Annotated in this window: 206 protein-coding genes, 2 pseudogenes and 1 riboswitch (1 of these 209 cut by a window edge); of the genes and pseudogenes, 70 read left to right on the top strand and 138 right to left on the bottom strand. The window is 68.4% G+C overall.

Going from position 1 to position 214,856, the window contains the following annotated elements:
- On the bottom strand, window positions 1-183 hold the 5' end (the start) of the coding sequence (gene hutU, locus C8D93_RS07735) for a urocanate hydratase (protein ID WP_110264588.1). It extends 1,539 nt beyond the left edge of the window; the window shows 183 of its 1,722 coding nt (coding positions 1-183); its start codon is at window positions 181-183; its stop codon lies off the left edge, out of view.
- Between the two features lie 59 nt (window positions 184-242).
- Here hutU and C8D93_RS07740 point away from each other — a divergent pair, with 59 nt between their 5' ends.
- On the top strand, window positions 243-1,277 hold the full coding sequence (locus tag C8D93_RS07740) for a 1-aminocyclopropane-1-carboxylate deaminase/D-cysteine desulfhydrase (protein ID WP_110264589.1): 1,035 nt from the start codon (window positions 243-245) through the stop codon (window positions 1,275-1,277).
- Here C8D93_RS07740 and C8D93_RS07745 read toward each other — a convergent pair.
- Genes C8D93_RS07745 through C8D93_RS07755 form a run of 3 tightly spaced genes read right to left on the bottom strand, consistent with a single transcriptional unit; the run spans window position 1,265 to window position 2,716 of the window.
- Window positions 1,265-1,570, bottom strand: a complete 306-nt coding sequence (locus C8D93_RS07745; RefSeq protein WP_110264590.1) for a type II toxin-antitoxin system RelE/ParE family toxin — start codon at window positions 1,568-1,570, stop codon at window positions 1,265-1,267. The genes C8D93_RS07740 and C8D93_RS07745 overlap by 13 nt on opposite strands.
- Entirely contained in the window at window positions 1,567-1,812 is a 246-nt protein-coding gene (locus C8D93_RS07750; RefSeq protein ID WP_211307255.1) for an addiction module protein, read from the bottom strand. The genes C8D93_RS07745 and C8D93_RS07750 overlap by 4 nt, the downstream gene beginning before the upstream one ends.
- 1 nt (window position 1,813) lies before the next feature.
- Window positions 1,814-2,716 carry a LysR family transcriptional regulator gene (locus C8D93_RS07755; protein WP_110264591.1) on the bottom strand — a complete coding sequence of 301 codons (903 nt, stop codon included), beginning with the start codon at window positions 2,714-2,716 and terminating at the stop codon, window positions 1,814-1,816.
- A gap of 100 nt (window positions 2,717-2,816) precedes the next feature.
- On the opposite strand from C8D93_RS07755, the gene C8D93_RS07760 reads away from it, so the two are divergent.
- The 5 genes from C8D93_RS07760 (at window position 2,817) to C8D93_RS07780 (ending at window position 6,212) form a co-directional block, all read left to right on the top strand.
- Entirely contained in the window at window positions 2,817-3,422 is a 606-nt protein-coding gene (locus tag C8D93_RS07760) for an FMN-dependent NADH-azoreductase (RefSeq protein WP_110264592.1), read from the top strand.
- Window positions 3,423-3,460: 38 nt separating this feature from the next.
- Entirely contained in the window at window positions 3,461-3,862 is a 402-nt protein-coding gene (locus C8D93_RS07765; RefSeq protein ID WP_110264593.1) for a DoxX family protein, read from the top strand.
- A gap of 28 nt (window positions 3,863-3,890) precedes the next feature.
- A complete protein-coding gene (locus tag C8D93_RS07770; RefSeq protein WP_110264594.1) occupies window positions 3,891-4,751 on the top strand; it encodes a pirin family protein in 861 nt (286 codons plus the stop codon).
- Window positions 4,752-4,864: 113 nt separating this feature from the next.
- Window positions 4,865-5,803 carry a pirin family protein gene (locus C8D93_RS07775; protein WP_110264595.1) on the top strand — a complete coding sequence of 313 codons (939 nt, stop codon included), beginning with the start codon at window positions 4,865-4,867 and terminating at the stop codon, window positions 5,801-5,803.
- A 10-nt stretch (window positions 5,804-5,813) separates the two neighbouring features.
- A complete protein-coding gene (locus C8D93_RS07780) occupies window positions 5,814-6,212 on the top strand; it encodes an OsmC family protein (RefSeq protein ID WP_110264596.1) in 399 nt (132 codons plus the stop codon).
- Window positions 6,213-6,219: 7 nt separating this feature from the next.
- On the opposite strand, the gene C8D93_RS07785 is transcribed toward C8D93_RS07780, so the two are convergent.
- Window positions 6,220-6,648 carry a DUF3429 domain-containing protein gene (locus C8D93_RS07785; protein ID WP_110264597.1) on the bottom strand — a complete coding sequence of 143 codons (429 nt, stop codon included), beginning with the start codon at window positions 6,646-6,648 and terminating at the stop codon, window positions 6,220-6,222.
- Between the two features lie 66 nt (window positions 6,649-6,714).
- On the opposite strand from C8D93_RS07785, the gene C8D93_RS07790 reads away from it, so the two are divergent.
- Window positions 6,715-8,589, top strand: a complete 1,875-nt coding sequence (locus tag C8D93_RS07790; protein ID WP_110264598.1) for an ATP-binding cassette domain-containing protein — start codon at window positions 6,715-6,717, stop codon at window positions 8,587-8,589.
- 66 nt (window positions 8,590-8,655) lie between these two features.
- On the opposite strand, the gene C8D93_RS07795 is transcribed toward C8D93_RS07790, so the two are convergent.
- The 6 genes from C8D93_RS07795 to C8D93_RS07815 form a co-directional block, all read right to left on the bottom strand.
- The gene (locus tag C8D93_RS07795; protein ID WP_170123949.1) at window positions 8,656-9,525 is read right to left on the bottom strand and encodes a glutathione S-transferase family protein; all 870 of its coding nucleotides are present in this window, start codon (window positions 9,523-9,525) and stop codon (window positions 8,656-8,658) included.
- Between the two features lie 204 nt (window positions 9,526-9,729).
- Window positions 9,730-10,617, bottom strand: a complete 888-nt coding sequence (locus C8D93_RS07800; RefSeq protein WP_245903851.1) for a sigma-70 family RNA polymerase sigma factor — start codon at window positions 10,615-10,617, stop codon at window positions 9,730-9,732.
- Window positions 10,614-11,168, bottom strand: coding sequence for a hypothetical protein (locus C8D93_RS21115; RefSeq protein ID WP_245903852.1), 555 nt, complete (start codon window positions 11,166-11,168; stop codon window positions 10,614-10,616). The genes C8D93_RS07800 and C8D93_RS21115 overlap by 4 nt, the downstream gene beginning before the upstream one ends.
- A gap of 90 nt (window positions 11,169-11,258) precedes the next feature.
- Window positions 11,259-11,669, bottom strand: a complete 411-nt coding sequence (locus C8D93_RS07805; RefSeq protein ID WP_110264601.1) for a YchJ family protein — start codon at window positions 11,667-11,669, stop codon at window positions 11,259-11,261.
- A complete protein-coding gene (locus tag C8D93_RS07810; protein WP_110264602.1) occupies window positions 11,666-12,262 on the bottom strand; it encodes a DUF938 domain-containing protein in 597 nt (198 codons plus the stop codon). The genes C8D93_RS07805 and C8D93_RS07810 overlap by 4 nt, the downstream gene beginning before the upstream one ends.
- 2 nt (window positions 12,263-12,264) lie before the next feature.
- The gene (locus C8D93_RS07815) at window positions 12,265-12,657 is read right to left on the bottom strand and encodes an MAPEG family protein (protein ID WP_110264603.1); all 393 of its coding nucleotides are present in this window, start codon (window positions 12,655-12,657) and stop codon (window positions 12,265-12,267) included.
- A 111-nt stretch (window positions 12,658-12,768) separates the two neighbouring features.
- Here C8D93_RS07815 and C8D93_RS07820 point away from each other — a divergent pair, with 111 nt between their 5' ends.
- Complete coding sequence (locus C8D93_RS07820; RefSeq protein WP_110264604.1) at window positions 12,769-13,941, top strand: PQQ-dependent sugar dehydrogenase; 1,173 nt, start codon at window positions 12,769-12,771, stop codon at window positions 13,939-13,941.
- 45 nt (window positions 13,942-13,986) lie between these two features.
- Here C8D93_RS07820 and C8D93_RS07825 read toward each other — a convergent pair whose 3' ends face one another.
- The gene (locus C8D93_RS07825) at window positions 13,987-14,892 is read right to left on the bottom strand and encodes an alpha/beta fold hydrolase (RefSeq protein WP_110264605.1); all 906 of its coding nucleotides are present in this window, start codon (window positions 14,890-14,892) and stop codon (window positions 13,987-13,989) included.
- 1,093 nt (window positions 14,893-15,985) lie between these two features.
- Here C8D93_RS07825 and C8D93_RS21435 point away from each other — a divergent pair.
- Together C8D93_RS21435 and C8D93_RS07835 are read left to right on the top strand one after the other, a co-directional pair.
- Window positions 15,986-17,416, top strand: a pseudogene (locus tag C8D93_RS21435) (DEAD/DEAH box helicase); the annotation flags it as partial.
- Window positions 17,417-17,442: 26 nt separating this feature from the next.
- Window positions 17,443-17,925 carry a YajQ family cyclic di-GMP-binding protein gene (locus C8D93_RS07835; RefSeq protein WP_110264607.1) on the top strand — a complete coding sequence of 161 codons (483 nt, stop codon included), beginning with the start codon at window positions 17,443-17,445 and terminating at the stop codon, window positions 17,923-17,925.
- On the opposite strand, the gene C8D93_RS07840 is transcribed toward C8D93_RS07835, so the two are convergent.
- The 6 genes from C8D93_RS07840 to C8D93_RS07865 form a co-directional block, all read right to left on the bottom strand.
- The gene (locus tag C8D93_RS07840; RefSeq protein WP_146216541.1) at window positions 17,922-19,181 is read right to left on the bottom strand and encodes a hypothetical protein; all 1,260 of its coding nucleotides are present in this window, start codon (window positions 19,179-19,181) and stop codon (window positions 17,922-17,924) included. The two genes, C8D93_RS07835 and C8D93_RS07840, sit on opposite strands and share 4 nt — an antisense overlap.
- 6 nt (window positions 19,182-19,187) lie before the next feature.
- A complete protein-coding gene (locus C8D93_RS07845) occupies window positions 19,188-19,469 on the bottom strand; it encodes a type II toxin-antitoxin system RelE/ParE family toxin (protein WP_110264609.1) in 282 nt (93 codons plus the stop codon).
- Entirely contained in the window at window positions 19,466-19,702 is a 237-nt protein-coding gene (locus tag C8D93_RS07850; protein WP_110264610.1) for a hypothetical protein, read from the bottom strand. Before C8D93_RS07850 ends, C8D93_RS07845 begins: the two co-directional genes overlap by 4 nt.
- Before the next feature lie 56 nt (window positions 19,703-19,758).
- Complete coding sequence (locus C8D93_RS07855) at window positions 19,759-20,472, bottom strand: pseudouridine synthase (RefSeq protein ID WP_110264611.1); 714 nt, start codon at window positions 20,470-20,472, stop codon at window positions 19,759-19,761.
- Between the two features lie 10 nt (window positions 20,473-20,482).
- Entirely contained in the window at window positions 20,483-21,337 is an 855-nt protein-coding gene (locus C8D93_RS07860) for an SDR family NAD(P)-dependent oxidoreductase (RefSeq protein ID WP_110264612.1), read from the bottom strand.
- 98 nt (window positions 21,338-21,435) lie between these two features.
- Window positions 21,436-22,383: an NAD(P)/FAD-dependent oxidoreductase gene (locus C8D93_RS07865; RefSeq protein ID WP_170123950.1), complete on the bottom strand. Its 948-nt coding sequence runs from the start codon at window positions 22,381-22,383 to the stop codon at window positions 21,436-21,438.
- A gap of 102 nt (window positions 22,384-22,485) precedes the next feature.
- On the opposite strand from C8D93_RS07865, the gene C8D93_RS07870 reads away from it, so the two are divergent.
- On the top strand, window positions 22,486-26,838 hold the full coding sequence (locus tag C8D93_RS07870) for a DEAD/DEAH box helicase (protein ID WP_110264614.1): 4,353 nt from the start codon (window positions 22,486-22,488) through the stop codon (window positions 26,836-26,838).
- Here the strand turns inward: C8D93_RS07870 and C8D93_RS07875 are convergent.
- The 3 genes from C8D93_RS07875 to thiC all read right to left on the bottom strand — a co-directional run bounded on the left by C8D93_RS07875 (window position 26,801) and on the right by thiC (window position 32,507).
- Window positions 26,801-27,883 (bottom strand): mechanosensitive ion channel family protein, encoded by a 1,083-nt coding sequence (locus C8D93_RS07875; protein WP_110264615.1) that lies wholly within the window; start codon window positions 27,881-27,883, stop codon window positions 26,801-26,803. The two genes, C8D93_RS07870 and C8D93_RS07875, sit on opposite strands and share 38 nt — an antisense overlap.
- Before the next feature lie 231 nt (window positions 27,884-28,114).
- On the bottom strand, window positions 28,115-30,349 hold the full coding sequence (locus tag C8D93_RS21345; RefSeq protein WP_211307256.1) for a hypothetical protein: 2,235 nt from the start codon (window positions 30,347-30,349) through the stop codon (window positions 28,115-28,117).
- Window positions 30,350-30,617: 268 nt separating this feature from the next.
- Window positions 30,618-32,507 carry a phosphomethylpyrimidine synthase ThiC gene (gene thiC, locus C8D93_RS07885; RefSeq protein ID WP_110264616.1) on the bottom strand — a complete coding sequence of 630 codons (1,890 nt, stop codon included), beginning with the start codon at window positions 32,505-32,507 and terminating at the stop codon, window positions 30,618-30,620.
- A gap of 217 nt (window positions 32,508-32,724) precedes the next feature.
- Between thiC and C8D93_RS07890 the strand changes: the two genes are divergently transcribed.
- Window positions 32,725-33,375: a DUF2799 domain-containing protein gene (locus C8D93_RS07890; protein WP_170123951.1), complete on the top strand. Its 651-nt coding sequence runs from the start codon at window positions 32,725-32,727 to the stop codon at window positions 33,373-33,375.
- Between the two features lie 84 nt (window positions 33,376-33,459).
- Window positions 33,460-34,353, top strand: coding sequence for a bile acid:sodium symporter family protein (locus tag C8D93_RS07895; RefSeq protein ID WP_110264618.1), 894 nt, complete (start codon window positions 33,460-33,462; stop codon window positions 34,351-34,353).
- Here C8D93_RS07895 and C8D93_RS07900 read toward each other — a convergent pair.
- The 3 genes from C8D93_RS07900 to C8D93_RS07910 all read right to left on the bottom strand — a co-directional run bounded on the left by C8D93_RS07900 (window position 34,342) and on the right by C8D93_RS07910 (window position 37,794).
- A complete protein-coding gene (locus tag C8D93_RS07900; RefSeq protein ID WP_211307257.1) occupies window positions 34,342-35,565 on the bottom strand; it encodes a ferritin-like domain-containing protein in 1,224 nt (407 codons plus the stop codon). The two genes, C8D93_RS07895 and C8D93_RS07900, sit on opposite strands and share 12 nt — an antisense overlap.
- Window positions 35,566-35,576: 11 nt before the next feature.
- Window positions 35,577-36,641 (bottom strand): iron-sulfur cluster-binding domain-containing protein, encoded by a 1,065-nt coding sequence (locus C8D93_RS07905; RefSeq protein ID WP_110264619.1) that lies wholly within the window; start codon window positions 36,639-36,641, stop codon window positions 35,577-35,579.
- A gap of 70 nt (window positions 36,642-36,711) precedes the next feature.
- On the bottom strand, window positions 36,712-37,794 hold the full coding sequence (locus tag C8D93_RS07910) for an RDD family protein (protein ID WP_110264620.1): 1,083 nt from the start codon (window positions 37,792-37,794) through the stop codon (window positions 36,712-36,714).
- Window positions 37,795-37,922: 128 nt separating this feature from the next.
- Between C8D93_RS07910 and C8D93_RS07915 the strand changes: the two genes are divergently transcribed.
- Complete coding sequence (locus tag C8D93_RS07915; RefSeq protein WP_211307258.1) at window positions 37,923-39,209, top strand: ammonium transporter; 1,287 nt, start codon at window positions 37,923-37,925, stop codon at window positions 39,207-39,209.
- A gap of 7 nt (window positions 39,210-39,216) precedes the next feature.
- The gene (locus C8D93_RS07920) at window positions 39,217-39,903 is read left to right on the top strand and encodes a hypothetical protein (protein ID WP_110264622.1); all 687 of its coding nucleotides are present in this window, start codon (window positions 39,217-39,219) and stop codon (window positions 39,901-39,903) included.
- Between the two features lie 3 nt (window positions 39,904-39,906).
- On the opposite strand, the gene C8D93_RS07925 is transcribed toward C8D93_RS07920, so the two are convergent.
- On the bottom strand, window positions 39,907-40,449 hold the full coding sequence (locus tag C8D93_RS07925; protein WP_110264623.1) for an NUDIX hydrolase: 543 nt from the start codon (window positions 40,447-40,449) through the stop codon (window positions 39,907-39,909).
- Window positions 40,450-40,588: 139 nt separating this feature from the next.
- Between C8D93_RS07925 and C8D93_RS07930 the strand changes: the two genes are divergently transcribed.
- Window positions 40,589-41,887, top strand: coding sequence for a hypothetical protein (locus C8D93_RS07930; RefSeq protein WP_110264624.1), 1,299 nt, complete (start codon window positions 40,589-40,591; stop codon window positions 41,885-41,887).
- Window positions 41,888-42,055: 168 nt separating this feature from the next.
- Here C8D93_RS07930 and C8D93_RS07935 read toward each other — a convergent pair whose 3' ends face one another.
- From C8D93_RS07935 to C8D93_RS07945, 3 genes are all read right to left on the bottom strand, one after another.
- Window positions 42,056-42,895: a 23S rRNA (adenine(2030)-N(6))-methyltransferase RlmJ gene (locus C8D93_RS07935; protein WP_170123952.1), complete on the bottom strand. Its 840-nt coding sequence runs from the start codon at window positions 42,893-42,895 to the stop codon at window positions 42,056-42,058.
- A gap of 274 nt (window positions 42,896-43,169) precedes the next feature.
- Complete coding sequence (locus tag C8D93_RS07940; protein ID WP_110264626.1) at window positions 43,170-44,858, bottom strand: sodium:solute symporter family protein; 1,689 nt, start codon at window positions 44,856-44,858, stop codon at window positions 43,170-43,172.
- Window positions 44,859-44,868: 10 nt separating this feature from the next.
- Window positions 44,869-45,135, bottom strand: coding sequence for a DUF4212 domain-containing protein (locus C8D93_RS07945; RefSeq protein WP_110264627.1), 267 nt, complete (start codon window positions 45,133-45,135; stop codon window positions 44,869-44,871).
- Between the two features lie 198 nt (window positions 45,136-45,333).
- On the opposite strand from C8D93_RS07945, the gene C8D93_RS07950 reads away from it, so the two are divergent.
- Window positions 45,334-48,825, top strand: a complete 3,492-nt coding sequence (locus C8D93_RS07950) for a hybrid sensor histidine kinase/response regulator (protein ID WP_211307259.1) — start codon at window positions 45,334-45,336, stop codon at window positions 48,823-48,825.
- A 16-nt stretch (window positions 48,826-48,841) separates the two neighbouring features.
- Here C8D93_RS07950 and C8D93_RS07955 read toward each other — a convergent pair whose 3' ends face one another.
- On the bottom strand, window positions 48,842-49,519 hold the full coding sequence (locus tag C8D93_RS07955; protein ID WP_110264628.1) for a response regulator: 678 nt from the start codon (window positions 49,517-49,519) through the stop codon (window positions 48,842-48,844).
- A gap of 184 nt (window positions 49,520-49,703) precedes the next feature.
- Here C8D93_RS07955 and C8D93_RS07960 point away from each other — a divergent pair, with 184 nt between their 5' ends.
- The 3 genes from C8D93_RS07960 (at window position 49,704) to C8D93_RS07970 (ending at window position 53,888) form a co-directional block, all read left to right on the top strand.
- Window positions 49,704-50,906 carry a DcaP family trimeric outer membrane transporter gene (locus tag C8D93_RS07960; protein WP_110264629.1) on the top strand — a complete coding sequence of 401 codons (1,203 nt, stop codon included), beginning with the start codon at window positions 49,704-49,706 and terminating at the stop codon, window positions 50,904-50,906.
- Window positions 50,907-51,055: 149 nt separating this feature from the next.
- A complete protein-coding gene (gene acs, locus C8D93_RS07965; protein ID WP_110264630.1) occupies window positions 51,056-53,032 on the top strand; it encodes an acetate--CoA ligase in 1,977 nt (658 codons plus the stop codon).
- A gap of 118 nt (window positions 53,033-53,150) precedes the next feature.
- A complete protein-coding gene (locus C8D93_RS07970) occupies window positions 53,151-53,888 on the top strand; it encodes an FHA domain-containing protein (protein ID WP_110264631.1) in 738 nt (245 codons plus the stop codon).
- A 36-nt stretch (window positions 53,889-53,924) separates the two neighbouring features.
- Here the strand turns inward: C8D93_RS07970 and C8D93_RS07975 are convergent, their stop codons facing one another.
- A complete protein-coding gene (locus C8D93_RS07975; protein ID WP_110264632.1) occupies window positions 53,925-56,057 on the bottom strand; it encodes a PQQ-dependent dehydrogenase, methanol/ethanol family in 2,133 nt (710 codons plus the stop codon).
- A gap of 139 nt (window positions 56,058-56,196) precedes the next feature.
- On the opposite strand from C8D93_RS07975, the gene C8D93_RS07980 reads away from it, so the two are divergent.
- The 5 genes from C8D93_RS07980 to C8D93_RS08000 are packed head-to-tail and all read left to right on the top strand — an operon-like array spanning window position 56,197 to window position 59,759.
- A complete protein-coding gene (locus C8D93_RS07980; RefSeq protein WP_110264633.1) occupies window positions 56,197-56,526 on the top strand; it encodes an ArsR/SmtB family transcription factor in 330 nt (109 codons plus the stop codon).
- Window positions 56,523-57,554, top strand: coding sequence for an ACR3 family arsenite efflux transporter (gene arsB, locus C8D93_RS07985; protein WP_110264634.1), 1,032 nt, complete (start codon window positions 56,523-56,525; stop codon window positions 57,552-57,554). Before C8D93_RS07980 ends, arsB begins: the two co-directional genes overlap by 4 nt.
- A complete protein-coding gene (arsH, locus tag C8D93_RS07990) occupies window positions 57,551-58,288 on the top strand; it encodes an arsenical resistance protein ArsH (RefSeq protein WP_110264635.1) in 738 nt (245 codons plus the stop codon). The genes arsB and arsH overlap by 4 nt, the downstream gene beginning before the upstream one ends.
- On the top strand, window positions 58,285-58,701 hold the full coding sequence (locus tag C8D93_RS07995; protein ID WP_110264636.1) for an arsenate reductase ArsC: 417 nt from the start codon (window positions 58,285-58,287) through the stop codon (window positions 58,699-58,701). Before arsH ends, C8D93_RS07995 begins: the two co-directional genes overlap by 4 nt.
- 41 nt (window positions 58,702-58,742) lie before the next feature.
- A complete protein-coding gene (locus tag C8D93_RS08000; RefSeq protein ID WP_110264637.1) occupies window positions 58,743-59,759 on the top strand; it encodes a metal-dependent hydrolase in 1,017 nt (338 codons plus the stop codon).
- Between the two features lie 7 nt (window positions 59,760-59,766).
- Here the strand turns inward: C8D93_RS08000 and C8D93_RS08005 are convergent, their stop codons facing one another.
- Together C8D93_RS08005 and C8D93_RS08010 are read right to left on the bottom strand one after the other, a co-directional pair.
- Window positions 59,767-60,186 carry an MAPEG family protein gene (locus tag C8D93_RS08005; protein WP_110264638.1) on the bottom strand — a complete coding sequence of 140 codons (420 nt, stop codon included), beginning with the start codon at window positions 60,184-60,186 and terminating at the stop codon, window positions 59,767-59,769.
- A gap of 79 nt (window positions 60,187-60,265) precedes the next feature.
- Entirely contained in the window at window positions 60,266-61,729 is a 1,464-nt protein-coding gene (locus C8D93_RS08010; RefSeq protein WP_110264639.1) for an amidohydrolase family protein, read from the bottom strand.
- Between C8D93_RS08010 and C8D93_RS08015 the strand changes: the two genes are divergently transcribed.
- Window positions 61,686-62,504 carry a class I SAM-dependent methyltransferase gene (locus C8D93_RS08015; protein WP_211307260.1) on the top strand — a complete coding sequence of 273 codons (819 nt, stop codon included), beginning with the start codon at window positions 61,686-61,688 and terminating at the stop codon, window positions 62,502-62,504. The two genes, C8D93_RS08010 and C8D93_RS08015, sit on opposite strands and share 44 nt — an antisense overlap.
- Window positions 62,505-62,512: 8 nt before the next feature.
- Here C8D93_RS08015 and C8D93_RS08020 read toward each other — a convergent pair whose 3' ends face one another.
- Window positions 62,513-63,394 carry a crotonase/enoyl-CoA hydratase family protein gene (locus tag C8D93_RS08020; protein WP_110264641.1) on the bottom strand — a complete coding sequence of 294 codons (882 nt, stop codon included), beginning with the start codon at window positions 63,392-63,394 and terminating at the stop codon, window positions 62,513-62,515.
- Between the two features lie 106 nt (window positions 63,395-63,500).
- On the opposite strand from C8D93_RS08020, the gene C8D93_RS08025 reads away from it, so the two are divergent.
- On the top strand, window positions 63,501-64,097 hold the full coding sequence (locus C8D93_RS08025; RefSeq protein WP_110264642.1) for a uracil-DNA glycosylase family protein: 597 nt from the start codon (window positions 63,501-63,503) through the stop codon (window positions 64,095-64,097).
- Window positions 64,098-64,103: 6 nt separating this feature from the next.
- Here the strand turns inward: C8D93_RS08025 and C8D93_RS08030 are convergent, their stop codons facing one another.
- Window positions 64,104-65,681 (bottom strand): inorganic phosphate transporter, encoded by a 1,578-nt coding sequence (locus tag C8D93_RS08030; RefSeq protein WP_110264643.1) that lies wholly within the window; start codon window positions 65,679-65,681, stop codon window positions 64,104-64,106.
- 164 nt (window positions 65,682-65,845) lie between these two features.
- Between C8D93_RS08030 and C8D93_RS08035 the strand changes: the two genes are divergently transcribed.
- The 6 genes from C8D93_RS08035 to C8D93_RS08060 all read left to right on the top strand — a co-directional run bounded on the left by C8D93_RS08035 (window position 65,846) and on the right by C8D93_RS08060 (window position 71,329).
- Window positions 65,846-66,769 (top strand): MBL fold metallo-hydrolase, encoded by a 924-nt coding sequence (locus C8D93_RS08035; RefSeq protein ID WP_110264644.1) that lies wholly within the window; start codon window positions 65,846-65,848, stop codon window positions 66,767-66,769.
- A gap of 56 nt (window positions 66,770-66,825) precedes the next feature.
- Window positions 66,826-68,055 carry an aminotransferase class V-fold PLP-dependent enzyme gene (locus C8D93_RS08040; RefSeq protein WP_110264645.1) on the top strand — a complete coding sequence of 410 codons (1,230 nt, stop codon included), beginning with the start codon at window positions 66,826-66,828 and terminating at the stop codon, window positions 68,053-68,055.
- The gene (locus C8D93_RS08045; protein ID WP_110264646.1) at window positions 68,052-69,152 is read left to right on the top strand and encodes an MBL fold metallo-hydrolase; all 1,101 of its coding nucleotides are present in this window, start codon (window positions 68,052-68,054) and stop codon (window positions 69,150-69,152) included. Before C8D93_RS08040 ends, C8D93_RS08045 begins: the two co-directional genes overlap by 4 nt.
- Window positions 69,152-69,418, top strand: a complete 267-nt coding sequence (locus C8D93_RS08050; RefSeq protein WP_110264647.1) for a YcgL domain-containing protein — start codon at window positions 69,152-69,154, stop codon at window positions 69,416-69,418. Before C8D93_RS08045 ends, C8D93_RS08050 begins: the two co-directional genes overlap by 1 nt.
- The gene (locus C8D93_RS08055; protein WP_110264648.1) at window positions 69,408-70,262 is read left to right on the top strand and encodes a sulfurtransferase; all 855 of its coding nucleotides are present in this window, start codon (window positions 69,408-69,410) and stop codon (window positions 70,260-70,262) included. The genes C8D93_RS08050 and C8D93_RS08055 overlap by 11 nt, the downstream gene beginning before the upstream one ends.
- A 77-nt stretch (window positions 70,263-70,339) precedes the next feature.
- Window positions 70,340-71,329 (top strand): sensor domain-containing diguanylate cyclase, encoded by a 990-nt coding sequence (locus tag C8D93_RS08060; RefSeq protein ID WP_110264649.1) that lies wholly within the window; start codon window positions 70,340-70,342, stop codon window positions 71,327-71,329.
- A gap of 6 nt (window positions 71,330-71,335) precedes the next feature.
- Here C8D93_RS08060 and C8D93_RS08065 read toward each other — a convergent pair whose 3' ends face one another.
- From C8D93_RS08065 to C8D93_RS20630, 14 genes are all read right to left on the bottom strand, one after another.
- Entirely contained in the window at window positions 71,336-71,896 is a 561-nt protein-coding gene (locus C8D93_RS08065; protein ID WP_110264650.1) for a DUF3228 family protein, read from the bottom strand.
- The gene (locus C8D93_RS08070) at window positions 71,896-73,173 is read right to left on the bottom strand and encodes a mechanosensitive ion channel family protein (RefSeq protein WP_110264651.1); all 1,278 of its coding nucleotides are present in this window, start codon (window positions 73,171-73,173) and stop codon (window positions 71,896-71,898) included. Before C8D93_RS08070 ends, C8D93_RS08065 begins: the two co-directional genes overlap by 1 nt.
- Window positions 73,174-73,198: 25 nt before the next feature.
- Window positions 73,199-73,996 carry an AAA family ATPase gene (locus C8D93_RS08075; RefSeq protein WP_110264800.1) on the bottom strand — a complete coding sequence of 266 codons (798 nt, stop codon included), beginning with the start codon at window positions 73,994-73,996 and terminating at the stop codon, window positions 73,199-73,201.
- 83 nt (window positions 73,997-74,079) lie between these two features.
- Window positions 74,080-74,577, bottom strand: a complete 498-nt coding sequence (locus tag C8D93_RS08080) for a TPM domain-containing protein (RefSeq protein ID WP_110264652.1) — start codon at window positions 74,575-74,577, stop codon at window positions 74,080-74,082.
- A 1-nt stretch (window position 74,578) separates the two neighbouring features.
- Window positions 74,579-75,412, bottom strand: coding sequence for a TPM domain-containing protein (locus C8D93_RS08085; protein ID WP_110264653.1), 834 nt, complete (start codon window positions 75,410-75,412; stop codon window positions 74,579-74,581).
- 4 nt (window positions 75,413-75,416) lie between these two features.
- The gene (locus C8D93_RS08090) at window positions 75,417-76,016 is read right to left on the bottom strand and encodes a LemA family protein (protein WP_110264654.1); all 600 of its coding nucleotides are present in this window, start codon (window positions 76,014-76,016) and stop codon (window positions 75,417-75,419) included.
- A 53-nt stretch (window positions 76,017-76,069) separates the two neighbouring features.
- Entirely contained in the window at window positions 76,070-77,503 is a 1,434-nt protein-coding gene (locus tag C8D93_RS08095) for a TPM domain-containing protein (protein ID WP_170123953.1), read from the bottom strand.
- A 63-nt stretch (window positions 77,504-77,566) separates the two neighbouring features.
- Entirely contained in the window at window positions 77,567-78,742 is a 1,176-nt protein-coding gene (locus C8D93_RS08100; RefSeq protein ID WP_110264656.1) for a phosphoglycerate kinase, read from the bottom strand.
- Window positions 78,743-78,827: 85 nt separating this feature from the next.
- Window positions 78,828-79,832, bottom strand: a complete 1,005-nt coding sequence (gene gap, locus C8D93_RS08105) for a type I glyceraldehyde-3-phosphate dehydrogenase (RefSeq protein ID WP_110264657.1) — start codon at window positions 79,830-79,832, stop codon at window positions 78,828-78,830.
- A 102-nt stretch (window positions 79,833-79,934) separates the two neighbouring features.
- The gene (gene tkt, locus C8D93_RS08110) at window positions 79,935-81,944 is read right to left on the bottom strand and encodes a transketolase (protein WP_110264658.1); all 2,010 of its coding nucleotides are present in this window, start codon (window positions 81,942-81,944) and stop codon (window positions 79,935-79,937) included.
- Between the two features lie 88 nt (window positions 81,945-82,032).
- On the bottom strand, window positions 82,033-82,710 hold the full coding sequence (locus C8D93_RS08115; RefSeq protein WP_170123954.1) for a YjbF family lipoprotein: 678 nt from the start codon (window positions 82,708-82,710) through the stop codon (window positions 82,033-82,035).
- Complete coding sequence (locus C8D93_RS08120; protein ID WP_170123955.1) at window positions 82,700-84,832, bottom strand: YjbH domain-containing protein; 2,133 nt, start codon at window positions 84,830-84,832, stop codon at window positions 82,700-82,702. Before C8D93_RS08120 ends, C8D93_RS08115 begins: the two co-directional genes overlap by 11 nt.
- Window positions 84,833-84,873: 41 nt before the next feature.
- On the bottom strand, window positions 84,874-85,665 hold the full coding sequence (locus C8D93_RS08125) for a capsule biosynthesis GfcC family protein (protein WP_110264661.1): 792 nt from the start codon (window positions 85,663-85,665) through the stop codon (window positions 84,874-84,876).
- A gap of 189 nt (window positions 85,666-85,854) precedes the next feature.
- Entirely contained in the window at window positions 85,855-86,511 is a 657-nt protein-coding gene (locus C8D93_RS20630) for a hypothetical protein (RefSeq protein WP_170123956.1), read from the bottom strand.
- A 588-nt stretch (window positions 86,512-87,099) separates the two neighbouring features.
- On the opposite strand from C8D93_RS20630, the gene C8D93_RS08140 reads away from it, so the two are divergent.
- From C8D93_RS08140 to C8D93_RS08155, 4 genes are read left to right on the top strand one after another with little or no spacing between them, the layout of a single operon-like run.
- Entirely contained in the window at window positions 87,100-88,152 is a 1,053-nt protein-coding gene (locus C8D93_RS08140) for an MraY family glycosyltransferase (protein ID WP_170123957.1), read from the top strand.
- A gap of 55 nt (window positions 88,153-88,207) precedes the next feature.
- Entirely contained in the window at window positions 88,208-89,113 is a 906-nt protein-coding gene (locus C8D93_RS08145) for a glycosyltransferase family 2 protein (protein ID WP_170123958.1), read from the top strand.
- Between the two features lie 3 nt (window positions 89,114-89,116).
- Window positions 89,117-89,893 carry a glycosyltransferase family protein gene (locus C8D93_RS08150; protein WP_110264666.1) on the top strand — a complete coding sequence of 259 codons (777 nt, stop codon included), beginning with the start codon at window positions 89,117-89,119 and terminating at the stop codon, window positions 89,891-89,893.
- Between the two features lie 44 nt (window positions 89,894-89,937).
- Complete coding sequence (locus C8D93_RS08155; RefSeq protein WP_110264667.1) at window positions 89,938-91,068, top strand: polysaccharide pyruvyl transferase family protein; 1,131 nt, start codon at window positions 89,938-89,940, stop codon at window positions 91,066-91,068.
- Between the two features lie 32 nt (window positions 91,069-91,100).
- On the opposite strand, the gene C8D93_RS08160 is transcribed toward C8D93_RS08155, so the two are convergent.
- The 19 genes from C8D93_RS08160 to C8D93_RS08250 form a co-directional block, all read right to left on the bottom strand.
- On the bottom strand, window positions 91,101-92,963 hold the full coding sequence (locus C8D93_RS08160) for a GSCFA domain-containing protein (protein WP_211307262.1): 1,863 nt from the start codon (window positions 92,961-92,963) through the stop codon (window positions 91,101-91,103).
- An 87-nt stretch (window positions 92,964-93,050) separates the two neighbouring features.
- Window positions 93,051-93,839 (bottom strand): class I SAM-dependent methyltransferase, encoded by a 789-nt coding sequence (locus C8D93_RS08165; protein ID WP_110264668.1) that lies wholly within the window; start codon window positions 93,837-93,839, stop codon window positions 93,051-93,053.
- A 15-nt stretch (window positions 93,840-93,854) separates the two neighbouring features.
- The gene (locus C8D93_RS08170) at window positions 93,855-94,676 is read right to left on the bottom strand and encodes a sulfotransferase family protein (RefSeq protein ID WP_110264669.1); all 822 of its coding nucleotides are present in this window, start codon (window positions 94,674-94,676) and stop codon (window positions 93,855-93,857) included.
- Window positions 94,676-100,465 carry a glycosyltransferase gene (locus C8D93_RS08175; RefSeq protein WP_146216545.1) on the bottom strand — a complete coding sequence of 1,930 codons (5,790 nt, stop codon included), beginning with the start codon at window positions 100,463-100,465 and terminating at the stop codon, window positions 94,676-94,678. The genes C8D93_RS08170 and C8D93_RS08175 overlap by 1 nt, the downstream gene beginning before the upstream one ends.
- 70 nt (window positions 100,466-100,535) lie before the next feature.
- Window positions 100,536-101,513, bottom strand: a complete 978-nt coding sequence (locus C8D93_RS08180) for a sulfotransferase family protein (protein ID WP_146216546.1) — start codon at window positions 101,511-101,513, stop codon at window positions 100,536-100,538.
- Window positions 101,510-103,360 carry a glycosyltransferase family 2 protein gene (locus C8D93_RS08185; protein ID WP_110264672.1) on the bottom strand — a complete coding sequence of 617 codons (1,851 nt, stop codon included), beginning with the start codon at window positions 103,358-103,360 and terminating at the stop codon, window positions 101,510-101,512. The genes C8D93_RS08180 and C8D93_RS08185 overlap by 4 nt, the downstream gene beginning before the upstream one ends.
- A gap of 37 nt (window positions 103,361-103,397) precedes the next feature.
- Window positions 103,398-105,074, bottom strand: a complete 1,677-nt coding sequence (locus C8D93_RS08190) for a polysaccharide biosynthesis/export family protein (protein ID WP_110264673.1) — start codon at window positions 105,072-105,074, stop codon at window positions 103,398-103,400.
- On the bottom strand, window positions 105,071-106,201 hold the full coding sequence (locus C8D93_RS08195) for a KpsE/RkpR family capsule polysaccharide export protein (RefSeq protein WP_110264674.1): 1,131 nt from the start codon (window positions 106,199-106,201) through the stop codon (window positions 105,071-105,073). Before C8D93_RS08195 ends, C8D93_RS08190 begins: the two co-directional genes overlap by 4 nt.
- The gene (locus tag C8D93_RS08200; RefSeq protein WP_110264675.1) at window positions 106,198-106,869 is read right to left on the bottom strand and encodes an ABC transporter ATP-binding protein; all 672 of its coding nucleotides are present in this window, start codon (window positions 106,867-106,869) and stop codon (window positions 106,198-106,200) included. Before C8D93_RS08200 ends, C8D93_RS08195 begins: the two co-directional genes overlap by 4 nt.
- A 6-nt stretch (window positions 106,870-106,875) precedes the next feature.
- Window positions 106,876-107,601: an ABC transporter permease gene (locus C8D93_RS08205; protein WP_146216547.1), complete on the bottom strand. Its 726-nt coding sequence runs from the start codon at window positions 107,599-107,601 to the stop codon at window positions 106,876-106,878.
- Window positions 107,602-107,697: 96 nt separating this feature from the next.
- Window positions 107,698-108,378, bottom strand: a complete 681-nt coding sequence (locus C8D93_RS08210) for a sulfotransferase family 2 domain-containing protein (protein WP_110264677.1) — start codon at window positions 108,376-108,378, stop codon at window positions 107,698-107,700.
- Entirely contained in the window at window positions 108,375-109,109 is a 735-nt protein-coding gene (locus C8D93_RS08215) for a sulfotransferase family protein (protein ID WP_110264678.1), read from the bottom strand. Before C8D93_RS08215 ends, C8D93_RS08210 begins: the two co-directional genes overlap by 4 nt.
- Window positions 109,110-109,115: 6 nt before the next feature.
- Complete coding sequence (locus C8D93_RS08220; protein ID WP_146216548.1) at window positions 109,116-109,736, bottom strand: nuclear transport factor 2 family protein; 621 nt, start codon at window positions 109,734-109,736, stop codon at window positions 109,116-109,118.
- Window positions 109,737-109,845: 109 nt separating this feature from the next.
- Window positions 109,846-110,730: a peptidylprolyl isomerase gene (locus C8D93_RS08225; RefSeq protein WP_170123959.1), complete on the bottom strand. Its 885-nt coding sequence runs from the start codon at window positions 110,728-110,730 to the stop codon at window positions 109,846-109,848.
- Between the two features lie 231 nt (window positions 110,731-110,961).
- Window positions 110,962-112,998 carry a hypothetical protein gene (locus tag C8D93_RS08230; RefSeq protein ID WP_110264681.1) on the bottom strand — a complete coding sequence of 679 codons (2,037 nt, stop codon included), beginning with the start codon at window positions 112,996-112,998 and terminating at the stop codon, window positions 110,962-110,964.
- A 420-nt stretch (window positions 112,999-113,418) separates the two neighbouring features.
- Window positions 113,419-114,114, bottom strand: a complete 696-nt coding sequence (locus C8D93_RS21230) for a DUF6351 family protein (protein ID WP_110264682.1) — start codon at window positions 114,112-114,114, stop codon at window positions 113,419-113,421.
- A 4-nt stretch (window positions 114,115-114,118) separates the two neighbouring features.
- A complete protein-coding gene (locus tag C8D93_RS08240) occupies window positions 114,119-115,867 on the bottom strand; it encodes a DUF6351 family protein (RefSeq protein WP_110264683.1) in 1,749 nt (582 codons plus the stop codon).
- A gap of 93 nt (window positions 115,868-115,960) precedes the next feature.
- Window positions 115,961-116,284: a hypothetical protein gene (locus tag C8D93_RS08245; RefSeq protein ID WP_110264684.1), complete on the bottom strand. Its 324-nt coding sequence runs from the start codon at window positions 116,282-116,284 to the stop codon at window positions 115,961-115,963.
- A 42-nt stretch (window positions 116,285-116,326) separates the two neighbouring features.
- Window positions 116,327-116,905, bottom strand: coding sequence for a thioredoxin family protein (locus C8D93_RS08250; protein ID WP_110264685.1), 579 nt, complete (start codon window positions 116,903-116,905; stop codon window positions 116,327-116,329).
- Between the two features lie 166 nt (window positions 116,906-117,071).
- On the opposite strand from C8D93_RS08250, the gene metK reads away from it, so the two are divergent.
- The 5 genes from metK (at window position 117,072) to mtgA (ending at window position 122,491) form a co-directional block, all read left to right on the top strand.
- Window positions 117,072-118,274, top strand: coding sequence for a methionine adenosyltransferase (metK, locus tag C8D93_RS08255; RefSeq protein ID WP_110264686.1), 1,203 nt, complete (start codon window positions 117,072-117,074; stop codon window positions 118,272-118,274).
- 108 nt (window positions 118,275-118,382) lie between these two features.
- A riboswitch (S-adenosyl-L-homocysteine riboswitch) is annotated at window positions 118,383-118,459 on the top strand.
- 23 nt (window positions 118,460-118,482) lie between these two features.
- A complete protein-coding gene (ahcY, locus tag C8D93_RS08260) occupies window positions 118,483-119,913 on the top strand; it encodes an adenosylhomocysteinase (protein WP_110264687.1) in 1,431 nt (476 codons plus the stop codon).
- 46 nt (window positions 119,914-119,959) lie between these two features.
- Entirely contained in the window at window positions 119,960-120,826 is an 867-nt protein-coding gene (gene metF / locus C8D93_RS08265; protein WP_211307263.1) for a methylenetetrahydrofolate reductase [NAD(P)H], read from the top strand.
- Window positions 120,827-120,869: 43 nt separating this feature from the next.
- The gene (locus C8D93_RS08270) at window positions 120,870-121,496 is read left to right on the top strand and encodes a trimeric intracellular cation channel family protein (protein WP_110264688.1); all 627 of its coding nucleotides are present in this window, start codon (window positions 120,870-120,872) and stop codon (window positions 121,494-121,496) included.
- A 65-nt stretch (window positions 121,497-121,561) separates the two neighbouring features.
- The gene (gene mtgA / locus C8D93_RS08275; protein WP_245903854.1) at window positions 121,562-122,491 is read left to right on the top strand and encodes a monofunctional biosynthetic peptidoglycan transglycosylase; all 930 of its coding nucleotides are present in this window, start codon (window positions 121,562-121,564) and stop codon (window positions 122,489-122,491) included.
- A gap of 13 nt (window positions 122,492-122,504) precedes the next feature.
- Here mtgA and C8D93_RS08280 read toward each other — a convergent pair whose 3' ends face one another.
- The gene (locus tag C8D93_RS08280; protein WP_110264690.1) at window positions 122,505-123,365 is read right to left on the bottom strand and encodes an SdiA-regulated/phytase-like domain-containing protein; all 861 of its coding nucleotides are present in this window, start codon (window positions 123,363-123,365) and stop codon (window positions 122,505-122,507) included.
- A 361-nt stretch (window positions 123,366-123,726) separates the two neighbouring features.
- On the opposite strand from C8D93_RS08280, the gene thiD reads away from it, so the two are divergent.
- The 8 genes from thiD (at window position 123,727) to rpoH (ending at window position 132,074) form a co-directional block, all read left to right on the top strand.
- Window positions 123,727-124,506, top strand: a complete 780-nt coding sequence (gene thiD, locus C8D93_RS08285; protein ID WP_110264691.1) for a bifunctional hydroxymethylpyrimidine kinase/phosphomethylpyrimidine kinase — start codon at window positions 123,727-123,729, stop codon at window positions 124,504-124,506.
- Window positions 124,503-125,162: a thiamine phosphate synthase gene (thiE, locus tag C8D93_RS08290; protein WP_110264803.1), complete on the top strand. Its 660-nt coding sequence runs from the start codon at window positions 124,503-124,505 to the stop codon at window positions 125,160-125,162. The genes thiD and thiE overlap by 4 nt, the downstream gene beginning before the upstream one ends.
- Before the next feature lie 26 nt (window positions 125,163-125,188).
- Entirely contained in the window at window positions 125,189-126,475 is a 1,287-nt protein-coding gene (hemL, locus tag C8D93_RS08295) for a glutamate-1-semialdehyde 2,1-aminomutase (RefSeq protein WP_110264692.1), read from the top strand.
- Window positions 126,476-126,484: 9 nt separating this feature from the next.
- A complete protein-coding gene (locus C8D93_RS08300; protein WP_110264693.1) occupies window positions 126,485-128,488 on the top strand; it encodes a VTT domain-containing protein in 2,004 nt (667 codons plus the stop codon).
- Entirely contained in the window at window positions 128,485-129,414 is a 930-nt protein-coding gene (gene ftsY / locus C8D93_RS08305; RefSeq protein ID WP_110264694.1) for a signal recognition particle-docking protein FtsY, read from the top strand. Before C8D93_RS08300 ends, ftsY begins: the two co-directional genes overlap by 4 nt.
- 32 nt (window positions 129,415-129,446) lie before the next feature.
- Window positions 129,447-130,154 carry a cell division ATP-binding protein FtsE gene (gene ftsE, locus C8D93_RS08310; protein WP_110264804.1) on the top strand — a complete coding sequence of 236 codons (708 nt, stop codon included), beginning with the start codon at window positions 129,447-129,449 and terminating at the stop codon, window positions 130,152-130,154.
- Window positions 130,141-131,091: a permease-like cell division protein FtsX gene (gene ftsX / locus C8D93_RS08315; RefSeq protein ID WP_110264695.1), complete on the top strand. Its 951-nt coding sequence runs from the start codon at window positions 130,141-130,143 to the stop codon at window positions 131,089-131,091. The genes ftsE and ftsX overlap by 14 nt, the downstream gene beginning before the upstream one ends.
- Before the next feature lie 104 nt (window positions 131,092-131,195).
- Window positions 131,196-132,074 (top strand): RNA polymerase sigma factor RpoH, encoded by an 879-nt coding sequence (gene rpoH / locus C8D93_RS08320; RefSeq protein WP_380732772.1) that lies wholly within the window; start codon window positions 131,196-131,198, stop codon window positions 132,072-132,074.
- A 76-nt stretch (window positions 132,075-132,150) separates the two neighbouring features.
- On the opposite strand, the gene cyoE is transcribed toward rpoH, so the two are convergent.
- The 4 genes from cyoE to C8D93_RS08340 form a co-directional block, all read right to left on the bottom strand.
- The gene (cyoE, locus tag C8D93_RS08325; protein WP_245903856.1) at window positions 132,151-133,059 is read right to left on the bottom strand and encodes a heme o synthase; all 909 of its coding nucleotides are present in this window, start codon (window positions 133,057-133,059) and stop codon (window positions 132,151-132,153) included.
- A 2-nt stretch (window positions 133,060-133,061) separates the two neighbouring features.
- Window positions 133,062-134,138, bottom strand: a complete 1,077-nt coding sequence (locus C8D93_RS08330) for a COX15/CtaA family protein (protein ID WP_110264696.1) — start codon at window positions 134,136-134,138, stop codon at window positions 133,062-133,064.
- A 208-nt stretch (window positions 134,139-134,346) separates the two neighbouring features.
- Window positions 134,347-134,937 carry an SCO family protein gene (locus C8D93_RS08335; protein WP_110264697.1) on the bottom strand — a complete coding sequence of 197 codons (591 nt, stop codon included), beginning with the start codon at window positions 134,935-134,937 and terminating at the stop codon, window positions 134,347-134,349.
- On the bottom strand, window positions 134,934-135,647 hold the full coding sequence (locus C8D93_RS08340) for an SURF1 family protein (protein WP_110264698.1): 714 nt from the start codon (window positions 135,645-135,647) through the stop codon (window positions 134,934-134,936). Before C8D93_RS08340 ends, C8D93_RS08335 begins: the two co-directional genes overlap by 4 nt.
- 95 nt (window positions 135,648-135,742) lie before the next feature.
- Here C8D93_RS08340 and C8D93_RS08345 point away from each other — a divergent pair, with 95 nt between their 5' ends.
- Window positions 135,743-135,970: a twin transmembrane helix small protein gene (locus C8D93_RS08345; RefSeq protein ID WP_110264699.1), complete on the top strand. Its 228-nt coding sequence runs from the start codon at window positions 135,743-135,745 to the stop codon at window positions 135,968-135,970.
- 90 nt (window positions 135,971-136,060) lie between these two features.
- On the opposite strand, the gene C8D93_RS08350 is transcribed toward C8D93_RS08345, so the two are convergent.
- From C8D93_RS08350 to C8D93_RS08370, 5 genes are all read right to left on the bottom strand, one after another.
- Window positions 136,061-136,939 carry a cytochrome c oxidase subunit 3 gene (locus tag C8D93_RS08350; protein ID WP_110264700.1) on the bottom strand — a complete coding sequence of 293 codons (879 nt, stop codon included), beginning with the start codon at window positions 136,937-136,939 and terminating at the stop codon, window positions 136,061-136,063.
- 16 nt (window positions 136,940-136,955) lie between these two features.
- On the bottom strand, window positions 136,956-137,525 hold the full coding sequence (locus tag C8D93_RS08355; RefSeq protein ID WP_245903857.1) for a cytochrome c oxidase assembly protein: 570 nt from the start codon (window positions 137,523-137,525) through the stop codon (window positions 136,956-136,958).
- Window positions 137,526-137,654: 129 nt separating this feature from the next.
- Window positions 137,655-139,289 (bottom strand): cytochrome c oxidase subunit I, encoded by a 1,635-nt coding sequence (ctaD, locus tag C8D93_RS08360; protein ID WP_110264701.1) that lies wholly within the window; start codon window positions 139,287-139,289, stop codon window positions 137,655-137,657.
- A 41-nt stretch (window positions 139,290-139,330) separates the two neighbouring features.
- Window positions 139,331-140,563 (bottom strand): cytochrome c oxidase subunit II, encoded by a 1,233-nt coding sequence (gene coxB / locus C8D93_RS08365; RefSeq protein ID WP_110264808.1) that lies wholly within the window; start codon window positions 140,561-140,563, stop codon window positions 139,331-139,333.
- 44 nt (window positions 140,564-140,607) lie between these two features.
- Entirely contained in the window at window positions 140,608-141,132 is a 525-nt protein-coding gene (locus C8D93_RS08370; RefSeq protein WP_146216549.1) for a DUF2244 domain-containing protein, read from the bottom strand.
- Between the two features lie 109 nt (window positions 141,133-141,241).
- Between C8D93_RS08370 and msrB the strand changes: the two genes are divergently transcribed.
- Window positions 141,242-141,748, top strand: coding sequence for a peptide-methionine (R)-S-oxide reductase MsrB (gene msrB, locus C8D93_RS08375; protein ID WP_110264702.1), 507 nt, complete (start codon window positions 141,242-141,244; stop codon window positions 141,746-141,748).
- A gap of 26 nt (window positions 141,749-141,774) precedes the next feature.
- Window positions 141,775-142,341, top strand: a complete 567-nt coding sequence (gene msrA, locus C8D93_RS21120) for a peptide-methionine (S)-S-oxide reductase MsrA (protein ID WP_110264810.1) — start codon at window positions 141,775-141,777, stop codon at window positions 142,339-142,341.
- A 1,648-nt stretch (window positions 142,342-143,989) separates the two neighbouring features.
- Here msrA and C8D93_RS20935 read toward each other — a convergent pair.
- Together C8D93_RS20935 and C8D93_RS08390 are read right to left on the bottom strand one after the other, a co-directional pair.
- Window positions 143,990-150,709 (bottom strand): annotated as a pseudogene (locus C8D93_RS20935) (Ig-like domain-containing protein); the annotation flags it as partial.
- Window positions 150,710-150,740: 31 nt separating this feature from the next.
- Window positions 150,741-151,586, bottom strand: a complete 846-nt coding sequence (locus tag C8D93_RS08390; protein WP_146216550.1) for a hypothetical protein — start codon at window positions 151,584-151,586, stop codon at window positions 150,741-150,743.
- 264 nt (window positions 151,587-151,850) lie between these two features.
- Here C8D93_RS08390 and C8D93_RS08395 point away from each other — a divergent pair, with 264 nt between their 5' ends.
- Both C8D93_RS08395 and C8D93_RS08400 read left to right on the top strand, forming a co-directional pair.
- Window positions 151,851-154,616, top strand: coding sequence for a protein kinase domain-containing protein (locus C8D93_RS08395; protein WP_170123961.1), 2,766 nt, complete (start codon window positions 151,851-151,853; stop codon window positions 154,614-154,616).
- A 58-nt stretch (window positions 154,617-154,674) separates the two neighbouring features.
- Window positions 154,675-155,214 carry a lipocalin family protein gene (locus C8D93_RS08400; RefSeq protein ID WP_170123962.1) on the top strand — a complete coding sequence of 180 codons (540 nt, stop codon included), beginning with the start codon at window positions 154,675-154,677 and terminating at the stop codon, window positions 155,212-155,214.
- 3 nt (window positions 155,215-155,217) lie between these two features.
- Here C8D93_RS08400 and bioD read toward each other — a convergent pair whose 3' ends face one another.
- From bioD to bioB, 6 genes are read right to left on the bottom strand one after another with little or no spacing between them, the layout of a single operon-like run.
- Window positions 155,218-155,877, bottom strand: coding sequence for a dethiobiotin synthase (bioD, locus tag C8D93_RS08405; RefSeq protein ID WP_110264811.1), 660 nt, complete (start codon window positions 155,875-155,877; stop codon window positions 155,218-155,220).
- The gene (bioF, locus tag C8D93_RS08410; RefSeq protein ID WP_110264812.1) at window positions 155,874-157,094 is read right to left on the bottom strand and encodes an 8-amino-7-oxononanoate synthase; all 1,221 of its coding nucleotides are present in this window, start codon (window positions 157,092-157,094) and stop codon (window positions 155,874-155,876) included. The genes bioD and bioF overlap by 4 nt, the downstream gene beginning before the upstream one ends.
- A 22-nt stretch (window positions 157,095-157,116) precedes the next feature.
- Window positions 157,117-157,953 (bottom strand): M48 family metallopeptidase, encoded by an 837-nt coding sequence (locus tag C8D93_RS08415; RefSeq protein ID WP_110264707.1) that lies wholly within the window; start codon window positions 157,951-157,953, stop codon window positions 157,117-157,119.
- Window positions 157,950-158,447, bottom strand: coding sequence for a hypothetical protein (locus C8D93_RS08420; protein ID WP_146216551.1), 498 nt, complete (start codon window positions 158,445-158,447; stop codon window positions 157,950-157,952). The genes C8D93_RS08415 and C8D93_RS08420 overlap by 4 nt, the downstream gene beginning before the upstream one ends.
- Window positions 158,444-160,288 carry a CHASE2 domain-containing protein gene (locus C8D93_RS08425; protein ID WP_211307264.1) on the bottom strand — a complete coding sequence of 615 codons (1,845 nt, stop codon included), beginning with the start codon at window positions 160,286-160,288 and terminating at the stop codon, window positions 158,444-158,446. Before C8D93_RS08425 ends, C8D93_RS08420 begins: the two co-directional genes overlap by 4 nt.
- A 12-nt stretch (window positions 160,289-160,300) precedes the next feature.
- Window positions 160,301-161,365 carry a biotin synthase BioB gene (gene bioB / locus C8D93_RS08430; RefSeq protein ID WP_110264709.1) on the bottom strand — a complete coding sequence of 355 codons (1,065 nt, stop codon included), beginning with the start codon at window positions 161,363-161,365 and terminating at the stop codon, window positions 160,301-160,303.
- Window positions 161,366-161,528: 163 nt separating this feature from the next.
- Here bioB and C8D93_RS08435 point away from each other — a divergent pair, with 163 nt between their 5' ends.
- Entirely contained in the window at window positions 161,529-162,209 is a 681-nt protein-coding gene (locus C8D93_RS08435) for a ComF family protein (RefSeq protein ID WP_110264710.1), read from the top strand.
- A gap of 14 nt (window positions 162,210-162,223) precedes the next feature.
- On the opposite strand, the gene C8D93_RS08440 is transcribed toward C8D93_RS08435, so the two are convergent.
- From C8D93_RS08440 to C8D93_RS08450, 3 genes are read right to left on the bottom strand one after another with little or no spacing between them, the layout of a single operon-like run.
- The gene (locus C8D93_RS08440; protein ID WP_110264711.1) at window positions 162,224-162,907 is read right to left on the bottom strand and encodes a helix-turn-helix transcriptional regulator; all 684 of its coding nucleotides are present in this window, start codon (window positions 162,905-162,907) and stop codon (window positions 162,224-162,226) included.
- A gap of 43 nt (window positions 162,908-162,950) precedes the next feature.
- Window positions 162,951-163,268 carry an ABM domain-containing protein gene (locus tag C8D93_RS08445; protein ID WP_110264712.1) on the bottom strand — a complete coding sequence of 106 codons (318 nt, stop codon included), beginning with the start codon at window positions 163,266-163,268 and terminating at the stop codon, window positions 162,951-162,953.
- 7 nt (window positions 163,269-163,275) lie between these two features.
- A complete protein-coding gene (locus tag C8D93_RS08450; RefSeq protein WP_110264713.1) occupies window positions 163,276-163,650 on the bottom strand; it encodes a VOC family protein in 375 nt (124 codons plus the stop codon).
- Between the two features lie 155 nt (window positions 163,651-163,805).
- On the opposite strand from C8D93_RS08450, the gene C8D93_RS08455 reads away from it, so the two are divergent.
- A complete protein-coding gene (locus tag C8D93_RS08455) occupies window positions 163,806-165,041 on the top strand; it encodes a DUF819 family protein (RefSeq protein WP_110264714.1) in 1,236 nt (411 codons plus the stop codon).
- A 3-nt stretch (window positions 165,042-165,044) separates the two neighbouring features.
- On the opposite strand, the gene C8D93_RS08460 is transcribed toward C8D93_RS08455, so the two are convergent.
- From C8D93_RS08460 to C8D93_RS08515, 13 genes are all read right to left on the bottom strand, one after another.
- Window positions 165,045-165,878: an alpha/beta hydrolase gene (locus tag C8D93_RS08460; RefSeq protein WP_146216552.1), complete on the bottom strand. Its 834-nt coding sequence runs from the start codon at window positions 165,876-165,878 to the stop codon at window positions 165,045-165,047.
- Between the two features lie 29 nt (window positions 165,879-165,907).
- Window positions 165,908-166,813, bottom strand: coding sequence for a 4-hydroxybenzoate octaprenyltransferase (ubiA, locus tag C8D93_RS08465; protein WP_110264716.1), 906 nt, complete (start codon window positions 166,811-166,813; stop codon window positions 165,908-165,910).
- 50 nt (window positions 166,814-166,863) lie between these two features.
- Window positions 166,864-168,879 (bottom strand): Calx-beta domain-containing protein, encoded by a 2,016-nt coding sequence (locus C8D93_RS08470; protein WP_146216553.1) that lies wholly within the window; start codon window positions 168,877-168,879, stop codon window positions 166,864-166,866.
- A gap of 99 nt (window positions 168,880-168,978) precedes the next feature.
- The gene (locus tag C8D93_RS08475) at window positions 168,979-169,509 is read right to left on the bottom strand and encodes a hypothetical protein (protein WP_110264718.1); all 531 of its coding nucleotides are present in this window, start codon (window positions 169,507-169,509) and stop codon (window positions 168,979-168,981) included.
- Window positions 169,510-169,695: 186 nt separating this feature from the next.
- Window positions 169,696-170,058 (bottom strand): hypothetical protein, encoded by a 363-nt coding sequence (locus C8D93_RS08480; protein WP_110264719.1) that lies wholly within the window; start codon window positions 170,056-170,058, stop codon window positions 169,696-169,698.
- Window positions 170,055-171,065: an amidohydrolase family protein gene (locus C8D93_RS08485; RefSeq protein WP_170123963.1), complete on the bottom strand. Its 1,011-nt coding sequence runs from the start codon at window positions 171,063-171,065 to the stop codon at window positions 170,055-170,057. The genes C8D93_RS08480 and C8D93_RS08485 overlap by 4 nt, the downstream gene beginning before the upstream one ends.
- Before the next feature lie 81 nt (window positions 171,066-171,146).
- Window positions 171,147-171,866: a ZIP family metal transporter gene (locus tag C8D93_RS08490; RefSeq protein ID WP_110264721.1), complete on the bottom strand. Its 720-nt coding sequence runs from the start codon at window positions 171,864-171,866 to the stop codon at window positions 171,147-171,149.
- Between the two features lie 362 nt (window positions 171,867-172,228).
- Window positions 172,229-172,993 (bottom strand): hypothetical protein, encoded by a 765-nt coding sequence (locus C8D93_RS20375; RefSeq protein ID WP_146216554.1) that lies wholly within the window; start codon window positions 172,991-172,993, stop codon window positions 172,229-172,231.
- 198 nt (window positions 172,994-173,191) lie between these two features.
- Complete coding sequence (locus tag C8D93_RS08495) at window positions 173,192-173,500, bottom strand: DUF2442 domain-containing protein (RefSeq protein ID WP_110264722.1); 309 nt, start codon at window positions 173,498-173,500, stop codon at window positions 173,192-173,194.
- On the bottom strand, window positions 173,475-173,717 hold the full coding sequence (locus tag C8D93_RS08500; RefSeq protein ID WP_110264814.1) for a DUF4160 domain-containing protein: 243 nt from the start codon (window positions 173,715-173,717) through the stop codon (window positions 173,475-173,477). The genes C8D93_RS08495 and C8D93_RS08500 overlap by 26 nt, the downstream gene beginning before the upstream one ends.
- 130 nt (window positions 173,718-173,847) lie before the next feature.
- Window positions 173,848-175,956 (bottom strand): ATP-dependent DNA helicase RecG, encoded by a 2,109-nt coding sequence (gene recG / locus C8D93_RS08505; RefSeq protein WP_110264723.1) that lies wholly within the window; start codon window positions 175,954-175,956, stop codon window positions 173,848-173,850.
- 76 nt (window positions 175,957-176,032) lie between these two features.
- Complete coding sequence (locus C8D93_RS08510) at window positions 176,033-176,425, bottom strand: deaminase RidA (protein ID WP_110264724.1); 393 nt, start codon at window positions 176,423-176,425, stop codon at window positions 176,033-176,035.
- Window positions 176,426-176,561: 136 nt separating this feature from the next.
- A complete protein-coding gene (locus tag C8D93_RS08515) occupies window positions 176,562-178,724 on the bottom strand; it encodes a RelA/SpoT family protein (RefSeq protein WP_110264725.1) in 2,163 nt (720 codons plus the stop codon).
- A gap of 72 nt (window positions 178,725-178,796) precedes the next feature.
- Between C8D93_RS08515 and C8D93_RS08520 the strand changes: the two genes are divergently transcribed.
- From C8D93_RS08520 to C8D93_RS08540, 5 genes are all read left to right on the top strand, one after another.
- A complete protein-coding gene (locus tag C8D93_RS08520; RefSeq protein ID WP_110264726.1) occupies window positions 178,797-179,198 on the top strand; it encodes a hypothetical protein in 402 nt (133 codons plus the stop codon).
- A gap of 76 nt (window positions 179,199-179,274) precedes the next feature.
- Entirely contained in the window at window positions 179,275-180,174 is a 900-nt protein-coding gene (locus tag C8D93_RS08525; protein ID WP_110264727.1) for a hypothetical protein, read from the top strand.
- Window positions 180,175-180,196: 22 nt separating this feature from the next.
- Window positions 180,197-181,903 (top strand): MbnP family copper-binding protein, encoded by a 1,707-nt coding sequence (locus C8D93_RS08530; RefSeq protein WP_110264728.1) that lies wholly within the window; start codon window positions 180,197-180,199, stop codon window positions 181,901-181,903.
- An 8-nt stretch (window positions 181,904-181,911) separates the two neighbouring features.
- Window positions 181,912-183,105, top strand: coding sequence for a methanobactin export MATE transporter MbnM (locus tag C8D93_RS08535; RefSeq protein WP_110264729.1), 1,194 nt, complete (start codon window positions 181,912-181,914; stop codon window positions 183,103-183,105).
- 23 nt (window positions 183,106-183,128) lie between these two features.
- Entirely contained in the window at window positions 183,129-183,803 is a 675-nt protein-coding gene (locus C8D93_RS08540) for a YceI family protein (RefSeq protein ID WP_211307265.1), read from the top strand.
- Window positions 183,804-183,810: 7 nt separating this feature from the next.
- Here the strand turns inward: C8D93_RS08540 and C8D93_RS08545 are convergent, their stop codons facing one another.
- On the bottom strand, window positions 183,811-185,049 hold the full coding sequence (locus tag C8D93_RS08545; RefSeq protein ID WP_110264731.1) for an RsmB/NOP family class I SAM-dependent RNA methyltransferase: 1,239 nt from the start codon (window positions 185,047-185,049) through the stop codon (window positions 183,811-183,813).
- A 330-nt stretch (window positions 185,050-185,379) separates the two neighbouring features.
- On the opposite strand from C8D93_RS08545, the gene C8D93_RS08550 reads away from it, so the two are divergent.
- On the top strand, window positions 185,380-186,354 hold the full coding sequence (locus C8D93_RS08550; RefSeq protein ID WP_110264732.1) for a response regulator: 975 nt from the start codon (window positions 185,380-185,382) through the stop codon (window positions 186,352-186,354).
- Window positions 186,355-186,374: 20 nt separating this feature from the next.
- Here the strand turns inward: C8D93_RS08550 and C8D93_RS08555 are convergent, their stop codons facing one another.
- Genes C8D93_RS08555 through C8D93_RS08565 form a run of 3 tightly spaced genes read right to left on the bottom strand, consistent with a single transcriptional unit; the run spans window position 186,375 to window position 188,587 of the window.
- Window positions 186,375-186,752, bottom strand: coding sequence for a DUF423 domain-containing protein (locus tag C8D93_RS08555; RefSeq protein ID WP_110264733.1), 378 nt, complete (start codon window positions 186,750-186,752; stop codon window positions 186,375-186,377).
- Window positions 186,749-187,930, bottom strand: a complete 1,182-nt coding sequence (locus C8D93_RS08560; protein ID WP_110264734.1) for a saccharopine dehydrogenase family protein — start codon at window positions 187,928-187,930, stop codon at window positions 186,749-186,751. Before C8D93_RS08560 ends, C8D93_RS08555 begins: the two co-directional genes overlap by 4 nt.
- 57 nt (window positions 187,931-187,987) lie before the next feature.
- Complete coding sequence (locus C8D93_RS08565) at window positions 187,988-188,587, bottom strand: DUF2845 domain-containing protein (RefSeq protein WP_170123965.1); 600 nt, start codon at window positions 188,585-188,587, stop codon at window positions 187,988-187,990.
- 163 nt (window positions 188,588-188,750) lie between these two features.
- On the opposite strand from C8D93_RS08565, the gene C8D93_RS08570 reads away from it, so the two are divergent.
- The 4 genes from C8D93_RS08570 to C8D93_RS08585 all read left to right on the top strand — a co-directional run bounded on the left by C8D93_RS08570 (window position 188,751) and on the right by C8D93_RS08585 (window position 193,752).
- Window positions 188,751-190,844, top strand: a complete 2,094-nt coding sequence (locus tag C8D93_RS08570) for a protein-disulfide reductase DsbD family protein (protein WP_110264736.1) — start codon at window positions 188,751-188,753, stop codon at window positions 190,842-190,844.
- 70 nt (window positions 190,845-190,914) lie between these two features.
- Window positions 190,915-191,511: a redoxin domain-containing protein gene (locus C8D93_RS08575; protein ID WP_110264815.1), complete on the top strand. Its 597-nt coding sequence runs from the start codon at window positions 190,915-190,917 to the stop codon at window positions 191,509-191,511.
- 58 nt (window positions 191,512-191,569) lie between these two features.
- Window positions 191,570-192,511, top strand: a complete 942-nt coding sequence (locus C8D93_RS08580; RefSeq protein WP_110264737.1) for a CE1 family esterase — start codon at window positions 191,570-191,572, stop codon at window positions 192,509-192,511.
- The gene (locus tag C8D93_RS08585) at window positions 192,508-193,752 is read left to right on the top strand and encodes a hypothetical protein (RefSeq protein ID WP_110264738.1); all 1,245 of its coding nucleotides are present in this window, start codon (window positions 192,508-192,510) and stop codon (window positions 193,750-193,752) included. Before C8D93_RS08580 ends, C8D93_RS08585 begins: the two co-directional genes overlap by 4 nt.
- 22 nt (window positions 193,753-193,774) lie before the next feature.
- Here C8D93_RS08585 and C8D93_RS08590 read toward each other — a convergent pair whose 3' ends face one another.
- Genes C8D93_RS08590 through C8D93_RS08600 form a run of 3 tightly spaced genes read right to left on the bottom strand, consistent with a single transcriptional unit; the run spans window position 193,775 to window position 196,614 of the window.
- A complete protein-coding gene (locus C8D93_RS08590; RefSeq protein ID WP_245903860.1) occupies window positions 193,775-195,157 on the bottom strand; it encodes a high affinity choline transporter 1 in 1,383 nt (460 codons plus the stop codon).
- Window positions 195,158-195,202: 45 nt separating this feature from the next.
- Window positions 195,203-195,961, bottom strand: coding sequence for a CsgG/HfaB family protein (locus C8D93_RS08595; RefSeq protein ID WP_170123966.1), 759 nt, complete (start codon window positions 195,959-195,961; stop codon window positions 195,203-195,205).
- Window positions 195,962-195,966: 5 nt separating this feature from the next.
- Window positions 195,967-196,614, bottom strand: coding sequence for a CsgG/HfaB family protein (locus tag C8D93_RS08600; protein WP_110264740.1), 648 nt, complete (start codon window positions 196,612-196,614; stop codon window positions 195,967-195,969).
- A gap of 87 nt (window positions 196,615-196,701) precedes the next feature.
- On the opposite strand from C8D93_RS08600, the gene C8D93_RS08605 reads away from it, so the two are divergent.
- Window positions 196,702-197,637, top strand: a complete 936-nt coding sequence (locus C8D93_RS08605; RefSeq protein ID WP_110264741.1) for an isoaspartyl peptidase/L-asparaginase family protein — start codon at window positions 196,702-196,704, stop codon at window positions 197,635-197,637.
- A 14-nt stretch (window positions 197,638-197,651) separates the two neighbouring features.
- On the opposite strand, the gene C8D93_RS08610 is transcribed toward C8D93_RS08605, so the two are convergent.
- Window positions 197,652-198,947 carry an adenylate/guanylate cyclase domain-containing protein gene (locus C8D93_RS08610; RefSeq protein WP_110264742.1) on the bottom strand — a complete coding sequence of 432 codons (1,296 nt, stop codon included), beginning with the start codon at window positions 198,945-198,947 and terminating at the stop codon, window positions 197,652-197,654.
- Between the two features lie 195 nt (window positions 198,948-199,142).
- Between C8D93_RS08610 and C8D93_RS08615 the strand changes: the two genes are divergently transcribed.
- Together C8D93_RS08615 and C8D93_RS08620 are read left to right on the top strand one after the other, a co-directional pair.
- Entirely contained in the window at window positions 199,143-199,754 is a 612-nt protein-coding gene (locus tag C8D93_RS08615) for a type IV toxin-antitoxin system AbiEi family antitoxin domain-containing protein (protein ID WP_170123967.1), read from the top strand.
- A gap of 53 nt (window positions 199,755-199,807) precedes the next feature.
- Window positions 199,808-200,719 carry a phospholipase A gene (locus C8D93_RS08620; RefSeq protein WP_110264743.1) on the top strand — a complete coding sequence of 304 codons (912 nt, stop codon included), beginning with the start codon at window positions 199,808-199,810 and terminating at the stop codon, window positions 200,717-200,719.
- 66 nt (window positions 200,720-200,785) lie between these two features.
- Here C8D93_RS08620 and rplQ read toward each other — a convergent pair whose 3' ends face one another.
- The 29 genes from rplQ to C8D93_RS08765 all read right to left on the bottom strand — a co-directional run.
- On the bottom strand, window positions 200,786-201,184 hold the full coding sequence (gene rplQ / locus C8D93_RS08625; protein WP_110264744.1) for a 50S ribosomal protein L17: 399 nt from the start codon (window positions 201,182-201,184) through the stop codon (window positions 200,786-200,788).
- Between the two features lie 23 nt (window positions 201,185-201,207).
- Complete coding sequence (locus C8D93_RS08630; protein ID WP_110264745.1) at window positions 201,208-202,188, bottom strand: DNA-directed RNA polymerase subunit alpha; 981 nt, start codon at window positions 202,186-202,188, stop codon at window positions 201,208-201,210.
- A 106-nt stretch (window positions 202,189-202,294) separates the two neighbouring features.
- On the bottom strand, window positions 202,295-202,915 hold the full coding sequence (rpsD, locus tag C8D93_RS08635) for a 30S ribosomal protein S4 (RefSeq protein ID WP_110264746.1): 621 nt from the start codon (window positions 202,913-202,915) through the stop codon (window positions 202,295-202,297).
- A gap of 15 nt (window positions 202,916-202,930) precedes the next feature.
- The gene (gene rpsK / locus C8D93_RS08640; protein WP_110264747.1) at window positions 202,931-203,329 is read right to left on the bottom strand and encodes a 30S ribosomal protein S11; all 399 of its coding nucleotides are present in this window, start codon (window positions 203,327-203,329) and stop codon (window positions 202,931-202,933) included.
- 24 nt (window positions 203,330-203,353) lie between these two features.
- Entirely contained in the window at window positions 203,354-203,725 is a 372-nt protein-coding gene (gene rpsM, locus C8D93_RS08645; RefSeq protein ID WP_110264748.1) for a 30S ribosomal protein S13, read from the bottom strand.
- 208 nt (window positions 203,726-203,933) lie between these two features.
- Window positions 203,934-204,047: a 50S ribosomal protein L36 gene (rpmJ, locus tag C8D93_RS08650; RefSeq protein WP_110264749.1), complete on the bottom strand. Its 114-nt coding sequence runs from the start codon at window positions 204,045-204,047 to the stop codon at window positions 203,934-203,936.
- 40 nt (window positions 204,048-204,087) lie between these two features.
- Window positions 204,088-205,431, bottom strand: a complete 1,344-nt coding sequence (gene secY / locus C8D93_RS08655) for a preprotein translocase subunit SecY (protein WP_366515924.1) — start codon at window positions 205,429-205,431, stop codon at window positions 204,088-204,090.
- A gap of 62 nt (window positions 205,432-205,493) precedes the next feature.
- Window positions 205,494-205,928 carry a 50S ribosomal protein L15 gene (gene rplO, locus C8D93_RS08660; protein WP_110264750.1) on the bottom strand — a complete coding sequence of 145 codons (435 nt, stop codon included), beginning with the start codon at window positions 205,926-205,928 and terminating at the stop codon, window positions 205,494-205,496.
- Window positions 205,929-205,948: 20 nt separating this feature from the next.
- Complete coding sequence (rpmD, locus tag C8D93_RS08665; protein WP_110264751.1) at window positions 205,949-206,137, bottom strand: 50S ribosomal protein L30; 189 nt, start codon at window positions 206,135-206,137, stop codon at window positions 205,949-205,951.
- Window positions 206,138-206,155: 18 nt separating this feature from the next.
- On the bottom strand, window positions 206,156-206,659 hold the full coding sequence (gene rpsE, locus C8D93_RS08670; protein WP_110264819.1) for a 30S ribosomal protein S5: 504 nt from the start codon (window positions 206,657-206,659) through the stop codon (window positions 206,156-206,158).
- A 15-nt stretch (window positions 206,660-206,674) separates the two neighbouring features.
- Complete coding sequence (gene rplR / locus C8D93_RS08675) at window positions 206,675-207,031, bottom strand: 50S ribosomal protein L18 (protein WP_110264752.1); 357 nt, start codon at window positions 207,029-207,031, stop codon at window positions 206,675-206,677.
- A 3-nt stretch (window positions 207,032-207,034) separates the two neighbouring features.
- Window positions 207,035-207,565: a 50S ribosomal protein L6 gene (rplF, locus tag C8D93_RS08680; RefSeq protein WP_110264753.1), complete on the bottom strand. Its 531-nt coding sequence runs from the start codon at window positions 207,563-207,565 to the stop codon at window positions 207,035-207,037.
- Between the two features lie 13 nt (window positions 207,566-207,578).
- Window positions 207,579-207,974 carry a 30S ribosomal protein S8 gene (rpsH, locus tag C8D93_RS08685; protein ID WP_110264754.1) on the bottom strand — a complete coding sequence of 132 codons (396 nt, stop codon included), beginning with the start codon at window positions 207,972-207,974 and terminating at the stop codon, window positions 207,579-207,581.
- 24 nt (window positions 207,975-207,998) lie between these two features.
- Window positions 207,999-208,304: a 30S ribosomal protein S14 gene (rpsN, locus tag C8D93_RS08690; RefSeq protein WP_110264755.1), complete on the bottom strand. Its 306-nt coding sequence runs from the start codon at window positions 208,302-208,304 to the stop codon at window positions 207,999-208,001.
- 12 nt (window positions 208,305-208,316) lie between these two features.
- Window positions 208,317-208,856 (bottom strand): 50S ribosomal protein L5, encoded by a 540-nt coding sequence (rplE, locus tag C8D93_RS08695; protein ID WP_110264756.1) that lies wholly within the window; start codon window positions 208,854-208,856, stop codon window positions 208,317-208,319.
- A gap of 11 nt (window positions 208,857-208,867) precedes the next feature.
- Window positions 208,868-209,194: a 50S ribosomal protein L24 gene (rplX, locus tag C8D93_RS08700; RefSeq protein ID WP_110264757.1), complete on the bottom strand. Its 327-nt coding sequence runs from the start codon at window positions 209,192-209,194 to the stop codon at window positions 208,868-208,870.
- Window positions 209,195-209,206: 12 nt separating this feature from the next.
- Window positions 209,207-209,572 carry a 50S ribosomal protein L14 gene (gene rplN, locus C8D93_RS08705; RefSeq protein WP_110264758.1) on the bottom strand — a complete coding sequence of 122 codons (366 nt, stop codon included), beginning with the start codon at window positions 209,570-209,572 and terminating at the stop codon, window positions 209,207-209,209.
- A gap of 3 nt (window positions 209,573-209,575) precedes the next feature.
- Entirely contained in the window at window positions 209,576-209,881 is a 306-nt protein-coding gene (rpsQ, locus tag C8D93_RS08710) for a 30S ribosomal protein S17 (RefSeq protein WP_110264759.1), read from the bottom strand.
- Entirely contained in the window at window positions 209,878-210,096 is a 219-nt protein-coding gene (gene rpmC, locus C8D93_RS08715) for a 50S ribosomal protein L29 (RefSeq protein ID WP_110264760.1), read from the bottom strand. Before rpmC ends, rpsQ begins: the two co-directional genes overlap by 4 nt.
- Complete coding sequence (gene rplP, locus C8D93_RS08720; RefSeq protein ID WP_110264761.1) at window positions 210,096-210,509, bottom strand: 50S ribosomal protein L16; 414 nt, start codon at window positions 210,507-210,509, stop codon at window positions 210,096-210,098. The genes rpmC and rplP overlap by 1 nt, the downstream gene beginning before the upstream one ends.
- A gap of 18 nt (window positions 210,510-210,527) precedes the next feature.
- Window positions 210,528-211,214, bottom strand: a complete 687-nt coding sequence (rpsC, locus tag C8D93_RS08725) for a 30S ribosomal protein S3 (RefSeq protein WP_110264762.1) — start codon at window positions 211,212-211,214, stop codon at window positions 210,528-210,530.
- 32 nt (window positions 211,215-211,246) lie between these two features.
- Window positions 211,247-211,582, bottom strand: a complete 336-nt coding sequence (gene rplV / locus C8D93_RS08730) for a 50S ribosomal protein L22 (RefSeq protein ID WP_110264820.1) — start codon at window positions 211,580-211,582, stop codon at window positions 211,247-211,249.
- An 8-nt stretch (window positions 211,583-211,590) separates the two neighbouring features.
- Window positions 211,591-211,866 (bottom strand): 30S ribosomal protein S19, encoded by a 276-nt coding sequence (gene rpsS, locus C8D93_RS08735; RefSeq protein ID WP_110264763.1) that lies wholly within the window; start codon window positions 211,864-211,866, stop codon window positions 211,591-211,593.
- Window positions 211,867-211,876: 10 nt separating this feature from the next.
- On the bottom strand, window positions 211,877-212,710 hold the full coding sequence (rplB, locus tag C8D93_RS08740) for a 50S ribosomal protein L2 (protein ID WP_110264764.1): 834 nt from the start codon (window positions 212,708-212,710) through the stop codon (window positions 211,877-211,879).
- Between the two features lie 12 nt (window positions 212,711-212,722).
- Entirely contained in the window at window positions 212,723-213,040 is a 318-nt protein-coding gene (gene rplW / locus C8D93_RS08745) for a 50S ribosomal protein L23 (RefSeq protein ID WP_110264765.1), read from the bottom strand.
- Complete coding sequence (rplD, locus tag C8D93_RS08750; RefSeq protein WP_110264766.1) at window positions 213,037-213,642, bottom strand: 50S ribosomal protein L4; 606 nt, start codon at window positions 213,640-213,642, stop codon at window positions 213,037-213,039. The genes rplW and rplD overlap by 4 nt, the downstream gene beginning before the upstream one ends.
- Before the next feature lie 21 nt (window positions 213,643-213,663).
- The gene (gene rplC / locus C8D93_RS08755; RefSeq protein WP_110264767.1) at window positions 213,664-214,302 is read right to left on the bottom strand and encodes a 50S ribosomal protein L3; all 639 of its coding nucleotides are present in this window, start codon (window positions 214,300-214,302) and stop codon (window positions 213,664-213,666) included.
- 13 nt (window positions 214,303-214,315) lie between these two features.
- Window positions 214,316-214,633 (bottom strand): 30S ribosomal protein S10, encoded by a 318-nt coding sequence (gene rpsJ, locus C8D93_RS08760; RefSeq protein WP_110264768.1) that lies wholly within the window; start codon window positions 214,631-214,633, stop codon window positions 214,316-214,318.
- A gap of 82 nt (window positions 214,634-214,715) precedes the next feature.
- On the bottom strand, window positions 214,716-214,856 hold a 141-nt coding region (locus C8D93_RS08765; protein ID WP_479687875.1), incomplete at its 5' end, for an EF-Tu C-terminal domain-related protein.

Raw genomic sequence — 214,856 nt, forward strand, 5'->3', positions numbered from 1 at the left:
CGCGCGGCCGATGCCGCCGTAGACGATCAGCGCCTCGGGATTCTCGGCGACCTCCGGATCGAGGTTGTTCATCAGCATGCGCAGCGGCGCCTCGGTGAGCCACGAGCGCGCACTGCGCCGCGCGCCGCGCGGCGCGCGGATGATGCCGGCGCGTCTCCTCCGGTCCGCCTGCAGATCGTGCATCGCGATCTCCGTTGTTCTCTTTGTCCGCCGCCATTCAATCCGCGCGACAATGCGCTGTCATGAGGAGCTACCCCCTGTTCGATGTTTTCCCGCGCCTGGGGGTTTTCCCTCGTGCGGGCCTGCTGGACGGCATCACGGCGGTGCAGCCGATGCCCGGAGCAGACGACATCTGGATCAAGCGCGACGACCTGTCTGCGAGCGATTTCGGCGGTAACAAGGTCCGCAAGCTCGACCTGTTGCTCGCGCAGGCGCGGGCGCGCGGCCGCAAAGATGTGCTGACCTTCGGCTACAGCGGTTCGAACTTCGTCGCCGCCACCGCCTGGCATGGCCGCAAGCTCGGCCTGGCGACGCAGGCCGTTCTGTTGCCGCAGGCCGATGCCCCCTACGTGGCCGACAATCTCGCCACCGGCCTGCACGCCGGCGCGCAACTGCATCTGGCGCGCGGCAACGCAGCTGCCGTGGCGCGCGCCATCGCGCTCAGCACGGCGAAGCTGCTGCGTCACGGTCGCGTGCCGCTCTGGATTCCGCCCGGCGGCTCGTCGCCACTCGGCGCGCTCGGCTTCGTCAACGCCGCGTTCGAACTCAGGGCGCAGGTCGAGTCCGGTGCGATGCCGGCGCCGGCGCGGCTCTACGTCGCCTTCAGCAGCATGGGCACGGTTGCCGGCCTCGCGATCGGCCTCGCACTCGCCGGCCTGAATACGCGCATCGAAGCCGTGCAGGTCGTCGGCGACGACTTCGCCTCAGCCGCCAAGCTCGATCGACTGATCCGGCGCACGCGGCAACTGCTGCGCCGCGCCGATCCCGCCGCCTGCCCCGGTCGCGTCGCCGAGGTGCGCATCCGCACAGAGTTCTTCGGCCGCGGATACGCGCTGGCTTCGCCGGCGGTCAAGGCCGCGATGAGCCGCTTCGGGAGCGCCACCGGCGCGCGCAGCGACAGCGCCTATTCCGGCAAGGCGATCGCCGCCCTCTACGCCGATCACGATGCCGGCGCGCTGCGCGGACCGACGCTGTACTGGCACACCTTCAATGCGCATGGCCGGCCCGCAGGCGTGGGACCGTTACCGGCGCAGGTACTTGCGTCTTATGTGCTTTGATCCGGGTCCAGCGCCCGACCAAGCGATTGCGGCGCCTGCCGGCAACCCAGAACGCGCCAAACCGTGCGAATCTCGTCTTCAAGACGGTAATACACGGCAAACGGAAACCTTCGAGAGAGAAGCCGGTGAAAGCCGAACACTCGAAGGTGCATACCGGCGTAAAGGGCCAGCGAGTCGATGTCGGAGAAGAGTGAATCCAGAAAGTATTCGCCGAGTCCTGCCTGTTGCCGCGCATAGAAACGGCGCCCGCGATCCAGATCGTCGAGCGCCGCGGGCAGAATCCTGATCTTCACTCGGCGCGTTTGCGCAGCTGTCGCTTCGCGTCTGCCCAGTCGACGGGTTGCTCATGCCCGGCTGCGTGACGCGCAGCAGTGAGGGCAAGTGCTTCGGCATGCCATGCCGGGGACTGCAAACGGTCTTCTTCACGGCTAAGGGACGCCCAGAGCGCTTCCATCGTGCGGAGCTTCTCATCCCAGGACATGCGCTCGATCGTTTGCGTCATCATGGCTGCAGAATAGCGCTCGATGACACTCATGTCATGGCGGCGGACACAGTTCGGCAACCCCGTCGCGGATGAGCTGCGCCAGCCGCTGTGCGCCCGGCCCGGCGGCATCGCCGTGGGTGACGATCAGGTACAGCTCGACCTGGCGTTCGGCACCCTCGATCAGCGGCAGCGGCTTGAGCGCACCGCTGTCGAGTTCCTCGCGGATGATGTTCTCGGCGTACCAGGCGAAGCCCAGACCCAGCGTCGCCGCGCGGATCGACGTGGCCTTGGCCGACACGGTCCAGCGCTGCTCGGCCCCGAGCCAGGCGCCGTCGCGCTTGCGCTGGCTGCCGGAGTCGCGGATCACGAGCTGACGATGCTGGCGCAGATCGTCGAAGCTCAGTGGCCGCCCGAGCCGGTGCAGCGGGTGATGCGGCGCCGCGGCGCAGACGAAGCGGATGGTGACCAGCGGATCGAGCAGGAAGCCCGGCGGCATGCGCGAGGCGATCGCCAGATCGACGCGCCCGTCGAGCACGGCCTCGTCGGTGCCGCCGAGCACCGTCTCGTACAGCTCGATGCGCGTTTCGGGGCGCTCTTGCGCGAAGCGGTCGAAGCACTGCAGCAGCAGCCAGGTCGGGAACACCACCTCGACCGCGAGCCGCAGCTCCGGCTCCCAGCCCTGGGCGAGACTGGCGGCGGCGCGCTCGACGCGCGCGGCCTCGTCGAGCAGGGCGCGGCCCCGGCGGTACAGCACCTGACCCGTCGGCGTCAGCTGCGCCTTGCGCCCCTGCAGCTGGAACACCTCGACGCCGAGCAGCGATTCGAGCTTCTGCACCGCGTAGGTGACGGTGGACTGGGTCTTGTGCAGGGTCTCGGCGGCCTGCGCGTAGCCGCCGGCCTCGACCACGGCAACCAGTGCGCGCCACTGTTCGAGGCTGATCTTCGGCCCGGACATAGGTCGATCCATTCGATGTATTCAGCCGAAATATTCCGCTTTTTTATCGACTGAAGCAATCGTTTAATGGCGACACTCTCACCACGTACCGGAGACCGCCATGACCACCACCCTGCTGCAGATCAACACCAGCCTGTTCTCGGAGAACGGCCAGTCCTCGAAGCTGGCCCAGGACTACGTCGAGGCCTGGCGCAGCCGCCACCCGCAGGGCCGCGTCATCGTCCGCGACCTCGCCACGAACCCGCTGCCGCACTTGACCGCCGAGCGCTTCCAGGCGTTCCTCGCCAAGCCCGAGGCGCGCACGCCGGAACAGCGGGCGATCGTCGCCGAGAGCGACGCGCTGATCGACGAGCTCAAGGCTGCCGACCAGATCGTCCTCGGCCTGCCGATGTACAACTTCGGCATTCCGTCGACGCTCAAGGCATGGATCGATCACGTCGCGCGCGCCGGCGTCACCTTCCGCTACACCGCAAACGGCCCGGAAGGCCTGGTCGCCGACCGCAAGCTGACGGTGCTCGCCGCCCGCGGCGGCCGTTATGCCGGCACGCCCAAGGACACGCAGAGCGGCTATGTCCGCGACTTCTTCAACTTCATCGGCATCCGCGACATCGACTTCGTCTACGCCGAAGGCATGGCCCTGGACGAATCGACGCGACGCGAGGCGCTGGACGCCGCGCACTCGCGCATCGACAAGCTGGCCGCCTGAACCGCAGCATCCCTCACATCACACCAAGGAGTCCCGTCATGAACCCGAAACTCGAAGCCGCCCAGCCCTGGGTCGAACTCGCCGGCCGCCTGCTGATCGCGCTGATCTTCGTCGGCGCCGGCTGGAGCAAGATCGGCGGCTACGCCGGCACCCAGGCCTACATGGAATCGGTCGGCGTGCCCGGCGCGCTACTGCCGCTGGTGATCTTCGTCGAACTCGGCGGCGGGCTCGCCATCGTCTTCGGCCTGCTGACGCGCATCGCCGCCGGCGGCCTAGCCGTGTTCAGCATCGCATCGGCCGTGCTGTTCCACGGCGGCGCGGACCCGATGCAGCAGATCATGTTCATGAAGAACCTGGCGATCGCCGGCGGTCTGCTGTTCCTGGTGGCGCGTGGCGCCGGCCGCATCAGTCTCGACCACAAGTTCTTCTCCCGCGCCTGACCCGCGCGCGTTTCACCGGAGTACTGCCATGACCATCCGTGAACTGCAGCAGGTGATTCCCAGTGTCGCGACCTCGGACGGCGCCGGCGTGAAGCTGCGCCGCAGCATCGGCGCAACGCCGGGGCTGCGCCTCGATCCGTTCCTGATGCTCGACGAGTTCGGCACCGAGAACCCGGACGACTACATCGCCGGCTTTCCGCCGCATCCGCACCGCGGCTTCGAGACCGTCACCTACATGCTCGACGGCCACATGCGCCACGAGGATCACCTCGGCAATGTCGGCGAGCTCAGGAGCGGTGGCGTGCAGTGGATGACCGCCGGCCGCGGCGTGATCCACTCGGAGATGCCGCAGCAGGAGTCGGGCCGCATGCGCGGCTTCCAGCTGTGGATCAACCTGCCGGCGCGCGAAAAGATGAAGCCGGCCGGTTATCGCGACATCCCGGCGCAGGACATTCCGTCGGTCGCGCTGGTCGGCGGCGGCTACCTGAAGGTGATCGCCGGCCGGGCACAGCACGACGGCCGCGTGATTGCCGGCCCGATCAACGGCACGCCGGAGGCAATGGCGACCGATCCGCTGTACCTGGACATCGGTCTTGCTGCCGGCGCGACGATCACGCAGCCGGTGCCTGCCGGTCACAACGCGCTGATCTATGTCTACGAAGGCCAGGCGCAGATCGGCGACCGCGCGCTGCCGCGCTACGCCGCCGGCGTCCTCGCGGACGGCGACGCCGTGACCGTCGGTGCGGGCGACGAGGGCGCGCGCTTCGTGCTGATCGCCGGCAGGCCGCTGCGCGAACCGGTGGTGCAGTACGGTCCCTTCGTGATGAACACGCGCGACGAGATCGAGCAGGCCATCGACGACTATCGCAACGGTCGGCTGGCGGCCTGAGCGGAGCGTCTTTCTTGCAGGAGCGTCTGCGGGCGCAACTGGCGACGCGGGTCCAAGACCTCGCACCTGAGGGCGCTCCTACAATGACCACCGCAGACCGAGAAGTTCACGACATGAGTACGACCGACCCCGACGCCAACCCGAATGCGGTGAAGCCCTGCGCGACCGACGGCCTGCAGCGCATCGCCGCGCGCGAGAGCATCCTCGGCGAGGACATGAAGATCCGCCGCGCGCTGCCGTCACGCGAACGGCGCACCATCGGTGCGTGGTGCTTTCTCGATCACTTCGGCCCGGTCGACGTGCGCAACGGCGACGGCATGCGTGTCGGCCCGCACCCGCACACCGGGCTGCAGACCTTCACCTGGCCGATCTCGGGCGAGATCCTGCATCGCGACAGCCTCGGCTACGAGCAGTTGATCCGCCCCGGACAGGTCAACCTGATGACCGCCGGACGCGGCATCTCGCATTCCGAGGAATCGCCGCGCGAGCGCTCGCCGGTCATGCAGGGCGCGCAGTTGTGGATCGCCCTGCCCGACAGCCATCGCCACATCGCGCCGGCTTTCGAGCACTACCCGCAGATTCCTTCGGACACGCGCAGCGGCTTCACGCTGACGGTCATGGCCGGCGACTTCGACGGCCTGTCGTCGCCGGTGAAGCTGCATTCGCCGCTGGTCGGCGCGGAGCTGCTGAGCGCCGGCAAGGCCGCGATCGAACTGCCGCTGCGCCGCGATTTCGAGTACGGCGTGCTCGTGCTCGAAGGGGCGGTCACGTTCTGCGGCGAGCGCGCGACGCCCGGCGAGCTGCTGTACCTGCCACCGGGCCACGACGCCGCGCGCCTGAGCACCGACGCCGCGTCGCGCACGCTGCTGATCGGCGGCACGCCGTTCACCGACGGCCTGCTGATGTGGTGGAACTTCATCGGCCGCAGCAAGACCGAGATCGAGCAGTTCACCCGAGACTGGAACGCTGGCGCCGAGGTGTTCGGCGAAGTACGCGGCTATCCGGGCAGCCGTCTCACGGCCCCGCCGCCGCCGTGGTCGCACCACGAGTAGGAGAAGGCCCATGAAAGAGATCGCCCGCGCCAGCGTCACCTCGGCCGAGACCGCCTACCGGCAGGACATCCGCAGCGGCCACCACACGCTGGTGGCCGACGAGCCGGCACATGCCGGCGGTGCGGACGCCGGCCCCGCCCCGTACGAGTTGCTGCTTGCGAGCCTCGGCGCCTGCACGGCGATCACGCTGCGCATGTACGCCGAACGCAAGCAGTGGCCCCTCGGCCGGCTGACGGTCGAGCTGCAGCTGCTGAAGAACAAGGAAGGCGAGACGCGCATCGACCGTCAGCTCGCCAGCGACGCTGCGCTCGACGACGCGCAGTGGCAACGCCTGCTGGAGATCGCCGAGAAGACGCCGGTGACGCTGACGCTGAAGGCCGGCGCAACGATCCAGACGCGCCGCGCCTGAGCCTTGCTCAGATCGCCAGCCGCCAGCCGATGGCCAAGCAGGCACCGACGGTGAGCGCGATGCGCAGCGCAAAGTAGCCGTCGACCGCGCCCAGCGTGCGCTCGCGCCAGAAATCGGCGACCAGCAACAGCAGGAAGACGACGATCAATCCGACCAGTGCCGGCACCAGCGGCAGGCTCATGGCAGTCCAGGCCGCAAGCATCAGCGCCATCGAGACCAGCAGGCCGAGGATGCCGGCCGGCCCTTCGGACGCCGGCAGCGCGAAGCCCCAGAAGGTACCGGCCATGAAGCTCGCGATCATGCCCACCCAGACGAACCAGGCGTGGTCGAGCCAGTGCGGTGCGGTGGCCGGCGACAGCGACAGCCAGGCCGGACCGACGAGGAAGGGGATCAGGCCGGCATAACCGAGCAGCGAGACCAGGCGCGGCAGCTTCATGCAGCACTCCGGGGCTTAGCAAAGATCGAAGCCAGTATAGAAGGCGCCCGCTAAACTGCGCGCGCCATGATCCAACTCACCCGCGCGACCCTGCGCCGCGGCGCCCGCACGCTGCTCGAAGACACCAGCTTCACCCTCTATGCCGGCTGGCACGTCGGCGTCGTCGGCCGCAACGGCACCGGCAAGTCGACGCTGTTCTCGGCACTGCTCGGCGAGCTTGCGCCGGATCGGGGCGACATCAGCGTGCCCCGGCAGATCGTCATTGCCTCCGTCGCCCAGGAGACGCCGGCGCTGCCGCAGCCGGCGCTCGAGTACGTGCTCGACGGCGACGACGAATTGCGTAAGATCGAGCGCCGGCTCGAAGCGGCTGAGGCGGCGCAGGACGCACTGAAGATCGGCGCGCTGCACGAGCGGCTGAACGCGATCGGCGGCTACGCGGCGCGCGCGCGCGCCGGCAAGCTGCTGCACGGCCTGGGCTTTTCCGCCGACGAGCAGGATCGCCCGGTGGCCAGCTTCTCGGGCGGCTGGCGCATGCGCCTGAACCTCGCCCGCGCGCTGATGTGCCGCTCCGACCTGCTGCTGCTCGACGAGCCGACCAATCACCTCGATCTCGATACGGTGATCTGGCTGCAGACCTGGCTGACCGGCTACGCCGGCACCCTGCTGCTGATCTCGCACGACCGCGAGTTCCTCGATGCGGTGACCGGCCACACGCTGCACCTCGAAGGGACGACGGCGACGCTGTATACCGGCAACTACTCGCAGTTCGAGCGCCAGCGCGCCGAGCGCCTGCGCCTGCAGGCGGCGCAGTACGCGCAGCAGCAGGCCCGCATCGCGCATCTCGAAAGCTTCATCCGCCGCTTCAAGGCCAAGGCGAGCAAGGCGCGCCAGGCGCAAAGCCGGGTCAAGGCGCTGGAGCGCATGGAACTGGTGGCACCCGCGCACTGGGATTCGGCGTTCTCGTTCGAGTTTCCGGTGCCCGAGAAACTGCCCTCCCCGCTGATCCGCATGGACAAGGCCGCCGCCGGTTACCCGGACAAGACCGTCCTGACGAACCTGCGCCTGCTGCTGGCACCCGGCGAGCGCATCGGCCTGCTCGGCGCCAACGGCGCCGGCAAGTCGACGCTGATCCGCACCCTGGCCGGCGAACTCGCACCGCTGGGCGGCGACGTCATGCGGTCGCCGGACCTGCGCGTCGGTTACTTCGCCCAGCATCAGGTCGAGCACCTGGATCTCAAAGCCTCCCCGGTCGTGCACCTGCGCCGCATCCATCCGCAGGGCACCGAGCAGCAGTTCCGCGACTTTCTCGGTGGCTTCAACTTCCGCGGCGACCGCGCCTTCGAGCCGGTCGGTCCGTTCTCCGGCGGCGAGAAGGCGCGGCTCGCGCTGGCGCTGGTGGTCTACCAGCGCCCCAACCTGCTGCTGCTCGACGAGCCGACCAATCATCTCGACCTGGACATGCGCCATGCGCTGGAGACGGCGCTGGCGGACTATGCCGGCGCGATGATCCTGGTCTCGCACGACCGCCACCTGCTGAACGCGACCTGCGACGATTTCTGGCTCGTCGCCGGCGGCGCCTGCGAAGCCTACGACGGCGATCTGGACGACTACGCGCGCCTGCTGTCGAGCCGCGATGCCAGCGCACCGTCGCGCTCGCGGGCGGCGGAGACGGCCAGGGATCAGCGCCGCGACGGCGCCGGACAGCGCGAACGCCTCAAGCCGCTGCGCGACACTGTGAAGAAACTCGACGCGCAGATCGCCAAGCTGCAGAAGCGGCTGACGGAACTCGATGTCCGGCTCGCCGATCCGGCACTGTACGCGAGCACGCAGGCTGCCGAGATCGCGCAGCTCGGGCGCGAACAGAACGAACTCAAGACCGACCTCGCCACGCTGGAAGAACAGTGGCTTGCGGCCGCCGAAGAGATCGAGCAACTGACGTAGGCGCGCCTCTCAGGCACGGCCGGCGCGGACGCGCCGGGTGCGCGTCCACGAGAGCGAGCGGAGCGCTCAGCCCTTGTCCACGACCTTGCGTTGCGCGCCCTGCAGGCGCCGACGGCGACGATAGGCCGCAGCCGCCTGCGGCGGTGCGCCCGCCGGCCTGGCCGGCTGTACATGCCGGTGCAGGCGGTACATCTCGCGCACCCAGCCGGCGCCCGGATGGTCGTGCCAGCGTTCCATCAGCGGCATCATCGCGTCACGGTACTCCGGGTCCGAGAACACGAGATGCTCGTTCGGGCAGATCAGCGGCGCCAGTCGCGACGCCGCGGTGATGTCGGCCACGGTGAAGCGGTCGGCGGCGAGGTAGACCCGGCCGCCATCAACGACCCGGCCGAGTTCGTTGAGCGCCCGCTCGACCACCTTGCGCGAGTGCTCGATCAGCACCGGCTCCATGCCCAGGCCGCGCTGGAACAGGCCGCGGATCACCGGGAACGCAGCGCGCAGCAGCCGCGCCTGCACGAAGCCGGCATCGAGCGACCACAGCCGGCGCACCAGGTCCGCGTCCGCGAGCAGGGTGGCGTACATCAGGCGCACCACGTGCATGCCGATGTGATCGAAGCGCGCCTCGTAGCGCATGACCTCGGCGCGGGCCTCCACGTCCGCCGGGATCAGCGTGAACGGTGCGCGGTGGCGCTCCAGCCATTCGAGGATCTGCGTGCTGTCCTGCACCAGTTCGCCGTCGGCCTGCAGTGTCGGCAGCGACACGCCGAGGCTGCCGCCGATGCGCAGGTTGCTGGCGTGGTGCAGGAACGGCGTGAGCCGATGCTCGCGGTAGCGCAGATGGGCGGCATCCAGCGCCCAGCGCACCTTCTCGCTCGATTGCGATGCGGCAAAGCTGTACAGCGTCATCCCCGGAGGTGTCGTCCTCGGGGGCGTCATGCCTGGGTCGGTCATCCTTGTCCTCCCGTCGAGTCCGCAGACTCTACTGAATCGAGGTGACAAGCATGCGGCGAAGGCCCGCTGCCGGCATGCTCGGCCGGCGTGTCCGGATCGATCCGGCTCAGCGCTGAATCGGTAGTTGCACGAAGCGTGCCGGTTCCGGGGGCGACGCGTCCGGCGGCGACCGGCGCACTGTGGAGCGCTTCACAGGCCGCGCAGCTTTTCCGGATTGCGCACGACGTAGAAGGCGGTGATGTGCTGGCGCGCGTCGGTCTCGATCGCCACGGTCTGGATCACGACCCCGTCGGGGCCGCGGACGACGAGGCCCGGCAGGCCGTTGATGCGCATGCGCTCGAAACCGGTACCCGGCGGCGGCGGGTGCTTGCCGGCGAAGCCGAGCCAGGTCTTGGTCACGCGCTCCAGCCCCTCGACGACGATGCGCGCGGCGGCAATGCGTCCGCCGCCGTCGGAGACGAAGCGCACGTCGTCGGCCAGCAGGGCCTTGAAGCGCGTCGCATCGCCGGAGGCGATCGCCTGCTCGAAGGCATCGAGCAGGCGGCGCGCCTCGTCGGCACGCGGGCGGAAGCGCGGGCGCTCGCTGCGCAGTTGCTCGCGGGCCCGCGTCGCCAGCTGCCGGCAGGCCGCGGGGCTGCGCCCCAGCGCCTCGGCGATCTCGGCGAAGTCGCAGTCGAAGACGTCGTGCAGCAGGAAAGCGGCGCGCTCCAGCGGCGACAGGCGTTCCAGCGCGAGCATGAAGGCGACGCTGACGTCGGCGGCACGCTCGGCCGCGAGCGCCGGGTCGTCCCCGGCAGCGAGGGTCTCGACCATCGGCTCGGGCAGCCACGGGCCGACGTAGTGCTCACGTTGCGCCTGCGCCGACTTGAGACGGTCCAGGCACAGGCGCGTGACCGTCTGCGCCAGGAAGGCGCGCGGATTCTGCACGGCGGCGACGTCCGCACCGTTCCAGCGCAGCCAGGCGTCCTGCACGGCGTCCTCGGCCTCGGCCTGGGAGCCGAGCATGCGGTAGGCCAGGCCACGCAGCCAGGCCCGATGCGGCTCGAACCCCAGCGCGGTATCCACGGCAGTGCTCACGCCACCGAGCCTGCCGCCAACCGCGGCACGATGTCCTCTTCGCCGACGCGGATACGGCTGCAGGCCTTGCCGTGGCCGAAGGCGACCTTGAGCGTCGGATAGAGGCCGGCGACCGCGATCTGCAGCGCCACCGAAGCCAGTGCGCGCCGCCCCCAGCGGCCGACGATCTGCTCGCGCAGCAGGTCGGCCTCGAAGTCCCGCACGCATACCGCGCGCGCATAGCGCCAGACCAGGGCCGCATCGTCGCCCATCGCCGCGAGATCGCCCGTCAGCATCGCGCGCAGCTGGGCGGCCGGCAGACCGTCGCGGGCGCCGAGCGTGACGTTGAGCTGCAGGCAGGGGCCACAGTCCTGCGCCAGCGTCGCGGCGATCTTCGCCGCGTACCAGGCGTCCAGCGGCACGTCCTCGCGGAAGGACGACAGCGCCCGCACGCCGGCAAAGCGCCGGAACGCACCGAGACTGGCGTCGGCCAGCTCGTGCAGGTAGCTCGCGTCGTAGCCGGCGGCGCGTTCGAAGCGGCGGATCTGGTGGTGGACGAGTGTCGTGATCATCGTGGGTCTCCGGCAGGCGGGTATTGCCGATGAGACGACGCAGCGAGCCCGGTTGTGACATCGGCGCGCGGCATCGGCGCCAGCCATCCGTCAACCGGACTTGACCACACCATCGACGTAGAACCAGACACCGTGCTCGCGCACGAAGCGGCTGGTCTCGTGCAGTCGCACCGCACTGGCACCGCCGACCCGGTACCGCGCCACGAACTCGACGACGCCCTCGTCCTCGCCGCTCTGCCCGCTGCGGACGATCCTGAGCCCGAGCCATGCCGTGCGCGTCTCGCCCAGGTCCACTTCGTCCGGCGGCGGACGGGTGCTCGGATGCCAGGTCGCGAGCAGGTACAGCGACAGGCGCAGGGCGTAGGCGCTGTAGCGCGAGCGCATCAGCGCCTCCGGCGTCGGCGCCGCCGCGCCCTGGTGATAGGGCTCGCAGCAATCGCGGTACGGCCGGCCCGACTCGCAGGGGCAGACCGTACCCTGAGCCTGTTTCCTCCGGCTCATCGTCGCCAGACCAGACAGCGGTTGTTGGCCGGCATCGCGACATCCTCCACCAGCCTGAACCCGATGCCACGTGCCAGCGCGTCCACCGCCTCGAAATCGCGGATGCCCATGTGCGCGGCATCGCCGCGCAGCCGCGCATCGAAGGCGGCGTTGCTGTCGCTGGTGAAGCGCCCGCCGTAGTTGAACGGCCCGTAGATCGCGAGTTTCGCGTCCTCGCCGACGACCTGCGGCAGCCGCGTGAACAGGCGCTCGACCTCCGGCCAGCCCATGATGTGCAGCGTGTTGGCGCTGTAGACGGCGTCGAACGGACCTTCTGGCCAGTCCGCGTCGTTGACGTCGAGCACCCGCGGCTCGGGCGTATTCGGCAGACCCGCTTCGGCGAGCCAGGCGCGGATGCCCGGCAGGTACGACGGACGGTCCGCGGACTGCCAGACCAGGTGCGGCAGCGCCGCGGCGAAGTGCACGGCGTGTTGCCCGGTACCGCTGCCGATCTCCAGCACACAGCGGCGATCGGCGAAGTGGCGCCGCAGCACCGCGAGGATCGGCTCGCGGTTGCGTTCGCTGGACGGCGAGTGGGGCTTGGAGCCCAGCATGCTCAAACCAGCAGCGCGGCGATGCCGCGCCAGACACACAGCAGGGCCAGCACCAGCAGCAGGATGAAGGTGACCAAGGTGCCGTAGAAGCGGCCGAACTTCCATTTGGCGGTGTACGACAGCGCAATGCCGTGCAGCACGCGCGCGACCACCAGCGTCGCCCCGAGCAGGTGCAGCAGCCACGCCGGCGTCGCACCGCCGACCTCCAGCATCGCCATCATCAGCAGGATCAGCGGCACGTACTCGGCGAAGTTGCCGTGACCGCGGATGCGCCGCAGCAGCTCCGGGTCGCCGCCGTCGCCGAGACTCACGTTCGAGCGCTTCTGCACGACGCGCAGGCTCAGCGCGAGAAACAGGATTGCCAGCAGGCCGGCGTAAAGCGGTGTGATCGTCATCGTCAGCTCCCCCCATGGATTGGCGGCGCCAGCGTATGCGTGTCGAACCCGGCTGACAACGGCGGCGAACCCGCGTAGAACGGATCACCGGACCCTCCCAGGAGCGTCGTCATGGATGACTGCCGACATCGTTCCGTTACCGTCACGGCGCTCGCGTCCGTCGTGAACCTGCTCACCGCTTGCGGGGGCGGCGGCGGCTTCGATGACGCGAGCCCACCGCCGGTGCTGGCCGTCGACATCGTCGAGGCGTTTCCGGCGCTGAGCTTCGATCAGCCGCTGGCCTTCGCGACGGTGCCGGGCGACGATGGCCGGGCGGTCGTCGCCATGCGCAACGGCCTGATCCAGATCTTCGACAACGACGCCGGTGCAGACACGCGCGACGTGTTTCTCGACCTGCGCGAAAGGGTCGACGACTCCGGCGGCGAGATGGGGCTGCTCGGCTTCGCCTTCGATCCAGCCTACGCCGACAACGGCATCGTCTACGTCAACTACACACCGGAGCCGACGCCGCTTCAGCCGCAACGCCGCACGGTGATCTCGCGCTTCTCGCCGCTCGACGGCGAACTCCCGGGGATCGAGTCGGAACTGCTGAGCTACGACCAGCCGTTCGAGAACCACAACGGCGGCTGGCTCGGCTTCGGATCCGACGGCAGGCTCTATATCGCCTCCGGCGACGGCGGCGGCGCCGGCGATCCGCAGAACAACGCGCAGAACCTCGGCACGCTGCTCGGCAAGATCCTGCGCATCGACACCGACGACGGCGCTCCGGACGACAATCCCTTCGTCGACGCGCCCGGCGCCCGCAGCGAAATCTGGGCGTATGGGCTGCGCAACCCGTTCCGCGCGAGCTTCGACCGCGACACCGGCGAACTCTGGGTGGCCGATGTCGGCCAGGGCGCGCTCGAGGAGATCAACATCGTCGAGCGTGGCGGCAACTACGGCTGGCGCAAGTTCGAAGGCACGCAGGTCTACAACGAAGGTGATCCCGATCCAGGCAACGCGACGCCGCCGATCTACGAGTACGACCATGGCAACGGCCGCTGCAGTGTCACCGGCGGCCATGTCTACCGCGGCGAGGCGATTCCGGCCCTGACCGGCCGCTATGTCTTCGCCGATTTCTGCTCGCGCGAAGTCTGGGCGCTGCGCCGCGATGGCGCAGGCGTCCGCATCGACCTGCTCGGCACGCTTCCCGGCAATCCGAGTTCCTTCGGCGAGGATGGCGCCGGCGAGCTGTACATCACCGCTTTCGACGGCAAGGTGTACAGGCTGGCGCCGGGAAACTGAGCGCACTTCTGTAGGAGCGCACCCGGGTGCGCTCCTACAAAGCGTTCAGGCGCGCGCGGCGTTCGCGGCGATCAGTTCGGCCCAGCGCGGCATCAGGCTCGGCGGCATGTCGTGGCCCATGCCGGGAATCAGCTCCAGCCGGGCGCCGCGGATCAGGCTCGCGCTGCGCTGGCCGCAGGCCGGGCGCAGCAACGGATCGTTGAGCCCGTGAATCACCTGGGTCGGTGCGCCGATCTGCGGCAGCAGCGCCTCGAAGCTACCGGTGGCGAGAATCGCGTGCGTCTGGCGGATGACGCCGCGCGGGCGGAAAGCCCGGTCGTAGGCGCGACCGACGAGCTGGCGGCGATACTCGATGGGCGTGGGGAAGCCCGGGCTGCCGACACGGCGCAGCATGGCCGTCGATCGCCGGATCACCTGTTCGCGCGTCTTCGGGCGCGGCCCGATACCGGCCATGCGCCACAGCACGTCGAAGCGCGCCGGCGGAAGTTTCGGATGATTGGTGCTCGACATGATCGAGGTCAGGCTTTTCACACGACGCGGCTGCCGTGCCGCGGCGATCTGCGCGACCATCCCGCCCATCGACACGCCGACCAGGTGGGCCCGCGAAATGCCGAGCTCGTCGAGCAGACCCACGGCATCGTCGGCGAGATCGTGCAGGCTGTAGTTCGAAGCGGTCGGCAGACCCAGACGCGAGCGCAGCCAGTCGCGCGGCAGGTTGATCGCCCGCCCGCGGTCGGCCTCCGCCGACAGGCCGGCATCACGGTTGTCGAAGCGGATCACGCGAAACCCCTGCGCGACCAGGCGCTCGCACAGCGCGTCCGGCCAGTGGATGAGCTGTCCGCCCAGACCCATCGCCAGCAGCAGCGGCTCGCCTTGCGGCGGTCCGGCCTGTTCGAAGCTCAGTTGCAGCCCATTGACGCAGGCGCTGCCGGCGGACCAGCACAGTTTCATTTCAGTTTCGCGTCTTTTCGGTGAATTTTGAGTGACGCGCCGAAACTAGCAGGAAGCGGGCCTGTCATGTCACCTCGCAGAAGGCCGGAAGCGACGAAAGCCGCCGCCGGCGGGTTCAGCGGCGCCACAGCCGGTTTTGCTAGCCTGTACGGCTGTCCTGTCCGATCCGCTCCGCGAGATGCCCCACTCGTCCCCGCCCACGCTGCCGGCCGCCGCCACGCCCAAGGGCGAACCGGCGCAGCTGAGCCTGGATCTGGATGCCCGCCGGGCATCGCTACGGGCGATCCTCGAGCTGCGGACGGAGCGCTTCGCCGTGCGCTCGCGCCGGCTGCCGGTCTCCCGCGTCGGCGTCGCCCGGCTTTGCTTCGACTATGGCGGCCGGCGTTTCGCTGCCGACGGCCACGGCGCCGGCATCGACGATGACGCCGCGCCGGTCGAGCGGCAGCACGCCTTCGAGGGCGAGGTCCTCGACCAGCTGCGTGGCTTCAACCTGATGCCGGCCGACGCCGTCGTCGGCCTGTTCCTCGACGACGACGAGCTCGCCCGCTTCGGCACCGGCGACCACATCCTCGAACGCGGCGAGGGCCGTCCCGCATCGCCCGATCACCTTGCCAAGGTCCTGCCGCGGCTCGCCGCCGCGGGCTTCACGCTGGAGTTCGGCGAGGACTTTCCGGTCGAGCTGCTGCCGGCCCCCAGCGACTGGCGGATCGACGTCGTCGACCGTGGCGGCGCCTGGTTCGATCTGCACCTGGGCATCGAGGTCGGCGACGAACGCATCGACCTGGTGCCGGTGCTGCGCGCGGCGCTGGCCGACCCGGGGTTTCCTGCGGAGCCGGCGCCGAACGAGGCACCGGACGCGGTGTGGCTGGCCGCCGTCGACGAACGCCGGCGCGTGCCGCTGCCGCTGGCGCGCCTGCGCGCGCTGATCGAACCGCTCACCGAATGGTTGTCGCAGCAGACCGATACGCGGAATGCGGACGACGGCGCGCTGCGCATGCGCCTGCCGCAGGCGGCGATCCTCGACGAGCTGCCGCTGCGCCTGGCCGGCAGCAACCCGCTGCGCGAGCGCCTGGCCGGACTGAACGCGGCGCGCGAGCCGGCGGCCGTCGCCGAAGGCTTCCGCGCCACGCTGCGCCCGTATCAGCAACAGGGCCTGGCGTGGCTGGATTTCCTGGCGTCCGCCGGACTCGGCGGCATCCTCGCCGACGACATGGGCCTGGGCAAGACCGTGCAGGTGCTGGCCCACATCTGGACCGAGCGCGCACGCGGCCGTCTGAAGAAGCCGGTGCTGATCGTCGTGCCGACCAGCCTCGTCGCCAACTGGCGCGCCGAGGCGCGCCGCTTCGCGCCGGAGCTGCAGCTGCTGGTGCTGCACGGCCCGGATCGCCGCGAGCTGTACGCGCAGATCGCGCACGCGCACCTCGTCATCACCACCTACCCGCTGCTGGCACGCGACCATGCCCTGCTCAAGCGCCGCGAGTTCGGGCTGCTGGTCCTCGACGAGGCACAGACGATCAAGAACGCGCGCACGCAGGCCGCACGCGTCGTCCGAGAGATCCGCGCCCAGCGCCGGCTCGCCGTCACCGGCACGCCGCTGGAGAATCATCTCGGCGAACTGTGGGCGCAGATGGACGCCGTCGAGCCCGGCCTGCTCGGCAGCGAGCGCACGTTCGCGACGCTGTACCGCACCCCGATCGAGAAGCACGGCAACGCGCACCGCCAGGAACGGCTCAACCGCCGCGTCGCGCCGCTGATCCTGCGCCGCCGCAAGGAAGACGTGGCGCCGGAACTGCCGCCGCGCACCGAGATCCTGCGCGCGGTCGACCTCGACGAGCGCCAGCGCGACCTCTACGAATCGCTGCGCGCGCTGCAGGAGACCCGCGTGCGCGACGCCGTCGCCGCACGCGGACTGGAGCAGTCGGGCATCGTCGTGCTCGACGCGCTGCTCAAGCTGCGCCAGGTCTGCTGCGACCCGCGCCTGGTCAAGCTCGATGGCGCGGCCACGGTCAACGAATCCGCCAAGCTCGACCACCTGCTCGAACTGCTCGACGAGCTGATCGCCGAGGACCGGCGCGTGCTGGTGTTCTCGCAGTTCACCGAGATGCTGGCCCTGATCGGCACCGCCCTGCGCGAGCGCGGCCTGCGTTTCCTCGAACTGACCGGCGCAACCCGCGATCGCGGCGCGCTCGTCGAGCGCTTCCAGCGCGGCGAGGTGCCGGTGTTCCTGATCAGCCTCAAGGCCGGCGGCGTCGGCCTGAACCTGACGGCCGCCGACACCGTGATCCACTACGACCCGTGGTGGAACCCGGCCGCCGAGAACCAGGCGAGCGACCGTGCCCACCGCATCGGCCAGGAAAAACCGGTGTTCATCTACAAGCTGATCTGCAGCGCCACCGTGGAAGAGAAGATCCAGGAGCTGCAGCAGCGCAAGGCCGCACTGGCGCAGGCCCTGCTGGAAGGCGGGACCACGCAGGCGGCCAGTTTCGGCGCCGACGATCTCGATGCCCTGCTCGCCGCCATCTGATCCGAACCCGCACGCGAGAACCGACCATGCCCTCCTTCGACATCGTTTCCGAAGTCGACAAGCACGAACTCACCAATGCCGTCGACCAGGCCCGCCGCGAACTCGGCAACCGCTTCGACTTCCGCGGCGCCGATGCCGCGATCGATCTCGACGAATTCGTCATCACGCTGAGCGCGCCGAACGACTTCCAGCTCAAGCAGATGCAGGACATCCTGCATCCGCGCCTCGCCGCACGTCACATCGACCTGCGCTGCCTCGATGCCGCCGAGCCGGAGGTGAACCTGTCGCGCGCCAAACAGAAGATCACGGTCAAGCAGGGCATCGAACAGGCCATCGCCAAGAAGATCATCGCCAAGGTCAAGGAATCCAAGATCAAGGTCGAGGCGCAGATCCACGGCAACAAGCTCAAGGTCACCGGCAAGAAACGCGACGACCTGCAGGCCACCATCGCCCTGCTGCGCAAGACCGAGTTCGAACTGCCGCTGCAGTTCGAGAATTTCAGGGACTAGCGGTCCGGGGCGGTGGCTTGCTTCGCTGCGTCGAGCAATGGAGCGCAAGCCAGCCAGATCTCCGCAACAAGCGTCGCAACCTCCGTTGACCTGACCACGTCGCACGTCGAATAAGGCAGAGTCACTCCAACCTGCATCTGAAGGTTGGACCGGCGGCCACGCATGACTTCCCAAGCCGCTCGCAACCACTCCGGCTGCCGCTTCACCCCGCCGCCACGGCCGACCGCCGTTCTCAGGTCAAAGACGAGCCTCGCATCGTGTATTGGCTCGGAGCGCTGCGACTTGTAGTGCCTCTGGACAATGAAAACGCTCGGTTGTGCTGTCGGCGCAGTTGTGGCGAGCACCGTGTCCAGGTTCGCCGCGATCCGCGCCATCAGACTTTCGAATTTCTCGTACGAATCCGTCACGATGGCGCTGCGCACCGCGGGCTTTGTTCCATTGGGGACGGTCACATACGCCAGCAGTGCGTCCGAGTGTATGGCAAGCGTGAGGTGCGGATACTGCGTGAACATCTGCGAAGTCCCGTCGCGCAGTATGGAAATGAAGTCCCAGACAGCTGTCCCGCGGCTTCCGGTGATAGCTAGACGTCCGGCGCTCTCAGCGTCTGCACTCAGTCGACTCACCAAGCGCCGATCTTCTAAAACCTTTGCGCGCAACAGGCCCAATATCCGCTTCGCCTGGGCGTAGTTGTATGGAGCTTCGCTGTCATCAAACGGAATGCCGGCAAACACGGTTAGTGTCCCTTCAGTCAATTTGAACTTTGCCTCCGCAATCTCGAAGTACTCCGCGCACCATCGCGCCCAAGGCGACACCGTCGCTTGGCGCTGTAACCAAGCGTAAAGCTCGGACCAGTGTCGGACTTGCGCCTCATCCGGAAGTCGCACCGCACCAGTTCGCACGCAAAGGACGAGCAACGAGCTCCCTTCCAAGCCGTATCGCCGTGCCGTATTGATGTGCCGACGAAGTTGATCCGAGCTCAGTTCCGCAGTGATCTTGCTCTCGATCAGCAACGCCCATCCCGTCTCGTCTCTGATACACCCATCCGGAAGGCCACGACGCTCCGCCTCTTCTGGACTGTCCACGGTCATACCGGGAAAGCCTTGTTCAACGACCTCGAAACGGTGTCCGCCTGGCCTCAAACCTGCAAAGTCGCGGATGAAGCTTCGAAGCAGCGTGCCGTCCTTGTCCAAGGACGACATCAATGCATGAGTCAGACGATTCTCTTCTTGCTCATATTGATCGAATAGTGAGCGCATCGCGGTCTATCCCAGCGCCGGCCGCTCTTCCTTGCCGTGCCAGATTCTGTTGACGGTGAGGATCTGGTCGTCGATGAAGTAGCGAACAACATAGTCGCCGGCGATCCACTGGCGCATTCCACTGGCCTGGTCGATCTCCCGGCCAATCTGCGGCTGATCGAGCAAAGTTCGGATCGAGCGGCGCAGCACGTCGATCTTGCGTCTGGCTGCAAGCGGATTGTCGTCGGCGATAAAGGCTCGCAGCCGTTGCAGGTCGCGCGTTGCGCGATTGGTGAAGCGCAGCTTCACCGATGGAGCCGCGGCGCTTCGAGTTCATGGTCGGTGCCCCAGCTGTCGATCCAGCGAAGCACTTCATCGCCATCGACCACACGGCCGGCGACGATATCGGCGCGGCCCTCCTCGGCTTCGGCTCGCACCGCAGCCTGATAGGCGACGTCGCGCCACGTCGCGTTCTCAGGCAGCTGCTCTGCGAGCTCGTGAACCTTTTGCTTCAGCGTGTTGGTGACGGGTGCGTTCGGCATGGCGATTCCTCCCGGGCGGCATCAGTTTAGCGGCTTGTCGACGTCGCGCAGAACCGCTACCACTGCGTACGCTGCGGCAGCAGGCCGTGGCGCTCGGCTGCGGTGAGGTCGCGCCACTTGCCGACCTTGAGGCCGCCGAGCGTCAGGTTGATGATGCGCACGCGCTGCAGGCGGCGCACGTCGTAGCCGAACACGGCGCACATGCGGCGGATCTGGCGGTTGAGGCCCTGCGTGAGCACGATGCGGAACACGCGGTCCGGGCGCTGCGGCGCGCGCTCGATGCGGCAGGGCTTCGTCGTGACGTTCAGCTCGGGCAGGCGCACGCCGCGCGCCATGCCGGCAAGGAAGGCGCCGGTGATGTCGCGGTCGACGGTCACCAGATATTCCTTCTCGTGGTGGTTCTCGACGCGCAGGATCTCGTTGACGATGTCGCCGTTGCTGGTCAGCAGAATCAGGCCCTCGGACTCCTTGTCGAGACGCCCGATCGGGAAGATGCGTTCGCGGTGGCCGACGAAGTCGATGATGTTGCCGGGCACGTGACGCTCGGTCGTGCAGGTGATGCCCACCGGCTTGTTGAGCGCGATGTAGACGTGCTGCTGCGCGCGCGCGCCGACGATGCGGCCGTCGACCTTCACCTCGTCGCCGTCGTTGACCTGCGTGCCCAGGGTCGCGACCGCACCGTTGACCCGGACGCGCCCGGCCTCGATCCAGGCGTCGGCTTCACGGCGCGAGCACGCGCCGGTCCCGCTGATGTACTTGTTGAGCCGCATCGGGCGCTGCTCAGGCGCGACGCTTGAGCCCCAACTGCGCGCCGATGACGCGGTCGACGACGCGCGCCGGCAGCAGGCGCGGAATCGTCCAGTTCTGCAGCTTGCCGGGCACGACGGCGTAGCGGGTCTTCGGCCGCTTGGCGGTCAGTGCCTCGTGGATCACGCCGGCGATCTTCTCCGGCGGAAACCCCTTCTTGCCTTCGGTGATGAAGAAGTCACGGAACTTGCGCAGCGCGGGCGCCGTCGGCAAGGCCTCGTAGGGGCGGACGTCCACTTCCTCGGCCTTGTCCCAGATCGGCGTGGCCACGTGCCCGGGCGCGACCATGATCACGTCGACACCGTAGAACTGCAGCTCGCGGCGCAGGCTGTCCGACAAGCCTTCGAGGCCGAACTTGGAGGCGACGTAGGGCCCGAGAAACGGTGCGCCGAGCTTGCCGCCGACCGAGCTGAGATTGACGATGCGGCCCGGCTCGCCCAGCAGCGCCGGATCGGTGCCGAGCAGCGGCAGGAAGGCCTGCGCGACCAGCATCGGTCCGACCAGGTTCACCTCGAGCTGCCAGCGGAATTCCGAGATCGGCAGGTGCGTCAGCGGCCCGGCCACCGCGACGCCCGCGTTGTTGACCAGACCGGCGAGGCGATGGCCGGCCAGACGCTCGCGGACCTGCGCGGCGGCATCGCGCACGGCACCGTCGTCGGTCACGTCGAACACCAGCGGCACGAAGGCGTCGCCGAGCTGCGACGACAGCGGCGCGGCGTCCGCCAGCTTGCGCACGGAGCCGAAGACCTGGAAGCCGCGCGCCGCCAGCAACGAGGCCGTTGCCCGGCCGATGCCGGTGGAGACGCCGGTGACCACGACAGCGCGCATGCGAGACTCCGATGAAAATGGCGCGCCAGCCTAGCAGGATCACCGCGCGGGCTGGCCACCCGGCCAGGCGCACGATCGAAGGCAGCGCACCAGGCCCCTCATCGATCGTCGCCGTCCTCGAGGATCCGTTGCGCCGCCGCGCGGCCGCTGAGCAGCGCCGCCTCGACGCGACCGCCGAGACACCCGTCGCCGGCGTAGTAGCGTCCGTCGCCGCTGGAGAGAACCGGCTGCTGCGCCGCCCCGGTCACCCGTGCATGCCGCCAGCGGTGCGCGACGGCGTGAACGGCTGCGGCGTCGATCCCGAGCCGTGTCGCCGCCCGCTGCCGGAGCGCGACGGCGACGTCGGGACCGTCTTCATCGAGATGTGCGGTGCTCCAGTCGGCGTCTGCATGGACGAGATAACGCGGCGCGCCATCGCGTCCCGGTTTGCCATCTTCGCGCGCGATCCAGTCCAGGCCGTCGGCCGCGGCGCCGAACACGGTCTCCGGCGGTAGCCGACCGGCAGCCGGCACCCACATCATCGTCCAGCACGGCGCATAGCGGATGGCCGCGAGCGCCGGGGCGATCCCGCTGTCGGCGAACCAGGGCCGCGCCTGGGGTGCCGGAACGGTGACCAGCACGCGCGAGAACGGCCCGGCGACACCGCCTCCGGCGAAGCGCAGCGACCACGAAAAGGGCGTGCCGTCGATGGCCTGCACCGCCTGCCCGCCATGCAGTTCGAACGGTCGCGCCCAGGCCGCGGCAAGCGCGCGCATCGACGGCGTCCCGACCCACGCCGGAACCTCCGCCGCCTGTTGCGGCCACCCGGCCAGGCAGCCCGCACGGCACCAGCGCGCAGCCTCGTCGCGCAAACCGGCGTCGCGCAGCCGCAGGAACTGCGCTGCATGATCGAAACCGCCCCAGGGGCTGTCGCGGGTCGCCAGCCGCCCGCCCGGGAACCGGCCCTTGTCGAACAGCACGACGTCGCCGCCTGCGGCCTGCAGGCTGGCCGCGGCCGCGAGTCCGGCTGCGCCGGCTCCGACGATGGCGATACGGGATACCGACATGGCCGCCAGTCTGAAGGTTTTTTGCACGATGGAATCCGGCACTTGCGCCCGCGGGCACGGGTGACGCTGCCCGATCGCACGGTGCAGCGCTATGCTGGCGTGATGCAGCAGTCCCTTTCCCTGGTGGACACGGGTCCGGCGGCCGACGGGCCGCTGGCCGGCCTGTTCCATCCCGCCGTGGCGGACTGGTTCACGTCCTGCTTCGGCCAGCCGACCGAGGTGCAGCGGCAGGCCTGGCAGGTCACCGCGCAGCGGCGCGACACGCTCATCACGGCGCCGACCGGCTCGGGCAAGACCCTCGCAGCCTTCCTCGGCGCGATCAACGATCTGGTCGTCGAAGGCCTGAGCCGCGGTCTCGACGACGCGGTGCACGTGCTCTACGTGTCGCCGCTCAAGGCGCTGTCGAACGACATCCAGAAGAACCTGCAGGCACCGCTGTCCGGCATCCGCGAACGGCTGCAGACGATGGGCCTGGGCGACGTGCCGATCCGCGACGCGGTGCGCACCGGCGACACCAGCACGCTGGAGCGCGAACGCATGCGCCGCGCGCCGCCGCACATCCTCGTGACGACGCCGGAGTCGCTGTTCATCCTGCTGACGTCCGAAGCCGGGCGCACGATGCTCGGGTCGGTGCGCAGCGTCATCGTCGACGAACTGCACGCCGTGGCCGGCAGCAAGCGCGGCGCGCACCTGGCACTGACACTCGAACGGCTCGACGCGATCTGCGAACACCCGCCGCTGCGCATCGGCCTGTCGGCGACGCAGAAGCCGATCGAGACCATGGCGCACTTTCTCGTCGGCCGTGCCGATCGCGACTGCGCCATAGTCGACACCGGTCACGTCCGCCGGCGCGACCTGGCGCTAGAGCTGCCGAAGTCGCCGCTGACGCCGGTGATGGCCAACGAGGTCTGGACCGAGATCTACGACCGCCTCGCGCAGTTCACCGAAGAACACCGCACGACGCTGATCTTCGTCAACCAGCGACGCATGGCCGAACGCGTGGCCCGGCATCTGGCCGAGCGCATCGGCGAGGAGCATGTGACCGCGCACCACGGCAGCCTCGCCAAGGAACACCGGCTGCGCGCCGAGCAGCGCCTGAAGTCCGGCCAGCTCAAGGCGCTGGTCGCGACCGCATCGCTCGAACTGGGTATCGACATCGGCGAGGTCGACCTGGTCTGCCAGCTCGGCTCGCCGCGCTCGATCAACGCCTGGCTGCAGCGCGTCGGTCGCTCGGGCCATGCGGTCAAGGCCCTGCCCAAGGGGCGGTTGTTCCCGCTGTCGCTCGACGATCTCGCCGAATGCGCCGCGCTGCTCGACTGCGTGCAGCGCGCGGAGCTGGACCGCGTACGCCTGCCGCTGGCGCCGCTCGATGTCCTCGCGCAGCAGATCACCGCCGAGGTCGCGTGCCGCGAGTGGGGGCTGGAGGAGCTGCACGCCGCCTGCACGCGTGCACTGCCCTACCGCGCGCTGTCGCTCGAACGCTTCGAGGCCATCGTGCAGATGCTCGCCGACGGCTTCGCCAGCCGCCGCGGCCGCCGCGGCGCGCTGCTGCACTACGACGTAGTCAACCGCCGCCTGCGCGGCCGCCGCGGCGCCAAGCTCACCGCAGTGACCAACGCCGGAACGATCCCCGACCAGTTCGATTACGAGGTCGTGCTCGCGCCCGAGGACCAGCGCGTCGGCACGCTCAACGAGGATTTCGCCTTCGAGAGCCTGCCCGGCGACATCGTCCAGCTCGGCAATACCTCGTACCGGATTCTGAAAGTCGAAACCGGCCGCGTGCGCGTCGAGGATGCCAAGGGCCAGCCGCCGAACATGCCGTTCTGGTTCGGCGAGGCGCCGGGGCGCAGCGACGAGCTGTCGGCCGCGGTGTCGCGGCTGCGCGAAAGCGCCGGACAGCAGCTGATCGACGCGGGCGTCGACGGCTGCGAGCGCTGGCTGCGCGACCGCCTCCATCTCGATGGCGCCGCCGCACAGCAGCTCGCGCACTACTACGCCGCTGCGCAGACGTCGCTCGGCCTGTTGCCGACGCAGCAGCGGATCGTCTTCGAGCGCTTCTTCGACGAGGTCGGCGACACGCACCTGGTGATCCACGCGCCGCTCGGTTCGCGCATCAACCGCGCCTGGGGGCTGGCGCTGCGCAAGAGCTTCTGCCGCCAGTTCAACTTCGAGCTGCAGGCGGCGGCCCTCGACGATTCGCTGGTGCTGTCACTCGGGCCGACACACAGCTTTCCGCTGGAGGACGTGCGCGGATTCCTGCATTCGAACAGCGCGGGCGACAAGCTGGTGCAGGCCGTGCTGCAGGCGCCGATGTTCCCGACACGCTGGCGCTGGGCCGCCTCGGTGGCACTGGCGGTGGCGCGCAACCGCAACGGCAAGCGCGTGCCGCCGCAGTTCCAGCGCAGCGACGCCGAGGACCTGCTGACCCACGCGTTCCCGGATGCCGTCGCCTGCCAGGACAACCTGCCGGGCGATCGCGAAGTGCCGGACCATCCGCTGGTACAGGTCGCGCTCGGCGATTGCCTGCACGAGGTGATGGACGCCGACGGCTTTCTCGCCCTGCTCCGGGGCATCGAATCCGGCGCCGTCGAGATCGTCTGCCGCGACCTGACCGCGCCGTCGCCGTTGTCCGCGTCGATTCTCAACGCGCGCCCCTATGCCTTCCTCGACGACGGCGCTGCCGAGGAGCGGCGCACGCTCGCGGTGCGCTCGCCCACGCTCGACCCGCAGGATGCCGCGGACCTCGGACGCATCGACCCGCAGGCGGTCGAACGCGTCCGCGAGGAGATGCACCCGGACCCGGCGAATGCCGACGAGCTGCACGATGCACTGGTCGTGCATGGCTTCATGACTGCCGAGGAGCTGCGGCCGTGGACGGCGATGCTCGACGAGCTGCTCGCAGCCCGCCGCGTCGCGCGGCTGGATGCCACCACGGACGGCGACGGCTTGTGGGTGGCGGCCGAGCGACTGCGGGAACTGCGCGCCGTGCTGCCGCACGCGACGGTGCACGGCAGCGCGCCGGCACTCGGACCGGACGTGGATGGCGACACCGCACTGCGCGAGCTGCTGCGCAGCCGGCTCGAACTGCACGGGCCGGTCACGGCGGCGGCGCTGGCGGCACCGCTGGCGATCGCTGCGTCGGATGTGGAGATCGCCCTGCTCGCCCTCGAAGCGCAGGGCTACGCCATGCGCGGCGAGTTCGGCGGCGCCGGCCCGACCCAGTGGTGCGAGCGGCGACGCCTCGCGCGCATCCACCGTTACACGCGCGAGCGCAAACGCGCCGGTTTCGAGCCGGTATCGCCCGCCGCCTGCATGCGCTTCCTGCTCGAGTGGCAGGGCATCGCCGGCGGCGCGACGCGCGACGGCCCGGTCGCGCTGGAGGCGGTGCTGGCACAGCTCGAAGGCGTGGCCGTTGCCGCCGCGGCCTGGGAAAGCGAAGTCCTGCCGGCGCGACTGCCGCACTACGACTGCGCCTGGCTCGACCAGCTCGCGGCGTCCGGGCGCATCGTCTGGCAGCGCCTGCCCGGCAGCGGTGATGCCCGGCGGTCCGGGCCGGTACGCGCGACGCCGATCCTGCTGCTGCCGCGCGACCGCGCCGCCGCCTGGCAGACGCCGCCGGACGACGAGGTCGAACTGTCCGGCGCGGCCCGCGCGGTGCTGGACGTGCTGCGCGCGCACGGCGCATCGTTCTTTGTCGAACTGGTTGAGGACACCGGCCTGCTGCGCAGCCACGTCGAGGCGGCCCTGGGCGAACTGGTGAGCCAGGGCCTGGCAACTTCCGACGGCTTCGCCGGACTGCGCGCGCTGGTCGCGCCGGCCGAGCGGAAGTCGCGCGCGCTGCGCCGCGGCGGCGCACGCGCGTCGTTCCAGAACCTGGAGAGTGCCGGTCGCTGGTCGCTGGTCGGCGCCCGGCGTCGCAGCGAGCCGGCGCCCGAACGGGATGTCGAGGCCACCGCGCGCCTGCTGCTGCGCCGCTACGGCGTCGTGTTCCGCGCACTGATCGAGCGCGAGTCGCGGCTGCCGCCATGGCGCGAGCTGCACTACGTGCTGCGGCGACTGGAGGCGCGCGACGAGATCCGCGGCGGACGCTTCGTCACCGGATTCTCCGGCGAGCAGTTCGCCTTGCCGGACGCCGCTGCTGCGCTACGGCGACACCGCGAGGCCTACGCGGACGACCATGTGGTGCTCGCCGGTTGCGATCCGCTGAACCTCACCGGCGTGCTGCTCGGGGGCGAGCGCGTACCGGCGATGCCGGGCAACCGCATCCTGCTGCGCGACGGTGTTCCGTTGGCGGCCTTCGTTGGCGGCGCGCTGCGCTGCTGGGCACCGGTGGACGCGGCGACGCAGAACGCCTGGCAGCGCCGCCTGTACGGCGCGACCGGTGCTGCGGCGCCGACGGCGCCGCAGCCACTGCAGCTCAGGACGCCGAAGGCGCCTGCGCGACCTCGACTTTGACCGGCGCCTCGACGAACAGCGAGCGCGTCGGATACGCGAAGCCGATGTCTTCCTTCGCGAACGCGCGCATCAGCGCGATGTTGATCGCCTGCTGCGTGTCCATGTACTTGGTGTAGTCGGGGTCCTTCATCCAGTAGACGACCTCGTAGTCGAGCGACGAGTCGCCGAACCGGGCGAAGTGCGCGCGATCGAACCGTGCGAGCGCCTGGGCGCGTACGACGTCCTCGACGATGCGCGGAATCTTCTCCGCCTGGTCGGCCGTGGTCTGGTAGAGGACGCCGAAGGCGAACACCACGCGACGCTCGTACATGCGCTTGTAGTTGCGCACGCGCGCCTTGAGCAGGTCGGTGTTCGAGAAGACGATCTGCTCGCCACCGAGGCTGCGGATGCGCGTGGTCTTCAGGCCGACGTGCTCGACCGTCCCCATGTAGTCGTCGACGATGATGAAATCGCCGATCACGAAGGGCTTGTCGATCACGATCGACAGGCTGGCGAAGAGGTCGCCGAGGATGTTCTGCACCGCCAGCGCGACGGCGATGCCGCCGACACCCAGGCCCGCCACCAGCGCGGTGACATCGACGCCCAGATTGTCGAGCGCCAGCAGCAGCACCACCGCCCACAACAGCACCCGGCCGATGAAGCTCAGCGCAGCCAGGCTGGTCGCCGCGCCGGCGTCGGTCTGCAGGGTGCGCTGGCGGTAGCGCTCGAGCCAGAAGTCGAGCCCGGCCATGCCCCAGGAGCCGAGTTGCAGAAATGCCGAGATCGTCGCCACGCCGATCAGCACCGTTTCGATGCGATCCGGCAATTCCAGATAGCGCGTGCCGATGAACAGCGTGACGCCGAAGACCAGCCATTGCCTGGTCCGTCGCGCCACCGCGATGAACGCGTCGTCGAAGGCGTTGCTGGTGGTGCTGGCGACCTTGGCGAGCCGCGCGATGATCGCCCACTTGACCAGGCCGACGACGAGATTGATCGCCAGCGCGAGCCCGAGTGCGGTCAGCCAGTGCTGCAGCGGGTTGCCGAGCAGCTCGACGTTCCAGTCCATGACAGTCCTTGAGAAAGCGGCTGGATGTTTTACCGTCCGAAGACGCTCAGCACAATCGCCTGCCCGTAGAAACGGCGCCGTTTGTCGTCGTCATAAAAGAAAACCCCCGGTGCGCTTGCGCCACCGGGGGCCTTCCGTCCCCTGCGCGCTCAGGCGCGCTCACCCCCCCCTGACGGCGGCATCCCTCTTTTCAGCCACCGCCCGGAATCACCAGCAAACGCCTTGCCATCCTCACGCCGCTTTCCGGCGAATCCGCCGACCGCAAGCCTGCCTGTTCGGTCGCCGCACCATGCCGACGAGCGCCGCGGCCATCAGGAGTAGCAGCTGACCGCCACCTGTCGCGCCGCCCCCGCCCGCTGCCGGGGTCGACGTGGCCGCAGGCGTTGCAGCGGGCGTGGGCGTGGCGCCGGGCGTGGGGCTCGGCGTCGGAGCCGCACTGGGCGTGGGCGTCGCCGACGGCGTCGGTGTGGCGCCAGGCGTCGGGCTCGCCGTTGGTGTCGGCGTCGGAGTCGGAGTCGGCGAAGGCGTCGGGCTCGGTGTCGGCGTACCCGCGTCGCAGACGTCACCGGTCCCGTCGCCATCCTGGTCGGACTGATCGGGATTGGCCGCCGTGGGGCAGTTGTCGAGACCGTCGACCACACCATCGTCGTCGCCATCGGCAGGGACGCCGCCCGGGTCATTCGACGGCTGCACACCGAGCACCGACTGGCAGAAGATGAAGGGGTCGGTTTCAGGGACCGTGCCCGTGGGGTCGCCGCCGAGTGCATCCGGCAGGAACGGGGCCAGGTTGTCCCAGTAGAGCTTGCGCTCCTGGATGATCAGTGTCTGGAACTCGCAGTATCCGTCGGCCTTGTCGTTGAGTACGGTGCCGAGGTTGAGGTGCCCCAGTGCCTTGGCCACGACCTCCTTCTCCTCGTTTCCGGTCACGTCACCCCAGCCGATCTGCAGCCACGGCGCCAACGGGTTGATCGGCAGTCCGCCGAGATCGAAGACGCCCTCGATCGGATCGTATTCGTCAATCCCCGGAATCCACGCCGCCTGCTCGAGTGCACGGCGCAGGAACCAGTTGCTGACCTCGAAGCCCTTGCCGGCCGCCATCAGCGGCTTGCCGTTGACCTCTGCGATACCGCCGGCGTGGCCGAGCAGCGTGCGTGCGCGCAGCAGCACCTTGGAGGCGACGCCCGCGGCACGCGGCGTCGAGAAGCTCGTGCCGGCGACGAACTCGTCGACCTCGGATTCGCAGTCCATGCAGTACGGCAACGACTGGGTGAAGTCGGACACGAAGTCGGGAAACACGCCCGAAATCAGCGTGTCGCCCTCGGATGAGCCCTCCTCGATACCGCCGACCCCGATACTCCACCACGGACCGGCGCCCGCGCGCAGCGGCGTCAGGCCGGGGCCGTTGCCGCCGGAGCTGAAGTGCAGCTTGCCCATCTCGACGACGGCCTTGTAGGTATCGTGGAAGGCGCGGGTTTCCGGCAGCGGAAAGCCCGTGCCCGGAATCGACACGCCGTAGCTGGTCGTGACGATGTCGACCTCGGGATGCAGGAACGCGAAGTCGTGCGACTCGTCGCTGCCCAGTGCCCCTTCGGTCTCGACGAACAGCAGGATCGCATCGGGGTTCGCATTGAGCACCGACGACGCCGTGCCCAGACCGTGCGCGCTCTTGTCCGTCGTCGGGATCAAGGGCGGCAGACCGGCGCCGACGAAAGACGTCGCGATGATGTTGGTCCCGCGGAAGTGATAGAGCTGCCCCGGAACGACGCTGTCCCAGAACGCCTGGTCGGCCGCCACGTCATTGGCGAAGTTGCCGGTACGCGTCAGCGTCACCACGTTCTGCGGGGGTACGCCGAACAACTCCAGCACTTCCTGCGTGACCGCTGACGGTACGGCGTCGCCGTAAAGCGGTCCATCGCGATAGAAGAGGTCATGATAGGGATTGATCGCCGAGTCGATGTCGGCCACCACGACCCGCGGCTGATCGGGAGCGGAAGGGACCCCGACGTAGTCGCCGCCGCCACTCCCACCACCACCGGAATCAGCAGCCCCGAGTTCGGCCGTCACCACGCCGCGCACTTCGGTCGGAGGATTCAGCCAGCCTGCAGCCCGCGCCGCATAGTTGCCTGCACCGGCCTCGACGACGAGTACTTCCTCGAAAGCTCCCTGCGACTGGTCGCTGGCCGACGATCGCTCGCTCCCGTCCGGCAAGGTGACATACAGATCGATGTCGCTACCGGCGTCGTCCCATTCGATGCGGACGCGCAGCTCTTGAGCCACGCAGCCCGCCGGGATCTCGAACGGCTCGGCCTCGGTGGGGACGATTTCCACGCCACCCACGGCCGGCCCGACGGCGACCGTCCATTCGTGCAGCGTTCGGCTGCCATCGGGCAGCGGGCACTGCGCGGTCGCGGCTGACGGGGCGCCCACGAGGCCGATCGTCAGTACGGCGAGGCCGGCGCTCGTCAAGATGGGGCTCGACCGCAGCCGCCCCCGGTTCGAATCGGACATCGTAGTAACCCCTTCGAAAAAGACCGATGACCCGCGCGCAATCCCGGTACCGGCTCCCCCTGTGGAGCCCGGACCTTCGCCACTCGTCGGGTAACAATGACCGTTCGACTCTAGGCGTGCCGACAGTCCACGGCAATGAGGAATTCAACCTAACTGTGGGGCCGGGCCTGACGCGGCCAGTGGCGCGACAGGCACAATCGGCTCGCCATCGTCGGCAGAGGCTGCGTCAGACCTGGCGATAGACCTCCGCGCCCTGCCGCCGGAATTCCTCCGACTTCTCGCTCATGCCCTGTTCGAGTGCAGACTGCTCGTCGGCGCCGACCTTCGCCGCGTAGTCGCGCACGTCCTGCGTGATCTTCATCGAGCAGAAGTGCGGCCCACACATCGAGCAGAAGTGCGCGAGCTTGGCGCCCTCCTGCGGCAGGGTCTCGTCGTGGAAGGCGCGCGCCTTCTCCGGATCGAGGCCGAGGTTGAACTGGTCTTCCCAGCGGAACTCGAAGCGCGCCTTGGACAGCGCGTTGTCGCGCACCTGCGCGCCGGGATGGCCCTTGGCCAGGTCGGCCGCGTGCGCGGCGATCTTGTAGGTGACGATGCCTTCGCGCACGTCGTCCTTGTCCGGCAGGCCCAGATGCTCCTTGGGCGTGACATAGCACAGCATCGCGCAGCCGTACCAGCCGATGTTCGCCGCACCGATGCCGGAGGTGATGTGGTCGTAGCCCGGCGCGATGTCGGTGGTCAGCGGCCCCAAGGTATAGAACGGCGCCTCGAAGCAGTGCTTGAGCTGCTCGTCCATGTTCTCCTTGACCAGATGCAGTGGCACGTGGCCCGGGCCCTCGATCATGGTCTGCACGTCGTGCTTCCAGGCGACCTGGGTCAGCTCGCCGAGCGTGTGCAGCTCGCCGAACTGGGCGTCGTCGTTGGCATCGGCGATGCACCCCGGCCGCAGGCCGTCTCCGAGACTGAAGGAGACGTCGTAGGCCTTCATGATCTCGCAGATGTCCTCGAAGTGCGTGTAGAGGAAGTTCTCCTTGTGATGCGCGAGGCACCACTTGGCCATGATCGAGCCGCCGCGCGAGACGATGCCGGTGACCCGATCCGCCGTCCACGGGATGTAGCGCAGCAGCACGCCGGCGTGAATCGTGAAGTAGTCGACGCCCTGCTCGGCCTGTTCGATCAGCGTGTCGCGGAAGATTTCCCAGGTCAGTTCCTCGGCCTTGCCGTTGACCTTCTCCAGCGCCTGGTAGATCGGCACGGTGCCGATCGGCACCGGGCTGTTGCGCAGAATCCACTCGCGCGTCTCGTGGATGTTCTTGCCGGTCGACAGGTCCATCACCGTGTCGCCGCCCCAGCGGATCGACCAGACCATCTTCTCGACTTCCTCGGCGATCGAGCTGGTCACCGCCGAGTTGCCGATGTTGGCATTGACCTTCACCCGGAAGCCGCGGCCGATGATCATCGGTTCGAGTTCCGGGTGATTGATGTTGGCCGGGATGATCGCGCGGCCGCGCGCGACCTCGTCGCGCACGAACTCCGGCGTGATCTCGTCCGGCAGCGTCGCGCCGAAACGCTGGCCGCGGTGCATGCGCTTGAGATAGCTGGCCTTGGCATAAACCTCGCGCAGCTCGGCCAGCCGCGCGTTCTCGCGCACCGCGATGAACGCCATCTCCGGCGTGACGATGCCACGACGCGCATAGTGCATCTGCGTCACATTGCCGCCGGCCGCGGCGCGGCGCGGCGGGCGGATGTGAGCGAACCGCAGTTTCGCGGTCGCATCGTCGGCCGCGCGGATACGCCCGTAGATCGAGCTGGGACCACGCAGTTGCTCGGTGTCGCCACGGGCCTCGATCCAGCCTTCGCGCAGCGCCGGCAGGCCGGCGGCGAGGTCGATACGGGCATCCGGGTCGGTGTACGGCCCCGAGGTGTCGTAGACCGTGACCGGCGGATTCGGCTCGAGGCCATCGGCGATGCGCGTCGCCGACAGGCTGATCTCGCGCATCGGCACGCGCACGTCGAGCGGCCCGTCGACGTGGATCTTGCGACTGGCGGGAAACGGCCGGCGCACCTCTTCGGAGAGTTCTTCGGCCTTCTGGAAGATCGTATCGGCAACGGCGCTCATCGCTGGCTCTCGGCTGCACGATGAACGAAGGCGTCGGCGGGAAGACGGATTCTCTTCTCCGCAAGCCTTCCCTCACCGTGATGGACGGTCAGGTTCCAAGGGTTTGATCTCAGCCCGAAGGACCTTCATGTCCACGGGCACCCCCGGCTTGTCCGCGCTAGTCTACTGCGGTCGTCAGCCGGCGACATCCACGCACACGCAACGCGCCCAGCCTGCCATGGCACACCGCTTCCAGCCTGTCGCCGCCACCCTGTCGCTGGCACTGCTCGTCACCGCGTGCGCGACGCTCGACGAGGGCGAGTGTCGCAGCGGCGACTGGCGCCGACTCGGCTACGTCGACGGGCTCAAGGGCTATGCGAAGTCGCGACTGGCCGATCACGACAAGGCCTGCGCACGCTATGGCGTGCTGCCCGACCCCAACGCCTGGCAGCTCGGCTACATCGAGGGCCAGATGCGCTACTGCACGGCGCGCAGCGGTTACGAGCAGGGACGCGACGGCAACGGCTACGCCGACGTCTGCCCGCCGGACACGGACGCGGCCTTCCGGCCGGCCTGGGAAGACGGCCGGCGCGTCGCGGCACTGCTCGACACGCTGGAGCAGACCGGCGACCGGCTGCGAGAGATCGCCGAGACGCTGGCCGAGGACGATCGTCGCAGCGCCGTCTACGTCGATGCCGCCCGCGAGGGTCGCGAGCCGCCGGAACGGCCGGTCCTGCTGTCGCGCGGCGAGCGCCGTGCGCTCGATCGGGAATATGATCGTCTCGCGGTCGACTACGAACGGGTGCAGGCCGAGCTGGCCGAGCTCGATGCGACGCTCAGCGTGCGCCACGGCGCACCGCCGCTGCAGCCGGTGCTGCGCAACTTCTGAACGCGATCGCGGTCTGCTGCAGGCCCGCGCGGGGGCGCGGCTCCGATCGCGACAAGGTCCATCGATACAAGGGGAGATGCATTCGTGACTGCCGATCCGATCACCACGGTATTCCTGCCGGTTGCCCTCGGCTTCATCATGTTCGGGCTCGGCCTGTCGCTACGCATCGCGGATTTCACGCGCGTGCTGGTGATGCCGCGCGCGGTGATCGTGGGGCTGGCGTGTCAGGTCCTGCTCCTGCCGGCGGTCTGCGTGCTGATCGCCCACGCGTTCGCGCTGGAACCCGCGCTCGCCGTCGGGCTGATGCTGCTCGCCGCCTCGCCCGGCGGCGCCACCGCGAATCTCTACAGCCATCTCGCCAACGGCGACGTGGCACTCAACATCACCCTCACGGCGATCAACTCGGTGCTGGCGATCATCACGCTGCCGATCATCGTCAACCTGTCGATGTTGCACTTCTTCGGCGAGGGCAAGGCCATTCCCCTGCAGTTCGCGAAGGTCGTGCAGGTCTTCGTCATCGTCCTCGGGCCGGTCGCGCTCGGCATGCTGCTCAATGCGAAGGCACCGGCGCTGACGCAGACGCTGGTCAAGCCGGTGAAATGGCTGTCGATCCTGTTTCTGGTCGCAATCGTCGCGCTGGCGGTCAACAAGGACAGCGGCAACATCACCAAATTCGCGCAGATCGTCGGCGCCGCCTGCCTTGCGTTCAATCTGGTCAGCCTCGCCGTCGGCTATGTCGTGCCCAGACTGCTCGGCCTCGGCGAGCGTCAGGCGATCGCGATCGGCATGGAGATCGGCATCCACAACGGTACCCTGGCGATCGCGGTGGCCCTGTCTCCGCTGATGCTCAATAACCCGACGATGGCGATTCCGCCGGCGGTCTACAGCATCATCATGTTCTTCACCGCCGCCGCCTTCGGCTGGTGGGCCAACCGGCGCCTGCGCGGCAGTGCCGGCGCTCCGGCTTCAGGAAGCTGACGCGGCGCCTTCGGGCTTGTACGCGGCGATGTCGCGCAGCAGGTCGTCGGCCGACAGCTGCGTCGCGTTCTTGCCGCCGAGGAAGGAAGTCAGACCGGATTTGTCGTAGTGCACCTTGATGCGGTCGCTCATCAGGCCGATGTATTCCAGGTTGGGGATCAGGCGCAGGAACATCAGGTGACGGAACGCCGCCATTGACGGCGCCTTCAGGACCACGTCGTCCCAGTCCTTCAGCGACAGCCGCCCCTCGAACCACTCGTAGTAGATCTCGTGCGACAGGAAGCGGTTGCGCATCAGCAGCGCGACCTCGTAGGCCCAGTCCTCGCGTTCGCGGATCTCCGCCGGGCTCAATTCCTTGGTGATGTGGTCGCGCAGGGCGAGCACGCCGTAGTGCACGTGGCGCGCCTCGTCCTGGATCACGTACTTGAGTAGCTGCTTGAGCAGCGGTTCCTTGGTGAAGTTGTACATCGTGCCGAAGGCACCGAGCGCCAGTCCCTCGACCATGATCTGCATGCCGAGAAACTTCACGTCCCAGCGGCCGTCGGTCAGCAGGTCGTCGAGAATCACGAACAGGTTGTCGTTGACCGCGTAGGTCTTCTGCAGCTTGGTGTCGAGGTAGCGCAGGAACACTTCGAGATGGCGGCCCTCGTCCATGACCTGGGTGGCGCCGTAGAACTTGCCGTCGAGCCAGGTCACCGACTCGGTGACCTGTGCCGCGGCATACAACGCACCCTGCTCGCCATGCATGAATTGCGACAGCGTCCAGCTCGCCAGGTCGTTCGCGAAGCGCAGCTTCTCCTTCGCGTTGAGATGGATGCCCTTCTCCGCGAGCCCGGCGAACGGCGGATAATCGAGCGGCATCACCGCCGTTTCCGGATTCTCCGGATCGACGTTCGTGGACCAGTCGAGATCGCGCTCGCCGTTCCACTGCCCGGCGACCGCGCGCCGGTACAGGTCGTACATCTCCGGGAATTCGTTCTGGTAGGTCAGGTCGAAGTGCGCCGCGTGCCGTGCCTGCATCGGCACGGCATCGCCGCTGTGGGCACGCCCGAGCACCAGTCCGCGCACGACCGATGGCGCCATGCTGGCGGCGACGCGGGCATTGCCGACGCTGCCCATCACGCGCAGGTTGTCGAGCACGCCGTAGATCCGGTTCTGCGCCTTGCGCGGCAGGCCGTCGAGCATGCGGTCCATCGTCGTCGTCGCGTTCATTGTGATCTCCTTCAGGCGTCGACCTGCAGCGGTCCGGTGGCGCAGGCCGAACAGGCCAGCGTCCAGCCGGTGCTCCGTTCCGCTTCGGACAGGCAGTTGGGTTCGTCCAGCAGCGGCGCGCCGTCGATCACGCGCAGCTTGCAGTGGCCGCAGCCGCCGACGGTGCAGCTGTATTCCAGCGCGACGCCGGCACGCAGGCCGGCATCGAGGATCGACTCGCCGGGTTGCTGTTCGACGCTGCGCCCGCTGCGCACGAACAGGATCGGTTGTGGCGTCGTCGGCCTGGGCTGCGGCCGCGGCGCCGGCACGAAACGCTCGCGATGGATGCGCGCGGCCGCCACGCCGGCGTCACGCAGCGCCGCCTCACCGGCGTCCATCAGGCCGGCCGGGCCGCACAGGTAGTGCTCGGCATCTGTCGGGGCCTGCAACAGATCGCGCAGCCGGGCCGCGTCGGGGCGCCCTCGGGCCGTCGCGTGCTCCACCAGGTCCAGCGAGGGATGTGCCGCCGCCAGCTGCCGCAGACGCCCGGCGAAGATCGCCCGGTCCGGATCCCGGTTCACGTAGACCAGCCGCAGCCGCCGCTCCAGGCTGCGCGCCAGGGCAGTCTCGATCAGGCTGATCACCGGCGTGATGCCGCTGCCGCCGGCGAGCAGCACCAGAGGTGCCTCAGCGGACTCCGGCAGAACGAAGTCGCCGGTGGGACCGATCACACTGTAGCGCGTGCCCGGACGAACCGTGCGCAGCACGTGCTGCGAGACACGCCCGTCGGGCAGCGCCTTGATCGTGCAGGCCAGATCCTGTCCTTCGGCGCTGCTGATGGAATAGGCGCGACGCTGGGGCTGGCCGTCGACGTCGAAGCAGTGCGTCAGATACTGGCCGGCGCGAAACGGTATCGGACGCCCGTCCTCCGGGTGCAGCACCAGGGTGATCGCATCGTCGGTTTCGCGACGCACGTCGACCACGAGCACGACGCGTGGCGCCGTCGGTGCATGCAGGCTCCAGCGGCGCGCCGGCCCATGCGGGCGCGGCAGCAGGATGCGTCGACCGCGTGTCGCGGTTGCAGCTTGGGCACTCATCGGCCCTCCGGATTCGGTTCTCCTCGTGGCCCGACTATGGCTGCCGCACCGACACGAGTCAACCGATCGTTCAATTACCGTCGGTGCCGGCGGACGCGACGCCGCTGCGGGCGCGGGCGAGCGCCTGTCCGTCGGTATCGCGGATCACGGCGGTGAAGGCGATGCGGTCGTGGATCGCCTGCCGGTTGTCGTCCCAGTAGACCTGCAGGAAGCCCAGGAGCCCGGTGGCGAAGCCCGCGGCGTAACCGCCGTAACGATCGAAGGCGTCCCAGTAGCTCAGCGGCTTGCCGGACAGCGCGATCACGCGGATGCCGAGCCAGCGCTTGCCGATCGTCTGGCCGTCCCACAGCACGGTCAGCAGCGTGAAGTACACCGCGCCCCAGCCGAAGCTGAAGCCCAGATCGTCGGCCAATGCCTTGAGCGTGCTGACGACGCTGAACCCGCCGGACTCGTCGAGCAGTGGCCGCTCGGCGACCGCCGCGGGCCGCTCCGGCGCGGCCGTCGGCGACGGCGTCGCGACGCTGTCGTCCGCCGCGTCGCGCAGACTCGGATGCGCATCGACCATCGCCCGGAGGCGTTCGCGCTCCGGCGCCGAATCGGCTGCCTCGGCGGCGAGATCCCGCAGCAGGCCGCGGCGCTCGGCGACGCCGAGATCGCCATCCGCGATCGTCGTTGCCAGTTCCGACAGGGCCTCGCTCCTGCACGGCTCGTCGTCGCAGCGGAACAGGCTGGCCGTCGCCAGCCCCGCCTGCATCGCCGCCCGCCCGCTCAGGCCGGCGCTGATCTCGCTTCCGGCCTCGCTGGCGTCATCGTCGTCGCCGAACCGGTCGATCCACGGCCCGACGTAGGCGACCGCGAGGCTGAAGGCGACGATCGCGCAGAACAGTGCGATCCCCGTGCCGCCGCGACGGCGCGCGCTCGGGCCCGGCGCGCCGCGCAGCCACGAGTACACCAGCACCGCCGCACCGACGCCGAGCATCAGGCCGCCGGACTGTGCGAGCACGACGACGATCAACCCGTCGATCGCGATCGCTGCGAGCCGGCGCCACGGCGCAGCCAGCGCCAGACCGAGCAGGGCCGGCGCGACCTGGAAGGCCTCCGGGGTGATGCGGGAGCGGGTCGGAGGATGGGCGACCGGTTCGGATCGGGGCATGCGCAGTCCGCGTCGAGAAAACGTTCGGAATGCTGGCCAGTGTAGGCGCTCGGCAGGCACTTGGCCCCTCTTTTGCTTCGGACAGCATCAGCACTCGTCCATCAGTGCGCCACAACGGAGTGGTCGCCGTGCAACGCCTGCACTATCTCGTGCCGCTGATCGCGGCCGCACCTGTCCCTGCGCTCGCCGCGCCGCTGGAAGCCCCCGCGGACATCGCCTGGGTATGCATCGCCGCCGCGCTGGTGTTCTTCATGCAAGCCGGTTTTGCGCTGCTCGAAGGCGGCTTCGCACGCGCCAAGAACAGCACCAACGTCATCATGAAGAACTTCGCCGACCTGGCCTTCGGCGCGCTGGCGTTCTGGGCCGTCGGCTTCGGCCTGATGTTCGGCGTCAACGCCACCGGCTGGTTCGGCGCCACGCATTTCCTGCCCGAGGCCTTGACCGGTTCGGAGTCGGTGTTCCTGCTGTTCCAGGCGATGTTCGCGGCCACCGCGGCGACCATCGTCTCCGGGTCGGTCGCCGAGCGCATGCGCTTCGGCCCCTACGTGATCGCCTCGGTCTTCATCACGGCGCTGATCTACCCGGTCTTCGGCTCCTGGGTCTGGGGCGGCTTCTTCGGCGGTGGCGGCTGGCTCGCCGCCCGCGGCTTCACCGACTTCGCCGGTTCCACCGTCGTGCACTCGGTCGGCGGCTGGTGCGCGCTGGCCGGCGCGATCGCCGTGGGCCCGCGCCTCGGCCGCTTCGCGCCGGACGGCACGCCGCGCAGCATTCCGGGACACAACCTGCCGTCGATCGCGCTCGGCGTTTTCATCCTGTGGCTCGGCTGGTTCGGCTTCAACGGCGGCTCGACACTGGCCGCCAGCACCGATGTCGGCTTCGTGCTGGTCAACACGCACCTGGCCGCCGCCGCCGGCATGGCCGGCACCTACCTCACGCTGCAGCTGCTGGGTCGGCCACTGCTGATGACGACGACGGTCAACGGCGCGATCGCCGGTCTGGTGGCGATCACCGCCGGCTGCGCGACGATGCCGGCCGGCTTCGCGATCCTGACCGGCCTGGTCGCCGCACCGGTGATGGTGCTCGGTGCGGACCTGCTCGAGCGGCTGCGCGTCGACGATGTCGTCGGTGCGGTGCCGGTGCACGGTTTCTGCGGCGCCTGGGGCACGCTCGCCGCCGGCCTGTTCTACGCCGGCGACCTGTTCAGCACCGATCGGGTCCTGGTGCAACTGCTCGGGATCGGTGCCGCGCTGCTGTGGGTGCTGCCGACGGCGGGGCTGGTGTTCTGGCTGCTCAAGCGGACGGTCGGACTGCGTGCCGACACGCTGCACGAGCAGCGCGGCCTGGACTACACCGAGCACTACGAGATCGGCTATCCGGAGTTCCAGAAGGAGCTCCTGCACGGCGGCAAGGGCTGATCCTGCAATGGCTCGCGACGACCAGGCCAGCGCCCTGCGCGACGCGCTCGCCGCCGGGTTCGAGGATGTGCTCGGATCACAGCATGTCGAGACCGCGTTGCGTCTGTGGGACCGGCATTTCGCAGCCGGCAAGTCGCACGCACTGATCGAGTACGTCAATCAGCTCGCGGCGGCACTGATGCTGCCCACGCGGCAGCGCCACGAGCTGCGCATGGCGCTGTACCGTGCGCTGCTGGCGCGCGGCATCGACCCGACACGCGGCAGCGACACCGCGCGCACGCCCAGAGCCGGCGCCGACAGCGCCCCGATTCCGCGCATCGACATCGGTGCGGGCGGCAACAGTCCGGCGTTCCGGGTCTTCCGCCAGGTGGCCTTGGCCGTGTTGCGCGGCATGCGTGCGGATGCGCTCGGCGCCGCGCGGACCTTCGCCGAGGCCCTCGACCGCCATGCCGGATCGCACGGCTTCGATGCCAGCGCCCGCTCCGCGCTGGTGCGCTGGGTCGATGGCGAGGCCGCCGACGACTTTCTGCGCAGCCTCGACGTCGAGCGCTACTCGGTGCTGACGCACCTGCTCTACGTAGCCGCCTGCGAGGCACTCGGCCCGGTGGCGGCCGACCGCCTGATGAGCCAGGCCGTCCGCAGCGCCGAGACCCTGCCAGAGGCGGCGACGTTTCCGCCGCAGCGCCTGCTCTGAACGCTACCCGCCGGCGCCCGCCAGACCGGCGCGCGTGACGAAGTACAGCGCCGCGTAGATCCGCGGCTCGATCAGGCAAGCTTCGTTCGCCCGCGCGACCAGCCAGCCATCGATGTCGTCGAGCAGCACGCGGTGCACGACGATGTCCTCGCCGTCGACCCCGCCGCCGTCGTGCACGCGCTGCAGGTCATGCACCCGGACCAGATGCAGCATCTCACTGGTCAGGCCCGCGGCGACCGGGCCGGAGGTCAGCGACTCGACGCGCGAGCCGCGATAGCCGGTCTCCTCCTCGAGTTCGCGCAGCGCGGCATCGGCCAGCGACTCGCCGGAGAACCGCGCCTCGTCGCCCATCATTCCGGCCGGCAGTTCGATCGTGCGGCCCCGTAGCGGCACGCGGTACTGCTCGACCAGCAGCAGTTCACGCGCCGCGGTCACCGCCAGGATGAAGACCGCACCACTGCTGTTGGTGCGCGCCACGTATTCCCAGCGGCCGTCCCGCTGCAGGGCGAGAAAACGCCCCTCGTGCAAGGTCTCGGTTTCGTTCATGTTTTCGAAGCTGATAGCGAGCGGCAACGGCCGCCGCGGGGCCGCTCATCGGAGATCCGCCCGCGCTCGTGTAAGAAAATGACTACATTCGTGGTCCGGCATGGGAGGCTGTGAAGCACACCCCCCGCGGTCCGTGCCGATGTCGATTCTCCCTGCTCGCCGCTTCCATCGCCAGCCCGGGCTGCCGCTCTCCGTCGCTGCCGCCGTGCTCGCCGCCGCGCTCGGTGCGTCGCAGCCGGCGCAGGCCGAGGCGATCCACCAGATCGTCTCCTATGGCCAGAGCGTGTCGTTCGGTACCGCGGCCATCCCCCCGATCAGCACCGAATCGCATCCGTCCAACCTGATGTTTGCGTCGGGTGTGCGTGCGCAGTTCGGCGAAGGCGATGCCACCGCGAACCGCGCAAGTCTCGTCCCCTTCCAGGAGTCGCATTACTACTGGCTCGGCGAGACGCCTGTCGCCGGCATGCTCGAGATGATCGATCAGTTGCGCATGCAGGAAGACGGCCACCGGTCCGCGGACCAGGGGATCCGCTACCTGGGCAGCGCGCCGGGCAAGGGCGGGCAAACGGTCAAGGCGCTTTCCTTCGGCACCGAGCCGTTCGAGCAACTCACCTGGGACCTGTATTTCGGTGCCGTCCATGCACGGATGCGCGGAGCCGAGTACCGCCTCGGCGCCGTCACCTGGGGCCAGGGCGAGAGCGACCAGTACTGGGGCACGGATGCGCAGACCTATCGCGCCAGCGTCGATGCCCTGCGCCGGCAGATCAACTGGGTCAACGAAGTGGTCACCGGCACCGCCGAGAGCGTGCCGATGATCGCCTACCAGATGTCCGCGCACGTCGCCGCCGGCAGCGCCAGCCCCGACATCGCGCTCGCCCAGCTCGACGACGGCCGCGAGAACCCGGACTTCCACCTCGCGACGCCGCTGTACATGATGGACTTCGTCGACGAGTACCACCTCGACGCGCGCTCCAGCAAGTGGCTGGGCGCCTACTTCGGCCTGGTCTACAAGCGCGCGGTCGTCGATGGCGAGGACTGGCAGCCGCTGCACCCGCTGCGGGCGCGCTCGACCGGGCGCCTCATCGTCACGGACTTCCACGTGCCGGTACCGCCGCTGGCTTTCGACACCGCGCAGGTCGCCGATCCGGGCCAGTACGGGTTTCGTGTGGTCGACCCCGATGGCAGCGACAACCCGGTCACCGGCATCGCGATCGACCGCGCCGGCACCCGTGTGTGGATCGCTGCCGCACGGCCGATCGCCGCTGGCTCGTCGCTGCGCTACGCCTGGGACGGCGACAAGCAGTCCGGCCGCCTGACCGGCCCGCGCGGCAACCTGCGCGACAGCCAGGGCGACCGCCTGGTCTTCGATCCCGAGGGCATCGCCGCACCCATGCACAACTGGTGCGTGATCTTCGAGCTGCCTGTCGAGCCGCTCTGAGAGCTTGCGAACTTTTCAAGCTCTCGGGCCGGCCAGGGATGGCCGGACGCGCATCTGGCCCGCAAGGGCTTGATGCGCGGGAGCAAGTCCGGGCGTGTACCGGACTTGCGACAGAAGAAATGCACAGGACGTGCATTTCCTCACAGACTCTGAGTCGTACGGGCCGCTTCAGGACGTTCCGGCAGGCCAGCGCTGCGCCGCATGCCCGGCACCGTCACCCTGGGCAAGACGGGGCGCGAGCCAGGCCAGCGCTTCGGCGATCGGTGCCTGCGCCGCATACGGCGGATTGACGACGAGCAGCCCGCAGGCGCGCATCTCGCCGTCCGCCGGATGGCTCACCGCCAGCTGCAGATCCAGCACTTCCCGCGGACATTCGCCTCGCACACGCCGTCGCCAGCGCTCGGTCGCGTGTCGCTGCTTGTCCGGATACCAGAGGGCGAACACGCCGCTGCCGAAGCGCCGCAGCCCCTGCGCCAGAAAGTCGGCCAGCACGTCGAACTCGTCGGCACGCTCGAACGGCGGATCGACGAGCACCAGGCCGCGCTTCTCCGCCGGCGGCAGCAGCGCCGCCAGCTCGTAGCCGTCACGCCGGTGCAGGTGCACGCGCGGGTCACTGCCGAGCGCCCCGCGCAGTTGCTCGGCGACCGCCGGTACGCGTTCGCACAGCAGCAGCCGGTCCTGCGCACGCGCCGCCTGTTCGGCGAGCCGCGGCGAACCCGGATACCGCCGCAGCGCGCCGTCCGGGTTGAGGCGTCGCACCTGCGCCAGATAGTCGGCGACGGCGAACGGTGCGTCGGTGCTGTCCCAGATCCGGCCGATGCCGTCGGCGAACTCCGCGGTCCGCCGCGCACCGGCGTCGCCGAGATCGTAGTCGCCGGCGCCGGCATGGGTGTCGGCATAGCACCAGGGCTTGTCCTTGGCGCTCAGGGCGCGCAGCAGGGCGAGCACCAGCACGTGTTTGAAGACGTCGGCGAAATTGCCGGCGTGAAAGCGGTGTTGATAGTGCACCGGCGCATTATCCGCGGCGGCCCGCTCGCGCGCCGGTCGCCGCAAAAAAAGACCGCGACACGCAATCCCGGGAGGGGAGGTTGCGGGCCGCGGTCCAGGCAATGTCCGGCCTAAGGGAGGGAAAGCGACCGGACGTTCACTTTTTTACACGAGGGCGCTGCGCATTTCGATACCTGCCCACTCAAGTGCCTGATGCACCTTCTTTTTCTGCGTTCCGGAGCGGCGGCGCGCAACCGGTCGGGGGAACCGGTCGCGCGCCGCCGGATGCGCCTTTTCAGTGCGCGTGCGCGGCACCGGCGCCGCGCGGCACACGGATGTGCTCGACGATCTGCTGCACGTCCCGCGGCGGCGCCTTGGTCAGTGCCGCCACGGCCGTGGCCACGGCGAAGTTCACGACCATGCCGATGGTGCCGAAGCCCTCGGGCGAGACGCCGAGGAACCAGTTGGCCGGCACGTTCGCAGCCGGGTTCACGAACTTGAAGTAGACGATGTAGGCCGCGGTGATGCTGATGCCGGTCACCATGCCCGCGATCGCGCCCTCCTTGTTCATGCGTTTGGAGAAGATGCCGAGGATGATCGCCGGGAAGAACGACGAGGCGGCGAGTCCGAAGGCGAAGGCGACCACCTGGGCGACGAACCCCGGTGGATTGATGCCGAGATAGCCGGCGATGCAGATCGCCACCGCCGCCGCACAGCGCGCGAACAGCAGCTCCTGCTTGTCGGTGATGCCGGGCATCAGCGTCTTCTTCAGCAGGTCGTGCGAGATCGACGTCGAGATCACCAGCAGCAGTCCGGCCGCGGTCGACAGTGCCGCCGCCAGACCGCCGGCAGCGACCAGCGCGATGACCCAGTTCGGCAGCTTCGCGATCTCCGGGTTGGCCAGCACCATGATGTCGCGGTCGATCGTCATCTCGTTGTCGGCGGGCGCGGCGACGTACTGCATCGCGCCGTCGGCGTTCTTGTCCTCCCACTTGATCAGGCCGGTCTTCTCCCAACTCTGCACCCAGGTCGGCGCCTCGGCGTAGGGCTTGTCGTGGATGGTCTCGATCAGGTTGGTGCGGGCAAAGGCCGCGATGGCCGGAGCCGTCGTGTAGAGGATCGCGATGAACACCAGCGCCCAGCCGGCGGAGCGACGGGCGTCGCGCACCTTGGGCACGGTGAAGAAGCGCACGATCACGTGCGGCAGGCCGGCGGTGCCGACCATCAGCGCGAGCGTGATGCAGAAGACGTCGATCGTCGGTTTGACCCCCGCGGTGTAGGCGGTGAAACCGAGTTCGGTCACCAGCCCGTCGAGCTTGTCGAGCAGGTAGACCCCGTCCGCGGTCTTGGCGCCGAAGCCGAGCTGCGGGATCGGGTTGCCGGTCAGCAGCAGCGAGATGAAGATCGCCGGCACCATGTAGGCGAAGATCAGCACGCAGTACTGTGCGACCTGCGTGTAGGTGATGCCCTTCATGCCGCCGAGCACGGCGTAGAAGAACACGATCGCCATGCCGATGATCACGCCGGCGGTGATGTCCACCTCGAGGAAGCGCGAGAACACGATGCCGACACCACGCATCTGTCCGGCGACGTAGGTGAACGACACGAAGATCGCGCAGATCACCGCGACCATGCGCGCCGTCGACGAGTAGTAGCGGTCGCCGACGAAGTCCGGCACGGTGAACTTGCCGAACTTGCGCAGGTAGGGCGCGAGCAGCAGCGCCAGCAGCACGTAGCCGCCAGTCCAGCCCATCAGGTAGACCGAGCCGTCGCGGCCCATGAAGGCGATCAGGCCGGCCATCGAGATGAACGAGGCGGCGCTCATCCAGTCGGCGGCCGTCGCCATGCCGTTGGCCACCGGCGAGACGCCGCCACCGGCGACGTAGTACTCCGAGGTCGATCCGGCGCGCGACCAGATCGCGATGCCGATGTACAGCACGAAACTCGCGCCGACGATCAGGTAAGTCCAGGTCATGACATCCATGCTGATCTCCTTAGTCCTCGTGGACGTCGTGCTCGCGATCGAGCTTGTTCATGCGCCAGACGTAGACGAAGATCAGCGCGACGAAGACGTAGATGGATCCCTGCTGGGCAAACCAGAAGCCGAGCTTGAAGCCGGCGATGCGGAACTGGTCGAGCCAGTCGGCCAGCAGGATGCCGGCCCCGTAGGACACCGCGAACCAGACCGCCAGCAGCCACAGGACCAGCCGGATGTTGGCTTTCCAGTAGGCTTCCGCGGCCGCCGATGTGTTCTCAGCCATTGATTGCTCCTCCTCATGCACGCGCGAAATGCGTCGACGGCCAATCTAGCAACCGCATCGGCTCCGGCCATCACGACTTTGGTCTAAGCCCCGGACCGGCCGGCTGCGACTTTGGTCGCAGGAAGGGGCGTCCGCGCGCACGCCGGGCGCGCGCGTGACTACACTGCGCGATCCATCGCCGCACCGGGGGAGGAGCAGGTGTCGGGCTGGTCGCTGCTGGTCATCTCTGCCGTCTATGTCGGCCTGTTGTTCGCGATCGCCTACTGGGGCGACCGGCGCGCCGCGCGCCGCCCGTCCGCGGCGCCCCGCCCCCTGATCTACAGCCTCGCGCTCGCGGTCTACTGCACCTCCTGGACCTTCTACGGCGCCGTGGGCCGCGCCGCCGACAGCGGCTGGGACTACCTGCCGATCTATCTCGGGCCGATGCTCGTCTTCCTGCTCGGCGGGCCGATGCTGGAGCGTCTGGTCGTGCTCTGCCGTCATCACAACATCACGTCGATCGCCGACTTCATCGGCGCGCGCTACGGCCGCCGCCAGGCGCTGGCCAGCCTGGTGACGGTGATTGCGGTGATCGGCGTGCTGCCCTACCTCGCGCTGCAACTCAAGGCCGTGGCCGACTCGCTGCGCGTGATGACGCAGCCGTCGCCGGCCGGCGGCAGCTGGCTGGGCGACGGTGCACTGGTGACGGCAGCGCTGCTGAGCGCCTTCGCCATCCTCTTCGGTACGCGACAGGTCTCGTCGAGCGAGAGCCACCATGGCCTGGTGCTGGCCGTGGCCTTCGAGTCCGTGGTCAAGCTGCTGGCCTTCGTCGCCGTCGGCCTGTACGCCGCCTACGGCGTCTTCGACGGCATGGGCGACGCGATTACCGCGGCCCTCGGACAGCCGCGCGTCACCGAGGCGATGGCGCGCCCGGACTGGATGACCGGCTTCATCGCGCAGACCGTGCTGGCGATGGCAGCCATCGTCTGCCTGCCGCGACAGTTCCAGATCATGGTCGTCGAGAACAACCACCGCAGCGAGCTGCGCACGGCACGCTGGGTGTTCCCGTTCTACCTGCTGCTGGTGTCGGTCTTCGTGCTGCCGATCGCCGCCGCCGGCGCGCTGACCGCAGGCAGCGGCGCGCAGCCGGACATGTACGTGCTCAGCGTGCCGCTGGCCGGCGAACGCGCGCAGCTCGCTCTGGCCGCGTACATCGGCGGCTTCTCGGCGGCGACCAGCATGGTCATCGTCTCCGCGATCGCACTGTCGACGATGCTCAGCAACGAGTTGGTGATGCCGGCACTGCTGCGCTGGCACCCGCTGGGGATTGCGCGCGGCAAGGACCTGTCCGGGCTGATCAAGACCGTGCGCCGCATCAGCATCGTCCTGCTGCTGGCGTTCGCCTACCTGTACACGCGGGTCATCGCCGACCGTACGCTGACCTCGATCGGCCTGCTGTCCTTCGCTGCCGTGCTGCAGTTCGCGCCGGCACTGATCGGCGGCCTGTACTGGCGGCGCGGCACGCACCAGGGGGTGCTCGCTGGTCTGGTCGCCGGCTTCGCGATCTGGGCGTACACGCTGATGCTGCCGGCCCTGCTCGGTGCCGACAGCGTGCTGCTGCGCGAGGGTCCGTTTGGCATCGGCTGGCTGCGACCGCATGCGCTGTTCGGCATCGACTGGCTGGACTCGGTCACCCACGGCACGGTCTGGAGCCTGGCGTTCAACCTCGCCGGCTACGTGCTGGTGTCCGGCTGGGTCACACCGGGTCTGCGCGACCATCTGCACGCCGTGCGCTTCATCGATGTCGCGGCGCCCGCCCCGGCTGCCGGCGGCGACATCGCCGGCACCGCCACCGTCGGCGACCTGCGCATCCTGCTGGAACGGTTCTTCGGTACGGATCGCGCCGCCGAGCTGCTGCGCGAATACGGCCGGCGCGTCGGCAGCACGCTGCAGGACCGCGACCGCGCGACGCCGCAGATGCTGCGCACCAGCGAGCGCCTGCTCACCGGCGCACTCGGCGCCTCCTCGGCGCGCGTGGTGATGTCGGCGATGCTGCGCGGTCGCGACATGCAGGTGGAGGACGTGATCCGCGTGCTCGACGAGACCTCGCATGCGCTGCAGTTCTCGCGGGAGCTGCTGCAGGCGGCCCTCGAGCATCTGCCGCAGGGCGTCAGCGTCGTCGACCAGGAGCTGCGCCTGGTTGCCTGGAACCGGCGCTACGTGGAGCTGTTCGACTACCCGCCGGATCTGGTCGTGCAGGAGCAGCCGATCGAGGACCTGCTGCGCTACAACGCACGCCGCGGCCTGCTCGGCACCGACGAGGACCGTTCCATCGAGGCGCTGGTGGAACGCCGCCTCGAGCACATGCGCGCCGGCCGCGCGCACGAGCACGAACGGCGCATGCCCGACGGCAGCGTGATCCAGATCCGCGGCAACCCGATGCCCGGCGGCGGCTTCGTCACCAGCTATACCGACGTGACCGCCTACAAGCAGGCCGAGGCACGACTGCAGGATCTCGCCGACACGCTCGAGCAGCGCGTGCGCGAGCGCACCGACGAGCTTTCGCACCTTGCCGGCGAGCTGGCCCTGGCCAAGTCGGCGGCGGAACGCGCGAACGCGGCCAAGACGCGCTTTCTCGCCGCCGCCTCGCACGACCTCGTGCAACCGATCAGCGCCGCCCGGCTGTTCGTCGCCGCGCGCGATCCGGCGCGTCTCGACGCCCAGGCCGACGCGCTGATGCGCAATGTCGAGGGCTCGCTCAACGCCGCCGAACGCCTGCTCTCCGCCCTGCTCGACATCTCGCGCCTGGACGCCGGCGCCCTGCCGGTGCGCCGCGAACACGTTCCGCTGCGCGACATCCTCGGCCCGCTGGCCGCGGAGTTCTCGGTGCTGGCCCAGGAGCGCGGCCTGCGCCTGCGCGCGCGCAGCAGCCGGCACGTCGTGCACAGCGACCCGGGCCTGCTGCGCCGCATCCTGCAGAACTTCCTGTCGAACGCGATGCGCTACACCGAGAAGGGCGGCGTGCTCATCGGATGCCGCCGCGCCGGACGCGACCTGCGCATCGAGGTCTGGGACAGCGGACCGGGCATCGACCCGGCGCGCCAGCACGAGATCTTCGAGGAGTTCCGGCGCCTGCACAGCCACGATGCGCTGGGCGAGCGCGGCATGGGCCTGGGCCTGGCGATTGCCGAGCGCAGCGCACGACTGCTCGGCCACAGCATCGGCCTGCGCTCGGTGCCGGGGCGCGGCAGCGTGTTCTGGGTCTGCGTGCCGCTCGGCAACGCCGCCGCCGTGCAGGCGCCGCTGGCGGTGCCGCCTCGACCCGCACCCGGTTTCGGCGGTGTGCGCGTACTGTGCATCGAGAACGAGGCCGACGTGCTCGCCGGCCTGCGCGCGCTGCTCGAAAGCTGGGGATGCCGCGTCATCGGCTGCCGCAATCTCGACGACGCGCTGCACGAGGCCTCGAGTCCGCCGCCGGACCTGGTGATGGCCGACTACCACCTCGACGACGGCGCCTCGGGAATCGATGCCCTCGATGCACTGCAGGCCCGCTGGGGCCAGCCGGTCCCCGGCATCGTCATCACTGCCGATCACACGCCGCAGGCGCGCCAGTCGGCCCTCGAACGCGGCTACGCCTTCCTGCCCAAGCCGGTCGCCGTCGCCAAGCTGCGCGCCCTGATGAACCGTCTGCTGGCGGCGCGGCCCTCGTAGACCCTGCCCGAGCCGCTCAGGGTTCGACGTCGTCGGGGACCTGCAGCGACGCTTCCTCTACATCACGCAGGCGCTGCGCGAGCAGCGCGGCCTGCGTGCGGCGGATGAAGCCGAGCTTGTTGAGGATCGCCGTCATGTGCGCCTTGACGGTCGCTTCCATCACGCCCAGTTCGAAGGCGATCTGCTTGTTGAGCCGGCCGTCGGCCAGCATCATGAACACGCGGTGCTGCTGCGGCGACAGGCTGGCGATGCGCTGTGCCAGCTCGCGCTCGGCGTCGGCGGGCGGCGGTGCATCGGCGAGCTGCGGCGGCGTCCAGATGCCGCCGGCCAGCACCGCCTCCAGCGCGGCCGCGATCTGCTCGAACCCGCAGGACTTGGGGATGTAGCCGGAGGCGCCGAAGTCCAGCGCGCGCCGGATCACCGTCGGTTCCTCGCGGCCGGAGACGACCACGACGGGAATGTCCGGATACTCGCCGCGCAGGAACAGCAGCGACGAGAAGCCTTGCGCACCCGGCATCTGCAGGTCGAGCAGCACCAGGTCGACCTCGCTGCCGTCGCCGACGCCATCGCGCAGGGCATCGAAATCCGCAACCTCGCGCAGCGTGGCGTCGGGCAGCAGCCGTCGCAGCGCCTGCACGAGCGCGGCACGGAACAGCGGATGATCGTCGGCGACGATGACCGTCTGCGCGTTCATGGCCCGAGTGTATCCCCCGACACCGGCATCGCCCATGCTGATCGATCCGGAACGGCCATCGTATTCGACCTTGGTCGTAGTCCCCGCGCGATTCGACCAAGGACGAATGGTCGCCGCGTCAGGCCGCACGCACAGTCCCTCCTCGAAGCGCCGTCGACGGCGCACACAACGACGAGGAGACGGCATGAACGGGAACGACACTCACACCGGACCGGCGCGGCGCGCGCCGCAGTGGCTGGGCAGCGCGGTGGCGGCGACACTGGCCTGCGGCGCCGGCGGCGCGCAGGCCGGCGAAGCCAAGGTCGGCGACACGACCCTGAGCTGGGGCGGCTACGTCAAGCTCGACGTGCTCTACAGCAGCTTCTCCGAAGGCGAGATCGCGCAGAGCACGTCGCGCGACCTGTACGTCCCGTCGACGATTCCGGTCTCGTCCGGTGGCGGCGAGAGCTACGATGCGCTCGATTTCCACGCCAAGGAAACGCGCCTGTTCCTCGGCGCGAAGACCCCGCTGGAGAACGGCGTGACGCTGGGCGCGCACATCGAGTTCGATTTCATCGTCAACCAGGGCAACGGCAACGAGGTCGTCACCAACGCCTACAACCCCGGCCTGCGCCGCGCCTTCATCACCTACGGCAACTGGCTGCTGGGCCAGGACTGGAGCACCTTCCACAACATGGGTTCGCTGCCGGAAACCCTGGACTTCGTCGCCTTTCCGACCGACGGCACCGTCTTCAGCCGTCAGCCGATGGTGCGCTACAGCGCCGGCAATTTCTCCATTGCCGCGGAAAACCCCGAGACCACCATCAACAGCGCCGGCACCGTCAGCGCCAAGAACGATGGCCGCGTCCCCGACCTGATGGCGCGCTGGATCGCGCCGGTCGGCAACGGCGGCAACTTCGGCATCGCCGGCGTCGTGCGCCAGCTCTCGGTCGACGACGCGGGCGGTCTCGACGCCACCGAGATGGGCTATGGCGTCAGCGTGTCCGGCAAGCTCGTGCTCGGCCCGAGCGACGACATCCGTTTCCAGGCCAACTGGGGCGACGGCATCGGCCGCTACATCGGCCTCGGCATTTCCGCCGACGCGGTCGTCGACGGGAATGACATCGAGCCGATCGGCATCGCCGCCGGCTATGTCGCCTATCGCCACGCCTGGACCGGCAAGCTGCGGACCACGGTCACGGCATCGGCCTTCCAGGCCGACAACGACGTGGTGCTCACCGGCGACGGCGTGACCAAGAGTGTGGTCAGCGGCAGCATCAACCTGCTGTATTCGCCGGTGTCGAAGATCACGGTCGGCGCCGAGTACCGGCATGCCGAACGCGAGATCGAGTCCGGTGCGGACGGCAGCCTCGACCGGCTGCAGTTCTCGGCCAAGTACGTGTTCTGATGCCGCTTGACCGAATCTGATCCAGCGGTTCCCGGTGACGGGCCGCCGCCGGTGGACGCCGGCGGCGGCCCGTGCCATAACCAAGGTCCCCCGGCGCGCATGCGCGCTCACCACCAGACCCCACAGACAGACCCAGAGAGGAGGCCGAAATGAGCAGCCCGAAGAGCGGTGAAAACATCCAGTCCGTCCTGAGCGAAAAGCGCCTGTTCGAGCCGGCCGCGGACTTCGTCTCGCGCGCGCGCCTGGATGCCGCCAAGCTCGACGCGCTGCATGCCGCCGCCGCGAAGGACTCCGTCGGCTTCTGGGCGGATCTGGCGAGGAGCGAACTGGCCTGGCAGACACCGTTCACGCAGGCGCTCGACGAGTCCGACGCGCCCAACTATCGCTGGTTCACCGATGGCAGGACCAACGTCTCGGTGAACTGTCTCGACCGCCATCTGGCCACGCGCGGCGACAAGATCGCGATCCGCTTCGAGGGCGAGAAGGGCGATACGCACACCTACACGTACAAGGCGCTCTACGCCGAGGTGTGCAAGCTGGCCAACGGCCTGAAGTCGCTGGGCATCGAGGCGGGCGACCGCGTCGTGATCTACATGCCGATGGTGCCGGAGGCGGTGATCGCGATGCAGGCCTGCGCGCGCATCGGCGCGGTGCACTCGGTGGTGTTCGGCGGCTTCTCGTCGACCTCGCTGAAGGACCGCATCGAGGATGCCGGCGCGCGCCTGGTGATCACCGCCGACGGCGGCCACCGTGGCAGCAACATCGTCGAGCTGAAGAAGGCCGTGGACGACGCGCTGGCCGCCGGGGCGAAGACCATCGAGAAGGTGGTGATGCTCAAGCGCACCGGTCATGACGTCCCCTTCGTCGAGGGTCGCGACCTGTGGTGGCACGAACTGATGGAACCGCAGGCCGACCGCTGCGATCCGGTCTGGGTCGAGGCCGAGCACCCGCTGTTCCTGCTCTACACCTCGGGCTCCACCGGCAAGCCCAAGGGCATCCAGCATTCGTCGGCGGGCTACCTGCTGGGCGCGACGATGACCTGCCAGTGGGTCTTCGACCTGCGCGACGACGACGTCTTCTGGTGCACTGCCGACGTCGGCTGGATCACCGGTCATACCTACGTCGCCTACGGCCCGCTGAGCAACGGCGCGACCATCCTGATGTACGAGGGCGCGCCGACGGTGCCCGACGCTGGCCGCTTCTGGAAGATCTGCCAGGACCACGGCGTGACGATCTTCTACACCGCGCCGACGGCGATCAGGGCCCTGATGAAGCTCGGCGAGGACTGGCCGGCGAAGTACGACCTGTCGAAGCTGCGCCTGCTCGGCAGTGTCGGCGAGCCGATCAACCCCGAGGCGTGGATGTGGTACCACCGCGTGATCGGCCGGGAGAAGCTGCCGATCGTCGATACCTGGTGGCAGACCGAGACCGGCAGCATCATGATCTCGCCGGTCCCGGGCGCGGTGCCGACCAAGCCCGGTTCGTGCACCAGACCGCTGCCCGGCATCTTCGTCGATGTCGTCGACGAGTCCGGCGAGCCGGTGCAGGGTGACAGCCAGGGCGGCTACCTGGTGATCCGCAAACCCTGGCCGTCGATGCTGCGCACGATCTGGGGCGACAACCAGCGCTACATCAACACCTACTGGGCGCAATTCAACAATCGCTACTACGTTGCAGGTGATTCCACGCACCGCGACGCCGACGGCTACTTCTGGATCATGGGCCGCGTCGACGACGTGCTCAATGTCTCCGGCCACCGTCTCGGCACGATGGAAGTCGAAAGCGCGCTGGTCGCCCACCCGCGCGTCGCCGAGGCCGCGGTCGTCGGCCGCCCGCACGACGTCAAGGGCGAGGCCGTGTTCGCCTTCGTGATCTGCAAGGGCGCGCGACCGACCGGCGCCGACGCCGAAGCACTGGCCAAAGAGTTGCGCGACCATGTCGCCAGGGAGATCGGCGCCATCGCCAAGCCCGACGACATCCGCTTTGCCGACAACCTGCCGAAGACGCGCAGCGGCAAGATCATGCGCCGCCTGCTGCGCTCGATCGCCAAGGGCGAAGAGATCACGCAGGACACCTCGACGCTGGAGAACCCGGCCATCGTCAACCAGCTCGCCGGCAAGGCCTGAAACCCGGCGGCCCGTTCTGCGTCCCCGCACCTGGGGACGGTGCCTTCCAGGCCCGTCCCCGCTTGAGGCGCACCCCCGTGCCGACGACAATGCGCGCAAAAGGGGAAGCGCGCGCATCATGCCCAAGCTGGTATTCGAGAAAGATGGAGCCGTCCGGGAATGGGATCTCGGCTCCTTTCTGGTTGCGATCGGACGTCGTCCGGACAACAACATCGTGCTCGACGACAAGTTCGTCTCGGGCCGCCATGCCGTGATCGGCTTCGAGCAGGGCCGCTACTACGTCGAGGACCTGAAGAGCAGCAACGGCACGCTGCTGAACGGCAAGCCGGTACAACGCACCCCGCTCGACGATGGCGATACCATCCGCATTGGCGCGCTGGAAATCCGTTTCGTCGACCGGCCGGCGCCGAGCATTCCGCTGGTGCCGACGACGCCGGTCAGCGCGCCCGACCCGTCGGCGACCGCAGAAGCCGACCTGCTCGACGAACTGGTCGGCTCGATCCGCTCGCACCGCGAGCGCGAGCAGCGCGAACGCGAAGAGGCCACCGCACGCGTCGCCGAGGAGTGGGAGAAGCTGCTGACGATGGCCGAGCAGCTCAAGGCCAAGGTCGCCGGCGATCCGCGGGTCAAGCACTTCGGCATCGACCGCAAGGCCGCCGACGTGATGATCCGCATCCAGCGCGAAGCCCGCGGGCCGCAGAAGCTGATCACGCTGGCGCTGCGCCACCCCGACTACCGCGGGCAGGTCCTGACCGGCATCTGGCTGATCCGCACTGACGAACCCGAGCGCTGCCTGCCGACGGCACAGGCCGTCGGCACCGAACTGGTCCGCGAACTGGCCTTCCTGCTCGCCTGATCCGGCGACGGACTGCCGCCTTCCGGGCGGACGCGGCTACCAGCCGCGCTTGGCCAGCTCCATGCGCACCATCAGCTTGATGAAGTCCCAGGCCTGACCGAGCTGATCCCAGACCGAGGGCTCGTGGCGCGCCCGTTGGCGGATGTAGTGCTGCAGCGCTTCGAGTTCGGCGTCGCTGAATTCCGCGAACGGCGGCATGCCGCGCGACATCAATGCACCGTCGCGCACGATGGCCGCAAAGGCCTCCGCCGACAGCGGCACGGTCGATGCCCGCAGGTCCGGGGCGTAGCCGCCGGCGACGACCGCGGTGCCGTGACAGATCACGCAGTCCTGGTAGATCAGCTTGCCGCGCTCGGCCTTGGCGGCATCGACGACGAATGCGGGATCGTCGACCGGCTCCACCTGTTCGACCGGCGGTGGCGAGTCCGGCAGCCTGGCCTTGCCATCGAGCGCGAACGCCAGCAGGCGCCGTGGAAACTGCCGGCCGACCCAGCCGTGCTGCGCCGCCAGCGAACCGAGCAGGGACGGTGCGCCGCCCCAGCCGGCGAGCACGGCGACGTACTGCACGCCATCGACCTCGTAGGTCAGCGGCGGTGCTTGCGTGCCCACCCCCATCGGATGACTCCAGACCTCGGCGCCGGTCTTCGCGTCGGTGGCGACGAAGCGCCCGTCGGCGAGTCCCTGAAACACCAGGCCGCCGCGCGTGACGATGACACCGCCCGCCGTCGCGCCCGGCGTCGGGTTGCGCCAGACCTCCTGCTGCGTAACCGGATTCCACGCCAGAAGCGAGGTGCTGCCGGCATTCTTCGGAATGTCGTCGAAGAAGCCCTTCAGCCCCATGACGTCATCCGGCGTCATCTTCCACGTGGCAGCCTTGCGCCCCTCGCCGTCGTAGACACCGGGCAGTTCGCGCGCCGGGATGTAGGCCAGACCGGTGTCCGGGCTGAACGCCATCGGATGCCAGTTGTGGGTGCCGCCGGAGCCGGGCCACACCAGCGCCGGGCCGTCGGTGTAGCGCGCGCCCGGGATCTCGACCGGGCGCCCGGTCGCGAGGTCGATGCGTTCGGCCCAGGTGACCTTGCCGATCTTCTCGGCCGAGATCAGGGTCCCGTCCTCGCGGTCGAGCACGTAGAAGAAGCCGTTCTTCGGCGCGTGCATCAGCACCTTGCGCGGCGCGCCGTCGAGCTCGAGCGTGGCCGTGACCATGTCCATCGACGAGTTGTAGTCCCAGGTCTCGTTGGGCGTGGTCTGGTAGTGCCAGGCGTACTCGCCGGTGTCCGCATCCAGCGCCACCACCGAGCACAGGTAGAGGCTGTCGCCGCCGTCCGGATTGCGCAGCTGTGCGTTCCACGGCGAGCCGTTGCCGGTGCCCAGGTAGACGCGGTTGTACTCCGGGTCGTAGGTCATCGCGTTCCAGACCGTCCCGCCGGCGCCGAATGTCCACCACTCGCCGCTCCAGGTCTCCGCGGCCCTTGCCATGGCCTCGTTCTCGAAGCCGTCGGCCGGATTACCGGGCACGGTGTACCAGCGCCAGAGCTGCTCGCCGGTATCGGCGTCGTAGGTCGTGACGTAGCCGCGCACGTGGCCGAAGTCGGCGCCGCCGTGGCCGATGATCACGCGCCCACGGCCGTCGCGGCCGCGCCAGACGCGCGGCGCGCCGGTGATGTAGCGGTTGTCGCCAGGCTCGGTGGTCTGCACCTCCCAGACCTTCTCGCCGGTCCTGGCGTCGAGCGCGAACAGCCGCCCATCCTGCACGCCGGTGATGACTTTGTCGTTCCAGAACGCCAGGCCGCGCGAGCCCCAGGCCATGCGCATCTTGCGCGGATCGACCTGCGGGTCGTACTGCCACAGCACGGCGCCGCGCTTCGCGTCGATCGCGTAGACGCGGCTGTAGCCCACGGCCGTGTAGATCACGCCGTCGATCGCCAGCGGCTGGCTGGAGACGTTCCAGACCTCGTCGAGTTCCAGCGACCAGGAGAGGCCGAGCTTGCCGATATTGCCGGTGTTGATCTGGTCCAGCGGGCTGTAGCGCTGCTCGCTGAAGGAGCGCCCCCAGGCCGGCCAGTCGCGGCCGTCGGCCGCGTCGGACAGCGCGGCGTTGTCCACGGCGGCAAAGGCCGTTCCCACCGCCAGCAGCGCCGGCACCGCGATCCGGAATCGAAGCGTCATCGTCTCCCCCTGCGCGCCCCGCCGGAGCTGACGGGACCTGGTCGCTGGCATTGTCGGCCACCTTCGCGCCCTCACCTTCAGCCGAATGCAGTATCCGCCACGGGTTGACGGCACCATTTGATTCCATAAAACTGGAACTATGAAACTACAGACCGCCGTCGCGCGCCTGTCGGCACTGGCGCAGGAGACCCGCCTGTCGATCTTCCGCCTGCTGGTGCAGAAGGGCCCCGAGGGCTTGTGTGCCGGCGACATCCAGGCCCGGCTGAAACTTGCGCCGGCCACGCTGTCCTTCCATCTCAAGGAGCTGACCCAGGCCGGCCTGCTCAAGGCCCGCCAGGACGGGCGCTTCATCTGGTACGCGCCGGACTTCAAGGCGATGAACGCGCTGATCGCCTATCTCGGCGAGAACTGCTGCAGCGGTGCCGGCTGCGAGATCACCGGCGCTGCCGCCGAGGATGCAAAGGCATGAGTGTCTTCGAGCGCTACCTCAGCCCGTGGGTCGCGGCCTGCATCGTCGTCGGCATCGCGCTGGGCCATCTGTTCCCCGCCGCGTTCGGCGCCATCGGCGACGCCGAGATCGCGCAGGTGAACCTGCCGGTCGCGGTGCTGGTGTGGCTGATGATCGTGCCGATGCTGGTGAAGATCGACTTCTCGGCACTGCGCGAGGTCGGCCGTCACTGGCGCGGCATCGGCGTGACCCTGTTCGTGAACTGGGCGGTCAAGCCGTTCTCGATGGCGTTGCTCGGCTGGCTGTTCATCGGACATCTGTTCCGCCCGTGGCTGCCGGCCGACCAGATCGAGTCGTACATCGCCGGCCTGATCCTGCTCGCCGCGGCACCGTGCACGGCCATGGTCTTCGTCTGGAGTCACCTGACGCGTGGCGAGCCGCATTTCACGCTGAGCCAGGTCGCCCTCAACGACGCGATCATGCTCGTTGCCTTCGCGCCCATCGTCGGCCTGCTGCTCGGCCTCTCGGCGATCGTCGTGCCCTGGAACACGCTGCTGCTGTCGGTGGGGCTGTACATCGTCGTGCCGGTGATCGTCGCGCAACTGCTGCGGCGCGCCGTGCTCGCCGCCGGTGGCGAGGCTGCGCTGGCGAACCTGCTCGCACGCCTGCAGCCGCTGTCGATGAGCGCACTGCTGGCGACGCTGGTGCTGCTGTTCGGCTTCCAGGGCGAGCGCATCCTCGCGCAGCCGCTGATCATCGCCCTGCTCGCGGTACCGATCCTGATCCAGGTCTACTTCAACTCCGGCCTCGCCTACCTGCTCAACCGGGCGAGCGGCGAGGCGCACTGCGTCGCCGGCCCGTCGGCGCTGATCGGCGCCAGCAATTTCTTCGAACTGGCCGTCGCCGCCGCGATCAGCCTGTTCGGGCTGCAGTCCGGCGCGGCCCTGGCCACCGTCGTCGGCGTGCTCGTCGAGGTGCCGGTGATGCTCTCCGTGGTCTGGATCGTCAACCGCTCGCAGCCCTGGTACGAACGAGGACTCCGCCCATGAACCATCACCGCCTGCGCGAACTGCCGGACCCCGATCATCTGCCGGCCCTGGACCTGAGCCAGGTGCGCGAGCGCCCGGCCGCCGATCTCGGCCTCGGCTACGGCGATCACGCGCCACGCATCCTGCTGTTGTACGGCTCGCTGCGCGAGCGCGCGTTCTCGCGGCTCGCGGTCGAGGAGGCGGCGCGATTGCTGCGCCACTTCGGCGCCGAGACCCGCATCTTCGATCCCTCCGACCTGCCGCTGCCGGACCAGGTAAAGCACGACGATCACCCGGCCGTGCGCGAGCTGCGCGAACACTCTTTGTGGTCCGAAGGCCAGGTCTGGTGCAGTCCCGAACGCCACGGCCAGATCACCGGTGTGATGAAGGCACAGATCGACCACCTGCCGCTGTCGATGGGCGCGGTGCGGCCGACGCAGGGGCGCACGCTCGCGGTGATGCAGGTGTCCGGCGGCTCGCAGTCGTTCAACGCCGTCAACACGCTGCGCCTGCTCGGCCGCTGGATGCGCATGTTCACGATTCCGAACCAGTCCAGCGTCGCCAAGGCCTGGCAGGAGTTCGGCGCCGACAACCGCATGCGGCCGTCGAGCTACTACGACCGCATCGTCGACGTGATGGAGGAGCTGGTGCGCATCACCGTGCTGATGCGTCCGCATGTCGCCGCACTGACCGACCGCTACTCAGAACGCCGCGAAGCCGCGGCCAAGAAAACCGCCGCCGCCGCTAGCTCATGAAAAAGATGCTCTTCCTCTGCGTCGCCAATTCCGCGCGCAGCCAGATGGCCGAAGGCCTCGCCCGTCATCGCTTCGGCGATCGCGCCGAGGTCGTCAGCGCCGGTTCGCAGCCCTCGCGCGTGAACCCGCTGGCCGTCGAAGTCATGCAGGAGATCGGCATCGATATCCGCAGCCATCACTCCAAGTCGGTCGACACGCTCGATGCCGCGCGCTTCGACCTGGTGATCACGCTGTGCGCGGACGAAGTGTGCCCGGTCCTGCCGGGCACCGTGCAGCGGCTGCACTGGCCGATTCCGGACCCGGCCGCCGTCGACGCACAGGCCGACCGCGCCGCGGCGCTGCAGGCGTTCCGCGACGCGCGCGACGCGATCGACGCGCGCCTGCAGACGATCCGCACGCTCGTCGACGCCTGATCCCTTCGCAGCGCCGCGGTTTGCGGCTAGGCTGCGCGCCGATGGATTCCGTTTCGCAGATCGCGCTGGGCGCTGCCGTCAGTGTCGCCGCCATGGGTCGGCACACCTCGCTGGGCCGCGCCGCGCTGTGGGGCGCGGTCTGCGGCACGCTGCCCGATCTCGATGCGCTGGTCGATCACGGCGACGCGGTGCGCAACATGGTCCTGCATCGCGCCGAAACCCATGCGCCGTTCTACCTCGTCCTGGCGGCGCCGCTGCTCGCGGCGCTGATCGCCGTGCTGCACGGCGAGGCACGGCTGTTCCGGCGCTGGTGGCTCGCGGTCACGCTGGTGCTGGTCACACATCCGCTGCTCGACGTGATGACGATCTACGGCACCCAGCTCGGGCTGCCGTTCACGAACCATCCCTACGGTGTCGGCAGCATCTTCATCATCGACCCGCTGTACACGCTGTCGCTGGTCGTCGGCGTCATCGCCGCGCTGCGCCTTCCGGACGACGACGGGCTGCGCTGGAATCTCGCCGGCATCGCATTGAGCTGTCTCTATCTCGCCTGGGGCTTCACGGTGCAGCAGCAGGTGCGCGGGATCGCTGCGCAGCAATTGCAGGCGCAGGGACTGCCGGTCGAGCGCCTGCTGGCGACGCCGACGCCGTTCAACAGCCTGCTGTGGCGCGTCGTCGCGGTGACGCCGGAGGCCTACTTCGAGGGCTTCCGCTCGATCCTCGACGGCGACGAAGCGATCCGTTTCGTCCGCCACGAGCGCCACCCGGCGCTGTACGAAACGCTCAGGGAGCACGAACCGGTCGCCCGCATCGCGGCGTTCAGCCACGGCTTCTTCGCGATGCAGGAACAGGGCGGACAGGTGCTGATCAGCGACCTGCGCATGGGACAGGCGCCGTATTTCTTCTTCACCTTTGCCGTCGCCAACACCGACGACGGCGCCGCTCCGACACCGGTTCCACCGCAGCCCCTGCGCTGGCGGCCGCCGGCCGCTGCCGGCATGGCCTGGCTCGGCCGCCGCATCTTCGATCCGAAGCTGCCGGCGCCGGAGTTGCGATAGGAGCCGATCAGAACACCGCGATCGCGGCGCGGACCGTCAGCGCGAACAGCACGATCGACGACAACGCGAAGATGCTGAAGCGCACCTCGATCTTGTTGACCGTGGACTGGAACAGGCTGTGGATCACGCGCAGAACCACATAGGTCCAGGCGAGATTGACCGACCAGCTCGTGGCGTCGCCAAGCATCGCCAGCGAGAGCGCGACGGCGTAGAACAACGTCGGCATCTCGAACAGGTGGTTGTAGTTGTCGGCCTTCCAGCGGACGGTGGCCGGCAGCTGGTTCATCAGGTCGCGCGGCGGCACATGCGGATCCATCTTCAGCTTCATCTTCTGGATCGCCGGAAGGCGGGTGACGTACATCCACAGCCACATGATGAACGTCCACATCACCAGTGCGATCACCGGCTGCAGCATCACGATCGACATCGTTTCCCCCGGTTGCGTCGAATGACCGCCGGATCATCGGCCGGAGGCGCCGCGCCGCGCAATACCCGGGCGCGTCGGCTCAGCTTTCCCGGGCACGCAGGTTGAGGAACTCGCGCCGCGTCCGCGGACCATAGGTCAGGAAGTGAGGGTCGGCGTCGTTGCGCCCGTTCTCCCGTTTCCGGGCGACGGCGTCACGCTGCAGATGCACGCCGAGCACCTCCTCGGGCACGGGGTAGAGCTTCAGCGCATTGAGACCGAAAACCTTCTGCCGCAGCGCCGGCGTGATCTCGGCATACCCGTGCTTCTCGCGCAGCTCGGCGGCGATCTGGAACGTCCGGAACGCCTGGATCTGGTCCTGCGGCGAGCCGTACCAGATCGAATCCGTCCCCCACAGCAGATTATCCGGTCCGCAGGCCTGGATCAGCTTGCCGAGCGCATGCGCGGCCGAGTCCGGATCGCGCATCAGGTAGCGCCAGGTCGAGCCCAGCTCGGGATAGACATTGGCACCGGGCTTCATACCGTTGTCGCGCAGCGAGGTCACCAGTGCGTCGATGCCGTCGGTGCGTTTCGGATCGTACGGCCCCTCGCTTGCGCCGGGCACGAAGCCGGCGTGGTAGATCAGGAAGTTCACGTCCGGGAAGCGCTTGGCGACGCGGCCGATGTCGGCACAGGTCGAATGCTCGTAGGAGCGCGGGCCGAACGGAATGCCCTTGTGGATGGCGATGTTGCGGATGCCCAGCTTGCGCGCACGCTCGATCATCGCGATGCCGACGTCGTCGTCGAGCCAGAAGCCGCGGCCGTCAGGTCCCCACTGCGTATAGGTCTTCCATGCGGCGATGTCGTAGCTGCCGGCAAGTTCATCCATGCGTTCGAGATCGCCCGGCTGGTTCGGGTTCACGCGCGCATGCAGATACAGCCGGTGCGTGCCTTCGAGCTTCTCGACGATCTGTGCCGTCGCCGCCGCTTCCTCGATCTTCAGCGGCTCGCCCTCGTAAGTGGACGGCACGAAGGACAGCACCATCAGGTCGGTGTCGGAATCGATGAAGACGTCCTGGATGAACTCCTCGCCGGACAGGCACTGCAAGTAGCTGCGCTCGCCCGGCTGATCGGCGAGCGCGCAACCGGCCTTGTTCATGCCGGACAGCGGCCTCGCGCCCGGCGGCAGCGTCTTCGTCCACGCGCCGCTCGGATTCACGAAATGGCCCTGCACGTCGAAGATGAATTCGTTCTTGCGCAACAGCGCCTCGGCCACCGCTCCATCCACGGCGGCCTCCCCGGGCAACTCGAAGTAGCCGCCGTGCGCGCCGGCTGCCGCGTACGCCGCATTCATGCCCAGCAGGGTCGTCGCCGCGCCGCAGGCCGAAACCAGGAACTCGCGCCGCGGCATGCCGACGCGACGCGCATTGCGCGTCGCCGCTTCCAGCGCTAGGCGGTTGGCGTACCGGTGCGCCGGCGCCAGCGGAATGGGTGCGAACTCGCCGTTGGTCGTGGAGTCGAGCTTGACCGGCAGCCGCAGGCCGTCGGGATCGTGTCGGGATCGCATCGCGAAGCTCCTGCTCGAGCGGGTGGTGCCCTTCTGCAGACAGGCCTGCCGCGGTGAAGTTCAGGCGGGGGCGCACGATGTGTCACGTACGCGGAACCCGTGCGGGCTACAGTGCGGCCTGACCCGGCCCCGTACCGTCCCGATGACCGACCGCAGCGCACGCTTCTGGAACCGCATTGCCGAGCGCTACGCGCGGCAACCCGTCGCCGACGAAGCTTCGTACCGGCGCAAGCTGGACATCACGCGCCAGTACCTTCGCGTCGATACGGATGTCTTCGAGTTCGGCTGCGGGACCGGCTCGACGGCGCTGGCTCACGCACCGCATGTCCATCAGATCGAGGCGATCGACGTGTCGCCGAAGATGATAGCGATCGCTCGGGACAAAGCGGCAGCGGCCGGGATCGAAAACGTTCGCTTTATCTGCGCGGGCATCGCCGATTTCACTCCCGGGAATCGACCGGACGTCGTGCTCGGGCTCAGCATCCTGCACCTGCTGCCGGATCGCGACGACGCCATCGCCAAGGTCTACGGCCTGCTCAAGCCGGGCGGTCGGTTCGTCACCAGCACGGCCTGCCTCGCCGACATGCCGATTCACTACCGTCTGCTTGGCGTCGTGCTGCCTCTCGGCGCGTTGCTCGGCGTGCTGCCCACCGTCCGGGTGTTCTCGGAGCAGGAGCTCGCCGACAGCCTCGTGGCGAGCGGCTTCGACATCGAGCACCGCTGGCGTCCGGCGCGCGACAAGGCCGCGTTCATCGTCGCGCGCAAGCCGGAGTAGCTTGCGCGCTACTTCGCCCAGTCCTCGTAGAACGGCGGCAGGTCGTCCGGCACCTGGGCGGTGAAGTTCGGCGCGCGCTTTTCGAGGAACGAGGCGACGCCTTCCTTGCCGTCCTTGACGCTGGCGTAGAACACCGCGAGCGAATCGACCTTGTGCGCCTCGATCGGGTGATCCTGCGCGGCGTTGCGGTAGAGCATCTGTCGCGTCAGTGCGATCGCGACCGGAGAGCGATTGTCGACGAACTTGCGCGCCAGCCTGTAGGCCTCGGGCAGCAACTGGTCCGGCGGCAGGATCGCCTTCACCAGACCACCGCGTTTCGCCTCCTCGGCATCGAGGATGTCGGCGCTGTAGCACCACTCGAGCGCCTGCGAGATGCCGACGATGCGCGGCAGGAACCAGCTCGAACAGGCTTCGGGGACGATGCCGATCTTGCCGAAGACGAAGCCGATGCGCGCCTTTTCGGAGGCCAGGCGCACGTCCATCGCCAGCGTCATCGTCGCGCCGATGCCGACGGCGGGGCCGTTGATCGCGGCGATCACCGGCTTGGTGCAGTTGTAGATCGACAGCGTGACGCGCCCGCCGGTGTCGCGCAGGCCGTTGCGGATGACCGGATCGTCGAGTCGTTCGTTCATGTCCTGCAGCGTCGGCTGCAGGCTCTCGTCCAGGCCGAAGACGTTGCCGCTGCGGGTCAGGTCCATGCCGGCGCAGAACGCCCGCCCGGCGCCGGTAACCACGATCGCGCGTACGGCGGGATCGTCGCTCGCGCGCTTGAACGCGGCTTCCAGTTCGTCGGCCATCTCGACGGTGAACGAGTTGAGCTGATCGGGCCGGTTCAGCGTCAGCGTGAGAATGCCGTCGTCGACGGTCCAGTCCAGGGTGTTGTACGTCATGTCGGAATGCAGGTATGAGGGCGTCGGGCCTGCGATTCTGCGTCAGCCCCGCAGACGATGCACACGGGGCGGGCGGTCGCTGCCACCGAACAGCGGAGGTGAAGACATGTCGCGAACGCGGGGAGACGCATTGTCGAAGCTGCTCGGCGAGGTTCGCGCCTGCCGGCTCTGCGAAGCCGTGCTGCCGATGGCGCCGCGCCCGCTCCTGCAACTCAACCGGTCGGCGCGCATCCTCATCGCCGGCCAAGCCCCGGGACGACGCACGCAGGAGGCCGGCGTGCCGTTCGCGGACGTCAGCGGCGATCGCCTGCGCGACTGGCTCGGGGTCGATCGCGACACCTTCTACGATGCCCGGCGCATCGCGATCCTGCCGATGGGATTCTGCTTTCCGGGTAGCGGAAAGGGGGGCGATCTGCCGCCGCGACCCGAGTGCGCCGCCACCTGGCGCACGCGACTGCTCGCGCAGCTCCCGCGGCTGCAGCTGACGCTGGTGATCGGTCAGTACGCGGCGGCCTGGCACCTGCCGCAGGCGTCGGGACAGCGCCTCACCGATCTGGCGGCCGACTGGCGCCGCTACTGGCCGCGGCTGCTGCCGATGCCGCATCCGAGCCCGCGCAATCAGCGCTGGCTGCGCGACAATCCGTGGTTCGCGGCCGAGGTACTGCCGGCGCTGCGCGAGCGGGTGAAGGCCCTGACCGCCTGAGCCTGCCTACGGCAGCATCGCGCCGCGGATCGCGTAGTAGATCACCGCCGCCATCAGCGCCGAGGCCGGCACGGTGATGATCCAGGCGGCGATCACGCGCATCAGCACCGAGCGCTTGACCAGGTTCTTGCGGTGCGCCTTGCGCAGGTCCTTGCGCTCCTGCTTCGAGATGTAGCCCTGCCCGAGCCGGGTCTGCTGCTTGAGTTCCTTGAGCATGCGGCTCTTCTCCGGCATCGGCGCCGCTTCGAAGGCCTGCAGGAAGGCTTCGACCGCATCGTGTCCGCTGTCCTGGTCGGCGTGGTGCTGCTTGATCTCCTCGATGATGCGTTCGTAATTGGCCTTGAGGTACTCGCGCAGAAAGCCGACGCCGAAGACCGCGCCGAGGGCGACATGCGTCGTGCTGATCGGCAGGCCGAGCTGCGAGGCGACGATCACCGTGATCGCGGCGGCCATCGCGATGGTGTAGGCCCGCATCGGGTCGATCTCGGTGATCTCGCTGCCGACGGTGCGGATCAGCCGTGGCCCGTACAGCGCCAGGCCCACGGCGAGCCCCAGCGCGCCGAGCGCCAGAATCCAGGGCGGCACCGCCGCCTTGGCGCCGCCGACCGAGGCATGCATCAGGCTGTCGTAGATCGCCGCGAGCGGGCCGACCGCGTTGGCGACGTCGTTGGAGCCGTGCGCGAAACTCAGCAGTGCCGCGGCGAACATCAGCGGCGCGGTGAACAGGCGGTTCACGCCCTCCCGATCATTGCTGAGCCACTCGGATTTCTGCGCCACGCGCTGCCGCGTGTACAGGTACACGAGGATGCCGACGACGGCGCCGTTAACCGTGGCGACGACGAAGCTGACCTTGACGATCTGGCTCAGCCCCTTCAGCAGCAGGTAGGTGGAGAAGGCCCAGGCCATGAAGCCGAGCAGTACCGGCACCATGCGCCGCGCCGCCTCCATCAGATCGCCCTGATAGGTGATCGTGCGCTTGATCGCGTAGAGGATCAGCGCCGCGATCACGCCGCCGAACACCGGCGAGATCACCCAGCTCATCGCGATCTGACCCATGGTGCCCCAGTTGGCGATGTCCCAGCCCGCGGCGGCAATGCCGGCCCCGAGCACGCCGCCGACGATGGAGTGCGTGGTCGAGACCGGCGCGCCCATCATCGTCGCCAGGTTCAGCCACAGGGCGCCGGCGAGCAGCGCCGCCATCATCAGCCAGACGAAGGTCTGCGGATCGGCGATGCGCGTCGGGTCGATGATGCCGCCCTTGATCGTCGTCACCACGTCGCCCCCCGCGACGATCGCGCCCGTGGCCTCGAAGATGGCGGCGATGACGATCGCGCGGAACATCGTGATCGCCCGCGCACCGACCGCGGGCCCGACATTGTTGGCGACGTCGTTGGCGCCGATGTTCATCGCCATGTAGGCGCCGAAGGCCGTGGCGACGACCAGCGTCAGGCTCGCGTCGCCGAAGCGCAGCACGGCGAACAGGCTCACCGCCGCCATGAACAGCACGGCCAGCGCAAAGCGGATCAGGCGCAGGGCCGAGGCTTCCGGCGCGGTGGCTGCAGGAGCGGGATTCTGCGACGTCATGCGGGGGCATCTCGCGAGTGCGTGGACGCGCATGTTAAGGAAATGCTTCCGTTTTGTGACAGACGGGCCGCCGACCGGGAGACGCAGCGACCGGGCCGGGCCCCGGCGCTGCTACAGTTAGACGTGCATTTCCATGGGGCCGCGGCCCGCCGGGGGAGAAAACCATGCGCGCGAAGTCGATCGCCACGCTGACCGTCCTTGCCGCCCTCGCCGGCCTGTACTGGTGGCTCTGGCTGGATCACCGGATGCCGGCCGACCGCGAATTCGCGATCGACGTCGCCGAGTTGCGGCGCCTGGCCGGCGAGGGCGACGGCGCCAAGCCGGACGCCGTGCGCTTCGAGAAATCCTCGGCGCTGGCCTTCACCGAGTCCATGATCGTGACCGGCGGGCGCTGGGCCGTGGTGGACATGCCGGTGTATGCCTTCCAGCTTCACTACCCGGACCGCACGATCGTCGTCGATACGGCGATGGACCGCAGCCTCGCCAAGCCGGCGTTCCTGCTGCAGTCGTTCGACGACGACGCCTATGCACGCGTCGAGCGTGCGTTGGACACGGCGGCGCTGATCGTCGTCACGCACGAGCACTTCGACCACAGCGGCGGCCTTGCGCAGCATCCGCGGCTCGCGCAGATCTGGCCCGCGGTGCGTCTGACCGAAACGCAGCTCGCGCACGTCGACCGCATGGCCCCGGCCACCCTGCCGCAGGCGCTGCTCGACGAGGCCGACGCCCTGCGCTACGAGCGTTACCACGCCCTGGCGCCGGGGGTCGTGCTGATCAAGTCGCCCGGCCACACCCCCGGCAGCCAGATGGTCTACGTGCAGCTTGCCGACGGGCGCGAGCTGCTGCTGCTCGGCGACGTCGCCTGGAAACAGCGCAACCTCGACCTCGTGCGCGAGCGGCCGCGCTTCGTCACCGCCCTGCTGATCCGTGAGGATCGCGAGGCCGTGCACGCGCAGCTCCGGGCCCTGCACCGACTCGCCCGCGAGCAGTCGGCGATCCGCCAGGTGCCGGGCCACGATGCCGGCGTCATCGACGCCCTCGCCGCGGAGGGCCTGCTGCAACCCGGGTTCGTGCTGCCGGCAACTTAGCAGGCGGCGCGCCGCTCGGCGACAATGGCGGCTCCCGCCACCCCGTCCCGCGCCGGATGCCCGCTCCCGATCTGGATTTCGTCCGTGCCCAGTTTCCGGCCTTCTCGGAGCCGGACCTGCAGCGACAGGCCTTTTTCGAGAATGCCGGCGGCTCGTACGTCTGCCGTCAGGTCATCGATCGTCTGGGCGAGTACTACCGTCGCCTGAAGGTGCAGCCGTACTACGCCTACGCCGCATCGACGGAAGCCGGGCAATGGATGGATGCCGCACACGAACGGCTCGCCGTGTATCTGGGTGTCGGTGCGGACGAGGTGCACTTCGGCCCGTCGACCTCGCAGAACAGCTATGTACTGGCGCAGGCCCTGGGACACCAGCTTCGGCCTGGCGACGAGATCGTCGTCAGCCAGCAGGAGCACGAGGCCAACAGCGGCGTGTGGAGACGCCTCGCCGACCGCGGCGCGGTGATCCGCGAATGGCCGGTCGACGCCGGCAGCGGCCTGCTCGATCCCGGGGCGCTCGACGGACTGCTGAGCGAACGGACGCGCCTGGTCGCCTTCACGCAGTGCTCGAACATCGTCGGTGCCCTCAACCCGGTGGCGGCGATCACCGCGAAGATCCGGCGCGCCGGTGCGATCAGCGTCGTCGACGGTGTCGCCGGGGCCCCGCACGGTCTGCCGGACGTCGCGGCGCTCGGCGCGGACATCTACCTGTGCTCGCTGTACAAGACCTTCGGCCCCCACCAGGGCCTGATGGTCGTGCGCCGTCCGCTGCTCGAACGACTGCACAACGAGGGCCACTACTTCAACGCCGCCGCGCCGCGCAAACGCCTCGTGCCGGCCGGCCCGGACCATGCCCAGGTCGCCGCCGCCTGCGGCATCGCCATGTATTTAGACGCGCTGGATGCGCATAACGGCGGCGCCGACGACGCCGGGCGTCCGCAGCGCGTGCGCGAATGCCTGCGGGCGGCCGAACAGCCGCTGATCGCGGAACTGCTGGACGCCCTGGGCGCGCGCAAGGACCTGCGCCTGATCGGCCCGGCACAGGCCGAGCGGCGCGCCGCCACGATCGCCGTCGTCCCGCGCGACGTTGCCCCGGGGGAGCTGGTGACGCGGCTAGCGGCGCAGGGCGTGATGGCGGCCAGCGGTCACTTCTACGCGGTGCGCCTGCTGGAGGCACTGTGCATCGACCCGGCGCGCGGCGTGCTGCGCCTGTCGTTCCTGCATTACACGAGTCCCGCGGATGTGCGCGCGGCGATCGAGGCCCTCGACCGGGCGCTGACGTCATGAGCCGGCAGCCTGCCGTGCGCGGGGGGCTGCTGTGGCGCCTGCTGCTGGTCGGCGCCGCATGGATGTCGCCGCTCGCCGGCGCGTCCGAAGCGGACGTCTTCGATTTGCAGATCCGACCGCTCAAGCCCGATCTCTACGTGCTCGAACGCCCCGACCCACTGCGCCAGCCGGTGGAGCCGAACGCCCTGGTGATCGTCAACGAAGCGGACGTCGTGGTGGTCGATGCCGGCGGCGTCCCGCGTTCGGCCGAAAACGCGATCCGCCTGATCCGCGGCATCACCGACAAGCCGGTCTCGGCCGTGGTCAACACGCACTGGCACGGCGACCACGTCCTCGGCAACCAGGTGTACCGGCGGGAGTTTCCGAACGTGCGGATCATCGCGCACGTGAACACCTACCGTGACATCACCGGCACGCCGATGCAGTACATCGGCCGTCAGGAACGCCAGTTCACAGATTTCATCGCGCAGCTCGAGAAGCTGGTCGCGCAGGGCACGGCCGCACCTCGGCAGCGGCAACTGCTCGCGGACGTGCGCCTGGCACGCGACGAGAACCGCAAGGTCACGCTGACGCCGCCGACGCTGAGCTTCACCGACGAGCTGATCCTGCATCGCGGCACGCGCGAGATTCACATCCGGCACCTGGGCCGCGGCAACACCGAGGGCGATGCCATCGTCTGGCTGCCGCGCGAACGCGTGCTCGCCAGCGGCGATCTCGTCGTGCTGCCGATTCCCTACGGCTTCGGCTCGTTCCCGAAGCAATGGATCGAGACGCTGGAAAAGCTCGCCGCCTACGACTTCGATCTGCTGGTGCCGGGCCACGGCGCCGTGCAGACCGACCGCGAGCACATCCGCCTCGTGCAGGCCATGCTCGCGTCCGTACGCGAGCAGGCGGCCACGGCGGTGGCCCGGGGGCTGGATCTCGAAGCGACGCGGTCGGCGATCGACCTGTCGCCATGGGAGCGCCAGATCGCCGGAGACGATCCGGAGCGTAAGCGCCTGTTCAAGGCCTGGTGGACCGATCCGATCACGCGCTCGGCCTGGCTGGAAGCGCAGGACCTGCCGATCGTGCAGGGCGCCGCGGACGAGACCGGCTGATGACCGCCTGCATCGTCTATCGCTGCAGCCGCCAGGACCAGATGTATCTCTACCTGCGGGAGGGGCTCGCGCTCGCCGACGTGCCGGAGGCCCTGCGTCAGCGCACCGGCCGGCTGTCCGAAGTCATGCGCCTGCAGCTGACCCCGGCGCGCCGGCTGGCGCGCGTCGACGTGCAGCGCGTGATCGAGCGCCTGCAGACCGATGGCTGGTTCCTGCAGATGCCCCCGGACGGGCAGGTCCGCGCGACCCTCAACGATGCCGACTGAGCCGGTCCCGCCGTTGATCGACGCCGTGACGCTCAGGCAGCGGCTGGCGGCGGCGACGGACCTGGTGCTGCTCGATGCGCGCCCCGATGCGAGTGCCTATGCACAAGGACATCTGCCCGGCGCGCATCATGCCGACCTCGAGACCCGGCTCAGTGCCGCGCACCGCCCGGGCGCCGATCCGCGCTGCGGCGGACGCCACCCGCTGCCGGCGCTGGCGGACTGGTGCACGCAGCTCGGGCGCTGGGGCATCGGCCCCGACACCACCGTGGTGATCTACGACGCCCAGTGCGGCGCGAACGCGGCGGCCCGTGCGTGGTGGATGCTGCGCGCCGTCGGGCATCGCGCCGTCCAGGTGCTCGATGGCGGATGGCCGGCGGCCCTCGCAGCCGGTTTCGTCCCGGTCCCGCACGCCGCCGTGGCCCGCCCTCGACAGCCCTATCCCGCAGACGACTGGCGGGCGCCGACGATCGACATCGATCAGGTCGCGCAGCGCGCCGGCGATCCCGCATGGTGCGTCCTCGACGTCCGCGCGCCGGAACGCTACGCGGGCCGGACGGAGCCGATCGACCCGGTGGCAGGCCATATCCCCGGCGCGACGAACCTGCCGTTCGCATCGAATCTCGACGGCGATCGCTTCGTGGACCCGGCGGTACTGCGCACCCGCTACCGGCAACTCCTCGACGGCCGGCCCGCCGACCGCCTCGTCGTGCATTGCGGCTCCGGCGTCACCGCCTGCCACACCCTGCTGGCGCTGGAACACGCCGGCCTGCCGGGCGCGGCGCTCTACGTCGGCAGCTGGAGCGAGTGGTGCCGCAGCGGCCGGCCGCAGGGGCGCAGCCCATGAGCGCGGCAACGCGCCGATCGCCCGGCACGGCGCGGGTGGTGGCACCGGGCCGACCGGCCGGATAGGCTGCTCCCATCATGGAACCCCTGCTCAACCAGCTCGCCGAGTCGGCGGCCGAGGCGCGCGACCTCGAAGGCCTGACGCGTCCGCTGCTCGAAGTCCTCGAAGCCGTGACCGGCATGGAGTCGACCTACCTGACGACGATCGACCTCGACCGCGGCGTGCAGAACATCCTGTATGCGCGCAACTCGGCGCAGATGCAGATTCCCGAGGGGCTGTCGGTTCCCTGGGCGGACACGCTGTGCAAGCGCGCGCTGGACGAGGGGCGTCCCTATACCGGCGACGTGTCCGGCTGCTGGGGCGACTCGGAAGCCGCCCGCGCGCTCGGCATTCGCACCTACCTGAGTCAGCCGGTGCTGAATCTGGACGGCAGCGTCTACGGCACGCTGTGTGCTGCCAGTGCCTCGCCGGTCGGCGTCTCGGACGCCACGATCAAGGTGCTGGCGATGGTGGCGCGCCTGATCGCCCACCAGGTCGAACAGGAGCGTCGCCTGTCCGAGCTGCGGCAGAGCAACGAGACGCTCAGCGCCCAGTCGCTCAGCGATCCGCTGACCGGCCTCCCCAACCGCCGCGCCCTGCAGCAGGAACTGCACCGCATACTCGCGCGCGCCGCGCGGGCCGGCAGCACGGTGCTTGTGGGCTACGTCGACCTCGACGGCTTCAAGGCGATCAACGACGAGCATGGCCACGACGTCGGCGACCGCTTCCTGATCCACATGGCGCATCGGCTACGGGCCGGCCTGCGCACCGGCGACTTCGTCGCGCGCGTCGGCGGCGACGAATTCGTCGTGCTCGCGCCGGACGGTGATGCGCCGCAGGCCTTCGACGAACGCATCGTCCGCTCCACGGCCGGTGCGTTCCGCTTCCGACAGATCGAGATCGACTACGCCGGTGCGAGTGTCGGCGTCACCCAGTCGAAGCCAGGCGAGTCCGATGCCCAGGCGCTGCTGGAACGGGCCGATGCCGCGATGTACGCGGTCAAGAAGGCGCGCCGGGCCGCTCGCTGACGGCGCCTAGGGTACGCGCCAGTTGGCGTGACGCTCCCAGTACTCGACGCTGCGCCGATAGGCTTCGCGATCCATCGGCACGCCGGAGCCGCCTTCGCCGACACCCAGCGCGTTGCGCATCATCGTGATCGGCGCCATCGGGATTTCCTGCGGCTCGGCGGTCGCCAGGCAGCCGACGACCCCCCAGTCGGCGTCGATGGCGTCATTCTCCTTCGCCATCTGCTCGCGCGAGTAGAGGATCACGATCAGATAGTCGGCGACCGGCGGGACGATGCCCTCGAACCAGCGCACCAGCACCGGCAGCTCGTCGCGCGTTCGTGCCTCGTAGCCGGAGCGCAGCAGGTGGCGATTGTCGTCGGTGATCGGCACCGTCAGGCAGCGGGTCTGCGTCCAGTTACGATGGACATGCAGCTTGCAGAACGGAGCGTAGCCGTCGAGCACCTTCAGCGGCGGATGTGCGTTCAGATGCGCCTCGAAGGCCTCGGGCGTGGCCCCCTGGACGGCATTGATGCGCGGCGGGCTCGGAAACAGGCGCGTGCGCGCGAACTTCGTCAGACGGATCTGCATCAGGCCTGTGGGTTGAGCAGTCGCACTTCGCGCTGCGGGAACGGAATCTCGATGCCGTTCTCGCGCAGCGTCTCGAAGATGATCAGCAGCAGGTCGCCGCCGACGCGGTTGCGGCCATCGTCGATGCCGTCCATCCAGAACTCGACGAACATGTTGACGCCGGAGTCGCCGAAGCTGTCGATCTCGCAGTCCGGACGCTCCTCGAACGGGATGTCCTCGCCGCTGATGACCTGCGGGTGTTTCGCCACCGCCTCGCGGATCAGCTCGCACAGCCGGCGGATGTCGGTGTCGTAGGCCACCGAGAAATCGACCCGATAACGCTGCTTGCGATCCTTGTGCGTCCAGTTGGTGAACGGCTGCGTGATGAACGAGTCGTTCGGGATCAGGATGTCCTTGCCGTCGAAGGTCTCGATCGTCGTGTAGCGCAGCGTCAGTTCGCGGACGTAGCCGGCCTTGCCGTCCTCGAACTCGACGTAGTCGCCGACGTTGAGCGAGCGGTCGAACAGGATGATGATCCCGGAGATGAAGTTCGACGCGATCGACTGCAGGCCGAAGCCCAGTCCGACGCCGAGCGCGCCGCCGAACACCGCGAGTGCCGTGAGATTGATGCCCATGACCTGCAGGAACAGCAGGCCGACGGCCAGCGTGAGGCCGATCTGGTAGAGCTTGGCGACGACCTCGCGCATGCGCAGGTCGAGCTTCTCCTGGCGGCGGATCGTGCGGATGCCGACACCGCTGAAGACCCAGCCCAGCCACAGCAGCAGCGAACCGAACAGCAGCACGCGCATCACGCCGCTGGCGGTGAAGCTGAGATTGCCGATCTCGACCGACATCGATTCGAGCACGGCGGCGATCGGCTCGAGCACGCCGAGCAGGTGCAGGGTCAGCAGCGGGATGCCGATGATCCGCAGGATGCGGCCGGCAATCGGTCCCACGCGCAGCGCGCGGATGCAGCTCTCGAACAGCCAGAGGATCGCCACGACCGCCGCGCAGCGCAGCACCCACTGCTGGCCGAGCAGGGTCTTGCCCAGGGCCGCCGCGACCAGCAGCAACAGCGCCGTGATGGCCGGCTGCAGGACCGGATCGAGGGCACCGATCAGCCGGCGCGGCAGCGAGGCCGGACCGGCGAGCCGCGACAGGCGCCGGTAGGCCAGCCACGCGAGTGCGAAGGCAGCGACGACGATGCCGAACTGCATCCAGGTCGTCGAATCGGCCAGCGCCTCCTCGGCGACGCGGGCCACGTCACGGGTCAGCGCGTCGAGCCGCCCCGCGGTCATCGTCGGTGCCGGTTGCGGCCCGCCGTCAGTTCGAGCGCCGTGCCATGAAGGCCACGCGCTCGAACAGATGGACATCGGCCTCGTTCTTCAGCAGCGCGCCGTAGAGCGGCGGCAGCGTCTTCTTGCCGCTGGCCTCGCGCAGCACGGCCGGATCGATGTCCTCGGCGACCAGCAGCTTGAGCCAGTCGAGCAGCTCCGAGGTGCTCGGCTTCTTCTTGAGTCCCGGAAGATCGCGCAGGCCGAAGAACACCTCCATCGCTTCCTGCAGCAGGTTCTTCTTGAGATTCGGGAAGTGGACATCGACGATCTTGGCCATCGTGTCCTTGTCGGGGAAGCGGATGTAGTGGAAGAAGCAGCGGCGCAGGAAGGCGTCCGGCAGCTCCTTTTCGTTGTTCGAGGTGATCAGGATGATCGGACGGTGCTTCGCCTTGACCGTCTCGCGCGTCTCGTGGACATAGAACTCCATCTGGTCGAGTTCGCGCAGCAGATCGTTGGGAAATTCGATGTCGGCCTTGTCGATCTCGTCGATCAGCAGCACCGGCTGCGTCTCGGAGTCAAAGGCCTCCCAGAGCTTGCCCTTGATGATGTAGTTGCGGATGTCCTTGACCGCCTCGTTGCCGAGCTGCGAATCGCGCAGCCGCGACACCGCGTCGTACTCGTAGAGACCGTGCTGCGCCTTGGTCGTCGACTTGATCGCCCAGTCGTAGAACGGGCGCTTGAGCGCGGCAGCGATCTCGCGCGCCAGCTGGGTCTTGCCGGTTCCCGGCTCGCCCTTGACCAGCAGCGGTCGCGCCAGCGTCACCGCGGCGTTGACCGCCATCATCAGGTCGTCGGTCGCGACGTAGCTCTCGGTGCCTTCGAAACGCACGGGATGTCCTTGATCGGGTGAGGGGGAATGCCCGCAGTCTACAGAAGCGCGGGGGCGTCCGGCAGTTCGTTGCCGGCGGCGCGCCCGGGCGGATGGCGCGCGAGCACGGCCGCCACCGCCTCGATGCCGGCGATGGCGCCCTCGCGGAATGCGCCGGTGCGGAACCGCGATTCCATGACCTGACAGCAGGCTTCCCATTGCGCCGCGGAGACGACGCCGCCGGCCACGCCTCGGTCGGCGACGATCTCGACGTCGCGGTCGGCGAGCAGCAGGTAGATCAGCACGCCGTTGTTGTGCTCGGTATCCCAGACCCGCAACTCCGAGAACACCTCGATCGCGCGCTCGCGGGGCGTCTGCCCCCGCCACAGGGCCGACAGCGGCAGGCCGGGCTCGACGGCGAAGCGGATCTGTCCGGCATGCAGCGATTCGGCGCGGCGCACGGCCTCCTCGATCGCCGCGAGCGTCTGCCGGTCGAAACGCCGCCGCACCATCAGGCTGCCGGTGCACAGGTGGCGGATGGCACGCAGGAGCCTCATCTCACCATCTCCCCGAGGCGCCGCCACCACCGAAGCCGCCCCCGCCGCCGGAGAATCCCCCGCCGAATCCGCCGCCACCGAAGCCCCCCCGCCCTGCGCCGCCACCGTGAAAACCGCCGCGCATGCCGACCAGGGTCGTGAAGAACACGGCCACGCCGACCAGGGCCGCGAAGAACGCCACGCCGACCAGCCACCAGATCAGCACGAAGCTCAGGCCGCCGACGATCAGACCGGCGAACGCCGGCCCGAGCGCCCGGCGCAGGCCCTGGCCGAGCGCCAGCGCGACGAAGAACAGCACCGGCAGGGCCGCAGGTGCCTCGCCGCGGGAGCCGGTGCGGCGCGTATCCGGCTCCGGCAGGGGCTCGCCGTCGACCAGGCCGATCAGGCGATCGACGCCGGCCTCGATCCCTCCCGGCAGGTCGCCGGCACGAAAGCGCGGGAGGATGACCTCCTCGATCACACGCTTGGCGATCGCGTCCGGGATCGCCCCTTCGAGACCGTAGCCGACCTCGATGCGCACGGCGCGGTCGCGCATCGCGACCAGCAGCAGCGCCCCGTCGTCCACGCCCCGGCGTCCGAGCCGCCAAGCCTCCGCGACGCGGATGGCGTACTGCTCGATGGTTTCCGGCTCGGTGGTCGGCAACACCAGCACCGCGATCTGGCTCCCCTTGGCTTGCTCGAAGGCGGCGAGCCGATCGCTCAGGGCCTGCTGCTGCGCGCGGCTGAGCGTGCCGGTCTGGTCAGTCACGCGAGCGACCGGCGGCACCGGCACCTCCGCCCACGCCGGCGCAGCGAGCAGCAGTGCCGCAGCGATCAGCCCTGCACGCAGGAACATGCCCTCAGCCGCCGAAGTCCACCGCTGGCGGTTTCGAGATCGCCTGCTCGTCCTCGACCGTGAAGCTGGGCTTGACCTGCATGCCGAAGATCATCGCGGTCAGGTTGCTCGGAAACGAGCGCACCGTCGTGTTGTAGGCCTGCACCGCCTGGATGTAGCGGTTGCGCGCGACGGTGATACGGTTCTCGGTACCTTCGAGCTGGGCTTGCAGATCGCGGAACAGTGCATCGGACTTCAGGTCGGGGTAGCTCTCGACGACCGCCAGCAGCCTCGACAAGGCACCGGAGAGCTGGCCCTGCGCCTGACCGAACGCCTGCAGGGCAGCGGCGTCGTTGACCATCTCCGGCGAGACGTTCACTTGGCCGACCCGCGCCCGGGCGTTGGTCACCTCGGTGAGCACGCGCTCTTCCTGGGCCGCATAGCCCTTCACCGTGTTGACGAGGTTCGGCACCAGGTCGGCCCGGCGCTGGTACTGGTTGAGCACCTCCGCCCAGGCCGCCGTGATCTGCTCGTCCTGGCTCTGCAGGGCGTTGTAACCGCAGCCCGACAGCAGCGGTGCGAGCAGCAGCGACAGCACCACGGTCCATCCCGCAAGGGTCTTCATCGGCGACTCCGGTGGTGGGGCGAGCACGAATATGGTCGGGCAGACGCCGTCCTTCAAGTCCGCGACCGGCCTTGTCCGCTGACGAGCTGCAGTTCCGCGCGCAGCTGGCGGAGAAAGTCGGGCAGGCGCTGCTGCGGGGGCTTGATGCGGTTCAGCTCGGTCAGTGCCCAGACGCCGAGCAGCACGAACACCAGCGGAAAGGCGACGAAGAAGCAGACCGCGATGGCGACCAGCCAGTACTGCCGCCGCTGCTTGAACCGGGCCGGCACCGGCCGACCCTTCTGCGCGATCAGGTGATCGAGCGCGGGGGTGCGCTGCCCCTTGCGGTGCGCGTGCTCGATCGCTGCCAGAAACTTCGGGGCCGGCTTCCCGTCAGTATCGATGCGCGTCGCGGTCGCGCGCGACGCCGCCGGCGCCGGCGCCGGCATTCGTTGGCGGGCGGCCGCCGGCGGCGGGGGGCGTGGCGGTTGCGCCGCAGCGCCGCCGGGGTATCCGCCGGCCGGCAGGCGGGCTTCGTGGTTGCGCGCCGCCAGCACACGCAGCAGCGCAAGCGCGGCCCAGACGACGAAACCGGACGAGGCCAGCAGCACGGTCAGTTCGACATAGCCGGTCAGCCCCCAGCACAGCGCGGCGGCGGCAAGACCCAGCAGCACAGCGGGCGCAGCGGGACTGCGCGCGACCTGCCATGCACCGACGAGAATGGCCAGCAGCACGACGCCGGCGAGCACGAACGGAACGACCTTGGGGCTCGTCGCTCCGCTGGCGCGTGCCTCCGCGAGCAGTCCGTAAACCCGCACACTCAGATCGGCCCACTGCCCCTGCGCGCGACGCCAGGCGGCAGCGACCGCAGCGGCGGGGTCCCGGCGAAGCGCCTGCGCCAGCGTGTCGCCGCCACCGTACGCCTCCGGCGGCGTCGCTTCGTCGGGGCTCGCATTCGGGACCGCGGCTGCTGCATCCGCACCCCAGCGCGCGACCATCACCAGTTCCCGGGGATCGCCGACCTCGCCCGACGCTTCGCCGGCGGCGACCATGAGGCCGTAGACGCCGTGCAGCATGCCGGCACCCACAGCATCCGCCGTCACCTGCGGCAAGACCTGCTCGCGCAACACCCGGGCGACTTCCTCGGGTGCCAGTTCGCGGCCGAACGCCGGACTTACCGCGACCGCGACCTCGCGCGTCGACGACCACATGAGCAGCGCCACGCGGGCGCCGGGATCGGACCGGGCGGCGACATAGGCCTGCAGGCTGACCCGCGCGTAGTCCTGCAAGGTGTCCGGAGCGAGATCGCCGACGGTCACCACCGCCATCGTGAAGCCGGTAGCCGCGGCATAGCTCGCGAGCGTGCTGTCGAGCTGCAGCATGGTGTCGACGTCGAGCACGCCGGCCATGTCGACGACACTGCCGTTCGGCGACACCGGTTCGGCCGCGACGACCGTCGTCGCCCAGACCCACAGCATCGCGGCCCATCCGGCCTGTCGCAGTCGCATCCCTGCCCCCTGCCTTGCTGCGGCGATCATGCCGGCCGCCGGCGGGGCGGGCAAGCGGCACTCCTATCGGGCGCGCTGCTCCAGCATCGCCACGGCCGGGAGCTTCTTGCCTTCGAGGAACTCGAGGAAGGCGCCGCCGCCGGTCGAGATGTAGCCGATCTCGCCGGCCACGCCGAACTTGTCGATGGCGGCGAGCGTATCGCCGCCGCCGGCGAGCGAGAACGCCGGGGACTCCGCGATCGCTTTCGCCAGGGCGCGGGTTCCGCCGGCGAAAGCGTCGTACTCGAAGACGCCGACGGGGCCGTTCCAGACGATGGTGCCGGCCGCGGCGAGCTGCGCGGCAAGCTTGGCGCGTGTCTTCGGGCCGATGTCGAGGATCATCTCGTCATCCTGGATATCGTCCACCGTACGCACCTCGGCGCGCGCCTCGGCAGAGATCTCCGTCGCGACGACGACGTCTTCGGGCAGCGGAATGTCACCGCCGCGTGCCTGGATCTTCGCGCGGATCGCCTTCGCCGTATCGAGCATCTCCATCTCGCACAGCGACTTGCCGATCGAGAAGCCGGCGGCGGCAAGAAAGGTGTTGGCGATGCCGCCGCCGATGATCAGCTGGTCGGCCTTGTCGGCGAGGTTGTTGAGCAGGTCGAGCTTGGTCGACACCTTGCTGCCGCCGACGATCACCGCCAGCGGACGCTTCGGTTGTGCGAGGGCCTTGCCGAGCGCGTCGAGTTCGGCGGCCAGCAGCGGCCCCGCGCAGGACACGGGCGCGAAGCGGCCGACGCCATGCGTCGAGACTTCGGCGCGGTGCGCGGTGCCGAAGGCATCCATCACGTAGACGTCGCACAGCGCCGCCATCTTGCGCGCCAGCGCCTCGTCATCCTGCTTCTCGCCGACCAGGAAGCGGGTGTTCTCGCCGAGGGCGATCTGCCCCGGCGCCAGATCCACACCGTCGATCCAGTTGCTGATCAGCGGCACCGTGCGCTCCAGCGCGTTCGACAGCCACGCGGCCACCGGTGTCAGCGAGGCATCGGGCTCGAACCGTCCGGCCTTGGGCCGGCCCAGATGGGAAACGACCAGGACCGATGCGCCGCGTTCGAGCGCCTGCCTGAGGGTCGGCAGCGAGGCCCGCAGTCGCGCATCCGAGGTGATGCGGCCGTTGGCGATCGGCACGTTCAGATCCTGCCGGATCAGCACCCGCTTGCCGGCGAGATCGAGATCGGACATGCGAAGGATGGTCATGGCGAGGCCCTCGTTAGGCGTTCGTGTTTCAGAAATCGAAAGGCCCCGTGGTGGACGGGGCCTTGCGTGATGGCTGCAGCGCGGCTTACTTGCCGGCGACGACGCGGACCATCTCCAGGCACTTGTTGGAGTAGCCCCACTCGTTGTCGTACCAGCTCACCAGCTTGACGAAGGTCGAGTCCAGCTGGATACCGGCGTCGGCGTCGAAGATCGACGTGCGCGCGTCGCCGCGGAAGTCGGTCGCGACGACCTTGTCCTCGGTGTAGCCGAGGATGCCCTTGAGTGCACCCTCGCTCTGCGCCTTCATCTCGGCGCAGATTTCGGCGTAGGTCGCCGGCTTCTCCAGCTCCGCGGTCAGGTCGACGACCGAGACGTCGGAGGTCGGCACGCGGAACGACATGCCGGTGAGCTTCTTGTTCAGCTCGGGAATCACGACGCCGACGGCCTTGGCCGCACCGGTCGACGACGGGATGATGTTCTCGAGGATGCCGCGGCCGCCGCGCCAGTCCTTCTGGCTCGGACCATCGACGGTCTTCTGCGTTGCGGTCGCCGCATGCACAGTCGTCATCAGGCCGCGCTTGATGCCCCACTTGTCGTTGATGACCTTGGCCAGCGGCGCGAGGCAGTTGGTCGTGCACGAGGCGTTGGAGACGATCGCCTGGCCGGCATAGGTCTGGTGGTTCACGCCGTAGACGAACATCGGCGTGTCGTCCTTCGACGGCGCCGACATGATGACCTTCTTCGCACCGGCGGTCAGGTGCTTCTCCGCCGAGGCCTTGTCGAGGAACAGGCCGGTCGATTCGATGACGACATCGGCGCCCACCGCGTCCCACTTGAGCGCCGCCGGGTCGCGTTCCTGCGTCAGGCGGATCTTCTTGCCGTTGACGATCAGCGTGCTGCCGTCGACCGCCACTTCGCCCTGGAAGCGGCCATGCACCGAGTCATAGCGCAGCATGTAGGCCAGATAGTCGGGGTCGAGCAGGTCGTTGATGCCGACGATCTCGATGTCCTTGCCGAAGTTCTGCACCGCCGCGCGCAGCACGTTGCGTCCGATGCGGCCGAAGCCGTTGATGCCTACCTTGACTGCCATTTCACTTCCTCGTCAGCACGTGCGCCGCGGCGCACCGGAAAACCTGATCTGGGCCGATCCCTGCCCATCCCGCCGGGCCGGGGCCAAAAACGGGGGCATATTTTACGCTAGTAGCTTCAAGGCCCGGTCGTGGACCGTTTCGGCGGTCAGCCCCAGATACTCGAACACCGCTGCCGCCGGCGCGGATTCGCCGAAGCGATCGACGCCGATCACATCACCGTCGAGCCCCACGAACGCGCGCCAGTACAGCGACACACCGGCCTCGACCGCCAGACGCTTGCGCACGCTGGACGGCAGGACCGACTCGCGATACGCGGCATCCTGCGCGGCAAACACTTCGGCGCAGGGCATCGACACGACGCGCACGCCACGACCGGCGGCGCCCAGCTTCTGCGCCGCTGCCATCGCCAGCTGCACTTCGGAACCGGTCGCGATCAAGATCAGCTCCGGCGTGCCGCCGTCCGAATCCGATGATTCCCACAGCACGTAACCGCCGCGGCGCGCGCCGTCGTGATGCGACGCGCCATGGGCCTGCGGCGGCAGGTTCTGCCGCGTCAGCGCCAACGCCGACGGACCGTCGCTGCGCGCGATCGCGCTGGTCCAAGCGACGGCGGTCTCGAACGGATCGGCCGGGCGCCAGACATGCATGCCCGGGATCAGCCGCAGCGAGGCGACATGCTCCACGGCCTGATGCGTCGGCCCGTCCTCGCCAAGACCGATGGAGTCGTGCGTGAGCACGAAGATGCTGCGCTGCTTCATCAGCGCCGCCATGCGCAGGGCGTTGCGCGCGTAGTCGGAGAAGACCAGGAAGGTGCCGCCGAACGGAATCAGGCCGCCATGCAACGCGATGCCGTTGAGCACCGCCGACATGCCGAACTCGCGCACACCGTAGTTCACGTAGTTCCCGTCGAAGGCGCCCGTGCGAATCGCCTTGTGCCCCTTGAAATCGGTGCAGTTGGATTCGGACAGGTCCGCCGAGCCGCCGAACAGTTCCGGCAGCTTGGGTGCCAGCACGTCGAGCACGGCCTTGGATGCCTTGCGTGTGGCGACCGGCTTGTCGGCCTTCGCGCTCTGGGCCAGCAGCTGCTCGACCGTGGCCGACCAGTCGTCCGGCAGTTCACCGGCCATGCGCCGCGTAAGCTCGGCGGCGTCCTGCGGAAACGCCGCAGCATAGGCCTGGAACCGCTCGTTCCACGCTTGTTCGCGCTCGGAACCCCTGGCCTTCGCATCCCAGCCACCGCGCACGTCTTCCGGGATCTCGAAAGGCGCGTGCGGCCAGCCGAGCTGTTCACGCGCCAGCGCGATCTCGGCATCGCCGAGCGGGGCGCCGTGACACTTTTCCTTGCCCTGCAGGTTCGGCGAGCCAAAACCGATGATGGTCTTGCAGCAGATCAGCGTCGGCTTGTCGGCCGACTTGCGCGCGGTCTCGATGGCCGTGCGGATCTCGGCGGCGCTGTGGCCGTCGACATTGCGGACCACCTGCCAGCCGTAGGACTCGAAGCGCGCGGGAGTGTCGTCGCGGAACCAGCCGTCGACCTCGCCGTCGATCGAGATGTCGTTGTCGTCATAGAACACGACGAGCTTGTTCAGGCCCAGCGTCCCGGCCAGGGAGCAGGCTTCGTGCGAGATGCCTTCCATCAGGCAGCCATCGCCGACGAAGACGTAGGTGTAGTGATCGACGACGCTGTGGCCATCGTGGTTGAAGCGTGCTGCCAGCACGCGTTCGGCCAGCGCCATGCCGACCGCATTGGCCAGCCCCTGGCCCAGCGGCCCGGTCGTGGTCTCGACGCCCGGCGTCAGATGATTCTCCGGGTGTCCCGGCGTCTTCGAGTGCAGCTGGCGGAAGTTCTTCAGCTCCTCGATCGGGAGTGCGTAGCCCGACAGGTGCAGCAATGCGTACAGCAGCATCGACCCGTGCCCGTTGGACACGACGAAGCGGTCGCGGTCCGCCCACCGGGGATTCGCCGGGTTGTGAACGAGAAAGTCGTTCCACAGCACCTCGGCGATGTCGGCCATGCCCATCGGCATGCCCGGGTGGCCGGAATTGGCCTTCTGCACGGCATCCATCGCCAGGGCGCGCACGGCGTTGGCCAGTTCGAAGCGAGTGGGCATCAAGCTCACCGTAGAAGCGGGGGAGAGGGGGGATCCTCGGGGGCGCGTATTGTCCGGGTTTGCACCCAGAGGGGCAACCGACCGGCGCTCAGCGCGGCGCGACCGGCTTGATCAGGTAAAGCGCGATCTGCGGATACCAGGGGTGCTCGCCGTACTCCAGACGCAGCAGCTGCCCGGTCTCCTCCGCCAGCCAGCGGGTGCGGGTCTGCCGGCGCGGGTCCGGCAGCAGGGCAACGCGCTCGTCGATGCGCAGGGCCATTCCCGAGTAGCCCGGCGTGACGATGGCTTCGCGCGTACAAACGACGCTCTCCCGCACTTCGGTGAAGAAGCGCTGCTGCTCGCGCAGACGCGAGTAGTGCAGCCGCTCCGGCACCGCGACGGATTGATCCCCGCCGCAGTCCACAGGTGTTTCGACCCGGCTGCCGGCAGCGTGGCTCTCGAAAAGGTCGACCGGCAGCCCGCGCGAGTAGATCACGCGCTGATCGCGCAGCTGCAGCGCCAGACCGTCGACGCCGTACCAGGTCTGGGTCCCGTCGCTGGCCACATGTCCCAGGAGCAGCAGGGCCTGGAAGCGGTCGCCGACGCGCAGAAACATCGACGCGTACGGCAGGTCCTCAAGGGTCGCCATCGGCCCACCCAGCGGCGAAGCCTGCTGCGCCCCCGGCAAGGCCTGCCGGATGGACTGGTCGGCACTGCAACCTGCGAGAACGGCGGCCAGAACCATGCCGGTGGTCCACAGCGCCCATCGCCGCGGGTCACTCTTCAAGGATCTGCTCCGCATTGAAATGCCCGACCGCCCCGTAGAGGCTGCGTCCATTGCCGACCTTCTGACCGCCGTCGCGGGTGAGGAAGCGGTAGCTGAAACTCGCCCCGCCCTTGTCCACACCGGGATAGAACACGGACATCGGAATGCGCAGGTAGATCCCCTTGTCGAACGAGCCCTCGCCGAAGTCTTCGGCGGAGACATTGGTCTTGGTCGCGAATGCCCCGAGCACGACACCGTTACGAAACTCGCGTGCCACGTCCAGCGTCGCCCCCCAGTCCCGGGCGAGATAGCGGCCGGCGCTGAGCGTGAGGATCACGCCCTCGATTGGCGTGCGGTAGTAGGCCGTCAGGTGCCCGGTCGCCACTTCGTAGTCGAGAAAGTCGAGACGCTGGTCGAAGTCGCGCTGTTTCACATAGTTCACGTCCAGCCCGATGGCGAACCGCGAGTGCAGCGGACGGTACAACACCTCAGCCGCCACGCCGCCGAACATCTCCTCGAAGATGCCGCCGGACAGGCGTCCGAACCAGTCGCGCACGATGGGGAACAGGTAGTTCAGCTCCCACTGATCGAGGTAGAAGTCCTCGGACGTGGTCTGATAGGTCTCCAGCCGGCTGCGCACCGGCGGCAGGCGCGTCGAGCTATCGCGCTGCTCGAGCTTGTCGAGATTGTCGAGAATATTGACCGCGAGCACGGTGGACATGCTCAGGCGCGGCGAGAACTGCAGTGTGACGAACGGCTTGGCCTGAAGCTGGCCGATGAGAAAACCGTCAAGGCCGCCAATGTTGGTCCGTAGCGCCGGATGAATCCCGTAGGCCCAGGACGGGTAGTCGAGCAGGTCCGGATACTGCGCCTGCGCACGCGTCTTCGCGGGCAGGGACGCGATTCCGACCGCAGCGCGCAACTCATCCAGCGAGACGTCGCCGCGCGCCTCGGCGTCCATGGTCTCGCGGTCCACCGACAGGGTGATTGCATCGAGTCCACCGTTGACCTCGACGAGCTGGAAGCGCTCGACGTCCTCCGGCATCCGTGCGAGGGTTTCGCGACTGGCGGTGCGCAGGACCTCCAGACTCTGGTCGGAGACCGTGTTGCTCTCCCACAATGTCAGCGTGCTGCGGGATTCGTCCAGATCCACGGCATGCGCATAGATGCCGCGACGGTCGAGTGCATCGACCCAGTCGCGCATTCCGTCCGCGCTGGCAACGTCGCGCAAATCGGTCCGCTGCCCCTCCCAGGCCAGATGACGCCCCGCCGGCTGGCCATGCTCCTGAACCGGCGAACGATTCCTGCCGAGCCGTGGCGCAACGCCGATATGCCCGATCAGGGTTTCGCCGCGGACGTAGGCAATTCCGGCAAACCAGCTCCTGCCCGGCAACTTGTAGCGCAACCCGAAATTGATGCGCGACCGCTGCTCGATGCGGTCATCGAAAGACTCCAAGCCGCCTCCCTGCCTGGAGAGGCGCAGTTCGGCCGGCTCCGCCGAATAGTCATTGCCGTCAAGCTCGACCTGAAACGACCACGGCAGATAGCGCGGCGCCCACTCGATACCGGCAATCACGCTCGCATTGCGTCCGGCAAACCAGCCATCCACGCCAGGCACGCCGCCCTGGGCCTCCGCTGGAGCCAGCAGCCGGCGCTCTTCGTTGCGCAGTCCTAGTGCGGCAAACGGGTTGCGCACATCCCCCTGCGTCCCAAAGCGACCGAAACCCAGCCCCAGAGTGAACGACCAATCATCGAAACGCCGCGTCGCGACGAGAAACTCCGAGGAGAACAAGCCCGTACCACCGAAGTCGTTGAGCCCCGCGGCGACCGCCGGCCACCAGGGGCCCTCCTCGATCAGGCGGACGACGACATCGAAGGACTTGTCCTTGAAGCTCTGATCGTTGCCGGGGTCGTCGTCGTACCGCCGGTTCGTGATCGCGATGTAGCGCGCGCCGAAATGCAGCCAGTCGGTGGGCTGCCCGGACAGATATAGCGTGTTGTAGGGGGGCGCTGCCGAGAATCCGACGCCGATGGTGCCGCTCGGCGGCATCTGCGCGGTCGGCACGGTGATCAGTGCCGGGTATCCCGACGGCCCGTGGACCACGGCCTGGCTTTGCGCGTGCGCCAGCAAGCTGCTGCTCATCAACAGCAGGGCGGACATGCAGCGGTACGACACGGGCGCGCTCAATCGGCAACCGGCAGGCAGACGTTGCGAGGGGCAAGCATCGAGCCGGGCGGTACTGCCGAGGGAGTGCGGTTCCAGGCACTCAGCGCCAACTCGGCCGCCTGTCCGTCCGGGTAGTGCAGTAGGTACTGACGCCGCGACGCAAGTTCGTGAGCGGGCAGCGCATCGAGGTAGTCCTTGACCGTCCACTCCGCCCGATGATCGAGCGCTTCGGCCCGACCGTCTGCAAGCACCACGTAGACGCGCTGCGAGCGCCCGGGCAAGGCCAGCACATCTCCAGACTGCAGTTTGGCCTCGCGGCCGCGATCAGTCCCCAGACGACCGAACGGTCGCTCGGCCGCCAGCACGCGCTGCATGCGTCCCGCGAGCAGGGCTTCGATGACGTTTCTTTCGCTTGTCAGCGTCGGATCGTCTTGCAGCAATTGTGCCGCGTGCAGCGCCGAGGGTGAGAGGCACGGCAAACTCACCGGGTGCGCCTCGTCGAGTCGCAGGATCATGGCGGCGAACCGGTAGGCACCTTCCAGCGGCCCGCCGAGCTGCTCCACGCCCCGGTCGAAATGTGCGTCGGCAGAAGCCAGCGTTGCCGGCCCCGGCCTCATGACCGCACCTCGCACCTCAACTCTGAAATTATGTGGAATCACAATATTGTGCTCCGCACCCGCCGAGGCTGCGAGAGATACGGCAAGCACGCACCCAACAGACACCATGCGCTTCACAATGAGATTCTCAATCGCTACTTCTGTTCGGGCTTCCAACGCGCAACGCCGCGACCGGGCAAACAGGGGGCGCATCACGCGCTTCTGATGCACGTGACCGTCGTGCACACTCGCTGGGAGGAGGCCTTTGCGCCACCGGGAGCGATGGAGCACAGCTAAAGACGCATCACAGTGTAAGGGCAGGAGCGCCGCTCTACAGCTTGGCAGCCTAGAAACTAAAAAAGAAAGGCTAGCCGAAGCTAGCCTTTCTCGGCAAAAGCTGCCTTAGCGTGTGCCGCTACCTGTTGAGCTGCCAGACGTTGTTGTAGTTGTCGTAGTAGTCGTCGTCGGCGGATTGCTCGGAGTTGCAGACGGCGTCGGCGTCGGCGTCGGCGTCGGTGACGGCGAAACAGAGGTCGTCGTCGGCGGATTGCTCGGAGTTGCAGACGGCGTCGGCGTCGGCGTCGGTGATGGCGAAACAGAGGTCGTCGTCGGCGGATTGCTCGGAGTTGCAGACGGCGTCGGTGACGGCGTCGGCGTCGGTGAAGGCGTCGGCGTCAGCGTCGGCGTAGCCGTGGGCCCCACCCCGGGACCATCGTCGTCATCCAGGAAGTCCACTGTCACGAAGATCAGCCCCAGAGCTCCTGCAACCAGCGCAGTGATCTGCAGCGGCGTCAGTGTGTCGGCAATCGGCACTCCAGCCGCGCCGGCACCGGCAGAGGTGATCACATAGGTACCCGGAACCTCTGCGGGCGCTAGGTAGCCGGCCTTGATCGCATCAGGCAGCGTCATGCCCAGCTTGTTGGCGAACTGCACCGCTTCCGCCTGCGTCAGCACGCCGGATTGACTGCTCTGCGCAATGGCGGCCGTGCTGGTGACGGTTGCAACAATGGGCGCGCCAACCAGACAGGCGGCGACGGAGACGATGATGGCTTTGTTCACTGATTACCCCGTAACGATCCCGGAAAGTTATGCAAGCGAACCGGTCGATACGACCCCCGCCCGCCTCTTATTAATACCGCGCTGCACACTAGCATAGCACGAAGAACTTGTTCGGTTGCAATGCGATAGGCCTCACACCTGACTAGATTCCGTTACCTAGAACCCAAGCCTTCAGGGCGTGGTCTGACCAAATCCTGCGGCGCCCCCCCACCCCCGGCAAACATCTGCAAGAAGTCCGCCATGATTGAACCGATCGGATCTGACGCCTGCACATTGCGCCCCCCCACCCGCTCAAGCTGTCCTTCCACACTGGCTTGATACTCGGCCGCGGACGCCTCCCACAGGTCTCCCACTGCCATCCCTTGGTCAATGCGGGGCGATTCCGTCGCTACCAACGCGGCGAAGAACGAAGTAGCAAGCATGCTCACGGTGAAAAACCCATGTCTGGCAACAATCGGTCGAAACCGCCCCTCCCAAGATCGGCCTTGCTAAACTCCCCTGAAGCTCTCAGCCGGTGCTATTCGCACCGCCGAGCCGCAGCCTCAAGAAACAAAATCGATCCTGCCACCGGCGATGATACTGAGTCAATTGCTACAGGTTTTCGCGGTCAGCGCGGTCTGCTCCGCTGCCCTGATCCTCGCACGGCGCTGGCATATCGGGGTCACCGGCGACATCGCCGGCTCCTCGGTGCACAAGATTCATACCGGGACGATACCCCGCGTCGGCGGTGCGGCCGTCTATGCCGCGGGGCTGACCGGGCTCGCCCTGATCTCCCGCAGTCTCCCGGACGTCACGGCGAAGATCGTGTGGATGATGTGGGGCTGCATGACGATCGTCTTCGTGGCCGGCCTGGTCGAGGACCTGACCCGCATGGTGCCGGCGGCGGTCCGCTACCTTGCAGCGCTCGCCGCTGCGGCATTGTTCAGCTTCGCACACGACAGCTACGGCATTTCGTCCATCGGCATCTCGCCATTCGATCTGCCGCTGAACTCCACGGCCGTGCGGGTGGCCTTCTTCGCCTTCGCAGTCGCCAGCGTCTCGCACGCCTTCAACCTGATCGACGGACAGAACGGACTGTGCGGGGGCGTGAGCCTGCTGGTCTTTCTCGCCCTGGGAATCACGGCAGACCGCACCAACCAGGAGATGCTCGCGACACTGAGCTATACGATGGCTGCGGCAAACCTCGGCTTTCTCGTCTTCAACTTCCCTTTCGGCAAGTTGTTCCTGGGAGACGGCGGCGCCTACTTCAATGGCGCGATCGCCGGAGTGATCACCGTCTTCGTGGTCGAGGGGTCCAGCGCGGTCTCGCCCTGGCTGGCCGTGCTCGTGCTGGTCTACCCGATCTGGGAGACGCTGTTCTCGATGATCCGTCGCACGCAGGCGCGCCGGCCGTTCCATCAGGCCGACAGCGACCACTTGCATCATCTCGTGGCGAGCGCCGACTTCGCTCGTCAGTTCGGCAACGGCCGCTACGTGGCCCTGCCGATTCTGGCCTGCTTCGCGCCCTTTGCGCTCGCGGCGCCGCTGCTACGCGAGCAGACTCCGGCGCTGGTCGCGGGGATAGCGATCTTCATCACCCTCTACAGCCTTGTGTACAGAGCGCTCGGCAAGCGGTCGCGCCGCTTTCTGGTTCGCGCCTGAGTCCACGCCCGTGACTGCCAGCGCTGCCGCCGGGCGCCTGCCCTCAGGCGTGGTCGTGACTTACAACCCGCCTGCGGGGCTCGTTGCACGCCTGCGCACCGTCCTGGCCCAGACCGAGCGCGTCGTCGTCGTCGACAATGGATCGAGCCTGCCTCCGGATCTGGATGATCTCGACGCCAGCGACGCCGCAAGGGTCGAACTTGTGGCGCTCGGTTGCAACCTCGGACTCGCTGCGGCACTCAACCGCGGCATCGAACAGGTCAGGGCGCTGGGGGCCACGCAGGCTCTGCTGCTCGACCACGACAGCCAGCCGGAACCGGGCTTGGTCACCCGCCTGCACCGCGCCATGCTCGATCATCCGCGGCAGGTCGCCGTCGCCGCCCCCCGGATCGCCTACGCCCATCCCGACATCCGTTGTCGCTGGCCGTCGTCGCGCCCCGGCCAGCGCTGGTGGTTCCGCTTCGCCTATGCCACCGAGATGCCGCACCCGCAGCCGGTCGACCTTGTGATCGGTTCCGGCATGCTGCTCGACATCGACGCCTGGGAGCGGGTTGGCCGATTCGACGAGAGTCTGTTCATCGATCTGGTCGATACCGAGTTCTGCTTGCGCGCTCGCAGCCTTGGCTACGACGTCCTTGCAGTGCCCCACGCCACGCTTTCCCACGTTCTCGGCGATGTCGAACAGCGCCATCTGCTGGGTGTGCCGGTCTATCCGACCCATCACAGCGCTATCCGGCACTACTATCTGAGTCGCAACCGCATCATCCTCACGCGACGCTACGGGTGGCGCTACCCGAACTGGCTCTACTACGAGACCATGAGTGCCATCAAGCTGACGATCAAAGTCGCTTTGTTCGAACCTGAGCGGGCTCGCAAGCTGGCCAGCATGTGGCAAGGCACCATCGACGGCGTGCTGCACGACGGCCAGAAAACGGCGGGCGCGGCCGGTACGCGGACCTGATCGATGAGTCCGATTTGGTCGGTTTCGGTCGTCAGCCATGGCCATGGAGCAGGCGTCGCGCGGGTGCTCTGCGACCTTCACGCACAACTGCAGACGACGCCGCACGAACTCACGTTGACACTCAATGCGGGCGAAGATCCGGGCTTCATCGCCGACCTGCCCTCCACACTGCGCTCCAGGCTGCGTGTCGTCCGCAACACCCGCCCCCGCGGGTTCGGCGCCAACCACAACGCCGCATTGCTGGGCTCTGATGCTGCGTTCGTTCTAGTCGCAGACCCTGACCTCAGGCTTCATCAGGCCATCTTCGACCCGCTCGCCAACGTGCTGTCGGCCCCCCGTTGTGGCATGGCCGCGCCGATCGCCATGGACGAGCGCGGGCGCATCGAGGACAACGGCCGCAGCCTCGTGACCCCGAAGCAACTGGTCCGTCGCCATCTGCTGGGCGGGCGAGGCCCCGAGCATGGCCCGGGTCAGGGGAACGTCGAAGTCACCTGGATTGCGGGCCTGTTCATCGCGATGCGCGCAGAGGTCTTCCGTCAGTTGCGGGGCTTCGACGAACGCTACTACATGTACTGCGAAGATGTTGACCTGTGCCTGCGCGCGCGCGCAGCGGGATACAGCTCGTTGCTGATGACTGACCTTCGCATTGAACATCCGGCACGCCGCAGAACTCTGAGGCGAATGGATCACTTCTCCTGGCATGTCGCCAGTTTGTCGCGCCTTTGGCGCTCGCCTGCATATTGGGCCTGCTACCGGCACGCGCACGACAAGACAGATTGAGCCACCCGCAGCTCCGGACAACCTACCCACGCCCCAGCAACGCCATGCGCAATCCCTACTTCGTCAGCCGCCCGTACTCTTGTGAGTTCATCGAGGGAGAGCGCAGCGCCGAACGCTTGCGGCGAACGGGCAGCAACACTGGAAATTTGCTGTTCATTCACGCACTCAAGCGGGTTGTCCGTCATGAGCGCTACAGTTGCGGCGTCAAACTCAATCCGTCATCGGTGCGCGAACAACACGATGGGCTGATCGTTCCCGCTGCAAACTGGCTGAAACCGAACGCAGCTTTGGGAAAGCTTGCTCACCTAGTCGAGTCCAGCAAACTGCCCTGCGTAATGGTAGGTCTTGGCGCGCAGGCAACATCGTACGACCGCGTGCCTGCCCTAGACGAAGGAACCGTGCGACTCGTCCGCGTGATCGCGGAACGTTCGCACTCGATTTCGGTGAGAGGGCAGTTCTCGGCGGAAGTGCTGAATCACTACGGCGTCAAGAACGTGACCGTGACGGGGTGCCCCTCGATGCTATGGCAAGTGAGGGCCCCGGTTGCAGTGCGCCGAAATGGCCCTGATCGGCCGGCGAGGGTGACGGTCGGAACCTCTCGCGCTGGAACCACAGAGCTGATTCGCACGCAGACCGTCCGAAATCGACTCAGCATTCTGCTCAGCGCGGCAGCCATGAAACATGGCTGGGACTATGTTGCTCAGACGGAGGTCCACGACATCGGCGTAGCCACGAGCGAAATATCAGACGCCGCGGGGCGGGAACAGGCTGCCGAGTATCTGAGGCTTGCGTTTCAGACCTCGGATGACTCCGCCATCTCAGACTATCTTCAACGGCATTTGAAGGTTTTCTTCAGAATCCCCGACTGGCTGGACTATGCCGTTACCCGCGATTTTATCTTTGGGACGCGTCTGCATGGCGTCATCATCGGACTAATCGCCGGAGTGCCATCCCTTCTTCTGACACACGACACCAGAACCGAGGAGGCAGCCCAATGGATGGGGTTACCCTCTGTTTCTGCTACGACCGTCCTTCAGGCGAAGAAGCTTGATCTACAGCGCCTCTATGAAAGCATCGACCTTGACTCTCTCAATTCGCGAATGCAGAAGTACTACGCTGAATTTCGACGGTTCTTCGAGCTCAACAACGTCGAAACCAATTTGGTCACAACCTGAAGAAGTCAGGCGCATCACTGTCGCCGCTCGATTCAGCGGACCGGCAACGTGTTGGAATCTTGCAAGTCCAACAACACTTCCTCGCAGGCGAGGTCAGCCATGGCTTCGGCTTCCACAATATGCTCCTCCGCATAGTTGGTGGAATGCCCTGATACGATCGGCCTTGCGTCACGTCCGGGTTCGTCCGTAACGTTCGACATGAACACACGCATGACGTGGTCCACGCCCGCCGCGGTCACAGAACGCCGATCGTCGCCGAAGTACTCACCTCCGGCGTGAGGGCCGGTGATGATCTCGTATGACGGAAAGTACATGACGTTGGCGAACGCGCGGCTGATCTCTTCTGCGGCAACCCGCAGCGCTGCCTTCGAGTAGGTCGTCGCGACGAGGACGTGCCGATCGGAGCGCGTTGCGACCAGCGGGACCGGGGAGACGGTCAGGATCACACGGGCACCGGGATTCACGAGCGCAAGCTTGTGCAGGAACCGGCGCAGGTCGGCAGTCACCTCTGCCGACGAGAAGTTCAGGAATTCATGGCGCTCGGCATCGAATTCGCCACCCGCGACACCCGGAGCGAGGGGATAGACGGCTCCGTCGAGTCGGGACGCGAAGCATTCGGTGAGTCCCAGCGTGAAAACGAAGACATCGAGTTCGCAGAACATCCTGCGCACCGCGCGCAGGTGCTGTTCGGCTGCCTTCTGCACATCCACGATGGCGGCATGGCCGTCGGCATCGACACGCGGGCGGAACGGATCGCAGAAGCGTCCGTCCGGCCTCAGCCATGCCGTCTCGAGGGGCACGAAGTACCCGAAGGCGCGGTCGAAGAGCTGCAGAAGCTGCCGGGCCGTGTAGATGTTGCCGTAGCGTGCACTGAAGTCGTAGCTGCGCTGACCCGAGGGCGCGCGCTCGTCCTCGACGACCATGAAGTCGAAGCCGGCCGCTTCGAGCCTGCGCGAAATGTGCTGTGCAAAGCAGCTCCCCGCGGTTGCCACCCGATCACTCTTGCGCACGCGGAACAGGGGCGAGACGACCGGGTCGACATCGGCGGTCGCGCGACGCGAGATCGCGCGCGACCAGAACGCGTAGTCGGGGAGTCCCGCGTACGGGTGCGTTCGCGTGTCGACCGGGTGGTGCGGCCGACCGGCAGGAGCGGTCTTTCCGCGGGCAGGGTCCGCCGACAACGCGGACTGCAGAACGCGCGCACCATAGATCTCGTTAGCGTGTGTCGAGTCGCCGGCGCGTCGGCAATCCTCCGCAAGAAATCCCGTCGAGGAAAACACGTCGGCGGGTGCCTCGCCGATCGGCACCGCGAACTCTCTGGCGACCGCGCGCACCGCGCGACATTGCGCTTCCCACAACGCCTTGCGCTCTGCTGCGACCATCAGCGTGCCGCGCGCGATAACGTCTGCGAGGGGACCGGGATTTTCACGGATCCACTGCTCGGACTCGATCGGCGGCGGTGGCAGCAGGATCAGCAGTCGATCCCCGAACAGGGGCTGCAACACGCGCAGCCACTCGGCATAGTTGGCGGCAACATTGCGCTCCAAGCCGGCGATGCGCGTCTTCAAGGTGACGGAGCCGTCGCCCGAGAACGCGGCGATATTGTGCTGGTTGCCATTGACGAGGCATAGAACCCGGGCCGCATGAGAGGTGTACCCTTCGAGTTCCGCCCTCAGTTTCTCGATGTCGACCGCCGCGACGCTGGCCTTCGACGGCGGACGCAGGTCCCCTGCCGCACCTGGGGGTTTGAGAAAGCGATCCGCGCGCAGATTGAGGAATTTCAGCCGGATGTCTCGGTGCTCGGAGTGGATGCGCTGCCAACCGACGACCAGCGCCGCAAGGTGGCTGTGGCCGACCATCAGCATCGTGGTTCTGCCGTCAGGCTGCTGTAGCACGAGAGTCTCCTGCTGTACGATCCGTCGGCTGGTCGCTGCATCGAACCGGATCACGAAGGGTGGACGGGCAGCGGGTCGGCTGCATGATCAGGTCTTCCTCAGGCAGAAGCAGTCCTGATGCTTCACCCAGCCACGAGCCTTGAAGTAGACCGTGTCGAGCCCTGCATCGAAGGCCATGGTCGCCAGTCGGTGGGGGCGGGTCAGCGAAATGCCGTAGTCGGTCATCCCGCGATATGCGGCAAACGCCGAGCCCTGTGCGTCGTACCGCTCCACCAGCGCGGCCACCGCGGTCTCCTCGAGATTGTAGGTCTTCTCACGGCTGCGCAAGCGCTCCGCAACATAGGGTCCGTGCGTCGTGACGACAAGCAGCCCGCGCGAGGTCAGGTGACCACCCAGGTAACGCAGGACTTCTACGATGTCAGCCTCGTTGAGATGCGTCAGCAGGGAGCCGACCCAGATGAGATCGTAGGATCCAAGTAGCCGGACGGACAGATCCTTGGCAATGTGCGTCGTGGGCACCCCGATGAGCTTGCCGACCGCATCGACGGCACTCGGGTCCAGATCGGCCGCATGCACCATGCCGGGAAAGCAGGCGGCGAGCCAGCGGGTAACCCGGCCGAACCCGCAGGCGTAGTCGAGCACGGCACCCACGTCGGCTCGGCGAGTACCCGCAGCCTCCAGTGACTGGAACAGCAAGGAGAGAGCCGATGCTCCTGCCTGCAGGTAATACTCGGAATCTCCCGAGTACATGCCATCGCCCTTGGACACGGTAGTGACCATCGGTACGCGTAGCGCCGTGGAAAGGCTCTGCTGCCGGCCCAGTAAGGCCTGGACATGCTCGGCAAGATCGACGTCCGCACGTGCCTTAGGGTCCATCCTGATCACCTTTCCTTAGACTGATCCGCGGCCTTGCCGCGCATCGTGTGTGATGCCCCACGCGGGGATGTCGCGCCCGAGGTAGGCCAGCAGCTTCTCGACATCCGGGAGCAGCAGCGCGCGCAGCTCCTCCCACTGCTTCTCATCGGCGCGAAGCCGTTGGTCGGCGGCCAGATCACTGCGGTTCTCCGACACATTGTGTGCAGCGAACGCCATGGACGTCGCAGCGCGGCCCAAGCCGAGAAACTCGAAGACCTGGCGCATGCCCGCTTCCGGGGCCGCGACGAACTCCTCGAAGATCAGCACCAGAAGCTGTTCGGCCGGGAAGCTTGCCCGATAGGCCTCGATCTGGAAGTGATACTGGCTGGTCAGCAATGCGATGCGCCCTTCGCCCGAGTTCAGAAAGTCCGCAATCGAGCCGGTACTCGTGCCGCGCCTGACCGAATGCAGATAATTCGAACGGATGCGCTCGAGCGGGTCACGGACGATATAAATGAGCTTCATCCGCGGATCGGCGGCCGCCATGTGCTGCGGAATTTGCTCGCGGCGGCTACGGCGACCGATGGTGTAGTAAGTGGACGCCTCGCCGAACAGCGGCTGGCCGCGATAGCCCTGCAGCATGTGCCTCTCCAAAAGCTCGTCCGGGCTTGCGACATCGATGCCCCGCCGCTTCCAGAACTGCGGGACGACGTCCGGGCCCAGGAAGTACCCAGGCTCCTTGAGCGGTGACGACATGAAGACATCGGGGTGCGCCCTCAGGTACTCGTAGAGGCTCGTCGTTCCCGATTTCTGCGCGCCGATAATGACGAAATTCGGTGTGGGGTTTTTCATCTGCATCACGATGCTTTCTGCGGTGTCGCCGAAGAAACCCGCGCCAGATTGTCGACCGTGTCCGATGCGCTGACGTCCGAGTGCTTCCGGCAGATGAGGGCGACCTGTGGTGCGTACTCGACGACGCTGCTGGCATAGGGCAGCCGGTGTTCACAGTCGAAACCCTCGCCGAGTGCGAGCCTGTCGCTCTCCTCGTCTGACGGCATCCGCCCGTCTGGCATGTAGATCAATGTGCCGCCCGCTTTCAGGCCGTCTCGGGCAGTGCACAGCGCGGCGGGAAGCCCCTCTTCTGCTGAAGGCGGTTCGCAGTGCAGGATCAGATCGAGACATGCTTCTCCGACATCCTCCGCAGCGGCGCGCGAGTCCAACCTGCGGTGGCGGAACGCGCGGGACAGGAATCCGTCGAGACATGCGTGCACGCCAACCGTCGCCACAACGAGGCCCCTGTATGTCCACGGACCCTCGGCCAACAGACGGTACAGGCTGCGCTCCCTCGGCCGCGATCCGCAGCCGGGGCAGACCGGCTCCGCCGCCTCGACCATAAACGACGCACCGTTCCAGCCGCAGACGTTGCAGAAACGCACGGCGCCCCTGGCGATCTGATCGAGCAAGGGCAGGTCCTGCAGGCGCGGCGGATGAATCACACGCACGTCTTCGTCGATGCGCGACCAGATATCGGGACGCGTCTTGTTGTAGAGCGCCAGCATGCCGTGCTCCACCGCGCCGAGCTGCCACCCGCAGCTTTCCACGTAGTAGCTGTATTCCACGTCGGTGTACGCATGCGGGACATCGACACTGAATCCGCCGATCTCGTCGAGCGTGCGGCGGCGCCAGATGAACAGCCCACCCTGGATGTGCGAGAAAAGTCGATCCGGGTTGGCGGCCGCAAACTCCGCATTCCGGAATCGCGCGAACTCGCTGATCCGCGGATAGTCGCGCCCCGTGAGGTAGCTGGGGCTGTAGCACAGCGTACCGCCCAGGCCGACACGCGGATGCCGCTCCATGTAGTCGACGAGTTCCGTCTCCCAACCTTCGGAGAGCACGAAACCTTCCTTGCCACAGAGGTAGATGATGTAGCGACCGATGCCCTGGCAGGCGGCAGCGTTGGTTCCGGGGCCCACAAAGGTGTTGCGCGGTCGATACGTGACCGTGACGTTGTCGTGTGCTTCCTGCAGGCCGCAAAGATAGGCGACGACCTGCGCATCGCTGGCGTTGTCGCAGATCGATAGATGGAACGGCGTCCGCGTGAAGCGGAACACGCGCTCGACCACCTCCCTGAGTTGCGGCAGGTTGTTCCAGCTGACGATGACGATGTCGACGACGTCCTGCCGCCAGATCCGCTCCAGCACGCCGACCAGGCGCCGGGCGTCATGGCGCCGCTCGACATCCCGCCGTGCGTTGCGGCTGAGCGCCTGCACGGTTGTCGGCGGCATCGCGAAGAACCGCCGGATGCCGTCGGCCAGTGATGCGGGATCACCTGGCTGCACGAGAATTCCGTTGAGACCGTCACGGACAAGGTCGGGGATGCCGGAGATCGCCGTGGCGATGACCGGCGTCCCGCTCGCCATGGCTTCGACCATCGCCGTGGGAATCCCGTCCATGTCACCGCTTGCGGTACGCACCGAAGGGCACGCGAACAGGTCGTGCTCGCGCAGCACTTTCGCGACGCTCGCGCCGCCCGGCAACGCTCCCCTGAAATGGACATGCGACAGCGCCTGCTGCTCCACGAGCGCCTGCAGTCTCTGCAGCTCCTCGCCGTAGCCGTAGAGATTGAACTCGATGTCCTCGTCACGAAGAAGCGCTGCTGCCGCTATGAGGTCGTGCAGCCCCTTTTTCTCGGTGAAGCGATGTATGGCGCAGATACGTCTGGCGGCACCGGACTGGAGACGACGCGGCGCCGAGTACGCAAAAGCCGACAAGTCGACGGCATTGGGATTGACGACGAGCTTTTCTTCCGGCACTCCCCGCTCGAGGAGATAGTCACGATGGAAGGCGCCGAGCACGAAGACCGCGCGACACAGGGGCGACTGTGCCACCTCACCGACCCGGTTCCGCCGGTCATTCTCGTGCTTGAAGATGTCCTGCGCGTGGGCGATGAAGGTGAAGGGGATGCCAACCTGCTTGCAGGCGGGCCAGACCATCTCCGTGACCGTGGGGAACGTGAAGTGCGCATGCACCAGGGTCCTGTCGCTTTGCTTGAGACGGTCCGCGAGCTCACCTGGCGAGTCGACACGCTGCCAGCGGATCGGAAAGTCCGGCGCGAACTCCGGATGGGGCGACTGCCGACAATAAACCTCGACATCGACGCCGCGCGCAACCAGCACCCTCAGCTCGTTGAGGACAAAGGTCTCGGACGGCACAGGGAAATGCCAGCAGAAGTACGCCAGCCGCAGCGGCTGGGGACGATGCGCCAGACCATGCCGCCGGGCAGGAACCACGATGTCCTCGTGTGCAGCGCGCGGCGAACGCTCGCGCAGCATCGCCTCGTAGGCGCGGGCCAGAGAGGCGGCGACGGCCTCGCGCGCGTAGTGCTCAACGATGAATGCCCTGCCCGCCTCGCCCATCTCGACGATCCGCGCAGGTTGTGCGCACAGTTGCTCCAGCAGGGGGATCGCGTCCTGGTACCGGCCGACCGGACAGACGAATCCGGTGCTTCCATGCGCAACCAGATCCTTTGCGGCACCCAGATCGTAGACCAGCGCCGGCCGCCGCGCCGCGAGTCCTTCGGCGACGGTGCGCCCGAACGATTCGGCAAACAGGGAGAGGTTCGCGATGATGTTGATCCGGCTGATCGCCTCGGCCGGTGACGGCTGGTAGTCGACGAACTCGAGATTGCCGGCGATACGACCGTCCTCCTGCGCAGCCTGCAAGGCGCGCACATGTTCGGTCTGCGGCCCTATGAGCAGGAAGCGCAGATTGGGAATGCGCTGTGCGCAGGCGTTCGCCAGTGCAGCGAAGTCCTCGATGCCCTTCTTGGGAATGTTGCTGCTGATCAGGCCAATGCGGATGCAGCGTGGGTCGATGTCGTTCGGCAGGTCGAGCGCGCCGACATCGAAAGAGTTCGGAACGACGAACGTATGGCCTTCCTTGTGGAACTCGGCGGCGCTGTGCTGCGAGTTGGCGATCACGTAATCGGTCTCGGCCAGAACCGTTTTGATGATCTGGTCGGGAGCAAGGCCGATCCGCTCACTGAGCCAGCGGTCGGCAAGAACGCTCTCGCGCACGTGCGTTGCGGTCGGAATGCCGAGTCGCCGGGCCGCAGCGTGCGGCGCCCGTGCAACGATAGTGTTGACGTGAACGAGATCGATCCTGCGCGAGATCAGCCAGGCACGGATCGCGGCAACGGCGCCGCCTTCGCGCTGATCGGCGCTCCACGTCGGATAGGCGATGCAGCAGACTTCGACGGCATGGGGCAGCAGCTCGGCGATGTAGTCGTCGTGGCGCCGCGGCAGGACGACGTGGACATTGCAGGCCACGTGCCGGAGCTTGGCGAGTACGTCGATAAAGCTGCGCTCACCACCGAAGATCTGACCCGAGACGACATGCGCGAACACCGCTATGTTCGGCAGGTCCGGCCGCCTCTCGATCGCACCCTTGAAGGTCTCCTCCGGCGGCACGCGCGGCGGAATGTTCTTCTTGGCCGCGGCCGCGATCCTCTCAGGTCCGCCTCGGCGCCCTTCCCGACGACCATGCGCAAGATAGTGCAGCAGCGGATTCATGCCTGCGGCGGCAACATCCGGATTCATCGACAGGTAGCGTGCGCTGTGAAACGCTGGCCCCGGATCCCGGCCCTCGAAGCCGCCCAGCAACAGATAATGCTGCACCGGTTCGCACGCGGACTCCGCAACATCCGGATTGCGATCCAGATACCAGGCAGGGTCGATGAGCGGGTGGGGCGCACGACGCTCGGCCGCCCCGTGCCGCAGGTAGTGCGCCAGCGGCTCGAGCCCGGCGGCGGCAACATCCGGGTTGTGTTCGCGATACCAGGCACTCGAGAACAGTGGCCCGGGATCACGCCCTTCCGCCGCCCCATGAGCAATGTAGTGCATCAAGGGGTTCACGCCGGCTGCCGCCACGTCGGGATTGCTCGTCAGATACCAGCGAGGATCGAAAAGCGGATTGGGTTGCCGGCCTTCCTTCCAGCCCGCGGTCAGCCAGTGCCACACCGGGTGATGGCCGAGACCGATGAGATCAGGGTACGCCTGCAGATACCAGGCTGCGTCGAAGTATCGGAGGGCCAGCAGCACCTTCGCCTCGCGCCGCAGCAGCCACCATCGGCGCGGCCCGCCCTGCCCTCCCAATGCGGTCCGGGGCGGGATCACCATCCGTTGCGCAGCATCGCCGCTGTCCCAGAGCCGCGGCTGAAGGCGGGTCGCCAACGCCAGGTGCTGGCGCCAACGCGTCAGGTTTCGCGTACGAAGTTGCACCAAAGCCACCTGCGTGGCGGCTTGCGCCCGTTCCAGGCGCTCATTCTCGCGACGCAGGGTCGCAAGCCGATTCCGTTCGCCTTCGAGTTCGCCACGCAACGTTTCGGCCTGCAGTGCAATCTGCCTGCTATGCGCCCGCAGCGCGTCGCGCTGCCCTTGCAAGGTATCGCGCTGGGTCTGCAGAGCGCTGCGCTGGTTCTGCAAGTTATCTCGCTGGGTCTGCAGGGCGTCGCGCTGCCCCTGCAGGGCATTACGTTGAGCTTCCAACGTCTCGCGATGTTTCGTCAGGATGTCGCGCTGCTCGACGAGCTTGCCGCGCTCGCGCTCCAGGTAGGACAGGGCGTCGGTCAGGCGTGTGACATCCGCCTGCAGCGCGGAGCGCCGTTTCTCGAGCTGTTCGTGCTCCACGCGCACCCGGCGCAGCGTAGCTTCGGCAGTCCGGCGGCCGACGTACTCGAGCGCCCATACCGGCCCAAGCAGATGGTCCGCTTCGTCGAAACTGCGCCGAATGGCATCGAGCTGCGTCAATCCCTCGACGGCCCCGGGCTCGGAGAGCAGCGCCGCCAGGCCTTCGTATGTCGCTTTGATCCAGCCGGCCACCGTTTCGTCAGCCGCCAGGTGGGCCGCATCGACGGCGTGGTGACGCAGAGCCGGCCGCAGAAAGCCGTCGATTGCCGACGCCGTCGCGGGCGTGGCACCGGATAGCGGGAGGTCGAGCACCCGCCTGATCCGCTCGGCCTCGGCATGCCATCCGGTCAGCAGATCCTCGTAGCGCAGCAGTATCCGCGGCAGCTCCCGCGTATGACGCTCTGCATCCAGTACATGGCGTAGCCAGAGCGCGTGCGAGTGGCGCTCGTCGAGCCCGTCACGACGTTTCAGTGAGACCGCCACCTCGACCGGGTTGCGGATCGGCAGTACGCAGCAGACGTCCGCGTCGAAGCTTCGCAGCACGTCGACCCAGAACGGAGCGAGACGACAGATCCGCGGGTCCTTGAGCACGAACAACGGTGAACTCGCGAAATCGCGTGCGAGTATGTGTCCGGCGTCGTTTCTGAATCGGCTCAGCGCTTCTGCCGGCACGCGCGAAAGGTCGATGTCGCGCCAGTCGTCCCATGCCGAACCCATGCTCGTCAGCAGGATATCGTTGATTCGGCGGACGTCCTCGGACTCCCAGAATCCGGTTTCGTTGTTCTGCTCGCGGGCGGGCATCAGGTTTGCCGGCAGGTCGGCGCCGAGCAGGCTGATCATCCGGGTCAGCGCGGATGTGCCGCTGCGATGCATGCCCAGCACCAGGATCGCGATCCGGCTTCCGCGGGAGCGGCCGACGGGGCCCGGGATCGAGCCTGGAATACGGGTCGTTTCAGTCATGTGCGAGCCGGGGCGAGCGTCGCGCGGCATTGGGAAAGCCGGCAATCATACATGTCGTAACGCCGACGCCTCATCGGCGTGGCTTGGCGCCGACCGGTGGCGCGGCACCGGCCTTCATACCGCTTCCTGGCAGGTCGATGACATCGCCGGCGATGCGGGCCGTCACGACATCGCCGGCCCGCACCTCGCCCGCCCCGCAACGATACAGAAAGCCGCAGTTTCCCGATGCATGAAGCCCCCGCCTGCGAATGTCTTGCCGTTGCAGATCGGCGGTGACGGTCGCCAGCGTCCGGCCGTTGACCGAGATCCGGACATCGACCGCCTCCCCGCGATCCGGCCAGCATGCCCAGCCTGCGATCGCCTCGCAGTCGGCGCGGCCAAGCCGCCCCTTGCCGCCCCAGTTGCGCGATGCCCTGAGGTATCGCGGCGAATCCCGGCGGATGAAACGCACCGCTTGTGTACACCCGGCCGCATCCGCGCCGGCAAATGTCGCGAGTGCGCTGACGAACGCCGCCTTGTCCAGCATCGCCTTCTCATAGGACACGAGCATCGTCGGCGCACGCACCTGCCGGACCCACTCGAGCAGCACGCCGTACTGGCGGTAGCTGGCGGCAAGGTTGTCGACCACGTTGGCGCGCATTGACACCCGGTTGCGCGTCGCAATGGCCAGCATGTCGCGAAAGACGACGACGTAACGGGGGTTGGTGAAATGCCGTTCCAGTTCGCCGAGCGCGCCGAGCGAAGAGGGCCGCTTCCAACCCCAAGGCCGACCCGCTGCGTTCCGTATGGCGACGAGACGCCTGATCGGTCCCGTGTCGCCCGCCTCGAGCGCACGGCTCAGCTCGAGGTCTTCGTATACGGCGTTCGCCGCCGCGCCTCCCATCATGTCGATGCCAAGGTGGTGCAGCGCTCCGGCGACCATCGTCGTGCCGCTGCGCGCCAGGCCGGCGACGACCAGCGTACGCCGCGCAGGTGGGCGAGCGGCATTGAGCACACACAACCCGTCATTCCTCAGTGCCGCCAATGGGGATTCGGACACTTCCGTCATCCTCTAGTGCCCTGAGCACCGCTGTACAGCCAGCCAATGTACGGGCGCGGCACGTCCGCGAGCGAGAAGTCCTCGCGGGCCAGGGTCAGGTTCCGGTTGTAGTGCGGATCGCGCGCCAGCACCTCTGCCCAGCGCCGGCGCATGTAGGCCTTCTCGCGTTCGAAGGCACGTTTGCGCAGTGGCGTTTCATCGCTGCCCCTCGATAGCGATTCGTGATGCGTCAGTTCGGCGTAGGGCGTCCAGACGCAACGCAAGCCGCGCTCGCCGAGACGCAGACAGAAGTCGACGTCGTTGAAGGCAACCGGCAGATTGTCTTGGTCCAGACCGCCGAGTGCGAGGTAGTCCGATCGCCGAACCATCAGGCAGGCCCCGGTGACGGCGGAGAGCGTTTGCGGCAGCACCAGCCGAAAGAAGTAGCCTGCCGCATCGGCTGCGGCGAACTTGTGGCTGTGCCCGGCGACGCCGCCCAGTCCGAGGACGACGCCACCGTGCTGCACCCTGCCGTCAGGGTAGTACAGCTTGGCGCCCACCGCGCCGACACCAGGCGCATATAGACGCGACACCAGCTCTTCGAGCCAACCGGTGGAGCGCACTTCGATATCGTCGTTGAGCAGCAGCAGCACGTCTCCGCTGGCCTCTCGCGCCGCAAAGTTGTTGATCGCCGAGTAGTTGAAAGCGTGGTCATAGCGAATGACCCGCACCTTGTCGTGCGATGCGACGGCCTCGAGATACTGCAGCGTCTGCGGCTCGCGGCTCTGATTGTCGATCAGGATGATCTCGAAGGACGCATAGGTGCTGCGCTCCAGGATTCCGTCGACACAGCGACGCAGATGGTCCCCGCCGTCGCGTGTCGGAATCAGGATGCTGACCCGCGGCTCGGGAGCGGGAACGGGGTAGCTCACCCGGTATGTCGTCGGGAAGGGGCCGCTGTCGACGCGGACACCCGCGTCATCGGCGAACCGGCTCTGTAGCGCCGCAACGCCCGCTGCGTGCGCACCGCGCTTTGCCGAGGCATCCAGTGCCGTGGACCCGGGTGATTGCCGCCAGTGATACAGGATGGCCGGAATGTGCACGACCTCCTCCGCGGAAAGTCGGGCCTCGCAACGCAGGATCAGATCATAGTCCTGACTACCGTCGTATCCGCGGCGAAAGCCGCCGATCTCTTCGAGGAGGCCGCGCTCGATTGCAACCAGATGACCGACGTAGTTCACGGCGTGCAGCAGGTCGGGATTCCAGTCCGGCTTGAAGTGGGGTGCGCAACGCCGCCCCACCTCGTCGAGCTTGTCCTCGTCCGAGTAAAGGAGCCTGGCGCCCGGCGCCTTGCGCAGCGCAGCGACGATGAAATGCAGCGCCCATGGCGCCAGCATGTCGTCGTGATCGAGCAGTACGACATGACTGCCGCGCGCAAGCTTCAGGGCCGCTGCCGAGGCGCCGGCGATCCCGGTGTTCTCCGGGCGCAGGACGACGCGGATTCTCGTATCGCGCCCCGCCGCAGATTCGATCAATTCGCGCACCTGAGGATTCCGCGAGGCATCGTCGCAGATGCAGAGCTCCCAGCGCGTGTACGTCTGCGCGCTCACCGATTCGAGCGCGCAATGCAGGTGATCGATGCACGGATCGAAGACAGGCATCAGGATCGACAGCAGAGGTCCGTCCGGATGGTGTTGCGCACGCAGGCTTTCGATGTCGCCGGCTGACGGTTCGAGTCCCTCCAGCCATCTCGCGTAGTGGCGCATCGACCACGACGCGGCGGCGTCGTCACGCCCGGCCATACGCAGCAGCTTGCGAATGACACGCGCGCCGAGAACCCAGGCGCGCCAGCGGGCATCCGCCCAGGCGGCACGCACGCCTATGGACAGCGGCCTCTGCAACGGCTCCCCCGGCTCAGATGCTCAGCACGACGCCGGCGGACAGCGCGATCTGGTACAGCACCTGCACCATGTCCTTGGTCAGCTGGAAGTTCTTCGTGTCGACCTTGGGCAGGACGATCAGCTCGTCGCCGGGCTGCACTTCTGCGCGGGCGAACCAGCCCTGGCTCGCCTCCCGCATCTCACCGCTGGGACGGACCAGGAAGATCCGGTTGGCGTCCCCGCTCTGCGTCAACCCTCCAGCCTGTTCGAGATAGTAGGCCACACCCTGCCCCTCGCGGTGAACGAAGGATGTGGGGAAAAAGACCTCTCCCTGAACGGCCACGGTGTTGACCTTGCGGGGAATCCTCAGCACGTCGCCGTCCTGCAGATCCACGGTGCGCGGGTCGAACCCCGCGTGAAGCACCAGCCGCCCCTGGGGCTCGATGGCGCGTGCGCGCTCCACGAAGCGCAGTACCAGTTCCGCTTCGCGTGCGCGAAGCTCCGCTTCTTCACGAGTGCCCGAGCGTGCATTCAGGACAGCCTGTTCGAGCTTGTGCAGCATCTCGTCGAGCACCTGCTTTTGACGCTCCGCGATGCTCTTCCGGTAGAGCTGAAGGCCGTCCATATCCGAGCGTTCGGTCGTGCCGACTCTTTCGAGCAGGTCAGCCAGAGTGCTGCCGTAGGGCAACGTCACCTGGCCCAGCCCCGAAAATTCGCCTTCGACGCGTGCAACGATCGTTGCAACCTGTCGATCAGCGAAGACCTCGAGTTCGTCACCGGAAACGACCGTGACGGCGTCCAGATCGGCGTCGACGGAAAGGTACTCCGCCTCGCGTTCGCTGGTCTGATTGCGCGTCAGCAGCACGTGCGTGCTGCGCGGATCCGCACCGGCCATCTCGAGCAGATCGGCGACCGACACTGTCTCGACGAACTCGAACTGTCCGGGATTGCGCACGAGCCCTCCGATGCGGGCCGTGGCCTTCTTCGGCCAGACGACGATGGTGTCCCCGTCGCGGAACTGGAACAGCGGGAGTTCTCCCCGAATCAGGAAGTCATAAAGATTGAATCGGCCGACCGTCTGCCCACCGCGCAAGACGCGCACGTCGAGAAAGCTGCCAGTCTGTGGGTCGACGCCGCCAGCGAGATCGAGAAAGTGCAGCAGCGAGTCCGAGGCGAAGGCGCCGTAGAGCCCCGGCGCTCGAACATACCCGGTCACAAAGACCTTCACGGGCTCGGCCGTGGCCAGAGAGGCGTAGACGCCGACATTGTCCCTGTAGACCTCGCGGACCCTTGAGCCGACCAGGTCGTTCAGTTCGGCGTTCTGCACGCCGAGGACGCGGGTTGGGCCAACACGCGGCACAAAGATGTTGCCGTGCGCGTCGACTTCCAGAATCACGGCCAGATCGACAGCCCCCCACAGCTTCAGGTCGATCCGGTCGCCCACGCTGATGATGTGCTCGGGATTGAACCCGCGGAACGACTGTTGCGCGAAACGGCCCTGGAAAAGGCTGGCGCCGAATACGTCGCTGCGCTGCCCCGACGGCGCCGCAACCACCTCGCTGCTGGACGGCAGCGGCGGCGCGGAGCGGGTCGGCACTTCCACGGGCGGCGGTGCCACTGCAGACACCTGGGCCGCCGCGTCGGGCAACCACGGAAAGCCGGACAAGAGGCATGCGACCACCATTGCGCGGCCGAAACGCAGCACGTTCATTCCTTGTGATCCTCGATGGTCGCCACGACAAGGCCCAGGACGAAGTACAGCAGATTGAGCGCGACGAAAACCGTGACGGTCCAGTAACCGACCCGCGGGTGCTCAACGGCGTCTGGCAGACTGGGGGAAGACAACGCGACCAGATACTTCACTTTCCTGGCCGCGTCCAGGCGCGTCGCCTCGAGCGTACCCAGCGCAGTTTTATAGATCTCGCTGGCCAGGGTCAGATCCATCTGTGCGTCCTGGTAGGCCAGCAGCGTGTCGTTGATTCCGTTCCCACCGTTGCTCCCGACGAGCCGCTCCCGCTCCTGCTCGATCTGCTCCCGCAGCGCCTCGATTCGCGCCTTGGCCGCCGCAAGCTCCGCAGCCTGCGGCGTCAGATAGGCGCTCAGGGCCCGGTATTCGGTGCGCTGCCTGCTCAACTCCTGCTCGAGCCCGGAGAGGATGGAGCCGGCAACTTCCGCCTCCTTCTCTGGACTGAACACATCGTAGCGTCGCTGCAACGTGATCATGCCGCTGGATGCGGCCTTGAACCGTTCGTTCGCCTTCTCAACTTCGTCCTCGACGAACGCCAGCTGTTCGCGCGCAAGCTCGCGGCTGATCTCGTTGACGAAATGCTCGGCACGCCGAACCATGCCTTGCGCAACCCGCTGGGCATAGGCTGGATCGTGCGCCGTTACCTCCAACTCGACGATGTATGTCTGGTCATCGACATACGTCTTGATCCTGTCCCGGAAGTAGTCGAGAAAGTCTTCGTTGGGTGCATCAGGATCCAACCGACTGAAGATGTCGATGGCACCGGAACTGTAGTGGCCGCGAAGGTCGAACTCGGCGTCGAGGTATTCGAGCATCGCCCGGGATCTCATGAAGGTCTCGACAACCAGCGCGTCCGTCTTGCTGCTCTGCCCGCCCAGAGACAGCGCGCCCAGCGTCAGCTCGGCTGCGGCCATTGCGGTGCTGCTCTCTCGCTCGACCATGACCTGTGCGCGGCTGATGTAGCCGTCCGTCGCCACAAGGCCCAGGTACGCGAAAACCAGGAGCGTCGGAAGAAGCACCACGACGACGTACCGTTGCTGCCGGCTGCTCCCGACCTCTCGGAGTCGCTGCTTCACGCCTTCGATATTCATGCTGCGATCTGGTCCTTCTTGTAGGCCTCGACCGCGGCCCCGATATCGTCGTAGTAGATCGCCCGACCCTGCTTCATGTAGACGCCGACCTCGCAGTCGCGCTGAAGCGTGTCCAGGCTGTGGCTCACCATGATGATGCTGGCGCGACCCTTCTTCTCGTTGAAGGTCGCCTTGGCCTTCTTCTTGAATTTCTGGTCGCCGACGGCTGTCAGCTCGTCGATGAGGTAGTAGTCGTAGTCGAAGGACATGCTGATCGAGAATGCGAGCCTCGCACGCATGCCCGAGGAGTAGGTCTGCACCGGCAGATCGAAGAAGGAACCGAGTTCCGAAAACTGCCGAATGAAGTCGACCCGCTCCGCTGCGGTGTCAGGGTCATCGCCGCTGATGCGGCAGATGAAGCGGGCGTTGTCCCGTCCCGAAATCTTCTGCGCGAAACCACTCGTCAGGCCGAGCGGCGGGGAAATGGCGCCGTCGGCCTCGACCGATCCCGAATCCGGCAGTTCGATACCGCCGATCAGGCGCAGGAGCGTGCTCTTGCCCGCGCCGTTTCGTCCGACGATGCCCACATGGGTACGCGACGGCAACTGCAGGCTCAGGTTGCGCATGACGTAGTACCGGGACAGCCCCTGCAACGGATACGACTTGGTGATCGACTTGACCTGAATCATGCCCGTTCAGATCAGCTGGGAAAGATAGCGCCGGTACCCGGACAGTGCCGAAAAGGCGAGCACGAAGTTCATCAGCCACAGATAGCTCATGCTGGCCGGTGACGTGTACCCGTGGAGCACCGCATCCCGAACCAGATCGATACCGTGGAGTGCCGGATTCCACAGCAGATAGACCCGCAGGTTCTGCGGCACCATCTCGATGGTGTAGAACACCCCGGAGATGAACAGCATCGGCCGCATGATCAGCCCGAACACCTTCTTGAGGTCCTGGAAGACCGTCCCATAAACCTCGAACAGCAGACCCAGGCTGGTCCCCAGGACGAAGAGTGAAAACATGGATGCCAGCAGGAGCAGCGGGTCCTGGATGCGCAGGGGCTCGCCGAGCCACACCCAGCCGGCGAGGAAGATCAAGGTCACCCCCAGCAACAGCAGCGCGTCGATGATGCATCTCGCGAGCACGACGTCGACGGGCTTGATCTGGCGGTAGTTGAACAAGCCGTTCAGGCTCTCGCAGACACCCTGCGCGCGCTGGACGCAGTGCGTGAAAATGAAGTACGGCACCGCGCCGAAGACGAAGAAGATGATCGGGCTGTCGCCATACAGGGGCGCATGCCCGCCGCGGATCACCGCATGAAGGATCGTGAAGATGGCAACCATCGCCGCAGGCTCTGCGAAAGCCCAGAAATAGCCTGTCTGGAGCCGCCCGAACTGGTTCTTCAGTTCGCGCAGCATGAACGCGTGCAGTGAGGTCAGAAAGACCTGCACGCTCGTTCGTCCGCGTGCTCTCGGAGGTAGGGTCGGGATCAGCACGGCCGGTCCGACGTCTCTTCAGCGTCCCATGAATCGTTGTCGCGCATAGTCGTAAACCGCGAACTCCAGCGGATGACGCGCGATGAACTCTTCCCTCAGTCCGTCGGGCACAACCTGATCCCGAGGCGTGGCGTTGAGGTACTCGAGCTTGGAGTGTTGATTGTAGGGCTTTCCCAGGGCAAGCGCGATGCGCGCCAGCGATTCGTCCAGATGCTCGGTCAACCCGACTTCTATGAAGTCCTCCTCGATCACGTTCCGGTAGTTCTCGAGGGTCACGACGCGTGGAAAGTGATTCAACATCGGCGACGAGAACGTTCTCAGATAGTCCTGCAGCGGCTGTAGGGGTACGCGCCCCTGATCCCGCCACGAGCCGCCCGCCTTTCGTACGTAGAAGTATCTCGAAACCGCCATCTCGAACGGATCGCGCAGAATCGTGACGAACTGCCTGACGTCAGGATAGTAGTCCTGGACGCCGAACGACCTGGCCCGATTGAAGTGCCCGTAAACCACCACCGGACGCGAGACCGAATGCAGGGCGCGCAAATCGTGGCGTTCGGGCAGGCAGCCCTCACGCTCGTCGTAGTAGTGGCGCAGGAAGCCATCGCCGAACCAGCGCTCGAACACCGCTCGCGCCGTGATGCCGCCCGCCTTGGGAACATGAATCGCGATCAGCGGCTCGGCGCGGTCGTAGGCCCTCATGTCCGGCCAGGTGAATCCAGCCAGTGCCCGAGATCGCGCCCGAGGTAGCGCTGCAAGGAAACGATGCGCGGTCGGTAGATCCGATCCAGCTCCTTGCGCAGGAAGGGCGTCAGCTCGCGCGGTGGCCCCTCGCGAACGCGTGCACGCAGCGCCCGCTCACTGCCTTCCGGCAAAGAGGCAGCGTCCACGCCGATGTGGTCACAGACCTGCCTCACTGACTGTGCAGGGTCTCCGAGCAAGTCTTCGTAGTGGAGAATCAGCAGTTGTCCGGGCCTCATGTGAGGCTGCCAACGCCGAAGCGTCATCTCATAGTCGCCGCGGGAGACGGATCCGCGAGATTGCAGCAACGGCAGGAACCACTCGTCGGTCGCCTCGTCAGGCTCGAGTTGTGACCAGCCGTAAAACATCCGCGCCGCGGACCAGGCACGCTCGATCGGATTGCGCAGCACAAAGAGCACACGCACGCCGGGAAAAGCCGCCAGCAACGTGCGCACCGTCTCCTCGCGTAACGTGGCATAGGCGGGCGTCATGTCACCTAGCCGCCTCTCTGGCTGCCCGGAGAACAGCCGCCGGTATCCCTCGAGATCCGGCGGCTTGCGCCCACTCTCCACCCAATCCCAGTAGTGAACCTCCTTGCCGCCCGGGAACCCCAAGCCGGGGTGCTGGGCGAGGACCCGATGCAGCCAGCTCGTTCCCGCCTTCTGCGCCCCGATGCAGAGGAAGTCAGGCATCAGCGGTCAGCGCGGCTCGACGTACCACCACTCCCCGTCGACCTTGACCCAGGTGTCGGTCACGGGGGCGTCCAGTTTGAGGGGATCACTCCCGCCGAACCCTGAGGTCGTGAAGTACAGCGTGAGCGCCACCTTGGCGGATGGTGGCGTTCCCTCCTCGAACCTGACCGAGTCGATCCGAATCGAATCGCGCTGTACCTGCGCCGCGTACTGATTGTTGAGGTGATTGAGACTGTTGGCCTTTCTGTACGTGGGAGTAGCGAACTCGTAGACCTTGGCCATGTCGACCTTGATCAGGGCATCCCATCGGGCCTCAACGCGCGCACGAAGCGCCTGCTCCTCCTTTTCCAGGTTCCCCAGCCCCTCAACTTTCTTCGCGGGAGGGGCAGATACCTCTTCCGACTCGGGAGGATTCACCAGCGGCGTATCGGGCTTGAAGGGGCCGGGCATCGGCTGCTCAGCACCCGCCGCCCCCACTGGCGTTTCGCTGCCGCCATCGGCCGCCAGCGCATGGCCCGAAAGGCCCAGAGCGACACTCAAGAACCCAGCAGCAAGTGCAGATCGCGCCACGCGGATGTCCAGGAAAAAAAGCTTCGAATGACTACGGTTCATCTTCTTCTCACTCAATGATTGATCGCGAAGGGTCGTCCATCTGCTGTACGACGCCCCACGCACCTCGGCGGGCAATTGACTGCTTAGGCTCGCCGAGGTTCCCCGAACCAGCCACACCCTGCACTCAGGGCGTGGCTGGCTCGGCCGTCTCGCTCTCCGGCATCGATGCCCGCATCTCGCGCAGGAGGTTCTGGATGGCGGCGAGGTCGATCGCCTCATCTCGGGGGTAGGCATCGCCTCGAGCCTGCTCCATCGCGCTGAACCGAAGCTGCTGTCTGATCTGCTCTTCGATTGCCGGCTTCACCTCGTCGAAGCTGAGCTGCCGGGAGGGCTCGAGCTCGGTCAGCTTGATCAGGTGAATGCCATATGCGGTTTCGACAGGGCCGCTGACATCACCCACTTCCTTGAGCGCGAACGCGGCGTTCTCGAACTGGGGCACGGTCTTGCCATCACGCAACAGCCAACTGGAAATCTCGCCTCCGGCGCCCGCCGTCGAAGGATCGTCCGAGTACTCCTTTGCCAGGGCGGCGAAGGACTCGCCTTTCGCCAGCCGTCCCTGAATCTTGCGAATCGTCTCGGCAGGCTTTGGCACCTCACAGCGGCAGCCCGTGCCAGGGGTAACCAGAATGTGCGCAACCTTCCGCCTCTCGTGCGTCACCCATTTGTCCTGCTGCTGCAGATACCGCTCCTTGGCAAGGACTTCCAGATCGTCAGGCACTTCGATCTGACGGGAGACCCGACCGAGCATCGCAGCCACGAGAATCATCCGGCGCGCACGACTAAGCTGCGCGGCCACGACAGGGTCTTTGTCCAGGCCAAGCTCCGCTGCCTGCGCAGCGAGGTCGCTGTTGGAGTGGAAGTCGAGCACGTTGTCGAGCAGGGCCTCGCGACTGCCAAGCAGGCGGTCCGCTTGTTCGGCCTTCATCTCGATGAAGTTCGCCCGATAGTCCGCCAGTGTCAGGCGGGCGTTCTCCGATTCGCTGATCACGGCGGGGTCAGCGGCTTCCACAGCGGCACGCGCTCCCAAGCTCTGGCAACCCGCGAGCGTTGAAAGACCCAGTGCAGCGAAGCCCGTAATCAGAAACCTTGGGGCGAAGAAGACAGTTCGGTATGCCATACCTCAGATCAGTCCGGAGTTCAAAAAAAAACCGGCGGATTCCTCCGCCGGCCTCATCAGAAGGGGCGCCCCGAAGGGCGCCCCTATACTTCTGGCGGTCGATTGCCCGACCTTCGAACCAGATTACGGGGTCAGCGACCGACCGTAGCCGTGGTCCGCGGCGCTCGCATAGTTCTGCGTGGCGTCGTTGCGGTTACGCAGCTTCAGCAGGAAGCCGATGACCGGCAGGCCGTCCATCGCCGACAGCGCCTGACCGTTACCACCGAAGGCGGTCGGGTCGAGCGGCAGCGTGGCCGACTGGAAGCCCAGCGAGTTGGCCGTCAGGTTCATGCTCACCCAGCCGTTGTCGTTGTTCGGCGCCGGCAGACCCGTCGTCTGGACGGTGTTCTGCGGACCGGACGGATAGTTGGCCAGCAGACGGTTCAGACCCGTCGGGAAGCCCGTGCCCAGACCGCGGAAGCCGAGGGCCGACACACCGTCAAAGGTGATGACGTTCGACTCGTAGCACAGCTGAGCGACGAAGACATCCGGCGGCGGAGCCGGCGACACGACCGGACCACCCGCAGCAGCCTGACCGATGGCCTGCTCGGCACGATCGAACACCGAGAACTCCACCTCATTGCAAGCGCGGGCTTCGTTCGGCGTCGCACCGTTGAACGGGTTCTGGAACGGCGGGTAGGCAACCATCAGCGGACGAGCCACCGTGGCAACGTTGACGCCCGGTCCCGGCTGGCCCAGATCAGCTTCCGGACGGCCACGCGAGCCGGCGAAGCCGCCACCAGCAGCGATCGGCAGCGGGATACCGAACTGCACACCGGCGCCACGATCGACGTAGAAGCTCTTCGTCGGCATGGTGACAATCCAGTCGGTCGACACGCCGCGGGTATCGCCATCATCGACGTTCGCCCACTCGTTGTTGATGGCCGAACGCATGATCGTCGCGCTCATGGCGTCGATACCACGCAGTCCGCCGGCAACGTTCGTGTAGGTGGCATCCGGCTGCACCGACACCGCCTGGTTCAGGCTGTCATCCCACCAGTTGGCTTCCGGCGGGAAAGCGTCGTTCAGGCTCGGCTCCAAGAAGCCGTTGCTGAACTGGCGCGTGACCAGGTTCGGGCAGCTGACCGCGTTGGCCACCGCTGCGAAGGCGGTATCCAGAGCCAGCGCACCGCCCGGCTGCCAGAGGTTGGCATTCGCCGCTTCACGCTGATCGCCACGGGTGACGACGCAGTCGACGTCCGCAAGCGTTGCCGCGATGTTGGCCGCATCCATCGGCGCATCTGCAACGCCGCTGTTGTAGAAGTTGCCCCACACCGACGCGGCGCCGCCGGCTTCGGTACCGCGAGCCGGGTTCACCAGACGGAAGTTGTACTTCAGAGCATTGATCGGCTCACCGAACTGACGCGCCGTCGCGAGAATCTGACGGATCGTGTCGCTGCCGGTGGTGGCCTGGTCGTCAATGGCGGCGACCGTCTCGTCGACACCGTAGACGCCACCGACCACCTCAGCACGCGAACCCGGGCCGAAGGCACCGTCGAGCGCGCGGCAGTCGTGGTTCTCGATCGCGTTGCCGACGTTGATCACGCCGGTCGGATCCTGGGCGACGTACGACGAATCCTTCGTGCCGATGGTGCGACCCATGACGACGAACTCGACGTAGCCCTCACGCAGACGATCGACGCCAACCGGGCCGGTGTCGTTGCTGCTGGGGTTGCCGCCGCTGAAACCAGCGGTCGACATCAGCTGACCCGTGGTGTTGCGGTTGCTGATGTTGTTGGTCTGGCTGTTCAGGACAACGCTGCTCGGAATCGTGCAGGTGATGCGGCCGTTGCTGTCGGCGCTGTCTTCGCCGATGAAGCGCGGGCCGTTGTCCGAGTCAACCAGACGGCCAATGAAGACGTCGTAGCCCGAAAGCGCGACGTTGAAGTCGAGCACGTCGCGGCTGTTGAGCGCCTCGTGGAAGCGGACCTTGACCACGATCGGGTCAGGGCTCGTGTTGGTCAGATTGATCAGCGTCTGCCAGCCATCACGCACCGTGTAATACGGCGCGATGGCCACCTCGCCGACACCGTCGCCAGCGACATTCACCGCCGACGCGTTCTGCGAGAGCAGCGCCGCTGCGGCCGCAGCGAGTGCTCCAGTACTGCGAAGAAATTTCATTGCTTCAAACTCCCAAAGGTTGATGAACCCGGATGGTCGTCCTGACTAGCTGCGCGTGCCGGACGGGTACTGCTGACGGAACATCCGTGGCGAACTTTACCACCGACTAAGTGGAACTTCTATCCACGCACGCAGTGTTCCCGTGAGTCTGGTTTGAGTCTTGTTGTTCCTGCGACCCCTCCCTGACCAGCAGCAGTCAAGAACCAACTATCAAGGCCCCGCGTTACAGCGGCGAGTGCCGGGCCGGACACTAACCTCGCCGTTTTGGGCTGTCAAGGGAAATCCCCCGCAGCTCAGTCCTCTACGTCACACTTCGAAGCAAGCGAAGTCCGTGCCAAGCCTGTCATGACCCGACGCCCCCCGATCGTGACCGGGTGCACGGATTCGCCGCGCATTCGTGCCATTCAAGGAACACGCCGGTCAGCTCGCGGATTCGGAGCGTGCGACCCGCCATTTGAGTTCGAAAGGCGTCCGCAGCTCCGTGCCGCCGATGCTGGGCCACGCGAGGCTGCGTTCGACGTCTTCGGCCGCCGCGCGATCGAAGTCGCAGACGCCCTCCGGAAAGATGGCCTGCAGCTCGGCAAGCTGGCCAGAGTCGAGACGCCCGCCGTAATCGTCGGGGTCGATGGGGCGGAGTTGGCAACGGATGATGTCGTCGGTGAACGGCATGCCGGCCACCATGCGCGGTGTGCGCGTGACCGGCAGCGTCAGCGAGCATATGCCGATGCCCCGCCCCTCCGGGCCGAAGTCTTCCGGGACATTGACGCGCAGCGGCACGTCGACATCGAAACCAGGCACCTGCTCGTGCAGAGACTCGATCGTCGGCAGCAGGGGGAGCTGTGCAAGCCCGAGCGGCAACAGGATCGCGTCCGGCAGTTCGAGTCGCCCACCAATGGTGCCGAACGTGCAGTAGTCCCCGGCAAGGACCGGCTTGGCGGCCTGCACCGCCGCCACATGGTCGCCCCCGTACGCGGGCCGCAGGGGTTCGAGCGCCTCGAGCCACTGCTCCATCACCGGGTAGCCGTCGGCCTGGGTGACGACGCCGCGCCAGATTCCCTGCGTCACCGTCTGCCCGCTCTGCTTTTCGAGGCGGGCACGGATGATGAATGGCCGCACGGCCTCATGAGATGTTGGCGACCGGAATCAGATCGAGGTAGGGCGCGTGGTCGAGGACCGGTGTTTCCGCCAGCCGCCCGCGGCCGATGACACCACCGATGCGGTACGCAATGCGGGCCATGTCCTCATCCATGCGCATGCGGTCGGCGACGACGCGACCATCGACGCTGAAGCCTCCCACGTTGCGGTTCAGGTCGAGAAACTCTTCGGCACTGGTCGTGCCGTCCAGCAGCGCCTCCAGGCCATACTGGACGCCAGTATTGTCCAGCGGACGCCTCGCATAACCGGTTGCGGGGTCGCGGCCGAAGATATTGACGTTGGCGTCCTGCACCGTGCAGCGTACGCCATCGAGCTTCGGTCCGTCCGGATGGTCGGGACCGCGATAGCGGTCTTCCGCCGGCACCGGACCGCAGCCCACCTCCGGATTGAGCAGGTCCAGGAAGGCGTCGACCCAGGACGCGCAGATCGCATTGAGCTGGTTGCCGACGAGCAGGTTGTGGCCGTTGACGGCGGCCTGCTTGGCCTGCGACCAGTCGAGCGGGCTGTTCTCGTAGTAGTTCTGCAGCAGTCCGCAATCAGCAACGGTCATCGCCGTGGTCAGGATGTCGGCGAACGAGGCCGTGGGCATGGCCGCGCTGATCAGGCCCGGCGCGTTGTTCGCTGCGTTGTATTGCTGCAGGGCGGCTCCCGAACCGTTGGTGCCGATCAGGAAGCGCACGGGCCCGTAGCGCTCGATGATGTGCTCCTTGGTCATCATCGTCGTTTCGAGACTGATCATCGGATTGCAGTGGTTGCCGAAGGCACTGAGCGTGTTGTGCACGATCAGGTCGCCCTTGCCGAGGCGATCGGCGATCCCGACCAGATTGACCAGCAGGTTGTCGGCGGAGAACTCGGTCAGCGCCAGCGCGCCGAGCACGATGTTCGGATCGCTGCGCCCCTGCTGATAACCGACGCCGCAGGATTCCCCGAAGACGTAATAGACCTGCCGGTTCCACAGCGCCGGCTCGAATGACGCGTCGGGCCCGCGCGCCGCCGGATCGTCGAGGACCGCCATGCGTGCGATACCGCGGTTGATCGTCGAGGTCTCGAGGCGGACGACGAAGGGCACCGCCCGGCCGTCCTTGGTCTCCGTCATGATCACGTCGCCCGGGTACGGCGCATACGGATCCGTCAGTTCCTCGAAGCCCTGCGAGGTGATCGAGCGGTAGTACCAGCGATACTGGGTCTCGATCGAGCAGTTGGCATCGACCGGCTCGCCCAGCCCGGCATCGACGGTGCGGCAGACGAAGGGCGTCTGATGGGGGCCGGAAATGACCGGGCCCGAGCGCGGATGGTTGCGGACCTCGAGCGCCGCGCGACGCACGCCGGCAGTTCCTTCGACGACAGCCTCGATCGCATTGGCGCCCTCGACCAGCCCGGTCACGAGTCCGCGCAGGTCACCGCTGTCGTCGCGGCCGAACGCGGCACTGACGTCCTCCCCGTTGCGCCGCACCCGTAACCGGTCGTCCGCCGCCAGTCCGCGCAGGGCCAGCAGCACGTCGCCGCTGGTTACGGCGTCCGGCAGCGTCGACAGGGTGACCATCTCGAACTCCCCGGCAGCCAGAGCCGGAGTCCGCAAGGTATGCGGGTCCGCCTCGACCGTACGCGTTTGCGCGCCGCCGTCCGTGACGGAGGCCGGATCGCTGCTGCCGCAGCCGGAAAGCCACAACGCAGCCAGGATCAGGCCCCAGGCCGGAAACGCCGTCTTGCTCATCTCTCCCCCATCGTCGCGAAGTGCCCGGTCGTTCGCCGGGGGCGCGAGTATTGCACCCGCATGACAGCTTGCCGATGGGAATAGACGCCAGCCTTAGGATTTGCGTTCGCGTTTCGGCTCACCCGCGAAACGTCTCCGCGTGGCGCGATATAGCAGGTAAACCGCCCACGGATACGCCAGCAGCCACCAGCCCGCCGCCTCCTGCAGGGAGAGGGCCTGTTCGGGATAACGCGCCCGCGCGATCGCCATGTAAATCCACAGGAACAGCCACGGCAACTGCGAGGCCGCCGTCCACGCGAGCTTGCGCACCCAGCCGCAGCGACGCGAAAACAGGATCAGCAGGGCCGGCAGCAGGATGCAGGTCAAGGCCAGCAACCGGCGCCAGGCATCGTCCACGAGCAACCAGTCGGCGCTCACCGCATCACCCTGCGACCGGATGGCGAGCCAGGCGACGACGCGCTACCCGGCATCGGCGCGAACCTGCTTTGTCCACTTGATATTGCAGCCCATGCTGGGATGTTGCTGCTGCGAAGGCGGCTCCCCCGCCAGAACGGCGTCGATCGCCGCGCGCAGGTCGGCACCGGTCAGCGGGCGGGCGTTGCCCGGCGTCGAGTCGTCGAGCCGGCCACGGTAAGCCAGCTTGAGTTCGCGGTCGAACAGGAAGAAATCCGGCGTACAGGCGGCTTGATAGGCCCGTGCCACCTGCTGGCTGGCGTCATGCAGATAAGGAAACGGATACCCGAGCCGCAGCGCCGTCTCGCGCATCGCCTCGGGGCTGTCCTCCGGGTAGGCCGATGCGTCATTGCTAGAGATCGCGACGATCCCCAGCCGCGGCGGCCGGTAGTCCGCCGCCAGCCGCAGCAGTTCCGGATTGACGTGCTTCACGTAAGGGCAATGGTTGCAGATGAACATCACCAGCGTGGCGGCATCGCCGCGCAGCGTCTGCAGGTCGAGCATCTGGCCGCTGACGGTATCGGGCAGCCTGAAATCCGGCGCCGGCGTGGCCAGGGGCAGCATGTGGGAGGGCGTCAGGGCCATGGCGAAGCGGTGGGGCCGTCGAGCAGGGGCGCGAGTCTAGCGCAGCCCCCCGCAGGCTTCGCGGACTGCTAGACTATCCGCCTATCCGTATAGACAGATATGCGCGCTGCGGCCACGCTGACGCGATCCTGTTCCCTTCCATCGCGAACACCCGAGGGTTACCGCCGTGAGTCAGTTTCTCTTCACCTCAGAGTCCGTTTCCGAGGGCCATCCGGACAAGCTCGCCGACCAGATTTCCGATGCGGTGCTCGACGCCATCCTCGTGCAGGACAAGCGAGCCCGGGTCGCGTGCGAAACCATGGTCAAGACCGGTGTCGCCATCGTTGCGGGCGAGATCACGACCAGCGCCTGGGTCGATCTCGAGGCACTGGCGCGCAAGGTCATCAATGACATCGGCTACACCTCGTCGGACGTCGGTTTCGACGGCGCGACCTGCGGCGTGCTCAACCTGATCGGCAAGCAGTCGCCGGACATCGCCATGGGCGTGGACCGCAAGAAGCCCGAGGAGCAGGGCGCCGGCGACCAGGGCCTGATGTTCGGCTACGCCTGCAACGAGACCAGGGAACTGATGCCGGCGGCGATCTACTACTCGCATCGCCTCGTCGAGCAGCAATCGAAGGCGCGCAAGGGCAAGAAGGCCAAGCTGCCGTGGCTGCGGCCGGATGCGAAGTCGCAGGTCACGCTGCGCTACGACAACGACGTCGCCGTCGGCATCGATGCGGTGGTGCTGTCGACGCAGCACGATCCCGAGATCAAGCTCAAGGACCTGCGCGAAGCGGTCATGGAAGAGATCATCAAGCCGGTGCTGCCGGCGAAGCTGATCACCAAAGCCACGAAGTTCCACATCAATCCGACGGGCAACTTCGTCATCGGCGGCCCGGTCGGCGACTGCGGCCTGACCGGACGCAAGATCATCGTCGACACCTACGGCGGCTGGGCGCGTCATGGTGGCGGCGCGTTCTCGGGCAAGGACCCGTCGAAGGTCGACCGCTCGGCCGCGTATGCGGCGCGTTACGTCGCCAAGAACATCGTCGCCGCCGGCCTCGCCGCGCGCTGCGAGGTGCAGGTGAGCTACGCCATCGGCGTCGCCCAGCCGACCTCGATCATGGTGACGACCTTCGGCACCGGCAAGATCAGCGATGCCGGCCTCGAGAAGCTGGTGCGCAAGCACTTCGACCTGCGTCCCTACGGCATCAGCAAGATGCTCGATCTGGTCCATCCGATGTACCAGGCCACGGCCGCCTACGGCCATTTCGGCCGCAAGCCCTACGAGGTCAAGCTCGCTAACGGCGAATCCTTCACCGCGTTCTCGTGGGAGAAGACGGACAAGGCCGAGGTCCTGGCCGCCGATGCGAAGAAGCTGAAGTAGGAGCGGCTTCAGCCGCGACCGAAGGCCGCCGCGAGGCGGCCTTCGTGTTTCTGGCAACCGTCGAATCTATATCCCTTCATCCGCATAAGCGGATATACTCGACCTTCCGCCGCCGAGGGGCGTTGCGACCTGCGTACACCGCAGGCCAGGCTCGGCGGCCCCGTCTGCAACCGCGCCCACATCTGGCCACCACACCGAGAGTGAACGCATGAACGCCGTCATCAAGAATCTGCAGGACGCGGACTACAAGGTCCGCGATATCTCCCTGGCCGAGTTCGGCCGCAAGCGCATCCGCATGGCCGAGGAAGAGATGCCCGGCCTGATGTCGATCCGCGCCAAGTACGCGCCGCTGCAGCCGCTCAAGGGCGTGCGCCTGTCCGGCTCGCTGCACATGACCAAGGAAACGGCGGTGCTGATCGAGACGCTGGTCGCGCTCGGCGCCTCGGTGCGCTGGGCCTCGTGCAACATTTTCTCGACGCAGGACGACGCCGCTGCCGCGATCGCCGCCGCCGGCATCCCGGTGTTCGCCTGGAAGGGCGAGACGCTCGAGGAATACTGGGACTGCACGCTCGACATGCTCACCCATCCGGGCATGAAGGGGCCGGAGCTGATCGTCGACGACGGCGGCGACGCCACGCTGCTGATCCACAAGGGCGTGGAGATGGAGGACGGCGACACCTGGGTCGACTCGCCGTCCGGCAACCACGAGGAGCAGGTCATCAAGAACCTGCTCAAGCGCACCAAGACCGAGCGCCCGGGCTTCTGGAAGAAGGTCGCGGCCGACTGGCGTGGCGTCTCCGAGGAGACGACCACCGGCGTGCACCGCCTCTACCAGATGATGGAGGCCGGCAAGCTGCTGGTGCCGGCGATCAACGTCAACGACTCGGTCACCAAGTCCAAGTTCGACAACCTGTACGGCTGCCGCGAATCGCTGGCCGACGGCATCAAGCGCGCCACCGACCTGATGATCGCCGGCAAGGTGGCCTTCGTCGCCGGCTACGGCGACGTCGGCAAGGGTTCGGCGCACTCGCTGCGCGGCCTGGGCGCGCGCGTGATCGTCTCCGAGATCGACCCCATCAACGCGCTGCAGGCGGCGATGGAAGGCTTCGAGGTCAAGACCATCGAGGACGTGCTGCCGTTCGCCGACATCTACGTCACCACGACCGGCAACAAGGACATCATCACCCTCGAGCACATGAAGGCGATGAAGAACAACGCCCTGGTGTGCAACATCGGCCACTTCGACAACGAAATCCAGATGGATCGGTTGAATGCCTCGGGCGCGGTGCGCGACACCATCAAGCCGCAGGTCGACCGCTACACCTTCAACGACACCGGCCGCTCGCTGTACGTGCTCGCCGAAGGCCGCCTGATCAACCTCGGCTGCGCGCACGGCCATCCGAGCTTCGTGATGTCCAACAGTTTCTCGAACCAGACGCTCGCCGCGATCGACCTGTGGAAGAACAAGGACGTCTACGAAAAGACCGTCTACCGTCTGCCCAAGCAGCTCGACGAGGAAGTCGCGCGCCTGCACCTCGAGCAGATCGGCGTGAAGCTGACCAAGCTGACGCCGGAGCAGGCCGCCTATCTCGGCGTGCCGGTCGAAGGCCCGTACAAGCCGGATCACTACCGCTACTGAGGACGTGCCGAGGGGCCGCGAAAGCGGCCCCTTTGCTCTGCGCGCCATGACCGCACAAAAGATTCAATTCTCTTTCGAGCTGTTTCCGCCCCGCACGCCCGCCGGCTGGGACAAGCTGCCGGCGCTGGCCTCTGCACTGGCCGCGGTGCAGCCGGCGTTCTTCAGCGTGACCTACGGCGCCGGCGGCTCGGAGCAGAACGGCACCTACGACACCCTGATCCGCGTCGTCGAACAGACCGGCATCGAGACCGCACCGCACCTGACCTGCATCGGCTCGACCCGCGCCAGGATCGGCGCCCTGCTCGACCAGTACCGGGCGGCCGGCGTCACCCGCATCGTCGCGCTGCGCGGGGACCTGCCCGCCACCGCCGCATCGAGCGAGGCCCCCGGCGAACTGCGCTACGCCAGCGAACTCGTGGCCTTCATCCGCGAGACCCACGGCGATCACTTCACCCTCGAAGTGGCCGCCTATCCGGAAATGCACCCGCAGGCGGCGAACCCGGACGCCGACTTCGATGCCTTCCGCCGCAAGATCGACGCCGGTGCCGACGGCGCGGTCACGCAGTACTTCTTCACCGCGGAGGCCTACTTCGACTTCGTCGAGCGCTGCACGCGGGCGGGGATCACCGTTCCGATCGTGCCCGGCATCATGCCCATCACGAACCACGCGCAGCTGACCCGCTTCTCGGCCGCCTGCGGCGCGGACATCCCGCGCTGGATCCGCCTGCGCCTGGAGCAGTACCAGGACGACAAGGCCGCACTCCAGGACTTCGGCCTCGAAGTCGTCGCGCGCCTGTGCCGCGCACTGCTGGACAACGGCGCGCCGGGCCTGCATTTCTACACCCTCAACCAGGCCGAACCGACGTTGCGGCTGTGGCAGCACCTGGGTCTGCCGACGCCGACAGGGTCGTAGAGGCCTTCACCCCGGGTCACCGCATGGCGCACACTCGCGCGCCATGACCGCTGCCGCCCTGCTGCCGATACTCGACCTCGTCGGCGTTGCCGTCTTCGCGATCTCGGGCGCGCTCGCGGCCGGACGCAAGTCGCTGGACCTGCTCGGCGTGATCGTCATCGCGATCGTCACGTCGGTCGGCGGCGGCACACTGCGCGACCTGCTGCTCGACCGCACTGCATTCTGGATCGTCAACCCGAAGTACCTGGTGACGATCATCGTTGCCGCGCTCGCGACGATGGCCTACGTGCGCTTCCGTCGCCCGCCCGACAAGGCCCTGCAGGTGGCCGACGCCCTCGGCCTCGCATTCTTCGCCATCTCCGGGGCGCAGATCGCGGAAACCAGCGGCACCGGCGGCCTCATCGCCGTGGTCATGGGCACGATCACCGGCGTGTTCGGCGGCGTGCTGCGCGACGTGCTCTGCGCCGAAATCCCCATGATCCTGCGCAAGGGCAACATCTACGCGACCGCCGCCATTGCCGGGACCAGCGCCTATGTCGTGCTGCAGGATGCCGGCGTGGCAAGGCTCTGGTCAGCTGCGGCCGGTATGCTGGTCATCGCCGGCCTGCGCCTGGCCGCGATCATCTGGAGCCTGAGCCTCCCCGTCTTCACGATCAACGAGCGACGATGAAGCCGCGCCGTCCCCCGACCCTCCATCCACCCTCCCGACCGCCGGCGGCACCTCCGGCGAGCCCCTTGCTGCCGCAGCCGGCCCGGCGGCCGGCCGCTGCCACACCCGCGCCGGAACGGCTCACGTCCGATCCGCCGCTGCCGAGCCCGCCCCTGTCCCGGCGATGGCGCCTGCTGCCGGTGCTGATCGTCGGCCTGTTGTGGCTGCTGGGCTTGATCCTGGCCGTGGTCTTGGCCCTGCGCTGGCTGCCGCCGCCGACCACCGCCTTCATGCTCCAGAGCCCGGTCACGCCGGTGCGTTACGAGTGGGTGCCCGCCGAGCACATCAGCAATGCGATGCGCCACGCCGTCGTCGCCTCCGAGGATCAGAAGTTCTTCCAGCATCGCGGCTTCGACTTCGAAGCGATCGGCGATGCACTCGACGAGCGCCGCGACGGCGGCCGCCTGCGCGGCGCCTCGACCATCAGCCAGCAGACTGCGAAAAACCTGTTCCTGTGGTCCGGTGGCGGCTTCGCCCGCAAGGGCATCGAGGCCGCGTTCACCGTGCTGATCGAGACGCTCTGGGACAAGCCGCGCATCCTCGAGGTCTACCTGAACATCGCGGAGTTCGGTCCGGGCATCTACGGCGTCGAAGCGGCCGCGCAGGCCTTCTTCGGCAAGAGAGCCGCGCAGATCACCCCCGAGGAGGCCGCGCGCCTGGCCGCCGTGCTGCCCAGCCCGCGGCGCTGGAGCGCTCGCGAGCCGGGGCCCTACGTGCAGGAACGCGCGCGCTGGATTCTCGGCCAGATGGGCCATCGTCCGGCGGCGCCCGAATCGCTGCCCGACGAGGCCGACGCGGCGCTCCCGCAGACCGTCATCGAAACGGCGCCGGCGCAGGGTGGCGATGTCGATACCCGGGCCTTCGACGAATTCGAAGGCGAGTTCGGCGTTCCGCGGCCGATCGACCCCGACGAGCCGATCGGGTCGGCAAGCGGCGAAGCCGACGCCGAGGACTAGCCCGCGGCGATCGTCAGTCCACCGGAGTGACCTCGGGGGGCCGGCGCAACAGCGGCGGACGCTCGCCTTCGCTGAGCGCCCACCATGCGCCGTCGGCGTCGACCGTCAGCGCCTCGTAGAGCCGCTGATCGCGCGGCAGCGGCACCGACGCCTGCGGGCCGGCCGCGAGCGCGGCGCCCCAGTCCCCGGACGCGGCGGCGACGAAGCGCAGCACGCGCAGGTAGGTCATCACGAGCAGCTCGTGGCCGTTCGGATGCAGCACCATGGCGGTAGCGAGGTCGCGCCCCTTCCACCCCCGCGCCGACGCGCCCGTGTCCGCCATCACGCCGATACGGCGCGCAAGCTGTTCGTCGGGGCCGTCCAGATCCACGACATAAAGTTCCGCCGGCGGCACGCGCTTCTCGATCAGCAGGATCTGTCCACGGCGCTCGTCGACGGCGATGGCCTCGACATCGCGCGGGCCCTGCGGGAAGCGCAGTTGCAGAACGCGCTCGACCGCTGCCGTGCATGCCCCCGCTTCCGGCTCGACGAGCAGCAGGATCTGCACGCGGCGCCGCCAGGCCAGGTTGTCGCCGGTGTCGGCGATGGCGAGATGGGGTCTGCCCCGCCACTCGAACGCGGCGATGTCTTCCCAGTCACCCGCCGTGGCCTGCACCGCCACGCGCTCGCGCAGCCGCCCGTCGACGCCCAGGCCGTAGAGCACCGGCGCGTGACCGCTGTCGTTGTGCGTCCACAGCAGGCCCGGTTGCCGGCGTGACGCCGCCAGCCCGGAGGCCTCGGTCAGCTCGCCCGCGGAAACCAGACCCTGTGTCTGCCAGGACGGCGGCTCCGCGGCGCGCACAGGACTCGCGACGGCGAGACCCAGGACCAGCACAAGACGTGATATTCGATATGACAATGTGACTTACCGTGATCGAGGATGCACTTTAGGTTTGCGCGCTAACTCTCTTTTTTCCATAAAGAAGCTCGAGATTGCGCACAGCGATTGTGGATAAGTATGTGCACAGCCAACCGAACAATCGCCGGAAATGCCCGTCCCTGCGTGATTTCTGCGCATAGACGAGTTTCTATGCACAGGACTTTGTCATCTTGAATCAATGACTTGCACCAATATTGCGCCATTCTTGCAGGAAAGTGTCGCAATTTCGCGGCTTGCACGGCCCACGCACCGCCTCTGTGCATAACCGCTCGCACCCGTTTGCCGCACTGCGGCATCGGCCGCTTACACTGCGCCCATGACAACCGCCTCTTCTCCGCCGCTGGTCCTGTGCATTTCGGGGCACGACCCCGGCGGCGGCGCCGGCCTGCAAGCCGACATCGAGGCCGTCGGCGCCCAGGGTGCGCACGCGCTGGGTGTCATTACCGCGCTGACGGTGCAGGACACCCGCAACGTCCGACGCGTCGAACCCGTGGCCATCGACATCTTCGCCGATCAGCTCGAGCTGCTGCTTGCCGACAGCCGGATCGCCGCGATCAAGCTCGGCCTGCTCGGCAGCACGGCCCAGGTGCCCGTGATTCTCGACGCCATCGCGCGCTGCCGTGTCCCGGTGGTGCTGGACCCGGTGCTGCGCGCCGGTGGCGGCGGCACGCTGGCTGCCGACGCCACCGCCCGGGCGATCGCCGATCGACTTCTGCCGGCGGCCACCATCGCCACCCCCAACGCCGACGAGGCGCGTCGCCTGAGCGGGGAACCGACGCCGGCAGCCGCGGCCGCAAGGCTGCTGGCGACCGGTTGCGAACAGCTGCTGATCACCGGCGGCGACGAAGCCACGACCGAGGTGGAGAACCGCTGGTACCACCGCGATGGTCGCGAGATCTTGTTCCGCTGGCCACGCTTGCCGCAGGGCTTTCACGGTGCCGGTTGCACGCTGGCCAGCGCCCTGGCCGCGCGTCTGGCGCTGGGCGAGGCAATGAACGTGGCGCTGGACCGTGCACAGCGGTATGTCCACACCTGCCTCGAGCGCGCACTGCAGCCGGGACGGGGGCGCGCAATTCCGGGGCGGTGGCCGCGATGAGCGGCGCGCGGCTGCGCGGGCTCTACGCCATTACGCCGGATGCGCTGACGAGCGATCCGGACCGCCTGCTCGACGCCTGTGCCGCCGCGCTGCGCGGCGGTGCGCGGCTGCTGCAGTACCGCGACAAGCGCAGTCCCGCGCCGACACGCCTCGTGCTGGCGCGCACGCTGGCCACCTTGTGCCGCACGCACGGCGCGCTGTTGGTCGTGAACGACGATGTACGACTCGCGATCGAGGCGGGCGCACACGGCGTGCATCTGGGTGCCGGCGACGGCAGTCTGGCCGACGCCCGCAGGCAGCTCGGCAGCGCAGCCATCGTCGGCGCCACCTGCGGCAACGATCTGATGCGCGCCGACGCCGCGATCGACGCCGGTGCCAGCTACGTCGCCTTCGGACGTCTCTACCCCTCGCGCTCCAAGCCCGATGCGCCGCCGGCCGATCTGGCCACGCTGACGCTGGCGCGCGAACGCTGGCCGGTCGCCGTCTGCGGCATCGGCGGCATCACGCCAACGCTGGCACCGGCGGTGGTCGCAGCAGGCGCCGATCTGGTGGCTGCGATCGACGGCGTCTTCGGCGCGGCCGACGTCGAGGCCGCGGCCCGGGCCTATGCGCAGGCCTTCGATGCTGGAAACACAGCGGTAGAAACCGGAAACTGACGCCCCTTCCGGGCATCCCGTATCCCATGAACCGTTCCGAAGCGCTGTTCCAGCGTGCCCAGCAGACCATTCCCGGCGGCGTGAACTCGCCCGTCCGCGCGTTCAAGTCCGTGGGCGGCACGCCCCGCTTCATCGCCGCCGCGCAGGGCGCGTGGCTGACCGACGCCGACGGCAGGCGCTACGTGGACTACGTCGGCTCCTGGGGTCCGATGATCCTCGGCCACCAGCATGCCGACGTCACCGCCGCGCTGCAGGCGCAGCTCGCGGTGGGCGTGTCCTACGGCGCACCGACGGAGCTCGAGATCGAGATGGCCGAGCTGCTGTGCGCGCGCGTGCCCGGCATGGCGCAGGTACGCATGTGCAACAGCGGTACCGAGGCGACGATGTCCGCGCTGCGGCTCGCGCGCGGCGCGACCGGACGCGACTTCATCCTCAAGTTCGAGGGCTGCTACCACGGGCACGGCGACGCGCTGCTGGTCAAGGCCGGCTCCGGCCTGCTGACCTTCGGCGTGCCGACTTCACCGGGCGTGCCGGCAGACCTCGCCAAGTACACGCTGACCGCGCAGTTCAACGACCTCGAGTCGGTGGAGGCGCTCTTCGACGAGCATCCGGATGCGATCGCCGCGGTGATCGTCGAACCGGTGGCCGGCAACATGAACTGCGTACCGCCCGTCGCCGGGTTTCTCGAAGGGCTGCGCGCGCTCTGCGACCGTCACGGCACGATCCTGATCTTCGACGAGGTGATGACCGGCTTTCGCGTCGGGCCGCGCGGGGCATCGGGCCGCTACGGGGTGACCCCCGACCTGACCACGCTCGGCAAGATCATCGGCGGCGGACTGCCGGTGGGCGCGTTCGGCGGGCGTCGCGAAATCATGCAGCAGCTCGCACCGGTCGGCCCCGTCTACCAGGCCGGCACGCTGTCCGGCAATCCGCTGGCGATGGCCGCGGGGCTGGTCCTGCTCAGGCAGCTCGACGACGCGGCCCTGTATGAACGCCTCGAGACGACGACGGCGGAGCTGCTGGCCGGGCTGCAGGCTGCCGCGGACCGCGCCGGTGTCCCCTTCGCGACGACCCAGGTCGGCAGCATGTTCGGCCTGTACTTCACCGGAGGCGGAACCCCGAGCCGCTTTGCCGACGTGACCGCCTGCGACATCGATGCCTTCCGGCGCTTCTTCCACGCGATGCTCGACCGCGGCGTCTATCTGGCCCCGTCGGCATACGAAGCGGGTTTCGTGTCCGCCGCCCACACGACCGCCGAGATCGCACACACCCTGCAGGCCGCCGAAGCGGCCATGGACGCCATCCGAACCTGACGCGCGCGCATGCTCGCCGCCCTGCAGGAGTCGCTGGCCTGGGTCAACGCGCACCCGCACTGGGCGCTGGTGCTGCTGTTCGCCTTCGCGTTTCTCGATGCGCTGTTCGTCGTCGGCGTGTTTGTGCCCGCGGGGCTGGCCCTGTTCGCCGCCGGCGCACTGGTGGCCTTCGGCACGCTCGACCTGGGTCTCACCGTCTGCGTGGCGGCGCTCGGCGCCGTCTGCGGCGACGGCCTGAGCTTCTGGCTCGGCCGTCACTACGGAGAGCGCCTGTTCTCGTCGGCGCTGCTGCGCCGCTATCCGGAGGCGCTGGCCAACGGCCGACGCTTCTTCGCGCGCCACGGCGCGCTGTCGGTCGCGATGGCGCGCTTTCTGGGGCCGGTCCGCGCCATCGTGCCGGCGCTCGCCGGTGCCGCCGGCCTGCGCGTCGCGGCCTTCGCCGTCGCCGATCTCGTCTCGGCGGTGCTGTGGGCGTTCACCTTCGTGCTCCCGGGCGTGGCCTTCGGTGCCTCGCTGGGACTCGCCGCCGAGGTCGCCGGCCGGCTGGCGCTGCTGCTGCTGGCCCTGACCGTGACCCTGGCGCTGACGATCTGGCTGTCGGCGCTGATCGGGCGCGCGCTGCAGCGCCATGCCGAGGCCTGGATCGGCGCGATGCTCGACTGGAGCCGGCGCCACCGGCGTCTGGGCGTCTTCGGCGCCGCGCTCGCCGACCCGACGCAGCCGGAAACGCCGGCGCTGGCGCTGCTCGGCTTGCTGCTGTTCCTCGTCAGCGGTGTCTGGCTGTGGCTGTGGGCCGGCACCGGCATGCACGCCTACCCGTCCGCCTTCGATGCCGCGATCTTCCAGTGGATGCGCGACCTGCACACGCCCTGGGGCCTGGCGCTGGGCAACCGGCTGCTGCTGCTGGGGGAGTGGCTGGTCTACCTGCCGCTGGCGCTGGTCGCATTCGCCGGCCTGGCGGCGGCACGCAAACGCCGCGCCGCGGCACACTGGCTGGCCGCGCTGGCCTTCGGTGCACTGCTGTCGGCGGGTCTGCACACGATACCGACCGTGGCGCCGCCCCATGTCTTCTTCGGCACGCCGGCGCCGGCGGAGCATCTCGACCGCGATCTGGTGCTGTCGACCGTGATCTACGCGTTCCTCCCGATTCTGCTGTCGACCGGTGCGCCGCGACCGCTGCGGCGCCTGCTGATCGCCGGCAGCATCGTCGTGCTGATGCTGACGACGCTCGGGCGCCTGTACGTGGGCGCGCAGTGGGCCAGCGTGGCCCTGTTCCTCACGCTGGTCGGCGTGACCTGGGCGGCACTGCTCGGGCTCGGCTACTGGCGGCACCGGCCGGAGCGCATGCCGGCGGCGCGACTGCTGCCGCCGGTGCTGATCGCCTTCTGCGCCGGCACCGCGCTGGCGTGGACCACGCTGCGGATGCCGCCGGACGCCGCGGCCGCGCCGCGGCAGACGGTCAGCACCGACGCCTGGGCGACACGGCTCTGGCAGGCGCTGCCGCGCAGCCGCATCGACGTGTCCGGGCGCGACCGGCAGCCGCTGAACCTGCAGTGGGCGGCCGAACCGGCGGCGATCACGCAGGCACTGGCCGAACAGGGCTGGACGCGGCCGCCGCGCCTGTCCGGCAGCACCGCACTGCGCTGGCTCGCCGCGGAGTCGACCATCGCCGAGCTGCCGATCCTGCCGCAGGTCCACGCCGGCCATCATCCGGCGCTGAGCCTGCGCCGGATTCTCGACGACGACCGCGCCGAGCTGTTGCGGCTGTGGCCCTCCGGCCTGCAGCTCGACGACGGGCGTCCGATCTGGATCGGCGCCGTCACCGCGCTCGAGGCTCGCCAGCGCTACCGGCTGCTGAGATACCCGGTGTCAGCGTCGACGGCGCTGTCACCCGCACAGGCCTTTCCCGCAGTCGCCGGCCTGCGCCTGCAGCCGCGCGAGGAAGTGTGGCTGCTATCCTTCGACGACGACGGCGACAACACCGCCGCGCACCCCGCCTCCGCAAGCCGATGAGCACCACCGACAGCGGCACGATCCGCAAGCTGCGCGCGCGTCTGAACAAGGGCGACTCTTGGCTGACGCGCGACATCAGCACCTTTTTCCGCAACGATCAGCTCGACGACGACGCGCTCGACGAGATCGAGACGCGCCTGCTCACGGCCGACGCCGGCGTCGAAGCCACCGAATGGCTGATGCAGCGGCTGCGCGCCGAAGTTGGCGCCGGCCGCGTCCGCAATCCGCAGCAGTTGCGCGCGGCATTGAAGAAGTCCCTGGTCGAGCTGCTGGCGCCGGTCGCGCAACCGCTGCAGGTGCCCGACTTCATCCGGCCGTACATCCTGTTCGTCGCCGGCGTCAACGGCGTCGGCAAGACCACGACCATCGGCAAGCTCGCGCTGCGCTACAAGCGCGAAGGCAAGAGCGTGCTGCTCGCCGCCGGCGATACCTTCCGCGCGGCCGCCGTCGAGCAGTTGCGCACCTGGTCGGAGCGCGCCGGCGTGCCGATCCTCGCCCAGGGCGAGGGCGCGGACTCGGCCAGCGTGATCTTCGACGCGGTGCAGTCGGCCCGAAGCCGCGGCATCGACATGGTCATCGCCGACACGGCCGGGCGCCTGCACACGCAGGCGCACCTGATGGACGAGCTGCGCAAGATCAAGCGCGTGGTGCAGAAGCACGATCCCTACGCACCGCACGAGGTGCTGCTGGTGGTCGATGCCACGACCGGCGGCAACGCCCTCGTGCAGGCGCTGCAATTCCACGAGGCGATCGGCCTGACCGGCATTGCCATCACCAAGTTGGACGGCACCGCCAAGGGCGGTATCCTGCTGGCCATTGCGCGTCGTCTGGCTCTGCCCGTGCGCTTCATCGGCATCGGTGAGGCGGTGGAAGATCTGCAGCCGTTCGACGCGGAAGCCTTCGCGGAAGCGCTGATTGGGGAATAGGGTCTTCTTGTGAGACGGGCGTCGTGACCGAGCTGATCCGCTTCGACCAGGTCGGCTACCGCTACCCGGGCGGCCTCGACGTGCTGTCCGGCGTCAGCTTCGAGATCGCGCAGGGCGAGATGGTCTACATCACCGGCCCCAGCGGCGCCGGCAAGACCACGCTGCTGCGGCTGATGGCCGCGCTGTGCCGCGTCAACCGCGGGCAGCTCGTGGTCATGGGCCAGAACCTCGCGACGATCAAATCGCGGCACGTGCCGGCGTTCCGCCAGCGCATCGGCATGGTCTTCCAGAACTTCAACCTGCTCTACGACCGCACGGTGTTCGACAACGTCGCGCTGCCGCTGGTGATCCGCGGCTATGCGCACAACGACATCGGCCGGCGCGTGCGCGGTGCGCTGGACGCCGTGGGTCTGCTCGGCAAGGAGCGCGTGCTGCCGCTGACGCTGTCCGGCGGCGAGCAGCAGCGTGTCGGCATCGCCCGCGCCATCGTCACCAAGCCGGCGCTGATCCTGGCCGACGAACCGACGGGCAACCTCGACCCGGAGATGGCGCTGGAGATCATGCGCGGCTTCGCGCGCTTCAACGAGGCCGGCGTGACCGTCATGATCGCCACGCACGCGATCGACCTGATCGAGGCGCTGCCGAGGCGGATCATCCACCTTGAGCAGGGCCACATCACCGACAAGCGGCCGCGCGCCGCATCGCAGTTGCGGGAGACGCAGGCCGATGGCGCTCGTTGAAGCCGGCCTCGACCGTCCGCGCTGGTTCGCGCGCTGGACGCAGGAGCACCTGCGCGTCCTGTTCTTCTCGCTCGGCAAGATCGCGCGCGCGCCGCTGGCGGCGGGCCTCACAGCCCTGGTGATCGGCATCGCCCTGGCGCTGCCGGCAGGTCTGTACGTGGCCGTCAGCAACCTGTCCAAGATCGGCTATTCCTGGCAGGAGTCGCTGCAGATCTCGCTGTTCCTCAAGGACAGCGTCGCCAGCGATCGTGGCGCGGCGCTGGCGCGCGAGCTCGGGAACGAGGCCGGCGTCGCCGGCACGCACTACATCTCCCGCGAACAGTCGATGGCCGAGTTCCGGGAGCTGTCCGGGTTCGGCGAGGCGCTGGACCTGCTGCAGGACAATCCGCTGCCCGCCGTGATCGCGGTGACGCCGGAGCCGCGCCAGAGCAAGGCCGATGTCCAGTCCCTGCTGGAGCGCCTGACACGGCTGCCCGAAGTCGATCTCGCCAAGCTCGACCAGCAGTGGATGGAGCGTCTGTACGCGGTACTGGCGATCGCCGAGCGTGCGGTGGGCATCATCGCGCTGCTGCTGGGGCTCGCGGTAATGGTCATCATCGGCAACACCATCCGCCTGGATATCGAGGCCCGCCGCGAGGAGATCGAGGTCATGAAGCTGATCGGCGCGCCCGGCAGTTTCGTGCGCCGGCCGTTCCTGTACAGCGGGTTCTGGTTCGGCCTCGGCGGCGGCACACTGGCATGGATCCTGGTCGCCGTCGGCACCGGGATGCTGGAAACACCGGCCGCCGACCTCGCGGCGCTCTACGGCAGCGACTACCGGCTTGCCGGCCTGGGGGCGCGCGACGGTTTCTCGCTGATCCTCGCCGGCATCGTGCTCGGCTGGGCCGGCGCCTTCGTGACCGTCACCCGGCGCATCGCGCAGATCGAGCCCAAGTAACCGCAGGCGGCATATTCATATTCACAATCAATCCGTTGACTTGAATCAACGGAACTCCCGCGGCCCCTTAGCACTCTATTCAAACGAGTGCTAACATCACCTGCATGGGAGACCGCACGATGAGCCACGCGACCGCCTTGACCTTGCGCCAGCCCACGGCGCTGGTGCCGCTGACCGGCAGCCTCGACGCCTATATCGCGAGCGTCAACCAGGTGCCGGTGCTCGACGCCGACGCCGAGCGGGCGCTGGCCGAAAAGCTGCGCGCCGAGAACGACCTGGGCGCCGCCCAGCAGCTCGTGCTGTCCAACCTGCGCCACGTCGTGCACATCGCCCGCGGCTACTTGGGCTACGGCCTGCCGCTGGCCGACCTGATCCAGGAAGGCAACGTCGGGCTGATGAAGGCCGTCAAGCGCTTCGACCCGGACGTCGGCGTGCGCCTGATCAGCTTCGCGGTGCACTGGATCAAGGCCGAGATCCACGAGTTCGTGCTCAAGAACTGGCGCATCGTCAAGATCGCGACCACCAAGGCCCAGCGCAAGCTGTTCTTCAACCTGCGCTCGGCCAAGAGCGAACTGGGCTGGCTCAACCGCGAGCAGGCCGAGGCGATCGCGGCCGACCTCAACGTCAAGCCCGAGGAAGTGTTCCAGATGGAAGCGCGCCTCGGTGGCGGCGACGTCTCCTTCAGCGCCAGCCCGAGCGATGCCGAAGACGCCTACATGCCGGAGGACTACCTCGCCGACAGCCAGGACGCGTTCGCCGAGATCGAGCAGGCCGAATGGCAGGAGGAGCGCGAGGCGAAGATGCGCGAGGCCCTGACCGGGCTGGACGACCGGTCCCGCGACATCCTGATGCGCCGCTGGCTGCACGACGGCGAGAAGACCGGCCTGCAGGAACTGGCCGACGAGTACGGCGTCTCCGCCGAACGCATCCGCCAGATCGAAGTGGCGGCCATGAAGAAGCTGCGCAAGGCGATCGAGGAGTAGTGTCCGGTCGATCGTTGCCTAAAACGCCGCGCCACTGCGCGGCGTTTTGGTTTCCGGAACCCGGAGCGGGCTGCCGTTACTGGAAACTGACCACGTAGTGGTCCACCAGCAGCAGCGTGAAGATGCCCATCAGGTAGACGATGGAATAGCCGAAGGTGCGCATCGGCAGACCCGGCACCGGCCACCACTTCAGGCGCACGGCGTAGGCCAGGAACACCGCATCGAGGATCAGCGTCCCGCCCAGATACAGCCAGCCGGACATGCCGGTCGCAAATGGCAGGACCGTCACCGCGGTCAGCAGGACGGTGTAGAGCAGCACCTGGGTGCGCGTGTAGTCGATGCCATGGGTGACCGGAAGCATCGGAATGTCCGCCTTGGCGTACTCGTCGCGGCGGTCGATCGCCAGCGCCCAGAAATGCGGCGGCGTCCATACGAAGATGATGGCGAACAGGATCAGCGCGTGGGCATGCACCTCGCCGGTCACGGCCGCCCAGCCCAGTACCGGCGGCGCCGCGCCGGCCGCGCCGCCGATCACGATGTTCTGCGGCGTCGCCCGCTTCAGGTAGAGCGTGTAGATGCCCGCGTAGCCGATCAGCGTGAACTGCGTCAGCACCGCCGTCAGCGGATTGACGAGCGCCCACAGCAGCGCGAATCCGAGCAGGCCGATCACCGTCGCGAAGACGATCGATTCGGTCATCGTCAGCGTGCCGGTGACCAGCGGGCGGCCGCAGGTGCGCGCCATGCGCGCATCAATGTTGCGGTCGATGATCTGGTTGACCGCAGCCGCCGATGCGGCCTGCAGTGCGATGCCGAGCGTGCCCCACAGCAGTGCAGACAGTGGCGGCAGTCCGGGTACGGCCAGGAACATGCCGACGATGGCGGTGAACACGATCAGCATGACCACGCGCGGCTTGCACAGCTCGTAGTACTCGTGCAGGCGGTACTTGCGTCCTGCGATCTTCATGCTGTCGGCCGTGGCGACCATCTTCAGGTCTCGCTCCGCGCCCAGGCGTGATGGTTCAGTGTCACCAGCACGGCCACGAGGATGGCCGCACCGGCATTGTGCGCGGCCGCGAGCCATAACGGAAGCTGCAGCACGACCACGCCGATCCCGATCGACAACTGCAGCGCCAAAGCTGCGAGCACGGCAATGCCGAGCGCGCGCCAGCGCCCCGCTCCCCGCCGCAGCAGCCACACGCCGAGCAGGGTGAGCGTCAGCGCGACGACGAGCGCGCCGACACGATGGAAATGATGGATCGTCACGCGCGCGCGCGCGTCGAGAATCCCGTACTCGTAGTTGATCCCCAGGCCGTGCCAGAGCGTGAACGCGGTCGGCACGTCCGTCTCCGGCCAGAAGCTGCCGTGACAGGTCGGGAAGTCGGGGCAGGCCAGCGCCGCATAGTTGGTGCTGGTCCAGCCGCCCAGGAAGATCTGGATCACGAGCAGCGCCAGCGCCGCGCCGGCGAACAGGCGCAGGCGCGGCGGGCGCCCGGCCGTGGCGTCTTGCGCGGCTTCGCGCTGCAGTGCAAAGGCCAGGTGACGCTCGCTGCGCAACTCGCGCAGCGGGGCATCATCGGTCGTCGCCGCGCCGAGCCGGCGCACGCTCAGATAGAGCCACAGCAGCAGCGCGAACGTACTCATGCCGCCGAGCAGATGCCCGGTCACCGCCAGTGGTTTGAGCTGCCAGGTCACGGTCCACATGCCCAGGATTCCCTGGAAGACCACCAGTCCGACCATCAGCCACGGCAGCACCCGCGGCCGCGCCGGATCACGCAGGCGTGTCGCACCGAAGGCCAGCGCGACGATCAGCAGGCCGAGCGTCGAGGCGATGTAGCGGTGGATCATCTCCTTCCACGCCTTGGGCGCCTCGACCGGGCGCTCGGGAAAGCGTTCCTGCGCGGTCGCCACTTCGTGGTCCGCCTGCGGAATCGTCAGATGCCCGTAGCAGCCGGGCCAGTCCGGACAGCCGAGGCCGGCGTCGGACAGGCGGACGTAGGCACCGAAGACGATGACGACGAAACACAGCAGCAGCGTCAGCAGGTTGAGGCGGCGATACCAGGCCATCAGGACTCGGAGCCGGGGGAAGGCGAAAGGGCGCGCATTCTACCAACCTCGTTCGGACCAGCCATGCCGAGGCAAAGCACCCACTCGCAACCCCGGCCGGCGCTTGCTTCGCTCGCCGCGACATTGCGTCACGGCTCGCCAAGGCAAGCGCTCCATGGCCGGGCGTTCGGCGCTTTCCGGCATGACGTTGAGTCATGCCGGAAATACCTCACCCGATCTGCGACACCCGCAGCAGCTTCTTGATGTCCTTGAGAATGCCCTTGGACTCGGCCTGACCATCGTAGACCATCAGCCAGTTGCCGAGCGGATCGACGAGGTAGAGCGTCTGCGGATCACGCGGACCGAAGAAGCGGCGGTAGGCGGCCTCCGGCGTGTCGGCGTAGACCTTCAGATCCGGATGGTCGGCGGCGAGCAGGGCCGCCGCCGCGGCCGATGCCTCGGGGTCCGGGGCGACATAGACCCGCTGCACGCGCTGGCGCTTCTCGTTGAGCAGGGTGCGGATCTGGCGGATCTGGTGCAGCTTGTCGGCGCAAGCCGCATCGCACTCGGCACCCGCGACGTAGACATAACTCCAGCGACCGCGCAGCTCCTCGGCCGCCACCGGCGTTCCCCGGGCGTCGCGCAGCGGCGCATCCGGCAGCGGCCGCGCAGGCGCGACGAGCTCGCCGTAGTTGGTGCGCGCATCCGGTTGCCAGTCGGGAAAGACAAAGTAGAACAGCACCGCGGCCAGCAGCGGCGCGAAGAACAGCGCCGCCAGCAGCAGGAACTGCAGACGGCCGCGGGACTGCACGTGTGTCATGTTCGAGGTCTGAAGCTGTAGATGATGAACAGGGCGGCGAGCACTGCAGCGAAGGCGAACCACTGCGCGGCGTAGCCGTAGTGTTTGCCCGGCGACAGCTCCGGGCCTGCGCCCCACTCGCGAACGTAACCGCCCGGCGCGTCGGCGTCCATCAGGAACAGTCCGCCCGGAACCGACTGCCCGTACAGACAGCGCAGCTCGTCTGCGGTCGGATACTGCACGATGCGCGGCCACGGCGCCGGCGCGCAGTTGTCGACCTCCAGGCGCATGCCCGGTTCCGGCAAGGTGCGCCAATACCCGGTGAAGCGCACTTCCCCCTGCGGGACGGGCACCGGCGGCGGTTTGCTGCGGTCACCGCCGGCCGGAATCCAGCCACGGTCGACGATGACGACACCGCCGTGATTCAGCAGCAGCGGCGTCCACACCCGGTAACCGGGTTGCCGCTCGTGACTCTGATTGTCGAGCAGCAGCTGTCGCGTGCCGTCGAAGCGGCCGGCGACACTCGCGCGCTCGATGACCCCCGGCTCCGCCCAGGCACCGGCCGTCATTTCGCGCGGCGGCCGCTCCGCGGCAGCCTCGTAGCGCGCCAGCAACTCCGCCTTGTCCTGTCCACGCCCGAGCTGCCAGATGCCGAGCGCGATCATCGCCCCGCACAGCACGACGGTCAGGCCCAGAGCCCACAGTTTCGGCCTGAACACCTTGTTGCCCATGTCGATCTCCCCCTGTCTCGCGGCGCCACCGACGCCCCAGCCATACGATCCGCAGCGGCTATGATGCCCCCGTCGACCGCCATCGTCTGCCCCTCATGCTCGTCAAGATCATCATCGTCGGCCTGCTTCTGGCCATCGTGGCCTCCCTGTTCACGAGCATGAGTTTCCTGATCCGCGATGACAGCGAGCGTCGCCGCACATTGACCGCACTCAAGATCCGCATCGCGCTATCGATCACGCTCGTGCTGTTCGTGCTGCTGTCCTGGCACATGGGCTGGATCGCGCCACACACGGCGATGCGCACGCCGATACCGACCCCCTGAACGAACAACGGGCGCCCGAGGCGCCCGCTGCTTGTTTGAGAAGTCCGGGCCGTGGATGGCCCGGTCTTGTACAGGACGTACCCGTGTCCTCTACAGCCAGTAGACCACGATGAACAGGCCGATCCACACCACGTCGACGAAGTGCCAGTACCAGGCGACGCCTTCGAAACCGAAGTGCGATTCCGGCTTGAAGTGACCCTTCATCAGGCGCAGCGTGATCACCAGCAGCATGAGGGTGCCCAGCGTCACGTGCATGCCGTGGAAGCCGGTGAGCATGAAGAAGGTCGAGCCGTAGATGCCCGAGCCCATCGTCAGGTTCAGGTCGTTGTAGGCGTGGATGTATTCCTCGGCCTGGAAGAACAGGAACAGCGCGCCGAGTGCCACCGTCGCCCACATCCACGCGATGCACGGCACGCGCTTGGCTTCCTTGAGCGCGTGGTGCGCCATCGTGATCGTGAAGCCGGACGTCAGCAGGATCAGCGTGTTGACCAGCGGCACGTCGAAGGCCGGAATCGTCTGGAACTCGCCGCCGAGGCCGGCAGGCCCGTTCGACGGCCACGTGGCCTCGAAGCCCGGCCACAGCGTGATGTTGGTCGCCAGCTTGGTGCCCTCGCCGCCCAGCCAGGGCAGCGACAGCAGACGCGCGTAGTACAGCGCGCCGAAGAACGCGGCGAAGAACATCACTTCGGAGAAGATGAACCAGCACATCGCCCAGCGGTAGGTGCGATCCACCTGCGCGCCGTACAGGCCACCTTCGCTCTCGCGGGCGATGCCCTGGAACCAGCGGAAGATGATGTAGATCGACAGCGCCGCCCCGAGCCAGATCGGCAGCGGGCCGATGTTGGAGTTCTCGAGGTATCCGGACACGCCGATGACGACGGCGACCAGGCCGACCGTGAGCGCGAACGGCCATGCACTGGGCGTCGGGACGTAGTAGCGGTCGGTGTTGTGGGCGGCGGGGCTCCCCATGATCAGCTCCTGATGCTCAATCCTGCTTGAGGGCGACGTCGGTGACGTCAAAGAAAGTGTAGGACAAGGTCACGCGATCGACGTAGTCCGGCAGCTCCGGGTCGAGCGTGAACACGACCGGCATGCGCTTCTGCTCGCCGGCCGCGAACGGCTGGTTGTCGAAGCAGAAGCATTCGGTCTTGCGCAGATACTTCGCCGCCGCCGTGGGCGCCACGTTGGGTACGGCCTGCGCAACCAGCTCGTGCCCCTCGGTATTCGTCGCGAAGAACTCGACAGTCGTCATCTGGCCCGGATGAACATCCACCGACGGACGCTCCGCATGGAACTGCCAGGGCCTGCCGCCATTGACGGTGGTGACGAACTCGACGGTCACCGTGCGGCTGGTATCGATCACCGCCGGCGCGGCCGAGGCCTCGAGCACGACGCGGCCGTTGATGCCGAGCGCGTCGCACAACATGTCGTAGATGGGTACCAGCGCATAGCCGAAGCCGAACATGCCGGCGACGACGACGCCGAGCTTCAGCGCGTGGCGGATCCGCGAGCCGCGGACGCCGTGATCGGCGTCTGTTGCGCCCGGGTGGCTCACTTGCTCACCACGGTGAAGACGAACCAGACGAGGAACAGGACGGCCAGCGCGACATGCCCCCAGAACAGGAGCAGGTTGCGCTTGGCCTTGCTGCGGTCCTCGCTCATCGTTCGCTGCCGCCCTGCCGGCTCAGTGCGCCTTGGCGGGCGCGCCGGTGGACTCGGCCTCGGTCAGCTGCGGCGGGTCCTCGAAGGTGTGGTAGGGCGCCGGGCTCGGCACCGTCCACTCGAGGCCGCGCGCGCCTTCCCAGACACGGTCGGGCAGCGCCTGCTTGCGGCCGAACCAGCCGAAGCAGCTCGCCAGCATGTTGAAGATGAAGATGAACTGCGCGACGAAGAAGCCGAAGGCACCGATCGACGACATCACGTTCCAGTCGGTGAACTGGACCGCGTAATCCGGCACGCGCCGCTGCATGCCGGCCAGGCCGGCGAAGTGCTGCGGGAAGAACGTCAGGTTGATGAAGATCGCCGACAGCCAGAAGTGGGTCTTGCCCCAGAACTCGTTGTACATGCGGCCGGTCCACTTCGGGATCCAGTAGTACACGGCGGCGATGATCGAGAACACTGCGCCCGGCACCAGCACGTAGTGGAAGTGCGCGACGACGAAGTAAGTGTCGTGGTACTGGAAGTCCACCGGCGTGATCGCGAGCATCAGGCCCGAGAAGCCGCCGATCGTGAACAGGAAGACGAAGCCGAGCGCGAACAGCATCGGCGTCTCGAAGGTCATCGAACCGCGCCACATCGTCGCGACCCAGTTGAACACCTTCACGCCCGTCGGCACCGCGATCAGCATCGTCGCGAACATGAAGAACAGTTCGCCGGCCAGCGGCATGCCGACGGTGAACATGTGGTGCGCCCAGACGATGAAGCTCAGGAACGCGATCGACGCCGTGGCGTAGACCATCGAGTCATAGCCGAACAAATGCTTGCGTGCGAAGGTCGGGATGATCGTGCTGACGATGCCGAACGCCGGCAGGATCATGATGTAGACCTCGGGGTGGCCGAAGAACCAGAAGATGTGCTGGAACATCACCGGGTCGCCGCCGCCGCCTGCCGAGAAGAAGCTGGTCAGGAAGTACTTGTCGGTCAGCAGCATCGTCACGGCGCCGGCGAGCACCGGCATGACCGCGATCAGCAGATAGGCGGTGATCAGCCAGGTCCAGACGAACAGCGGCATCTTCAGCAGGGTCATGCCGGGTGCGCGCATGTTCAGGATGGTCACGACTACGTTGATCGCGCCGGTGATCGACGAGATACCCATGAGGTGCACCGCGAAGATCAGGAACGGGAAGGCGTTGCCGGTCTGCAGCACCAGCGGCGGATACATCGTCCAGCCGCCGGCCGGGGCGCCGCCATCCATGAACAGCGTCGACAGCAGCAGCCCGAAGGCGAACGGCAGGATCCAGAAGCCCCAGTTGTTCACGCGCGGCAGCGCCAGATCGGAGCAGCCGATCATCATCGGCACCATCCAGTTGGCGAGGCCGACGAAGGCGGGCATGACGCCGCCGAAGATCATCACCAGCGCGTGCATCGTCGTCATCTGGTTGAAGAACTCGGGGTCGACGAACTGCAGGCCCGGCACGAACAGTTCGGCGCGGATCACCAGCGACATCAGGCCGCCGATGAAGAACATGGTGAACGCGAAGAACAGGTACAGCGTTCCCAGGTCCTTGTGGTTGGTCGTCTTGATCCAGCGCATGATCCCCTTCTCGGGACCGTGGTGGTCATCGTGGCCATGGGCGTCGTGGGCGTGTGCGTGAGCCATCTGCAGTACTCCGAAGATCTTTGCCGGTCGGTGAAGCGCGATCAGCGCTGGGCGGCCACGTCGGCGGCCTGAACGATGCCGGCGTCGTTGCCCCAGGAATTGCGGGTGTAGGTGATCACCGCGGCCAGGTCCGCGTCCGACAGGTGTCCGAACGGCGGCATCAGGTTCTTGCCCTTGAGCAGCTGCAGGATCTGCGCCACCGGCGCTCCCGTGACGACGGAGCTGCCGACCAGCGACGGGAAGTTCGGCGGCAGGCCGGTACCGTTGGCCTGGTGGCAGGCTGCGCAATTGGCCTTGTAGACCGATTCGCCCTTCTGGACGAGTGCATCCTTCGACGGGGCCTGCGCGGCATCGGCCGCTGCGACCTCGATCGGCGCGTCGACTGCGGCATCGCTCGCCGTCTGCGTCGGCGCCGCCGCGACTTCGATCGGCTCGCCGACGATGGCGGACGTCTCGGTCGGCGCTTCGCCGCCCTTCTGCTGCGCCAGCCATGACGCGTACTCGGCTTCCGGCAGCGCCTTGACGACGATCGGCATGTAGCCGTGGTCACGACCGCACAGTTCCGCGCAGACGCCGCGGTAGGTGCCCGGCTGTTCGATGCGCGTCCAGATCTCGTTGACGTAGCCCGGGATGGCGTCCTTCTTCACCGCGATCTCCGGCACCCACCAGGCGTGGATGACGTCGTTCGAGGTAATCAGGAAGCGGACCTTCTTGCCGACCGGCAGGACCAGCGGGTTGTCCACGTCGACCAGGTAGTTCGGCACCGCGTTGACGTCGACGCCCGACTTGAGCTGGCGCGCCGCATTGGACTCCGCCGTCAGCGTCGAGAAGTAGGCCACGTCCTCGCCGAGGTAGTCGTAGTGCCATTTCCACTGGTAGCCGGTGACCTTGACGGTCATGTCGGCGTCGCGCACGTCCTCCATCTTGATCAGCGTCGCCGCGGCCGGCACCGCGATGGCGATCAGGATGACGAAGGGCAGCGCCGTCCACACGATCTCGACCGTGGTGGACTCGTGGAAGTCGGCCGGCTTCGGGTGCTTGGAGCGGCGATGGAAGACGATCGACCAGATCATCGCGCCGAAGACGACCACGCCGATGATCACGCAGATCCAGAAGATCCACATGTGCAGCGTGAACACCTCCTGGCTGATCTCGGTGACACCCGTCGGCAGGTTGTAGCCCTTGCTGGTGTCGGTATAGGCCTGTGCCGACAGCGCCGCACAGATCAGTCCGGTACCTGCGGCCAGTCTCGCCAGCCATCCCTTCATCGACATCATCACTCTCCGAAAAGCTCGTCCTGCCAGGGCTCGCGCCCCGATCACGCCGGACTCCAGGCCGGCGTCAGCAACTGCCGGATGCGCGTCGCCAGTGCGCGACGCTCATCCTCGGTCAGGCAGGTGCCGATGCGCACCGACTGACCCCCAGAACTCAACAACAGCCGGCTCGGCGCATTGCGGTTGCCGCCCGGCTCCAGCAGCACGCGGGTCGGGCCGCGCTGCAGTTCCACGGCGCTGGCCACTCCCCGGCCGAGCATGCCGAACTCCACATACACCCGTCGCGGGCCGATCACCACGACCTCGCGGTACCGGTTGCGTCGCACCGACACGTACAAGGCGGCGCCCAGCGCCGACAGCTCGAGTCCGGCAAACGGAATCACCGGCCAGAAACCGAGGCCCGCCATGCCGATCGCGATGCCGAGCCCCAGAACCGAGGTCGCGCCCATGAACCACCACGCCTGGCGTACGCTCAGCGAGGCATTCGGACCGATTACCAGCCGGGATTCGGCGTCTGCGGACGCCATCGACGAAACCACCGATTTCGAAGCCGCGGGATTGTAGTCCATGCCCGGAAACTCTCGCAAAGACTTTGAGGCAAACCGGCCTGAACTCTACCCTGCCGGCTGCGTCCAATCACCGTATACAGGCGTAAGCCCGAGTCCAAGGAGCTTTTCGATGACCCGACGCGACCTGCTGTCGACTCTCGCCGCGCTCGGCGCCGGCGCCCTCGCCGGTTGCCGGCAGGCCGAAGCGGCCGGTCGCGGCCTCGGCACGCTGGGCCTGCCGGCCGAACACTGGCGCGACAAGGTCGCCGCCGCCGCCTGGGCGGTGCTGTTCGAAGAGGACACCGAGCGTCCGCATTCGAGCCCGCTCAACCGCGAGAAGCGCAAAGGCACTTATGTCTGTGCGGCCTGCTACCAGCCGCTGTTCAGCGCCGACACCAAGTACGAATCCGGTACCGGCTGGCCCAGCTTCTGGAAGCCGCTCGACGGCGCCGTCGACACCAAGCGCGACTTCCTGCTGATCATCCCGCGCACCGAGTATCACTGCCGGCGCTGCGGCGGGCATCAGGGCCATGTCTTCGACGACGGCCCGCAGCCGACCGGACTGCGCTACTGCAACAACGGGCTGGCGCTGCGTTTCGTGCCCGAGGGCGAACCGCTGCCGGAGCTGCGCTCGTGAGGCGCGCGGCCTGGGGACTGTGCCTGATGCTGCTGGCGCCGCTGGCGCAGGCCGGGGACGGCGTCGCCATCGTCGCCAGCGGCTGCTTCTGGTGCACGGAATCCGACTTCGAGAAGGTCGAGGGCGTCACCTCGGCGGAATCCGGCTACATCGGCGGTCGCGTCGACAACCCATCCTACGAACAGGTCTCGTCCGGCGGCACCGGCCACGTCGAGGCGGTGCGCGTGCACTTCGATCCGCAGCGCGTCAGCTACGACGAGCTGCTGGCGGTGTACTGGCGCAACGTCGACCCCTACACCGCCAATGCGCAGTTCTGCGACAAGGGACCGCAGTACCGCTCGGCGATCTTCGCGCTCGATGACGCCCAGCGCGCCAGCGCCGAACGCACGCGCGACGCGCTCGCCAAGCAGTATCCGGATCGTCCGGCCATCGTCACCGAGATCCTGCCGGCCACGCGCTTCTGGCCGGCCGAGACCTATCACCAGGACTACTACAAGAAGAATCCCCTGCGGTATCGCTACTACCGCTGGGGTTGCGGCCGCGACCAGCGGCTGGAAGAACTCTGGGGCCCCGCGAAAGCCCCGCAGCCGTAGGGCTCGCGGCGCCGCCGCGCAGCGCCGGCATCAACGCTGCCATCAGCGCCGCCAGCACGGCCCAGCCCAGCAGCGGCAGCGACATCGCCCCGCCGCCGCCGCTGGTCTCGGACCCGACCGGGGTGACGGGGTCCGGCGGCTCGATCGGCAGCGCGCCCGCCGGCGCAATGCGACCGCGATGCGCGATGCGCCCGTTGACGACACCGTCCGCGTCGCCCACACCGCCGTCCTCCAGCACCACACGCAGCCGCTCGCCATCGGCGCTGCGCGCGGCCTCCAGCGGATAGCAGCGGTCCGAACAGGCGTAATAGCCGGGATTCGACAGCGCCGGATCGACGCGGAACTCCGCAAGCACCGCCGCCCCGCGGATCGCCCCCGCGTCACCGTCCGGGACCGTGCGGATCGTGAACGCATGACTGGTCGTGCCGTCGGCCGCCTTGGGCACGGTTCCCGGCGCCGGGTCGACGCCTTCGGCGCCGAACACCAGCACCGCAACATCGGCCGGCACCGTCAACTCGCACCCCGAGAACAGCGCTGCGGCCGGCAGCGTCTGCGGCGCACCGGCACCGACCGGCACACCGATGACCGCGGTGTCGTCGTCGAGCACGGCGACGGTCGTCGTGTCCTGCGTGCCGACGAAGACCGGCACCGCCGCGTCCGGATCGCCCAGCACGCGGATGCGGTAGCGCTCCACCGGCTCGACGCGCGCGTCGTCCAGCGGCAGCAGCGGCAGGCCGACGCGATCGTCGGCCGCGGCGGCCTCGAGCTGGCCGGGCGCGTCGACGAAGTCCACGGCCGGCTCAGCATCCAGCGGCGTGTAGGCGAAGCCCAGCGACACCGGCAGCCCGCGCGTGGCCGTCGACGCCACCGCAAGCACCGCCTGCGCGGCGCAGTCGCCCTCGCGCACCGTCTGCAGCGCACTGGTGAAGGCCACGACGCGCGCGTCCGCCGACTCCAGCACGACCTCGGCCGAGGGCACGGCAAGCTGTGCTGACGGCGCGTCGGTCGACAGTTCCACGCGCGCATAGCGGCAGGTGTCCGCCGGTGCCTTGCTGCGCAGCGGCAGGTCCACGCGCAGCCGCGACTGACCGGGCGCGAACACGGCCCGCGTCGGCGCCGCGAAGAAGACCGGCGTGCCGCCGCTGGCCGCCGGCACGCAGCCGCGCGCATTGACGCCGTCGGGCAGCTGCGGCGTCAGCGTCACCGCCAGCGGCACGCCGAGCCGGCCGCTGCGTTCGATGAAGACCGGCGCGGCATCGCCCGCGGCAACGGCGTGCGAGAACGCCGGCGCCTCGAAGCCGACGCGCAGGTCATCGTCCGTGACGATGACGCGGCGTTGCACGGCGGTGCCGACGCTCGTCCCTTCCACCCCGGTCAGCGCGACGACGAAGGCACGGACATCCGACACCTCGGCATCGTCGAGCGCCTCGACCGACACGCGGCGTTCGCCGGTCTCGCCGGCCGCCCAGCGCACCGCGGCGGGATCGATGCGCAGGCGACTGCCATCACCGGCGGTGACCGCGAGCGTCGCGCTGGCCGCCGGCAGGTTCGTGCCCTGCGCCGTGCGCGCCACCGTGAGGGCCTGCGTCTCGCCCTCGGCGAGTCGCAGCACCGGGCTGCCGATGAAGCCGACGCGGTCGTCGCGCGGCGTCACCACGATCTCCACGCGCGCCGTCGCCACCTCGCCGGACGGATCGCGCACGGTGTAGCTGAAGCCGTCCTGGCCGGTGAAGCCGTCGGCGGGCCGGTAGCGGATCGCGTCCGCCGCCACCACCAGCGTGCCGCCCGGCGTCGCCGCCGGCGCCTCGATCGTCAGCGCATCGCCGTCCGGGTCGCGGTCGTTGGCGAGCACCGCAATCGACACCTCCGGCGTACCGGCCACGATCTCCACGCGATCGTCCACGGCGATCGGCGCGCGGTTGCCGGCCGGGCCGGTGTCGGCGTCGTCGTCGACGATGCGGATGCGCAGCGCATTGGGTGCCGCCGTGGTTGCCGAGCCGTCCGCGTCGGCGAGGAACACGAAGAACTCCTCGGGCGCGCGCTGTTCGCGCTCGGCATCGTCAAGGATCGTCACCGTCACCGTGGCCTCGGTCTGCCCCTGCGCGAACTCGACGACCCGGTCCAGCGGCTCGAAATCCTGCTGCGGCTGGGCCGGGCCAGGATCGGTGGCGAGCAGTCCGGTCATCACGCGCACCCGCGCCGCGGGCGTGGTCGCCGTGGCCGTGCGCAGCAGCTGCAAGGTGACGGTACCCGCATTCTCGGCGACATCGACCGCGGCGTAGTTGGTCGACGCCAGCCGTGGCGGATCGCGGAAGCGCACGCTGCCGATCGGCGCGAACTCCTCGGTGCGCAGGCGCAGCGTGCGCGGCGCGCCCAGCCGCGCACCGCCGCGCGGATCGGCCAGCGCGTAGACCGCATCGAGGCGCCGATCCGGATCGCGCTGCAGGGCGAGACAGCGCGGCACGCGGTCCCCGTCATCCCACTGCACGCTGCGCTGCGGCTGGGGCGCCACGGCGCCGACCTGTTGGCGGTCCACGCGCACGCTCACCGCGCCGCGCGAACCCTCGTCGCGCAGCAGGCAACCGAAGGCCGGGCGCAAGGTGTTCAGCACGAAATCCCCGACCCCCGGGCCGCCGAGGGCGGCCAGCGTCGCGGCCTGGAACCGCAGCTCGCCGTTCGGCCGTTCGCCGCGGACGACCTCGATCGTCACCGTGGCCTGCGCCGTCGCGCCCTGGCCGTCGGCGACGGTGTAGTCCAGTGTCAGCTCGCCGATGACATCGGCCGCCGGCTCGAAGCGGATCCCCGCTCCGCCGGTGAGGAGGATCGCGGCGCCGCGCGCGGGCGGTGTGACAGCCACGACGCGCAGCGCATCGCCATCGACATCGACGTCGTTGGCCAGCACGTCGAGCGTCACCGCTGTCGGATCGTCGGTCACGCGGAAGCGGTCGGCAGCCGCAACCGGCGCATCGTTGACCGGCGTGACCAGCACCGAGACGACCGCCGACGCCGTGCCGCCACGACCGTCGGACACGGTGTAGGCGAAACGGTCGGTGCCGTTGAAGTCCGGGTCCGGCGTGTAGCGCAGCTCGCGCAGCGGCGCGAGCAGGGTCACGCTGCCGTGCGCCGGCGGATCGATGCCGCCGATGGACAGGGGATCGCCGTCCGGGTCGATGTCGTTGCCCAGCGCCGCGATGTCCGCGACGCCGTCCTCGGCCACGCTGATGCTGTCGTCGCGGGCCACCGGCAGGCGATTCGGTGCCGGCGTCGGGGCAGCTGTAGGGGTCGGCGTGGGAGACGGCGTCGGAGCAGCTGTGGGAGTCGGCGTTGGCGTGGGAGGTGGCGTCGGGGCAGCTGTAGGGGCCGGCGTCGGCGTGGGAGACGGCGTCGGGGCAGCTGTAGGGGTCGGCGTCGGCGTGGGAGACGGCGCCGGACCGTCGTCGTCGGCGATGCGGATCAGCACGTAGTACGGCTGCGCGAGCACACCGGTTCCGTCGGCATCCGCGGGATCGTCGTCGGCCAGCACGACCAGCAGCTGCCGTGCCGCCTGCCCGGGGATGTCGTTGTCGAGAATGCGCAGCTCGACCTCGCGCGCATCGCTCTCGCCGGCCGCCCAGGTCACGCGCGCATCGAGCGGCGCAAAATCGACGCCGGCCACCGCCGTGGTGCCGCCCTCGACCTGCGCGTGCAGCACGCGCACTGCTCCGGCAACGGACGCGGGCGCGCGCGCGACGCGCAGGCGGATGCTGCCGGCCGACTCGTTGACCTCGATCAGCGGCTCGCGCCCGGGCTGGACGGTCCGCACGAAGAACGCGGCGCCGGCCGTGACGGCCTCTGCGGCCACCTCGACGCGCGCTGACTGTTCGGGCGCGGTGGTGCGCGGGGGCGCGACGGAGCCGTCCCGGTCATCGACCAGCCGCAGCCCGGCGAGCGCCGGCGTGCTGGCGCGCGGCTGTTCGCCGACGAAGACGCTTGCACAGCGTGCGCCGGACTCACCGTCCGCCCAGGCGAGCGTGCGCAGTCCCGGGCCGGTCACGCTGGTCAGTGCGTCGGTGATCCGCGCCTCGATGCCGCCATCGTCCTGCTGCTCGCGCAGCGCACAGGTGAGCACGCGATTGCCCAGCGAGGCGGTCTGGCTGCGGCTGGGGCCGGTGTCCTCGAAGCGTCCGGCAACCAGGCGCAGCTGCCCGGACGGCAGCCGCGGCCGCACCGTGACCGTGACGTTCGCGCTGCCGACGGCGCCCGCCGGATCGCGCAGGCGATAGGCGAACGTGTCGTCGCCGGTGAAACCGGCATTGGGTTGGTAGCGCAGCATCAGGCGTCCGTCCACCGGGAACAGGCCGGCCTGTCCGTTCGCCGGCGGTGTGCCGCCGGCCCCGGACAGCGGCTCGCCTTCCGGATCGCGATCGTTCGCGAGCACGTCGGCGGTCAGCACGTTGCCGGCAAACATCTCGAACCGGTCGTCGCCGAGCACCGGCGCATCGTTCACCGGGCGGATCGTCAGGTTCACGCGCGCGCTGGCGACGCCGCCGCGGCCGTCGCGCACGGCGTAGACGAAGCTGTCGCTGCCGTTGGCGTCGGGGTTGGGCGTGTAGCGCAGCACCTGCAGCGGCAGCAGCTGCGTCACCGTGCCGGCGGCCGGCTGGGTGAAGCCATCGAGGGTCAGCGCATCGCCGTCGGGATCGCGGTCGTTGGCGAGCACGCTCAGGTCGATGCGTCCGTCCTCGTCGAGCGTCGCCGCGTCGTCGACCGCAATCGGCGCGCGGTTGGGGATCGGGGTCGGGGTGGGTGTGGGTGTTGGGGCCGGCGTTGGACTCGGCGTCGGTGTGGGCGTCGGCGCCGGGGTGGGCGTGGGCGTCGGGGCAGGACTGGGCGCCACGCCGCCCGTCGTCGTCACGAAGGTTTCGCGGAACTCGTCGGCATCGGCGCCGAGGATCAGCGTCGTGGTGACCGAGGTCCCGTCGAGGCTCGCGGCGACATGGCGGACGCACAGCGTGTCGCCGTTGACCACCTTCTCCATCGCCGACGTGAAGCCGCTGCCGCAGCCTTTCGAGTAGGTGCCGTTGACGATGCGCACCAGCGCCGGCACGCCGTCCGGCAGGCCGGCGATGGTGATCGTGTTCGAGGTCTGCGTGCTGTTGCGCGCGACGCCGCTGCGATCCTCGAGCGTGAACGGCGAGACGCGCGTGCTGACGCTGGCACCGCCGCACAGCCGCGCGATGACGTGATCCGAATTGCGGCTGCCCCCCTCGCCCCCGCCACCGATGTCGGCGTCCTGGTCGACGATCACGATGCGCCCGAGCGGATCGATCGCCGAGGCGATCGATCCGAAGACGTTGCGATGACCGAACTGCACCGTGGCGATCTGCACCAGGTCGTCGGCAAAGCCGAGGTCCGGCGTGCCGTCGGCGAAGAAGCGTGCGAGCTGCATCGGTCCCTGGAACCCGGCGGCGCCGCGCACCACCCGCTTGCCGTCGGGCTGCAGCAGCAGCCCCTCGCCGGCGAGGCTGCGCAGCGCCGAGGTCAGCTCGTCCAGCCCCTGCGCGCCGCTGCCGCCGGCGCCGCCGAAGTCGCGCAGGATCAGGCCGTCGCCGTTGACGCCGAAGCCGGTATCGGGATCGCCGTCCGCGGTGAGCTGGCCCAGCGCGACCACGCCGGAGGTGAACAGCAGGCGCCCGTCTTCGAGCACCTGCAGATCGATGCGTCCGGAGAGCGACAGGTTCGGGTTGGTGTCGGGCACGATGCGTTCGCCGGCCGTGCCGAACGACGGGTCCGGATTGCCGTCGACGCCGAAGCGGTAGAAGTAGTGCCCCTCGACGAAGCCGCCGCCGGGGTTGCCGGCCGCGACCATCAGCACCGGCCGGCCGTCCTGCAGGCGCACGACGGCGTTCTGCGCGCCGCGCGCTTGGCGGCTGACGACGGCGCCGTCGATGGGGTCGCCGTCGTTGATGCCGAAGCCATCGCCCGGCGTGCGGTCCGCCGCCGAGCCGTCGTCCGGGCTGCCGTCGGCATTGAGCCGCCACAGCACGAAGTCGCTGAGCACGCTGCCGGCATTCGGCTCGTGCAGTCCCGCCACGAGGATGCGTCCGTCGTCCTGCACGACGAGCGACGTCGGCCCGCTGCGGAACGTGGTCGGGAACGCGCTGTGCGGCAGGAAGGCCACGCCGGCCGCGCCGAAACTGGCATCGACGCGGCCGTCATCGAACAGGCGCACCACGGCGAAGCCGGTGCCGGCGCCTGTGCGCGTGCCCTGCCCGGCGATCAGCAGCTTGCCGTCGGCCAGGCGCTGCGCCGCCAGCTGCGCGCCGTTGCTGAACAGGTCCACATCGCCCACGAGGTCCACGCGTGCCTGGCCGACCCCCTGCCCGCTGCCGGCGCCGAACTCCGGATCGGGTTCGCCCTGGGCGGTAAAGCGCGCCAGGCGCCAGTCGGCGGGACGTCCGGCGATGAGCAGCACGCGGCTGTCCGGCAGCGCCAGCACCTGCGTCGGCGCGCCTTCGCCGGTGCCCAGGTCGATCACGCGCACACCGTCGAGCACCTGCGCTCGCGGGCCGTCGCCATCGACATCGCCCGGCGCGAAGCTCCCGTCCAGCTCGCCCGGCAGGCAGGCCAGCGGGCCTACGGTCGTGGAGATGAAGTTCTCGACGACGGCATCGTCGTCCGCCCCGATGATCAGCCGCGAGATCGTGCGCGCGCCGGGCCCCGGCGCGCTGGTGTGCTGCACGACGATGACGTCGCCGTTGCGCACGAGGCGGATGCTGTCGTTGCCCGAGCCGTCCGACGCGCCGTTGATGGTGAAGCGGCCGTTGACGATGCGCGCGAGCGCGGGCACGCCGTCCGGCAGGCCCGCGATGGTGATCGGGTTCGACGTGACCGTACTCGCCGGCGGCACGCCCACGGGGTCATCGAGCGTGAAATCCTGCGCGCGAACCGGCAGCGAGGCGCCGCCGCGCAGCTTGGCCACGAACGGCGCGGCCGGGTTGGCGGTCGCGCCGCCGCGTCCGCCAGTGACGAACACGGCGCCGTCCGCCGCCAGCGCGAAGCTGGATACGTTCGCGGTGATGCTGTTCTGCGAACCGCGCACGTAGGTGCTGATCTCGCCGAAGCCGGTGTCCTGCAGTCCGCTGGCGAGAAAGCGTCCGACCTGCGCCCCGGTGAACGGATCGCTGCCGCCGACGCTGATCCGCGACAGCACCAGCGCCTTGCCGTCGGGCTGCAGCACCAGACCGCGCACGTCGCCTGCCACGGCGGCGAACGGTCCCGGACCGGTGGCGATGTCCTGGTCGTTGAGCCCCGCGCGACTGGCGACGCCATCGCCCTGCCCGAATGCGGTGTCGGGCGTGCCGTCCGCGCGCAGCTGCAACAAGCCGGCCGCAGTCGAGCTGCTGAAGACGAACAGCAGGCGCCCGTCCGGCCTCACCGCCACGCCCAGGCCGGCGCTGAGTCCGTCGGTGCTGCCGGCCAGCCCCGGCCGGGTTCCGGGGGCACGCCGCAGGATGCCGCCGTCGCCGAAGGCCGGATCCAGCGTGCCGTCGGCACGCAGCCGCACCGCGCCGAAGCGCCCGCCGATGCCGTCGACGACGGCGTCGCCGGTGAGAATCACCTCGTCCCCGGCCAGCGCCAGGCCGCGGATCGCGCTGAACTGCTCGCCCGCAGTGATCGCGATGCCGTCGGCCGGCGCCTGCGTCGCGCAGCCGCCAGTGCCGTAATCGGGATCGCGCTGGCCGTTCGGCAGGAAGCGGCAGACGGCGAAGACCCCGCGCTGACTGCTGTCGCCCGGCGCAGCCGGGCGCCGGTACGCCGTCGCGAGCAGGATGCGGTCCTGCGCGTCCACGACCAGCGGCTGCGCGACGACGGTGCTCTGGAACGCGCCGCCCGGCCCCGGCAGCGTGGCCGCCGGAAGCGAGGCGCGACCGTTCTCTCCAAAGCCGGTGTCCAGCGTGCCGGCTGGCGTGAGCTTGATCAGGTCGAGCTGGTCGTCGTTCTGTCGCGCGGCGAGCACAACGAAGCCGCCGTCGGCCGTCGCACGCACGCGCACGAAACCGTCCACGTTCACGCCGGCGATGACGTCCTGGTTGAACACGCCGTTGCTGCCGAAGCCGGTGTCGACGCTGCCGTCGCCGCGCAGCATCAGCGCGGCCGGCACGCTGTTGCTCGTGCCGCCCGGGCCGGAGTCCGTCACCAGCAGCACACGTCCGTCGGCCAGCGGCAGCACGTCGGCGAAGCTGCCGCGCGTCGTCAGGCCCTCCGGCACCAGGAAGCCCGGCACGGCGGCCTCCGCGGCGAACTCGGTCGCGAGATCGGCCGGCGCCGCAGCGGCGGTGCGCGCAAGCGCGATCAGCAGCGCGGCGGTCAGGATGCGCGGGCTCATGGCAGTCTCCGGCGAGGGGCGGACGGTCGGCTCAGGGCAGCAGGCGCAGCAGGTGGTTGTCGAGCGTCAGCACGAACTCGCCGCCGGCCTGCGCCTCCGAGACCTTGCCGTTGCCGATGGACGCGAACACCGCGCTCAGGTGGATCACGCGCGCGCCGCTGACCAGGCTCAGCCGGTAGCGGCCGTTGGCGAGCGTCAGCGTCTCGTCGACGGCCAGCTCCGCGAACTCGCCACCCGGCACCGGCGCGACTGAGGCCTGGAACACGACCTCGCCGCCGACGCGCTCGAGCTTCAGCAGCAGGCCCGGATACGCCGCCTGGAAGGCCGGCTCGATGAAGGTCTGCTGCGGATCGGTCGCGCGCACGCGCAGCGTGCCGCTCAGCTGCGCGACCGTCGGCCGCAGCAGGCTCAGGACCGCGAATTCCACGCCGGTGGCGGCAGTGGCATCGGCCTCCATGTCGCCGCGATTGGGTCCAGTGATGTGCGAGAGCGCATCGACGCTCGCCTCGTAGCGCTTCAGGTAGCCGCGCGAGGTGGTCTGCGCATCGTGAAAGGCCGCACCGTCGCCCTGCACCCGCGCATTCGGCGGCGTGTTCAGCGGCGGCTCGATGAAGCTGAGGGTGGCGATCGTCTCGCCCGGCTGGGTGCTGGCGGCGGTGTCGGCATCGCTGCAGACGCGCGTGGTCACCAGCTCCTGTCCCGGATAGCAGCGGCGCGGTCCGGCCGGAAACCCGTAGACCTCGCTGGCGCTGGTCTGCACCGACGCCGAGAACGTCACGGTGTCGCCGATGACGCCGCCGAGCAGCTGGGCCTGCGCGACGGACCAGGGGCCGGCGGCCGCGGCGGCCAGCATCAGGGGGGCAAGGAGATGTCGCATGTCGGGTCCCTCCGGGAGCGATCGCCGGCGGGTCGTGGCCGGCCTGGTGACGCTAGGGGAGGCCCCGCGCCGGGTCCCGACCGATTTCCTACTTTTTCCCGAAGAATGGCTTCGCAGCGAGGCTGGCGTGCGCTGGGTCACGCTGCACGCCGTGCGCACGCGCGGCCCGGTCCGGTGGATCGGACCGAGCCGCTATCATCCGGACTCGCGAATGCCGGACAGGGCGCGATGGCCTCAGCGGGATCGGAAGACGGCACAGGATCGATGCGCGCGGCCGCCAGCGGCGAGCGCGGCGTCGTCTACCGGTTCGCCGACTGCTCGCTCGACGCCCGCACGCTCGAGCTGATCGTCCACGACGCGGTCGTCCGTCTCGAACCCAAGCCGCTGGACCTGCTGGTCTACCTGCTGCGCCAGGCCGGCGAAGTCGTCACCAAGGACGAGCTGCAGGACGGCGTCTGGCCCGGCCGCATCCTGTCCGAGTCGGTGCTGACCAAGACCATGGCCAAGCTGCGCCAGGGGCTCGGCGACCAGGACCAGCAGATCATCAAGACCGTGCACGGCTTCGGCTACCGCTTGGTGGCGCCGGTGACGGTCGAGGTTGTCGGGCCGGTCCGCAGCGTGCCGCGACTGGATTTGAGCGCCGGGCAGACGCCGCCGCTGCGCCCGCACTGGCGGCTCGTGGAGTCGATCGGCGGCGGCGGCTTCGGCGAGGTCTGGCTCGCGCAGCACGACAAGACCGGCGAGCGCCGCGTCTTCAAGTTCGGGCTCGACGCCGCCGGGCTGGGCGCGCTCAAGCGCGAGATCACGCTGTTCCGCGTGCTGCGCGAGACCCACGGCGAACGGCCGGACATCACCCGCCTGCTCGACTGGAACCTCGAGGAAGCGCCGTACTTCATCGAATCCGAGTACGCCAACGGCGGCTCGCTGGCGCACTGGGCGCAGGCGCGCGGCGGACTCGCGACGCCCCCCCTTGAACAGCGCATCGCGCTGATGGCGCAGGCCGCCGAGGCGCTCGCCGCCGCGCACGCCGCCGGCGTGCTGCACAAGGACCTCAAGCCCTCGAACCTGCTGGTGCACGTCGGCGACGGCGGCACGCCGCAGATCCGCCTGGCCGACTTCGGCAGCGGCCGCGTCATCGACCTCGCGCGCATCGAACAGCTCGAGATCACGCGCATGGGCTTCACGCGCGCGCAGGGTACCGACGACCCGACCAGCGGCACGCCGGCCTACTTCGCGCCGGAACTGCTCGCCGGCCAGCAGCCGACCGCGCAGACCGATGTCTACGCGCTCGGCGTGATCCTCTACCAGGTCATCGTCGGCGACCTGAGCCGGCCGCTGGCCCCGGGCTGGGAGCGCGAGGTCGACGACGAACTGCTGCGCGAGGACATCGCCGATGCCGCCGCCGGCGCCGCGGCACAACGCCTCACCGACGCGGCCGAGCTGGCGCGTCGCCTGCGCGAGCTCGACGCGCGCCGCGACGCGCGCAGCCGCCAGCGCGCGGAGGCCGCCGAACGCGCGCGCGCACGCGCCGAAGCCGAGACGCTGCGGCACGAGCTGGACCGCGCCCGCCTGCGCCGACGCTGGGCCACGGGCGTGGCCATGGTCTTCGGTCTGGCCAGCGTTGTCACCGCCGCGCTGCTGCTGCAGGTGCGCGCCGCGCGCGACACCGCGCAGGCCGCCGGTGATCGCGCGGAGCGCGAGGCCGCCGTCGCGCGCACGGTCAACGCCTTTCTGGTCGAGGACCTGCTGGGCCAGGCCAACCCGCTGCGTTCGGGCGCGGCCGATCTGTCGGTGCGCGCGCTGCTGGACGCGGCCGCCGCCGAGGCGGGCACGCGCTTCGACGGCCGCCCGGAACAGGAGTCGGCCATCCGCCTGGCGATCGCGCAGGCGTATGCCGGCCTGGGCGCGCTCGACCCGGCACAGGAGCAACTCGAGCGGACGCTGGCCATCGCCACCGCGCCGCCGTCGATCCGTGAAGGGGCACGGCTCGCGCAGGCGCAGCTCTGGGTGACGCGCGACCAGACCGAACCGGCCACGGCGCTGCTGGCCGAGCTCGGCACATCGGCGGACGTTCACGTGCGCCTGCGCGCGCGCCTGCTGCAGGCGACGATCGATTTCTACGCGTGGCGCTTCGATGTCGCGCTCGCCGAGATCGACGCGGTGAAGCCGGAACTGATCGCGCTGACCGGCGCCACCAGTCCGGACGCGGCGCGGGTCATCGGACTGCGCGCCGAAGTGCTCCGCCAGCTGCAGCGCTTCGACGAGGCGCTCGCGGAAGGCAAGGCGGCGCTCGAGGTGCTCACGCGCCTGTACGGCGAGGATGACGTGCGCACGCTGCCCGGCCTCACCGCGGTCAGCACCGTGCTGGCAGAGGCGGAACGCTTCGACGAGGCCCGCCCGTACATGGCGCGTCGGCACCGCCTCTCGACGCGCGTGCTCGGCGCCGAGCACGACGAGACGCTGCGCGCCGCCAGCGACCTGGCCTATGTCGATCGTGGCCTCGGCGACTACGAGCGTGCGCTGGCGCTGCAGCGTCCGACGCTCGAAGCACGTCTGCGCCTGTTCGGCGAGGCCCACGAGCGCACGCGCAACGTGATGACCTTCCACGCGATGACGCTCGACCAGGCCGGCCGTACCGCGGAAGCACTGCCGTGGGCCGAGCGCGTCTACGAAGTCGAGCGGCGCACCGTCGGCGAGACGGCGATGGACACGCTGATCGACGCCACCAATCTCGCCAAGTACTACTACAAGCTGGACCGGCATCAGGAGGCGGTTGCCCTCATGCGCCGGACGCTCGTGGGGATGGAGAAGGCCGGCGTCGACGACACCACGATGGCGATCGCGCAGTTCTTCCTCGCCCGGCCGCTGTGGGCGCTCGGCGAACGCGCGGAGGCCGAACAGCTCATCGACCAGGCCATCGTCACCCTGCGCCGCACCGCGGGCGACGAGAGTTCGTGGACGCGCGACGCGGTGGAGCAGCGCACGCAGTGGCACGCACGGAATGCCGACGCGGGCGCTTCACCCCCATGAACACGCGGCGACGCGACGCGCGGCTGTCGCACCCTCGATCCACCCTCCGGGAGATGCCATGAGAACGCTGTGGCTGTGCTGCATCCTGCTGCTGACGGCCTGCGCCAGTGCACCGAAAGCCCCGCTGCCGGCACCGGCGCAGCCGCTGGACGTCGAGCGCTTTCTCGGCCGCTGGTACATCATCGCCAACATTCCGTACATCGGCGAACGTGGCGATGTCGGCAGCTATGTCGAGTACCACGCGCGCGATGACGGGCGCATCGACGATCTGTATTTCTTCCGCGACGGCAGCCTCCACGCGCCGCTCGAACAGATGTCCGGCGTCGCGAAGATCGTCGACACGACGACCAACGCGCACTGGAAGGCACAGTTCTTCTGGCCGCTGTGGTTCTCGTTCCACGTGCTGTACGTGGACGAGGACTATCGCCACACCCTGGTCGGCACGCCGGACCGCGACCTCGGCTGGATCTACGCGCGCACGCCGCAGCTCGATCCTGCAACGCTCGACGCCCTGTTCGACCGCCTCGTCGCCGCCGGCTACCGGCGCGAGCAGTTCGTGATGATTCCGCAGCGGCCCGCGGGCGCATCGGCGCCGTAGCGTTCAGCCGGGCAGGGTCAGCGCCGCGGCCGCGGCATCGGGATCGAGACCCGTCGGCAGCACGCCCAGCAGCGGCGCCGGGATCTGCGTGACCAGTGTGTCGAGGCTCTCGCGCCAGCGCGGCATCTCGGGCGGCACGCGGTTGGCGATCCAGCCCGCCAGCCGCGTGCGCCGCAGGATGGATTCCGCGCTCAGCAGCGCATGGTTGATGCAGCCCAGCCGCATCGCCACGACCAGCACCACCGGCCAGCCCTGCGCCGCCACCCAGTCGTCGAAACCGAGCGTGTCGTTCAGCGGCACGCGCCAGCCGCCGGCGCCCTCGACCAGCACCAGTTCGTGCGCCGCGGCGAGCGCATCATGGCCGGCACTCATCGCCGCCGGGTCGAGCACGATGCCGGCCTCCCGCGCCGCGACGTGCGGCGCGATGGCCGGTTCGAGCGCCAGCGGGTTGACCTGCGCATAGCTCAGCCCGGGTGCCGATTCGGCCAGCAGGGCCAGGCCATCCTCGTTGCGCAGACCGTCGGGCGTGCGCTCGCAGCCCGACGCCACCGGCTTGTAGCCGCAGGCGCGCAAACCCTGATGGCGCGCGCGCCGCAGCAGCGCGCAGCTCGCATGCGTCTTGCCGACACCGGTGTCGGTGCCGGTGATGAAGTACGTGCTCACGCTTTGGCCGTCGCCGGCGAGGCGGCGGACATGCGCGCGTCGTGCCACGCGCCGGCGAGCGTTTCGACTAGGCCGTCGATCTGCGCGCGCGTGTGCGCGGCGGTCAGGGTGATGCGCAGCCGCGCGGTGCCGCGCGGCACCGTCGGCGGGCGGATCGCGGCAATCCAGTAGCCGCGCTCGAACAGCGCGCGCGAGATCGCCAGCGTTCGCGCCTCCGCGCCGATCACCAGCGGCTGGATCGCGGTCTGCGAAGCCATCAGCGGCACGCCGAGCGCGGCGCAGGCCTCGCGGAAGTAGGCGATGTGCGCGCGCAGCGTCTCGCGCAGCGCCACACCCTCCGCACCGGCAACGATGCGCAGCGCGGTACGCGCCGCGGCGGCGATCGCCGGCGGCGGCGCGGTCGAGAACACCCAGCTGCGCGCGCGCTGCACCAGGAACTCGACCAACGTGTCCGAGCCGGCGACGAAAGCACCGGCGCAGCCCAGCGACTTGCCGAGCGTGGCCACGTGAATGTCAGGCTGCACCTGCAGCAGCTCGCAGGCCCCCTGCCCGCGCGCACCGAGCACGCCCAGGCCGTGGGCATCGTCGACCATCAGCGCCGCACCGCGCTCGCCGCACAGGCGCGACAGCTCCGGCAGCGGCGCCAGGTCGCCGTCCATCGAGAACACACTGTCGGTGACCAGCAGGCGCAGCGCGTCCGGGTGCTCGTCCTGCGCGACGCGCAGCGCGGCGTCGAAGCCGCGCACGTCGCCGTGCCCCACGCGCAGGTAGCGCGCGCCGGACAGCCGCCCACCATCGATCAGCGAGGCATGGTTGAGTTCGTCGGCGACCAGCACGTCGTGCTTGCCGAGCAGGCCCCGCAGCACGCCCAGGTTCGCCGCCCAGCCGGTGGAGAACAGCAGCGCCCGCGGACGGCCGACGAACGCGGCCAGCTCATCTTCCAGTGCGCGATGCTCGCGGTTGTGGCCGGAGATCAGCGCCGACGCGCCGCTGCCGGTACCGTCACGAGCCAGTGCGGCGCGTGCGGCCTCGGCCACGCGCGGATCGGTCGCCAGCCCCAGATAGTCGTTGCTGCAGAAGTTCAGGCAGGCACGGCCGTCGACGCGCATCTGTACGCCGTGGCCGCCGTCGACGACGCGCCGCACGCGGTACAGGTCGGCCGCGCGCAGCCGCTCGAGCTGGGGCCGCAATCGCGTGTCGAGGCGATCCGTTTCCATGGGCTGCACCGGCGGCATCGGCTCAGGGCCCCCGCAGCGCAAGGAAGCGCGCTTCGGCCTGCGACAGCGTACCGAGACCGTCGAGCTGCGTGCCCATCGACTTGTCCAGGGCATCGAGGCGTGCGTCCGGGCGCGGATGCGTGGCGAACATCAGCGCCAGCGTCGAGTCCTGTGCGTCCATCGCCTGCAGCGTCTGCAGCACCGACGGCAGGCCGAACGGGTCGTAGCCGGCCCGCGCGGCCAGCACGACGCCGATGCGGTCGGCCGCGTATTCGTCGCCCTTGTCGAGGCCGCGGGTCAGCACCTCGCGCACACCGCCGAGCAGACGTTCGTTGACCGTCTCGTCGCCGCGCCCTTTCAGCGCGAACTCCGACAGCAGGTCGGCGCCCAGGCTCAGGCCCTGGGCCTTGCGGATCGCGTTCAGGTGATGCCGCGCGACCACGTGACCGATCTCATGTGCGAGTACGCCGGCCAGCTCGGCCTCGTTGCGCAGCCGCAGCAGCAGGCCACGCGTCACGAAGATGTAGCCGCCGGGCGTCGCGAAGGCATTCACGTTGGGCGAGTCGAGCACGCCGAATCGCCACGCCAGATCCGGGCGCTCGCTCTGCAGGGCGACCCAGAGGCCGACACGGTTGACGTACTGCTGCAGCGCCTCGTCGCGAACCAGCGGCGCGGCGCCGAGCAGGGTCGCCGCCCACTGCCGGCCGATCTCGCGTTCCTCGTCGACGCTCTTGGTCGTGACCACGTCGACCGCCTTCTTCGCGGCACCGAACAGCTTGCCGACGTCGAGCTGCGCCAGCGCCGGACCGGCGATCAGTACCAGGCCCAGCAGGGCCCACCGCAAACCGGCGCGGCTCATCGTTTCAGCTCCTTGACGGTCTGCGCCACCAGCACCGGCGCCTGCGCCGCGAACGCGCGGGCGTCGTCCTGCGTCGAAGCGTGGAGGTCCAACGCATCGACAGCCGCGAGGTCCGGCTCGACCGTGGCGATCTGTTCCTGGTCGAGACCGCGCACGCCGGTTGCGACCGCGGTACCGCTCGATCCCGACAGGGCCACGTTCACCGCCTTGCCGACGCCGCTGTCGCCGCGTGCGCGCGCGCCGCCGTCGAGGCGCACGGCGAGCAACCGCAGCCAGCCGCTGTGCTCGCCGGCGCTCACCTGCATCCATGCCCCTTGGCGCGCCAGCACGGTCAGTGCCGTCTGCTCGGGCAGCTCGACCAGTGTCGTCGCGTCGATGAACGGCGCGTCCATCAGCGCCACGGCGCGAATGGTGATTCCCGATTCCTGCGTTGCCGCTGCGCCGGCCCACAGCGCCAGCCCGGCGGCGATCCACATCCTTCCGATTGCCCTCATGCGTCCTGCTCCGGTTCGAACAACTCCACCGCCTGTTGGCGGCCCTTGACGGTATACGAACCGCGGGACCGGAACCGGGCGCCGTTCGCACATCCGGCCACGGTGTCGGCGGAGACCAGAATCCGCCCCAGCCCCTTGGTCATGCCCTCGATGCGGCTGGCGAGATTCACCGTGTCGCCGATGGCCGTGTACTCCAGCTTCTGCTCGGCGCCGATGAAGCCGACGACCGCCGGCCCGGAATGGATGCCGATGCCGATGTCGAAACCGTCCGCCAGCTCGCCCAGCTCGGTCGCGTACTCGGCCTTGAACGCCGCGAGCGTCCGTTGCATCTCCAGGGCACAGGCCACGGCCCGCTGCGCGTGGCGGGCGTCGGCGATCGGCGCGCCCCAGAACGCCATGATGCAATCGCCGATGAACTTGTCGAGCGTGCCGCCGTGGCGGAACACCACCGCCACCTGCAGGCTGAAGTAGCGGTTGAGCAGGTCGACGACCTGCTGCGGCGTGCGCTGCTCCGACAGCGTCGTGAAGCCGCGGATGTCCGAGAACAGCACGCTGATCTCGTGCGCACGCCCGGACAGCGACTCGACGGTCTCGCCGCGCGCGACCAGGCGGTCGACGACCTCGGGATTGAGGAAGCGCGCGAACAGCCGCACCGCCTGTTCGCGCGCGCGCTTCTCGCGCAGGTAGGCCAGCAGCGCGCCGCCGACATAACCGGCCCAGGCGGCCAGCACCGGCAGCATCACCGGGACGCGCCAGCCGGCGCCGACCGCGGCATGCGCACCGAGCAGCAGCACCAGCGTCGCCAGTGCGAGCCCGACGCCGATCACGCCGGCATGGCGGTGCCACAGGAAAGCCAGCCACAGCGATCCGAGCAGCAGCGCCGCCGCGGCGGCGGGCCACCACGCCGGCGCCGGCCGCATCGCGTCGCCGTTCTTCAGGTTGTCCAGTGCGGTCGCGAGGATGTCCACGCCCGGATACAGCGAACCCAGCGGCGTGACGCGCAGATCGCGCAGCCCCGACGCCGCCGTGCCGACGATGACGATGCGGTCGCGGAACTCGTCGGGCGGACGCTGGCGCTGGCGGCGCTGGAAATCGATGTACAGGTCCGCGAACGAGACGCGCGAATAGCTGCGGGCCGCACTGCCGCGCCAGTCGAGCAGCAGCGTGTCGCCGTCCGGAACCTCGTAGCCGAGATCGCGTGCGACCCGGGCGGGCAGCGACGGCAACCGCCAGCCGTCGATGTCGACGTACAGCGGATAGCGCCGGCCGACGCCGTCCACATCCTCGACGAAGTTGATCACCCCGGTCCGCCACAGCCCGGCCGGTACCGCGGCCGGCGGCAGCAGCATTGCGCGCGCGGCGGGATCGGCCCCTGCGCTGCGGTCGGCACCGAGCAGCGGCCCGAACTCGGCCAGCGCCAGGCCGCGCGCGTCGTCGGCCGGGTCGAGCCGCAGCATCGGCAGGTAGACGCGATCCTGCCCTTCGAGCACGGCGACGAAGGCGGCGTCGGATTCCGGGCGGAAACGGTCGGCCTCGGCGAACAGGATGTCGAACAGGATTGCCCGCGGTTGCTGCGCGAGCAGGCCCAGCACCAGCTCGGCATACACGGCGCGCGGCCACGGCCAGTTGCCGGCCTCGTCCTGCAGGCGCGCGAGACTGGCCTCGTCGATGTCGACGACGACGATGTCGGGATCGGGGGTGCGCGATGCGGCGTGACGCTGCACCGAGGCGTCGATCAGGCGCTGGTCCGGATCGTGAAGCAGCCGCGGTCCGGCCAGCTCGACCACGACCAGGGCGAGCAGTGCGCCGAACAGCAGATGCAGCGACGCGGCGCCGCGCATCCGGGGATGGGCTTACGCCGCCCTTGCGCCGTGCGGGCCGTCGCTGGCCGCCTGCGCAGCCGACGCGCAGCCGGCGACCTCGCCGTGCGCGTCGGCCTCCGCCACCTCGCCCGCCTGCGGCTCGATGCCGAGCCGCGCCATCAGCGCGCGGTCCTTGAGATTCTGCGGGTTCTCGGTCGTCAGCAGACGGTCGCCGTAGAAGATGGAGTTGGCACCGGCGAAGAAGCACAGCGCCTGCATCTCGTCGGACATCTCGGTGCGCCCCGCCGACAGCCGCACATGCGACTTCGGCATCAGGATGCGCGCAACCGCGATCGTGCGCACGAATTCGATGGGGTTGAGTTCCTCGGCGCCCTTGAGCGGCGTGCCTTCGACCTGCACCAGATTGTTGATCGGGACCGATTCCGGGTGCGGCTGCATGATCGCGAGCTGGCGCAGCAGCTCGGCGCGGTCCTTGTCCTGCTCGCCCATGCCGACGATGCCGCCGCAGCAGACCTTGATGCCGGCGTCGCGCACGTTGGCGAGGGTGTTCAGCCGGTCTTCGTAGGTACGCGTGGTGATGATGCTGCCGTAGAACTCCGGCGAGGTGTCGATGTTGTGGTTGTAGTAGTCCAGCCCGGCATCGGCAAGGCGCCCGGCCTGCTCGGGTTTGAGCATGCCCAGCGTCACGCAGGTCTCCATGCCCAGCGCCTTGACCTCGCGCACCATGGCCTCGACCTTGTTCAGATCGCGGTCCTTGGGCGAGCGCCAGGCCGCGCCCATGCAGAAGCGCGTCGCGCCGTTGGCCTTGGCTTCGCGCGCCGCCTCGAGCACCGCTTCGACCTCCATCAGCGCCTCGCGCGGCAGGCCGGTGTCGTTGCGCACCGACTGCGGGCAGTAGGCGCAGTCCTCCGGGCACGCGCCGGTCTTGATCGACAACAGCGTCGACAGCTGCACGCGGTTCGGATCAAAGTAGGTCCGATGCAGACTGTGCGCACGGAACAGCAGATCGTTGAACGGCAGGCGGAACAGCGCCTCGACGTCCTCGCGGCGCCAGTCGTGGCGCACATGCGGATGATCATTGGCAGCTACGGACATCGTGGTTTCCCCGACCGGCTCGCCCGCCCCGCGGCCAAGGCAAGCCGTGATGATTTGTTGAACTTAAAAGCGAAATACAGCATGTCGGCTCACCGCCGGAAGCGCGCGAGCCGCGGCAGTGTTCCGCCGGCAACCGTGAGTTGTCAACCGGAAGACCGGCCTCATGGTTGACGGATTCATCGAGCGCCTGCTGCCGCAACGCTGCCGGATCTGCGACGACGCCACCGGCGGCCCGCTGCTGTGCGACGCCTGCACGCTCGAGCTGCCGTGGAACGATGCCGCCTGCGTGCGCTGCGCGCTGCCGATGGCCGCGCCCGGCACCTGCCCCGACTGCCTGCGTCGCGCCCCGCGCTTCGACACAGCCTGGGCCGCATTCCGCCTGCAGCCGCCGATCCAGCACGGCGTGCACGCGCTCAAGTACCACGCGGACTTCGCCCAGGCGCGCCTGCTCGGCGAGCTGATGACACGACGCCTGCGCGCTCGCGCCGCAGCGCTGCCGGAGCGGCTGATTCCGGTGCCGCTGCACCCGCTGCGGCTGATGCGGCGCGGCTACAACCAGGCCGTCGAGATCGCGCGCGTGATCGCGCGCGAGTGCGCCATCACCCTCGACCTCGACGGCGCGCGGCGCACCCGCCCGACAGAGGACCAGATCGGCCAGTCGCGCGCGGCCCGTCGTCGCAACATGCGCGGCGCCTTCGCCGTGCGCGCCGACCTCGCCGGCCAGCACGTCGCGCTCGTCGACGACGTCATGACCACCGGCGCCACCTTCGACGAGCTCGCGCGCGCCTGCCGCGCCGCGGGCGCGGAGCGCGTCGAGGTCTGGGCTGCGGCGCGTACGCCGTAGACGTCGCCACCCGATCAGGTCTCGGCGTCGACCGCACGCAGGTAGTCGGCGAGGCTGGTGCCCGGGGCTTCCTCGAAGCGCTCGCCCGTCGCGCGCATCGTGCCGATGCGGTCGACACGGAAGTTGCGGAACCCGCCGCGCATCTCGCACCAGGCGCCGAGCGTCCATACCGCGCCCCAGTACGCGAGACACAGCGGCCGTACGCGACGCGTGGAGGTCTGCGCATCCTCGCGGCGATAGTCCAGCTCCAGCACCTCGTGCGCCTCGATCGCCGCGTGCAGCCGGTCGAGCATCTGCCCCACCGGCGCATGACGCGGCACCGGCGGCGCATACAGGCGCGAACGCTCGCCGCTGGCACGCAGCGACTCCGGCAGCACCGCCTCGATCTTGGTCAGCGCCTGCCGCGCGTTGCGTGCGAGCCGGCTGCCGGTCCAGGCCTCGACCAGCCGCGCGCCGACGACCAGCGCCTCAAGTTCGTCGCGCGTGAACATCAGCGGCGGTACGTCGGCGCCACGGCGCAGCATGTAGCCGACGCCGGCCTCGCCCTCGACCGGAATGCCGGAGAGCTGCAGGTCGCGCACGTCGCGGTAGACCGTGCGCTCGGACACCTCCAGCAGCTCGGCGAGGCGGCGTGCCGTGACGACACGCCGCCCGCGCAAGGCCTGGATCAGCAAGAACAGACGGTCGGCGCGGCGCATGGGCGCTCGGGAGCATGCGGCGCGGCGCCCGGTGCATCAAGCTTCACGCGTAGACGGCGACCGGCTCGAACAGCACGACACCGCCCGCCGCGTCCGACGGTTCCAGCAGCACGAAATAGGCCTGGCAAGCCGCGCTGGTGCCGACCGCCGCCATCGCCGTTTCCGCCGCCTCGCGACTGTCCCAGCGCACCAGGTCGACCCATTGCCCGTCTGCGCTCCGGAGCAGTTCGCGCGTACGGAATCCCGCCTGCCGTGCGACGAACTGCTCCTGCAGGGCGGCCGACGACGCCAGCAGCTGCGCCTCCGACACCCCGGAGCGCACGCGAAACGGCGCCCACTCGATGTAGTCACGCGTCGTCATGGCGCCATCACTCCGGCGAATAGAAGCCGACGCGGTTGCCTTCGCTGTCGACGAACTGCGCGAAGAAGCCCATGCCCTCCGGCAGCGGTGTCTTGCCGAGCAGCACCTGCCCGCCTGCCGGCTTGACCCGCTCCAGCGGTGCCGACAGGTCCTGCTTCAGGTTGAGATAGACCGTCGCGCCCTCTTCCGACGGCCGGTAGCCCGGCCCCTGCGCGAGGCAGCCGCCGCCGAGCTTCGGGTCATGCGGGAAGATCGCCATCTGCACCGGCCCCATCGTTTCCTGCTGCAGCGTCACGCCCAGCACCGACTCGTAGAAGCGCGTCGCGCGCTTCAGGTCCGGCGCCGGAATCTCGAACCAGTTCGCCACATTGCCTGCCAGCATCTTTCGTCTCCGATCGTTCGTGCATCGATGCACGACGCGCAGGCTAAGGACCGGCTCCTGACAGCGTCCTGTCAGCAGGGTGCAGGGAGTTTCCCGGCTTGCCGACGCCGGCGCGATGCCGGAGGCTTGCGCCTTTCATCCCTGCGAGTGAAGCCTTGAGCCAGACGCCCCTGATCACCAACGACGCCGTCGCCCTCGGCCTGCTGTGCGTGCTGCTCGGTCTGGTGTTCTGGACGTCCGGCAGCGCGCATCCGTTCTGGCGCCGGTTCTATACCTACGTGCCGGCGCTGCTGCTGTGCTACTTCCTGCCGGCGCTGTTCAACTCCTTCGGTGTCATCGACGGCGAGCACTCGCAGCTCTACCCGGTGGCCTCGCGCTACCTGCTGCCGGCGACGTTGGTGCTGCTGACGCTGTCGATCGATCTCAAGGCGATCCTGCGCCTGGGGCCCAAGGCGCTGATCATGTTCCTCACCGGCACCGTCGGCGTGATGCTCGGCGGCCCGTTGGCGCTGCTGATCTGGGGCACGCTCAGCCCGGAGACGGTGAGCGGCGAGGTCTGGCGCGGCATGACGACGGTCGCCGGAAGCTGGATCGGCGGCGGCGCCAACCAGGCGGCGATGAAGGAGATCTTCGCCGTCGACAACAACCTGTTCGGCATGATGGTGGCTGTCGACGTCATCGTCGCCAACATCTGGATGGCGGTGCTGCTGTACATGGCCGGCCGTGCCGACAAGCTCGATGCCAAGCGCGGCGCCGATACCACCGCGCTGGCCGACCTGCGCACGCGCATGGAGCGCTTCGTCAGCGAGCACGCGCGCATCCCGACGCTGCGCGACTTCATGTTCATGCTCGCGATCGGCTTCGGCCTCACCGGCGTCGCGCACGCACTGGCCACACCGCTGGCGGCCTTCTTCGACGAACAGGGCGCGTGGGCGCAACGCCTGAGCCTGTCGAGCACGTTCTTCTGGATCGTCGTGCTGGCGACGACCTTCGGGCTGATCCTGTCGTTCACCCGCGCGCGCGAACTCGAAGGCCCCGGCGCGTCCAAGGTCGGCAGCGCGATGCTCTACGTGCTGGTGGCCAGCATCGGCATGCACATGGACCTGCGCTCCATCTTCACCAACCCCGGCCTGTTCGGCGTCGGCCTGACCTGGATCGCCTTCCACGCCGGCCTGCTGCTGATCGTCGCCCGTGCGATCAAGGCGCCGACCTTCTATCTCGCCGTCGGCAGCCAGGCCAACATCGGCGGCGCGGCCAGTGCGCCGGTGGTCGCCAGCGCTTTCCATCCGTCCCTCGCGCCGGTCGGCGTGCTGCTCGCCGTGCTCGGTTATGCGCTCGGCACCTACGGCGCCTGGCTCTGCGGGCAGATGCTGCGCATGGCCGGGTCGTAGCGATCAGTCGCGCAGGTAACGGTCCAGAAAGTCGATCGCGCGATCGCGCGCCTCGCCGGGAAGGAAGAAGCCGACGATGTGGCCGCGCATTGGCAGCCAGTGCAGCTCGTTCGGCACACCGGCATCGTCGAGCGCGGCCTGCAGGCGTCGCGCATGCTCGGTGGCGACGATCCAGTCCCAGCGCGCGTGGTAGATGAAGGTCGGCGGCGCGTCCGCCGTCACCTGGTGTAGCGGCGAAGCCGCGCGATAGGCGTCGGGCATGTCGTCGAAGGGGCCGCCCATCAGCGCCTCCACCAACGGACTGGTGGACGCATAAAGCAGGTCCGCGGGATTGCCGCCGGACACCACCACACGCACGCGCGGGGCGTCGGTGACCAGCGCCGCGAGCGAAGCCAAGTGCGCGCCGGCCGAGTAGCCCCAGATGCCGAGCCTCCCGGCATCGATGTCCAGCGCATCGGCCTCGCGCGCCAGCCAGCGCAGCGCCAGCTGCACGTCCTCGAGCTGCGCCGGAAAGCGCCAGTCCGGCACCAGCCGGTACTGCACGCTGAACGAGGCGTAACCGCGCGCCGCCAGCGCCTCTGCGAAACCGCGCATGTGCCCCGGTTTGCCGCTCTTCCAGCTCCCGCCATGCACCAGCACGACGAGCGGACAGCGGCTGCATCCGTCGGGTCGCACCAGGTCGCCGGCGAGCGGCTGCGGCCAGTCGGGTGGCGAGAAGACCAGGCCCTCGTCGACGCGCATCGCCGCCGAAGCACCGCAGCCCGTCAGCCCCATGCCCAGGCACAGATACAGGGCTAGGGTCACGATCGGCTGGATCAGCGTGCGCAGCATGGACATCGGCGACTTCCGGGCAGGGATGCCGGCCACTACGCCACGACGCCGAGTGCGGATGCAAGCCACGGCCCGGCGTGATCCAGCGCCAGCCCGGCGAAGATCGCGAACCCGAAGCGGTTGTTGTCGAGAAACGCCGCGAAGCAGGCGGCCGGATCGCGGCTGCGCGTGCGCTGCCACTGCCGCAGCGCGAGCACCGCCGCCACCAGCAGGCCACCGAAGAACAGCGGGCCACGCCCGTCGGCGATCCCCAGTCCGCCCAGCAACAGCAGGCACAGCGCCTGCAGCACGGCGATGAGCAGACGATCGCGCGTGCCGAACAGGATCGCCGAGGACTTCACGCCGATCTTCAGGTCGTCCGCGCGGTCGGCCATCGCGTAGTAGGTGTCGTAGGCCACGACCCAGCACAGGTTCGCCGCCATCAGCACCAGCACCTCGCCCCAGGCGATCTCGTGGCGCACCGCCGCGTAGGCCATGGGAATGCCCCAGGAGAACGCCACGCCGAGTACCGCCTGCGGCATGCTGATCCAGCGCTTGGTGAACGGGTACAGCGCGGCGAGTACCGCCGCAGGCACCGACAGCGCCAGCGCCAGCGTGTTCTTCAGCGACGTGAGCAGGCCGAAGGCCACCAGCGACACCACCACGAACAGCCGCACCGCCTCGGCCGGCGTCACCCGGCCCGCCGCCACCGGCCGCTGCTGTGTGCGCGCGACATGCGGGTCGAACTCGCGGTCGGCAAAGTCGTTGATCGCGCAGCCGGCCGAACGCATCAGCACGGTGCCGAGCACGAACACGGCAAGCACGTGCAGATCCGGAACACCGTCGGCCGCGAACCATAGCGCCCACAGCGTCGGCCACAGCAGCAGCCAGATGCCGATGGGCCGGTCCAGCCGCATCAGCAGGGCGTAGTCGCGCAGCTTGTCGAGCGTCGGGGCGTTCATTGCGCGCCGAAGATTAGCGGCACTTGCGCTGCCGCGCTCGCATAGCCGGGTCAGCGAGACGTTCGCCGCACCACGAACAGCCGACGGCGCCCGCAGACAGCCGCGAGGAGCAACCACAACAGCGTGGCCGGCATCGCCCCGCCGCCACCGCCGCGGCTTTCGTCGTCCGCGATCGTCACGGTCGTTCGGTCCGGCGCCACGACCGCGCCGCCGCCATCGGCGCCGGTGAGCACGACATCGAAGGTTTCGTCCGCTTCCTCGATCGCGTCGTCGACGAGGCTCACCGGAAAGCTTGCGCGCGACGTACCTTCCCGGAACACGAACGTGCCTCCGCCGCCGAAATCGGTTCCGGCCGTAGCGGTCCCCGCCTCGGCCGCAAAGCTCACGGTGAGGTCGCCGACGCAGCCATCGTCGCGCCGCACCTCGATCAGCACCTCTGCATCCGGCTCGGGCGCGATACGCGCCGTGGCGACGACGCTCACCGTGCCCGGTGCACCTACCCATGTGTTGTCTGCCAGCGTGTCGTTGCCACCCACCGAATCGAACTGCTGGCTGGTCACCGACGCACGCGCCTCGGCGTCGAGGCACAGCGTATCCGGCCGCAGCAGCCGTAAGACCAGGCTGCGCTCATCGCCGGCGGGCAGCGAAGCGGCCGGCACACAACGCAGTGTCGCCGTCCCGCTGCACTGCCAGCCATCCGTCTCCACGTCGATGAGGCTGTGTCCCGCGGGCAGCGTAATCTGAGCCAGCACACCATCGGCTTGGCCGATGCCCGGGCCGGCAGGCATCCGCGTGTTCGTCACGGTCACCTCATAGCGGCCCTCGCTCGACCCGGGAGCCCCCGACGCGCCGTCGTCGATCGCGATTGCCAGATCGACATCGGCGGGCCCCGTCATCCGGCGGACGAAGGCATTGCGATCGGCCTCGTCCGTGCGCGTCGTCAGTTGCCACGCGATCACGGCATCGCCATCCGCATCCAGCGCGACATCGGGCCCCTCGACACTGGCGCCGTCCACCGCGGCGACGACGACGCCCGGCGCGGTCGCAGCGCCTGAGGCGTCAAAGCTCTGGGCAAACAACTCCGTGAAGCTCTTCGCAGCCCAGACGATGACCGCATCGCCGTCCGCATCGACATCCACAGAGACGCCGTCTACCGTGCCGGCGAAAACCTCCGTCTCGCCCTCCAGCGGCGCTCCTGTGGCGTCGTATCGCCGGCGCAGCACCCGGTCGGCCGCCTCGCCAACCCACGTCACGATGAATGCACCGGTGCCGTCCACCGCCAGGTCTGCGGCACGAACGCCAGCGGCAACGTTGACCTGGCTAACCGGCCCCGGCGGTCCGTTCAACGGCAGCCGCCTCCAGAACAGGTCATCAGCGAACACCCAGACGATCACGGCGTCGCCACTGTCGTCGATGCCGATGCGCACGCGCGGCACCTCGCCGGTGCTTCCGATACTCACTACCGGCGCCGGCGCCGCGACCGTGGCCCCGTCGCTGTCGAGGCGGATCGCTCGCACCTCGACGAGGCCTTCGTCCGGCCCTTCGCTCCAGACGATGATCGCCCTGCCATCGGGCGCCACCGCCACTTCCGGCCCGAGCGAGGCGCGGATGCCGAGCTCGATGCTCGTCGCCGGCCCGAGTGCGGCGCCGACAGGGGAGTAGCGGCGAAAGAGCAGCCGCGACCCCGGCTCAGTGGCAGAGGTCTGCGACATCCAGACCGCCGTGCTCACACCGGCACCGTCGATGCCGACCACGGTGTCCGAGTAGGACGTATCGGGAACACCGAAATACAGATTTTGCTGCGCGCCGCGCGCAGTGCCGTCCGCCCGGTAGAAGCGGACCCGGCCCTGCGCCGCCGGCGGATTCCCCGTGCGGGCCAGCTCGAGCCAGCCAACGACGGTATCGCCCGTGGCCGACACGGCCACCCGCGGCCGCAGCACGTCGAAGTCGGTGGCCGCATTCACCTGCTGCGCCTCGCCGCGGAACTCGCCGCGCTCGAGCGCCGCGCCTTCTGCCGTCCATACCAACGCCGCCACCAACACGCTGCTCATCCGCAATGCCAGCATGAGAACCCCTCCCTGATGTGCCGGCGGCACTGACGCCGCCGATATTCCGCGCCCCATGAGTCACACCGTCCGGATCAGCCCGCCCGACCCCACCGGTTGCTAGCGTCCGCCCAGGCAACCGTTGATGCCGAGTGGCAGGTCGAAGCACGGGTCATCGGCGTCGCCGGGGCTATCGTTGTCACCGTTGCCCTGGACGGTCGGGTTGCTGTCTTCGACGGCGTCGCCCACCGCGTAGACCACCAGGGCCAGCGCCGCGCCGAGGCCGAGCGCAATCATGCCGATGCGCGTGCCCCAGTTGCCGGAGCTGTCCTCCGACTGCGACGAGTCGGCGCCCAGCGACAGCCCAATGAGCCGCAGATCCTTCGCCGTGCCATCGAGTCTGAGTTCGAAGACAGCGGGCTTGTCGACCGCCATGGCCAGCTCGTCCGCACCCGCCGTCGCCCACAGGCGCTGCCAGCCCCGATCGTTCGGGAACAGGCCAAGACTCAGCGACGGCGTAGCCTGGTTCGCCCCGGCGCCGAAGGTCCAAGCGAGGCGCGCCCCCGGCTCGACCCATTGCGTCTCGCCAGCCAGTGCCGGCCACGCCACGACGCAGGCGAGTGCGCCTGCCGCAATCGATGAACGCTTCATGATCCCCCCTTTGGCGCTGGCGCCGGTTTCTTGTCTGCGTCCCCGTTGCTGCCGACACGGGCCGCACGAGCGATGCTAGCCACGCGCAAGACGGCGCGCCATCGCGATCGGCGGGGGAACTGAGTGCTGGATCGCAGTGCGGAGCGCGTCGTCCGCGTGGCCTGCCGTGCCGGGCTTCCGGCGTGCTCAGGCAGGCAGGCGCGACTGGAACGACACCTGCAGGCCACCCGGCGCCTTGAGCATGTAGATGCGCTCGCCGTGCGCGTCCATCGGCCCTTCCGGCGACAGGCCGTTGGCACGTGCATGCGCCGCAAACGCATCGGCGTCGTCGACGACCACCTGCAGCATCGTGCCCTCCGGCATCTGCGGGCCGGCCGGCCACAGCTCGATCCAGCTCTCGCCGGCCGGGAACACCGCGCCGGCGAACGGCTCGGCGGCGATGCCGAAGGCGCTCAGGTCCTTGCGCGACAGACCCAGCGCATCGAAGAACGTCGCCTGTGCGGCGGCCTCGCCGCTCACCGTGCACCAGCGGATGCCCAGAACCTTCATCGCGCACCTCCCGTTGGCGTGTCGTTGCGAGGCGCCGGCGCGCCGCCATGATGCGCGGCGATCTGTGCCTCGCTCAACCGCAGGAAGCGCGCGGCGTTGTGGTAGAGGATGTCGCGCTTCTGTTCCGCGGTGAGGAACGGCGCCTGCTCGATCGTCTCGATGGCGATGGGCAGCGTGTCCGGCCAGATCATCTGGTCGGAACCGAACAGGATGCGCTGGGCAAAGCCGGCATCCACGAGCTGCCGGAGCTGACGGTAGAAGTGCGCGCGCGGAAAGCCCCAGTTGTTCTGCGCCACGTCCACGTAGAGCTGCGGATGCGCGTACAGCAGCGCGATCATCTCTTCCACCAGCGGCGAGCCGTAGTGCATCACGTAGACACGCAGCTTCGGATGGCGCCGCAGCAGCGGGTCGATGTCGAGCGGCCGTCCCGCGGCCGGGCTGTAGCGGCTGCCCGGCATCACGTGCGTGCCGCCCGGCGGCCCTTCGCCCAGATGCAGCCCCACGGGGACGTCCAGCCGCTCGGCCAGCGCGAAGTACGGCGCCAGCCGCTCCGCCGTCGCCAGTTCGCCGTCGTACTGCGGGCTCACCTCCGCAAACAGCCGGATGCGCCCCTGCCGCACCTGCGCCTCCAGCGCATCGAGCGGCGGCAGATTGGCGTCGGAGAAATCCAGCGCCACCCAGTAGCGCCCGGGCGCGTGCGCCTCCCAGGCCTGCGCGTGGGCCAGGCTCGCGTCCAGCCCCTCGTCGCGCGTCACGTCGAGCACGCCGTAGACGTTGTGGCGCACCATCAGCTCGCCGGTGCGCCGGGCGTTCTGCTGGCCGCCCTGCACCGACATCAGCGGTCGCGCGCAGACGGCTGTCTTCTGCACCGTGATCGTCTCGCGCGGGTCCACCGGGGGAAAGCTCACCGCGTCCCGGTTGGTGCAGACCGTCTGCGGGCCGCCATAGCTCTGCGGGTCGCTCGCATGCAGGTGCATGTCGATCACCGGCAGCGGCTGCGCCTGCACTGCGACCGCCGCGACGGCCAGCGCCGGGCCCGCGAACCTCTGCCTGCGCCGGCTTCCCCTGACCTCGCTCCGCGCCATCGCTCAGCCTCCGTGCACCAGCAGATGTCCGACCAGCCCCGCCAGGAACCCGGCCACCGCACCCAGCGGAGGCGCCCAGTGATTCTTCAGCCGCACCTGCGGCGCGATGTCCTGGAAGATCAGGTACAGGATGCCGCCGGCCGCGAACAGCATGATCCCCGACACGATCGCCGGCTGCGAGGACAGCAGGAAGTGCCCCGCGATGCCGAACACCGGCCCCAGCAGCGCCATGAGCGTGAACGCGCCGATCAGCTTCGCCGATCCATAGTGCGTGGCACGCGACAGTTCGCGATAGGCGTTGAAGCCCTCCGGCACGTTCTGCAACGCGATGATCGCCGCCAGCACGATGCCGGCCGAGCGTGAGGTCACGAAGGTCGCGCCCAGCGCCAGCGCCTCCGGCACGAAGTCCGCCAGCATCGCCACCAGCTGCCCCATCGGCGTGCCGTTGCGCGCCAGTGCGCGGTCCAGCGCCATGAACGCCAGCGCCCCGGCCGCGAAGCAGACCGAGACCGTGACGGTCGACAATCCCCGCACACCCTCCGGCACCAGCACCAGCGCCACCGCGGCCAGCAATGCGCCACCGCCAAAGGCGATGACCCCGTGACGGAACTCGCTCTCCAACCAGCGCGGCCGGATGCGCTCCGCGCTCGCCAGTGCCGCACCCGCCGGCATCGCCAGCCCGGCCAGCAAGGTAATCAGGCCGATTTGCAGCCAGTCGCTCATGCGTGACGTACCCCAAGAGCTGTCGCTTCAGCGCTTCCCCGCGTCCTACGCGACGGTGCGACGGTGCGACGGTGCGACGGAGTAAGCTGCAGGCAGGCGCTCAACGTAGAGTGTAGAAAAAGTCCGAACATCTCCGTCGACCTCGTAAAAAGGCCAGAAGACGCTCGCGACAGTTCGCTCAAGGCGCGCTCAACATTCTGAGCGGCATCCAAGGCGGCTGTCGTGCCCATGCTTTCGATTGTCGTCACGGTAGCGGACCTTTTCTACAGCCTCAACGCCTGAGTTCAGCTGCGTTTGAGGCGACGCCGCTTTTGGCGGCAGCAAAAAGAGGTGGCGGGTCAAACGTCAGCTGCAACGATTTGTTATGTGTTGCCTGCACTATTGCGTCCGATGGCTCTTTTAGTGAAAGCTTCAAGGCTGTCACCTTCCGTTTCGAATTCATCCGGCCATAGCCGCAAATTACCAAAGGCGTTGTGGAAATCATCCCACGTTAGGGATGCGGATTCGAACGGCTCACGGTTTCTCGCATAGTCGAACAAACGCGCAACCAAAGCCTGGAGCTCTCCCAATCGGTACATGTACACGAGAAGGTTCGGCCTATCCGGATTGAACCTATGGGATAGACGGCCGCCATTCATGTAGTCCTGAAGCCTTGAGTCGTGCACTTGGAGCTTTGCAAGAATCTTCGCTAGGTAATCACCTACGGCTGGATCAGCATGACGTATGCAGTTCCCAAACACCTCTCTGTACTGGCCCGGCAGAGTGGGAATTACAAAATTCGGCCTTTCTCCGGGAGCCGAGTTCCAACCCAACCTGAATACTGCCGACGATTCCTCAAAGTAGGTAACTAATTCGCTGAGCGCGTGAGGGAGAAATGCCTTGGCAACTGCAAACTCACGCAGGCGCTGACGATCGGCATTGAATCTAGCGATATAGAAAGCTGTGACACTGGAGGCTAGCGCAAGCATGCCGACATTGAGGCCCTGCCACCGATCCCACACGCTTTGGACATATTCCCAACTTCCGCGGCCTTCAACGAACGGCGCAACGAACATGAAGGCTACGTAAACGGCCGCCACAATAGCCAAAGGCACGCGGACAGAACGGGCAATCAACTCGGAGTTCATCACAGGTGCCGGAATTGAACGGGATTAAGACACATAACGCCCAATTGAGGAACCAGACCGGTTCCATAACTCAGCTATAGGTTCGATAACTTGCCCCCGAAGGCTGTAAGCGGCTGAGTCGCCTGGTTGCAGTTCAATCGGCTCCGCGATAGGGCGCTCGAAAGGGGCAGCCACCCAGCGGACAGATCAGGGATGAGGTTATGCGGAGGGAATCGATCCGCGACCCGCCGGCTTAATTCTCAGATTGGGCACCGCTTCGAACGACGGCTTGCCGGCGAGCAGCCCGCGGATGCTGATGTCTTCGTCAAGCATCGGCCAGTGGATGCCCTGACCGTCCCCGAGAAGTTCGAACTTGGCGCGATCTTCCGGTCGCGCATTGGCCAGCCGCGGAAACCAAGTCAGCGGGACGGAGAGTGTGCGCCCGTCCGTCAGCGCCACGACAAGCTCATCGTCCGTGCAATGAACATGTTCCGCGTGAGGATCATCTTGCAGCGCCAAAGAACTCATTCCAAGCCTCCACCAGCAGTGCCGCGTTCTCCTGCACGACTCTGGACAGCCTCGTCAGCTCTCGTGCAGAAAACCCCGTGCTTGAAGCCAGCGCAACGGGCCTGAGCCAGAATTTAGCCAAAGCGCGCTCCCGTTGCACATGAATGTGGGGCGGCTCGTCGTTCTCGTTCGAGTAGAAGAACAGCCGGTAGGGTCCGATGCGGAGAACGACTGGCATGCTGGGCTGCCTCCCGTAAGCCCTCGACGACGCGCCAAGCCGAGGCAGGACGTCGAGCAGATACCCCCAACGCCGCACCTCGTCCAGGCCGCATTGAACCTGCATCGGCACCACGGCGCCGCGAACTTCCTCACACCATCGCGTACCGCTCCGGATCACCGACCCATCGGGCGATGAGCAGGCGGGCGAGCGGCGGGTGTTCGGCCAGCAGGCGGTCGGCCAGCGGTTGCAGCGGCGGCACGAGAGGGGCGTCGCGCACCGGGTCGGCGAGCTTCATGCCGATGTCGCCGGTCTGGCGGCGGCCGAGCAGTTCGCCGGGGCCGCGCAGTTCGAGGTCGCGCTGGGCGATGGCGAAGCCGTCGGTGGTGGCGCGTAGGGTTTCGAGGCGGGCGCGGGCCATGTCGCTCAGCGGCGGCTGGTACAGCAGTACGCACTGGCTCTCGCGTGCGCCGCGACCGACGCGACCGCGAAGCTGGTGGAGCTGTGACAGGCCGAGGCGTTCGGCGTTGTCGATGACCATGATGCTGGCGTTGGGCACATCCACGCCCACTTCGATGACAGTGGTGGCGACGAGCAGTTGCGTGGTGCCGTCCTTGAAGGCGCGCATCTGCACTTCCTTCTGGTCCGGCTTCATGCGGCCGTGGACCAGCCCCACCTGCAGTTGCGGCAGTTCCTCGCGCAGCCGTGCGGCGGTGGCCTCGGCGGCTTCGGCATCGAGTTCTTCGGATTCCTCGATCAGCGTGCAGACCCAGTAGGCCTGCCGGCCTTCGGCGCAGGCGCTGCCGATGCGCGCGACGATCTCGGCGCGCTTGGCGGCGGAGAGCGCGACGGTGGTCACCGGTGTGCGACCGGGCGGCAGTTCGTCGATGACGGAGACGTCCAGGTCCGCGTACAGCGTCTGCGCCAGCGTGCGCGGGATGGGCGTGGCGGACATGATGAGCTGGTGCGGCGCGAGCTTGCCGCCCTTTTCGCGCAGGGCGATGCGCTGCTGCACGCCGAAGCGGTGCTGCTCGTCGACGACGGTGAGCGCGAGGCGCGCGTAGTCCACGCCGTCCTGCAGCAGCGCATGGGTGCCGACGGCGATGGCCGGCTCGGGCGCGGCGAGCCGTTCGAGCACGCGGGAGCGCTCGGCCTTCTTCACGCGGTTGGACAGGAACAGCGGCGCGATGCCCAGCGGCTCGAACCATGCGCTCAGCGTGCGCAGGTGCTGTTCGGCGAGCAGTTCGGTGGGCGCGACGAGCACGGCCTGCAGGCCGTCGCGACAGGCCGCGAGCAGCGCGGCGGCGGCGATGACGGTCTTGCCGCTGCCGACGTCGCCCTGCACCAGCCGCAGCATCGGCCGGCTCGCCGACAGGTCCTTGGCCACCTCGTCGAGCACGCGGCGCTGCGCGCCGGTGGGCGCGAACGGCAGCACGCCGAGCAGGGCGGATACCGCATCGGCCGGCTTGCGGATGGCCGGCGCCGGCCGCGCCTTGAGCCGGCCGCGCAGCAGGCGCATGCCGAGCTGGTGCGCGAGCAGTTCCTCGTGGATCAGACGCGTCTGCGCCGGATGGCTGCGCTCGATCAGCGCCTCGGCGTCGGCATCGCTCTTCGGATGGTGGATGGCGCGCAGCGCGTCGAGCGTGGCGGGGCCGTCGAGGCCGGGGAGTGTCGTCGCCAGCGCCGCGTCGGCCGCCGCGAGGTCCAGCGCCAGCGCGATCAGGCCGCGCAGGCGCTGCTGGGTGATGCCGGTGGTCAGCGGGTAGATCGGCGCGAGGTACGGGTCCGGCTGCAGCGCCTCGGCCTCGTCGGCCACGCGGTACTGCGGATGCACCATCTCCGGCCCGGCGGTGCCGGTGCGCACGCTGCCGTAGGCCTGCAGCCAGCGGCCGACGGCCAGGCTTTCGCGCTGCGCGGGATTGAAATGGAAGAAACGCAGCAGCAGGCCGCCGGTGCCGTCATCGATCACCACGCGCAGCGTGCGCCGCCCGGCAAAGCGCACGTCGGCGGCGACGATACGGCCGCGCACCAGGGCGTCGGTGTCCGGCCGCAACCGCGCGCAGGGCGTGTGCTTGCGGCGGTCCTCGTAGCGCGTGGGCAGGTGGAACAGCAGGTCGCGCACGCAGCGCAGGTCCAGCGTGCGCAGGCGCTGGGCGACGGCGGGACCGGCGCCCTTGAGGTAGGTGATTTCCGAGTCGAGATTCAGCGGCGACCGTGCCGCCTTGCCGTTCCCGAGCTTCGACCGTGCAGAACGGAACACGCCGGCTGCGCCGTCGCCCCCCTCTCCCCGACCCTCTCCCCCCGCAGACGGGTGGCGAGGGGATTTTCGCTTTGGGTCAGTCAAGCACGAGGATGCCGTCGGCCTCGACGCGCGCGCCGCGCGGCAGGCTGGCGACGCCAATCGCGGCGCGCGCCGGATACGGCGCCTCGAAGTAGTTGGACATGATCTCGTTGACCTTGGTGAAGTGCGCGAGATCGGTGAGGAAGACGTTGAGCTTGACGATGCCGGCCAGCGAACCGCCGGCGGCCTCGCAGACGGCCTTGAGGTTGCGGAAGACCTGGTGAATCTCGTCCTCGATGGTCGCGTTGACCAGACTCATGGTCTTCGGGTCGAGCGGAATCTGGCCGGAGAGATACACGGTCTCCTTCGCGCTGCTGCAGGCGACGGCCTGCGAGTAGGTGCCGATGGCGGCGGGCGCGGCGTCGGTCTGGATGATGCGGCGGGTCATTTGCTTGTGGCCTCTCTATGGCAATCCGTCATTCCCGCGCATGCGGGAATCCAGGCGGCGCTAAGCGCCGTTCGCGCCGGACGTTACTGGATTCCCGCTTGCGCGGGAATGACGATGTTCAGCGGCGCCCGTGCGATCACGCGCGCCAGACGCGCTCGATCCACTCGATGCGGCGGATGCGGCGCACGACGCGCGCCAGATGCACGCGGCTTTTCACGGCGACGATGAAGCGCATTTCGACGGCCTCGCCGCCCGCGCGGTCGGGCATCTGCACGTTCTCGATCGAGGCCTCGGCGTTGGCCAGCTCGGCAGTGATGCGCGCCAGCAGGCCGCGCTTGTTGTAGGCCTTGATGCGCAGTTCGGCGATGAAGTCGCCGAGGACCTTCTCCGACCAGGCCAACGGCACCCAGTCCTGCGGCCGGCCCTTGACGTGCTTGCACTCGATGCGGTGCACGACGATGCCGCGTCCGACGCTGACGTGGCCGCGGATCTCGTCGCCCGGTAGCGGGTGACAGCAGCGCGCGTAGTCGAGCACCAGGCCCTCGGTGCCCTCGATCGCCAGCGGCGCGGCGCCGCCCTCGTCCTGCACCTCGGCCGCGCCCTTGGGCAGGAAGTGGCGTGCGACCAGCGGCGCGAGGCGCTGGCCGCTGCCGACGGCGGCGTACAGTTCCTCGATGTCGGCGAGCTTGTTGGCGGCGAGCACCGGCTCGAGCTTGGCATCGTCCTTGAGCACAGACGCCGGCACCGACAGCTCGCGCAGCGCGATCTCCAGCAGTCGGCGGCCGAGGCGCACGGCCTCGTCCTCGTGCTGCTGGCGCAGATAGTTGCGGATGGCCGAGCGCGCCTTGGCGGTCTTGACGAAGTTGAGCCAGGCGGCGTTGGGCCGCGCGTGACGCGCGGTGATGATCTCCACGGTCTGGCCGTTGGCGAGCGTGGAGTTCAGCGGCTCCAGCGCGCCGTCGAGCCGCGCGGCAACGCAGTGGTCGCCCAGGTCGGAGTGCACCGCGTAGGCGAAGTCCACCGGCGTGGCGCCGCGCGGCAGCCGGCGGATCTCGCCCTTGGGTGTGAAGACGTAGACCTCGTCCGGGAACAGGTCGACCTTGACGTTCTCGACGAAGTCGATCGGGCTGGCGTTGCCGAAGTCGTCGAACAGGCTCGCCACCCATTCGCGCGCGCGCGCCTGCGGCTGCTTGTGGCCCTCGCGCGCGCCCTGCTTGTACTGCCAATGCGCGGCGATGCCGCTCTCGGCCACGTGGTGCATGTCGCGCGTGCGGATCTGCACCTCGATCTTGTGGCCCATGGGCCCGACGCAGGCGGTGTGCAGCGACTGGTAGCCGTTGGCCTTCGGGTTGGCGATGTAGTCGTCGAACTCCAGCGGCACCGGCTTGTAGACGTGGTGCACGACACCCAGCGCGCGGTAGCAGTCGTCGACCTTGGAGACGATGACGCGGAAGCCCAGCAGGTCGGTGACCTTGAGCAGCTTGAGCTTCTTGCGCCGCATCTTCTGGTAGATGCCGAACAGGTTCTTCTGGCGGCCGACGACGCTGGCGCCGATGCCCTCCTCGCGCAGTGTGGTCGACAGCTTCTGCTCCACCTCGCGGATCAGCTTGCGCGTGTCGCCGAGCTGCGCGCTGACGCCTTCCTGCAGCACGCCGTGACGCTTGGGGTAGAGGTTGGCAAAGGCCAGGTCCTCCAGCTCAGTGCGGATGAAGTTGATGCCCAGGCGCTGGGCGATCGGCGCGTAGATCTCCAGCGTCTCGCGCGCGACACGACGGCGCTTCTCGTGCGAGACATGGCCGAGCGTACGCATGTTGTGCAGGCGGTCGGCGAGCTTGACCAGGATCACGCGCAGGTCCTTGGTCATCGCCAGCAGCAGCTTGCGGAAGCTCTCCGCCTGCATCTCGGCGCGGGTGCGGCCTTCGATCTTGGTGACCTTGCTGACGCCGTCGACCAGTTCGGCCACATCCTCGCCGAAGCCCAGCGCCAGCGATTCCTTGGACACGCCGGTGTCCTCGATCACGTCGTGCAGGATCGCCGCCATCAATGTGGTGTGATCCATGCGCATCTCGGCCAGCGTGCGCGCGACCGCGAGCGGGTGATACACGTAGGGCTCGCCGGAGGTGCGGCGCTGGCCCTCGTGCACGCTGGTGGCGAACTCGGCGGCGCGGCGCACCTCGGCGACGTGCTGATCCGGCAGATAGCCTTCGAGCATGCGGCACAGCGCGTCCACGCCGAAGGCGCGCTCCGCACGCTGGGTGCGGATCGCGTTCGACAGGCGCTGCATGACCGTCATCTCCATGGCACGAGTATAGGAGCACGACCGGCACGCGGCGTTCCGCCTGCGCGGGCGATCTGCCAGAATCGCCGTCCCATGCGAACGTTCCGGCACTTCGGCGTCTGGTTCGGCACCCTGGCGGTGCTGATGCAGCTGCTGTTGCCGCAGGTCCACGCCGCCGCCTACGCCGACCGGTCGGGCGATCCGCTCGGCTACGCGCTGTGCGGTGCCGGCGTGACGCCCAGCCTCGCCGCCGAACTGCGGCAGATCCTGCCAGCCGAAGTCGTCGCGGCACTCGACGCCGACCATGCCGCGCCGGAGCTGACGGACTGCCATGCCTGCGTCGGCGCGCATGCGAGCGCGGCGACGCAATCGCCGGCCGCAGCCGGCACCGCTCCGGAAACGGTCGTCATCGTCGCGACGCCGACCGATGCGGCGATCGCCGATTCTCGCCGCGCGCGACGACCACCCGCGCGCGCCCCGCCCCTGAGCACCTGAGCGAAGCCCGTCCGACGCGCCTGCGCGCGTCGCCGTTTCACTCAGCGACCGCTGCTGCGGTCGAGGGAGCCTTTCCATGTCATCCCGTCTCCGGGGCCCGGCCGTTGCCGCCGGCCTCGCCGCCCTGCTGCTGCAGGCGCCGGCATCGGCCTGTTCGACCTGCAAATGCGGGGATTACACGATCAGCCTGTTCGGCGCAGAAAAACCTTTCGAGAGCCGCTTTCGCGTCGGCGTCGACTACGTCCACCGCAGCGAGCGCCAGGGCGATCCCGCCGTGCTCGAACGCGAAACCGACGAGCAGCGCCTGCTGCTCGGCCTGTCCTACGCCGTCACCGGCGACCTGAGCGTCGCCGCGCAGATTCCCTTCGTCCGCAAGCAGATCCGCGATAGCGACCTGGCGCGCCAGCAGGCCGAGGGACTCGGCGACATCGACCTCGTCGGCCGCTGGACGCTGCTGCGCGAAGGCGGTGTCAGCGGCCGGCATCTGGCCGGTGTGCGCTTCGGCGTGCGTCTGCCGACCGCCGAGCAGGTCGAAGACGCCGCTGGCGAACGCCTCGACATCGACGTGCAGCCGGACGCCGGCAGCACGGTGCCGAACCTCGGCGGCTGGTACTCGTACTTCCGCTATCCGTGGTTCGTCACGACGACGCTGACCTGGTTCAGCTTCGGCGACGGCCATCAGGACTTCTCGCCGAGCGATGCCGTGGTCGCTTCCGCTCTGGCGCAGTACGGCCTCACGCAGACGCTCGCGCTGCAGCTGGGCCTCGACGCGCGGCACGCCGGGCGCAACCGCTTTTTGAGCATCGAGGACCGGGATTCCGGCGGAACGCTGGCGATGGCGTTCGGCGGCGTGGCGCTGCGCGTGTTCGACGAGCTGGTCGTCAGCGCCGGCGCACAAGTGCCGGTCTTCGACGACCTCAACGGCCACCAGGAGGAAGACCCGGTCCTGCGGGTCGGCCTCGCCTACGACTTCTGATCTTTCCTTTCGAGACTCTCACATGACACATCTTCAGCTTCTGCGCCTGGGCACCCTGCTGCTCGGCGCCGGCCTGGTCGCGGCCTGCTCCGACACCGGCAGCCGCAGCGACGGCATCTCGGTGACGCTCAAGGCGCAGCCGGTCGGCACGCCGCATGCCCACGACGACAGCCACGCCAAGCATTCGAATCCCGACTACGTGACCTTCCGCCGCAGCGATGGCGTGAAGGTCGATCTGCAGCTCGGCCTGCTCAACCTCGTCCCGGTCGAGCTGCAGCGTTGCGAGGCCACGGTGGCGCATCGCCTGCTGCCGCTGCTCGACGCGCTCAACCCCGTGGGCGCCGCGCAGGCCCACGCCGGCCACGGCGGAGAGGCCCCGGAAGGTGCGGTCAACGTCGTTTCGACAGAGCCGACCGGTCTCGGCACCCTGGTCGCATCGGCCGGCACCTACTGCGGTGTGGTGGTGGAGCTGCAGCCGGGCGCTGCGGCCAAGCACGGGGACGGTCTCGACACAGGCCTCGAAGGTGTGTCGGTGAACGTCTCGCCCTGCTACTACCCGACCACGGCGGGCCTGTCCGACGCCGAGGCGGCGGCCGTGACGGAACACGCGTGCATCCAGGCCAAGGCCGGTGCCGCCGCGCGCCGGGTGACCCTGCCGTTCGCCGAGCCGGTGCCGCTGGGCGCCGAGGACATGGCGCTGGAGATCACGATCGCGACACGCTACGAGGAGTGGTTCGAGAACGTGGACTTCGATGCGCTGGCCAACAGCGCCGGGCAGCAGGCGCTGCTGGTCGACAACATCGTCGCCTCGCTGCAGGCGCACGGCGATGACGAACAGCTCGTCAATCTCGCCTTCGCCTTACGCGTCAACGGCCACGAGGCGGTGTGCGGCGCGGCCTACCAGGGCCTGGGCAACACCGCCCAGCCGCTGCGCATGGAGGGCTTCCGCTTCTACGCCAGCAAGCTGACGCTCGAGAACGCCAGCGGCACGGTCCCGGTACGGCTCGCGGCCAAGCCCAACGGCACCGTCTACCAGGACGCCGAACGCAACCTTGCACTGATCGGGCATGCACAGGGGTGCGACAGCCCGGCGCGGCTGCGCAACCTGACGCTGACCGGCAGCGCGCCGCGAGGCGAGTACGACCGCCTGTGCTTCGAACTGGGCGTACCCTTCGAGCTGAACCACAGCGACGTCGCCACGGCGCCGAGCCCACTGAACGTCACCGGCATGAGCTGGAGCTGGCTGTCGGGCCGCGTCTTCCTGCGCTTCGACGCCAAGGTGCCGGGTGGCGACGGCGGTGGTGGCGGACACGGCCACGGCAAGCACGAGGGCGAGGACCATGGCGGCGGCGATGGCAGCGATGGCACCGGGACCGATGCCGAGCTGACGCAGAACTTCTTCGTGCACCTGGGCAGCACCGGCTGCAGCAACGGCACCGGCGATTTCGGCGCCCCGCCGGATGCCGCCTGCACCTACCCGAACCGTCCGCGCATCTGCCTCGACTACGCGCCGGTCGCGGCCGGCAACCCCGTGATCGCAGACATCGCACCGGTGATCGGCGAGCTCGACATCACGGTCAACACGCAGGACACGGCGCCGGGCTGCATGTCCTTTCCGGGCGACCCGGAGTGCGTGACCATCCTCCCCCAGCTCAACCTGGACTTTGCGCTGTCGCCGAACGAGCTGATCCCGCGTCGCGACCAGTCACTGTTCAGCGTCGGCCCGTGAGTCCGCGCATGCGCTGGCTCGTCCCCGTCGTCGCGGCGCTGCTCGGCGCCTGCGGCGGCGGGGGCGGTGGTACCGATCCGGGGCCGGTTCCGACGGCGCCGCCGCCGGATCGGTACGTCTTCGACCTGCCGCCGGGCTTCCCGGAACCGCGGGCGCCCGCCGACATGTCGGTCGCCATGGTCGAGCTGGGCCGGCACCTGTTCTACGACCCGCGGCTCGCGGCAGGCGGCAACGGCTCCTGCGCGAGCTGCCATGAACAGCGGCTGGGCTTCACCGACGCACGCACGACCTCGCTTGCCCCGGGTGGCGACGTGCATCCGCGCAATGCGCAGACGCTGGTCAATGCGGTCTACAACGCGCGACAGAACTGGGCCAATCCGAACGTCCGCACCTTGCGCGAGCAGGCTTTGCTGGTGCTGCTCAACGAGGACCCGGTGGAGCTGGGCTGGGCCGGCCGCGAGCAGCAAATGCTCGACCGCTTCCGTGCCGATGGCGACTACGTGCAGCGCTTCGCCGAAGCGTTCCCCGATGCGGCCGAGCCGTTCACGCTCGACAACGTCGCCCGGGCGCTGGCGGCGTTCACCGCGACGCTGATTTCCGGCAACTCCGCCTTCGACCGCGGCACGATGAGCGCGGCGGCACGAAGCGGCGAGGCCCTGTTCAACTCAGAGCGGCTGGAGTGCCACCACTGCCACAACGGCTTCAACTTCGCGAACTCGGTCGTGCACGCGGGCACCACGCTCGACAACATCGAGTACAAGAACACCGGCCTGTACAACATCCGCGGACCGGCAACCGGATATCCGCTGGCCAGCGGCAACTACCCGGCGAACAACCCGGGCCTGTACGCGTTCACGTTCCGCGACACGGACATGGGGCGGTTCCGCCCGCCGACGCTGCGCAATGTGGCGCTGACCGCGCCGTACATGCACGATGGCTCGATCGCGACGCTGCGCGAGGTCGTCGTCGACCATTACGCGCGCGGCGGCCGCCATGTCGCCGGCGGCCCGTATGCCGGCGACGGCGCGCGCAATCCGAACAAGGACGCCCTGATGATCGGCTTCGCGATCGACGAGAACGAGGTCGCGGACCTGCTGGCCTTCTTCGACGCCCTGACCGACTGGGATTTCGTCTGTGACGAACGATTCGGCGACCCCTTCGGTCAGATTCCGATGCACGAGGCCTGCCCGGCCTCGCCCTGACCACCCGCATGGAGCACCCGATGATGCCGACACGCCCCCCGAACCGTCCCTCACGAGCCGCCGCAGCGATGCTCGTCGCCCTGTGCGCGCTCGCGGCCTGTTCCAGGCCCGCCGCCCCCACGCCGGCCGAGCCCACGGGCGTCGCCACCGCGTCACCGCAGACCGCGGCACAGCCGAGCCTGTGGCGACTCGACGCCGAGGCCTCGCAGCTGAGCTTCGTCTCGATCAAGAACGATCGCATCGCCGAGGTCCACCGCTTCACCGATCTCATCGGCACCGTCGATGCCGAGGGCGAGGCGAACCTGAAGGTCGGGCTCGAGTCGGTGCAGACCGGCATCGAGATCCGCGACCAGCGCATGCGCGAACTGCTGTTCGAGGCCGCGTCCTATCCGCAGGCGGTGGTCACGCTGAGCGTCGACCCGCAGGTCATCGGTGCCCTGGCGCCGGGCACGTCGCAACTGCTGCGCACGGACGTTCGGCTGGAGTTGCACGGCCTCGCCGGCACGATGCCGGCGATGCTGCGCGTGACGCGGCTCGACGCCCAGCGCTGGCTCGTCACCAGCGAACAGCCGGTGATCGTCGATGCGGCGGCCTTCGACCTGGTGGCCGGTGTCGAGCAGCTGCGCGAGGTCGCCGGCCTGCAGTCGATCGCCACCGGCATTCCGGTCAGCTTTGCCTTGAGCTTCGTCGGCTCGTAGCCGCGGATCAGGCGACCCGCCGCAGCACGGCGCCGAAGAAGCCGTCGGTGCCGTGCCGGTGGGGCCAGAGCTGCAGGTAGCGCCCGGGGAAGCGGACGCCCTGCGCGGCGAGCACGTCGCCGGCGTCGACAGGTTCGAATGAGGGATGGCCGGCAAGGAAGGCCTCGACCACGGCGGCGTTCTCGGCATCGAGCAGGCTGCAGGTCCCGTAGACCAGGCGTCCGCCCGCTCGCACGTGGCGCGCCGCGCGTTCGAGGATCTGTCGCTGCTGCGCGGCCAGCGCCGCGACATCGAGCGGCTTGAGCCGCGCCTCCGGCTGGCGACGCCAGGTCCCGGTGGCCGAGCAGGGCGCGTCGACCAGCACGGCATCGAAAGTCGTTTCGTCGGGCACCGTGTCGAGCGCGTGCACGCGCACGCAGCCGACGCCGGCGCGCTGCAACCGCGGGCCGAGGCGCTGCAGACGCTGCGCGTCGATGTCGATCGCCCAGAGCTCGCCGCTGTCCCGCATCGCCGCCGCCAGCGCCAGGGTCTTGCCGCCGGCGCCCGCGCACCAGTCGGCGATGCGCTCGCCCGGCCGCGCGCCGACGAGCAAGGCCAGCAACTGGCTGCCCTCGTCCTGCGGCTCGATCCAGCCGTCGCGGAACGCGGCGAGCTGCTGCAGGGGCGCGCGGCCGGCGAGCCGCAGCCCCAGCGGCGCCCACGGTGTCGGCCCGGCATCCACGTTCGCCGCGGCGAGCGCCTCGATCGCCTGCTCAGGCGCGCACTTGAGCGCGTTCACGCGCAGGTCCACCGGTGCCTGCTGCGCGAGCGCGGCGGCGAGCGCACGGGTTTCCCCGGCACCGATCGCTGCGTCCCAGGCGGCGTACACCGTGTCCGGAAGGTTGAGGGCTTCGGCCGGCGTCAGCGTCGTGGCGTCGAACTGCGCCAGCCGTGCGGCCAGCGCCGCGGCGTCGGCCACGCCGAGGCGCGTCAGGGACTCCGCATCGCTCATGCCGGTGTCGAGTGCATGCACGGCGCAGAGGGCCGCCGGTTCCCTGCGACCCGCGACGCGCTGCAGGCGTCGCAGGTTACGCAGGCTGCCGTAGACGAGCTCGGTGACGCGGGCGCGGTCGCGGCCACCCATGGCCCGGCGCTCGCGGAAGGTCGCCTGCAACAGGCGGTCGGCCGCGCGTCCTTCGCGCAGCACCGTTCCCAGCACCTCGCAGGCGAGCTGCCACTGCGCGGGAAAGATCCGGGGACGGCTCATCGGGAGGCGGGGGCAATGGTCATGTTTTGACCGTTCGTCGGCTGGCTTGATACAAGGTATTGTGGCTTGACAAACGCGATGACACTATCAGTCGTGGTTGGCAGACCATAGACATCGGGTCTACGGAGCCAGCCATCTTTCGCAATCGGAGGTCGATCATGGCTGCCAAGAAAGCTGCGAAGAAGGCTGCAAAGAAGACCAAGAAGAAGTAAGTCGCTGCACCAGCGGTACGCTTCTTCGCGGCAGCGCCTGGCGCTGCCGCGTTTTTGTTGCGCCACCGTCCGCCGGCGATGCTAGATTGCAGCCCTCTGCACGCCACCGGGAGCTGGCATGGGCGAACGCATCGCGCTGGTCGTCGACGATTCCAAGTCGGCCCGCTTCGCATTGCGCAAGTACCTGGAGGGGCACGCGTTTCGCGTCGACACGGCCGACAGTGCCCGCGCCGCCTACGCCTGGCTGCAGGACCAGCGCCCGGACCTGATCTTCCTCGATCACGTGATGCCCGGCGAGGATGGCTTCGCCGCGCTGCAGCACATCAAGGACGATCCGCAGACCGCCGGAATTCCGGTGGTGATCTGCTCGTCCAACGAGGGCGGCGCCTTCGTCGCCGAGGCGCGCAGCCGCGGTGCGGCCGAAGTGCTGCAGAAGCCGCCGAGCCCGGACCAGCTGCAACGCGTCCTCAAGCAGATCGAGACCCTGTCGGCTGCGGCGCCGGCACCGGTGCCCTCCGCGCCCGCCGGGCAACCGCATCCCGTTCCGACCGCGCCCGCCGTCGACACCTCGGTGGCGGCAGCGCCCGCCCGGACCGCCGCGGCGACACCGGCTGCCGCCGACGCCGGCGAGCTGCGGGAACTGCGCGAATCGCTGGACCTGCTGCGCGCCGATCTCGCCACCGCGAGCACCGACAGCGCGCAGATCACGCAGGCGCTCGAGGCGCGCGCGGGCGCAATCGAGGCGCGCCTCAACGCGATCGAGCAGCGTCTCGGCAGCGACCTGGCGAACGTGCACAAGCACCTCGAACGCGAGATCGAGAGCCTGCGCCGCCACGGCGATCAGGCGGTCGAGGCGCTGCGCAGCCAGTACGAGGCGGCGCTGGAGGCCCTGCGCGAAGAGCAGCGTCAGACGATGGACGCCCTGCACCAGCAGCGTGCGCAGGACCACGACGCCCGGCGCCAGCAGTTCGACGTCGAACTGCGCGCGGTGCACGAACAGTTCCGCGAGGAGCTGGCGCAGGCGATGCAGTCGGCACGCGAGCAGGCGCTGCAGGACGTTCGCGCCCGCCTGCTGGCGGCGCTGGGCGAATAGCGCCGACAAGACGGCGGCGATCAGGCGCCGCGAAGCGCGGCCACCAGCAGCAGTGCCCAGCCGGCGAGCAGCAACATCCCGCCGAACGGCGTGATCGCCCCCAGCACGCGCACGCCGCTGAGGCACAGCGCGTAGAGGCTGCCGCTGAACAGCAGCACGCCGAGCGCGAAACCCGCACCCGCCCATTGCAGCGGCGCACTGGTGCCGAGCTGGCGCAGCAGCAGACCGACGCCGAGCAGCGCAAGCGCGTGATACATCTGGTATTCGACCGCGGTCTTCCACACCACGAGCAGTTCCGCGCTCAGGCGCGTCTTGAGTGCGTGGGCGCCGAAGGCGCCCAGCGCGACGCCGAGAAACCCGTAGACCGCGCCAAGCGCCAGCCAGAAAGCGGGCGTCACGGCTGCACCTCGACGACGCGGAACACGATGCCGGCGGCCTGCAGACGCGCGATCAGCGCATCGCCCATCGCCCGCGCCGGCGTCAGCACGCCGCCACCCGCAGGCAGTGCGTCATGCGCCAGGCACAGCGCCGACTCGGCCAGCATCTTCGCGGTTTCGCCGTAGCCCGGATCGCCGCCGCTGACCTCGCAGCGCACACGCCGCCCGCCGCCTTCGCCGATGAAGGTCACGCGAAACCAGCCCTTCGCCCGCTGCCGCGCGTCCGGCCCCTGCCCGGGCTCGCGCAGCGCCAGCAGGCGCCGGCGCGTCGGGCCGAACTGGCTGCCGACCAGCGCCGCGCCGGCGCCGCCGGCCAGCGCCAGCGCGCTGGGCAGCTTCTTGACCTGGAGGAAGTGGCCGTAGCGGAAATCCGGACCGTAGCGGTCGATCGTCGCGGCGCTGTGGCGCACGATCTGCGGGTCGATGCTCGGCATCGGCAGTGTCCACGTACCCAGCTCGCGCACGTAGCGAAGACCGCGATGGATCGCGCCGACGCGTCGCGCCTGCTCGGGGCGCTCGGCGCGGCGGCGTGCGCGTGCCACACGGGCGTAAGTGCCCAGGCGCGAGAACGCGGTGATCGCCGAATGCAGGGTGCCGCCGGAGAACTGCCCGCCGGCGCGCACGAATCCCTGCACGCGCAGCGGCACGTTCTCCGGCAGCTGCTGCACGGTGAACCAGCAGCCCAAGTCGTGCGGAATGCTGTCGAAGCCGCAGCAGTGCACGATGCGCGCGCCGCTGGCGCGCGCCGCCGCGTCGTAGCGCAGCCACATGCGGTCGACGAATTCCGGCTCGCCGGTGAGATCGACGTAGTCGGTACCGGCCGCAGCGCAGGCGGCGACCAGCCCCTCGCCGTAGCGGATGTACGGCCCGACCGTGGTGATGACGACGCGCGCGCTGCGTGCCAGGCGTTGCAGCGAGGCCGGATCGTCGACGTCGGCCTCGATCAGCGGCAGCTCGCGGCAGTGGGCGGCGGCGTCGGTCAGGCGCGCGCGCACCACGCGCAGCTTGTCCGGATTGCGCCCCGCGAGCGCCCAGCGCAGCGCGCGACCGCCGGCGCGGGCCAAGTACTCGGCGACGAGCTGACCGGTGAAGCCGGTCGCGCCGAACAGGACGATGTCGTAGGGACGTTCGGTGGGCATCGGACGAGCCTGTTCGAAAAACGGGCGCCGATCATACGCCCGGCCGCAGCGCGCGGACTACGGATCGAAGCCGCGACGGCCGACGCGCACATCCTCGACGCGGCCGTTCTCCAGCACGACGATGCGCAGCAACTGGTTGGAGCCGAAGTTGTACGTCCACTCCTCGCGGTAGACCCGGATCACCGCGTTGTAGCTGTCGTGCAGGCTGCCGCGACGGTGCCGCCGGTCGGGCACGAAGACGTGGTCGGCCACGCGCGCCAGCGGTTCGCCGCAGCGCGCCAGCAGCCGGTACTTGGTCATGCCGCGCAGGATGTCGGTCTGTCCGCAGCTGCCGGCGCCCTGTTCGGCGAAGCCGTAGCCTTCGGTGCCGATACTGTGGATACGGCCGTTGCGGATCTGCAGCACGCGCAGGAGCTGGCTCGACCCACGGTTGTAGATCCACTCCTCGATGCTGTCGTGCAGGCCGTAGCCGTAGCCATGGCCGCGGGGCGACGGCCAGACGTCGACGAAGTCGGGTTCGCCGCAGATCGCGACAGCCTCGGCGGCCAGCATGCCCTCGCTGAGCAGGCGCGATCCGCAGCGCATCGAACCGCTGGCCGCGGCCGGCGCCGGCGTCAGCCAGGCGCCGAGCAGCAACAGCGCGAGCAGGGCTTTCACACGGGGACTCATGCCCGCAGTTTGCCGCCGAACGCGGCGCGGCGAAACCGCAGGCGCGTCGCGGCGGCCACGCTGTTAGGCTTGCACGTCGTCCGTCGTCGCCCGGATGCTGAACCTCCGGCGGCGGATCGCGGTCTGACGCCTGTCCATCTCCGACGAATCCATGACTTCACGCCTTTTCACCGGCCGCTGCCTGAGCGCGCTGCTCGCGCTCGGCCTGTCGGGCATTGCGGCGGCGGCCCCGGTGCGCACTGCCGAGGTCGAAGCCGAGCTGCATGCGCAGCACACGGCCCTGCGCGTCGGCGACAACCTCGTCGGCCTGCGCCTGCGGCCCGAGCCGGGCTGGCACGTCTACTGGCGCAATCCGGGCGACTCCGGCATCCCCACCAAGCTCGAATGGACCCTGCCGGACGGCGTGCAGGCCGGCGAGATCCAGTGGCCCTACCCGCACCCGGAGTCGCTCGGCGAGCTGACCAACTACGGCTATGCGGAAGAAACCCTGCATCCGGTCACGATCCGTATCGACGAAGGCGTCGATGCGGCGACGATGACGCTGCAGTCCGAGGCGAGCTGGCTGGCGTGCAAGGACATCTGCGTGCCCGGCTCGGCGGCGCTCGAGCTGACGCTGCCGCTGACCGGCGACGCCCTGCAGCCGAACCCCGACTGGGCGCACCTGTTCGACAAGGCCCTGCGCGAGCTGCCGCGGCCGGCACCCGGATGGCCGGCGCGTTTCGCCGTCGACGCGCAGGACGTCTCGGTGGAGATCGAAGGCCCCGCACGCGAGGCCGCGCCCCGGTCGATCGCGTTCTTTCCCTACGCCAACGACCTGGTCAACCACGCGGCGCCGCAGCGGATCGCGGCATCACCCGGCAGGGTCCGCCTGAGCCAGACGACCAGTCCGTACTTCGTCGATGCGCCCGCCCGCGTCGACGGCGTGCTCGTCATCGAGAACGACGACGGCACCATGGCCTACGAAATCAGCGCCGAACCCGGCAGCGTCGCCGTCGTCCCGGGTGGGGCGCCGCTGCCCGCCGTCGATGCCGCGCCGCGTAGCGCAGGCAGCGATGCCGGTGCGCCGCCGCCGGCGCTGGTGCTGGTCCTGCTGTTTGCGCTGCTCGGCGGGCTGATTCTCAACCTGATGCCCTGCGTGTTCCCGGTGCTGTCGCTCAAGGCGATCTCGCTGATGAAGTCCGGCGCCGACGACCACGGCGAACGCCGGCGCCAGACCTGGGCCTACACCGCCGGCGTGATCGCTTCCTGCGTGCTCGTGGCCGCGGCGATGATCGGGCTGCGCGGCGCGGGCGAGGCCGTCGGCTGGGGCTTCCAGCTGCAGTCGCCGGTCTTCGTCGCACTGATGGCCTACGTGCTGTTCGCGCTCGGCCTGTCGCTCTCCGGCGCCGCGCAGTTCGGTGTCGGCCTGATGAATCTCGGCGGCGGGCTGGCGCAGAAACCGGGACTCTCGGGCGCGTTCTTCACCGGTGTGCTGGCCGTCGTCGTCGCCAGCCCGTGCACGGCACCGTTCATGGGCACGGCGCTCGGCTATGCGATGACGCAGCCGGCCTGGGTCGCCCTGCTGGTGTTCGCGACCCTGGGCCTGGGCCTGGCGCTACCCTTCCTGCTGCTCGGCTGGTTCCCGGCCCTGGCGCGCTGGCTGCCCCGGCCCGGCGCGTGGATGGAGACCTTCAAGCAGTTCATGGCCTTCCCGCTGTATCTGTCGGTGGTCTGGCTGCTGTGGGTGCTGGTGCGCCAGACCGATGCGCAGGCGCTGGCACGGGTACTCATGGGTCTGGTCGCGATCGCCTTCGCGCTGTGGCTGTGGCCGTCGCGCGGCGTGGTGGCGTCGAGCCTGAAGCTGGCATCGCTCGCCGGCGCGCTGGCGCTCGCGGCCGTGCCGGCGCAAAAGGGAACGCCGGCCGCGGTCGCGCAGGGGGCCGAGATCTGGTCGAGCGAGCGCGTCGCCGAGCTGCGCGCCGACGGCCGCACGGTCTTCGTCGACTTCACCGCGGACTGGTGCCTGAGCTGCAAGGTCAACGAGCGCGTCGCGCTCAAGTCGGACCGGGTGCAGCGCGCCTTCGCCGAGCACGACGTCGCCTTCCTGGTGGGCGACTGGACCCGCGCCGATCCGCTGATCACCGAAGAACTGTCACGTTTCGGCCGCAACGGCGTGCCGCTCTATCTCGTATACCCGGACGGTGGAGACCCCGTGGTGCTGCCGCAGTTGCTCACACCCGAGATCGTCATCGCCGCCATCCGCTAACCCGCCTTCCCGGGAGCCGCGACAGGGATGTCGTGATCCCGCCCCCGGAGGGCCCTGCAAGGAGTTGATCATGCGTCTGACTTCCGCCCTCGCCGTTGCCGCGGCCCTCGCCACCGGCGCAGCCGCAGCCGCCCCCACCGTCGGCAAGCCGGCTCCGGGCTTCACCGCCACCGACAGCAAGGGCGCGACCGTCGCCCTGTCGGACTTCAAGGGCCGGTTCGTCGTCCTGGAATGGACCAACGACGGCTGCCCCTTCGTGCAGAAGCACTACAAGGGGAACATGCAGGCGCTGCAGCAGCAGGCGCGCGACCAGGATGTCGCCTGGCTGTCGGTGATCTCTTCGGCGCCGGGCAAGCAGGGCCACGTCAGCGGCGCGCAGGCCGATGCGCTGAGCGAGAGCCGCGGGGCCGTGCCGACGCACGTGCTGCTCGACGAGAGCGGCGACGTCGGCCGTCTCTACGAGGCCAAGACCACGCCGCACATGTTCATCGTCGATCCCGAGGGTACGCTGGTGTACGCGGGTGGCATCGACAGCATCCCGTCGGCCGATCCCGACGACATCGACAAGGCCACGCCGTACGTGGAGCTGGCACTCGCGCAGGCGATCGCCGGCGAGCCGATCGAGCACGCCGTGACGCGGCCGTACGGTTGCTCGGTAAAATACTGAGCAGCCGCGCCGCACCCGCCGCAAGCGGGGCGCGGCGCCCTATCCAGAGGAGATCGAGATGCCCGGTGGTCTGAGGGGATTCGTGCGTCCGGCGCTGGCGGCGCTGGTTGCACTGTGCGCGTTGCCCGCGTCGGCGCTGTCGTTCCTGCCCTGGGAGAACGTGCGCATCACCTACGACACGTTCACCTACTCCGGTGACGGCGTCACCCGCAGCGTCGGCGTGATGCAGCCGCAGGACCGGGGCTCGCGCACACCCGCCATCGTCGTGCTGCACTTCAACCTCGGCAGCGCGTCGAGCATGGCCAACCTCACCGAGATCGGCGAGCTGGCGCGCGACGAGGGCGTGGTGATCCTGCTGCCGATCGCCGACGACGCCACCTGGGCCCACAATCCCAACGAGATCGGCGCGTCGGACGACGCCGGCTTTCTCGCCGCGATGATCGACGAATACGTCGCGCGATACGACCTCGATCCCGCGCGCATCTACATGACCGGCTATTCGCAGGGCGGCAACATGACCGTGCGCATGGCCTGCGAGTATCCGGGCAAGATCGCCGCCGGCGCCTCGGTGGCGGCGACGATGCGCAAGTCGCTGGCGCGGCAGTGCGCGCCGGCGGTGCCGACACCGATGGCCTTCTTCCACGGCACCGAGGACGAGCAGGTGCCGTACGGCCCCGGCGTTCCGTCGCTGCTCCGCGATCTGCTCGGCGTCGGTGCCCTCGGCGCCCAGGACGCCGCCGCGTTCTGGGCCGAGGTCAACGGCTGCGAGGCCAACGCCACGCGCACGACGCTGCCCGCACCTGTCGACGACGGCACGCAGATCCAGCTCGACAGCTACGACAACTGCCCGGACAACGGCGGCGCCGCGCTCTACACGATCGTCGGCGGCGGCCACACCTGGCCGGGTGTTCTCGACTTCGTGCCGGTGGCCGGCATCACCACCCAGAACCTGCGCGCGAACCGCGCGATGTGGGACTTCTTCAAGAGGTTTTCGCGATGATCCGCGCCGACATCGACCTGCGCCGCGGCGCCGCCGTCCTGCTCGTGCTGCTGGCCGCGGGCTGCGGTTCGAGCAACGAACCCGGGACCGGCGACTCCGCCGCGATCAACACGACGACCGCCCTCGACCAGCAGCGTCCGGTGGTCGCCGCCAACGGTGACGGCCGCGGTGTCGTCGTCTGGGAAAGCTTCGGCCAGGACGGCAGCCATTTCGGCATCTTCGCGCGCCGCATCGTCGACGGCGTGCCGGAAGGGCCCGAGTTCCAGGTCAACAGCTACACCGTCAGCCGGCAGAGCTTTCCCGCCGTGGGCATGGACGCCGAAGGCAATTTCGTCGTCGCCTGGCGCAGCTCGCTGCAGGGCAGCCCCGGCGGCACGATCTTCGCGCAGCGCTTCGCCGCCGACGGTACGCGCCTGGGCGAGGAATTCCGCGTCGGCCCGGACGATTCGATTCGCGACTCGCAGTCCGAGCCGCAGGTCGCGATGGGGGCCGACGGCAACTTCGTGATCGCATGGAGCAACCGCGAGGTCGGCGCGCTCGCCGAGGAGCTGGGCCAGAACCAGCTCGAGGACCGCTGGATCGAGGCGCGCGTGTACAGCGCCGACGGCACGCCGCGCACCGCACCGACGCGCACGACGGTGCAGGCCACCGACCAGTACCCGCGCGCGCCGCGCGTGGCGATGGACGCGCAGGGCAACTTCGTGCTGGTCTGGGCCACGGCCTCGGCCGGCACGGTGCTGCGCGCGCAGCACTTCGGCCCCGACCTGCTGCCGCTGTCGGAGCCTTACGACGTCAATGCGGTCGCCGACGGCATCGACGCGGATCTCGCCAGCGTGGCGATGGCGCCGACCGGCGAGTTCGTGATCGCCTGGGAGGCCTACACCTTCGGCAACGTGCCGCTCGGCATCTTCGTGCGCCGCTACGACGGTCCGTCCAGCCCGCTGGGACCGGCCGCGGTCGTGCTGCCGCCATCGTCCGGACTGGTGGAGCGCAACTCGATCGACCTGTCGCCCGCCGGCGACCTGCTGCTCGCGGCGCATGCCGCGGACCGGGTGCGCTTCGCCGTGCAGCATGCCGACGGCGGCATCTTCGGGCCGCTGCTGGTGAGCAGCAGCGCCTACGCTTCGCTGTTCCCGTCGGTGGCACGCAGCGGTGACGGCCGCGCGCTGATCGCCTGGCAGAGCCTGGGGCAGGATGGCGACGGCCGCGGCGTGCGCGCCCGCGAGCTGAGCTGGCGCTGACCCTGCGGGCGCCGCACGGCGCTCAGGCCGGCACGGTGCCGGCCGTGCGGCGCGTGCCGAGCGGCGACAGCAGCGCGTAGGCGGCGAAGGCCGCTGCCAGCGACATCAGGTAGGGATAGTCGGCCGCGCCGACCCAGGCGGCGCCGACATAGGTCAGCAGGCCGGCAAGCAGTGCCGCGTACGCCGCCGGTGCGGCGCCGAACCGCGGCGCCCACAGGGCCGCCAGCAGCGTCACGAGGATGCCGGCCGATCCCAGGCTCGATGCCGTGACGACGAGGTCGTAGACGCTGTCGCTCGCCAGCGCCAGCACATAGGCGGTCAGCCCGAACAGGATCACCGCGATGCGGTTCACGCGCAGCCGCGCCGCCTCGTCGAGCCGGGGGCGCAGCGGCAGCACGAGGTTGTGGGCGGCCAGCGAGCCCGACACCAGCAGCGCCGAGTCGACGGTCGACAGGATCGCCGAGACCAGCGCACCGACGAACATGGCGTAGAGCACGGTGGGCAACTGCGTCTGCGCCACCTGCATCAGGACCTGGTCCGGCTCGTCGAGTTCGCCCACGTAGTGCACGCCGACCAGCCCGACGCCGACCGGAATCAGCCCGACCAGCAGGTACAGCAGACCGGCGCCGGCGGTCGCGCGCCGCGCGAGTTGCGGCGAGCGGATCGACAGCATGCGCGCGACCAGCTCCTGGGCGACGATGGAACCGCAGATGGGCACGGCGAAGGTCTCGAGGGTGACCAGCCACGACGCCTGCCCGTCGACGAAGCTCAGGCGCTCGGGCGGCAGCGCCGCCAGCTGCTTGGCACCGCCGGACTGCCAGACGAGCATGCCGACGAGGATCACGCCGGCGATCAGCACCAGTCCCTGGACCAGATCACTCATCGCGTCGGCCCACATGCCGCCGGTCGCCGTGTAGACGATGACGACGACCGCCGCGAGGGTCACGGCGACGCCGACGCCGAGATCGGACGAGGCCGCGAGCACCTGGCCGAAGGCACGGATCTGCGCCGCCGCCCACAGCAGCGAGGTCGGGATCATGATGACCGCGGCGCATCGCTCGACCCCCGGGCCGAAGCGCTGGCGGAACAGGTCGGCGAGCGTGACGATGCCGCGCCGCCACAGGGGTACGGCGAACACCAGCCCCATGACGACGATGCCGAGCGCGTAACCGAAGGGATCGGCGTTCACGCCCGACAGGCCGGACACGTGCGCCTGCCCCGCGGCGCCGATGCAGGTCTCGGCGCCGAACCAGGTCGCGAAGACCGTGAAGACGCCCAGCCACGGCCCGAGCCGGCGGCCGGCAAGCAGGTAGTCGACCTCGTTGCGCACGCGGCGCGCGGCCCACGCGGCGAAGGCGAGCTGCAGGGCGATGTAGGCGAGGATGAAGCCGAGGATCAGGGTCACCGGCGGAGTATGCCGATCCTGCGCCGGGGAGACACCGCGGAAACGCTAGCGCTCGGCGACGCCGGAGATATGCGCGACGGCGGCGAGGCTCATGCGCTGCAGCGCCGCTTCCAGCGGCGTGTTGCGGAACAGGCGCGCGAGGCCGGGGAGTTCGAGGATATCGCCGCCGATGTCGAAGTAGCCGCTCATGTCCGCCCCCAGGCGCCAGTAACGCCCCTCGACGGTCGCGGCGTCGAGCACCCGCGCACTGCGCGCGTCGACGACGCGCAGGTCGAGCGCGACGTATCCGCGCGCGGCGCGCAGGTGCAGCAGGCCGATGCCGTCATCGCCGAGCGGCACCGGCAGCGGCAGTGCGCCCCCGTCCAGCCCGGGGTCGATCGCGGTGATCGCGGCCAGCACCAGGACGTCCGCCCCTTCGAGCGTCGCCGGCGGCAGCGCCAGCTCGGCGGCTTCGGCGACGAAGGCCTGCTCGACCAGCACGGCATCGAGCGCCTCCCGCTCGAGGACGACGAAACGTCCCGAGGCGAACAGCTCGGTGATCAGCAGGTCGCGCACGCTGGCGAGCAGGGCCTGCGACGTCAGCGGCGTCTCCGCGGACCGCCGCGCGTTGAGCGCCGCAACGGCGGCGTCGACCGACTCGTCCTCGCCGCTGCGGTCGACCACGGCCGCGACGACGATGCGCGGTCTCGCGTCCGCGGCGAGCGACCGCACCGCGGCGATCGACTCGCCGTCGCCGCGGCTGAGCCGTGCCGACGGCGCGCACGCGGTCAGCACGGCCGCCGTCAGCAGCAGGGCGGCGCGCACGTTTCTCAGAGCTTGGTCTCGACGATGTGCGCGACCGCTGCGTCGATGCAGGCGCGCAGCGCCTGTTCCATCGGCGTATTGCGGTAGGCGCCCAGGCCGATCGGCAGGTCGCTGCGCGCGTAGGTGAAGCCGACGCCGGCATTGCGCGACGAGCCCTCGACGGTCGTTGCGTTGACGATGCGGCCGGTACGCGCATCGATCACGCGCAGGTTCACCGCCATGCACGCCGTCCGGGTCGACGCCAGGATCACGGAGCCGCCCGCGCAGTCGCGTTCGAACTGCACGACCGATCCGCGCACCAGCAGTTCGGCACCCTCGATCTGCCCGGTCGCCGCGGCGGTCTGCGGATCGATGCGTCCGCTGGCGGCGAGGTCCTGCTCGGCAGTGACCTCGGCCAGGCGCGCGCGCTCCAGGACGATGAACCGGTCGGCATTGAACAGCGCGGCCGTGAGCATGTCGGCGAGTCCTGCGCCGAGTTCGGCATCGCCGCGAAACTCGAATGCGCTCACCGCGACGCGCGGCCGGGCACCCTGCGCCGGCTCGGCGCGGGCCGCGCGGATGCCGGGCCCGTCACCGGACACGACACGCGCCGACGGCTGCATCGCGCAGCTCGCGAGCAGTGCGGCAGCCAACAGCATCGGAAATCGATACATGAAACGCTCCGGGCGGAAAGATGCGCTAAGTTAGCCCCTCCCCGTGCACGCCGATGCAACGGCCGTCACACTCTTTTCGCGTCCGACATGATCCGACTTGCCCTGCATGGCGGCGCCGGCGATCTCGCCCTCGACCGCACCGACACCCGCGAACAGCGCGCCGCGCTGCGCGACATCGCCCAGCAGGGACGGCAGTTGCTGCAGGACGGCGCATCGGCAGTCGAGGCGGTGGAGCATCTGGTTGTCCTGCTCGAGGAATGCCCGCTGTTCAACGCCGGAATCGGCGCCGTGCTCAATCGCGACGGCCAGCCGGAACTCGACGCGGCGATCATGTCCGGACTCGACCGTGCATGCGGCGCGGTGGCCGGCGTGATGCGCGCGAAAAGTCCGATACGGCTGGCCCGCGCGGTGATGGAACGCTCGCCGCACGTGATGTTCACCGGCACCGGCGCCGAGACGCTGAACCGCGAACTCGGCCTCGAGGAAGTCACGCCCGACCACTTCATCACCGAGATCCGCTTCCATCAGCTCAAGGAGGCGCACGCCCGCGGCGTGATCGTGCTCGATCATGACGACGCGTCGTTCGCGGCGCCCGATGCCGCGTTCGGCACGGTGGGCGCCGTCGTGCGCGATGCCGAGGGCCACCTGGCGGCGGCCACCAGCACCGGCGGACTGACCAACAAGCATCCGGGCCGCGTCGGCGACACGCCGGTGATCGGCGCCGGCACCTTCGCCGACGACCGCAGCGCGGCCATCTCCTGCACCGGGACCGGCGAGGCCTTCATCCGCAGCGGCTTCGGCTTCGAGGTGCATGCACGGATGACCTACTGCGGCTGGGATCTGGCGCGGGCCTGCGACGACGGGCTCGACGAGGTGCGGCGTCTCGGCGGGCGCGGCGGCTGCATCGCCATCGACCACGAAGGCCAGCTCGCGCTGCCGTTCAACTCCAGTGCGATGTTCCGCGCGTGGATGGGCGCCGACGGCAACATCCACACGGCCGTGGGGCCACAGGACGCGGACTGAGCCGGTCGCGGCGTTCAGGCCGGCACGGCGTGATGCGCGACCGGACCGGCGAAACCCTTGAGCGCCGCTGGCGGCCGCGACTGCAGCAGCGGCGGATCGCCGGCCAGTTCCGCCGTGCGCGCATCGACGAGGATCTCGCCGTCTCCCGCCAGCTCGCACAGGCGTGAGGCCAGGTTCACGGCGGAACCGACCGCGGTGTATTCCAGTCGCGACGCCGAGCCGATGATGCCGACGGTGACCATGCCCGTGGCGACGCCGACGCCGATCCCGAGGCGATGCCCGGGCCGCTCCCAGCGTCCGCACAGCGCAGCGCCGACGACGCGGATGCGCTGCGCCAGTTCGATCGCGCGCGCGGCGTGGTACGCCACCGGCAGCGGCGCACCGACGAGGATCAGCACGCCGTCGCCGGCAAAGTCCTTGATCGTGGCCCCGAAGCTGGCGGCCTCGCAGCCGACGTCGTCGTAGTACTCGCGCAGCACCGCGAGCACCTGGCTCGACGGGTGCGCCGCAGCGTAGCGGGTGAACCCGCGCAGATCGCAGCAGACCACGCTGATCTCGCGGCTCGACTCGCGCATCGCCTGGTCGAGCCCGCGCTCGGACACCAGCCGCGCCACCTGCGGCGACAGGAAGCGCGACATGAACTGTCCGCGTTGGCCCTGCAGGACGTGGTAGTGAACGGCGCCGACCAGAAAGATCATCTCGCCGATGACCACGACCAGCGCTGCGTAGTCGATGGGCAGCACGAAGCCGGCGACGAACATCGGCGTGGCCAGCGCCATGGCGACGACGCGTACCGCCTCGGCGCGGTCTGGCCGCCGGTTGAGCAGCAGCAGGATGCCCGCCAGTCCGGCCAGCATCGCCAGCAGGACCGGCCCCATGAACAGCCAGAAGCCCGGCGTCAGGTAGAAGCGCGGCAGCTCGCCGGCACGGATGAAGGCCTGCAGACGCAGTTCCGGCTCGAGGACCGACGCGATGCCGTAGAACAGCCCGCAGAGCTGCCCGACACGCAGTGCGCGGTCGCCGGCGCGGGTGTCGACGCCGGGAGCGACCGGGAGCGTGCGGCGCACGCGCAGGATCCACTCGAGGACGCAGACGATGGCCAGCGCCTCCGGCCAGGCGAACCAGCCGCTCCACGCCGGCGGGACCGGCCAGGCGGCCATGACGACGACGTTGAGCAGGATCGACAGGCCGATGAAGGCGAATCCGGCCGCCAATGCGCGCGACGCCGGCGAGTTGCGGTCCGCCGAGACGAAGGCGATGCCCATGCCCAGGGCGACCAGCGAGACCAGCACGTCGGCGTTCAGGTCCATTCCATTCCCGGGATATGGCGCGGGCGCCTCGACCTCGGTTCCATTCAGAACCTCATGACCTGCTGATAATCCTTTTTATTACATGTAGATATAACTTAATTCTCAGAACTCCGTTGAAGGTGCGCGGGGTTTCGCGGACAATCGCCGAGTTCGAAATTATCTACAGTTATTTAAACTTGTGTCTGTTGTTCACAGATGGACGAGCACAGCAAGGCCGAGCGCATCTTACAGCTGGTGCATAAGCTCGGGGTCCTGCGTCCCAAGGACCTCGTACCTTATGGCATCCAGGCGGAGTACTTGCGCAGGCTTTGCGACCGCGGCCAGTTGCAGAAGCTCGGCCGCGGCAGCTACGTCGCCGCCAACACGCGCCTGTCCACCGACCTGATTCTCGCGATCGTCGCGCGCGCGATCCCCAACGGCGTCATCTGCCTCGAGTCCGCCTTGGCGTTCCACGGCCTCGCCGAGTTCGACCCGGACGAGGTCAGCGTCGCGATCGAACGTCGCGCCGCCAAACCGCGCGTGGAGTTCCCGGACATCCGCATCGCCCGTCTCGGCGGCCCGGCGTTCACCGAGGGCGTCGAGGTCCACGTGCTCGAGAACGTGAAGGTGTACATCTACTGTCTCGAGAAAACGCTCGCGGATCTGTTCAAGTTCCGCAACAAGATCGGCCCGCACATCGCCGTCGATGCGCTGCGCTCGGCGCTGACCGAGCACGAGGTCAGCATGCGCCGCCTGTGGCACTACGCCCGGCTGTGCCGCGTCGAGCGCGTGATGCGCCCCTACGTCGACGCCCTGCTGCCGACCTGAAGCCCGCCGACGCCGACTACAATGCGCCGCCGCTCCCCGCCGACCGACGCACCATGCGCCTGACCGTCCTGCTCCTGTGCCTGGGAGTTCTCCCGCGAACCCTGCACGCCGCCGACATCCTGGGCCCGGACGTGCCGCCGTCCGCCGAGCCGCCGGCGCCGTCGGGCGTGCCGATGGCGACACCGGAAGACAGCGCCCGCCAGGGCGGCCGCAACATCTTCGAGAACCTCGGCCGCAGCGACCGCTTCACGCTGGTCAGCGAAACCCCGGGACTGTCGTTCCACAAGCCGATCTACCTGCTGCCGCTGACCTGGTCGGACGATTTCCAGGGCGACGAGACCGAACTGATCTTCCAGATCAGCCTCAAGCAACGGCTGTTCAACCGCAACTTCTTCTTCGGCTACACGCAGAAATCGTTCTGGCAGGTCTACAACACAGATGACTCGCGGCCGTTCCGCGAAACCAACTACAACCCGGAGTTCTTCTACCGCTGGAAGCCCGAATGGCACAGCGCCCCCGGTCTCGGATTCGACGTCGGCATCGACCACGAGTCCAACGGCTCGGAACTGCCCGAGTCGCGCAGCTGGAACCGCCTTATCGGCGCGGCGTTCTACGAAACCGGCCGCCAGTTGCTGCACCTGCGGCTGTGGTACCGCCTGCCCGAGGACGACGACCGCGAGATCGACGATCCCAAGCGCGACGACAACCCCGACATCTACCGCTACTACGGCTACGGCGAACTGCGCTGGCAGCGGCGGCTGTTCGGCGAGTCCGGGCACTCGGCGGCCGTGATGCTGCGCGGCAATCCGTCGACCGGTTACGGCGCGGTGTCGGTGAACTACAGCGCCCCGTTCTCGGACTGGGCGTTCTGGAACCTTTCGATCTGGCACGGCTACGGCGAGAGCCTGATCGACTACGACCGCAGCACCACCCGGATCGGCCTCGGCTTCATGCTCGCGCGCTGAGCGGACGCCACAACGCAAACGGGCGCCCCGAGGCGCCCGTTTGCGTGTTCACAACCCTTCGCAGGCTCAGGCCGCTGCCGCTTCCTCGCCGCCCGCTGCCGTCGCCGCACCGCGGTCGATCAGCTCGACGTAGGCCATCGGCGCATCGTCGCCGGCGCGGAAACCGCAGCGCAGGATGCGCAGGTAGCCGCCCGGACGCGCCTTATAGCGCGGGCCCAGCTCGTTGAACAGCTTCTGCACGGCGTCGCGGTCGCGCAGACGTGCGAACGCCAAGCGACGGTTGTGCACCGAATCTTCCTTGGCGCGCGTGATCAGCGGCTCGGCGAAACGGCGCAGTTCCTTGGCCTTGGGCAGCGTGGTCTTGATCAGCTCGTGCTTGAGCAGGGCCACGGTGATGGCCTGCATCGTCGCCTTGCGGTGGGCGCTGGTACGGCCGAACGTGCGGCCTGCAATCTTGTGACGCATGACGTGTTTTCCTTAGCGGTGCGTCAGGCCGAGACCTTCGGCGACGACCAGTTGTCGAGCTTCATGCCGAGCTCAAGCTCGTGCGACTTGAGCGCTTCCTTGATCTCGTTGAGCGACTTCTTGCCGAGATTCGGGGTCTTCATCAGCTCCATCTCGGTGCGCTGCACCAGATCGCCGATGTAGTAGATATTCTCGGCCTTCAGGCAGTTGGCCGAGCGGACCGTGAGCTCGAGATCGTCGATCGGACGGAACAGGATCGGCGAGAGCTCCTTCTTGCCGGGCGCTGCGGCGGACTGCGCGGCCTCGGCCTCGAGGTCGACGAACACCGCCAGCTGGTCGCGCAGGATGCGCGCGGCGAGGCGCACGGCCTCGGCGGCGTCGACGCTACCGTTGGTGTCGACGTCGAGAATCAGCTTGTCGAGGTCGGTGCGCTGGGCGACGCGAGCGCGCTCGACGCTGTAGCTGACGCGACGAACCGGGCTGTACGAGGCATCGAGCTTGAGCACGCCAATGCCGCGGCCGTCCTCTTCACGGGTCGCGCTGGCAGCCGGCACGTAGCCGCGGCCGCGGGTGACCTTGAGCGAGATGTTGAGCTTGCCGCCGGTCAGATGGGCGATCTCGAGATCCGGGTTCACGATCTCGACGTCGTGGTCGAGCGCGATGTCGGCCGCGGTGACCACGCCCTTGCCGCTCTTCTCGAGCCGCAGCGTGGCTTCCTCGCGGGCGTTCAGGCGCACGGCGATGTTCTTGATGTTCAGCAGGATGTCGAGCACGTCTTCCTGGACGCCGTCGATCGCGCTGTACTCGTGGACCACCCCCTCGATCTGCACCTCGGTGATCGCGGCACCCGGGATCGACGACAGCAGGATGCGGCGCAGCGCATTGCCCAGCGTGTGGCCGAAGCCACGCTCCATCGGTTCGAGCGTGACGCGCGAGCGGTTCGCCGAAAGGGTTTCGACGTCGATCTGGCGCGGCTTGAGAAGATCGGCAATGACGTTCTGCATGAATAACCTCGCGTGAAGCGAATATTGCGTGTCCGGCGCAGTCGCGTTGACGGATCGTCAACGCGGCGACGGCAACGGCCGGGGTGCCGGCGGCACCCGTGGCCTCTTACTTCGAGTACAACTCGACGACGAGCTGCTCGTTGATGTCCGGCACGATCTGGTCGCGCGTCGGCACCGCCTTGAGCGTGCCCTTCAGACCCTTCTCGTCGACTTCCATCCAGTCCGGCAGGCCGACCTGGGAGGCGATCGACAGGGCCTCGGCGATGCGCGTCTGGCTGCGGGCAGCTTCGCGGACTTCGACGACGTCACCGACCTGCACCTGGTACGACGGGATGTTGACCGGCTTGCCGTTGACCAGGATGCCCTTGTGGCCGACCAGCTGACGGGCCTCGGCGCGGGTGCGCGAGAAGCCCATGCGGTAGACGACGTTGTCGAGGCGCGATTCCAGCAGCTGCAGCAGGATCAGGCCGGTCGAGCCCTTCTTCGAGGCGGCCTTCTTGTAGTAGTTGAGGAACTGGCGCTCGAGCACGCCGTACATCTGCTTGAGCTTCTGCTTCTCGCGCAGCTGCAGCGCGTAATCCGACAGGCGGGTCTTGGCGGCGCCGTGCTGACCCGGACGGGTCTCCATGTTGCACTTGCTGTCGATCGCGCGGGCGCGCGACTTGTGCAGCAGGTCGGTGCCGGCGCGGCGGGAAAGCTTGCACTTGGGGCCGATATAACGTGCCATTGTTCTGTCCTCGCCTTAGACGCGACGGCGCTTGGCCGGGCGGCAGCCGTTGTGCGGAATCGGCGTCACGTCGGTGATGCTGGTGACCTTGAAGCCGGCGTTGTTGAGCGCACGCACGGCCGACTCACGGCCGGGGCCCGGGCCCTTCACGCGCACTTCCACGCTGCGGACGCCATGCTCGGCGGCGGCCTGCGCGGCCTTGTCGGCGGCGACCTGGGCGGCGAACGGCGTCGACTTGCGCGATCCCTTGAATCCCGCGGCGCCGGCCGTGCTCCACGACAGCGTGTTGCCCTGCCGGTCGGTGATCATGATGATCGTGTTGTTGAAGGACGCATGAATATGCGCCACCGCGTCGGTGACGTTCTTCTTGACCTTCTTGCGCTTCGCCGTGGAGGCGGTGGACGGGCTTGCCATGTCTTGGGTCCGGAATCCTTGAACTTACGCTTTCTTCTTGCCGGCGATCGTCGCGCGGCGCGGGCCCTTGCGGGTACGGGCATTGGTACGGGTGCGCTGACCGCGCACCGGCAGGCCGCGGCGATGACGCTGGCCGCGGTAGCAGCCGAGGTCGATCAGGCGCTTGATGCTCATCGAGACTTCGCGACGCAGGTCGCCCTCGACGATGTAGCGGCCGACTTCGGTACGCAGCTGCTCGAGTTCACCCTCGGTCAGGCTGCGGATCTGCGTGGTCGGGTCCACCCCGGCGGCTGCGCAGATCTTCTTGGCGCGCGTCGCGCCGATACCGTAGATCGCGCGCAGTGCGATCACCGTGTGCTTGCGATCCGGGATGTTGACGCCCGCAATACGTGCCATTGTGCAGCCCTCGACTCAAAGTCGCGCGGAAAAGCCGCGCATTATAGTGAAACCGGGTGTAGCGTTCAATCGGTGCCGGCTCGGGCCAGCACTGTCCTTGCCGTCCCTGGCGCGGCGACGCGCCGCTGATCTGACCCCGGGGCGGCCATCCGTGGCCGCCCGTGATTCGCCGCGCGAGACCCCACCGGGGTCTCGCAAGCGCGGCGAATCACCCCTGCCGCTGCTTGTGGCGGGGGTCGGTGCACAGCACGCGCACGACGCCGTTGCGTCGCACGACCTTGCAGTTGCGGCACATCTTCTTGACGGAGGTACGAACTTTCATCGCTTTCGTCTCTTGAGGTAATCGGGCTGGCGCCGCCGCGTCAGCGGCCCGGCGTCGAGCCCAGCGTCTTCAGGTTGGCCTTCTTCAGCAGGCCTTCGTACTGGTGCGACATCAGGTGCGCCTGCAACTGCGCCATGAAGTCCATGACCACGACCACCGTGATCAGCAGCGAGGTGCCGCCGAAATAGAACGGGATGCTCGGCACGAACGAGCGCATGACCTCGGGGGCGAGGCACACCGCGAGGATGTAGATCGAGCCGATGACCGTCAGGCGCGTGAGCACCTGGTCGATGTAACGGGCGGTGTTCGCTCCGGGGCGCACGCCCGGGATGAACGCGCCGGACTTCTTCAGGTTGTCCGCGGTGTCGCGCGAATCGAACACCAGCGCCGTGTAGAAGAAGCAGAAGAACACGATCAGCAGGCCGTACAGCAGCGTGTACAGCGGCTGCCCAGGCGCCAGCGCGTTGGAGATGCGCTGCAGCACGCCGCCCGAGCCCTCGTCGCCGAAGAACTGCACCAGCGAAGCCGGGAACAGGATCAGCGACGACGCGAAGATCGGCGGAATCACGCCGGACATGTTGATCTTCAGCGGCAGATGCTGCGTCTGCGCGGCGAAAACCTTGCGCCCCTGCTGCCGCCGTGCGTGATGCACGGGGATGCGGCGCTGGGCACGCTCGACGTAGACCACGCCCCAGGTCACGAGGACCACGAGCGCCAGCACCACCATCACCGTGAAGGCACTCAGCGAACCCTCGCTGACCAGCTCGGTGGTCGAGGCCATCGCCCGCGGGAAACCGGCGACGATGCCCGCGAAGATGATCATCGAGATGCCGTTGCCGATGCCGCGCTCGGTGATCTGCTCGCCGAGCCACATCAGGAACATGGTGCCGGTGACCAGGCTGACGGTCGCCGTGAAGATGAACGCGAAGCCCGGCGAGATCGCGATGCCCGATCGCTGCAGCGCCAGCGCCGCACCGAAGGACTGGAAGATCGCCAGTACCAGCGTGCCGTAGCGCGTGTACTTGGTGATCTGCCGACGGCCGGACTCGCCTTCCTTCTTCAGCTCCTTGAGCTGTGGAACGACGGCGGTCATCAGCTGCACGATGATGCTGGCCGAGATGTACGGCATCACGCCGAGCGCGAAGATCGACAGGCGCTCGAGCGCACCACCCGAGAACATGTTGAACATGTCCAGGATCGTGCCCCGGCTCTGCCCGAACAGCTGCGCGAGCTGCTCGGGGTCGATGCCCGGCACCGGAATGAAGCTGCCGATCCGGAACACGATGATGGCGCCCAGCAGGAACAGCAGGCGATCCTTCACCTCACCGATCTTGCTGAGATCCGGCATCATCGAGCCGGAAGGCATTCCTGCGGTCTTGGCCATGCTTGCTCTGGTCTAGCGCTTTCGCTGCGGCGGGCCTTGCGGGGCCGCCTGCCTGCGTCCTTTTACTCTTCGATCGTGCCGCCGGCGGCCGCGATCGCCTCGCGCGCGCCCTTGGTCGCGAGCACGCCCTTGAGCGTGAGCTTGCGCGTCAGTTCGCCCGACTTGATCACCTTGGCGGTCAGCACGTTGGCGCCGACCACACCTTCGGCCTTCAGCGTCGACAGGTCGATCGTGTCGGCCTTCATCTTCTGCAGCTCGGACAGCCGCACTTCGGCGGTCAGCGCCTTGATCGGCGACTTGAAGCCGCGCTTCGGCAGGCGCCGCTGGATCGGCATCTGGCCGCCTTCGAAGCCCAGCTTGTTGTAGCCGCCCTTGCGGGCGTGCTGACCCTTGTGGCCGCGACCCGCGGTCTTTCCCAGGCCCGAGCCGATGCCGCGAGCGACGCGCGTACGCGCCTTCTTTGCACCCTTGGCCGGCTTGATCGTGTTCAGTTTCATCGCATCGATTCCCGAAGAGCTCAGAGCTCTTCAATCTTGAGCAGGTACGAGGCCTTGCGGACCATACCCATGTTCTCGGGCGTGGCCGCGACGACGACGCTCTGGTTCATGCGCCGCAGCCCCAGGCCGTGCACGCAGGCCTGATGGTTCTTCAGCTTCTTGGCGAGGCTGCGCACCAGGGTGATCTTGATCTGCTTGGTCTCGGACATCTGCCAGTTTCCTAACGATTAGCCCAGGATCTCTTCGAGCGTCTTGCCGCGCTTGGCGGCGACCTCGGACGGCAGGCTCATCTGGGTGAGCGCGTTCATCGTGGCGCGCACCAGGTTGATCGGGTTACGCGAACCGAACGACTTGGCGAGGATGTTCTGCACGCCGGCCACTTCGAACACCGCGCGCATCGCACCGCCGGCGATCACGCCGGTACCTTCCGAAGCCGGGCGCAGGAACACCTTCGACGCGCCGTGGATGCCCCAGATCTCGTGCTGCACCGTCAGGCCCTTGAGGGGCACGCTGACCATGCTCTTGCGCGCCTGCTCCATCGCCTTGGCGATCGCGGCCGGCACTTCGCGCGCCTTGCCGTAGCCGAAGCCGACGCGGCCGGCACCGTCGCCGACGACCGTCAGCGCGGTGAAGGCGAACTGCTTGCCGCCCTTGACCGTCTTGGACACGCGGTTGACGGTGACCAGCTTCTCCTTCAGCTCGTTGCCGGACTGCCCGTCGTCGTAGTTCATCTGGTTTGCCATGTCTTAAAACTCCAGGCCGGCTTCGCGCGCGGCGTCGGCCAGCGCCTTGACGCGGCCGTGAAACTTGAAGCCGCCGCGATCGAACGCGACCTTGCTGACGCCCTTGGCCTTGGCGCGCTCGGCGATCGCGGCGCCGATCTTCTTGGCGGCCTCGACGTTGCCGGGGCTCGACAGCCCCGAGATCAGATCCTTCTCCGCGGTCGACGCGGCAGCGATCGTCAGCCCGGCATCGGGGCTGATGATCTGCGCGTAGATATGGCGCGGCGTGCGGTGCACTGCCAGGCGATGCATGCCGAGTTCGCGGATGTGCGCGCGCGTGCGGCGGGCGCGGCGCAGTCGGCTGGTGTTCTTGTCTTTCATGGCTTACTTCTTCTTCGCTTCCTTGAGCACGACCTTCTCGGTCGAGTAACGCACGCCCTTGCCCTTGTACGGTTCAGGCGGACGGAAGCGGCGGATATCGGAGGCAACCTGACCGACCATCTTCTTGTCCGCGCCCTTGACCACGATCTCGGTCTGGCTCGGCGTTTCCACCGTGATGCCGTCCGGGATCGGGTACTCGATCGGGTGCGAGAAGCCGAGGCTGAGATTGAGCTTCTTGCCCTGGGTGGCGGCGCGATAGCCGACGCCGACCAGGTTGAGCTTCAGCTCGTAACCCTTGGACACGCCGATCACGGCGTTGCTCAGGATGGCCCGCGCCGTACCCGAAGCCATCGGGTTGGCCTTCACCGAGTCGGCATTGATCGTGGCGACGTTGCCGTCGACGTCGATCTTGACCGCAGGCGGGATGACCACGGTCAGCGACGCCTTGGCGCCCTTCACGGTGACCTGGCCGTCGCTGGAGCTGATCTGCACACCGGCCGGCAGCGGAACCGGCATCTTTGCTACGCGGGACATCTTCAGTCTCTCCTTAGGCCACGATGCACAGGACTTCGCCGCCCTGGCCGGCCTCGCGTGCGCGGCGGTCGCTGACCACGCCGCTCGGCGTGGACACGATCGCGACGCCCAGGCCGCCCAGCACCTTCGGCAGTTCGTCCTTGCCCTTGTATACACGCAGCGACGGACGCGACACGCGCTCGATACGCTCGATCACCGGCTTGCCCTCGAAGTACTTCAGGCCCACCGTCAGCGTCTTCTTGGCACCGTCGGCCACGACGTTGAACTCGGCGATGTAGCCCTCGTCCTTCAGCACTGCGGCGATCGCCTCCTTCACCTTCGACGAAGGGACGGCGATCTGCTTCTTGCGCGCCTGCTGACCATTGCGGATGCGGGTCAGAAAGTCGGCGATCGGATCAGTCATGCTCATTTCGCTAAACCCCAGTAGTCCTTGTCACCAGCTCGCCTTCTTGAGGCCCGGGATCTCGCCCTTCATCGCAGCTTCGCGCAGCTTGTTGCGGCCGAGCTTGAACTTGCGGTACACGCCACGCGGGCGGCCGGTCAGCTCGCAACGCGTGCGCTGACGCGCCTTGCTGGAATCGCGCGGCATCTTCTGCAGCGCCACCACCGCCACCTCCTTCTCGTCCGGCGTCGCCGTCGTGCTGGAGATGATGGTCTTGAGCTTCTCGCGCTTGGCGGCGAACCGCTTGGCGAGGCGGGCGCGCTTGACTTCGCGCTCGATCATGCTGGTCTTGGCCATGGTCTTACTGGCTCACTTGCGGAACGGGAAGTTGAAGGCCTCGAGCAGGGCCTGGCCCTGTTCGTCGGTCTTCGCCGTCGTGGTGATCGTGATGTTCATGCCGCGCAGCGCATCGACCTTGTCGTAGTCGATTTCCGGGAAGATGATCTGCTCGGTCACACCGAAGTTGAAGTTGCCGCGGCCGTCGAAGCCACGCGCCGGGATGCCGCGGAAGTCGCGGATACGCGGCAGCGCGACCATGATCAGGCGCTCGAGGAACTCGTACATGCGCTCGCGGCGCAGCGTGACCTTCACGCCCACGGGATAGTTCTCGCGGATCTTGAAGCCGGCCACGGCGATGCGCGACTTGGTCACCACCGGCTTCTGGCCGGCGATGGCCGTCATGTCGGCCACGGCGTGCTCGATGACCTTGCGGTCGGTCGTCGCCTCGCCCACGCCCATGTTGAGCGTGATCTTGGAGATGCGCGGCACCTCCATCGGCGAAACCCCGAGCTTCTTGCCCAGATCGGTCGCGATCTTCTCGCGGTACAGTGTCTGCAGGTTGGCTGTCATCGTCGACTACCTCAGCCGTCCACCAGTTCCTGGTTGGACTTGAATACACGCACCTTGCGGCGCTTCTCGCCTTCGCCCTCGACCTTGAAGCCGACGCGATCGCCCTTGCCCGCCTTGGCGTTCCAGACCATCACGTTGGAGGCCTGGATCGGCATCTCCTTCTCCACGATGCCGCCGGCGATGCCGGCGTTCGGGTTCGGACGCTGGTGCTTCTTGGCGACGTTGATGCCCTCGACCAGCAGCGTGCCGTCGGCACGCACCTGCGACACCGTTCCACGGCGGCCCTTGTCGCGGCCGGTGATGACGACGATCTCGTCGCCCTTGCGAATCTTGTTCATGCGATGCGCCCCTTACAGGACTTCCGGCGCCAGCGACACGATCTTCATGAAGCGGTCGCGCAGCTCGCGCGTGACCGGTCCGAAGATGCGCGTCCCCAGCGGCTCGAGTTTGCTCGACACCAGCACCGCGGCGTTGGTGTCGAAGCGGATGACCGAACCGTCGGCCCGCTTGATCGGGAACTTGGTGCGCACGACGACGGCGTCGTGGACCTCGCCCTTCTTGACCTTGCCGCGCGGAATGGCTTCCTTGACCGTGACCTTGATCAGGTCACCGACGCCGGCATAGCGCCGGTAGGTGGAGCCCTTGACCTGGATCACCTGGACCAGGCGCGCGCCGCTGTTGTCCGCGGCAACGAGAAACGATTCCTGCTGGATCATGGCTCAGCCTCCGGCCTGCGCCTGCTGCAGCGCACTGGCGCGCTGCAGGATCTCGACCAGGCGGAAATGCTTGGTCGCCGACAGCGGACGGGACTGGACGATGGCCACGAGGTCGCCCTCGTTGCACTCGTTGTTCTCGTCGTGCGCGCGCAGCTTGGTGGAGCGGCGCAGCATCTTGCCGTAGACCGGATGCCGCTCGCTGCGCTCGACGAGCACGGTAATGGTCTTGTCAGCCTTGTTGCTGACGACCTTGCCGACGATGCGGCGCTTGGCCGCTGCTGCGGCCTCAACCTGGGACTGTTCGCTCATGACGCTTGCACCGATTGCTTGGCCTGCTGTGCGACCACCGTCTTCAGACGCGCGATCTTCTTGCGCACTTCACGCGCCAGGTGGGTCTTTCCGCCCTGCCCGGTGGCGAGCTGCATGCGCAGGTTGAACTGCTCCTTGCGCAGCGCCTCGAGCTCGCTGCCGAGTTCGGCGGCGGACTTGCCGAGGAGGGACTTCACGTACTCTTGCGTTTTCATCACATGATCGTCCGGTTGACGAACGCGGTCTTCACCGGCAGCTTCGCGGCGGCCAGCCGGAACGCCTCGCGCGCGGTGGTCTCGTCCACGCCTTCCATCTCGTACAGCACCTTGCCGGGCTGCACCTTGGCAACCCAGTACTCGACGTTGCCCTTGCCCGAGCCCATGCGGACTTCGAGAGGCTTCTTGGTCACCGGAACGTCCGGGAAGATGCGGATCCAGACCTTGCCGCCGCGCTTGATGTAGCGCGTGATGACGCGGCGCGCGGCCTCGATCTGGCGCGCAGTGATGCGGCCGTGCTCGGAGGTCTTCAGGCCCCACTCGCCGAAGCTGACCTTGTTGCCGGTCAGCGCCAGGCCGGTGTTGGTGCCTTTGCGTTGCTTGCGGAATTTTGTGCGCTTGGGCTGCAACATGACGGTTGTCTCTCGTTTTTAGGCGGCCGCGGCTTCGCCGGCCTCGGCGCGGTCCTGGCGACGGTCGGCCTCGAACACCTCGCCGGTGAACACCCAGACCTTCACGCCGATGACGCCGTAGGTGGTCTTGGCCTCGCCCACCGCGTAGTCGACGTGCGCGCGCAGCGTGTGCAGCGGCACGCGGCCTTCGCGATACCATTCGGTGCGCGCGATCTCGGCGCCGTTGAGGCGGCCGCTGACCTGGATCTTGATGCCGCCGGCGCCCAGGCGCATCGCGTTCTGCACGGCGCGCTTCATCGCGCGGCGGAACATGATGCGGCGCTCAAGCTGCTGCGCCACCGAATCGGCGATCAGCTTGGCGTCGAGCTCCGGCTTGCGGATTTCCTCGACCGACAGGTGCACCGACTCCGCCTTGAGGCCGATGATCTTGGCGACCTCCTGCTTGAGCTTCTCGATGTCCTCGCCCTTCTTGCCGATGACGATGCCGGGACGCGCGGTGTGGATGGTCACGCGTGCCGACTTCGCCGGACGGTCGATCTGGATGCGGGACACCGACGCCTGAGCGAGCTTCTTCTTCAGAAACTCGCGGGCAACCATGTCCTTGAGCAGCGTTTCGCCGTAGGCGCTGCGCTCGGCATACCAGTTGGACGTCCACTTCGTCGTGATGCCGAGGCGGAAACCATTCGGATTGACTTTATGACCCATGAGCGATCTCTTGGCTTATCTCGCGCCGACGGCTACTGGCCGTCCGACACCCGGACGGTGATGTGGGCAGTGGGCTTGAGGATGCGATCGGCACGCCCCTTGGCGCGCGGCATGATGCGCTTGAGCACCGGCCCCTGGTCGATGAAGATCTCGTTGACCTTGAGTTCGTCCACGTCGGCGCCGTGATTGTTCTCGGCGTTGGCGATCGCGGACTCGAGCACCTTGCGGATGAGCTTGGCCGGCTTGCGGGTCGAGAACTTGAGGATGTTCAGGGCCTCGTCGACCTTCTTGCCGCGGACGAGGTCCGCGACCGGCCGCGCCTTCTTGGGCGACAGGCGAACGAACTTGAGAACGGCTTGCGTCTGCATGGCGGCGCTCACTTCTTCGTGGCTTTGTCGGCCGCGTGACCCTTGAAGGTCCGCGTCGGCGCGAACTCGCCGAGCTTGTGGCCGACCATGTTGTCGGTGATGAACACCGGCATGTGCTGCTTGCCGTTGTGCACCTGGATCGTCAGCCCGACGAAATCCGGCGTGATCATCGAGCGGCGCGACCAGGTCTTGATCGGACGCTTGACGCGCTGCGACGTCATATCGCCCACCTTCTTGGCGAGATGATGGTCGACGAACGGGCCCTTCTTGACGGAACGCGGCATGGCCTAGTCCTTACTTCTTCGAATGACGAGAGCGCACGATGAACTGCTGGGTGCGCTTGTTGCTGCGGGTCTTCATACCCTTGGTCTGCTGACCCCACGGCGTGACCGGATGCGGGTTGCCCTGACCGGACTTGCCCTCGCCGCCGCCGTGCGGATGGTCGACCGGGTTCATGACGACGCCGCGGACCGTCGGGCGGATGCCCTTCCAGCGCTTGGCGCCGGCCTTGCCGTACTGGCGCAGGTTGTGCTCGTGGTTGCTGACCTCGCCGATCGCGGCGCGGCAGGTCGACAGCACCTTGCGCATCTCGCCCGAACGCAGGCGGATCGTCACGTACTCACCCTCGCGGGCGACCAGCTGCACGGCGGCGCCGGCGCTGCGCGCGATCTGCGCACCCTTGCCCGGGCGCAGCTCGATGCAGTGGATCGTCGAACCGACCGGGATATTGCGCAGCGGCAGCACGTTGCCCGGCTTGATCGGCGCATCGAAGCCCGACTGCACGGCATCGCCTTCGGCAATGCCACGCGGCGCGATGATGTAGCGGCGCTCGCCGTCGGCGTAGCACAGCAGCGCCAGGTGCGCGGAACGGTTCGGATCGTACTCGACGCGCTCGACCCTGGCCGGCACGCCGTCCTTGTTACGCTTGAAATCGACGATGCGATAGTGGTGCTTGTGACCGCCGCCCTTGTGGCGGGTGGTCATGTGGCCGTTGTTGTTGCGGCCACCGGTGCTCGACTGCTTCTCGAGCAGCGGCGCGTACGGCTCGCCCTTCCACAGACCCTTCGTCACGACCCGCACCTGATGGCGCGTGCCGGCGGACGTGGGCTTCATCTTGACCAGTGCCATGAGTCGATCCCCTTAGTTCACGCCACCGGCCAGGAAGTCGATTTCCTGCCCTTCGGCCAGCGTGACATAGGCCTTCTTCCAGTCGGAGCGGCGGCCCTCGAAACGGCCGAAACGCTTGTTCTTGCCCTTGACCACGAGGGTGCGCACGCCGTCGACCTTGACGTTGAACAGCTTCTCGACGGCCTGCTTGATCTCCGGCTTGCCGGCATCGCTGGCCACCTTGAACACGGCGGTGTTGGCCTTCTCGGCCACGCGCGTGCTCTTTTCCGAGATCACCGGCCCGAGGATCACCTGGTGCAGGCGATCGGTGGCAGTCTTGTACTTGCTCATTGCAGCCACGCCTCCAGCTTCTTGACCGCGTCCGCCGTCATCAGCACCTTCTGGTGGCTGAGCAGCGTGAGCGGATTGATCGCCTCCACATCGCAGACGGCGACGTGCGGGATGTTGCGCGCGGACAGGAACAGGTTCTTGTCGAGCTCGCCGGTGACGATGAGGATGTCCGGCGCCGACATCGCCTTGAGACGGTCGGTCAGGCCCTTGGTCCTGGCGGCGTCGACGGTGAAGGTCTCGGCGACGATCAGGTGGCCCTGACGGGTCAGCTCGGCGACGATCGAGCGGATGGCGCCGCGATACATCTTGCGGTTGACCTTCTGCGAGAAGTCACGCGGCACGGCGGCGAACGTCTTGCCGCCGCCACGCCACAGGGGCGAGCGGATCGAGCCGGCACGGGCGCGGCCCGTACCCTTCTGCTTCCAGGGCTTCTTGCCGCCGCCGGAAACCATGGCCTTGCTCTTCTGCGCCTTGGTGCCCGCGCGCGCGCCGTTCATGTACGCCGTCACCACCTGATGAATCAGGGGTTCGTTGTACGCGGCGCCGAAAATCGCGTCGGAGACGTTGAGCTTGGCAGTGCTGTCGTGTAGTTGAAGTTCCATTGCCGTTTTTCCCCGGTAGCCTTAAGACTTCACCGTGGGGCGCACGATGACATCGCCATTCGTCGCGCCCGGCACAGCCCCCTTGACCAGCAGGAGGTTGCGTTCTGCATCGATCTTGACCAGGTCAAGATTCAGTGCCGTCACACGGTCTGCACCCATGTGCCCGGACATCTTCTTGCCCTTGAACACGCGGCCCGGACTCTGGCGCTGACCGATGGAGCCCGGCGCGCGATGCGACAGCGAGTTGCCGTGCGTCGCACGACCACCGCCGAAGCCCCAGCGCTTGACGACGCCGGCATAGCCCTTGCCCTTGGAGACGCCGGTCACGTCCACGGCCTTGACGCCGTCGAACACCTCGACCTTGATCTCCGAGCCGGTCTGCAGGTCCGCACCCTCGTTGTCGTCGAGGCGAATTTCCCACAGTCCGCGACCGGCGGCGACGCCGGCCTTCTTGTAATGCCCAGCCTCGGCCTTGGACAGGCGGCTGGCCTTCTGCTCGCCTACCGCCACCTGCACGGCGCGGTAGCCGTCGCTTTCCACGGTCTTGACCTGAGTGACGCGGTTGGGCGTGCACTCGATCACCGTCACCGGAATGGCTGCACCGGCATCGGTGAAGATGCGGGTCATGCCGGCCTTGCGGCCCACGATTGCGATCGTCATGTCCCGTTCTCCCTTAGTTCAGCGAGATCTGGACTTCGACGCCCGCAGGCAGGTCCAGCTTGGAGAGCGCGTCCACGGTCTTTTCCGTGGGATCGACGATCTGCATGAGCCGCTTGTGCGTGCGGATTTCGTACTGGTCGCGCGCGTCCTTGTCGACGTGCGGCGACACCAGAACGGTGAAGCGTTCCTTGCGGGTGGGCAGCGGGATGGGCCCGCGCACGACGGCACCGGTGCGCTTCGCGGTCTCGACGATTTCCCGGGCCGACTTGTCAATCAGTCGGTGGTCGAACGCCTTGAGCCGGATGCGGATAGATTGGCTTGTCGCGGCCATGCTGTGTCTTCCGGATTAAAGAGCGTGGAACAAAAGGGGCGCGAATTCTATTCGCGCCCCTGCGAAAAGTAAAGGCTGAAAATCAGGCGAGAATCTTGGTGACGACGCCGGCGCCGACGGTGCGGCCGCCCTCGCGGATGGCGAAGCGTACGCCTTCTTCCATCGCGATCGGGCTGATCAGCTCCACCGTCATCTGCACGTTGTCGCCAGGCATCACCATCTC

Source organism: Sinimarinibacterium flocculans (assembly GCF_003201205.1).
GTDB classification, from domain to species: Bacteria; Pseudomonadota; Gammaproteobacteria; order Nevskiales; family Nevskiaceae; genus Solimonas; species Solimonas flocculans.

What these genes read in the sequence shown, in the direction of transcription:
- C8D93_RS07925 (WP_110264623.1), bottom strand. Translation starts at nt 40,449, where the DNA reads ATGAACGAAACCGAGACCTTGCACGAGGGGCGTTTTCTCGCCCTGCAG.
- C8D93_RS08415 (WP_110264707.1), bottom strand. Translation starts at nt 157,953, where the DNA reads ATGAGCCGCGCCGGTTTGCGGTGGGCCCTGCTGGGCCTGGTACTGATC.
- C8D93_RS08510 (WP_110264724.1), bottom strand. Translation starts at nt 176,425, where the DNA reads ATGACCCGCCGCATCATCCAGACCGACGCCGCGCCCGCCGCCATCGGC.
- C8D93_RS08155 (WP_110264667.1), top strand. Translation starts at nt 89,938, where the DNA reads ATGCGCAATCCCTACTTCGTCAGCCGCCCGTACTCTTGTGAGTTCATC.
- C8D93_RS07795 (WP_170123949.1), bottom strand. Translation starts at nt 9,525, where the DNA reads ATGACGCCCCCGAGGACGACACCTCCGGGGATGACGCTGTACAGCTTT.
- C8D93_RS08170 (WP_110264669.1), bottom strand. Translation starts at nt 94,676, where the DNA reads ATGCAGATGAAAAACCCCACACCGAATTTCGTCATTATCGGCGCGCAG.
- C8D93_RS08070 (WP_110264651.1), bottom strand. Translation starts at nt 73,173, where the DNA reads ATGACCGCGGGGCGGCTCGACGCGCTGACCCGTGACGTGGCCCGCGTC.
- C8D93_RS08470 (WP_146216553.1), bottom strand. Translation starts at nt 168,879, where the DNA reads ATGCTGGCATTGCGGATGAGCAGCGTGTTGGTGGCGGCGTTGGTATGG.
- C8D93_RS08350 (WP_110264700.1), bottom strand. Translation starts at nt 136,939, where the DNA reads ATGGGGAGCCCCGCCGCCCACAACACCGACCGCTACTACGTCCCGACG.
- rpsE (WP_110264819.1), bottom strand. Translation starts at nt 206,659, where the DNA reads ATGAACTACGACGACGGGCAGTCCGGCAACGAGCTGAAGGAGAAGCTG.
- rpsJ (WP_110264768.1), bottom strand. Translation starts at nt 214,633, where the DNA reads ATGGCCGCGACAAGCCAATCTATCCGCATCCGGCTCAAGGCGTTCGAC.
- C8D93_RS08400 (WP_170123962.1), top strand. Translation starts at nt 154,675, where the DNA reads ATGAGAACGCTGTGGCTGTGCTGCATCCTGCTGCTGACGGCCTGCGCC.
- C8D93_RS07785 (WP_110264597.1), bottom strand. Translation starts at nt 6,648, where the DNA reads ATGAAGCTGCCGCGCCTGGTCTCGCTGCTCGGTTATGCCGGCCTGATC.
- C8D93_RS08035 (WP_110264644.1), top strand. Translation starts at nt 65,846, where the DNA reads ATGCGCGCGAAGTCGATCGCCACGCTGACCGTCCTTGCCGCCCTCGCC.
- C8D93_RS08230 (WP_110264681.1), bottom strand. Translation starts at nt 112,998, where the DNA reads ATGAAATTTCTTCGCAGTACTGGAGCACTCGCTGCGGCCGCAGCGGCG.
- C8D93_RS07870 (WP_110264614.1), top strand. Translation starts at nt 22,486, where the DNA reads ATGCAGCAGTCCCTTTCCCTGGTGGACACGGGTCCGGCGGCCGACGGG.
- C8D93_RS08600 (WP_110264740.1), bottom strand. Translation starts at nt 196,614, where the DNA reads ATGTATCGATTTCCGATGCTGTTGGCTGCCGCACTGCTCGCGAGCTGC.
- C8D93_RS07920 (WP_110264622.1), top strand. Translation starts at nt 39,217, where the DNA reads ATGGCTCGCGACGACCAGGCCAGCGCCCTGCGCGACGCGCTCGCCGCC.
- C8D93_RS07755 (WP_110264591.1), bottom strand. Translation starts at nt 2,716, where the DNA reads ATGTCCGGGCCGAAGATCAGCCTCGAACAGTGGCGCGCACTGGTTGCC.
- C8D93_RS08040 (WP_110264645.1), top strand. Translation starts at nt 66,826, where the DNA reads ATGCCCGCTCCCGATCTGGATTTCGTCCGTGCCCAGTTTCCGGCCTTC.
- ahcY (WP_110264687.1), top strand. Translation starts at nt 118,483, where the DNA reads ATGAACGCCGTCATCAAGAATCTGCAGGACGCGGACTACAAGGTCCGC.
- secY (WP_366515924.1), bottom strand. Translation starts at nt 205,431, where the DNA reads ATGGCCAAGACCGCAGGAATGCCTTCCGGCTCGATGATGCCGGATCTC.
- C8D93_RS08390 (WP_146216550.1), bottom strand. Translation starts at nt 151,586, where the DNA reads ATGCGACATCTCCTTGCCCCCCTGATGCTGGCCGCCGCGGCCGCCGGC.
- C8D93_RS08340 (WP_110264698.1), bottom strand. Translation starts at nt 135,647, where the DNA reads ATGGGCAACAAGGTGTTCAGGCCGAAACTGTGGGCTCTGGGCCTGACC.
- rpoH (WP_380732772.1), top strand. Translation starts at nt 131,196, where the DNA reads ATGGGAGACCGCACGATGAGCCACGCGACCGCCTTGACCTTGCGCCAG.
- C8D93_RS08175 (WP_146216545.1), bottom strand. Translation starts at nt 100,465, where the DNA reads ATGACTGAAACGACCCGTATTCCAGGCTCGATCCCGGGCCCCGTCGGC.
- C8D93_RS08490 (WP_110264721.1), bottom strand. Translation starts at nt 171,866, where the DNA reads ATGAGCGACTGGCTGCAAATCGGCCTGATTACCTTGCTGGCCGGGCTG.
- rplX (WP_110264757.1), bottom strand. Translation starts at nt 209,194, where the DNA reads ATGAACAAGATTCGCAAGGGCGACGAGATCGTCGTCATCACCGGCCGC.
- rplD (WP_110264766.1), bottom strand. Translation starts at nt 213,642, where the DNA reads ATGGAACTTCAACTACACGACAGCACTGCCAAGCTCAACGTCTCCGAC.
- rpsN (WP_110264755.1), bottom strand. Translation starts at nt 208,304, where the DNA reads ATGGCCAAGACCAGCATGATCGAGCGCGAAGTCAAGCGCGCCCGCCTC.
- C8D93_RS08425 (WP_211307264.1), bottom strand. Translation starts at nt 160,288, where the DNA reads ATGCGCGGCGCCGCGTCGCTGCATCTGCTGTTCGGCGCACTGCTCGCC.
- C8D93_RS07960 (WP_110264629.1), top strand. Translation starts at nt 49,704, where the DNA reads ATGAACGGGAACGACACTCACACCGGACCGGCGCGGCGCGCGCCGCAG.
- C8D93_RS08610 (WP_110264742.1), bottom strand. Translation starts at nt 198,947, where the DNA reads ATGGACCTGAACGCCGACGTGCTGGTCTCGCTGGTCGCCCTGGGCATG.
- C8D93_RS08570 (WP_110264736.1), top strand. Translation starts at nt 188,751, where the DNA reads ATGACTTCACGCCTTTTCACCGGCCGCTGCCTGAGCGCGCTGCTCGCG.
- C8D93_RS07775 (WP_110264595.1), top strand. Translation starts at nt 4,865, where the DNA reads ATGAGTACGACCGACCCCGACGCCAACCCGAATGCGGTGAAGCCCTGC.
- C8D93_RS07865 (WP_170123950.1), bottom strand. Translation starts at nt 22,383, where the DNA reads ATGTCGGTATCCCGTATCGCCATCGTCGGAGCCGGCGCAGCCGGACTC.
- C8D93_RS07875 (WP_110264615.1), bottom strand. Translation starts at nt 27,883, where the DNA reads ATGGACTGGAACGTCGAGCTGCTCGGCAACCCGCTGCAGCACTGGCTG.
- C8D93_RS07890 (WP_170123951.1), top strand. Translation starts at nt 32,725, where the DNA reads ATGGCACACCGCTTCCAGCCTGTCGCCGCCACCCTGTCGCTGGCACTG.
- acs (WP_110264630.1), top strand. Translation starts at nt 51,056, where the DNA reads ATGAGCAGCCCGAAGAGCGGTGAAAACATCCAGTCCGTCCTGAGCGAA.
- metF (WP_211307263.1), top strand. Translation starts at nt 119,960, where the DNA reads ATGACCGCACAAAAGATTCAATTCTCTTTCGAGCTGTTTCCGCCCCGC.
- C8D93_RS08045 (WP_110264646.1), top strand. Translation starts at nt 68,052, where the DNA reads ATGAGCCGGCAGCCTGCCGTGCGCGGGGGGCTGCTGTGGCGCCTGCTG.
- C8D93_RS08620 (WP_110264743.1), top strand. Translation starts at nt 199,808, where the DNA reads ATGCGCCTGACCGTCCTGCTCCTGTGCCTGGGAGTTCTCCCGCGAACC.
- rpmC (WP_110264760.1), bottom strand. Translation starts at nt 210,096, where the DNA reads ATGAAAACGCAAGAGTACGTGAAGTCCCTCCTCGGCAAGTCCGCCGCC.
- hemL (WP_110264692.1), top strand. Translation starts at nt 125,189, where the DNA reads ATGAACCGTTCCGAAGCGCTGTTCCAGCGTGCCCAGCAGACCATTCCC.
- C8D93_RS08515 (WP_110264725.1), bottom strand. Translation starts at nt 178,724, where the DNA reads ATGGAGATGACGGTCATGCAGCGCCTGTCGAACGCGATCCGCACCCAG.
- rpsM (WP_110264748.1), bottom strand. Translation starts at nt 203,725, where the DNA reads ATGGCACGTATTGCGGGCGTCAACATCCCGGATCGCAAGCACACGGTG.
- msrA (WP_110264810.1), top strand. Translation starts at nt 141,775, where the DNA reads ATGCTGCTGGCGCCGCTGGCGCAGGCCGGGGACGGCGTCGCCATCGTC.
- C8D93_RS07850 (WP_110264610.1), bottom strand. Translation starts at nt 19,702, where the DNA reads ATGCCGAACGCACCCGTCACCAACACGCTGAAGCAAAAGGTTCACGAG.
- C8D93_RS08010 (WP_110264639.1), bottom strand. Translation starts at nt 61,729, where the DNA reads ATGCGATCCCGACACGATCCCGACGGCCTGCGGCTGCCGGTCAAGCTC.
- C8D93_RS07815 (WP_110264603.1), bottom strand. Translation starts at nt 12,657, where the DNA reads ATGACGATCACACCGCTTTACGCCGGCCTGCTGGCAATCCTGTTTCTC.
- ftsY (WP_110264694.1), top strand. Translation starts at nt 128,485, where the DNA reads ATGAGCACCACCGACAGCGGCACGATCCGCAAGCTGCGCGCGCGTCTG.
- msrB (WP_110264702.1), top strand. Translation starts at nt 141,242, where the DNA reads ATGACCCGACGCGACCTGCTGTCGACTCTCGCCGCGCTCGGCGCCGGC.
- C8D93_RS08050 (WP_110264647.1), top strand. Translation starts at nt 69,152, where the DNA reads ATGACCGCCTGCATCGTCTATCGCTGCAGCCGCCAGGACCAGATGTAT.
- C8D93_RS08200 (WP_110264675.1), bottom strand. Translation starts at nt 106,869, where the DNA reads ATGATTCAGGTCAAGTCGATCACCAAGTCGTATCCGTTGCAGGGGCTG.
- C8D93_RS07900 (WP_211307257.1), bottom strand. Translation starts at nt 35,565, where the DNA reads ATGAACGCGACGACGACGATGGACCGCATGCTCGACGGCCTGCCGCGC.
- thiD (WP_110264691.1), top strand. Translation starts at nt 123,727, where the DNA reads ATGACAACCGCCTCTTCTCCGCCGCTGGTCCTGTGCATTTCGGGGCAC.
- ctaD (WP_110264701.1), bottom strand. Translation starts at nt 139,289, where the DNA reads ATGGCTCACGCACACGCCCACGACGCCCATGGCCACGATGACCACCAC.
- C8D93_RS08450 (WP_110264713.1), bottom strand. Translation starts at nt 163,650, where the DNA reads ATGCTGGCAGGCAATGTGGCGAACTGGTTCGAGATTCCGGCGCCGGAC.
- C8D93_RS08335 (WP_110264697.1), bottom strand. Translation starts at nt 134,937, where the DNA reads ATGACACACGTGCAGTCCCGCGGCCGTCTGCAGTTCCTGCTGCTGGCG.
- C8D93_RS08080 (WP_110264652.1), bottom strand. Translation starts at nt 74,577, where the DNA reads ATGAGGCTCCTGCGTGCCATCCGCCACCTGTGCACCGGCAGCCTGATG.
- C8D93_RS07860 (WP_110264612.1), bottom strand. Translation starts at nt 21,337, where the DNA reads ATGCGCGCTGTCGTGGTCACCGGCGTCTCCACCGGCATCGGCCGGGCA.
- C8D93_RS07805 (WP_110264601.1), bottom strand. Translation starts at nt 11,669, where the DNA reads ATGAGCCGGAGGAAACAGGCTCAGGGTACGGTCTGCCCCTGCGAGTCG.
- rpsQ (WP_110264759.1), bottom strand. Translation starts at nt 209,881, where the DNA reads ATGAGCGAACAGTCCCAGGTTGAGGCCGCAGCAGCGGCCAAGCGCCGC.
- rplQ (WP_110264744.1), bottom strand. Translation starts at nt 201,184, where the DNA reads ATGCGTCACAAGATTGCAGGCCGCACGTTCGGCCGTACCAGCGCCCAC.
- C8D93_RS07980 (WP_110264633.1), top strand. Translation starts at nt 56,197, where the DNA reads ATGAAACTACAGACCGCCGTCGCGCGCCTGTCGGCACTGGCGCAGGAG.
- C8D93_RS08215 (WP_110264678.1), bottom strand. Translation starts at nt 109,109, where the DNA reads ATGCCTGACTTCCTCTGCATCGGGGCGCAGAAGGCGGGAACGAGCTGG.
- C8D93_RS08550 (WP_110264732.1), top strand. Translation starts at nt 185,380, where the DNA reads ATGGGCGAACGCATCGCGCTGGTCGTCGACGATTCCAAGTCGGCCCGC.
- C8D93_RS08525 (WP_110264727.1), top strand. Translation starts at nt 179,275, where the DNA reads ATGTCATCCCGTCTCCGGGGCCCGGCCGTTGCCGCCGGCCTCGCCGCC.
- ubiA (WP_110264716.1), bottom strand. Translation starts at nt 166,813, where the DNA reads ATGAACGCCCCGACGCTCGACAAGCTGCGCGACTACGCCCTGCTGATG.
- thiC (WP_110264616.1), bottom strand. Translation starts at nt 32,507, where the DNA reads ATGAGCGCCGTTGCCGATACGATCTTCCAGAAGGCCGAAGAACTCTCC.
- rplE (WP_110264756.1), bottom strand. Translation starts at nt 208,856, where the DNA reads ATGACAGCCAACCTGCAGACACTGTACCGCGAGAAGATCGCGACCGAT.
- C8D93_RS08120 (WP_170123955.1), bottom strand. Translation starts at nt 84,832, where the DNA reads ATGAGCAGCAGCTTGCTGGCGCACGCGCAAAGCCAGGCCGTGGTCCAC.
- C8D93_RS08535 (WP_110264729.1), top strand. Translation starts at nt 181,912, where the DNA reads ATGCGCTGGCTCGTCCCCGTCGTCGCGGCGCTGCTCGGCGCCTGCGGC.
- C8D93_RS08100 (WP_110264656.1), bottom strand. Translation starts at nt 78,742, where the DNA reads ATGACCATCCTTCGCATGTCCGATCTCGATCTCGCCGGCAAGCGGGTG.
- C8D93_RS07825 (WP_110264605.1), bottom strand. Translation starts at nt 14,892, where the DNA reads ATGAAACTGTGCTGGTCCGCCGGCAGCGCCTGCGTCAATGGGCTGCAA.
- bioF (WP_110264812.1), bottom strand. Translation starts at nt 157,094, where the DNA reads ATGGAAACGGATCGCCTCGACACGCGATTGCGGCCCCAGCTCGAGCGG.
- C8D93_RS07835 (WP_110264607.1), top strand. Translation starts at nt 17,443, where the DNA reads ATGCCCTCCTTCGACATCGTTTCCGAAGTCGACAAGCACGAACTCACC.
- C8D93_RS07780 (WP_110264596.1), top strand. Translation starts at nt 5,814, where the DNA reads ATGAAAGAGATCGCCCGCGCCAGCGTCACCTCGGCCGAGACCGCCTAC.
- C8D93_RS08520 (WP_110264726.1), top strand. Translation starts at nt 178,797, where the DNA reads ATGCGAACGTTCCGGCACTTCGGCGTCTGGTTCGGCACCCTGGCGGTG.
- C8D93_RS08195 (WP_110264674.1), bottom strand. Translation starts at nt 106,201, where the DNA reads ATGAATATCGAAGGCGTGAAGCAGCGACTCCGAGAGGTCGGGAGCAGC.
- C8D93_RS08180 (WP_146216546.1), bottom strand. Translation starts at nt 101,513, where the DNA reads ATGACGGAAGTGTCCGAATCCCCATTGGCGGCACTGAGGAATGACGGG.
- C8D93_RS08125 (WP_110264661.1), bottom strand. Translation starts at nt 85,665, where the DNA reads ATGCGCCCCCTGTTTGCCCGGTCGCGGCGTTGCGCGTTGGAAGCCCGA.
- C8D93_RS07760 (WP_110264592.1), top strand. Translation starts at nt 2,817, where the DNA reads ATGACCACCACCCTGCTGCAGATCAACACCAGCCTGTTCTCGGAGAAC.
- C8D93_RS08055 (WP_110264648.1), top strand. Translation starts at nt 69,408, where the DNA reads ATGCCGACTGAGCCGGTCCCGCCGTTGATCGACGCCGTGACGCTCAGG.
- C8D93_RS08615 (WP_170123967.1), top strand. Translation starts at nt 199,143, where the DNA reads ATGGACGAGCACAGCAAGGCCGAGCGCATCTTACAGCTGGTGCATAAG.
- C8D93_RS08370 (WP_146216549.1), bottom strand. Translation starts at nt 141,132, where the DNA reads ATGGACTACAATCCCGCGGCTTCGAAATCGGTGGTTTCGTCGATGGCG.
- C8D93_RS07975 (WP_110264632.1), bottom strand. Translation starts at nt 56,057, where the DNA reads ATGACGCTTCGATTCCGGATCGCGGTGCCGGCGCTGCTGGCGGTGGGA.
- C8D93_RS07905 (WP_110264619.1), bottom strand. Translation starts at nt 36,641, where the DNA reads ATGAGTGCCCAAGCTGCAACCGCGACACGCGGTCGACGCATCCTGCTG.
- C8D93_RS08095 (WP_170123953.1), bottom strand. Translation starts at nt 77,503, where the DNA reads ATGCGACTGCGACAGGCCGGATGGGCCGCGATGCTGTGGGTCTGGGCG.
- C8D93_RS08165 (WP_110264668.1), bottom strand. Translation starts at nt 93,839, where the DNA reads ATGGACCCTAAGGCACGTGCGGACGTCGATCTTGCCGAGCATGTCCAG.
- C8D93_RS08205 (WP_146216547.1), bottom strand. Translation starts at nt 107,601, where the DNA reads ATGCTGCGCGAACTGAAGAACCAGTTCGGGCGGCTCCAGACAGGCTAT.
- rpsC (WP_110264762.1), bottom strand. Translation starts at nt 211,214, where the DNA reads ATGGGTCATAAAGTCAATCCGAATGGTTTCCGCCTCGGCATCACGACG.
- ftsX (WP_110264695.1), top strand. Translation starts at nt 130,141, where the DNA reads ATGGCGCTCGTTGAAGCCGGCCTCGACCGTCCGCGCTGGTTCGCGCGC.
- C8D93_RS07910 (WP_110264620.1), bottom strand. Translation starts at nt 37,794, where the DNA reads ATGCCCCGATCCGAACCGGTCGCCCATCCTCCGACCCGCTCCCGCATC.
- C8D93_RS08025 (WP_110264642.1), top strand. Translation starts at nt 63,501, where the DNA reads ATGTCGCGAACGCGGGGAGACGCATTGTCGAAGCTGCTCGGCGAGGTT.
- rplF (WP_110264753.1), bottom strand. Translation starts at nt 207,565, where the DNA reads ATGTCCCGCGTAGCAAAGATGCCGGTTCCGCTGCCGGCCGGTGTGCAG.
- arsB (WP_110264634.1), top strand. Translation starts at nt 56,523, where the DNA reads ATGAGTGTCTTCGAGCGCTACCTCAGCCCGTGGGTCGCGGCCTGCATC.
- rpsS (WP_110264763.1), bottom strand. Translation starts at nt 211,866, where the DNA reads ATGCCGCGTTCCGTCAAGAAGGGCCCGTTCGTCGACCATCATCTCGCC.
- C8D93_RS07750 (WP_211307255.1), bottom strand. Translation starts at nt 1,812, where the DNA reads ATGAGTGTCATCGAGCGCTATTCTGCAGCCATGATGACGCAAACGATC.
- arsH (WP_110264635.1), top strand. Translation starts at nt 57,551, where the DNA reads ATGAACCATCACCGCCTGCGCGAACTGCCGGACCCCGATCATCTGCCG.
- C8D93_RS08395 (WP_170123961.1), top strand. Translation starts at nt 151,851, where the DNA reads ATGCGCGCGGCCGCCAGCGGCGAGCGCGGCGTCGTCTACCGGTTCGCC.
- tkt (WP_110264658.1), bottom strand. Translation starts at nt 81,944, where the DNA reads ATGCCCACTCGCTTCGAACTGGCCAACGCCGTGCGCGCCCTGGCGATG.
- rplW (WP_110264765.1), bottom strand. Translation starts at nt 213,040, where the DNA reads ATGAGCAAGTACAAGACTGCCACCGATCGCCTGCACCAGGTGATCCTC.
- C8D93_RS08240 (WP_110264683.1), bottom strand. Translation starts at nt 115,867, where the DNA reads ATGAGCAAGACGGCGTTTCCGGCCTGGGGCCTGATCCTGGCTGCGTTG.
- C8D93_RS08460 (WP_146216552.1), bottom strand. Translation starts at nt 165,878, where the DNA reads ATGTCCATGCTGCGCACGCTGATCCAGCCGATCGTGACCCTAGCCCTG.
- C8D93_RS08065 (WP_110264650.1), bottom strand. Translation starts at nt 71,896, where the DNA reads ATGCAGATCCGTCTGACGAAGTTCGCGCGCACGCGCCTGTTTCCGAGC.
- C8D93_RS08540 (WP_211307265.1), top strand. Translation starts at nt 183,129, where the DNA reads ATGCCGACACGCCCCCCGAACCGTCCCTCACGAGCCGCCGCAGCGATG.
- rplR (WP_110264752.1), bottom strand. Translation starts at nt 207,031, where the DNA reads ATGAAAGACAAGAACACCAGCCGACTGCGCCGCGCCCGCCGCACGCGC.
- C8D93_RS08330 (WP_110264696.1), bottom strand. Translation starts at nt 134,138, where the DNA reads ATGGCCTGGTATCGCCGCCTCAACCTGCTGACGCTGCTGCTGTGTTTC.
- C8D93_RS08575 (WP_110264815.1), top strand. Translation starts at nt 190,915, where the DNA reads ATGCGTCTGACTTCCGCCCTCGCCGTTGCCGCGGCCCTCGCCACCGGC.
- rpmJ (WP_110264749.1), bottom strand. Translation starts at nt 204,047, where the DNA reads ATGAAAGTTCGTACCTCCGTCAAGAAGATGTGCCGCAACTGCAAGGTC.
- rplP (WP_110264761.1), bottom strand. Translation starts at nt 210,509, where the DNA reads ATGTTGCAGCCCAAGCGCACAAAATTCCGCAAGCAACGCAAAGGCACC.
- C8D93_RS07740 (WP_110264589.1), top strand. Translation starts at nt 243, where the DNA reads ATGAGGAGCTACCCCCTGTTCGATGTTTTCCCGCGCCTGGGGGTTTTC.
- C8D93_RS08435 (WP_110264710.1), top strand. Translation starts at nt 161,529, where the DNA reads ATGGTTGACGGATTCATCGAGCGCCTGCTGCCGCAACGCTGCCGGATC.
- C8D93_RS21115 (WP_245903852.1), bottom strand. Translation starts at nt 11,168, where the DNA reads ATGATCACGACACTCGTCCACCACCAGATCCGCCGCTTCGAACGCGCC.
- C8D93_RS08605 (WP_110264741.1), top strand. Translation starts at nt 196,702, where the DNA reads ATGATCCGACTTGCCCTGCATGGCGGCGCCGGCGATCTCGCCCTCGAC.
- C8D93_RS08495 (WP_110264722.1), bottom strand. Translation starts at nt 173,500, where the DNA reads ATGAGTTCTTTGGCGCTGCAAGATGATCCTCACGCGGAACATGTTCAT.
- C8D93_RS07940 (WP_110264626.1), bottom strand. Translation starts at nt 44,858, where the DNA reads ATGGATGTCATGACCTGGACTTACCTGATCGTCGGCGCGAGTTTCGTG.
- cyoE (WP_245903856.1), bottom strand. Translation starts at nt 133,059, where the DNA reads ATGGTCGCCACGGCCGACAGCATGAAGATCGCAGGACGCAAGTACCGC.
- C8D93_RS08300 (WP_110264693.1), top strand. Translation starts at nt 126,485, where the DNA reads ATGCTCGCCGCCCTGCAGGAGTCGCTGGCCTGGGTCAACGCGCACCCG.
- C8D93_RS07970 (WP_110264631.1), top strand. Translation starts at nt 53,151, where the DNA reads ATGCCCAAGCTGGTATTCGAGAAAGATGGAGCCGTCCGGGAATGGGAT.
- C8D93_RS07945 (WP_110264627.1), bottom strand. Translation starts at nt 45,135, where the DNA reads ATGGCTGAGAACACATCGGCGGCCGCGGAAGCCTACTGGAAAGCCAAC.
- C8D93_RS08445 (WP_110264712.1), bottom strand. Translation starts at nt 163,268, where the DNA reads ATGACGACGCGTGACTACATCGAGTGGGCGCCGTTTCGCGTGCGCTCC.
- C8D93_RS20375 (WP_146216554.1), bottom strand. Translation starts at nt 172,993, where the DNA reads ATGAACTCCGAGTTGATTGCCCGTTCTGTCCGCGTGCCTTTGGCTATT.
- C8D93_RS08475 (WP_110264718.1), bottom strand. Translation starts at nt 169,509, where the DNA reads ATGAAGCGTTCATCGATTGCGGCAGGCGCACTCGCCTGCGTCGTGGCG.
- rpsD (WP_110264746.1), bottom strand. Translation starts at nt 202,915, where the DNA reads ATGGCACGTTATATCGGCCCCAAGTGCAAGCTTTCCCGCCGCGCCGGC.
- C8D93_RS08210 (WP_110264677.1), bottom strand. Translation starts at nt 108,378, where the DNA reads ATGAGGGCCTACGACCGCGCCGAGCCGCTGATCGCGATTCATGTTCCC.
- C8D93_RS07820 (WP_110264604.1), top strand. Translation starts at nt 12,769, where the DNA reads ATGGATGACTGCCGACATCGTTCCGTTACCGTCACGGCGCTCGCGTCC.
- coxB (WP_110264808.1), bottom strand. Translation starts at nt 140,563, where the DNA reads ATGTCGATGAAGGGATGGCTGGCGAGACTGGCCGCAGGTACCGGACTG.
- bioB (WP_110264709.1), bottom strand. Translation starts at nt 161,365, where the DNA reads ATGTCCGTAGCTGCCAATGATCATCCGCATGTGCGCCACGACTGGCGC.
- C8D93_RS08480 (WP_110264719.1), bottom strand. Translation starts at nt 170,058, where the DNA reads ATGAAGGTTCTGGGCATCCGCTGGTGCACGGTGAGCGGCGAGGCCGCC.
- C8D93_RS07995 (WP_110264636.1), top strand. Translation starts at nt 58,285, where the DNA reads ATGAAAAAGATGCTCTTCCTCTGCGTCGCCAATTCCGCGCGCAGCCAG.
- rpmD (WP_110264751.1), bottom strand. Translation starts at nt 206,137, where the DNA reads ATGTCCGAGACCAAGCAGATCAAGATCACCCTGGTGCGCAGCCTCGCC.
- C8D93_RS08250 (WP_110264685.1), bottom strand. Translation starts at nt 116,905, where the DNA reads ATGGCCCTGACGCCCTCCCACATGCTGCCCCTGGCCACGCCGGCGCCG.
- C8D93_RS08000 (WP_110264637.1), top strand. Translation starts at nt 58,743, where the DNA reads ATGGATTCCGTTTCGCAGATCGCGCTGGGCGCTGCCGTCAGTGTCGCC.
- C8D93_RS08560 (WP_110264734.1), bottom strand. Translation starts at nt 187,930, where the DNA reads ATGCCCACCGAACGTCCCTACGACATCGTCCTGTTCGGCGCGACCGGC.
- C8D93_RS07790 (WP_110264598.1), top strand. Translation starts at nt 6,715, where the DNA reads ATGATCCAACTCACCCGCGCGACCCTGCGCCGCGGCGCCCGCACGCTG.
- C8D93_RS08580 (WP_110264737.1), top strand. Translation starts at nt 191,570, where the DNA reads ATGCCCGGTGGTCTGAGGGGATTCGTGCGTCCGGCGCTGGCGGCGCTG.
- C8D93_RS08020 (WP_110264641.1), bottom strand. Translation starts at nt 63,394, where the DNA reads ATGACGTACAACACCCTGGACTGGACCGTCGACGACGGCATTCTCACG.
- C8D93_RS08585 (WP_110264738.1), top strand. Translation starts at nt 192,508, where the DNA reads ATGATCCGCGCCGACATCGACCTGCGCCGCGGCGCCGCCGTCCTGCTC.
- C8D93_RS08090 (WP_110264654.1), bottom strand. Translation starts at nt 76,016, where the DNA reads ATGAAGACCCTTGCGGGATGGACCGTGGTGCTGTCGCTGCTGCTCGCA.
- C8D93_RS08345 (WP_110264699.1), top strand. Translation starts at nt 135,743, where the DNA reads ATGCTCGTCAAGATCATCATCGTCGGCCTGCTTCTGGCCATCGTGGCC.
- C8D93_RS08190 (WP_110264673.1), bottom strand. Translation starts at nt 105,074, where the DNA reads ATGAACGTGCTGCGTTTCGGCCGCGCAATGGTGGTCGCATGCCTCTTG.
- rplB (WP_110264764.1), bottom strand. Translation starts at nt 212,710, where the DNA reads ATGGCACTGGTCAAGATGAAGCCCACGTCCGCCGGCACGCGCCATCAG.
- rpsH (WP_110264754.1), bottom strand. Translation starts at nt 207,974, where the DNA reads ATGAGCATGACTGATCCGATCGCCGACTTTCTGACCCGCATCCGCAAT.
- C8D93_RS08060 (WP_110264649.1), top strand. Translation starts at nt 70,340, where the DNA reads ATGGAACCCCTGCTCAACCAGCTCGCCGAGTCGGCGGCCGAGGCGCGC.
- C8D93_RS07955 (WP_110264628.1), bottom strand. Translation starts at nt 49,519, where the DNA reads ATGAACGCGCAGACGGTCATCGTCGCCGACGATCATCCGCTGTTCCGT.
- C8D93_RS07770 (WP_110264594.1), top strand. Translation starts at nt 3,891, where the DNA reads ATGACCATCCGTGAACTGCAGCAGGTGATTCCCAGTGTCGCGACCTCG.
- C8D93_RS07810 (WP_110264602.1), bottom strand. Translation starts at nt 12,262, where the DNA reads ATGCTGGGCTCCAAGCCCCACTCGCCGTCCAGCGAACGCAACCGCGAG.
- rplC (WP_110264767.1), bottom strand. Translation starts at nt 214,302, where the DNA reads ATGACGATCGCAATCGTGGGCCGCAAGGCCGGCATGACCCGCATCTTC.
- gap (WP_110264657.1), bottom strand. Translation starts at nt 79,832, where the DNA reads ATGGCAGTCAAGGTAGGCATCAACGGCTTCGGCCGCATCGGACGCAAC.
- C8D93_RS08270 (WP_110264688.1), top strand. Translation starts at nt 120,870, where the DNA reads ATGACCGCTGCCGCCCTGCTGCCGATACTCGACCTCGTCGGCGTTGCC.
- C8D93_RS07840 (WP_146216541.1), bottom strand. Translation starts at nt 19,181, where the DNA reads ATGCGCTCACTATTCGATCAATATGAGCAAGAAGAGAATCGTCTGACT.
- C8D93_RS08500 (WP_110264814.1), bottom strand. Translation starts at nt 173,717, where the DNA reads ATGCCAGTCGTTCTCCGCATCGGACCCTACCGGCTGTTCTTCTACTCG.
- C8D93_RS08005 (WP_110264638.1), bottom strand. Translation starts at nt 60,186, where the DNA reads ATGTCGATCGTGATGCTGCAGCCGGTGATCGCACTGGTGATGTGGACG.
- thiE (WP_110264803.1), top strand. Translation starts at nt 124,503, where the DNA reads ATGAGCGGCGCGCGGCTGCGCGGGCTCTACGCCATTACGCCGGATGCG.
- C8D93_RS07765 (WP_110264593.1), top strand. Translation starts at nt 3,461, where the DNA reads ATGAACCCGAAACTCGAAGCCGCCCAGCCCTGGGTCGAACTCGCCGGC.
- C8D93_RS08420 (WP_146216551.1), bottom strand. Translation starts at nt 158,447, where the DNA reads ATGAGGGCAATCGGAAGGATGTGGATCGCCGCCGGGCTGGCGCTGTGG.
- C8D93_RS07855 (WP_110264611.1), bottom strand. Translation starts at nt 20,472, where the DNA reads ATGCGGCTCAACAAGTACATCAGCGGGACCGGCGCGTGCTCGCGCCGT.
- C8D93_RS08150 (WP_110264666.1), top strand. Translation starts at nt 89,117, where the DNA reads ATGAGTCCGATTTGGTCGGTTTCGGTCGTCAGCCATGGCCATGGAGCA.
- C8D93_RS08530 (WP_110264728.1), top strand. Translation starts at nt 180,197, where the DNA reads ATGACACATCTTCAGCTTCTGCGCCTGGGCACCCTGCTGCTCGGCGCC.
- C8D93_RS08085 (WP_110264653.1), bottom strand. Translation starts at nt 75,412, where the DNA reads ATGTTCCTGCGTGCAGGGCTGATCGCTGCGGCACTGCTGCTCGCTGCG.
- C8D93_RS08630 (WP_110264745.1), bottom strand. Translation starts at nt 202,188, where the DNA reads ATGCAGAACGTCATTGCCGATCTTCTCAAGCCGCGCCAGATCGACGTC.
- rplO (WP_110264750.1), bottom strand. Translation starts at nt 205,928, where the DNA reads ATGAAACTGAACACGATCAAGCCGGCCAAGGGTGCAAAGAAGGCGCGT.
- rplV (WP_110264820.1), bottom strand. Translation starts at nt 211,582, where the DNA reads ATGCAGACGCAAGCCGTTCTCAAGTTCGTTCGCCTGTCGCCCAAGAAG.
- C8D93_RS08030 (WP_110264643.1), bottom strand. Translation starts at nt 65,681, where the DNA reads ATGACGTCGCAGAATCCCGCTCCTGCAGCCACCGCGCCGGAAGCCTCG.
- C8D93_RS07930 (WP_110264624.1), top strand. Translation starts at nt 40,589, where the DNA reads ATGTCGATTCTCCCTGCTCGCCGCTTCCATCGCCAGCCCGGGCTGCCG.
- rplN (WP_110264758.1), bottom strand. Translation starts at nt 209,572, where the DNA reads ATGATCCAGCAGGAATCGTTTCTCGTTGCCGCGGACAACAGCGGCGCG.
- rpsK (WP_110264747.1), bottom strand. Translation starts at nt 203,329, where the DNA reads ATGGCAAGCCCGTCCACCGCCTCCACGGCGAAGCGCAAGAAGGTCAAG.
- C8D93_RS08545 (WP_110264731.1), bottom strand. Translation starts at nt 185,049, where the DNA reads ATGAGCCGTCCCCGGATCTTTCCCGCGCAGTGGCAGCTCGCCTGCGAG.
- C8D93_RS08075 (WP_110264800.1), bottom strand. Translation starts at nt 73,996, where the DNA reads ATGATGGCGGTCAACGCCGCGGTGACGCTGGCGCGACCGCTGCTGGTC.
- C8D93_RS08440 (WP_110264711.1), bottom strand. Translation starts at nt 162,907, where the DNA reads ATGCGCCGCGCCGACCGTCTGTTCTTGCTGATCCAGGCCTTGCGCGGG.